Raw genomic sequence first — 230,686 nt, 5'->3', positions numbered from 1 at the left:
GGCAACCGATTTTAGACTTCGCCATTAACGAGTGGCCGGATTTGGGTATTTTCAAAAACCACCTTTTGGACCGCAGTACAGTTAAATTTATGGAGCGGTTTTACGGCCCCTATATCGGGGCGGATATCTCTGGCACCACAACTGACAGCCTGGCGGTTTTGGCGGCATTCAATATGAGCGTCCTAGGCTATAAAGACTTAAAGAATAATGCCGAGGCTGCTATTGCCGCGGGTGAAGAACTGGTGCCTATTTCAACGATGGTTTTGCAGTATCATCATAGCCTGATGGAAACTGGTCTGGCACTTTCTCTCAGCAGCGATGCGATGGATGATGCAAGCGCAATCAAGAATTACAACTTTTACAATTTCGTTGATTTGGGTGGTGTGCACCCCAATAAAACTATCAAGCCGGTGCTGGAGCACGGTAATTTAGTTTTGGAGCGTGATCTTGGGGGACGTGGATTGGTGGTCCTACGTGATCTTATTGATATCCAAGGAAACCCCTATGCGGATGTAGAAATCGGCTTGCTAATGGAAACCCCCCGATCAAGCGATATCTTCAATTTGAAAGAAAAATATGGTGTCTTTTATCATGAACGGAAAGACCAAGCGTTAGATAACTATCAGTTTAATCATGATAACCCCAGCCTTGCCGGTGTGGCCCATGACATGCCCGGCATGAATGTTGGTGATGATGTGACATTTAATGAACTGATTGCAATGAATAGTGTTGAACTTGGAGTTTTGGCTTCGGAGTCTAAGGCCTTCAATAGTTTGCTGGAAGCTATCAAAAGTGTGGGTGATGGTGCTGTAAGGCAAAGTCAGGTTGAACATAGCCAAGCTAATGCAAGTCAAGCTACTGCGGGAGCGAGCCAACAAAAAGTTGTTCAGGGTCAAGCGGCGACTGATGCGCAGGTTAAAGATAGCAAGCAGAACGATGCAAAGAAGAACGAAAGCGGTAAACCCAAGATTGATCTTGACAAGTTACAGGAGGCGTTGAGGTTGCTTTCGCAAGTGCAGCGTTAATTGTCAAAAAGTTGGGGCCTCTGCTTTGAGAGGCCCTAACACATCGGCTATTTCACCGTCAGTTGATCTAATAGGTAATCGCTTGACAAGAAACGATTACGATTCTCATCCAGTAAAGACCTATAGGCATCAAATGTGATTTTCGCGCCGCCAATGACGGTTATGTTGCGAATATCGTCTGTGGCCGCGCGGGCGTCAGCGAAGAATGTGACATTGCTGCCATTAAATTGTGAAGGGCGAAATTCTATACCAGCGGCGTAGAGGTTCTGCTCACGTACATAATGATATCCGCCGTATACGCGCAGATCAGGATTAAAATAATAGGATATGTCGGCTCCACCCATTATTGAGCCGCTACGTTCAATTATATTAAAGCCAATCTTACTATCAACTGTAACAGGGCCATAGTTGAGTTGGGCTTCTGCTCCAGCGTGGCCGATTGATCCATTCTCTCTGTTTATATATGAGGCTGAACCAAAAAAGCCGAAGTACCCAACACCTAACTTGCGAAAACCAACATGGGCAGTACCTTTTAGAAAGCCGTAGTTGTTTAAGCCGCCGCCTGAGATATCGTATTGGCTTATAAGCCCTTCGCCCACATCATAACGGAAATTCGCGCCACCCATTCCCATAACATAGCCGTCAACGCGGCCTAATCCTGCGGAAACACGTGTGACCGCTTGCTCTGCGCGGGCTGTGCAATTCAGCGCTACCACCAGTGATAGGGACAGCAGCCCAAGTGCTGTTTTCTTCTGCACTGACATAACTAGCGATTCTCCATGGTAATAATTAACCATATTTTGAATTGTAGTATTCAATAAATCAAATTCATTTATCGAGATATGAAACACTAATTAAGTATTTTGAATATATGCTTAATTTTTTATTAAAGATAAAATTTGTCGTAATTTATATAGTAAATGCCTATCGGTTGCATCGTATAATTATTATAAGTATGCAAAGTTTACGGCTTTTGTATTTTTCTGGTTTACCAGTAACTTGAAGATTGTTTGACAATACTAACTTTGAGTGAGCCTCTGTTGCTGTAATCATGGAGGTCAATCGATGAATTATTCAAAGTCACTTCTTCTTGCCAGCTTATTTGGTTTTTCAGTTATCAGCTCATCAAGTGTCCTTGGGCAAAGTAATTCTACGCTCACTCACGTGCACGGGGTTAGTTGGCAAGTTGCGGAAAACAAGGCTACGCCCAAAGCAGCGCCTAAATCTACATCTGAGCCCAAAAAAGGGGGTGAGAAGAAAGGTGGAGCAGGTGTTGAGGTTGGCCGCTTGGTTTGTGAAATTACGAAAGCCTCAACCTTTATTATTGGATCCAAGCATGAGCTTGGGTGTACTTTCAAGCAAGCAACAAGTGGCCGGAGTGAAAAGTATTTAGGAACAATCACCGGGTTTGGAATAGATATTGGTCCGGTTAAATCTGGTACAATTGTTTGGGGAGTTCTTGCCCCTTCTGTTAATATGAAGCCTGGTGCCTTGGAAGGTTCTTATGGAGGTGTTTCTGCTGGGTTTGCTTTAGGTGCCGGGGTTCAGTCCAACATTCTTATTGGCGGTTCACTTGATGCTTTCACCTTGCAACCGGTTAGTTTGCAAAGCCAGACGGGTGCGAATATCCGTGCTGGTATTACCGGATTAACATTAACGGCAACCAAGTAAGGTGCCAGCGGATTGAAAAATGGTGTGGGGTGGAGGAATACTTGCTTTACCCCGCTCGCTTGAATGAAAGTGCGTTTATACGTTGATGTACCTATATTTCATCTGTGATATTGCACAGTATGCGGCGGACTGTCACATTTTTCTCTCTCAAATATATTTGCTTGTTTTTTTACTTGCCAGAAAGGGCTTTCTCCTGCGACCATCAAATTCCGCTAAAGCGGAGAAAGGCGCGTCGTTCTTGAGCGCCTCCTGATAGGCGCCCGGACAACGTGTCGACTTCACACGAACGATACGGAGTGACGGTCATGGGAGAAAAAAAATCTGGAGCTGCCGGAGGCAGGGAACGCAGCCCTCGTTGTGTTGCCATTATGGGGCCTTTTGCAAGCGGCAAAACCAGCTTGCTGGAAGCACTTCTGGCACGAACGGGGGCCATTCCAAGACAGGGCCAAGTGGGAGCTGGCTCTACGTTGGGAGATAGCTCAGCAGAAGCACGAAATCATTCCATGAGTGTTGAGCTCAATATTGCTGATTGTGAATATAAGGGAGATCGTTACACTTTTATTGACTGTCCTGGCTCTATCGAATTTTTAACCGAAGGCGCAAACGTTCTTGATGGTGTTGATATGGCCATCGTGGTTGCCGAGCCGGATGAAAAGAAAATTCCATCTTTGCAAGTGATATTAAAGCAGCTGGAAGACAAGAATATCCCACGGGTTCTTTTCTTAAACAAAATTGACCGTGCCAATCACCGCGTTCGAGAAACGCTTGCTGCTTTGCAGCCCGCTTCAACCGTGCCGCTATTGCTTCGGCAAATTCCTATTTGGAAAGACGGAGTTGCAACCGGTTTTATTGACCTGGCACTGGAGCGTGCCTTTGTTTATCACGAAAATGGACCAAGCGAAGCCATTGCATTACCTGATGAGGAGCTGAACAGGGAGCTTGAAGCTCGTTACCAGATGCTTGAAACACTAGCGGATCACGACGATGCGTTAATGGAGCAGCTCTTGGAAGATGAAGCCCCTGACACACATCATGTTTTTGAAGATTTGGTGCTTGAGCTCCAGCGCGGTGAAGTTTGCCCTGTGTTTATCGGTTCAGCCGAGAATGGCAATGGTATTCGGCGCCTACTTAAAGCTTTACGACATGAAGCCCCTGGTGTGACACAGCTTTGTGAGCGACTTGGAGTTGAAGCTGAGGGTAATGGTTTATTGCAAGTCGTTAAGACCTTGCAAACGGCCCATGGCGGCAAGATGTCGGTAGCGCGATTGCTGCGCGGTAATTTGAAAGAGACTACAACGCTTTATGATGCAAAGGGCAACGAGGTCCGCGCTTCTTCTCTCTCCAAGGTTATGGGAGATAAAGTGAATAAGTGTACTCGTGCAGAAGCGGGTGAACTGGTGGCGCTTGGCAAGCTGGAAAGCGTGCAAACCGGAGATACGCTGGGCGTTGATGCTTGTGCTGAAGTGCAGCTTGGTGAGCAAGTTGTGGCTAAGCCTGTGCTTTCTGTGGCTATTAAGGTTGAAGAACGCAAAGACGAGGTGAAGCTGTCTGCTGCTCTGGGTAAATTATGTGAGGAAGACCCATCTCTCAAAATTAGTCATGTACAAGGGAGCGGCGAAACCTTGCTGGAAGGGCAGGGGGAAATGCACTTGCGGGTGGCCTTCGAGCGCTTGAAAAGCCGCTTTGGTTTGAACGCTATGCGGCGAACACCGACCATTGATTATCGAGAAACCATTCGTGGAACTATTGAGCTGCGCGGGCGGCATAAAAAACAAAGTGGCGGTCATGGCCAGTTTGGTGATGTGGTTCTTGAAATCAAACCCTTGAGCCGTGGTGAAGGGCATGCATTTAGCGACAGCATTACTGGTGGCGTGGTGCCAAAACAATATATTCCTTCCGTTGGCGAGGGAGTGAAAGAAGCCTTGCAGCAAGGACCACTTGGTTTTCCTGTGGTTGATGTGGCGGTGGAGTTGAAAGACGGCTCTTATCACAACGTGGATAGCTCAGATCAAGCCTTTAGAATGGCCGCTATTTTGGCCATGCGCGATGGTTTGAAGCAGTGTAAGCCAGTATTACTGGAACCCATAGCCAAAGTTGCCGTTCAGTGCCCTTCCGATACTACTGCGCGGATTAATGCGATTATTTCTGGTCGGCGTGGGCAAATCCTTGGCTTTGATGCGCGTGATGGCTGGGAAGGCTGGGATCAGGTCGAAGCTATGATGCCAGAGAGTGAATTGGACGACATGATCGTCGAATTGCGCTCGGCAACTGCCGGTGTCGCCGGTTTTCAAAAGCAGTTTGACCATTTAGCGGAGTTGACTGGCAAGGCTGCGGAAGATGTTGTTAGCAAGAAAGCTGCTGAAGCTGCCTAATAAGCATTGGTAGTGTGTCTATAAGGGGTGTCCCGGTATCGGGGCACCCTCTTTCATGGTTCTGTCGCAAACTTTTATTGGAGCCAATTCCTACGGTTTGGATGAGCCCAAACCGACGAACGCGCTCTAACTTTGAAAAGCGAAATTAGTCATGGATACATCGAAGAGTAATTACGAAATCGAGGCTGTGTCTGAGGAGGATGCAGCGGCTATCGCAAAAGTACATGTAAACTCTTGGCGCGAAACCTATGGCGGTCTTCTTCCGAATCCCATGCTTGATGCCTTGTCAGTCGCGGACCGTACAGCGCGGTGGCATGCCATGCTTAAAAAACCGCATGCCTATGACGACATTAAAGTTTACAAGGCCGTTGTTGACGGCAGGCTTGTCGGGTTTTGCGCCTGCAACAAACAGCGCGACGATGATCTCCAGAAAAACGGATACGACAGCGAAATTTCAGCAATCTATGTCCTGCAATCTTTTCAACGGGCCGGCATCGGCCTTGCGCTTGTCAAAGCCGCTGCGCAGCATCTAAAAAATGAGAGATATCGCGGTACGGCTCTTTGGGTGTTGGAAGGGAATTCGAACGCGGTGCTGTTTTACGATCACCTGAAAGGTGCCGTCGTCGCGACTAGAAAGGATGAACGCGCGGACGTTGTCTTGAATGAAATTGCCTATGGCTGGCGCAACTTGGAGAAATTGACATGAAAGATGGTTTCACTTTCGACGTTGTGAAAAGCAACCCTCTTTCATTTCTCATCACAACAGTTTTATTTGGGGGTGAGTGCCAATGGCGCTATCTTGGGTTTTAAGGAGAGACCCATGTATAAAAACAACACCCCAAACAATGCAGGAAAACCATGGCAGCTTTCGGAAGCACAGGTGACAGATGAAAAGCATTTTTTGAACCGCCGCCAGATTTTAAAATCCCTAGGATTTGCAGGAGCCATTGGTGTTACTGCAACTGGAGTTAACCCAGTATTGGCGCAAAAGCGTACAGAACAAAGTCAGTCACAAGTGGCCATAGGTGGACGACGGCTGACCCCATATGATGAAGCGGTCAACTACAATAATTATTTTGAGTTTGGTTCGCATAAATACATTGCCAAAGCGGCACAAGCATTGCCGCTTGACGCGTGGGTGATAACAATTGATGGCTTGGTGGAGACACCGAAAAAGTTTGCAATGGATGAATTGCTGGCAGCCGTGCCCGTTGAAGAGCGTATATACCGCCACCGCTGTGTTGAGGCTTGGTCCATGGTGGTACCTTGGCAAGGAATACCTTTAGCAGCGTTACTGGATAAGGCTGGACCATTAAGTACTGCAAAATATGTACGGTTTGAGAGCTTTTCGATGCCTGAAGTTGCTAGCGGACAACGGCAACCTTGGTACCCCTGGCCTTATGTGGAGGCCCTTAGCATTGCAGAGGCGCGAAACGAACTGGCGTTTTTGGCAACTGGATTTTATGGCAAGCCACTTGCCAAGCAATCTGGAGCTCCTTTGCGTTTGGTTGTGCCATGGAAATATGGTTTTAAGTCGATCAAGGGAATAACGCGCATTGAATTGGTTGAAGAACGTCCCATTAGTTTTTGGGAGCAAGTTGCTGCGGACGAATATGGCTTTTGGGCGAATGTGAACCCAGATGTGCCTCACCCCAGATGGTCGCAGGCAAGTGAACGCCCTCTAGGTTTGAGCAAGGAGGTACCAACGCTACTCTTTAACGGGTATGGAGAGCAGGTTGCCTACTTATATAAAGATTTACAGAATGAAACGCTTTATAGATAAGTCGTTATAAGGGCCACGAATTTGCCTCGCCTATTGCGATCAGAGCGAGGCATAGAATAAGTACGACCAAAGCTATCCATTTATTTGACATGCTGTGAACTCGAAGTGTGCCAGAGCACTGGTTTCAAAGAGAGCTTTTGTGAGCATAGGAGATAAGATATTAGCAATGCATTAATTAAAGGCGATCGCGTAAATGAGAGAGTAACGGTGTATATTGTTACAATCTATGGCAACTTTTAAGAAATGTCGTTTGTCAATAGCCTTTGGTAATATTTGTTTTTCAAGTTTTCATGATAGCTGTCCATGACCTACCGAATTGATGAAAGTTTCATCAATAGTGCTTAATCTATAAGCCTCACAAGTTATTGATGATTGGAGAAGCTGCCGTGCTTTTTTAAACTAATTGTATAAGCTGATATTGCTAAGATATTTTTATCTCTTACCCATTTAATTGTAATGGGATGTAAGAATAAGTAACATTATTACAATGATTTAGGCAAAAAAAAGCCGGGCCAAAGGCCCGGCAGTTAGTTTGATTTAACACCAAAGTTTTGGTGCAATCACCTTCCAGAGGGGAACAGCTAGCTGAAATTGAACGTCACAGGGAGGAGAGTTGTGATGAACATCAGCTAACAGCTGCTGCATATATGCAGTGCATTTATTGATCTTCAATGAACAATATTGCATTGCAGATATGCAATTACTGTATATCTTGGTGAGCTAGTTTTCGATAGGTCATGACGTCGCAGATAATTTGTAGTAACTGGCTGTAATTATTTATAAAAATATATTTTACGGTTAAGCTAAAAGTGCTGTAGCAGCCTTTTGAGGGGCTGTGTATAAAATTTAGGTTCCCTTTCTTTCCTCTGCAAAAGCAGTTCATGCCAATTTTAGTTTTTCCTATAGAACAAGGAAAAGCGAATCTCTCTCGATTTGGCAACTCCCGTTCCCAAAGGGTTGTAAGACGCAATTATCTACTTTTGTCTTGAGGTGTTTTATATTGGGAGGATGCGCGAATCGGTTTTACTTAAGAGCAATCTGGAGCGCAGAGTGCTCTTAAGTCTCCTCGTATAAAGTTTAGTGTGTCCAACGCTCAGCATACGAAACGAGGAAGTCTCTAAAAGCTGTCACCCTTGCGGTGTTTTTCAGCTCTGAGGGGTAAACATAATAAGTGTCATAGGAGGGAAGGTCTTCGCGCCGCGTACTCATGATTTTAACCATACCTGCATCGGCTTCGACCATGTAATCGGGCAGGATTGCCAACCCAATGCCCTTTTGGACAGCACGTTTAATACCCACAAGGTTGTTGACCTTTAATGTGATGTCTCGGGTTTCGCCCGGTGGTAGACCTGTGGTTTCCAGCCAGTTCATTCCGCGTAAATATGACGGTGTAACATCCCCCATGGTAACAATGCGATGGTTATCAAGATCCGCTGCCGAGTTTGGGGTGCCGAAGCGCTCCAAGTATGAGGGAACTGCATAAACATGAAAATGCACTGTGAATAGCTTACGCTGGATCAAGTCTGGTTGCGTTGGTTGACGTAGTCTGATGGCTACATCAGCCTGACGCATGCCTAAATCCAGCTCATTATCCATACAGATAATTTCAAGGCGCATGTCTGGGTATAAGTCGACGAATTCATTAACACGCGAGGTGAGCCACGTTGATCCCAATCCGACTGTGGTTGTTACACGTAGTAAGCCTGAAGGCTTTTCCTTACTATCTGTGAGCCGCGTTTGTACGGATTCCAACTTCATCAGGACTTCACGCGAAGTGCGATAAAGTAGTTCGCCCTGCTCTGTGGGGATCAAGCCACGGGCGTGACGGTGAAATAGGGAGACACCCAAGTCGGCCTCTAGGGCACTGACTTGGCGGCTTACAGCAGATTGGCTCATATTGAGTGCTTCACCTGCATGGGTGAAGCTTCCCGCTTGCGCCGCTGCATGAAAAATTCTCAGCTTATCCCAATCCATTTTGATTCCGCCGAATGGGCGGCTCCCTATCACAGTCTTGTGTTTATTGTGCAGCCTGTGGCGTGGCAGCTTCCTGCTCTGCCAAATGCCGCTCTGCTTCTAAAGCGGCCATGCAGCCCATTCCCGCCGCTGTTACCGCTTGACGATATTTGTCATCTGTTACATCGCCAGCCGCGTAAACTCCTGCTATGGAAGTTTGCGTGGAATCTGGCTTAGTCCAGATATAACCCGTTTCGGTCATTTCCAACTGGTCTTTGAATAAAGCAACAGCTGGAGAGTGACCAATGGCAACAAAGACACCGTCTGTCTCAAGTGTGGAGACGGCATTGGTTTGTGTGTCGCGTAATCTAACGCCTGTCACAAATGCCGGTTCTTCCGTACCAGTTATTTCCTCAATAGCTTGGTTCCAGAGGATCTCAACCTTTTCATTGTTGAAAAGGCGGTCTTGTAGGATCTTTTCCGCACGCAAACTGTCGCGGCGGTGAACGAGAGTTACTTTCTCAGCAATATTGGCTAGATACAGTGCTTCCTCGACTGCGGAATTGCCGCCTCCGACCACAACCACTTTCTTGCCGCGATAGAAAAATCCATCGCATGTGGCGCATGCTGAGACGCCGCCGGACTGGTATTTTTCTTCGGAGGGTAGACCAAGCCACTTTGCCTGGGCACCTGTCGCTATGACGAGCGTGTCGGCGGTATAGGTGGTGCCGCTGTCTCCGGTGAGTTTGATTGGCCTTGCGTTTAGATCAGCATTAACGATTGTATCGTATTCGATTTTGGTGCCAACATTTTCGGCCTGCTTGCGCATTTCTTCAACCAGCCAAGGTCCCTGTATGGGATCGGCAAAACCTGGGTAATTTTCAACCTCGGTGGTTATGGTCAATTGACCACCAGTTTGTATGCCTGTGACCAGTGTTGGTTCCAACATAGCTCGTGCGCCATATATGGCTGCTGTATAACCGGCTGGACCGGAACCAATGATGAGCATTTTGGAATGCTTGGTGCTCATGGATTGTACCTTTTTTGGAAGCTGCCCTTTAGAGTGGGTCTAGCCTTTATTGTTGCGTTGGTCTAGTTGCTTGCGAATCCAATTTGCAATAATTGGGGTTGCATTAATGGGTTCGTAGTTTGTAGCTGTCGTTTCATATGGAAAATCAGTTAGGGCTCCCAGCCGTTTGAGCTCGTTTGTTAATTGCTCGAATTTAGGGTGGCCGCCACTTGGTTGAAAACCATAGATTGGTTTTCCAGTTACGGCAGCTTCACCTAGCATATTTGCAGAATCGGTCGTGACGATTATGTTATCCGAGAGCGCCAAGAAGGGAAGCAAGGGATTATCGCCGCTGCCATCCCAAAGGTAATTGTTTTCTTTTTCTCCAAGAGTTGCGAGTATTTGGGCAAGTTTTGCAGGAGTTCGCCTTGAGGCAGTAATCATGAGGCTGTGTGTTTTATTGTGCTGTTTGAGGGCCTGAGCAAAGCTTTGAATGTCGCTTTCGGAAAAAAAGTGATGTCTAGAATTACCACCTACCAAAACTGCGGTTCTAGGTTGTTTCAGTGATCTTAAGTGGCTTGGTGCATTCTTAGCGGCCATCTCCAGTTTTCGTTCTGTAATTCTGTGGGGGCCGGTAGAGGTGACTAAAACATTTTTACCGCGCAGTTTGTCGTGCGAATTCACCCAAATAAGATCGGCAGCTTTGCAACCAACTCTTGGGTCTTTAAGGAAAACGGTTAGTGTTTTATTGTTAGATTTCTTTTTTAGGTATCGTAAATACGGCACGGCCCGCCTTCCCGAGGCAATGGCAATATCCGGAAAAGGCCCAAGGAAGAACTGGGAAGCGTTGTTGAGGGCCTTGTGGTCTACTGGTCCCCATGGGCTTAATAGCGAATAGAGCTTTCTAGGGGATACAATAAACTGGTGGATATGCCCGCCAAGTGCTTCTGCAATGCCAAGGCATTGGTTTACGTCCCCAATTTTCCCATCTGTTATTACCCACAGTTTTTGATTGGATTTTGCCATATATTTTCTAATCTGTCGGATCTGGTTGCATTTTTGGTATAGAATGTCGCATAACAGTAATAAAGCATAACATTCCAATTGGTTTTCTGCACTGTTTCGTTATTCGTGAGGCAGCAGTAGTCATGCTCATTGGCACTTATTGATCATAATGCAAAGGAGACGAGCTTGAAAGCGCGTCTGGACAGTATTGATTGGCAAATCCTGAAAGAATTGCAGGAGGATGGCCGTATAACTAATGTGGAGCTTGCACGACGGGTGGGTATTTCTGCTCCGCCATGCTTGCGACGTGTGCGTGCGCTGGAAGAGGCGGGGTTAATTCGCGGCTACCGGACTTTGCTTGATGAAAAGCAGCTGGGGCATGAAGTGACTGCTTTTGCCATGGTCGGTTTACATAATCAGACCGAAGCCGATTTGGTTGCTTTTGATGCCAAAATACAGTCTTGGGAAATTGTTCGTGAAAGCTATATGCTTTCAGGTGAGGTTGACTTTATTTTAAAATGCGTTGCCACTGACCTTGAAGCATTCCAGCGGTTTATTATTAGCGAACTGACATCTACTCCAAATGTAGATAATGTGCGGACTGCGCTTACAATTCGTAGGGTAAAAGACGAGCCAAGCGTGCCTATTGCTGCTATGGTTTAATGATTTTTTGGCACTGGATTTTGCTTAATTTACTCCAGTGCCAACATTCAATTTGAGCTAGAGGCTTTTCACAAGAGTTAGAAATTCCTGGATTTCTCTTGTAATTGCGCTGTTTGTCGACTGTAATTGTGCCGCAGATTTATTCGAGGCAGTAACAGCAACATTAGCGCTGAGTGCATGGTCTAGAATATCGCCAATTTCATTTTTTACGCTTGCAGCATTCTCCGAAGCACTTTGTATCGAGCGAGAAATTTCGTTGGTTGCAGCAGCTTGCTGCTCAACAGCACCGGCAATCGCTGTGGAGGTATGGCTGACTTCTTGAATCCTATGGGAGATATTCGTAATATCTGAAACACAGCGATGCGTTTCATTCTGAATTGCCTGGATTTTTTCTGCAATTTCCTCTGTTGCTTTACCGGTTTGTTCAGCCAGATTTTTAACTTCACTTGCGACAACCGCAAAGCCTCGGCCTGCTTCTCCAGCTCTTGCGGCTTCAATGGTAGCGTTAAGTGCTAGTAGGTTGGTTTGCTCGGCGATATCTCGGATTAGTTCGGTAACTTTACCAATTTCATCGGTTGCAGCTTGTAAACCCAGAACAGTTTGTGTGGTGTTTTCTGCATCATCGGATACCGATTTGGCTGCGCCGGCTGAACGGGTGATTTGCTCACCTATTTCGGAGACGCTAACAGACATTTGCTCAACGGATGCTGCACCACTTTGCACATCTAGTGCGGTATTGGATACAGATTGTGAAGCCGCATGAGCTGACGCCTGACTGGCCTGCGAAGTTTGTGCTAAAGATACTGCACATTCTTGCATGCTTGTTTCTGCATTTTGTGCGGTTTTGATATGATTATTAATAGCTTGATCAAATTCAATAATTGCACTGTCGATTTCTTTGGAGTGCTTTTGGATTTGTTCATCATATAGGTCGTGATATGTCTGTACAGCGCAGCTCATATCAAGCAAGAGCGCTTTTTGTACCAAGCTAAGCTGAGTTATGTAATTTGCCCGTGAAAACTTGTTGGCTTTTGAGAGAGCAGTTGTCAGTTCGCTAAGAAAGAATGTGTAACCGCCAATATACCAATCTGGTTCAAGGCCCACTTTCACATGCGCACGACCAATACTTTCAACACGTTCAAAGTATGTAGAGCTGAAGCCATCAGTAAATAAGCACTGCCAATGCTTCATTTGAGCTTCTTTGAGTTGCGGTACAACGCCTGCAACTTTAGAGGCCAAATTCGGCGTACTTTCGATTTTATTATAAAAGCGGTCTAAAATAGAAGGAAGCAACTCTTTTATTTTTTGCCATAGCTGTTGTAGTTGCTGAATTGCATTAGTGTCCAAGTCGAAAAATTGGACTTGCAATTTATACTCTGCTTTTAACTGGCCAGACATTAACTCGTAACCTACTGCGAATTATAATTATTTGAATTCTTAGCAGGGTTATATTTCACTTAGTCCTACTGTCAATTAGTTATTGCTGTAAAGCTAATATGTATAAAAGTTGAGTAAAATTACAATTAATACATTCGTTATTTTACTAATGATTACAGTCATTCGCAAAATATTATCGATTTTTATGGCGTCGAAAAAAAGTGTTATGCTGTTAATAAATTTACTAGGATTGAATAATTTTACTCATTAAAAAATAAAAAAGGGTCGATTTATATCGACCCTGATTCATTAATACGTACTTTTGTATATGTTAAATAAACTCGACTTTAAGAATTTCGAAAGCACGAGCGCCGCCAGGTGCCGCAACTTCAACACTATCGCCGACTTCTTTGCCAATCAAAGCGCGTGCAATGGGCGAAGAAATTGAGATACGGCCATTTTTTGCATCGGCCTCGACATCGCCAACGATCATGTACTTTTTCTCTTCATCTGTATCTTCGTCGACAAGAGAAACTGTTGCTCCGAACTTGACGGTGTCGCCACTCAGTTTTGTTAGGTCGATAACTTCCGCTCTACCTAATTTTTCTTCAAGTTCGTGAATCCGGCCTTCGTTGAGGCTCTGCTGTTCTTTTGCAGCATGATACTCGGCGTTCTCTGAGAGGTCGCCATGGGCACGGGCTTCAGAAATAGCGTCAATGATACGTGGCCGCTCAATTGAGGTGCGCTGCTTTAGCTCGTCGTTGAGCTGTGCGAACCCCTGAGCTGTCATTGGTATCTTTTCCATGACACGTTTACCTTTCTAAGGTTGACCGAGCACCCAAACCCGGTTCAACAAAAAGTGACCGGGCTGGGATGACTATTCCCTGCCCGGGCATTGACTAGTTTATGAGAAGTAGGACTGGAGAGACCTGACTTCAAGATTACCTGCTTTTGATGCCTCAACCCCTTTAGCGGCTGCAATCGCACCTGCAAGTGTGGTGTAGTAGGGTACTTTATGCATTAATGCAGCTTGACGCAACGACCGACTGTCTGACAAGGCTTGTGCGCCCTCTGTGGTGTTGAAGACAAGTGCAATCTCATCGTTCTTGATAGCATCAACGATATGCGGTCGCCCTTCAAGCACCTTATTGACCTTTGAACAAGGTATCCCTTGTTTTTCCAAGTATCTTTGGGTTCCGCTTGTTGCCAAAATGGTCATACCCAGATTGTGGAGCCTTTGAGCGGCTTCTACTATTTTCGGTTTATCGGCATCTTTTACAGCAATAAATACTGAGCCACTTGTGGGTAAAGTTACGCCAGCACCTAGTTGCGACTTAGCAAAAGCGACGGCGAAGTCTTTATCGAGGCCCATGACTTCACCAGTTGAGCGCATCTCCGGACCTAAAATAGTGTCGACACCCGGGAAGCGTGCAAACGGGAACACTGCTTCTTTAACTGCAATGTGCTCTAGTTCGGCAGCTTTGAGATCGAAATTGGCCAGTTTTTCTCCAGCCATGAGGCGAGAAGCAATCTTGGCAAGAGGCTCACCAATGGTCTTGGCCACAAATGGCACAGTACGCGATGCCCTAGGGTTCACTTCGAGAACATAAATTTCGTCGTCTTTAATCGCGTATTGTACGTTCATTAAGCCGCCGACATTTAGCTCAAGGGCCAAGCGTCTTGTTTGCTCTTCCAGTTGAGCAATTAATTTCGTGTCAAGCGAGTATGCAGGTAAAGAGCAAGCACTATCACCGGAGTGAATGCCTGCTTCTTCAATATGCTGCATGATACCACAAACGAAGACATCCTCTCCATCGCAAAGTGCATCAACATCTACTTCAATAGCGCCTTCCAGATAACGGTCGAACAACAGCGGATTGGTGCCCAGCAGAGTGTTGATCTGTCCGGTTTTATCGTTTGGATATTTGGCACGGATATCGTGTGGAACCAGCTCTGGCAGAGTGCCAAGCAGGTAATTATTCAGTGCTTCTTCGTCACGAATAATCTGCATGGCGCGGCCGCCCAGAACATAAGAAGGACGAACAACCAGAGGCAGACCCAGCTGACCGGCAATCAAGCGACCTTGCTCGACAGAATAGGCAATGCCGTTTTCCGGCTGCTTGAGACCGATTCTATGTAGCAGCTTCTGGAAGCGATCGCGGTCTTCTGCAAGGTCGATCATGTCTGGCGAGGTACCAAGGATCGGGATACCTGCTTCCACAAGAGACTGGGCAAGTTTGAGCGGTGTTTGGCCGCCAAACTGAACAATGACACCTTTCAAGTTGCCTTTGGATTGCTCGAGCTTGAGGATTTCCAAGGTATCCTCAGAGGTTAGTGGCTCGAAATAGAGGCGATCAGATGTGTCGTAGTCTGTCGAGACGGTCTCTGGGTTACAGTTGACCATGATAGCTTCGTAGCCTGCATCTTTCAGGGCGAAAGCTGCGTGACAGCAACAGTAGTCGAACTCGATACCTTGACCAATGCGGTTCGGACCACCACCCAGAATAACGACCTTCTCGCGCTCGCTCGGGTTTGCTTCACAAGCCAAAGAGCCAGCTAAAGGTGTTTCGTAGGTGGAGTACATGTAAGCGGTTGGTGAAGCAAACTCGGCAGCACAGGTATCAATGCGCTTAAAGGCTGGCTTTACAGCAAGCTTGTTTCGCATGTCTGCGACAGCTCGTTCCGTGGTGTTTGCCAGCTGAGCAATGCGCTGGTCGGAAAAGCCCATGGCTTTGATTTGGCGCAGGGCTGTTGCGTTTTCTGGCAGGCCAAGCTCGGAGATTTTCTGTTCCATAGCGATTACATCGGCAATCTGTTCCAAGAACCATAGGTCGATTTTACAGATTTGATGGATCTCTTCTGTCCCCATGCCATGGCGCATGGCTTGGGCAACGTTGAGCAAGCGTGTTGGGGTTGGGATTGCCAGCGCTTTACGGATCGCGTTTTCGTCGTCTCCTTGACCGAGGCCATCAATTTCAATCGGGTCGAGACCAGACAAACCTGTTTCCAAGCCGCGTAGGGCTTTTTGCATGCTCTCATTGAAAGTACGGCCGATGGCCATAACTTCACCTACCGACTTCATTGCTGTTGTCAGTGTGGGTTCGGAACCTGGGAACTTCTCGAAGGCAAAACGCGGAATTTTGGTGACGACATAGTCAATTGTCGGCTCGAAGGATGCTGGTGTTGCTCCGCCTGTGATGTCGTTTTCCAGCTCATCCAGTGTGTAACCAACGGCCAGCTTGGCTGCGATCTTGGCAATCGGGAAGCCTGTTGCTTTCGAAGCCAGTGCAGAAGAGCGGGACACGCGTGGGTTCATTTCGATAACCACCAAGCGGCCGTTATCAGGGTTAACTGCAAACTGAACGTTCGAACCGCCGGTTTCAACGCCGATTTCACGCAAAACAGCCAAAGAGGCGTCGCGCATGATTTGGTATTCTTTATCGGTCAATGTGAGGGCCGGAGCAACGGTAATGGAATCACCGGTGTGAACACCCATGGGATCGATGTTCTCGATGGAACAGATAATGATACAGTTGTCCGCAGTATCGCGAACGACTTCCATCTCGTACTCTTTCCAGCCGAGTAAGCTCTCGTCAATCAAGACCTGACCATTCGGGGAGGCATCGATACCTGAACGAACTATTTGCTCATACTCTTCGCGGTTATATGCAACGCCGCCGCCAGTGCCACCTAGTGTGAAGGCAGGGCGAATAATGGCTGGCAAGCCGATGGAATCGAGGTGCTTCATGGCTTCCGCCACACCGGCTGCGCGATCATAACCAACAATAGTGCCATTTTCGTTTTTAATGGCAGGGGAGGATGCAATTGCCGCCCTGGGGTTTTCCAGGCCAATTTTGTCCATGGCCGCGCGGAATTTTTCGCGGTCTTCTGCCTTATCGATAACATCGGCGCGTGCGCCAATCATTTCGACATTGTATTTTTGCAAAACGCCGCGTTGGTCCAGTTCAAGGGCACAGTTCAGGGCTGTTTGGCCACCCATCGTAGGAAGCAGTGCATCCGGCTTTTCCTTGGCAATGATTTTCTCGACGATATCGGGCGTGATTGGCTCGATGTATGTGGCATCGGCAAGATCTGGATCCGTCATAATAGTTGCCGGATTAGAGTTCACCAGAATAATTCGGTAGCCCTCATCTCGCAGCGCTTTACAAGCCTGAGTTCCCGAGTAGTCGAATTCGCAGGCTTGACCAATGACAATAGGTCCGGCCCCGATAATGAGAATAGACTGGATATCGTTGCGTTTAGGCATGATGGCTCACATGTGCTCGTGTTGACGGCCTTTGCCAGATGTATTTTTGGCAAAGCTGTTTGGGTCATCTAAAATTTTATGGCTGAGCGCGTGTTATAAGAATAAACGTCTTAGCTGGGAAGGGCTAAAATGATAATTATTGAGTCTCGCGATGGTTTTTTTCTACAATATTGTTGAGAATATCGGATTTGTTGTCTGATGAAGGCATGATGAGTGGTTCTATCTGCTCACCATTAAAATCCCCTATACCTTGCAAGAGGGCAAAGCAGGCTAAACGTACTGACTTGGGAATTTCTACAGGGCGGCCATCTCGGTCACCTTTTTCGTAGTATTGGATCATGCGTTTTTTAAGGCCCAAAACCTCGGCTGCGTCTTTTTGTTTTAGGCCTAGAGAGCGGCGCCAAGCTTTGAATTGATCTGGTTGCATTTAACTATCCTAGAGCCGTTATCACTCTGCCAATTGTGTAGGCAACTCCTTTAGTAATAACTGGATATATCATGCTTAGCGGTTCGATATAAAGAGGCTCCCCCTAAAAAAGCGCAATCAGTGCACTGCTGCCTTGAAAAGTGCACAATGTGCGCCTATATTTATTGTTGAGGCGGATTGGTCTCGAGGCGGTAATGTAGGAGGGAAAGATGCTGAACGAAATGATATTGTATCGGAGTGCTTTACACTTTGAAAAAGTAGATGTGCACCGATTCGCACAATTTCGCTTAGGAGTCGCAAAAATTTTCAAAAAAATAATAGCCTTAAACAGGTAATAACTACCCCCTCATAAGTATAGATATGAGGGGGTGTTAAACTAAAAGTGTATCTTAGTTGAAGTTTAAATATTATTAATTTAAATTAAAATTTTATTCAACGACTTATGCTGAACTAGATAATAGAAATGTTTTCAGTTTCTGAATTTATTTGAATGGTACCAATTACATTATTATGTATTATTTCAAGGATAATATTTGATCGACCAATAGGTCTATAAAAATGTAATTGGTTTCTGTGGAATTCTTTTCCTCACCCTTGGTTAATTGATCACTGCAAAATACCTCGGTTTAATAGTAGATTCATTCAAAATGTAATTTTACATTGATATATATAGCATGTGCGATAGGTTAGTTTTGAAAATGACAGGCTGCTTACTAGAGTAGATTTTTTTTGACGCAGCAACAATTGTGGCAATTTTTAAGCTGACGCAAAGAGAATATTGATTATTACATATAAATACATTCTTATTATGTGTAAAGGTAAATATTATATATATTATACTTTGTTTATTGTACGGCCATTAATGTATACGTTTGCTGCTATCGAGGGTTTTTTTTACGTTAGGCTATATTTTTGACGAATGGTTGTGTAATTTAGTGAATATCAACTCATGCAATGGTTGTGTGAGATGATAAATACAACCCATGTTTGTGCTGTGGGGCCTATATGCCTTTAATAAGGCATCCATATTAATATTTTTAATACTCAGCACGAGCATTTATCGAAGAAGTGCAAAAGAAAAGGGGATAGCTGAATTTCTTGGGTGGGAAGCCGATTTAGCTAACTTTTGTATGGATTCAAAAAATGAAACAGAGAACCACCGGGCAAATGGTAATGAATACAATTCCAAACAGTATAGAGCTAATTCCTGATATCGCTGGACCAATATCTGAAGGGGATGGTGAGAGCCAACTGCTGGCAATCTCCGAAATGTCAGAGCTTTTCAATGTTACATTGCGTACATTGCGCTTTTATGAAGAAAAAGGTCTTCTAAACCCTGTACGGCGTGGGGCCCGCCGCTTTTATCGTCCTAAAGACATTGGCCGCATGAAAGTAATTTTACAGGCGAAGAAGATTGGTCTGACACTTGCGGAAGTGCGGCGCATCATTAAGCTTGTGGAGAGCAATAGCCCGCGTAAAGATCAGCTGGTTGAGCTTCAAGAAATCTGCGTATCACAAGAAAAACTGCTCTCAGAGCAAGAGATTGCACTCAAAGAACAGATTGCGGAAGTCAACGGCGTCATGTCTGCTCTGGGTGTTATGATTGAGGCAGAGAGCTAATTTTATTTGCTTTTTGGTTAAAAACCCCGCGACTTTATCGTCGCGGGGTTTTTTTTTCATATTAATCTTGAAAATATATTGGCTGGTCGCCCTGAAGCAGTTTGCTGTTTCATAGAAGCACTTAAACTGCTTTAACCTATTCTATTGAAGCGTCTTCTTACGCGAAAACTGGTAGGCAATTTTCGGGAATACGCTCTAGTGATTGTCTATATGTTTGACAAAACGGTCAAACAAGTAGTGACTGTCTTGTGGTCCTGGGGAGGCCTCAGGATGGTATTGAACGGAGAAGACAGGTTTACCCTTTACAGCCAAGCCACAGTTTGTGCCATCAAACAATGAAACGTGTGTTTCTTCAACGTTTTCTGGCAATGTTGCAGCGTCAACAGCAAAGCCGTGGTTCATGGAAGTTATTTCCACTTTGCCTGTTGTGTGGTCATGAACCGGGTGGTTTGCCCCATGGTGACCTTGGTGCATTTTGAGTGTTTTCGCCCCAAGCGCTAACGCGAGCATTTGGTGCCCTAAACAGATACCGAAAATAGGTGTGTCTGTTTCAAGTAGTTTTTGGATGGTTGGTACTGCATAAACACCGGTGGCTGCCGGATCGCCTGGGCCGTTTGACAGGAATATACCATCGGGTTTGAGTGCCAAAACCTCTTCAGGAGAAGTGGTTGCAGGGACAACAGTCACTTTACAGCCGGCATTTACCAATAGGCGCAGTATGTTACGCTTGACACCAAAGTCGAGCGCGACAACATGACGTTCACCGCTTTGAGATTCGCTGTAACCTTCGTCCCACTGCCAAACGGTTTCTTTCCACTCATAGGTCTTGTCGGTGGTGACTTCTTTTGCAAGGTCCATACCTTCAAGGCCAGCCCAAGCTTTTGCTTCAGCTTTGAGAGCGTCAAGATCGAATTCGGCGGATTCATTGTGTGCGATGACGGCATTTGGCATGCCTTTTTCACGTATTAATGCCGTGAGTGCACGGGTATCAATACCACATAGCCCGATAATGCCGCGCTGCTTGAGCCATTCATCTAGGTGACGTGTGGCGCGATAGTTTGACGGATTTGTTATATCTGCACGAATGATAACGCCGCGGGCTGCTTTGATCGCATCCATATTTACGGTTTCAACATCGTCCTCGTTGGTACCTGTGTTACCAATGTGTGGGAATGTGAATGTTATTATTTGTCCAGCATAGGAAGGATCGGTGAGGATCTCCTCGTATCCTGTGATTGCTGTATTAAAGCAAACTTCGCCTGTTGCGGTGCCAACGGCACCAAGGCCATGCCCTTCAATGACAGTTCCATCTGAGAGCACCAGTCTTGCTGTTGCTGGCTTGGCTGTCCACCCATCTGCTGGTTTCATAACTTGCTTTCTTGATCCGGTTGATGACAACATGCGTTCACCCTTATCGGCGCCAGGGGTTGACAATGGCGCGTTTCGGCCGCATCAAGGCTGGCAACTTAGGAGAATGGTCCGACATGGTCAATATCAGGGTTTAAAATAGTCTGTTGAATTGATCACATCTATTAGGCTTGCGGCATTAAATTGTCAGTTTATAGTTCGGATTTGGATTGTTTTCAGTTTAGGGATCGTTGTTGATGCTTCGTGAAAAAATCAACTGTGCTTTAAAAAACGCGCAGGAAAATGGTCAAAAAAAGCGTGTCGCCACATTGAGGCTCATTAACGCTGCTATACATGATCGTGATGTTTCTGCGCGTGAGTTGGGACGCGATGGCCTGAGCGATGATGAGTTACAACAACTCTTATACACGATGTTGGCGCAGCGATTGAAGCAATCGGATGATTGTGCGGGCACGAACTTGCCTGAAGGCGAGCGTGAAGAAGTCGCGCTCATTAAAGAGCTTTTACCGCCACAATTGAGCGACTACGAGATGAAACTGGTATGTTCAACACTTGTAGATTCTATTGAAGCCAAGGGCTTACGTGATATGGGGCGTTGTATGAGCGAGTTGAAATCGCGTTACCCGGGGCAAATGGATTTTGCTCGTGCCAGCTGCCTTGTGAAAGAAATTCTGAGTGGCAATCCGCAGGCACACTAAGTTATTCACCTAGCTGGTATTAATTTGTTTGTACGTCAATGAATTACGTAGGTTGACCACACTCCTTAAAGGGTGGTTTTGCGGGTTTTTCGTTGTTTGTTGATTACACTTGCCGGTACGGGTGGCAAATGATTATGCTGGCTTGTGTATTTGTTGTACCTTCGTGCGAAATCTGAAAGCTATTCATGCGTTTTACTCCGCAATTCCTTGAGGAAATCAAAAATCGTTTGCCGCTTTCACAAGTGGTGGCGCGGCGGGTTACGTGGGATCAGCGAAAGTCGCAACCAGGTAAGGGTGATTATTGGGCATGTTGCCCTTTCCACTCTGAAAAAACACCTAGTTTTCATGTGGATGACCGTCGTAATCGCTACAAATGTTTCGGTTGTGGCGAATCAGGCGACCATTTTAAGTTTGTTTGCGATACGGAAGGTTTGAATTTCCCTGAAGCCGTTGAGCAGCTCGCAGGGGAAGCAGGAATTGCTATACCAGCACCTGACCCGCAAGCGGCGAAGCGTCAAGCTCAACGAACCAGCCTTTCGGATGTTTGCGGGTTGGCAAGCGAGTTTTTTAGAAAGCAATTTTGGGGGCCAAACGGGGACAGTGCTGTGCGCTATGCGCGCCAGCGGGGACTTAGCGACGCCACATTGCGCGAGTTTCAATTCGGTTTTGCGCCTGCCGGTCGAGACACCTTAAAACGGGCTCTGATGGAGCTAGGTGTTGAAGAACGCTTGTTGATTGAAGCTGGTTTGGTGATACAGCCCGATGATGGTCGGCCCAGTTATGACCGGTTTCGTAACCGGATGATGATTCCCATTCATGATGAGCGTGGCCGTCCTGTTGCTTTTGGTGGACGGACCTTGGACCCGAAAGGGCAACCGAAATACCTCAATTCCCCGGAAACGCCGATTTTTCATAAGGGAACGATGCTGTTTAATGCCCATCGTGCACGCCAGCCAGCTTATGAAAGCGGTCAGGCGTTGGTGGTGGAAGGCTATATGGATGCGGTAGCCCTTTGGCAAGCAGGGTTTAGAGGCGTTGTTGCCAGTTTGGGAACAGCGTTTACAGAAGACCAGATTATGCGCTTGTGGCGCTTTGCCGATGAGCCCATAGTATGTTTTGATGGGGATACGGCGGGAACACAAGCAGCACAACGGGCGGTCGACCGGATTTTGCCGGTTTTGACTGCTGGCAAGTCGTTCCAGTTTGTGTTTTTGCCTGAAGGAAAAGATCCGGACGATTTATTGCAGGCAGGCGGTGCGCCGGCTTTACAGGCAGAGCTGGATAAAGCCATGCCACTTTCGCAAGTGGTATGGGAGCGTGAGAGTGGCTCTGCCCGACTGGATACACCCGAGCGCCGCGCCGCTCTAGAAAAAGCAATTGATGATCTGGTTGAAACCATACGTGATGAACGGATCAAAAAGCGTTATCGTATGGATTTACGGTTGCGCCTATCCAACTTATTTTGGGAAAGTAGCCGGCAACAACGGGGCAGCGGTAGCGGTTCACGTCGAGGCTCTCAAGAATCGTCAGGACGTTTTAGCAAGGAACGCGGCGGTGGATTGGCGGCGCGTGTTGAAGCTCCCAAAACAAGTAACTTTGGGGTAGAGCGTACGCTTTGTGCAATGTCGCTCAAGTACCCAGAGTTATTTGAGCGATACTTTGAGCGTTTAATCGCATTGAAATTCTCTGATAAATTACATGCCGATTTTATTCACTCGCTTTGTCAACTTGCCGATGCTGATGCAGGGGAAAGCATTGCCGATAGCTTTCAGGAACTGGGCGATAGGTTTTTCCTGATTTTGCAAGAAGTACAAGAGAGCACAGCGGTAGAAGGTACTCACAGGGTAGCCAAAGGCGTGCGGCATTGGAGTGCGCTGCAAGACCGTGTGCCGATTTTGCAGGTGGAACCACCTGAAGATTTTATCGAACAGATGTTTGTATTGAATATGGACCTTATTGAGCTTACAGGCCTAGAGGCTGAAATGGCCCGTGAGCTGGAGCGTGTTGAAAATGATTTGGATGAAAACAGTTGGCTGAGACTGCAAGCATTGACACAGGATTTATCGCGACGCCGCGAAGAGTGTAGCCGACAGGAGCAGGAACTTGCCGAGCGCGCAGTGAAAATTCGCAGTAATACGAAATTCCAATAGGGTTATAAGCACTTCATTCCATTATTGGTAGGCATAATGAGTCTTAGCCTTCGAATCAGTTGCAATTGCAATTTATTAATTGGCTTTTGCTAGTGTTATCTTGGGAATTGGAGGCAGCTGGCACGATATTGACGGATAATTAGCGTGAAACACCCCTGTTTTTGCACGAAAACAACAGATCTTGACAGAATCACCCTTGCGAATCGTGTGAAGCAGGCTAAATAAGCATTATTAGACAGCAACTGTCAGCGCTTCATGTGGCTTTATACCACGTTAACGAAGCGAAGTAATCTTAAAAGACGTTGATGCTGTCGTCATCCAGTTCGGCCGGTTTCCGGTGTAGTGGGCACACGTGGGTACCTCGTGGGCCCTATTATATGTTGTGGGTATTGTTATCCACTTTACATATGTCGAGCATCAGGAATGAGGCATGGGGTTCAGTCTGGCTTAACAATGAGCCGACGAATTCCTTATTCAGAGTGAGTGCTTTTGGCTCTCCTGGCAGTATTCCAGGAGGCTGTGAGTTCTTTAAGTGCGGATTTGCGCTGACTTTTTTGTCAGCGGCTTTGGAGCAAAATATGGCGACGAAGGCGACACAAGCTGAACAAACACAGGAACCGGCATCAGGGGAAGGTCAAGACGGACCTTTGCTCGACCTGTCGGTCGCCGCCGTCAAGAAGATGATTAAGGCCGCAAAGAAGCGCGGTTACATCACTTATGACGAACTGAATAAAGTGATGCCACCAGATCAGGTAAGTTCGGAGCAAATTGAAGACACCATGTCATTGCTTTCCGAAATGGGCATCAATGTGGTTGAAGAAGAGGAAGTTGAGGAAGCAGCTGAAGAGCAAGTAGAGGGTGGCGATCTGGTTGTCGCATCTTCCACGGCTGTTACCAAAACGACGACGACGAAAGAGCCTTCTGATCGGACGGACGATCCGGTTCGTATGTATCTGCGCGAGATGGGTTCTGTTGAGCTGTTGTCGCGCGAGGGCGAAATCGCTATTGCCAAGCGCATCGAGGCAGGCCGCGAGGCCATGATCTCCGGTCTTTGCGAAAGCCCTTTAACCTTCCAGGCGATTATCATCTGGGGTGAAGAGCTGGCGGAAGGTACTGTTCTTTTACGCGATATTATTGATCTTGACGCTACCTATGCCGGTCCTGACGGGCGCGGCGGTCCTTCTGATGAAGAGATTGCCGAGCAGGAAGAAGCGGGTGAGGGGCAAGTGCCCGATGCTGTACGCGAAAAAGAGCGCAAGGCAGCAGCCGAGCGCAAGGCAAAAGAAAAACAGCAAGCCAATGGCGAAGCCGCACCTAGCGAAGGTGAGGGCGAAGGTGGTGAAGCAAGCGGTGATGATGACGATGAATTTGAAGCCAACGTTTCACTTTCTGTCATGGAAGCCGAGCTGAAGCCGAAAGTTGTTGAAATTTTCGACCGCATTGCCGAAGACTACAAAAAGCTGCGTAAGTTGCAGGACCAGTTGGTCGAAAACAAGCTGGCCAACAAAAGCTTGTCTCCTTCGCAAGAGCGCCGTTACAAGAAGCTGAAAGACGATATTGTTCTTGAAGTTGAAAGCTTGTCCTTGAACTCGAACCGTATTGAAGCGCTTGTGGGTCAGCTTTATGACATCAACAAGAAGCTGATGGGTTATGAGGGTCGATTGCTGCGCCTTGCAGATAGCAATGGTGTGAACCGCGCCGACTTTATTAAGCAATACCAAGGCAGCGAGCTGGACCCGAACTGGATTCGCAAAATCGCGAACCTTTCCGGGCGTGGCTGGAAGAAATTTGTCGCCAATGAAGGCGATATGATCCGCGAAATTCGTATGGCGATTCAGAACCTTGCCACAGAAACCGGTTTGGAAATCACCGAGTTCCGTAAAATCGTTTCTATGGTGCAAAAGGGTGAGCGCGAAGCGCGTATTGCGAAAAAGGAAATGGTGGAAGCCAACTTGCGTTTGGTTATCTCCATTGCCAAGAAATACACTAACCGTGGTTTGCAGTTCCTCGATTTGATTCAGGAAGGTAACATCGGTCTGATGAAGGCGGTTGATAAATTTGAATATCGCCGTGGTTATAAGTTCTCCACCTATGCTACATGGTGGATTCGTCAGGCGATTACCCGTTCGATTGCTGATCAGGCGCGCACAATCCGTATTCCTGTGCACATGATCGAGACGATCAACAAGATCGTGCGGACTTCGCGCCAGATGTTGCATGAGATTGGCCGTGAACCAACGCCGGAAGAGCTCTCCGAAAAGCTGCAGATGCCGCTTGAGAAGGTTCGTAAGGTGCTGAAAATCGCCAAGGAGCCAATTTCCCTCGAAACGCCGATTGGTGATGAGGAAGACAGCCACTTGGGTGACTTCATCGAGGATAAGAATGCTGTTCTACCAATCGATGCGGCCATTCAGGCGAACCTGCGCGAAACCACAACCCGCGTGTTGGCTTCCTTGACACCGCGTGAAGAGCGCGTTTTGCGGATGCGTTTTGGTATTGGCATGAACACTGACCACACTTTGGAAGAGGTAGGCCAGCAGTTCTCGGTGACACGTGAGCGTATTCGTCAGATCGAGGCGAAAGCATTGCGTAAGCTGAAACATCCAAGCCGTTCGCGCAAACTGCGTTCGTTCCTGGATAGCTAATAGACTGTTACAACTCAGTTGTGTGAGAGGGCCGCCCATTGGGTGGCCCTTTTGCTGTTTGGTGCCTTACTTGCTTTCTAGTTCAGGCGAGATAGGCGAGAAGCGTTCATTGCTGCCAGCAAGGCAAAGCTCGCCATTATCGTAAATACTAGCGGGGCGTGTTCAATAGCGGTTTGTTTGGTTAGCAAAGTGCCGCTACCGTGTTCGGTTAGTCCTGTGAGACGGGCTAGCAGAGAGCTGATTGCTGCGCCAATGGCAATACCGGCGGAGGCAAGGGCGGGTAGAAAGCCGGTCGCGCGGTCTCGGTCTTGCTCATCAGCGGAAAAGATCACCACTTGATTGAGGAACTGGTTGGAAAAACCATAGCCCGCACCGGAAATCGCAAGACCAAGGGCAAATAGCGGCATGCTGGCAGTATTCAGTGCGCCAGCCATGGTGAGCAGACCAAGGGCAATGAGGCGTGTTCCAAATGTGATGCGCTTGAACTGGTTTTCACGGGCGGTATTGCCAGATACATACCAAGCGCTTATGGACCATGCAAAGGCAAGGATTGTGAGCAGGTAAGCGGATTGGCTGATGTTGAGCCCCCACAATTCGCGACCCAGTGCGTTACCGTAGACCATACGTACTGCACTTGCACAAGAATCCAGCAGCAGCACCCACATAATCGCGCCAATCAAGCGCTTGTTGTTAAACGCCGTGCGCGGAATAAGCGGGTTTTCGCTCCTAGTGTCCCATTGGCGGGTAAGGGCGAGCAAAGCAAGACCTGAAATGAAAATGACAGTTGCCAGTGTTACGGATTGGGTTTGCGCAACATAACTTAGCAACAATATGGCGAAGCCCAGTAAACTCAGACGCGCCAGCTTATTCAGGGCTTGAGAGAGATCGGTTTTCAGGTTGTCGCTTTGGTGTTTTGGCATAACGAAAAGTGCCAGTGTAAGCAGAATAAGTGTGAGTGGTAGGTTTACAAGATAAGCGGCACGCCAACTCCAGATTTGAGTTAAGTAGCCTGCTGTAACTGGTCCAACCGCTGCTGCTATGGCCCAGACAGTGGCCAACATGGCGAAAACACTTGCTACTAGTTTTTCTGGAAATAGCTCATAGATTACGGCATAGGAGAGGGCGATAATTATGCCTTCACCAAAACCCTGTAGTGCGCGACCTAAAAGTAGTGCGTTCAGGTTGGAGGCATAGCCCGCTACGAGTGAACCCATAGCCAAGATAAATGTAGCCAATATATAAAGTTGCTTGGCTCCAAAGCGCTGCTTGAGTGAGCCGGTTAATGTGCCGCCTAAGATAGAAGCCACTTGAAACAGGCTGAAGACCCAATATGCCCGTGTTTCACCACCTAGTTGGCTAATTATGTCAGGCAGAACTGCCGAAGATACAAAGCCGTTAATAGCATGGGAACCGACGCCAAGAGCAAGTGTGAGGGCAGCTAAAATGTATTGCCTGTGAAATAGTTTTGGCTGGGTTTGCCTCAGTTTATGCGCTTCAAATGCCGATTTTGTTGGTTGGGTTTCCATGTGCGCCTCTAATAAACTAAGATATATCTTAGTTTATTAATGAGTACTATTTAGAAAGTAAATGCTTATTTTATTAATTAGGCCAGAAAAAGCCCGGCTTGTACCGGGCTTTGCCAAGGGGTAATTGGGATTAGGCTTTTGATGTCATCATACGCCGCATAAGACCGTCCTTGAGCCCATACTGGTGCCAGAGAGCCGCAACCACATGAAGCAGGATTGTGAAAATAAAGACGGGTTTTAGTAAATGGTGCGGACCTGCAAGTTCGCCTAAACCACCATAAACAACGAGTGCGCCTGAAACTGGGGCTGCAATGAGTAGTAGGTAAAACAGCGCATGAAGTGCTTTAGCTACCAAAGCAGCTATGGGTTTTGTTCCAGCTGGTGCTTCTGGTGCGCCATGTGTAAAGCGAAGTACGAGACGGATTATAATGAGGGCTAGTACGGTAAAGCCCGCATATATATGGGCGTCCGCCATGAATGCGGTTGTTGCATCAGGTTGCTGTCTATTTCGAAGCATATGCCCCATTTTTCCCATGGCATCTCCAAATGCAAGTTGAAAGAAAACTAGAGCGGCTACGAGCCAATGCAACCAAATTTGAAGAGAACTGTATGTTTGTGGTGAAGTTTTAGACATTTGAAGACTCACTTAGAACGTTTTGGCGAAATTTATTTATTCAATACATCAGTGAAGTTGCATATGTTTGTCAGAGTTGTCACAAATTGTAACAGGAATATAATTCAACAACTTTATAAATGAGAATTGTGTGCCTGCTTTACTTTTTTATGTGGCAGGCACACTGTTTTAATTGTGAGCTTTCAAACAATGGTTTTTGAGCTATTGTTATTGTGTCAGCAGCTCAAATTTAATGGTGACTGATGTGGTCAGCTGTTCTTCTCCCGCAGCGATTGGCGGCGCAGAATTCATCGCCGCTTTTAGCATGACCATTTCGCCGCGCGGTTGGCGTGGAGCTGAATAGCCGCCTTCAGTAATAGTTATAGCGTTCCCAAGCTTCATATTGAGTGCATTGGCGTAGAGTTGGGCTTTTTTCTTTGCGTCCAAGGCTGCGGCACCGCGGGCTTTGTTAAGTAAAGCGTCTTGGTTAGAAACAAGAAAGCGAATATTAGAAATACGGTTTGAGCCACTTTTGACCAGCTTGTCTAGCAAGGGCCCCAGTGCCTCTACCTTATTCAAGGTAATTTCCAATCCATTTTGTACATTATATCCTACAATACGAGGTGGTTGGTTATTATCGCTATTGCGGTTGTTATAGTCACGCTCTTGATAAACGGGATAAATGCGAAAGCTGGAAGTTTGCACGTTTTTCGGCTCAATGCCTTGCTGTTTTAAAAGCTCCATTATCTTTTGCATCTTAGCAGAGTTTTGTTGCAAGGCTTGCTGGGCGTCTTCGGCCTCTGTGACAACTTCTGAAGTAATTTGAGCGCTATCTGGCGTGGCCATCACTGTACTGTTGCCCGTAATAGTGATTGTGGAGCGTTCTAATGATTTGGCAAAGGCTGTTGTTGTCGCTAACGGAGCCGTAATGATTGCAGCTATTAGCAAGGCGGTCCATTGCTTGGTTATTGAGCGCATGAAGAGTTCCTCTGTTAAGTGCGAAAACGAATAAAAGTTTGTTTATTGAGAATAAAAAACTAGAGCGATTTTCGGGCAAAATGGCGGCTATTGCGGGTTATTTTCTTTATCCACGGACAAAGTTAGTGGCTCCCCTACATTTCCGTTGGCGGAGAGGAGGATGGCAAAAGGGCGTGAGGCAGGGAACTGCGCGCAGATAATCATGATAAGCACGACAAGCGGCACACAAAGAACCATGCCTATAATTCCCCAGATAGAGCCCCAAAGGCTAAGGGAAATCATGATAATCAGCGGCGAAATATTGAGGGAGCTGCCCATTAATTTTGGTTCTATCAAATTTCCTATGCAAAACTGAATAGATCCTAGGCCAATGGAAATGATGAGAAAGTTGGTAAAAGTATCGTAGTAAACAAGCGAGAGAATTGCCGGGAACAATACAGCAGTGAGCGAGCCAACTGTCGGGATGTAATTTAACAGGAAGGCGATAAAACCGAAAAGGGGTGCGTAGGGAAGGCCCACAAGCTCAAGCAATAAGTAAGTTAAAAATCCGGTCGCCAAGCTTACAGCGGTTTTGATACCTAGATAGTGACGCATTCTTTGGGCAACTTCATCACGAATAGCGAGGGCAAGCTGTTGCTTTTGTTGTGTTTCAAAGAGGGCCATAAGTTTGATGTCAAAAGTTGCTGCTTCGAGAATTAAAAACAAGACATAAATAAACACCAATGAGCCAGAACCAGCCAGACTGGTCAACACGCTGGCACCGGTTGATATGGCTTGAGAAAGCGAAAAATTCGGTATGAGGTCAGAAATTGTTATGGGTTCTTTGAGTTTCAGTTTTTGTGATATGAGCTGAAAGACTTCATCAAGCCGCGCTTGATATGTGGGGGCATCTTGCGCCAGTAGTTGTAGGTTACTGGTCACCATATCGAATACAAAGCTGGCTATATAAAAAATCAGAAATAGTGCAAATATTATAGTCACTGGCCTTGGCAGGGTTTTGCCAATATACGGTATGTCGTGAAAGGCATTGGCGAGTGAGTTGATGATGTACCAGACGATGAACGCAATAATAAAGGGTATGAGCAGCGAGCGGCCGATAACCAATAAATAACCAAATAAGCACAGTAGGATTAGAGCTGCTGAAGTTTGGACTAAAGTGTTGCGCATGAGATTTTTCCAAAATGTGCAATGGCGGGATGCATAATTGCGCTCGTATTTTCATATTAAAGCAGTACGTGAATGTCTGTTAACAGCTCATGATTAAAACAGGGTAGTTTGTATTTAGGGTTACACAAAGCATTTTTTTATAAATCCCGGAGCCTTTTATGGAATTGGGTGTTTATAGTTGAAACAAAACTATTTACTCAGGCTAAAAGGTTGGTATAGGAGAGGGATATCGGGCCTGTAGCTCAACTGGTTAGAGCCATCCGCTCATAACGGATTGGTTGGGGGTTCAAGTCCCTCCGGGCCCACCACTTCCTTCACAAAAAATTTCATCTCAAAATGTTGCAATTAATTGTGCCCAACGAATAACTTTATATACTCTTTATGAAACCGATTTTTAAATATTTAAAAAATCAAATGATCGTGTACTTTTTGCTTGATATGTATAGGTAATAGCATGCGATAACCACGCTACCACTTTGAGAATAACTGATAACTTGAAGCAGAAAACGAACTTGATCGCTGTAAATGTAAGCTATTTTGTTAGTTGATAAATTATAATATGCACTATTGGTCATGCTTGTATTTTAGGCAAAGATAGCAACGGTCTCTCAACCCCGATATGGGGTTGAGAGACTTGTATTGATTGAGACTTCTACCTTCAATTACTACCCCATTCGCTGGGATCATAGAAGCAGTAATAATTAAACGGTTGGAGAGTTACCGCTTAGCTCAAGCTACTTGGCACTTCAACCCCGGCCAGTAGCTGAGATCTCACATAGCTTTGCGATGCCTTGGTAAACATTTCATCCCAATTAGAAAAGCCCGTATGCGTTTCGATAATCTCGTTCCAGAGCTCATCAGGAATAAGTTCTACAGTTTGTTCGTTGATTTCCTCTGCGCCAGCTAGGGCGAATAGCTCCTGAGCAGTTGAAAGATTGGTATTTGACTGCATGAAGTCGTCCGTTAGCAAGATGTCGATTGAAACAACCTCTCGAGCGCGCAATTTTTGGGCATTGGCCATAATTGCATCAATATTCCCGTAGATTAAATCTCTTGCTGCTGATCCACTATTCATTTTCTTCCCTCCCACATTTTAAAAGGGGCAGGCAAACAACTTGTATTCACCTGCCCGTAGAGTTAGCGCATCAGCAGACCACCGTTGACATCAATGCTTTCACCATTAATGAAATCATTTTCAATCAAGAACTTAATAGCTGTTGCGATGTTATTAGGGGTTCCGTTGCGCTTTAATGGGTTACCTTCCGCCCAAGCCACCATTTGCTCTGGAGTGGAGACTTTGTCATGGAACGGCGTTACAATAACACCTGGAGAGACGGAGTTAATGCGAATTTCTGGTGCTAATTCCTTGCAAAGGCCGCGCGTGAATGTATCTACAGAGCCTTTGGCTGCGCCATAAATGGTTGCCCCTGGTGCGCCATGGCGTGATGCTATTGACGTTATATTTACGATCGAAGGCTTCTCGCCTTTACGCAAGAAAGGCAGTGCAAGAGATGTAATCTTGAATAAAGAGAAGACGTTAAGATTGAAGATTTCTTGCATAAGCTGCCAGTCTAATGCATCTGCCGCCTGACGCCGGACAAGACCACCTGCATTGTTTACAAGTACATCAAGGCTATCGGTGAGTTCGCCAATTTGGCGAAACAACTCAATGCAAGCAATTTCACTGGTGATATCAGCTTGTAGCAGGTGTACTTTTGCACCTAAATCACCGAGTTCGGCCTCCAGTTGTTTCGCTTTTTCTTCAGAGCGATTGTATACCAAAAATAGCTCATTATTTTCGGCTAAAAGGCGTGAGGTCTCAGCACCAATACCAGTGCTTGCGCCAGTGATAAGAATTTTTGCCATTTTTTTATTCCTTTTGTTCGTTCGTTTATACTTGTGACGTCGCTTGCTCTGATTTTGAAGCCGGAGAGCTGACGAGTTTCCTCAAATAACCCAGAAGGAAGAAAACAGAAACTACGGTCATATACGCCCCGGCCGCAGGCATAGAGACATAGAAGATCTTTCTAGGGATCTGGAAGATCGGCGAAGAGGCCATGGCGCGCTCTACCAAAGAGTAGCTAAAGTACGTAAATGCTGAGAGGAAGAAAATGTTGACCACTTCTATAAGTGCTAGCAGAAAATACTGTAAGCGCTTGCCATCAAACATGTAAACTACCAAATCAATTTGCGGATGCTCTTTTGAGCGCCACAAAACTGCCGCAGTGGTAAATACAAGCCAAGCGAAGGATAGTTCGACGATCTCGTCAAACCAGCCAATTGAGAATACCGGGAAGAACCGCAGTATTACATTTAATGCCATAAGTATAAACAGAATACTTAACAAGCATATTGCGGTGTATCGGAAGATATTGCAGATAACTCTGTCTATTTTTAGAATGAAGTCTAACATGCCCCTACCCTATTAGTTGTGTCATAGTTATTGATAGAGCAGGAATGAATGCGACCAGGAACAGCACCGCAAGTATTCCGAGGATGTATGGAATAACCTCTTTACTTAATACTGTTACACTCACTTGACTGATAGAAGCCACAGCAAACAGGCACATACCTACTGGAGGACTTAAGAGCCCAATCATTGAGGCAAGTATCATAATTACGCCAAACTGAATTGGGTCCATACCCATGATTTGGACAAGAGGCATGAAAATTGGTACGCAAATCAGGATGACTGCAACACCTTCAAGGAACATGCCAAGTATGAGCAAAACACCAATGATAAGCAAAAGCATGAGTGTTGGAGAATCTGTCATACCCGTTACTGCGGTCACAAGAGTTTGCGGAACAGCATTCATTGTCAGCACCCAAGCAAAGAAGCCCGCAGTAGCCATAATGAACATGACCCGCACAGTATGGAGCAGTGTATCTTCCAAAATGTGCAACAGCTTAGCCCACGAGAGCTCTTTGTAAACTAAACCGCTCAGGAACAATGCATAAAGGCAGGCAATGATTGCAGCTTCGGTTGGTGTGAACCAGCCACCTAGAATGCCACCTACAATGATGACCGGGGTTAACAAAGCCAGGAATGCTTCTTTAAAGCTTACCCAACGCTCTTTTATTGATGATTTTTCTCGGCGAGGGTAATTGCGCTTTTTAGAGATAAGATTAACCGCAACAGCCATGGCAATAGCCATCATCAGTCCTGGAACCATACCTGCTAAAAAGAGTTTCCCGACAGAAACACCTGTCATTGATCCGTAAATCACAAAAGGAATACTGGGGGGAATAACCGGACCAATTGTTGAAGATGCTGCGGTAATTGCACCGGCAAAGGGGCGGTCGTAGCCATCATCAACCATGGCTTTCACTTCAATTTTGCCCAAGCCGGCAGCGTCAGCAACTGCAGCCCCGGACATTCCAGAGAAGATTATTGAGGAGAAAATATTAACCTGGCCCAAGCCACCCCAATAATGGCCAACGGATGCTTTCGCAAATCGGAAAATTCTATCTGTAATACCACCAGTATTCATAAGGTTACCAGCAAGTATAAAGAAAGGAATTGCCAGCAATGTAAAGCCAGTTGTGGATGAATACATGCGCTGTGCCATTAAACCTAACGCTGCCACGTTATCGGACATGGCGTAAAGCGAAATCGCACCAAGGGAAATTGCGATGGGGACGCCCATCATAATTAAAAAAATGAGGCCGGTAAAAATAGCTGCGGGTGTCATTCAACCCTCCTTCAAAAGCAAACGCCTGTCCACTAGAAAGCGAACAGGCGCAAGGTTGGATTAGAGCATATCGAGGAACGTTTTCATGTTTTCCTCGCCCGCATATTTAGCGATTGCTTCGTAAGCAGGGCCCATTTGGGCTTTAAACAGCTCACGGTCAGGATAAGTAACTTTCATGCCTTTTTCTTCTAGTTTTGCAATTAGTTCGGCATCTTCCTTTTCCATCATGGAGCGCATCATATTACCAGCAGCAATGCTTTCTTCTTCGAGTATTTTTTGTTGCTCTGGAGTTAGTTTATCAAAACTACGTTTTGAAATGACGCTTACCATAGAACCATAAACATGCTGAGTTATGGCGAGGTTATCTTGAACTTCGTAAAGTTTGTTGTGATAGATTACAGAAAGAGGGTTCTCTTCTCCATCAACAACACCTTGACGCAGTGCCATATATAGCTCGTTAAATGCAAGCTGAGTAACGTTGGCACCTAAAGCGGACATAGCAGATTGTAGCTGCACTTCAGGTGGCGTTCTCAACTTCAGCCCTTTAACATCTTCAGGTGTGTTAATTGGGCGTATTCCATTTGTAATATTGCGGAAACCATAGTCCCAATTCGCTAGGTAAACCAACCCCTTATCTAAAAGATCCGGCGCAGCCCATTTCTTGAAAGGTCCATCAAGAACCTTGTAGACATGCTGACGATCTTTAAAAGCAAAAGGCGTCATTACTGTTGCGAATTTTTTTGAGTACTTATCTAAATGCCCTTGAGTAGGCAGCGACATGTCAACCGCCCCAAGAACATTTTGCTCTAGCACTTCGTTTGGCGACCCAAGCTGGTTTGCAGGAAAGATCACGATGTTCACTTCACCATGTGTACGTTCTTTGACACGCTCTGCCATGTGCATTGCTGCAATATGGCCAGGGTGGTCTGTTTCTACATAGTGACCCAGCTTTAAGGTTATTGCATTGGCACTTCCCATTGCCAATACACCCATTGCCACGCTAGAAGCTGCTATTTTTAGATATTTAAACAAGTTGCCCATGGTTTCCTCCCGTTGCAAGCTTGACCGGTCAACACAACCGGTTTTCAAAACTCTTATTCTTCGATGTTGTTTTTCAAAGGATATGTCCCATCAGGATTTGGCATAGTTCCGTATTGGCGCATTTTTTCTAAATGGGAATCTCTGTATGGCGCAAAGATATCGATTGCTTTCATACCGGTTGTTGTTTTGCCACCATGAGGCACATTGCCCGGATGAACAGCCACATCACCTGCCTTCATCATGATTTTTTGGTCGCCAACAATATGCTCTTCAGAACCTTCGGTCATAATCATGATCTGTTCGCATTCATGAGTATGAATTGGGAAAGTCGCTCCAGGTGGGTTTTCGATAAAGCTAACCATCAAATTATCACCGAGAAGAAAGCGGGTGCTAATGCCTTGGTCTTCGACGATTGGTGTCAGTGGCAAATCTTTAATTGTGTAGACATATTGCTTACGTTCTACGCTCATTTTGTTCTCCCCTTTGAGAAATTTTCGTATTCGCGATACATATAAAATTCATAAATAAATGTATTTCGTCAAGTATGAATATTGAATATTTTTTATCACGGCTTCTTCATAGGTGAGTCGATAAAATAAAAACGGCTAGAAACCGCAATTTCTAGCCGCCCCAAGGAACAACAATACATGTAATGCACATGTGGATATATTACTGATCTTACTATACGTTAGGTTATCACCATACTTAAATATTTTTGATATTTTCTAGTATAAAAAATATATAAATCGTTCAAATAGAGCAAGAGAACCGAATTCATATAATAGATGAAGCATGTATATGTAAGTATTATTCGATAATACTCTGAAAGTACTGGTTATATAAATATGTATTTTATATTATCGAATATAATAGCCCTTAATCAATTTCATTTTCAGGAGCTCGACCACCAATTGCTTTGGTGAGGTTATCCGCCGCTACAGCAACGGCTTTTCTTGAATCTTCAAAGTTGACCACTTGGTGATGTAAACTATCTGAATTCATTGTAAGAAATGGCATGGTTAGAGCAGCTTCTACCTGCTTTTTAGGGTTAAAAACTGGATAGGATATATTGGTGATACCGCTGATTTGCGGACTTGCCCCAACGAAATACCCTTGGCCTTTAACCTTGTTAAGTTGACTTAGCACATTTTCGATCTCTATTGGCGATGTATGCCCTTGTTCTAATAGCTTGCGACGTTGCTCATGTGTTTTATAGGCGAGCACAACAAAACCGGAACCCGAACCATGAATATCAATACGTGCAGATAGCCTAATAGAAAAACCCATTTTATAAGGACTATCTTGCTTTGCCACAACCAGCATGGCCCCATCAAACAATATGCATAAATGGCAAGATTGCTGAGTTTTTTCAGAGAGAAATTGCATTTCGTCGTTAGCAGAATACAACAAGCGTTCGATCGGTGGGTGCTGATTGGAGAGTTCGAAGGTCTTTAAGGTAAGTGCATATTTTCCTGATTCCTCAGAGGTTTGAACATAGCCGCGCGCTTCCAAAATATTCAGCATGCGGAAAAGCTCATTCACAGATCGACCAAGTGATTCTGCAATTTCTTTTTTCGACATTGGTTCTGATTGGCGACTTAAAAGCTCAATAATATCAAGGCCGCGCTCAAGTGCAGGCGCTCTATATTTTGTTATTGTCTCACTCATTCTTTTAATCCGCACTCGGTTTCCATCAATATCGACTGATATTTTCAATCGACTACTAAAAACTAACAAGCCTCGTCAATGGGTTTCAAGCCACCTAAACACTTATATACCAATTTTGTGGGTTTAATATTCATATAGAAATACTATTGACTATATATAAATATTTTGCCATGTTTAAACCGGAGGATTGGAGATAAGGCAGCAAAGCCTTACCTCAATATAACCTAGATAACCTAAGGATAAAAAATGTTCAGTTTGGATGGCAAGGTTGCTGTAGTAACAGGTTGCAACACGGGTTTGGGGCAAGGCATGGCGTTGGCGCTTGCCGAATCTGGTGCAAATATTGTGGGTGTTGGCCATATTGATGCTGTTGAGACAAGAGAAAAGGTCGAAGCACTGGGCCGGAAATTTTGTTTTATCGAGGCCAATCTATTATCTATTGAGCCTGTTCAGCACATCGTAGATACAGCCGTTGCCGAGATGGGGCGTGTCGATATTCTCGTCAATAACGCCGGTATTATTCGTCGCCAAGATTCCATCGAGTTCTCGGAGGAAAACTGGGATGATGTGATGAATATCAATATCAAAGTTCCAATGTTCCTCTCGCAGGCAGTTGCAAAACAGATGATCGCCCAAGGCGAGGGTGGCAAAATAATCAATGTAGCATCCATGCTTTCTTTCCAAGGCGGCATACGTGTACCTTCTTATACTTCAAGTAAGTCTGGCATTATGGGTTTAACGCGCCTGTTGGCTTGCGAATGGGCGCAGCACGGCATTAATGTCAATGCGATTGCACCGGGTTATATGGCTACGGACAATACCCAGCAATTGCGTGAAGATGCTGTTCGCTCCGCTGAAATCCTCGGGCGTATTCCGGCAGCACGATGGGGCACACCACAAGACCTTGCAGGGCCTGCTGTTTTCCTAGCCTCAAAGGCAAGTGATTACGTAAATGGCTACACCATTGCTGTTGATGGCGGCTGGCTCGCGCGCTAACAACGGTTTGTAGGTAATTCAGTTACTAACACGAAAGTGAATAGTATTATTCACTTAAATTTAAATTGACCCAATAGAAAAACGGAAAATGTGGAGATTCAATCCCCACATGAATAATAATAGGGGGAAATATTATGGATGTGCGTCAAAGTATACATAGTGAACACGTAAAACATCTTGATACTGATGAATTAAGAGATGAGTTTTTAGTTAAAGATATTTTCGTCGAAGATAAATTGACGATGACATATAGTCATATAGACCGTATTATATTTGGCGGTGTGGTTCCTGTGTCAACCACATTGGAGTTTGCCGAGGAATATGGCCAGAAAATTGGTACCAGCTATTTTCTTGAACGCCGGGAAATCGGCTTCATCAACTTGGGGGGCGCTGGCATCATCCAGGTTGATAACGCAGAATATGAGATTGGCAACGAAGAAGCCCTTTATGTAAGTAAAGGAACCCGCCGCCTTACTCTTGCTTCCAAGGATAAAAATAATCCAGCAAAGTTCTACTATAATAGTGCTCCTGCACATGCTGCATTACCAACCAAAAAAATCACCAAAGAAGAAGCTGAGAAAGTTTCACTAGGCTCAAAAGAAACATGTAATGAGCGCACGATCTGCAAGTTTATCGTTCCTGATGTTGTTGAAACCTGCCAGTTAACCATGGGTATGACCAGGCTCGCACCTGGTAGCGTGTGGAATACCATGCCTTCTCACACACATGATCGGCGTATGGAAGTGTATATGTACTTCGATATTGAAGGTGACAATGCCGTATTCCATATGATGGGGGAACCAACCCAAACGAGGCACATACTCATCGGTAACGAGCAAGCTGTCATTTCTCCAAGTTGGTCAATTCACTCAGGAGTTGGCACCAAAGCCTATACATTCATTTGGGGCATGGTTGGCGAAAATCAGGTCTTTACTGATATGGACCACTTAAAAATAAGTGATCTGCGCTAATCAGAACACGAAGAGTTTGGAGAGCATCACACCCACATCCTAGTATATTCACTCCCTAGAATGTGGGTTGAAGCCAGATATCTGTGGCGGGTTACCATTGAAAACCTTACATGAAATGACTTTGTGACATTACTTCCTCCTGTAAAGTTTAATCACCCGCCGCATTGCTTAGTAAGCTGCTTCTAAATGCTCTCCATTTTTCATGGTGTTTTTAAAGGACTTAGAAAAATTCTGAGATTTTTGTCCAAACTTCAAATATGTTTGTGGTGCAATTTTGATAAATGATAATTTAGTGACAAGTACCTACGAATGGACGCTTAATAGCCTTCGATGTAAAGGCGAAGAGCCTTTCTACTTCCCTAATAAATCAATAGAAAGTGCGTCAAAAATCTTAGTCTTGATGGTTAATTGCCCTTTTATCATGGCATTATCAAAGTAGTTTTCTATTTTTATTGATTGGGGATAGCCTGCTTTTAATAGGCGTCGATTAGCATTGAGCCATCCCAGAACGACCCTACCTTTCGAAGTATACGGTGTAATAGCTTATAACGGCCCCGAAGAACGAGTTACTTGAGGAACTCAGCTTAGGAGTCTCACAATCAGCCTTCAATGCCAACTGAGGTGACATCTACTAATCTTCACCATGGCAAAGGAATAGGGCGTTTCCAGTGTTGCAATATTTAACATTCGTATTAATGCGAATGGTTCTCATGTGCATTTGCATGCATTAATACCTTCAGAAATAACTCAGGTATTAATGAAAATAAATATCACGCAATGGTTGAATTTATAGGCCTATGAAAATAATAAAAAACAAAAGCTTACAAGCATTGGTCTTGCCTTTTCTGCTTATTGCCTTGTGGGAGTTTCTTGCACAAAATAATCTGGTTAATACTTATTTGCTGCCAGCACCCTCGACAATTATTGCAAGTGCTCAAGAATTGATTGCAGATGGTGTTTTATCTCACCACCTATTGGTTTCATTGAAGCGGGTGCTTCTTGGCTTTTGTATCTCGACCATCTCTGCTTTCTTACTGTCCGCTCTTCACTATAAGTTTCCTGGCCTTCAACAGTTTATGGCGCTGATTACTGAGACAGTTCGCGTTATTCCACCGTTGGCACTGGTGCCTGCTCTGATCCTCTGGTTTGGTATTGGTGAAACAGCCAAGCTTGCCGTTATTGTCTTGGCCAGTTTCTTTCCAATTTACTTAAACTGTTTAACCGCATTACGTTCTGTCGAACCAAGGCTGATTGAAATGGGCGTTACCATTCGCCTTACAGCCTTTGAGCGCACGCGTTTTATAATCATACCCGCAGCAACGCCGGGCATTTTAACAGGTCTTCGCCTTGGTTTTGGTTACTCTTGGCGTGCATTGGTCGGGGCTGAGTTAATTGCAGCATCTGCAGGGCTAGGTTATCTAATAATAGATAGCGAGGAGCTTGCCCGAACAGACCGGGTTTTTGTCGGTATCGCTACCATAGCCATTACAGGTGTGCTGCTGGATATGCTGTTAAAACGGCTTCTTTCATATCGCACGCAACCTAAATCCTCTGGCAGCGTATAATGCATATAAAACCACCAGCCAATTCGTATAGTCAACCTTTCATGCAAGGCAAGAGGGCGGCAAACCATGCAAATGGCTCTATCAAGCTGCAGGGCTTAGTTAAATGCTATCACACAACTGGGCAACAAGGCTCTAGTTCGCAGTGTGTACTGGATCATATCAATCTCGATATCGAACAGGGCAAAACTACCGTTATACTCGGCCGTTCCGGCTGCGGAAAAACCACACTCCTACATTGTATGGCTGGCCTAATAGCCCCGGATTCCGGGTTTATTAACCCTGCTTCACTCAGTGAGCAAACTGGCGTTGTTTTTCAAGACCATCGATTGCTGCCTTGGCTCAGCCTAGAGGATAACCTGCTGTTGGCACTACGGAGCAAGCGTAATCTTGATAGGGCACAAAAGCGTGTTCGCCTTAATGAGATGCTCGTGAATCTTGGCTTAGAAGATGCCCGCCATAAGTTGAGTGCTCAACTATCCGGGGGGATGGCGCAAAGGGTTGCCCTGGGCCGCGCCCTGTTATTGCAGCCGCGCGTTTTGCTCATGGATGAACCTTTTGCAGCTCTAGACGCAATGACACGTTTTGAAATGCATCAGTTGCTGGCCAAGTTACAGCAAAAACATCGTTTCACTACTGTATTTGTTACCCATGACTTACGTGAAGCCACACAAATCGCGGACCAAATCGTTGTTATGGACCAAGGAAAAATACTCCATCAAATCTCGCTTCCTCAAACGAGGCCGCGCGAAGAAGACGCAAAAGACCTCAAAGCAGTCCGTCAAACTATTTCAAGTGCACTCGGGTTGCAGTAATACCAACAAAAGGACATGAAATGAAAAAACTATTTAAAGCAATCGGAGCTGCACTAGTTGTAGCCACAATAGCAACACCAGCTACTTCTCAGCCACTCAAACAAATTAATGTCTCCTATGTGACATCACCTTTTAACCTACAGGTTATTGTCACAAAAAAGCATAATTTACTTGAAAAAGAATTCGAAAAAGATGGTATTACCGTCAAATGGCATGGGATCACTTCTGGTGCAAAACAGGCACAAGCCATGGCGGCCGGCTCGCTAGATGTTGGCATGGTCATGAATTCCACATCTGTTTTAATGGCCAATGCTGCTGGTAATCCGATTAAAATTATTGCTGGTGTTTCACGTCCATCCGAGACATTTGCCCTTGTTTCCAATAACCCTGCGGTTACGAGTTTTGCCGATCTCAAGGGGAAAAAAGTAGCAGGCCCCAAAGGTACTGTGCTGCATCAATTCCTTGGTGCAGGTCTTGAAAAAGCTGGCCTGAGTTTCAATGATGTTGACTTTATCTCCATGGGGTTACCAAAAGCGAGATCCGCCATGTTGTCGGGTAATGTAGATGGTGCTCTGTTGGCGGCAAGTTTGGTGATTAAATCGCAAGAACAAGGTGCCCATGTGGTTTCTACTGCAACTGGTTTGGTTACACCGAAACTTGTTGTCGCAGCTGCTGCACCATTTGTGGAAGCAAACCCGCAGGTTGTTGCCCGTGTGGTGAAGGTACATCAGCAAGCGCAAAAATGGATTGATGAAAACTATGAGGCTGCCATTGAACTTGGCGCAAAAGAGAAAAACATTTCTGTTGCCGATGCCAAAAAACTGGCTGCTTGGGCAGGTTTCACAACCAAACTGAATGCCGATGATATTGCGAGTATGAACGATGATAAAGCGTTTTTACTGCGTAACGACTTGATTAAGCAAGATATTGATGTTGCTCCGCTCTTTGCGTCAACTGTTCTAGAAGAAACCAAGTAATAGGCCAAACCATGCAATATTACGACGATAGAAACATCAAGTTGCGTGAGGCCGATCTACCGCTCACATTCAGTCGCAATGATCTGATTTCTTATGCGGGGCCGGACCAGATAATAGCTACGGCACTCATGCTGAATATGTTTCGTTTTGCCCTGTCAAAACTTACGGATGGCAACGAGCTCGCTGAGCGCAATAAAATCAAGGTGCAAGTAGGTTTCCCTGGACCTGGCATCAAAGATTGCATTGAGCTGGTGCTGCGTGGCTTTACCCGCAATGCTGACAATGTCACCATCAAAACTGAAGGTTTACCAGAGGAAGCGCCATTAGCGCTGGTTGGGCGTTTCTACTTTGAATTTGAGTATAATGGTAGACGCATTGGCCTATGGCCGCAGAATGAGATTTTTAACGATGAATTCCGCACCATGGTTAGTACCTTCCAGCCACGTAAGGGCACTGCGGAAGAACAACAAGCATTCCAGAAATTTAAGCAGGATTTCATTGCGAAAGTAATGAATGCTGGTGAAGAAAATCTGTTCCACTGGAAGCAACTTTCTTAGGGCAAACTTCCAAATCATGCCGTATTATCTGGTGGTCTAAGTCATACCACACATGAGTGTAGCGTTTTATTCTGCTACACTCATGTGTGGAATCTTGGGCTTTTGTTCGTATTAAAACACGAGTAACGTAGCTATACGACTACACCCTCCGCTTATTAAATACGCAATGTGTGGTTTTCTTTCATCTATTCGTGTGTGCACGAATTGTAATTGCAGATCCCATAGGTAATCATAGGCTGCCTTACAGTTACAACTCATCGAAGTACTTGTAGGATTCATGTGATACCAAGGGTAGAAAATGTCTAAAAAGAATAGGGATCTACATTATTGGCTTTATCTTTATCACTTAACAAACAAGAGAAAAACTGCTGACTACGATCCTCATCGCAATATGCTTCATAGACTGTCAATTTGGCTGGCAAGTTTTATTGCACGCATGCCTATAATAGTATTTCCTTTGTGCGGAGTTGTTACTGCATTATATTACAATTTTATTGGAATTTCCCCTCATGTTAGATCTGTGGAGGGTACCGTAATTTGCTTTGTTTTAGGGACACTAGTATTGCCGCTCCTAAGACTATTCATGCCACTGTTTGTTTACTTAGTTGTTATTTCCCTTTTTATATTGGTCGTGATGCTTGTTTCATATACCTAGCCGAAATGGGTATAAACCACGATAAATGAACCACTTTCTCATTCAGGAAGGCAATTCATAAACTGATTTAAGTTTCTTTACTTAGATGGAATTACAAAAAAAACGATTGCGCAAACGTTTGCGCGGTGGTTTACTTTTAGGAAATTACGATTCTCTTGCTAATTGGGAGCAGCAAATGAGAAAATGTGTGCTGCAAAATTCTGCCATTGCCGAAGTGGTTTCTCGTATGGGCCACGGCGATAGTTTGTGCGTGGGCGATGCTGGTCTACCTATTCCCCAAAATGTAAAGCGAATTGACCTTGCGGTTCGTGCCGGTTTGCCTGCTATGCTTGATGTTGCCGAGAGCGTCGCCAGTGAATTACAAATCGAGCGGGTGATTTTGGCCGAAGAGCTGAAAAACCAGCAGGGTGTTTACCACCAAGAAGTTTTGTCTCTCATTGATGAAATAGCAGCAGCGCAGTCTAGTGATATCGCCATAGACTATGTAAACCATGGGGAATTTAAAGCGAAGAGTGCTGAATGCCGCGCTGTGGTAAGAACTGGCGAGTTTACACCCTATGCGAACATTATTTTCATAGCAGGAACAACCTTTTAACAAACGCAACCGCGCTAAGTAAGCTTACCTAGTACAAGCTGAAAGCTAGCATTATTAATGGTGAACCTTAATGGTTGATGAGAGGAGGCCAAGTGCCAGCTCTACTGCAACTTAAAAATATCGAAAAATCATTCGGTACTGTTCATGTTTTAAAGTCGGTGAATTTGGAGATCCATCGCGGTCGAGCCGTTGGCCTTGCCGGTGAAAATGGCGCAGGCAAGTCTACCCTCATGAAAATACTTGCCGGTATCTATAGCCGTGATGCTGGCCAAATGATCTACAACGGTGAAACGGTGAAATTTACCAACGCCCGCCAAGCCATTGACGCGGGCATTGCTGTCATTCACCAAGAATTGAACTTGTTGCCCGAGTTAAGCGTGGCCGAGAATATGTTCTTGGGCCGCGAGCCAACAAAGCTTGGTAAAATACAATGGCAGGAAATCTACAGTAAAACACAGTTCTGGCTGGACAAACTCAAACAGAAAATTGACCCGACAACACGTTTGGGCACGCTTTCTATCGCCCAGCAGCAAATGGTAGAGATTGCCCGTGCGCTATCGCTCAATGCGCAAGTTATTGTCATGGATGAGCCAACAGATGCTCTGACTGATATAGAAGCGCAAATTCTCTTTGATGTGATGAAAGATCTCAAAGCGGAGGGTAAGGGCATTGTTTTTATCTCCCACCGGTTAGCAGAAATCTTCACCTCTTGCGAAGATATTGCCATTTTACGCGATGGGCATATGGTGCATCAGGGACATACTGAGGACTTAACCGAGCACGAGTTGATCCACCATATGGTTGGTCGTGAGCTCACGGACCAGTACCCCTATACAGCTGCCCAAACTGGACCCGTTCGCCTTGCTGTGAAAGAGCTGAGCGCAAAGGGCTGCCAAGAAATATCGTTTACAGCTTACTCAGGTGAAGTACTCGGGTTTTCCGGCTTGGTTGGCGCAGGCCGCACCGAGCTTGCGAAAACCATTTTTGGCGCGAATGCGTTGCAGTCCGGCTCCATTGAGATTGACGGGAAGCCGGTTCAAATCAGCTCTCCACGCCAAGGTATTGCCAATGGCATTGGCTATGTGACAGAAGATCGCAAATCCGAAGGGCTGATACAAATTCACTCTGTTGGGACAAATATGACGCTTGCCGGGCTTGCTAGGTTTACGAGCGCCTTGGGTATGGTCAACCGTCAGTCAGAGGAGGTCACGATCAATGAATTTATCAAGGCATTCTCGATTAAGACCCAGGGCGGCGAAAGCTTGGTTCAGAACCTGTCGGGCGGCAACCAGCAAAAGGTATCTATTGCTAAATCAGTGCTGGTTGAGCCAAGGATTTTGATTTTAGACGAGCCAACCCGCGGGGTTGATGTGGGGGCAAAGCGTGAGATCTATACACTCATTAATAAATTGAAGGCCGAGGGGATGTGCATTCTCTTAGTCTCTTCGGACATGCCAGAGTTACTGGGTATTTCCGATCGGATTATGGTGCTTGCCAATGGCAAACTGACTGGCGAGTTCTCCCGCGATGAAGCAACGCAAGAAAAGATTATGCACTGCGCTGTGGCAGGCCAATAACAGGTGTAATGATGAATATCAAACAAGCTGCAATTGACAACAAATCGTTGATTGGATTGATTATTCTTATGGCCGTTGTCTCGGTAATCAATGCCAATTTTCTTGGGGTTGATAACCTGCTGAATATTTTGCGGCAAACCTCGATAAACGCTGTGATTGCCATGGGCATGACCTTTGTTATTATCACATCAGGTATCGATCTATCTGTCGGTTCAATCCTTGCTTTTGCCGGTGCTATTTGTGCAAGCCTTATCGGGCTTGATACACCGCTAACCCTTGCTGTTATTGCAACGCTCCTGGTGGGTGCAGCTCTAGGGGCAACAAGTGGTGTCGTTATCGCCTATGCTGGTGTGCAGCCATTTATCGCCACGCTTGTTGCCATGACTATGATTAGGGGTGCTACGCTGGTGTATACCGGTGGCCGTCCTATTTCTACCGGTATGCACGAGGTGGCAGACCGTTTTTATGATTTTGGCGCAGGCTATACTTTGGGCCTGCCCAATCCTGTTGTGGTTGCAATTCTGGTGTTGCTGATTTGCTGGTTTGTACTCACTCACACCAAATTGGGGCGCTATGTCTATGCCATTGGCGGGAATGAAAATGTTGCTCGCCTGACCGGCGTGAATGTTCGCGCGGTAAAAATAACCGTTTATGCCATTAGCGGTACTCTGGCCGCTTTGGCAGGTATTATCCTGACCGCCCGGTTAGGATCAGCCCAGCCTACCGCAGGTACGGGCTATGAATTGGATGCCATTGCTGCTGTCGTTCTTGGAGGAACCAGCCTTATGGGCGGACGAGGGCGGATTTTTGGCACCATAATAGGCGCACTGATTATCGGTGTGCTGAACAATGCCCTGAATATCATGGATGTTTCCTCATATTACCAAATGATAGCCAAGGGCGCTGTCATCTTGCTTGCCGTGGTTGTCGATAGTCGTGGCAAGTCAAACGAATAGCTTCAATAGACGAGTTAATGGGAGTGAAAAATGAAAAGAATTCTAGGCTTTGCACTTGGAACAGCAATGCTGCTGGGTACGACGGCCCATTCAATGGCTGCTGATTCAATGGCCCTTGTGGTTTCGACACTGAACAACCCGTTTTTCGTGAGCTTGAAAGATGGTGCCGAGGCTAAGGCCAAAGAAATGGGCTATGAGCTGCTGGTACTGGATAGCCAAAATGACCCGGCAAAAGAACTGGCAAATGTGGAAGATGTCCTGAACAAGGATATCAAGGTTCTACTGATAAACCCGACAGATTCTGACGCAGTTTACAGCTCTATTCGCGCAGCAAATAGCAAGAATGTACCTGTTGTGACACTGGACCGTGGTGCAAGCCGCGGTAAAGTAGCCTCTCACGTGGCATCTGATAATGTGCTGGGTGGTGAAATGGCCGGTAAGCTGATTATTGAGAAGCTTGGTGGCAAGGGTAAAATTGTTGAACTGGAAGGCGTTCCTGGAACATCTGCTGCTCGTGACCGCGGCGAGGGTTTCCGTAAAGCTGTACATGGCCATGCAGGCATTGAAGTGGTTGCCAGCCAACCAGCGGACTTTGATCGCACCAAAGGCCTGAACGTGATGGAAAACATCTTGCAGGCTCAGCCGGAAATTGATGCTGTATTTGCGCATAACGATGAAATGGCCTTGGGGGCTATCAAGGCTATTCAGGCGACCAACCGTAAAATCCTGGTTGTTGGTTTTGACGGCACAAACGATGGTGTCGTCGCAGTTGAAAACGGTTCAATGTTGGCAACTGTTGCCCAGCAAGCTGGTAAGATTGGTAGTATTGGCGTAGAAATTGCCGATAAAGTTGCTAAAGGTGAAGCTGTTGATAGTTACACACCTGTGCCATTGAAGCTTGTCGTAAAATAAAAGCATATGTTTTAAAGCAAAGAGCTCCGGCGGCAGTTGCCGGAGCTCAAGAACGGACGAGGACTGATGGTTAGTATTAAAGATGTGGCAAGGCGTGCAGGTGTTTCTCCTTCAACAGTCTCACATGTTATTAATAGAACCCGCTATGTTCGTCCCGAAACAAAGCAAAAAGTACGCGAGGCTATCGATCACCTCGGCTTTCAGCCAAGTACTTTAGCGCGCGCTCTGAAGATGAACCGCAGCAATAATATTGGCATGCTGGTTTCTTCCAGTACCAACCCTTTTTTTGCCGAGGTCGTGCGCGGTGTGGAAGAAGGTTGTTATCAGCATAACTACAGTTTGATCCTGTGTAATTCCGGTAACGAGATCGAGAGGCAACTCTCCTACCTCAACACATTGGTACGTAAGCGCATTGATGCATTGGTTGTGATGACAAATCGCAGTGAGCCACGTTTTAACGAAGCCTTACAACAACTAAAAAATTTGCCCAAGGTGGTTTTGGATTCCGCTCCTCAAACAAATGCTTGTACTTTGCAAGATGATTCTGAGCTTGGCGCGAAACTCGCTGTTGATTTTTTACTTCAACAAGACTTACAAAGAATTGCTTGCCTAACAGGGCCAGAAGGGCACCCTCGATCTAACGAGCGATATCGTGGTTACCGTGAAGCCATGACTACGGCCGGACAAGAAATTGATCCTAACCTATACGCAAGCGAGACACTCAGTGTTGCTGGTGGCTATCGTGCTATGCAAGCCATACTATTGCGCTTCGCACCTCCACATCATCCGCAAGCCGTTTTTGCTTTTAACGATCTTATGGCAATTGGTGCATACCGTGCCATTAACGAAGCAGGGCTCGAGATACCCAAAGACATTTCTGTTATCGGTTATGATGATATTGAATATGCCAGCTATATGAGCCCGCTGCTCACGACTATTCGCCAGCCCAGCTTTGATTTAGGCATGAGCGCTGCACAAACCCTGATAAATCAACTAGATAATAAACAAGAAATGCCTCCAATCATCAAGCTGGTTCCCGAGCTTGTTATTCGTCAATCTGTCAAACTCTAGGAAGACCCCATGACCATTGCAGTAGTTGGCTCGATAAATTTAGATATTGTCACGCGTTCGCCGCGCTTGCCCAAAGCGGGCGAAACCCTGCATGGTAGCAGTTATGCGACATTCCTTGGAGGCAAAGGTTGTAATCAGGCCGTTGCAGCTTCTCGCTTAGGCAGCACAACACATTTTATTGGGCGTGTCGGGCAAGATGGCTTTGGCCAGGAAGCCTTAACACAGCTGGCCTCGTTTGGTGTTTCACGGCAATATGTGCAGATTGATGAAAAAACAGCTACCGGGATCGCGGTGATTGGCGTTGATGCCAATGCAGAAAACGCCATTACTGTGATAGGTGGTGCCAACATGGCACTTGACGAAAGTGACATCCAGCGGGCTTTAGAGCCACTGCAAGCTGCGGATATATTGCTATTGCAATTGGAAATCCCAATGGCTGTTTGTGAAGGGGCGGCAAGACTTGCGCATAACAACGGCGCAACCGTAATATTTGACCCGGCCCCCGCCCCAAAAGAGGGACTACCAGATAGCCTGTTGGGCATGATTGATATCATCACCCCGAATGAGAGTGAAACCTACAGCCTTACTGGTATCTTGCCCACCAATGCTTTGGAAGCCGAAAAGGCAGCCAATGCTCTGCATGATAAAGGCGTAAAAGCTGCCATCATTAAACTGGGGGCTCATGGCGTTTTTTATAGTGGTTATGGCACGCAAGGTTTTGTCAAACCGTTTAAGGTGGAGGCAATTGATAGTGTTGCGGCAGGGGACTGCTTTAACGCTGGCCTTGCCCATTCTCTGGATTGCGCGAAAGCTATTAATAGCGAGAGTTTTGCCGAGGCGGTGCGTTATGCTGCCGCTTGTGGTGCTTTGGCCACAACCAAACACGGCGCGGCCCCTGCTGCACCGTACGCTGAAGAGGTGCATAAGTTACTTGGATGATGTATGAATGCTTAATAAAAGGTTATCTCGGAGGTTTACATCCGAGATAGATATTTCATTGATACTTACGCAAATACGTTTGGCGACTTGATAGCCGCTCCTTCTCACAGAAAGAAAGCAGCTTACGGCGAAACGACTATAAATTGATCATAGAACTTTGTAATGAAATGATGCGACCTTGGTTCTACTTTATCTCATAGTCAGTTTTGTGATTGTACCTTCCAAGGTGGGAGCTGGAGTTAATCAATTGATTTGTAATAGAGGGTAGGGCATCAATTGGCTTAAGCATTACTACTTTTGGTTTAATTAATTTAATTTTATAGGGAGATTATTCTTATTGTTCGCTCATGAGACATGCCGTTTTCAAGTGATGATAGTACAGTTCCCAGTTTGATTCTGAAGCATTGAACATTTGTTAGATCAAATGATCATGGTTGAAATTCATATGTCATGACATATGAGTAAAAGCAATTTTGTCGCACTTTCCTTTATATTATTGAATTTACTACAGAAATATCACCATCCCTTACGGAATCACCTGACAAAGTTCCTGACATATGTCAGATATATGTTGACCGATGTTTTGACGATTGTTATATATGAGTCGTGAACAAGATAACTCGCAAAATTCAAGACTGGGAGAGATTAGCTGGCTTACCAGTTAATTATACTAAGCAATACTACTTTTAATTGTGGTCTTGGAAGGAGGAATTATGGAAAGAAAGTTTCATCACATTGGGATTCCGACCGACTTGGTCCGTGCTGAAGAAAATTACATGGCGGATATTAAGACGTTCGTGAGTGACCCTAGTGCATGTGGGGCAAATATTGAGTGGCTACGTTTTGAAGCTGATAGCCCAATGCCAGAGTTGCTAAAAAAAGAAGCGCATATTGCTTACGTAGTTGCTGATGTGGAAGCAGCTATGGAAGGAAAAGAGTGCCTAATGGAGCCTTTTGATGGTGGGCCAGGGGTTCGTGTTGGATTCATTATTGAAGACGGACAACCTGTCGAACTTATGTCTATTTCCGCGTAAACCCAAGACTAAATAGAAAAATCGGGAGATTACATTTATCTCCCAAGGTATAAGATCATGGCTATGAAGAAATTTATCAATAATCCTGAAACATTAACTACTGAAATGCTTGAGGGTATGGTTGCTGCGTATCCTGATAAAGTTAAGCTTGTTTCAGAAAAATTGCTGTGCCGCGTAGAAGAAAAAAGCGCCGATAAAGTTGCTGTTTTAACTTTGGGTGGTTCTGGTCATGAGCCTGCTCTCCAAGGTTGGGTTGGCAAAGGAATGCTTGATACTTCGGTCGTTGGTGATGTTTTTGCTGCACCTGGTCCCCCCACTGTTGTGGAAGCGATGCGCCTTTTAAAGCGTGATGCAGGTATTTTGTTGGTTACACTTAACCACGCTGGCGATGTAATGAGTGCTGAAATGGCGAAACAAATCGCTAGCGCTGAAGGTATCGTTGTTAAAGAAGTGCTGACCAATGAAGAAATTCGCCCTACTGATGAAGAGGAAGGGCGCGGCCTAGGTGGTTGTTTTGTCGTTTACAAAATGGCTGGTGCGGCAGCTGAGCAAGGTAAAAATCTTGATGAAGTTCACCGCATAGCTGAAAAAACAAACGAGAATACGGCTGCTATTGCAGTGCTCTCTGAAATTGCAACTCATCCGACAACTGGCGGTGACTGTGGTGAGATTGGTGCAGATGAAATGGAAATTTGCGCTGGTCAGCATGGCGAAGGTGGCGGCGTTCGTATGCCAATGAGTTCAGCAAAGGAAACTGCTGAAATTCTGGCGAAGCGCGTTGTTGAAAAATTGCAGCTTAAGTCTGGTGATGAAGTTGTATTGCTTATCAATGGTTCCGGTAAAACGACTATAATGGAGCTTTTGATTACCTTTAAAGACGCTAAGAACTACTTTGAGCAAGCTGGTATTAAAGTAATTCAAGGTGAAGCTGGAGAATTCTTAACTGTTCAAGAAGCAGGTGGTTATCAAATGATCGTTTGTAAGCTGGACGAGGAATTGAAACAGCTATGGGGTGAGCCTTGTGACACACCTTACTATCGCGTTCGATAGTAAAAAATAAATGGTCGGTCGGGTGATTTCAAAGTAGCCTGATCGGCCCCCCCCCGAAAAAATATAGCAACTTGACATTCGCAACGATGTGATCGGAGCGCAATGACGACGTGCGCTTTAAGTTCAATGTGCTAAGGAAGAAAGCAGTCATGTCCGGGAATTATACTAAATCCCAATTTATTGAAATGATTAAAGCTGCAGAAGCGGTAATCGAAGAACAGCACCCATTTCTTTCTAAGTTGGATGAAGCAACTGGTGATGGTGACCATGGTGTTACTATTCATAGAACAATGAAAGCTGCGAAAGAAGCTGTAGAAGAAAATTCCAGTAAGCCATTTGCAGAGCTACTTACTAATACAGCCATGAAAATCATGATGTGTGATGGTGGTTCAACAAGCCCATTACTTGGTTCTTATTTCACTGGTCTTTCAACAGCTGCAAAAAGTGATGAGCTAAGTGCAGAAGAGACAGCTGCTTTATTTGAAGCTGGTTTGAACGGCTTTAAGAAGACAAGTAAAGCGGATCTTGGAAATAAGACAATGATGGATGCCATGCATCCTGCAACTGAAGCACTTGCAGCTGAACTACGCAAATCAGGTGATTTTCCTGCTGCATTCAAACTTGCTGCGGAAGAGGCGGCTAAAGGTGCGGAGAAAACCAAGGACTATGTAGCTAAGTTTGGTCGTGCCAGACTGATGGGTGAACGGGCTATCGGCCATTACGACCCAGGCGCGAAAAGCATTAGCTTTATTTTCCAAGGCTTTGCAAGCGTTATGTAATTTTAGTTGGTCAGTTCCCTTTACTTCGCTGATCTCACTTTCAAACAATCCCAATGTTTTAAGATAAGGATACCTGCAATGGCAGATCTTGACGATATTCGTGATGGCAAGGACTTCGGTCTTGGGCAAGCAGCAGAAAATGACGGCTTTTACCTAAAAGGTAGTAATAATCTCGATTGGGGTATGAAAGACCGCTTGAGCCGCATTTTTAGACCTGAAACAGGTCGTACAGTTATGCTTGCTTTCGATCATGGCTTTATTATGGGGCCAACATCAGGTCTAGAGCGTATTGATTTGAACATTGTGCCTATTGCACAGTATGCAGACTGCCTCATGGGTGCGCGCGGCGTCATTCGCTCATCTATTCCACCAACACTCAAAAAACCAGTTTGTTTGCGTGCAGATGCGGGCTCTTCAATTTTAACTGAACTCAATCATAATGTGATCATTGATATTGAAGATGCTGTACGCATTAATGCTTCTGCTGTTGCAGTTATGGTGGGAATTGGTGACGAAGCAACAGAGGCAAAAACAGTTGCTAACCTTTACCGAGCTGCAGATACTGGCAATAAATACGGTGTGCCTGTGATGGGTGTAACTGCTGTTGGTAAGCAGATGGCTCGTGACTCAAAGTACTTTGGTCTTGCTTCAAGAATTTGTGCAGAGAATGGCGCACATATTGTTAAGACATACTTCTGTGATGGCTTTGAGAAGGTGACTGCATCTTGTCCTGTGCCGATTGTTATTGCTGGTGGTAAAAAACTACCAGAGATGGAAGCGCTTGAGCTTTGCTATAAAGCAATTGACCAAGGCGCTGCCGGTGTCGATATGGGCCGTAACGTGTTCCAATCTGATGCGCCTGCCGCGATGATCCAGGCCGTATCTGGTGTTGTTCACGATGGCCTGAAGCCAGAACAAGCTTTCGAGCTTTATAACACATTAAAATCGCAAAAATAGTCGATTTTAATAGGAGTTACTGTCAGTTTTCCCGTTGTTGCTGACAGTAACACCAAAATGTATTGCCACTAAGTAGAGTAATTTTAGTTTCTAAATATAATGTAATTTAGAAATATTTAATCGAACATTGCTTGTGTCAAAGTTAAGTACTTCAGTAATACTGTGGTGCTTGGTAGTTTAGCTGGCGATAAATTGTTATTGCGAGCTCATTTGCAAAATATATTGCCTGGGAGGCGTATGTGGAGGAAAGAACTATGAAGAAAACACTATTAGCTATGGCTGCTGCTGTAACACTTTCAACAGCACCAGTAAGTGCTGCAGATGGTGAAATTGTTTTGGGCAAGGTCCCATTCACACTTGAGCATGCTTATCATCAGTCTGTAGTGCGTTACTTTGAAGGTTACGCAAAGAAAGAATATGGTGCCAAGACAATTGTTGTCGATGGTCAATCCAGTAGTGAATCTGCTTTAAGTGCTGTTGAGAATTTGATTGCTCAAAAGGTTGACGGCATTGCTTTGCACTCACCTGATATTGCGATGAGTGAAACAGCCGTTACTATGGCTAAAAAAGCCGGCATTCCTATTGTAACGACTTTGATGTTTCCAATGTCTAAGTCGACTCCACACGTGCAACCACGTGAAGACATTTCCTCATTCCGAATGGGGGAAGTGGCCGCGACACAATGGCTGAAAGCACATCCAGATAAAAAACCGCGTGTTGCAATTTTGAATTTTGGCGGCTTTGAGCAAATTGCTTCTCTTCGTACCGATCCATTCTTCAGAGGTGTGCAGTCAGTTTCTGCGGATGCCGAATTGGTTACCGTTCAAAATGGTGGTGGCTCAACCATTACTTCTATGGATGTAACGCTTGATATTTTGCAGGCTAATCCAGATGTAAACATCATTTTTGGTGCAAACGACGATATGGCTCTTGGTGCGCTGGCGGCAACTGAGCAACTGGGTCGTGGTCGCATGGATAATGGTGTGCCATTGACAGAAATCATTGCCGGTGTTGATGCCGGTGAAAACGCAATGGTCAAAATCTTTAATCCGAACTGCTCATTTAAATTGAGCCACGGTCAAGTTCGCGACAATGGTATTGCCGAGGTTGATACTCTGATGGGTATGATCAAAGGCGATATTCCAACGGATGAGTGGTTCCAGGTTGATACTGAAAGCCCAACTTTCGATTACTGGAATAACTCAATTCGTGAAGCTCAAGCCTTCCTTGAAGTCAACTTTAACTTCGATAAAGACTTGAAAGCTATGGTTGCTAAGCAACGCTAAACAATATGGGTGCCGTAGTATAAACGGCACCCAGTAAACTCATAATACTTCACTATAACTAATGGCATAGCGCAAAATAATTAGAAATGTGCCATTATTACATTGCATTTACTTTCTCCTATGCAGCTTAATAATAATAACAGCTCGTATGAAATGAAATGCTTGGAGGTTAAACGTGGATAGGATCCAGCACTTACTGCGGACGGAAACCCAAAAGCTTGTTCTATTAGGTACGCTTTTAATGATCATTGTTGGGTTGTCCTTCGCTTCTTCAACTTTCCTGACCGTGACAAATTTTACCAATGTATTCCTTAAGGTTGCGGTAATCGTCATCATCGCCTCCGCTGCAAATATGCTTATGATTACTGGTCATTTTGACATGTCAGTTGGTAGTGTATTGGCGCTCTCAGGAATTCTTCATGCTTACATGTGCAAACACGGTGTCCCTATTGAGCTATCGATTTTAATTACTTGTGTTGTTGCTATGTGCTGGGGTGCAGTGAATGCACTTACGGTGGCGGTATTAGGAATTAACCCTGTTATTGCTACTGTTGGCGTTCTCTTTATTGCTCGTGGTTTCGCTTTCTTGATTGCACGCTGGGACGGCGGAGCGAACATTATGACCGGCTTGCCAATGGAGTTTGTCGATTTCGGTCGTGAACTTGTTTTTGGAATTTTCCCGCTGGCAATTGTTCTGATGGTGCTCTCTCTGTTGGTCTTTATTTTTGTCGAGAAGAAGACAGCTCTGGGCCGCTTGAGCTACGCAGTTGGTACCAACATCAAGGCTGCAAAATTATCCGGCATCAACACAGTTGGTATCATCGGCTTCCTATATATGATGGTTGCTTTGTTCGCTGGTTTGAGTGGTGTGCTGCAAACATCACGTGTTGGTCTGGCATCACCAAGTGTTGGTAACGGTTTGGAGTTTGACGTTATTGTTGCGATCATCTTGGGCGGTACCAGCATGATGGGTGGCGTAGGCTCTACTGTCGGTATGCTGCTTGGGGCCCTTGTTGTTGGCTTTTCAAGTAACGGTCTGAACCTCCTGGGTATCCCATTCTATTATCAAAGCATTGCTTATGGTGTCATTCTCATTGGTTCACTCATGCTCAATCATCGTTTCACCAATATGGGTCGGGGGTAGTCATGGATCAGAGCAATATTATTGAAATTCGAGATGTTGGTAAAACTTTCCCTGGAGTGACTGCACTTAAGTCGGTTAGTTTTGATATTAAACGCAACTCAGTACACTGTATTGTCGGTGAAAACGGCGCTGGTAAGTCCACATTCATTAAAATCCTTACCGGGGTGATTAAGAGAAGTTCTGGTGAAATCACTCTTAACGGCAAACCTTTCGCTCCAACGCGGGTTAAGGAGGCGATGGCCGACGGCATTTCAGTTCTTTACCAAGAATTGAACGTTGTGGATGAGCTTACTATTGCCGAAAATATTACGCTTGGCCAAGAAGAGCATAAATACGGCTTCCCTCAAAAGAGTGAGATGCTTAAGAGAGCCAAAGAAATACTCGCAACGTTCGATGAGAGTATTTCGCTGGACGATGCTGTGGGCAGCTTAGGGGTTGCACAAAAGCAGCTTGTAGAAATTACCAAGGCGTTGTGTTCGGACTGTTCTGTGCTTGTTATGGATGAGCCGACAGCTGCTCTCAGCCTTGGTGAGACTCGAAAGCTGTTTCAAACCGTGGCAAGGCTTAAGGCAAGCGGTGTCACCATGATCTTCATTTCTCACAAACTAAGTGAGATTTTTGAAATTGGTGATTACGTAAGTGTCTTTAGGGACGGGGAAATGGTGGGCACACGTTCGCTTGAGGGCATGGACCGCGCCGACCTTGTTCGCATGATGCTTGGCAAGATCGTTGTTAACGAATACGTGCCAAGTAAGAAGCGAAGTGATGAAAAACTGCTTGAAGTTAAAAATGTATCAACTCGTAAACTCAAGAATGTAAGCTTTGATCTTCATAAGGGTGAAATTCTTGGTTTTTACGGCTTGGTTGGTGCAGGTAAAACCGAAGTATCTGAAATTCTTTACGGGCATGACAGTGAAGGCGAGATTCGGGTTAAAGGCAAGCGAGTCTGGCTCAATAGTGTACGCCGTGCACTTAAAGCCAGCATTGCCTTGGTGCCAGAAGAGCGTCGGCAAGAGGGTATCTTTGGCTTACTAGGCATTCGTCAGAACGTTCCTTTGATGCGAATGGGTACTGTCTTGAAAGGCGGTTTGATCAGCCGGGCGGCAGAAAACAAACTTGCGGACCATTATCGCGATGCCATGTCAATTGCTTCAAGTAACCGCGAGCACAAAGTGGGCTTGCTAAGCGGTGGTAACCAGCAAAAAGTGGTTATTGGTAAATGCTTGAACCGCGACAGCGACATCATCCTCATGGATGAGCCTAGCCGTGGTGTTGATATTGGCGGCAAGCAAGAAATACACGAAATTGTTCGCGATCTTGCTAACGATGGCAAGAGCATAATCGTCTTCTCCTCTGAGTTACAAGAAGTACTGCAGCTGTGCGACCGTATTGTGCTCATGTATGACGGCGAAGCACGCTGTATTATCCAAAATGGTGATGATGTCGATACAGACTTCATTATGGATGTTGTTGCAGGAAAGGATTTAGGGCAATGACTCTTAGCGAAAAATTCAAATCTATTGCTGGAACACAAACATTCATCCTATTTCTTGTGCTAATCGCGTTGAATGCATACTTTGCATTTTCTTCCGAGCACTTCTTTGAGGTAGGTAACTACTTTAATATGCTTAAGCAATCATCATCATTATTAATTGCTGCTAGTGCAGCAACCATATTGATGATGACTGGTAACTTCGATCTGTCTGCCGGTTCCAATCTGGCATTCAGCGGTGTGCTCTACACCATGCTGGCACTTTCAGGTGTGCCCCTGACTATTGCGTTTGTTTTGACGCTAGCGGCTGGTGCATGCTTTGGTATCCTGAACAGCATACTGGTTACCAAATGGGATATTTCGCCATTCATTGCGACACTTGGCATGATGTTCATGGGTAAAGGTTTCGCGCTGGTAATATGTAATGGTCAGTCCGTGCGTGGTGATTTGCCTGAGGCATTTGGAACACTCATGAACGGTGTTGTATTGGGCATTCCTCTTCCCATCATTCTTGCTGTTATTGGTTGTGTATTCTTCTGGATCGTTGCGAATAAAACGATACTTGGTAAGTATGCAATGTCTATCGGCAGTAATGAAAATGCAGCTTTACTTTCTGGTATCAATGTAAACAAGATTGTGACTGTACTATTTGTTGTTGTTGCTCTTATGGCTTCTTTTGCAGGTATTATGACAGCTTCACGCCTTGGTGCAGGTGACCCACGTGTCTACGAAATGTTCTATATGGATGTTATCGTTTCTATTATGTTGGGTGGTACTGCCTTGACCGGTGGTCGTGGGACAATCGTCGGTACGCTTGTTGCTGCAATGATTATTACTGTGATCGGTAATGGTTTGAGCATGATGAATGTTTTGATCTTTTGGCAAACAATCATCAAAGGCTTAATCCTTGTGGTTGCCATGGCTATCAATGAGCGAGAAAAGATCAAAAGCTACATTACACGCACCTTGAAGCCTTACGCTGCCTCAAGCCGCTAAGTAAGTTCTCTACTAAAATTCAAAGAATAATGAACACCTCTCTATAGACTTAGGAGAATAAAATGACTGCAGAACTTAAGGTTTATCCAAACGAGCACTTCTATGATGCTGATGGCACATTTAAAATGGATGTAGCGCGTGAAGCCTACCTTGAAATGATGCGCTTCTATAACTATCCCATTCCACCACGTTTCGACACCGATGATTTTTGGGTGAAGGATTTCAATATTGGTAACTTTGCCGAGTCAGGCATGGCCGGTATTTTCTGGATTACTGATGCAAAATACAACATTAGTGGTCATGAAATCTTCTTGCTTCCTAACCAAGCAATACCAGAGCATTGGCATGTTGCAACCGATGCAACGAACGAAAAATGCGAAGCTTGGCACGTGCGTCACGGTAGTATATACACCTATGCAGAAGGTCAGCCAACAGAGGGCGTTGCACAGGATATTCCTAGCTCGCATACTGAATGTACGACCGCTTTTAAACGTGAAGAAGTTTTGCCGGGCAATGTAGCAATGCTCTCTGCTCCTGGTGAACGCCATTGGATGCGGGCAGGGCCGCAAGGTGCAATTGTGACCGAGTATGCTACCCATCATGATCATGAAGGCTTGTGCTTCAGCCATCCGAATGGCAAGTTCTTCCTTGATTGATTTAATCGTGCTCACTTCAGGCCTGTTTTTTACAGGCCTGATTGGCATATCATTGTGAATAGCAAAAGTATGGAATCTAGAAGCGATTACTTTGATAAATATGAACTTTGTAAATGTCTAACCTAATTGATTGCAAGGTTTATTCAGATCACTGAGAGTCGTGTTGATAAAGAATATCAGGATTTAATATTTTACGCAGATGTGCGAAGAGTTAGTTTTGTCTATTGGACCAAAACAATAAGTCCATGTGATAAGCCCCGCAAAAGGCCCCAAATTTCTTACAGGTACAGCTCCAATGAAAGTGAACCAAGATACATTAAGAATGGTAGAAATCTGCCGTATGTATTACGAGAAGGAGTTGACGCAGGCAGATATTGCCAAGATGGTCGGAATTTCACGACCGGCTGTGAGCAAAATTCTCGCTGACGCCAAGAAGCAAGGTATTGTGCGAATTGAGGTCGTTTCCCCTATCGGCAGTAATGACGATTTAATGGCTGAAATTTCTGACAAGTTTGGTGTCAGTACCGGTTTAATCGTGCCAACAAACGCTAAGGAAGCTAACTTAACGCATCACCTTCTCATATCTCAGGCGGCTAGCTACATTGATAGCCTTAGCAATCAAATGCAAAACATAGGGTTGGGATGGGGCGAAACTATTGGTGAGCTAATAGAAAAGCTGAGCGATTCTGATAGGGACATTTCGCTTGAACACAAAGTCTGCCCAATTATTGGTAGTGCGCCATTCCCAATTAAGTCTATGCAGGCGAATGAATTAACGCGACTATTTTCTGAAAAAATTGCTTTTACACCGCAGTATTTACATGCGCCGGCTTTTCCAAACTCACAGAGTGATAAGGAGCTTTTTGAAGATACTCACGACTTTAAGAGTATTTTTAATTTGTGGTCGCAGCTCGATACCATTGTTTTGGGTATTAACACCTACCCTGTCATACCAGATCAGGCGACTGCAGCTCGATTTGGAAATAAGCTTCGAACAGGAAAAGCTGTAGGTGTGTTTGCCTCCTACTTTTTTGATATATCTGGACGGATTATTGAAAGTGAAACAGATATTGTTGTTCGAATTCCACTGGAGTTGATTGCCAAGACGAAGCGGGTCATCGTTATTGTTGACGGCGTTGATAAAGCGCAGGCTTTACGAGGCTTGCTGCTCACAGGATACATAACTGATTTAATCGTGGATGAGGCAACTGCCCGTGCCACGTTAAAGCTGCATAGGGAGAGCAGCTAATGTTTGGGCTTTAGATTTATGGTAGATTGCGCGTCATTTGCATAATGATTTAACAGGATGCATAAGTCTTGTTTTTGCGAAAGAGGCTTGCTCATTGCGAAGCAAGCCTCTTTGCTCAGTAGAATTATTGGCTAGCCGTGTTCAGATTGAGCCATAAACTGCCTGACTCTCTCGCCTTCAGGAGCAGTAGCAAGCTCTTGGGATTTTATATTAGCAACCATATTGCCATCTTCCATCATGATGATACGATCGCTTATGCGTGTTGCAAAACGCATTTCGTGGGTCACAATAATCATTGTCATCCCTTCTGAAGCGAGCATTTCAATTACTCGAAGAACTTCTGCTACAAGTTCAGGATCAAGTGCTGATGTCGGCTCGTCAAACAAAATGGCCCGTGGTTCCATTGCTAGTGCGCGGGATATAGCGACACGCTGCTTTTGTCCCCCAGAAAGCTGGTGCGGATACTTATCTGCGTGAGCGGCCATACCTACCTTATGAAGATAGCCTTCTGCTTTTTCTTTCAGTTCTGCATTACTTCCCATTTTATGATAGCGAGGTGCCATCATAATGTTCTCCAGAACTGTTTTATGGGGGAATAGGTTGAATGATTGGAACACCATTCCTAAGTGCACCACATCGTCATGAAAAGTTTTTGCTAACTGGTAGCGCCCATTTCCATCAATCCAATCCTCACCATGGAAGCGTATAGTGCCTGCATCTATATCTTGTAGTGCATTGATTGTACGGATTAGTGTCGTTTTACCTGAACCAGATGGGCCAATAACGCTTACCACTTCACCAGATCGAACTTCAAGTGAGATGTCGTTGAGTACAACTTTTTTACCGAAAGCCTTTCGTACCTTTTTCATATCAACGACAATTTCTTCACCGATTTTTCGAGCTGATCTTACAATCTCTTTTTTCTCAGTGGAAACTGGTACTTCACGTTCAGATGTCTTTCTACGTGTCACATCCATACGACGTTCTAGCCAACTAGCTGCCCATGTAAATACTGTTACTATCATTACATAGTACAAAGATACGGCTACTAAAGTTTCTATGACTAGAAAGTTTCTAGTATAAAGGCGTTGACCAACCAATAGTATTTCAGAGAGTGAAATAACGGAAACCAATGAAGTCAACTTTACAATGGTTATGAATTGGTTGCCCAAGGTTGGCAAAGCCACACGAAATGCTTGTGGTACAATAATCTGCCTGTATTTCCCAAAGGAGCGAATTCCTAGAGCATGGGCTGCTTCATGTTGACCATTATCAATTGATAAAAGTCCACCGCGATGGATTTCCGCAATGTATGCTGTTTCGCTAATGACCAATGCAATCAAACCAGCCCAAAAAGGGTTAGATAGAATTGGGCGCAAGCCAGGCATCAATTGTGGCAAATTGTACACAAAAATTAGTAGAACAAGAAGCGGCAAGCTTCTGAAAAACCAAATGTAGGTGCCAGCCAACTGGCGTAGCCAGAATGGCCCGTTAGTACGAGCTAACGCAACGAAAAAAACCCGTAACTACGCCAATTGTCCATGTCAGGATGCTAAGCCAAGCTACCAACAGACTTGCTGTCCAAAAGTCTTTGAAACTGGCTAGACTGAACAGATAGTTCCAGTCGAATTGCATCGTGTTCTCCTCCGAAAGAAAAAGCGACACACCAATATAGTGCGTCGCCTAAATATGTAGTTATGGGTACAAACTACTGACCTACTGCTTTGAGGAACTCTTCCTCACTTGGCTTCGCCAGATTGTATTTTTTGAGAAGATCAGTGTATGTTCCATCCTCCTCTAGGCCCTTCAGTGCAACGCGTAAGTCGTTTACCAAGGCCTCATTATTCTTTTTAACACCCAAGCCTACGATTACTGGATAGAATTGCTCTTTGGATGAGATTACCAAACGTCCATTCAGTTTATCGACTGCAGCGCCGAGTACAGCCGAGTCTTCTACTTGTGCATCAACTCCGCCCGATAGTAGTGCTTGGGTGGCTTCAGGGGAGGTTGGAAACTCGCGGCTGTCTATTGGGTTTTTGGCGCAAATACCAGTATTCATTTCCTCAAATGCTTCTAACCAAGCTGCACCTTTAATGGAGCCTACCACTTGGCCACATAGATCATTTAATGTAGCAAATGATTTACCGCTACTAGAAGCTACTGCTATTGAAACGCCAGTCTTCATATATGGAACGTAATCAATTTTCTTGGCACGCTCAGGTTTAACATAGAGAGTGGAAGCAATCACATCAAATTGTTGACCATTGACACCCAAAATGAGGTTCTCAAATTTTGTATCAAGGAAAGTTATATTTAATTCTGTTCTCTTAGCTAATGCGGTCATCAGCTCAACATCGAAACCAGCTGGAGCGCCATTCTCATCAATATAGTTGTATGGTGGGTAACTTAAATCGGTACCAACTAAAATTGAACCGTCAGTGATTGTGCTACCTGCTAAAGCACTGGCTGAGATTGTAGTTGATAGTAAAACAGAAGTAGTTATAGACTTTATATTTAGCATATTGCTTCCCCTCATTTTTAACATTGGAAAACTATTTCTGACCTTTAGTAATGGTAAGAATGTTGATGCCATTAAAGTATCTATACTTATTTTTAAGTGAAAATACTTGAGTTGCATTAATAATAGAAGATGTAACCAATCTCTCCTTTGAGTTACAAAATCAGTATTTATGCAATTAACATCAATAGTCTTCTTTTTGCCGTAATATATATGCGTAGCGCATACTTATCCTCTACTGTTTCTTCAAAACAGTAGAACTAGTAGCTTCGAGTGACAAAATTAGTAGGCTGATCCATCGGGATTGTTGAGGTTGTGACGTTCTTTGCCTGTTAACGGTGGATTGAACACACTTACCAAGATTAAATCCTCGTTTTTACCACCACGAAGAAAGTGCCGATCATGCTTATCAAGTACATAAATATCACCTTTTTTGATCGGATAGATTTTACCTTCCATGTCTTCGACTTCACCTTCACCATCAATGCAGTAGCATGCTTCCAGGTGATTTCGGTAATGCAACTCTGAAACGGTATTGGCTCGCACTACAGTATGACAGACAGTAAAACCCATTTGGTCTTGTTCTGTTAGCAAACGATGGCTGGTCCCATTTCCCCATTCGACAAAGAAATCAGTCTTTTCAACATCAGCTAATGAGCGTACGAACATTTAGATCTCCACAGTTTACAAACTTAATCAAACCACTCTATCGCTACAGTGGAAGGAACTTTTCTAGGCAGCAGTTCCTATTGTCTTGTTGTGCTTTTAGTTTATGTGTGGAGAGTGAATGCAATTTAGCTAAATGACAAATGATCCTTTTTTATCAGGTGTGAGAAATACTTACATAAAACTACCTAAATTAACCGCAATTAGGGTCTTTGAGGCTGCCGCAAGAAATCTATCTTTCTCCAAGGCTGGGGATGAACTTTGTGTTACTTATGCTGCTGTAAGTCATCAAATTAAGAATTTGGAGACTTGGTTTGGTACCGACCTATTTAAACGCAAGGTAAGAGGCGTTGAGCTAACACATGCAGGTGAAACCTTATATCGGAAATTGGCACCTGCTTTAGCTGAAATAGATGAAGCATGCAGAGAAGTAAGAGCTTTGGATGGTAAAGAGGTACTTACAGTAGGTTGTATTCCGTCCATTGCGAGCAGGTTACTCGTTCCTAATTTGAACGACTTTACCACTACTCACCCTGAACTAGATGTTAGAGTAGTTTATGCGACAGCAAATCAGAAATTGTTGAGTGGTGGTATCGATGTTTTGGTTACGCTAGGAACAGAGGACAGCAGTCATGTTCGCTCAAATTGGTTAATCTCACGGGCAACCAAACCCGTTTGTAGTCCTTCATTTCTCAATAAATACAGTAACCTTACTTTTCCAGGAGATATCTCAATAGTTCCATTACTGCATGATGAAAACAGGGATGGTTGGCGTAACTGGTTTCAAGCTGCTGGTATTAAATGGGTTGGAGGGGATAACTGGCCAGTTTATCAAGATTTTAATCTTCTTGTTACCGCAGCAATTGCTGGGCACGGTATCGCACTTTGCCCTGTCGAAACATTTAAGGCGGAAATAGAAAGGGGAGATCTGGTCGTTCTTTCGGATACAGCAATTAATGAAGATGCGGCTTATTATGCACGACACCGTGAACAGGCGAGGCCAGCAGTTTCCCAGTTTGTTGACTGGTGCACGAGTATTATTGGAATGGGGGCTAAATAGGGGTGCGTGTAATGATATAGCTAAAAGTATTAGAAATCATCATCGATGACATCCAACTTGGAACAATTAACGTCAAGCATCTACGGATTTTAGTGACTTAATCGTAACAATCCCTAATTACTCTTTATCATAATCCAATTAGTAGGTTGTAACTATTTATCTGCAACCTATCCTAAGAGAACATCGATATTTACTCGAAAAACGGAATAACAATGGATAGTATTCTTGTTCTCAATGCGGGCTCGTCATCAATAAAATTTCAACTATTTCAGCATGAAACTGCTGTACTAACTGGTTTGGTTGATGGCATCGGGTCGCCGCGTGCACATTTAAAATCAAAAACGGATAGGGGCGATGTAATTTGCGATAGTCCTTTGAGTGCGGAAGGTAAGTGTGACCATGATACTGCACTTGACGGTATTCTTGACCTGTTAGACGCGCATTCGCCAACGCGTGCAGTTGATGCAATTGGTCACCGTGTTGCGCATGGCTATGATTTGTTTAGCAAACCGGTACTTGTTTGCGAGAATATCGAAGCGCAGTTAGAAACTCTTAACTGGATTGCTCCTTTACATAACCCGCATAATCTTGCTGGTATCCGCGGCGCTAAGCGAGCGTTTGGAGACAAGCCAAATGTCGCCTGCTTTGATACAGCTTTTCATAGATCACAAAAATTTGTCAACGAAGCTTTTGCGTTACCACTCGAATACTATGAGGGTGGTGTACGCCGCTTTGGTTTTCATGGACAGTCGTATCATTATATTGCTGAGGAACTGAAACAGGTATCACCTGATTTAGCTGAGGGTAGAGTTGTTATTGCTCACCTTGGCAATGGTGCCTCTTTATGTGCGCTAAAAGATGGTAAATCAGTTGCAACAACTATGGGCTTTTCACCGCTTGATGGGTTGGTAATGGGCACTCGGTGTGGTTTGCTTGATCCTGGTGTTGTGCTTTATTTGATTGAGAAAAAGGGTATGACACCCAAACAGGTCTCTGATTTGCTCACGAAAGAATCTGGCTTGAAAGGTCTTTCCGGTATCTCGCAGGATATGCGTGATCTAGAGGCTTCAAAGGAACAATCAGCTTTACAGGCTCTTGAGTATTACGATAACCGTATTCGCCGCGAGCTTGCCTCACTCACCGCTACAATTGGCGGGTTGGATGCTTTGGTGTTTACAGGTGGTGTCGGTGAGAATTCGGCAAGAACGCGCGAAAGCGTTTGTTCTGGGCTCGAGTATCTCGGGCTGGAAATTGATCGCGAGGCTAATAGTGGTTGTAATTCTACTTTCGCATGCCTTTCAAAGCCGTCCGCAAAGGCCACGATTTTTGCTATCGCAACAAATGAGGAAAAAATGATAGCGCGCCAAACCAGAGAATTATGCTTAATGCAATAAGAACTAAAATATATGTTTAGTGTAACTGGTTTAATTAAAGTTCTTATAGGATATAGTATGATGCTTGTATAATGGGGCGCATGAGCCATTTATACACTTATTCAATAGCAATGATTCCAGTGCGCATCTTGTAAGTGGTAGCGATATTTTGCGCAGACATAATTGTGTGAACTGGTACAAACAATGGACCGTGCGCACTGCGCATTAATTAACTCAGTAACTAGGCCGTGTTACCTGTTATAAAACTGAAGTCTTTGTGGGCCATTGTCGCAATGGCCCATTTGTTGGAAATGCTGGTCTTGCTATTGAGCTATTAGCTCCTTTACGTCAATATTCTCTGGTTTTGCGCCGCTGTTATAGCGATTTATGACTTCTTCGAAGGCTCTTTCTAAATGGCGGGTAAAGCCCTCACTGTCATATAGCGGTGCCGTGTGTCGGTTTTGTTGGAGTTTTTGCTTGATCGCGCGTAATTCTTCCGGATGGGTTGCCAGGTGGAGGGCTAGGGCGGCATATTCTTCTTGCGAATGTGTAATCAGCTCGGGCAATCCAATCGCCGTTAGCAAACTTGCTGCCACGCGTGCTGCAAAGCTTTCACCTGCTTTGGTAATTACAGGAAGGCCGCCCCATAGGGCATCCGAGGCAGTTGTGTGGGCGTTTACGTTGAAAGTGTCGAGGAATAAATCGGCATGTTTTTGTCTTTCGAGATGCTCGCTTTGGGGCATTTTCGGTGCAAAGATCAATCGATCGGTGCTGACCCCGTGTTTTTGTGCCTCTTTTTGCAGGTTTTTCTCGGCAGCCTCATTTGCTTGATAGAGCCAGAGCACACTGCCTTCGACCTGTTTGACGAGCTGCATCCATATCGTAAATTCGTGCGGTGAAATTTTGTAGGAGTTGTTAAAGCAGCAAAATACAAAGGTATCTTCAGGCAAATTATGCTGTGCGCGGCTTGTGGGGTTGTCTGCTATGCTTCTTTGGTTATCGTTTACCTGATAACTGTTTGGCATATAGATGATTTTTTCTGAGTAAAATTGATCATAGCCACTAGGAATTGTCACAGGGTCGGCGATCATGTAATCCATGAACGGTGCACCTGTTGTGCCTGGGTAGCCAAGATAACTGATTTGAATTGGTGCAACACGATGGGCAAAGATTTCAAATCGACTGTTATGTGTATAGCCTTTTAAATCGATGGCAATATTGATACCCAGTTTATCCGATAGGGCAGCAATATCTACATTATTCATTCGGCTAATATCGTGATAGTGCTGTGTATTTTGTTTCAGTTTACGACTGACATGATCATCGACTTGCTTCCCATAGGAGAAAATGTGTATTTCGAAGTGTTGTTTGTCGTGCAGCTCAAACAGCTGTGCTATTAAGTGCATGGTTGCGTGGTCGTAGAAATCGCAGGAGTAGTATCCAACTTTGATTTTACCATTTACTGGAGTAGTGAGCTCATTTGCTTCTCTGCTGTTATCTAAATAGTTGAATTGATAGTATTTTTTTGAAATCAACAGTTGTTTATCGGCTTTGTCTGTAAATCTCAGCGTTGAAAAAGGGTTTATTGATGATTTACTGTTCCCTTGATCTTTGGAACTACTATCTACGAGTTTATCTAGCTGATTTTCGAGAGACCAATCACAGGTATGTGTTAAGCTACTAATTAATAAGGAATTAGCATTTAGATCGTTCGGCTGAATATTGAGTGATCGGGCTGCCAGCTGAGCGCTTTTCTCAAACTCTCCTAAATCAAATAGGAACTCTGAAGCGGTTTTTAATGTAAACAGGTCTTGTGATCCGAGTTGAATGGCTTTTTCAAAGTATGTGCCAGCCTGTTGCAGGTCATCTATCGAATTATAATGCTCTGCAATTTTACTATAAACTGTTGCGTTCTCCGGTTGCAATTTTTGGGCTTTTTCCAATATTGCTAGAGCCCTTTGTTTATCTCCAAATTTATTATAGAAATTATTTATTTGTAAATACTGTTCGAATTGATAATCTCTATCTTTTTCGTATTCTTCAATTACCTTTTGAATATTATTGACAAGTTCGGTTTCTGAGATTTCTTCAAAATCTAAGCGTGTAAAATCTGCATCTCTTATAATTTGTGCTGCTGCTTGCAAAGTAGTTATTGCAGCTGAGCGCTCACCTAAAGATAATTGCTTTATTGCTAGGTCTAATAGGTTTTGCAGGTTTTGAGGCTCAATCGCGACTAATTTTTGCATCAGCTGCAGCGCTTTACGATATTTACCATTGTAATGCGCTGTTTGTGCATAGTGTTTTAAAATGCGTGCATTGGTGGGGCTGTATCTATACGCTGTCTCTAAGTAATCTTCGGCTTCTTCCCATTGTTGTAATAGAGATTTGGTTGCTGCGAACAAGTAGTTGAGCTCCCATGATTTATTATGCGTATCATAATGGCTAGCAGCAGCTGTAATTACTTCATTAAATTGATTAGCCTTATAAAGGCTATACAAGCTATCCATAACATCTTCCGTGGGAGCTTGCTTTTCAATTTCTAAAAGCCCAGTCAGTGCGCGTTGATTGTTGGGAAACTTGTTCAAAATTTCACGGTAGTGCCCAGCAGCTATGTCGTATTGTTGTTTCTTAATGGCAGACTTAGCTTTACGTAGATTTTGATCAACAGACATTTATGATAGGACCCTAGTTGATAGATGTTAACTAATCACTTTTTAGTTGTATTTTGCATACTGATAGGGTCGGTTGCTGAACCGAGGCTGGATTATTCATAGGTCCTGAACTGAGAATCTTGCTAATATATTGTATTTATTGATGTAATGTGGATCCCCAATAGGTAAAAAAATAATAAAATATGAAGATGATAATGTATGTTGTAGGTTTCGTGTTTTTAGCTGGGCTTCAGTAATGTACGGAATAATTTATCTAGGTGTGCTGAGGCGTCAACAAACCAGTGTTGTTTGTTTTGTGCCAGCACCGCTTCAACCTGTATAGAAAAGTCTGCATAATGCTGGGTTGTTGCCCATATGGAGAACAGTAAGTGATAGGGGTCAACTGGGTTAATGTAGCCAGCTTTTGCCCAATGTTCTATAAGCATTGCCTTTTCGTCGACCAGTGTTTTCAACGGGCCGGTGAGCTCACTCATTATGTTGGGAGCTCCTTGTAAAACCTCAGAGCAAAACAGTCGGCTTTGTAATGGAAAGTCGCGTGCCATTTCTAACTTACGTTGCACATAGGCGCATATTTCTTCCACTGGTTCTCCCGTTGCTGAAAACTGACGCAATGGATCAAGCCAGATAACAAGTATACGCTCGATAAGCTGGTGGTGCATGTCCTCTTTATTTTTGAAATAATAGAGCAAATTTGGCTTTGATAGCCCAGCCTCATCGGCAATCTGATCAATTGTCGCGCCACGAAAACCGTAGTTTGCAAATACTTTTAATGCAGCGGCGAGGATGGCCTCTGATTTTTCTTTTTGTATTCGTGTTTGACCGCGCGAATTCGATGCATGCGCCATGGTTTATTGCTACCAGATAGAATATAAGTGTGCTCTTGAAGGTGTAACTAACGAGTAAACACTCGAAAGTCCATTGAAATAAAGAATTTCAATTTTTCTATTATTGTTCTTTATAGTTTATATTAGTAGTAATAATTATTTTCGTTTTAACTTGAGTAATATATTGCATAATAAATTATTTCTACACTATCAAAGTAGTTTATTGTTTCTGATTCCCTTTGGGTAATAAATTTGACTTTGTAGTAAAAATATAGACGAATTTGTGGATATATATACCTGATGATGACTGGTTATATAAATATATTTCCTGTTTTTTGTGTAAACTAGCAAAAAGTGATGACATAGACCCTCTATATGATAAAAGCCCGTCAATTTGCTTGGGTTTAGCGAATTTCCTTGAAAAGTAGCTTGAATAAATTGAGGCGCGAATGACGAATACAGGAAAAATGACTGATAATAACGCAGTGCCTGATGAGTTCGGTGTGATGCATAGTCAATTAAACGGGATTGATGAAGCACTCTATAACGAAGATCAGCTACCTGTGAGTGCTTCGGCCCGTACATGGAACTGGATTTCAATTGCGGCACTTTGGGTTGGAATGGTTGTTAGTATTCCAGCATATATGTTGGCATCCTTTTTGATTAGTGATGGCATGAGTTGGGATCAAGCTGTTATCGTGATTTTGCTCGCCAATGTCATTGTCTTGGTGCCCATGGTTTTGGTGGGGCATGCGGGTACTAAATACGGGATTCCTTTTCCTGTATTGCTACGCTCTTCCTTTGGTCCTGCCGGGGCAAAATTACCAGCGGTCGCCCGGGGTATTGTGGCCTGTGGTTGGTTTGGTATTCAAACATGGGTCGGTGGCTCTGCAATTTACGTGATACTTAATAGGCTAACTGGCGATGCTTTAATTGGAGACCCATTGCCAATACTTGGTATCAATGGCGGTGAATTCATCAGCTTCCTGGCTTTTTGGGGATTGCATTTATACTTCATTCGCAATGGAACCGAGTCCATTCGCTGGCTAGAAATTTACGCTGCACCGTTTCTTCTAGTTATGGGCATCGCATTGCTGGTTTGGGCCTATGTGCAAGCCGGGGGATTTGGGCAAATGCTATCGACGCCCTCTCTGTTTGATGCCGGGCAGCCTAAAGAAGGGCAATTCTGGTCTGCCTTTTGGCCGGGTTTAACGGGTATGATTGGCTATTGGGCAACATTGGCGCTGAATATTCCAGATTTTACACGTTATGCTAGCTCGCAAAAAGACCAGTTGGTTGGGCAAGCTTTGGGGCTGCCGATACCTATGGCATTATTTGCTTTTATTGCGGCTGCTGTGACATCTGCCACTGTTGTGATTTATGGGGAAGCTATTTGGGACCCTGTGCAACTGGCAGAGCGTATGGGGGGAATGGGCATTATACTGGCACTCGTTGTCCTTATTGTTGCAACATTAACGACAAACCTGGCTGCGAACGTGGTTGCTCCTGCGCACGGTTTTTCCAATTTAGCACCTAGATCGATAAATCTTCGCCGTGGTGGCTATATTACTGCAGGCATTGGTTTGGTCATGTTCCCCTGGGTGCTTGTGAACCACATTATCGGTTGGCTGGTTGCCTATTCGGCACTTTTAGGGCCAATTGCTGGAATTATGTTGGCAGATTACTATCTCCTTCGCCAGACGAAACTCAATGTGGAAGATTTGTTCCGCATGGAAGGTTGTTATACTGGTTGTAAGGGCTGGAATCTTGCTGGTTTGGGGGCATTGATAATTGGTATTTTGCCCAACCTTCCAGGCTTTATGGTTGCTGTAGGACTAAGTGAAACAGCACCACAGTTCTTTTTGGACCTTTATACTTATGCTTGGTTTGTGGGGCTTTTTGTTGCTGGCCTTGCGTATTTAGTATTGGCTCAATTCAACAAGCGTTAAATCCTAGCTCGCGTACACAAGCAGGCATTCTTTTGGTCTAGTGTTTATAGATCTTGCTTGTGTGCGCGCCTAGATGATTTCATTGGGTTAATTTGGCATCTAATTAATTTGCAACTTATTTTTGCATTCCCACGAAGCGTTATTTTATATGATAATTGTGTATACACTTTTTGGTTGTAATAAGTTGTATCTGTAATAAAACTACTAATATTCAAATTTTACAAGCTTCGGACAAGGCAAAGGCTTCATGTTTTAAGGTAAATTATACTTTGGAGATTCTTCGCAATGTTGGATACAGCACTTCGATACAGACTGGTTACTCGCGATATGGCGAAAACATTGGAGACGACCTCCAAAGATCCGCAGGTAAAGCGAGAAAGTGCTCACTTTCTTGAGCGTATGAAGAATATTACCTCTGTAGACGAATTTGTTAATGACTTTCAAGTTTTTAACTATGCCATGCGAGCGATGGGCCTGAATGATATGGCCTATGCCAAGGGGTTTATGAAAAAGGCCCTTAATGAGGGTGTTGATGACCCTAAGTCATTTGCGAATAAGCTAACTGATAAACGCTTTAAGCACTTTGTTGAAGAGTTTAGTTATTTACGGACCGGTGGTATTAAAGGGCAAACATCTCTCGTTACAGAGGCGACGCACACTCAAGAGCAAGTGACTGCGCAAAAGAACAAAGATAACTATTTTGTTTCTGTGTTGAAAATGTTTATTCCGAATAATTATAGCATCGGTTCTACAGAGTTTGATTATGCTAAGAAAACGAAAATCTGGAGCAACATCCTAGGTGATCCGGTTTTAAAGCAGAATATACAAGATATTGCGCGCATGCCTGCAGAAATGCGGAGGCAGAGCCTCGATAAGCAAATTGACTTTTTGGATAAGAAACTCAACCTCAATGACCTTACAAAATCATTTAAGGTTGAAGATATGCTTCAGTCGATGCGAGCTGAAAAAACCAAAGCGATACAAGATAAGCTGATTGCCGGTCAGCAAAAAGTCGTCGATAAGTACCTGAAGCAAACTTTAGAGCTTAACGAGGGTGCCGAGAACGAAGGTGTGCGGTTGGCGCTGTACTTCAAACGTAAGATCCCCGAGTTACTTCCTTCGCAAAAAACTCTTGATGATCCCAAGATATCACAAAAGGTTAAGGATAACTGGGCCTATGAAATACTAGCGGATCCTGCACTCTATAAGTTCGTTCGTACTACCATTAATATGCCAGATAAAATGGTTGGCGGTAACGTTGACAAGCAAGCGGCGCATATTTTGAAAAAGTTAAAGGTAGAGGACTTAATTACGCCTAAGGCTCTGGAAAAAACAATTACCAGATTTACCAGTATGTTTGACATCAATAATAATATTGGTGTTGCACCTACAGTTTCCTTGTTCTCGAATCCGGGCTTTGGCATTAATCCGAGTACTTTGGCTCAGTTCAATAGCCTAAAGCTTGGTGGTTAATCCTGAAGTGAAAACGGTGATCAGAGTAGGCTATTTAAGCATATTGCATTTGTGCTCGTGCCTTAGCCGCTCATTTTAACGGTTTCATCTAGTTAGCTTGAGCTCTATCAAGCAGAACACGCCTAAAAGTGAATTATTTAAACGGCCTTGCTGTCTTTGTTGGCGCAGGGCCGTTTTGTATTTGCTGGTAATAATATACCGCACTTGCTATGGGCATTTGCGTGTATATGCGTTTTCATCACCTCTTTTATTCGCTTGCTATTTGCACGAGTCCTCAAAGGATTAAAGCACTTATCAGGTATAAGGGGCGTCACTGCCCAACTAAGAGATATGTATTGCTAAATTTATTTAGTAAAAAGTTGTGTTGTAGTTTTATTGCAATTAATATGAGAAATACTCAATCTTAGTAGGCTAAATGGCTATTTAATCTGCATAAATACAAATAATGTGCAGTTAACTGATTAAATATTTAGTTTATTTTGGTTGTGATTGGTAGCATATAAAGTGTTTTTAAAATTACTTTATTGACAAAATAGCGATAATTTTTCATCGTTAGGGAGAGGCAATAAGAAATACTTCGAGAGGTTTGGGCTTGATTAATACTATAGGAGAAGTCGCTACTGATGCTCACCGGGGGCCAGTACTGCGCGTTCAAGATCTTTCAATTGAATTTGGTGATCCACGGGCGCCATTTTGCGCAGTCCAAAAGCTATCCTATAGCCTTGATCAAGGGAAAACACTTGCCATAGTTGGGGAATCTGGATCTGGTAAATCGGTTTCCTCGCTCGCTCTTCTTGGTTTAATACCGCATGTGGGGGGGCGTATAAGCCAGGGAACTGTGCTGTTTGACAGCCCGCATTACGGGCATGAGGTTAATATCAACGACTTGCCAGAGAAGGCGCTTCGTATTTTGCGTGGTAATGAAATTGCCATGATTTTCCAAGAGCCGATGACCTCGCTCAACCCCGTTTATACCGTTGGATCGCAGATCATTGAAGCGATCAAACTTCATAGTCAGAAGACTACAATTGAAGCAAGGCGTGAAGCGCTGGAATGGCTTGAGAGAGTTCGCTTGCCTCATGCCAAGCGTATAATCGATTCCTATCCGCATCAGCTTTCCGGTGGTATGCGTCAACGTGCGATGATAGCCATGGCGCTTTCGTGCCGTCCTAAAATACTGATTGCTGATGAGCCAACAACCGCTCTTGATGTAACTATTCAAGCGCAAATCTTGCACATTATCCGCGAGCTGCAGAGCGAGCTTGATATGGCTGTTGTTTTCATAAGCCATGATATGGGCGTTGTTTCGGAAATGGCCGATGATGTTCTGGTAATGCGCCAAGGACTCAAGGTTGAATATGGCGATGTAAAAGATGTTCTGGTCAAGCCGCAACACCCATATACCAAAAGCTTGTTGGCTGCTGTGCCCCGTATCGGTTCTATGGAGAATAAAACACTTCCCGAGCGCTTTGATATTGTCGAAGATAAACAACAGCGCACAGATGGGCCTATTTACACGGCTGTAGCGCCAAAATACGAGAATGCCCCTTTGCTAGAAGTTGCGGGGCTTACAACTCGTTTTAATATTCGTTCCGGGCTGTTGAATAAAGTCACGCATCATGTGCATGCGGCGGAGAGTGTTGGTTTCCAGCTGTTTAAAGGCGAGACGCTCGGGCTGGTGGGCGAATCAGGCTCTGGGAAATCAACAGTTGGAAAAACCATTCAGCAGCTTATCGACCCTGTTGGTGGTACAGTCCGGTTTCGCGGGCAGGATGTTTTTCAACTCCCAAAAGCACAACGGAAAAAGTTTCGCCAAGAGATTCAATACATATTCCAAGATCCTTATGGATCGCTCAACCCGCGAAAAAAGATTGGCGAGAGTATTGCCGAGCCTATCCGTACCCATGGCCTTTTGGAAAGTAAGAGTGCGATTGAAAAACGGGTAAAGGAATTACTCGAGCGGGTTGGTTTGCAATCCATGCATTATGATCGCTACCCCCATGAATTTTCGGGGGGGCAGCGGCAGCGCATTTGTATTGCACGTGCTTTGGCTTGTGAGCCAAGCTTGATTATTGCAGATGAAGCCGTTTCAGCCTTGGATGTATCCGTTCAGGCACAGGTATTGAACTTGATGATGGATCTTCAAGCAGAAAAAGGGTTGTCCTATTTGTTTATTTCCCACGATATGGCGGTGATTGAGCGGGTATGTCACCGCGTTGCCGTTATGTATCTTGGGCAATTGGTAGAGCTGGGGCCTCGAGAGCAAATATTTAAAAATCCTCAGCATCCTTATACGCGCAGGCTTTTGTCTGCGGTTCCGGAGCTTAATCCTTCAAAAAAACGTGAAAGTGTACCGTTAGAAGGGGAAATACCCAGTGCGGTGCGGGCCGTAGGAGACGCGCCTTTTGTTCATGGTTTTGACGAAGTAAGCCCCGGACATTTCCTTGCACAAAATGCAGGGAACTTTCGCTGGGTTTAACCAGCTTGTTGCACGGTTGTGCAACGTTACCAGAGAGGAACATCAATGACTTTTAATGGTAAATGCAATTTTGGCAAGAACTACAACTCAAGGTCGCGGAAAGCAAATTTAAAACGTGGCGTTGGGGTGGTGACAGCACTTTCCCTCATGGCATTAAGCTCTGTTGCACAGGCGGGCGGCAAGCTGACAGTGGCACAAGTACGTGACCCTGGTAGCTGGGACCCGATTGACACCTTTACACTGGCGTGGGGCTCTGTTGCCTCGAATTTGTTTGATGGCTTGGTGTATCGTGGACCAGACCTTAAACTGGTGCCTGGGCTGGCCACATCCTGGGAGTTTTTGGATAACGAAAGCCGTATCCGCTTTAAGCTGCGTGAAGGTGTGCAATTTCATAACGGTGAGCCATTTAACGCTGAAGCGGTGAAGTTTACCTTTGAACGTTTGTTGGGCGATGAAGGGGCCAAGGGACCGCAACGCTCCAATTATACTTCTATCGAGCAGATTAAAATCGTTGATGATTATACTGTCGATTTTATTATGAAGCGGCCTGACCCGGTTTTGATTACAAAATTGGCGGGCTATGGTGCGATGATCGTACCGCCAAAATATACTGCGAAAATGGGTGAGGAGTTTAACTTAAAGCCGGTTGGTACCGGGCCTTTCAAGTTTACATCCTACACACCGTCCGTAAAGATCACGTTTGAAAAATTTGAGGATCACTGGCGCGGTGCGCCGAAGCTGGACGAGCTTGTCTACCGCTTTATTCCTGAAGCTTCTACGCGTATGGCCGAGCTACAATCTGGTGGTGTGGATGTGATTTACAAAGTGCCGTTAGGCTCTTTGTCTGTGTTTGATACACACGATAACATCGAGCTTGCACCAGTTGCCAGCCCAACCATTGATTCTTTGCGTCTTAAAACGACAGAAGGGGCACTCACCAGCGATATTCGGGTGCGTAAAGCACTCAATATGGCGATTGATCGTAATGCGATTATTGAATCATTACTGGGCGGGCAGGGCAAACCGATTTCCTCACTTCAAGGGGCTGGCTCTTTTGGTTATGACGCTTCGCTTGAGACTTACGAATATGACCCCAAGAAGGCGAAAGCCTTGCTTGCTGAAGCCGGTGTCAAGCCTGGTACAAAGATGACCATTGACTACCGTTCGGCGGATTCAGATTTTCGTGAAGTTGCACTGGCCATTACATCCTATCTTCGTATGGTGGGACTGGAGGTTAAAATCAATCCGGTTGAAAACAGTGTGATGAGTAAGGATGTTATTCCAAACGGGAAGACCCACGAAATGTACCAGTTCGGTTGGGGTGGTTGGACGTTTGATTTTGATAACACCGCCTATCTGTTGTATCACAGTGGAGAGCGCTATAATCCATACATCAAAAGCGCGAAAATGGATGCACTCCTTGAAAAGCAACGGTTAACTTATGACCGCGAATTGCGTGAAGAGGCATTGCAGGAAGTTGCGCGTATGGCGCATGAGCAAGCGCTGGATATTCCACTTTACAATCTGAATACGGTTTACGGGATCAGCAGCCGGGTGAAAAACTTTGAACCGGCACCAGATGATCGCTTGTTCTTCCTCAATACCTCCGTTGAATAACAAGTCCTGACGGTGGAACCGGAATACCGGTTCCACTGCTTCTTCCAGAAAGTTTTCTTGTCATGCCCATTGCCAAGTTTGCCATTCAACGTCTGTTACAGGCGGTGTTTGTTGTTTTTGTTGTCACGATCTTTGTGGCTTTTGCTATTCGTCTTACAGGTGATCCTGCAATTATGCTGGTGCAAGAATCCAGCAATGTTACGGAAGCCGACTTGGAGCGCATACGCGCTGCTATGGGTTTGAACAAACCTTTCCTCGTCCAATATAAGGACTTTATTTTGGGCTTCTTCAATGGGGATATGGGGACGAGCTTTTTTAGGGGGCCGGTATCTAATTTAGTTGCGGTTGCCTTGCCCGCCACGTTGGCTCTGGCTGTGGCATCCATGGTTGTGTCGATGCTGATTTCCATTCCGCTGGGTATTCGTGCCGCATTGCACAAGGGAGGGCTGTCAGACCAGATCATTCGCATTGGCTCTTTGGTTGGGCTCTCATTTCCCAACTTCTGGTTGGGTTTGATGTTGATGATGGTTTTTTCCATCAAGATACCGATCTTTAATAGTAGCGGTTATGAGGGGCCAGCTTCCATTGTTCTGCCCGCTGTGACGATTGGCATTATTTTAACCGCAACCAATGTGCGTTTGGTGCGTACTGCGATGCTGGAAACTTTGGGTGCTCAATATATCATGGTGGCCCGGAGTAAGGGGCTACGCGAACGCATTGTTGTTTATAAGCACGCTCTGCGGAATTCGGCGATCACAATCGTTACGTATATGGGCCTGCAATTCGGTAATCTCGTTGGCGGTCTTGTGGTGGTTGAAATGGTTTTCAATTGGCCGGGTATGGGCTCGCTCGCACTTGATGCGATTTATCAACGTGACTATCCGGTTTTACAAGCAAGTATTACCCTCTTGGCCCTCATGATTGTTGCGGTCAATTTTACAGTCGATTTGGTCTACGGCCTGTTAGACCCTAGAATACGGGTGGAATAACCATGTCACTTTCCGAAGAAAATATTATTCTGCCTGAAGCGGCTAAAAAGAAACGTTCTCTAGCAAAATACTGGAGCTTTGAGCTTTTATTTGGCGCATTTTTGACTTGCAGCCTTGGTGTCCTCGTCCTTTGCTCCGGTTTATTGTTTCCCGATGGCGGTGAGGCGATCGACTTGCGGGCACGGCTCATGGAACCTTTTGTTTCGTGGCAGCATATTCTCGGTACCGATTCTCTGGGTCGGGATATTTTGGCCCGTGTTATTACTGGGGGAAAAATCTCATATCTCGTGGGTGTCGCCTCCACACTTGGCGCTTTAGTTCTTGGTACGCTCGTTGGCTTGGTGGCAGGGTATTATCGCGGGTTCTGGGATGTTTTGTTAATGCGCTTTGCCGATATTCAGTTGGCACTACCGTTTATTCTGCTGGCGATAACGGTTATGGCAATTGCAGGTCCGGGGCTTGACCGGGTCATTGGTCTTATGATTATTTCGCAATGGGTTCAATATGCAAGACTCGTGCGTAGTGGGGTTTTATCTTTACGCGAACGGGAGTTTGTGCAAGCGGCGCGCTCCTACGGGTTGCCGGATGCTAAAATTATATTCGGGCATATTCTACCCAATACGCTGGGTCCGATCATCATTTTGATGACTTTGAATGTTGCCAACAATATTCTGCTGGAAAGCAGTTTGACCTTTCTTGGTTTGGGAGTAGATCCGCAAATTCCAAGTTGGGGCGGGATGTTGGCCGATGGACGTAACTATGTACAGGTTGCCTGGTGGATTATGGTCTTCCCAGGGCTAGCGATTATGTTGACGGTGCTTGGTCTCAATCTGATGGGTGATTGGCTTCGTGATCATCTTGATCCTTTAGGGCAAACTGCGAAATGACAATTTTATTTGAAAAAAGCTTTACACCGGTGTTGGAACAATTGCGCCAACGATTGCCTAGTATTTTACGTGCCGGGCAAGCGTGCCGTCTGTGGAGTTTTGACAGTTTCGAGCGGCGACAAGAGTTTACCAAAGAAATGCAGGGGCTGGGTTACTCAGTCTCTGCTCTTTCAGCTTATAAGCCGCTGGTTGCCGCTTTTGTTGAAAACATTGCGCTTGAGAATATGCGTGCGGTAATCGTTCGCTATCCTGTGATTGAAGGCCAGCATGTGGCGCGTTTTCGCCTTGAGGCTTACCCGCTTAAGGAGCTTTTGGCACCTGTTCGTTTGGCGTTCGAACCCATGGAAGCTACGAGTGCCGAGCAAATGCCGGTGTATGAGGTGGAAATCGAACGTCATGGCGGTACTTTCGAACATCACTCCATTGTTGCGCCGAATTTGCTGAAAAAGGATGTCTGTGGGGACGAAGTATTTGGTGCCAGCGGATATCTGGAGGTTCTGGACGAAGCGAGCCTTGAGGTCTGCCACAGCGAAGTACTGGAGAGCGATCAAGAGCGTGCTTATTGGGCTTTGATGGATGCTTTAAAGGCGCAGCAATGGCCTGAGCAAGAGCCTTACTTTCCACGCTTGGAGATGGAAGTTCAGGCGCCTTTCTATGATTTTGATTTGCTGATTGGCAATGAATGCATCAGCACCAGTGAGGCAATGCATGAAGAGCTGTATTTTTCTGCTCTTGAATATTTCCAGAAACTGGGTGCTCACGGTGCGGGGAGCCGTCGTCTGCAGCCGGGTCAACTTGTACCTGTGGTGAAGCACAATACGGCGCAGGTTGTAGCACGGCTTAGATTACGTGACGCGGCCGACGTTGAAGCGCTGGTGGCTCAAGACAAAGGTGCTGGTGACGTTGCGGAAAAGAGTGATCTGGCTGATGCACAAAACTGGCTGGCGCCTGCAAGTATTGCGCAAGCGTTAAATAAGCTGGGGGGCGAGGCTTTTTCCTGGCACTCGCAGCAAGGGCGAGATATTGAAGCCCGCTACTTTGAAGGGGGGCAGCCTGGGGTTATCATCTCTGCCGGTCAACATGCTAACGAAAGTACCGGTCCTATCGGGGCACTTCGGGCTGCTGCGGCATTAAAAGGCAAAACCAAACTTGGCTTTACTGTTTCGCCTATGGAAAACCCTGATGGTTATGCCTTGTTCCGAGCCTATTGCGCTGAAAATCCCAAGCATATGCACCATGCTGCACGTTACACGGCGGGTGGCAATGATTTGGAATATGGCAGTGACCAACAGGAGCGCAATATTCGAGTGCAGGCGCAAACTTTGACACAAGCACTTTTGCATGTGAATTTGCATGGCTACCCTTCGCACGAGTGGACACGCCCCTTTACCGGTTATTTGCCGAAGGGGTTTGAGGGCTGGAGCCTGCCCAAAGGCTTTATGCTGATTTTGCGTTATAAGCCAGGTTATGCCGATTTGGCGCATCATGTTTTAGAGCAGGTTCTTCAAGAGCTAAGTAAGGATGACGCGTTGATGACCCTTAACGGGGAGCAGTTGGCGCGTTATGTGAACTATGCCGGTGATCCGAGTTTTGAATTTCGCCGTGGTATTCCTATTTTCATCAGTGAGCACGAAGGCGGTGTTTGCCCTGTTACGCTGGTGAGTGAAGCGCCGGATGAAACTGTGAGCGGGGAAGAGTTTCGGCTTTTACAACAAGCGCAATGCAATACGACAATAGCTGCTGTCGAGGCCTTGGAAGATTGGCTGAAGCTCAATGGCGATAGGAATGCTTAAAACTACGGCTTGAAGTTTCATGTTGTCTTGAAACTTGAGTATTGTTGTCATAATAAAATCGAGCTGTTTCGAAGACATTTAGGCAATAAGATGCTGGTAAGCTGAGAGTGGAAGTGTTTGGTAAGGGCAGGAGATATCATGTCTTGGCGTATCGTTTCTTCATTACAAATGTTGGTTCAGCGTTTTCTGTTTTGGTGCGTTGTTATTGCTGTGGTTCATTTATATGTGCCATTTAGTCGTTCTGCAGCTGCGCAAGAGGTTGCAAAAGAAAACCTTTTGCTGAAAAATCACCCGCTGGTTGAAACGATCTGGGATGTAAAATCCGGCAAGCAGATTACGCAATCGCAACTTTGGCAAGCGCTTGCAAAAGGGCATTATGTCCTTTTGGGTGAAAAGCACGATAATCCACGTCATCATGAAATTCAGGCGCAGGCTGTTGGAGCGCTGGTTGGCGCTGGCAAAAGGCCGGCACTGGTCTTTGAAATGCTTGATGAAACTGCTTCGCCTATCTTGGCTATTGCGAGAGAGAATGAGCTAGCTCAGTTAGGCAAAGAGTTGAAATGGGAAGCGCGTGGTTGGCCTGCCTTTTCCATGTATGCACCAATATTCAAGCAGGGGCTTGCAGCGGGTCTGCCACTTATTGCTGGCGGGCCAAGTCGTGAAAAACTCAAGCGGGTGGCAAGTGGTGCACTGCCTTTTGAGGCGGATAAGCTATTGTGGGATAAGGCGTTAACAACGCCCTTGCAGCAAAGTCTTGTTGATGAGCTGGTTTCCTCCCATTGTCATTTAATGAAAGCTGAACAAATGGCACCGATGGTGGCTATGCAGCGGCTGAAAGATGCGAGTATGGCGCGGGCCATGCGCGAAACTACGCCTCGACAAGGGGCAATTTTAATTGCTGGCAATGGGCATATCCGTGTGGATCGCGGCGTACCCTATTATCTTACTGGCGGGGGGCAATTCTTGACTTTAGCGCCTGTCGAAGTGCAGCGCGGTGCTTTTAAAGCGCAAGACTATAAGATGTTCGATGCAAAGCTCTATGATTATATCTGGTTTACAGCGCGTGTTGACGAGGTGGATCCCTGCGAAAAATATAAGGGCTCATTACAACGGCTAAAATCCAAAGGAGATTTGAAAACTTTGAATAAAGCGGCAGAGAAGTGATGGTGAGCAAAAAAGCTTGGAGTGGCGCGATAAACAAAGGGTAGGGCTGATGTGCCAGTCCTACCCTTGTTGCGCTTTTTATTATCGGGCCGGGGAGGTCGGTGGTCCGTTTTTTTGCGCTAGTATTGTTGTTTACCGTCAATCCATACGGCGTTCACATCCAGATCACGGCTCAAAAGCACCATATTGGCTTGTGTTCCTGGTGTGAACTGGCCCATTTTGTCGGCAACGCCGGCGGCTTGTGCCGGGTACAGAGCTGCCATGCGTAGAGCTTCTTCCTTATCAACGCCCAACATTGTTATGGCGTTACGCACGGCGCTGATGAAGTCGAGATCAGCCCCGGCCAGAGTGCCGTCCGGGGTGGTCAGGCGGCCGCCAGAGCGGGTGATGGTCTCGCCATTGAGTACAAAGCTTTGCAGTTCTGTACCCATGGGGGCCATGGCATCGGTGACGAGGAAAATCTTGCCCGGTCCCTGTTTGGCGCGTAGGGCGATTTTCATCATTTCCGGGTGGGCATGATAGCCATCACAAATCAGACCGGCCCATGCCTCTTTTGAGCTAAGGGCTGCGCCAACCACACCGGGTTCGCGGTGCGACATGGGGCTCATGGCATTGAACAGGTGGGTGAAGCCAGTGGCTCCAGCGGCTAATGCCGCTTGGGCACGTTCGAATTTTGCATTTGTGTGGCCAAGGCAAACGAAAACACCGGCATCACGCAGGGCGGTAATGTTGGCATCTGGCTCGTTTTCCGGTGCCAGCGTTACCAACAGCACTGGCAGGTCTTTTTTAAGGGCGACCAGAGCTTCAAGGTCTTCTGTATCCATGGGGCGGACCAGATCGGCTGAGTGACAGCCGCGCTTTTCAACCGATAGGTGTGGTCCTTCCAGATGCAGCCCCAGAAAACCGGGGGTTTTCGCGGCAATGGCGGCGCGAGCGGCATCGCGCAATTGGGCGTTGACCTGCTTGTTATCGGTGATCAGTGTTGGCAGTATTGCAGTGGTACCAAACGGGATCAGCGATTTACAGATGGTTTGCAGCCCTTCAAGGGTTGGTTGGTCGTTGAGTTGAACGCCGCCGCCGCCGTTTACTTGCAGATCGATAAAGCCGGGGGCCAGCAGATCACCATCCAGCTGGACCTTTTCATAGTCCTCGGGAACTTCGCCTGCAGGTACTGTGGCAATGATTTTATCGTCCTGCACCAAGAGGGCATGATCTTTAAGTGTTTGTGAGCCGGTGAAAATGTCGGCTCCGGTATAAGCGCGATTGTGGGTCATTAGCGTGTCACCGTAACTTTTTTAAGGTGTTTTGGTGTATCGGGATTAAAGCCGCTGTGGCGGGCAAAGCCCTCGATAAAGCTGTAGAAGGATACAATCAGGCTGAGCGGGTCGGTGAGCGGGTGTCCGGTAGCAACAAATGGCAGTTTGATGCCTGCGACTTCAATATCTGATGTGGCAAATACGCTTGCCTGCTGGCTCGCAATGCGCCCCATCGTTTCCATAAGGGAGGCCTCAGCTGCATCGCGTGCAGCGAGCGCAAGCACCGGGAAGCTGGCATCAGCGATAGAAACAGGCCCGTGGAGCACTTCGGCTGAAGAATAGGCTTCAGCGTGTTTGGACGATGTTTCTTTAAACTTCAAAGCGGCTTCGTGCGCAATGGCAAAACCGGGTCCTCGACCGATGATAAATAGGGATGGTGCCTTGCTGACAGGGGCAATAAGCGGGCTCCAGTCGCAGTTAATCGCTTTTTCCAGTTGCTCTGGCAGTGCCTTCAGCGCTTGTTGCAGTTTTACGTCATCTGTGTAGGCGGCGAGCATGCCCAAGCCGGCAATAATGGAGTTAACAAAGGTTTTCGTGGCAGCAACGGAGATTTCGGGACCGGCAAGAATGTCCAGTGTGGCGCTGCATGTGTTGGCCAAATCGGACTTGGCATTGTTGGTGATGGCAATTGCAGGGGCACCGCTGTCACGGGCGGCCTTGGCAAGCGCTACGATGTCGGTGCTGGCACCGGATTGTGAAATGGCAATACAGCCGGCATCTTTTAGTTTTAAAGGTGCCTCGTAGATGGATGCAACCGAGGGACCGATAGAGGCGACGGGCAGGCCGGCCATCAGTTCAAACGCATATTTTAGGTAGAGCGCGGCATGGTCGGAAGAGCCCCTTGCAATGGAGACAAGGAACTTGGGATCGGCTCGTTTGAAGTTTTCAGCGGCAATGTTTATGGCGTCACTGCCCTTGTCTAACAGTTCCGCAACCTTTGCTGGAATTTGCTCAACTTCTAGTCTCATATGTGTTTTATCGGTCATGGTCGGTTCTTTCCTTTCCAGCGAGGGGCTAATTGAGGATATCTTGATGGTCGAGTTCTAGCTCGGCGATAAAATCGTAGGCTCCGGCTCGGTAAATTGTTTTTGTGGCTTCCAGTATGCGCCCGTCGGGTAGGTATGAGAGACGGTCGATCTGCAAGGCTGCTTTTCCGGTTGCGACCTCCAAAAGGTGTGCCATCTCGGGATCAACATTAATTGCTGTTATTTTTTGTACAGCGCGTTCGGGCGGATAGCCCAGTTTATGCAGGGTTTGGTAAAGCGAATGTGTCACTCGTTCAGGATCTGGCAGAAAGCGATTGCTAATTGTTGCGTGCTCATAGGCAAGCGGCACATTATCTGCCAAACGCAAGCGTGAAAGTCTGGCAACACGATCTGTTGAGCTCAGGCCAAGGCGCATGGTTTCATCTGGTGAAGGCAGGCTTATGGTTCTATCGAGCCATTGGCTGCTAACCTGTTTTCCCCGGCTGGACATTTCTTGCGTGAAGGAGGTGAGCGTGCGAAGTGTTTGTTCCATACGCTCGATTTTCGGGGCGATGTAGGTGCCAGAGCCTTGACGCTGAATGAGTATACCTTGTGTTACCAGCTCACCTATAGCGCGGCGCACAGTAACGCGCGAAACGTTTGTTAGCTCAGCTAGCTCGCGCTCGGTTGGCAGTGCGCTTGCGGGGCTTAGCCGGCCGCTTTCAATACCTTCAATAATAACTTGTTGGAGTTGGCGGTAAAGCGGCCCCTTATGCTGCTGCATTTGCGAGAGTTGTATTAGCTCGTTAAACTCTTGGTCAATCATGGGTGCACTGCTCTTTATTACCGCTTGTTTTGGCTTATTGGTTACGTGTTTTGGTTGTGTACATTGCTTGTTGTTGTCGTTTGTACATTACCAATTAAATACCAATAGGCAAGTGGTATATGCAATGGTAGTATGAATTTAAAAGGCTAATATAGTTAATTTATTGATATTATTTATGTTATATGTTTGTAGTCATTTGTTGGTAACTTATTGGTCTTGTATAGGTGTTGTTATTCATGGGGTAGGTAGCAATTATTCCGCTGAAGGTAATACCTGATATACCCTAGTGCTACTCCAAAAGGATGGTACTAGACAGATTTTGCGTATGTTTGGATTTGAAAAAGGTAAAAGAATAGCAAGCCAAAGTAGTTCGTGACGACTATGCTTTGGTTTGTATCAATGAAAAAAATCAAGCAGAACCATTGTAAGGGCAATGGTGAATACACAAAGCCCTGCCAGACGGGTCATTATTTTACCATGCCTATGATTTATAAGTAGTTGGCGACCTTTATTGGCGGCCAATGCCCCAACTGATGAATAAATGAGGAAACACAGAAGACTGGTAAGACTGCCATATATGAGGGCATAGATCCAAAAGGGCATGGTATCTATAATATAAAACTGAGGGAGCAGGGCGAAGTAAAATACCAACCCCTTGGGGTTAAGTAGGCTGGTTAAAAAGCCGTATTTGAGTTCGTTTGGCTGTTTTTGTTCCTGCTTTGAAGTCTTTGAAAAACTAGTGATATCTGAAATAAATAATTGGTAGGCGAGGAACATGAGATAAATCGCCCCCAGTATCTTCATAATTAGAAAAATATTGGGATTTGCAAGAAATAGCGCCCCTAGCCCCATGGCAACCAAAAGCGTGAAGACAAGATAGCCGGTTGAGATACCGATTGCTGCCTTAATACCGGACTCCTTGCCGCTGGCGAGAGCCCTGCTGGTGACATAAAGCATATCGGGGCCAGGAACGATAATAAGGCTAATAACAGTTGCGAGAAACAAAATGGTGTTGGTGAACATGATAGCGGCACCTCAAGCTAGGCGTAACTATAAATACCATTCATCATTGAATGGTGAGCAGCAGGATCAATTTTCATTATGGTTTCAATTCGATTTATGAATAACTCTTCGGCTGTTAAATGAGTACCGTTGTATATTGGAAAATGGAAATTCCACCCTTCTGGAAAGTCATCTACGCTACGCAATGTTTTCATAGACCGATGTAATGCTATCGGTATTAAATGAAAAATTGAAAATCTGCTTTTAGTGTACTTATTTTCGTTAAGTATTTTCTTTATTTCTTTGTAGCCGTTATGAATTGCATCAAATGTGCTTTGCTTTGCGTTAGGTGGTAGAACAACGCCAAAATTAATTTCTGGTATATTGTGTGTTATAATTTCTTTAATTACTGCGTTTTGTTCATTAACTGGTTTCAGTTTCTTGTAATTTGCTCTTTTCTCGAAGGTTTCGACTGGTATAAAAGCTCTATATGCACCAATATGTTGACCAGTTAGGTGGTCTTTATAATTAGAGAATAATAGAGAAATCAGCTCCCTATCAACTTCTCCATTACGTATAAAACGACCGACTTCTAAACCATTAGGAAATTCCCAGGCAAACTTCAGTCTCCGCATATGGGTTAATAAGGTTTCAATGTATGGACGTTTTAATAGTAAAAAATTGTCATCTGAAAAATTAATAGTTTTTATGCCATGATTCGAATAATGAGTTAGCATTTCTAATGCGTGGTCGATGGGTAGTGCTTCAAATTTTGTACGTCTGCTTTCGCAAAAATCGCATTCTCGTGGGCAGCCTCTTGTGAAGTAGGTAAACCCTACAGGAGTTGTAACACCTTGAGGTACTGGACCATCGTGGCTATCAGTATAGATTTTTAAATCCGATAGCTTGTTAAAATCTGGTTTATTAAGTTTTTCAATGGGGTATCTATAGGACTGTATAATTTTTGGTTTGGACCAATCAGCTTCTAAAATAGCATTTGGATTAATGTCCCCAAGAAAGGCAAGGTCGGCACCGCACTCTAAATAGTAATTAGGCCGAGCTTTAACATCAGCGCCACCAACTAACACTTTTATTTTAGGATTGTGCTTACGGCAAAAATGGATAATTTCTTTTACTATGCCACTTTCAAAAGTAAAATGATTAGATAAACCAACCGCATCATATTTTGTTATGTGATCTAACAGTATGTCCATATCTAATCCAACTCGATGTAAAGTTGCCGTCATTTGATTAAATTTGACTTTTCGATAGTTAACTTCCTTTGCAAAATAAGAGGCTTTCATATCGAGTATTTCTGTTTTAACTCCTAAGTCATTTTCTAATATAGTGGCAACTCTTACAAGACTTATAGGCATTGTGTATCTATAGGTATTACCCAGTTGTATATCATCTCTCTTTGCGATATGACGTATGGAAAATTTAACTGTTGGATGGTTGATCAATAGTATGGATTTCAAATTATCCTCAATCGATTAAATAATACTAGATAAAGTTGTATAGTTTATTGTTGTTGGTATTTTATATTGTAATTGAGATGAGTTATCGGGATTGTTTACTGAATATGTCAGAAAATATGGTTCTTGACCGTAAAGATTACTTAATAATGCAGTTTTTGCAGGAAAATGGCTGGTTGCAAACGAAAGAGCTTTCGGCGCGTATTGGTCTGTCTAATTCGGCAACGGCACAACGCGTTAAGCTTTTGAAAGAAGCAGGTTATATAGAATCAGCGCATGCGGTGGTTCAGCGCGATATCATGGGCGCGCATTTGGAGGCTTTGTTTTTGATGGAGCTGGATAAGCACGACGAAGAGATTGTCGAGGAGTTTATGCGCGAAATTGTCCAGTTACCCGAGGTTCTATCAGCTTTTTTGGTAACTGGACGTCATGATGTGGTGGTGAATGTGGTGGCGCAAGATATGTTGCATCTGAAAAAACTGGCATTCGAGCAATTCACAAACCGGCCTTTTATCACCCGCATCGAAACCTCTATGGTGTATGCCTCGCGCCACTCTCGGGTTTTACAACCATTGATGTAGATGAGCGAGGCATTCAAATAGCATTAACTTCTTAACGGCGTTGACTGCTAATAGGACCGCATTTCACCGCGGGCAGGATTGCGCTGCGCCCTTAATGCAGTTTTGCAGAAGGTGTGGCTATACCTCCTATATAGAGCGTTGGTTAACGCGTTTGGAAAGCTCTTCTGCCGTTTCCTTGCGCTCGGAGTAGCGGTCTACCAAGTACGGGGCGCGGTCACGGGTTAGCAGCGTGAACTTCACCAGCTCTTCCATGACATCTACCATGCGGTCGTAGAGCGAAGAGGGCTTCATGCGGCCGTCTTCCTCAAACTCCAAAAATGCTTTGGGCACTGATGACTGGTTGGGAATGGTGATCATGCGCATCCAGCGGCCTAGTACCCGCATTTGGTTGAGGGCATTAAAGCTTTGCGAGCCGCCGGAAACCTGCATCAAAGCCAGTGTTTTGCCTTGCGAGGGGCGTACGGCACCGGCTGAAAGCGGTATCCAGTCTACCATTGTTTTCATAATACCGGTCATGGCACCGTGACGCTCGGGCGAGCACCACACCTGCCCTTCAGACCACATCACCAACTCACGCAGCTCTTTCACCTTGGGGTGGTCGGCGTCGGCATCATCCGGCAATGGCAGGCCGGAAGGGTTGAAGGTTTTGGTTTCCGCGCCCAGTGCCGTCAGCACACGGGCCGCCTCTTCGGTTAACAGGCGGCTGTAGGAGCGCTCACGCAAGGAGCCATAGAGCAGCAGAATCTTTGGTTTATGGCTGCTGATTTGCGGGTGGAGCAGGGCGTTGCTGTCGATATGATGAAAGCACGGCGCTGCAATATTTGGCATGTCATCGGCATTGGCCAGTTTGTCATGCTGCATCTGGTCACTTTGCTTTTTGGGGGTATCTGTCATCTTTACGCTCTAATCACTCGTGCCTGCTGCCAAGGAACTTCGTAGGCGAAGGCATATTTGCTGAAAACGGCAGAATTGTTATTGTTCTTGGGTTTCTGCCGCTTTGTTCCTACGCTTTATTTAAGGTGTGGTGGATTGCGTTAGGCTTTGGGGGCGATTATTTCGCCATCTTCCTTGGTGAAGCTGGTAACGCTGCCTTGCGGGATGATTTCAAACACCACTTCCGAAGGGCGGCACTGGCGGGTGCCCAGCTCGGTTACCACTACCGGGCGGTTCATGAGAACGGGGTTGTCCAGCATGGCATCAATCAGCTGGTCGTCGCTCCATTTGTCTTCTTCAAGCCCCAGTTCTTTAAAGCGGGCTTCCTTGGCACGCATGAACTGGCGCGGGCTCAGGCCACTTTCATTTACCAAGGTTGTTAGGGTGGCGCGGTCCGGCATGTTTTGCAGGTATTCAATCACCGTTACCTCATAGCCAGCCTTGGTTAATATGGCGAGGGTATTGCGTGAGGTGCCGCATTTGGGATTGTGGTAAATCGTTGCTTTCATAGACTTTTCTATCCTTCCATGTTCGTGGGTGGCAGGTGGTGTACAGCCTTCATCAAGCTGGCATTTGCTTTCGGGTTGGTTTTGCGTTTGCGATGGGCAAAGGGAAAGCGCGGAGAGCATGGGGCCGCAAAGGGCGGTATCACCGCCGCAGCAGTCTTGCGTTAAAAATAGCAGCAGGTTCTGCATGGTTTGCGGCGCAAGCGCATAGTATACTTGGCGGCCATGGCGTTTGGTGGCGAGCAGCTCGGCCTGATGCAAGGCGGCAAGGTGGAACGACATGCGGGTGGGGGCAATATTCAGCTGTTGCGCTATAGCGCCAGAGGGCAAACCGGTGGGGCTGTGTTTGAGAACCAGCTTGAACGCGGCCAGGCGGTCTTTATGGGCAAGGGCGCTTAGGGCCTTTATGGCTTCGGTATCTTGCATAAAAGCAATACTACAAATTTTCTTGTAGTATTGCAATGTGGAGCCATTCTAAACTTTATGGCAATCTATTTGGCCATGTGTTTGGAGCACGTGGCTTATGGGGTGTTAAGGCCGTTTTGGGCGCTGCGGGTTGGCAGGCATGATAAACACCAGCAATTCACTGTTTTCCTGTGCGCTGAACTCTAACAAGCCGGGGGCAAGCACCTCTAAGGCATCACCGGATTTTAGCTGCTGGTTGTTGATGTTGATGTTGCCTTGCACCACATGCACATAGGCCACCTTATCTTCCGGCAGTTCCAATTGTTGGCGCATGCCTTTATCGAACAAGGCTGCGTAAACATCACTGTCGCTATGAATAGCAATGGAGCCATCGCGGCCATCGGGAGAGAGGAAAAGGTGAAACGCTCCCTTTTGCTGTTGCAGCGGCAAGCGGCGGTTTTCATAGCGCGGTGTGGTGTTTAGCGAATTGGGCATGAGCCAGATTTGTAGCAGGTGGGTTTGCTCGGTGGTGGAGGGGTTGAATTCGCTGTGTTCTACGCCGCTGCCCGCGCTCATATATTGGATTTCACCCGCGCCAACCTCGCTGCTGTTACCCATGGAGTCCTTATGGGCGATGCGGCCAGAAATCGGATAGGTAAAAATCTCGAAATTCTCGTGGGGGTGGGTTGGGAAGCCCATGTTTGGTGCGATATGGTCTTCGTTAATCACGCGCAGTAACGCAAAATGCATGTTGTTGCGGTTGTAATAACTACCAAAACTGAATGAGTGGGCGGCTTTGAGCCAGCCGTGGTCAACATGGCCGCGCTGGTTTGCCGGGCGAAGGGTTAAGGCCAAGTCGTTAACCTTTGTCGCTTGTGGCTGTGGGGGAATCTTGCTTGTCTGACACATGTTCGCTTCCTGTTATTCGGCCCTATTGATGCAGCTTATGTTGCTTTTTGCTCTGGTGTGGGCGGGTGTTTGTGTTTACCTAAGACTAGCGGTAGCGATGGTGTTGAACAATATCGTTTTCGGTGAATGCATTGTCAGTTTTTGGTGAACAATAAATGGGCTTTCCCGCTTCATACAGGCTCATCAACACACCATCCACACCCGGGGTGGGGATAACAAAAAAGCTGTGTGGCAACTGTGTGTAAACCACTGAATCTGTTGGAAACATTGGTTTTGGTAAGACTCTTTAATCGGGTTGGCGACTAAGCTAGCGGTTTCGGATTGTGGTTTCCCTAGGGTCTTTGGCGAGTCGGCACCTTAATGGCATTCAAAATTCTGCATACGGCGGATTGGCATATTGGCCAAACCCTTAACGGCTGGACACGCAGCTTTGAGCATCGGCAGTTTTTTGCCGAGCTGAAAGAGCTGGTGTGCGCACATAATGTGGATGCCGTTATCGTGGCGGGCGATGTTTTTGATAATCAAAATCCATCGGCACAGGCCAGCCGGATGCTTTATGAGGCCTTGGCGGACTTGCACCATGTCAGGCCGCATTTGCAAGTGGTGCTGGTGGCGGGCAATCACGACCCCGCTGGACGGCTGGAAGCGCCGGGCGTGTTGTTCGAACGAATTGGTGTGCATGTGTGCGGTGGTATTCGCCGCGATGAAACCGGTGTTGATTTATCGCGTCATCTGGTGAGCTTGAAAGATAAAAATGGTGTGGCACGCGCCTGTGTGCTGGCGCTGCCTTTCCCGCGGGCCGCCGATTTGCCGGGGCTGCATTTGGCGCATGAGGGGGAGGAGGGTTCTCCCGTTGTGGCGGCCGTTCGCACTCTTTACGATGACGCCACCCAAAGAGCTTTGCTTGCGGCGAATGGTTTGCCGCTCATTGCTACCGGTCATTTACACGTTGGGGGAGCAGAAGAATCGGAAGGGGCGGAGCGGCGCATTCTGATTGGCGGTGAACATGCCGTGCCGCATAGTATATTTACTGAGGAGCTTGCTTATGTGGCGCTGGGCCATTTGCATAAGCCGCAAAAGGTCGGACGCGAGAACATTCGCTATTCCGGCTCGCCTTTCCCGCTTTCGGTTGCCGAGCAGCATTATAAGCACGGGCTTGATTTAATCTGCTTTGAGGATGGGGCCAGCACGCCCACCCTTGAGCGCTTGCCGCTAAGCCGCTCGGTGCCGTTTTACCGTTTGGGCGGCAGCGAGGGGGCACGGCTTGAGGATGTGCCCAAATTGCTTGAAGAACTGCCGTTGGACGCGGAATTGCCGGTAGAGCAGCGCCCGTTTGTGCATGTGGATTTGTGCCCGCAGGTTTCCAGTCATGGTTTGAAAGCGCAAGTGGAGCAAATGCTGGAAGGCTTTGCCGTACGCGGTGCGGGGGTGGCAATCAAGCGCAAGGTGCGGGCGCGGGCAGCGCAGGCCGATGTGAGCGAGGCGGATAGCATGGCGGCACTTGCGCAAATGAACCCGCGTGATTTGTTTTTACAAGTATTTGAAGAAGTGCATGGCGAAGCCGCCTCAAGCGTGCATCAAGAGCTGTTTACGAAGGCCGTAGCGGAGAACGAACAATGAGAATCTTAGCGGTGCGTGGTCAAAATCTGGCGAGCCTTGCTGCGGCATTTGAAGTGAACCTAGAAGCTGAACCCTTAAAAAGTGCAGGGCTGTTTGCCATTGTTGGTGAAACCGGCGCGGGGAAATCTACCTTGTTGGATGCGTTGTGCTTGGCGCTTTATGGCCGCTGTCCGCGTTTAACGGCAGAAGGTTCGGACGAAAAAGTACCCGATGTGGCCAGCGAAGTGTTTAACGAAAAAGACGCCCGCTCTGTGCTCACCCGTGGGGCTAGCGACGGTTTTGCGCAGGTGGACTTTATCGGTGTTGATGGCAAGTCCTATCGCGCCCATTGGGCGGCGCGGCGGGCACGGGGCAAGGCGGAGGGGCGCTTGCAGCCGGTGGAGCGCTTTATCGAGCGGCTGGAAGACCATGTGGTGCTGGCGAATAAACTGCGTGATGTTGATAGCGCGGTCGAGACGCAGCTTGGCCTTTCCTACGACCAGTTCCGGCGTACCGTACTCTTGGCACAGGGGGATTTCGACGCCTTCTTGCGGGCCAATGATAATGCGCGGGCTGAGCTGCTGGAGAAAATCACCGGCACCGAGGTTTATAGCGAAATATCGCAGCGGGTGCATTTGATGCATCAAAGCGCACAAAGCGATGTGGCGGCTTTACAAGCACAGTGCGATGCGGTGGGGGTGCTGGATGAGACCGCACGTGGCGAGTTAATCGCCACGCAAAGCAGCTTGCAAACCCAAAGCCAGCAGGGGGAAGAGGCTTTGGCGAAGCTGGGTAAGGCGCTTTCCCACCTTGAACAGGTTGAAAAAGCGCGAACGCAGTTACAACAAGCGCAAGATGCTTATGTGCAGCTGCAACAACAAGAAACGCAGAGTGCGCAAAAGCAGCAATTGCGGGCGCAATTGCAACGGTTGAAAGCAGTACAGCCGGTGCATACGCGGCAAGAACAACTAAAGGCGCAGCAGGAAAAAAACAGCGCTGAGCTGGCGCAATTGGCTACACAAATGCAACAGGCGCTGCAAGAGTGTGCAGCAGGGACCGCGCAGCTAAATGACGGGCAAAAGGCATTCGAGACGCAAGAACAGCGTTTGCCCAAAGCACAACAAGATTGGGAAAAAGCCGGCCAGCTGGATGAAGCCTTACGCCAGTGCGACACGCAGCTTAAATCATTGCAGTTGCAGCATGAGCGCAGCTTGAATGAGACCCAAAAAAGTGAAGCGGCATTAGCGCAAAACACCGAGCAACAAAGCGAGCGGGCAGCATTAAAAGAAAAGCTCAAGGGGCAAATGGCCCGCCTTGGGAACAAGCAAGAGCTGATTGAACGGGCGAGCGAGTTCCAAGGGGATATGGACGAGCTGGCGGGTTTGGATGCGCAAAGAGCTAAGGCGGAGCAAGAGGCGAAAGCGCGAGAGCTGCAACAAAGCGAGCTGGAACAAATTTCTGCCAAGCTACGCGCAAAACTGGTTATCATGGCGCAAGACATGGCTGGGCAAGAACAAAACCTTGCGCAATTACGCCAGCAATCGGCACAGCTGAACGGGGTGGAGATCGAGCGTCAGCGTACCCCGCTTATCCAGCTGGGGCAGCAAGTGGCGCAATTACAGCGTGAGCGGGTGCGCAGTGCGCAGGTTGGCGAGGAACTCGCCAAGAACAAGCAGCAGCAACAGCAGTTGAACGCTGAGCTCACACAGCTGTCAGTCATCCGGCAGGCGGCAGAAGTGCGCGAGGCGGCCTTACGGGCGCAAAACCGGCAATCTGCATCTTTAGTGGCACTGGCCGATAAGGCCAAGAGTGAACAGGTGGGCTTGTTGCGCTCAGAGCTGGAAGCGGAAACGCCCTGTCCGGTTTGTGGTAGTGAAAGCCATCCGTTTGCCGAGGATAAAGGCGAATTGGCCGCGCTGTTTGCCGGTGTTGAAGCACAAAAACAACAAATTGCTAGCGAGTATGACAAGGCGCGACAGGAGCTTGACGAAGCGCGCGACGGGGCAACACGGACGCAGCAGCACATAAGCACGTTGGCGCAAGGGCAACAAAAAGCCGAGCAGGAGCAGGCCAGCCTCTATAAGCAGGTGCAAGAGAGTATTCCGCGCGTGCAGCAATTAAGTATAGCTGGTGGCCTACAAGGCCCTAAGGATGCGGCAATGGTTTTTGAGCATCCGGCTTTTCTGGAAAAGTTGGCGGAGGATACCGACGTCCGCCTGGGGGAGCTTAACAGCAAAGCGCAGCAATTGGAGGCATTGCGTGGACAAACCGATGATTTAGAGGGTCAGCTGGCTCGTCTACGGGCTTCACAGCAAGAGACAAAATCCAATCTGGAGGTGCAGCAGGGCAAACAAGCTGCACTACGCGAGCAGGCGAGTGCCGCTATGGCCCGCATGGCAGCCAATGAAAGCCGCCAACAGGCTTTACTGGGTAAGCTTATGCCAGCGTTTTCGCCTTACTTAAACGATCTTGCTGCCGCTTTGACAGGAGAGAGCGCTGTTGCCGGTGACATGGTGCGTAACGGGGATAGCGCATTATCTGAAAGCGTACCCCCCGCTTTACTAATGGATAACATTGCCCGCTTGAAAGAACAGCTTCAGCGTGATTGTCAGTCATACATGGCGGCCGAACAAGGGTTGGTTGCGCTTGAAACTGAGGTGGCCGCGCTTGTGCAAGCGGCGGCAGCCTTCAAGGCGCAGCTTGAGGCAAGCCAAGGGCAGTTGGAACAACTGGTGCGGCAGCTGGAAGAGTGTGAACGGCAAAAGGGCGATTTAACGAACAAGCGTCGTCAGTTGCTTGATGGGCAAAGTACACAGGCCCATCGCGAAGCCTTTATGCAGCAATTAGCGCAGTTGCGCGCGCAGCTGACACAGATGCAGAGCAAGGTAGAGGCACAACGTAATAGTGCTACCAGCTTGCAAGCGCGTCATGCTGAGGGGGGCAAGCAACTGCAAGTGCTGAACGAGCAAGTGCAAGCGGCGCAGCAGGCTTTCGAGGCTGCATTACAAGAGCAAGGGCTTGATTTGGCGCTGTTCACACAGTTACAGGGCGAGGGCATGGAGCACTTGGCAGCGCTTGAGGCCGAACTGGATGCCTTGGCGCAGCAGTTGCAACAGGGGCGGCAATTGGTTACCACCCGCGAACAGGACTTGGCTGGGCTGTTAGCTTTACCACAGCCCGAGGAAAACTATGAGCAACTCCAGCAATTGATCGCTACGCAAAAGCAGGCGCATAGCGAGCTGGCGCAACAACTTGGCAGCGTTGGAGAAAAACTACGCCAGGACGATGTTGCACGGGCACAGGCGGCCGCGCTTGTGAGCCAGATCGAGGCCTTACAGCAGATTGCCAAAGATTGGGGTGCGGTCAATATGGCTGTGGGTTCGGCCAATGGCAGCAAGTTTCAACGGGCGGCGCAGCGGGTGACGTTGCAATTGCTGGTGCAGCTGGCCAACAAGCAGCTACGGGCGCTCAAGCCACGTTATTGTTTGCAAGCGGCGCAAAATGGCCTCGGGATTTTTGTCGAGGATAACGAGCTGGGCGGTGCGCCGCGCTCGACCCGCTCGCTCAGTGGTGGTGAGCGGTTCTTGGTGTCACTCTCTTTGGCGCTGGCGCTTTCGGGTATGGAGGGACGGCAATCGTTTGTCGATACCCTGTTTATTGACGAGGGTTTTGGCACGCTGGATGGCGAAACGCTGGATATGGCTATTGATGCGCTTGAGATGTTGCAGGGCCAAGGGCGCAAGGTGGGGGTGATTAGCCATGTGGCTGCCATGCGCGACCGGATACCGGTGCAGGTGCAAGTGATCCGCCAAGGGGGGGGGCGCTCGCAGGTGGTGGTCGCAACTAATAGTGATTGGCAATAAATAGTCGATAACTACTTGGTTGATATTTCCAGTGAGCTATATTAATAAATAATATTTTCTTTTATACATCATTTATTGTTGTAGTTATGATTGTCCTTTCCAGTTTATTTCAATATTTGCTAGGCTTTTGATGTTTAGTATTTTGAAATCCGGGAATGTTGCTAATGTATAGAATATTTCTTTTAGTTTTTTTGTTGTTGTGGAGTATTACAGTATCAAATGGGTATGCCGAGGAAACCAAAGATATAGCCAGGCTTAAAGCAAAGGCTAATGCAGGTGAGCTCGCAGCCATGTCGAGGCTTGGTAATAACTATCTACATGGCGATGGTGTGCCGGTTAATTATAAAAAGGCTCTTTATTGGTATGAAAAAGCCGCAGAGGAGGGTTTTTTAGAAGCACAGTTTAACCTTGCTACAATGTATTACAACGGAGATGGGGTTGGGCAAGATTATGACAAAGCACTTTTGTGGTATTTAAAGTCGGCAGAGCGCGATTTTGGAAGCTCACAGGCTCGGTTGTGCAGCATGTATCGCAAAGGGGAAGGTGTTAAAAAAAACTACGATGAAGCGTTGAGTTGGTGCAATAAAGCGGTCAAACACAATGTATATGAAGCTCTATTTAATCTGGCTCTTATGAATTTATACGGTCAAGGTGTTGAGGCTGACCCCGCAAAATTTAATTACTGGATTGATCGAATTGAAGCAAAGGACGATAGCTTTGAGTTGGGCGCTTTAGGGTGGAGTTATTACAGCGGTTATGATGTTGATAAGGATTATTCAAAAGCCTTTTATTATTTTAAAAAAGCTGCCGAACTCAAATGCCCGCAAGCACAATATAATTTAGCTGGTATGTACTCTTTGGGCCAAGGGGTGGACAAGAACCATCACTCGGCACTTTTGTGGTATTTAAGAGCTGCCGAGCAGGATTATGTTGAAGCCCAGTTCAACCTTGGAGAAATCTATCTCAAGGGCATGGGCGTCCAGACCAGTGAAAAAACAGCCAAGGAGTGGTTCGGCGAAGCCTGTGACAATGGTTTGCAAAAAGGCTGCGCGCAATACCGGGCTTTAAACGAGGCTGGCTATTAGCTTGTTCCGCTTATTCTGGATAAGCGATGTTGCTGGCATGCGGGGCCAGTCGAAAGCAGTTCTTTCAATGTGAGAAAATATAGCGCTCTTCTTTAGCGGAGGCCATGACTTTATCGTGTCGTTTCTTGTTGGCTGCTTATTGATCGTTTTGAGAGCAAGCTCACTACTTTCTAATAGTATTTGCATCAGTTTTGCATCACATACCGACACAGGCGTGAACAGCGATTTGATTTATTGGAAAAATCCGATTCAGAAGACCATTTTTCTTAGTGAGGCAATCTGTCATAAGTAGTTTGGTTTATATCTCAGGTCTATTGTAGTAGTTTGTAGAATAAATTTTTGGACATAGGATTTTTTCTTTAACTTTAGGTTGTAAATAATTAATTTTTGTTTTGCTGTGGTAATTAATTATTTAAGTATACTGATTGTGAAATAAATAACTGGTATATTTCAAGTTGTAAAATTGAGATAGGTCAATGAGAAAACGGTCAGAAGATTTTAAAAGATTATCAGCTTCGGCTGGCACTCAGATGGGGGAGTGTCAACTTTATTCGGGTGCGTTCAGCTATTGTTCGCACCCTTTTTTTATGGTCGCTTAGGGCGTAAAGCCGCTGTGCATTTGATTCTTGCTTGGCGGTTTAATGGTATTGGGAAACGATAGCTGGCCTCCCTTATATACAGTGTTGGTTGCATTTGTTTTGCCGGTTATGTTGCATAAACAAGGCAAGAAACAGAAGTTTCTAAGTGCTTTGGTGTTAATAGGCGTTGCCGTTACCGCCGCCATCCATTAGAAGTCTGTCCAGAGAACAATTCAATCACGTAATACTAGGAGATGTAGGCACCTCATGGCGCGCCAGTTCATCTATCATATGCACGGGGTTTCAAAGTCTTACGGTAGTAAGAAAATCCTCGATAATATCCACCTGTCTTTCTACCCGGATGCGAAAATCGGTATTCTCGGGCCCAACGGTGCTGGTAAATCTACCCTGCTGAAAATTATGGCAGGTCTTGATAAGGAATATTCCGGCGAGGCTTGGGCCGCAGATGGCGCGAAAATTGGCTACTTGCCACAGGAGCCGCATCTGGATCCTGAGAAGACTGTGATGGAAAACGTCATGGAAGGCGTTGCCCACAAGCAGGCCATCGTTGACCGTTACAACGAGTTGATGATGAACTACTCGGACGAGACCGCCGATGAGGGCGCTCAGCTACAGGACGTCATCGACCAGCAAGATCTTTGGAATCTGGAAAGCCAGGTTGAAATGGCAATGGAAGCGCTGCGCTGTCCACCGTCTGATGCTGATGTTACCAACCTTTCCGGTGGTGAGCGTCGTCGTGTGGCATTGTGTAAGCTGTTGCTTTCAGAGCCGGATTTGCTACTGCTTGACGAACCGACCAACCACTTGGACGCTGAAACAGTTCACTGGCTCGAGCGCCATCTGCGCGAGTTCAAGGGTTCTGTGTTGATCATTACCCACGACCGTTACTTCCTTGATAACGTTACCGGCTGGATTCTCGAGCTGGACCGTGGCCAAGGTATTCCATACGAAGGCAACTACTCCGTTTATCTGGAGAAGAAAGAAAAACGTATGGAGCAGGAGGGGCGTGAAAATATGGCCCGCTCCCGCGCTATCAAGCGCGAAAAAGAGTGGATGGGTATGTCGCCGAAAGGGCGTCAGACCAAGTCTAAGGCGCGTATTCGGGCCTATGATGATCTGCTCGCTGCGCAAGAAGAGCGTATGCCAAGCATTGAGCAGATCATGATTCCGGTTGGCGAGCGTCTTGGTAACAACGTTATTGATGTTGAAGGCGTTTCCAAAGGATTTGGAGATCGTCTGCTTATTGAGGACCTCAGCTTCAAGCTGCCACGCGGTGGTATTGTTGGTGTTATCGGGCCAAATGGTGCTGGTAAATCAACACTGTTCAAGCTGTTGACCGGTAAGGAAACTCCGGATTCCGGTCAGGTTACACTGGGTGAGCGCGTTCACCTTGGCTATGTTGACCAGTCCCGCGATAAGCTCGACCCCAACAAAACCGTTTGGGAAGAAATTTCGGATGGTAACGAGATCATTTACCTTGATGGTAAAGAGATCAATTCTCGCGCCTACTGCTCTTCTTTCAACTTTAAAGGCCCAAGCCAGCAGGCGAAAGTCGGCGATCTTTCCGGTGGTCAGCGTAACCGCGTGCACTTGGCTAAGGTTTTGAAGCAAGGGGCTAACGTACTTCTGCTCGATGAGCCGACCAACGATCTGGACACCGAAACACTAGCAGCGCTTGAAGATGCTTTGGAAAGCTATGCCGGTTGTGCCGTAGTCATTTCGCACGATCGTATGTTCCTTGACCGCCTCGCTACACACATGCTGGCGTTTGAAGGCGACAGCCATGTGGAGTGGTTTGAAGGTAACTTTGAGGACTACGAAAAAGACAAAGTGCGCCGTCTTGGTGCCCATGCTGCTGATCCTAGCCGGATCAAGTATAAGCCACTTACTCGATAATAATCGATAATTATCTTCTTGAAAGGCCCTGCAATTGCGGGGCCTTTTTTGTGTCCTTTGTGTATTGTTGGTTCTAGGTGAAGTAAGGTTCTTATAGAATTAGATCAAGTCATCTGTTGTTGTTTATCTATGAAGAATGTTCGTTAATAATAATATTTTTTTATGTTAAATTGAAGTAGTAATTAATGCTTGAGGTGTGATAATTATTATGATTAGGCTATTTGTTGTTGTTTTCTTATTGTTGGTGCAATCTGTATCCGCGGAAGAGGTCGAGAGAGAAGTTAAGAGAAATCAAGTCGGCTGGCTTGATAGTTTTGTCTACTACTACAAGAGTAGTTGTTCTGTTTCAGCATTTCCTGTTCCAAAAATTAAAGCCGAGCCTGAAAATGGAGAGATCATTTTTCAAAAGCGTCCGATGGAGCTGACTGATAAAGCCGGGCGCTGTAAAGGTAAAAAGGTTAAGGGAATGGTTGTGTTTTATAAGCCGAATAAGGGGTTTAAAGGGCAGGATGTTGTACGTGTTAGCTATCGTATCGTTCATGATGGCGGTGTGACCTATGACTATCGCAAGTATGTAATTGATGTGAAGTAGGCTTAGGCCAATGAAAGAGATTTGTATTTGGGCTGATTTGTTCTTCAAGCTCTCCAACAGGAGAGTTTGATGTCAGATTACCTTTTGTGTCTTCGCAAGAACAGTTTGATCAGATAAAGCCCTATCTTTCTTCCAATACACGAGGCAAGCAATTACATTATCATGGCTACGCCCGTTTCAAAGGTTTGAAAGTAGTTAGTGGCAATCAAAAATAAAACCTTATCGCAAAGATGATTAGGTTTATCAGTAGCTTATTGGGCCCGCAATGTGCGGGCCTTTTTTTGTTCGCCTATTTAGGTGTGGTGCGGCCTTATTCCGCTGCGCCTTTCATGGACTAGCTTGTAAGTTGCAGACTTTGGCCAACCTGCTGCACCCAGTTGAGGACAAGAGCATCAGAAGATGGGCTTTCAGCCAGCTGCCACCCCATGGCACCCCCCATCATCGGGAATTGTTGGCGCAAAGGGGCGATAACTTGCGAGCAAAGCTGACTTGTCTCTAGAAAGCCTGAACCGGCATTTTGAATTGTGGTTGGTTTGCCAAGGATTAGTTTTTGCAAGGGAAGTTGCTGCAGCTGGCTAAGGCCAACTATGCTGGTGGGGTAGGGGCTCTCAGGGCCAACTCCGGCGCACTTGTGCGCTTGTTCGGTGCCTGTGTCTCCTACATCACCCGGGTTGTTATAGTACTGGATGTTTAGGTAATCGATGGCATCTCCTGCAGATTTGAGGATGTCTGAGTAAGGGGCCGGCTTTGTTTTTGAGGTGCTTTGATCTGGCCAATTTGGGGATAGGTAAGGGGGCTGCGGGGCATGGGTGATGAGGTACTGGCCTGCCGGAAGGAGTTTGCGCTGTGCTTTTGAAAGCTCCACCAAAAACGTTGCAGCATCATATTTGGGGTTGCTGCTGGTAAAGGCACTTGAATCTTCCCAATCGATGTCAATGCCGTCAAAGTTGTTTTGTTTGACGAAGTCGGCAAGGCACTGCGCGACTGCTTCAACATTCTGGGCGCAATTCGCCCATGTATCCGAGGCAAGGGTTGCGCCGCCTAAGGCCACCAAGACCTTGCGCTTGCCACCTTCTTTTGCATTACTGATGATTTGCTTGTTGTTGATTGCTTGTTGCAAAGGATAATCGGCAAGCGGAACCACTTCCATGCCACTTGCGGTTGGTGTGAAAGTGAGACCGCAGATAAAGCTTTGAATGGCAATGCTGCATGGGGTGCCAATCAGCTTATCGAGGGATGCGTGCGCGTTGTCGGTGTAGATGACCAATTGAGGAGTATGCATAGCGTTTCCTTTCGCTGGTGCTTGCGGCAGCGCGGTGGGGCGTTGCCTGCATCAGGAATGACGCGCCTGTCTGGCCATAGTGATTTTTAAACAGTGCTGTTGCCTAGGGTGAGCTTAATGGCGAACTGCAATTTTTAGCCTTGTTTATTTTGCTAGTGCTATCGCAGCAAAGGATTGTGCGCAATTTACCATTGGCAATGATGCATGTTTGATGTATATCAACTTTGATTTGAATCAAAGAAAGTAGCAGTCATGAGTGACCTAACCCTTACACCTGATAGCCTTGAGCATTCTGGAATAGCTGACACAAAACCAACCGGCTCTTTGCTTGCGCGGGTGTTGTTTGCCGTACCTGTGTTGGGCTGGTTCCTTAAAGACGCTGCCAAGGGCGGTGATAGCGCCAAGTACTTCTTTATTTTCAATGCGCTTGTATTATGGATTGGTGCTATTGCTATCTTTGGTTATCCAGCTTTCATAATAATTGAGCTGTTTATGGTATTTCTTGCTTTTTGTTGGGTAATTGCAGTTTGCCGTTAGCCCTGGTTTCACTTTTGTGTGGCCGGGTTAATACATCCATTGTGATGTACATGCCCCATTCTGCAAGTTTTTCCTTTATATCCTGTGCTACGAGAAAACGGGCTGTGTCTTTATCCAGTCCGTTTGTAAGATGTTGTTCGTAATTGGTGTAATTGTGGCGAATGTAGCTAACGGCTGCCAGCCAACCGGCGTCATTTGCTCTTAGTTTTCTTAGGTTTGGTGAGTTTGCCAAAGTCTTTATTATATTCAGATCATATAAAGATATGCGCGGAAATTGAGAGCTAAGATAGTGCTTGAGATCTTTTTGTCGCTGGGTTTTTGACATTCGGCCTAGCTCCATTTCATATTTTAGGGCTTATGTTAATTGCCGCAATTATCAATTTTGGGGCAGATTTAATAATACCGATAAAACAAGTGGTTTCTTTGCAATTTGGTATCTACGTGTTAAACCTATTTCATGAGCGATACTACCAAAACTAAAATCCTATTTGAGCTAAAAACAGCAGGTCAGCAGACGGCAAGTGAACTGGCCAAGAAAATGAAGGTAACAACAGTTGCAATTCGCCAGCATCTGGACAGCCTGTTAAGTCATGAGTTGGTTCAATATGAAGATGTGCGTGGCAGTGTTGGCAGACCACGTCGTCTCTGGTTTGTCTCCGAAAAAGGAAATCGCTCTTTTCCAAATAGTCATGGGCGCTTAGCTGTTGATATACTGCAAGGGATACTCGGGGAATGCGGAGAGAGCACCTTGCGAACTATTATTGATAGGCGTGAGGAAAAAGCGATATCACACTATGACAGCTTGTGCTGTGGTATTGACGGCCTAGAGCAGCGTTTAGAGTTACTAAAAAAACAACGCTGTGCCGAGGGATATATGGCGGAATGGCGCGCTGAAGGAGATGGGGGATATCTCTTTATAGAAAATCATTGCTCTATTTGTGATGCGGCTCAGATTTGTAATAGCCTATGCCAATCAGAGTTACGGTTATTTCAACATATTGTAGGCAATACTTATGATGTGTGTCGAGTAGAGCATATAATTGCTGGTGATCGTCGTTGCAGTTATAAAATATCCCCTCGATAGTTGAGTATCTAGGATATTCTTGTGATTAACATCGCAAGTTCTACACGTGTTTTTACTTGAAGTTTGGCGTAGATATTTTTTCGGTGTGTTCGTAGTGTGTTTTTAGAAATCTCTAATTTCTCAGCGATTTGAGGTTCGGTACTTGAGCCTGCCAAGTGCTCTAAAACTGCTCCTTCTCTATCTGTTAAAGAGAAAAGGCGTGCAGCTTTTTTTATGCGATGAGAAATACGAAAATCAAGTTCTGTAAAGTAAATAATAAAGTATTTGCTTTCTTGCGCAATGTAATTAATTTCAAAAAGTATTGGCCGCTCTCTCTGGTTCTGTGATTGTATAGTTAAAGTTGTTGATGCGGAAATAGAAGGTGTTCGTCTTACATTTTGCATAAAGGCAGAAACTTTATCTGTCTCAGTGTTTCCTGTAAATTTAATTATTGAACTTTCAATAGTAATTGAACTAATGCTTGCAAGAATTCGCTCTGCTGTGGGGTTTGTATATAGGATTTGATTGCTGCTATCTACAATTAGAAGACCTTGGTCAAGCAGGTCAGCTGCAGAACGAAGGTGTTGCTTTTCAATTTTTACCAGTAGGGGGGATGTAACGGGCATTGGGGTGTGCCTTATAAATTCACTTGTCCAAAGTGGCTTGCCGATAACTTTTAACGAGTGATCACAAATCAATATAATAAATTTCGTTCTTTATACATAATTATGTATTCATTATTTCAATAATAAAAATCAAATACAAAATTGTAAATAGTCTCAGTAAATTAATTAATAGTTATGTGCATATTTATAAGTAATAGTATCTCATTTTTATGAGATTTAAGTAGGGAGTTATGAAAATAATTATTTATATAGTTAGGGTTAATAAATATATTTAGTCATGATGCAAAATTTTGTTTAAACTAATGTCCTTAAGGCGTAAAGCGCTTTGATATTTATCTTTGTGTATTGATGAGTAGATAATCCAGCTTTGATCTGATTTGTAAAAGAGATGAAACTCTATTGGACATGACAGGTATTAGGGGCTGTATCCAGTACTTACATGCTGAATACGTTACGTTATTTTTCTTTTATGCTGCCGTTTATAATTGAATGAATAACGAAAGAATACCGTGAAGATCAAGCGTCAAGGGGAAGCCATCAATCAAAAGCCAATTTAAATTTGAATGCCTAAGATTTTATCTATATAAACCACTCAAGAAACTAGAGTGAAAATTATTTATCGATTCGAGGTTAAGCCAAGTTTTTGTTTGGTTTTGCATGGACGATTTCTCACGATTTTGCAGACATGTTTCTGCCATATTTCGCAGTCTTTTTAAGGCTTGGGAGGCAATTATTCCTCTGGTTATCTCGTGTAAACGGTTGCTGAAATGGTGTTAATTGATGGCTTCCTCTGTATCTTCTGAGATGATTGATTTTCAATCACTTGCTCTGGATGGGGACAATGAGCGTAGAGGTGAGCTTGCCAAGCAAGTGGCGCTTTTGTTTTCTAAAACTTGGGAGCGCTGTTCAGACGAACAGATTGAAATTTACGATAGCGTAATGATACGTCTATCGGAAATGGTTGAGCTTCAGGCACGGGTCTACATGGCTGAGTGCCTTTGTGAGCTGGAGTGTGCACCAAGAGGCACACTACGAAGGCTTGCCGGTGATACAATTGAAGTTGCCGAACCAATCCTAGAAAAATCAAAAGTACTGCATGAGCAAGACCTTATAGAGCTTGCAGATAATTTGGGTGATTTACACCGTCTTGCAATCGCGAAAAGAGATAGTTTGTCGGAGGCGATTACCCAAGTTTTAATTGATAGGGGTAATAAGCATGTCCGGTATCAAGTCGCTTCCAACGGGGGGGCTCTTATCAATCGGCAAAGCCTAGATATTCTCATGCATGATGCGCAATCGGATGAGATAATGCAAACTTATCTTGGGTCACGGGAAGATTTGGCCGATGAGCAAATAGAAGAACTTATTGGTTTTGCTAGTGAAAAAGTCCGTCTTAAACTAATCGAAGAAGGGTGTGTCGATGAGGTTTCGCGGCTTTCGCAGGCAGCGCGTATTGCTGCGCAAAAATTATCCCATGATTATTGGTTGTCCCGCTATGACTTCGAAGGGGCAGCGGACAAAGTGCTATCAATTGCTAGAGAAGGCAAGTTAGATGCATTCGTTATGAGGCAATTTGCGGAAGAGGAGTGTTTTCCTGAAGCCGTTGCTGGTTTTGCATTACTTGCTGAGGTTAGCTACGAGAATGCCAAGCGTTGGATGGTGCAAAATGATACAAAGCAATTTGTGACTGTTTGCCGTGCGCTTGGATTCAATTTGATGACACTTCAGGCTTTGCTTAAAATTGGTCCTTGGCGCTATAAACTCACTCCTCAAGAGCGGCAAAGCGCGATTACTGAATTCCAGCGGCTCGATCTACTACAAGCGCGAGAAGCGCTTAGTAAATGGAAAGATAGCTGAAGATTTGAGGCTTTTTCATAGGATACATAATAGGCGCGGATAGCGCCTTTTTTGCGTCCAAAAGCTTTACGGATAGAAGCTGCCGTTTTTTGAGTTTCTTCCTTGATATGACGAGTTTTGTTCAATGTTGGGATTTATGAAAGGGCTTGCAAAAAATTTGAGAGTTGTCAAAATGGCATATAACGTATAAAGATATCTTTATATGGAATATGGAGTTGGTTTTGATAAAAGGTCTTACACAAATTGAGCTTGCGACAATGCCCCTAGAAGCCGTGGTTGGGGTGTTGCGCGGATGTGGGGAGGCAACGCGCTTACGTTTGCTTGCTCTGCTTATCGCTGGAGAGCTCACAGTTAAAGACCTAACCGGTATACTTGGTCAAAGCCAGCCACGGATTTCCCGACACTTAAAACTACTATGTGATGCTGGTATTGTTGAACGATATCCTGAAGGCGCTTGGGTTTATTATCGGCTTGGCGAAGGACCTGAGGCCTGCATTGCCAAATATGCCATAGAGCACCTATCTAAGCATGATCCGGTCATTTCTGGTGATCTAGAGCGGTTGGAAACCTTGCGACGCACTAAAGCGCAGGAAGCAGCCGAATTCTTTGCCGAACGTGCAAAAACGTGGGATTTGGAACGGAATTTACATGTTCCGGAAGCTGATGTGGAAGCCGCTATGCGTGTGCTTGTAGGACAGCAGAGAATTGGTAATTTCTTAGATTTAGGTACCGGAACAGGGCGGCTTCTCGAGGTTTTTGCCGATCAATATGAACGTGGTGTGGGCCTTGACGCAAGTGGCGACATGCTTTCTGTTGCGCGGGCAAACTTGGAAAATGCCGGTATTTCCCATGCTCAGGTGCGGCAGGGTGATATCTATGCACTGCCGGTGGAACCGAATATGTCTGAATTGACTGTGGTTCATCAGGTCTTGCATTTTCTAGAAGAGCCTGGAAGGGCCATCAGCGAGGCGGCAAGAACTTTGAAGCCGGGTGGCCGTTTGCTTATTGTTGATTTTGCCAGCCACGAACTGGAATTTTTACGTGAAAAATTCGCCCATCGTCGACTTGGGTTTTCCCAGGAGCAAATGCGCCGCTGGTTGGAAGATGCTGGGGTTGAATTACTTGAATATCAGCAGTTAAGCCCAAAGGCTGCTGAAACCAACAAGCTAACAGTGGGACTATGGCTTGCAAAAGACCCGCGCATCGTTAGCGATCTACCCCATGCTAGCTTGAATAAGGAACTTGTTTGATATGTCTAACTCCCCTCATGACCGTCGTTTTCGCTTGAACAGTGCGAGCGATATTGCTGTTTCCTTTGAATTTTTCCCGCCCAAAAATGAACGTATGGAAGAGCAACTGTGGTCATCTATCAAACGGCTGGAACCATTGTCTCCTTCATTTGTGTCTGTGACTTATGGTGCTGGAGGGTCAACACGTGAACGTACGCATGCAACGGTTTCGCGCATTGTGAAAGAAACAAGCCTGAAGCCAGCTGCCCACTTAACCTGTGTTGATGCCAGTAAAGAAGAAGTGGACGAGGTTATTCGTGCTTATTGGGACGCTGGTGTGCGCCATATTGTGGCATTGCGCGGTGACCCTGCAGCCGGTGTCGGTTCGCAATATAGCCCTCATGAGAATGGTTATCAATCAACCGCCGATTTGGTGGCCAGCATTAAGCGCATTGGGGATTTTGAAGTATCAGTTTCTGCCTATCCCGAGCGGCACCCAGAAAGCCGGAGCTGGGATGTGGAAATCGATGTCTTGAAAGCAAAAGTGGATGCTGGTGCCACACGGGCAATTACACAGTTCTTTTTTGATAATTCGGACTACTTTCGGTATGTGGAGCGGGTTCAAGCCGCTGGTATCAACATTCCAATCATACCTGGCATCGTACCTGTTCATTCATTTAAGGGAATTGCCGGTTTTGCACGCAGGACCGGCGCATCGGTTCCCAGCTGGCTTGCCCGCCGTTTTGAAGGGCTGGATGACGACTTGCGTACCCGTGAACTGGTGGCTGCGGCTGTCGCGGCCGAGCAGGTTTTGGACTTGTTCGACCAAGGGGTTGATGCTTTCCACTTTTATACCATGAACAAGGCTGATCTGGTTTATGCCATTTGCCATATGTTGGGGTTACGCCACCAAGAACAACCGGTGAAAAGCACTGTTGCTGCATAATTACAGCCATAATGAACTAAAGATAAAAGAGTACGAGTTTCCATGACAAACGAACAGACCAACAAAGGCCAAGAGGTTTTATCGGCCCTTACAAAAGCTGCCAAAAAGCGCATTCTCGTTCTTGACGGTGCCATGGGAACCATGATCCAGCAGTTGGGGCTGGATGAAGACGGTTATCGTGGTGAACGTTTTAAAAACTGGAATCAGGATGTGAAGGGCAATAACGATTTGCTGATCCTGACCCAACCGGACGCCATTCGCGATATTCATTTGCAGTACTTGCAAGCTGGTGCTGATATTATTGAAACCAACACATTTTCTTCGACCTCCATTGCACAAGCTGATTATGCGATGGAGAGCATTTGCTATGAGCTGAACAAGGAAGGGGCGCGCCTTTGCCGTGAGGCGGTTGAACAAATGCTGGCGCAAGACCCGAGCCGCCCGCGTTTCGTCGCTGGTGGTTTGGGGCCAACCAACCGGACAGCCTCCATTTCTCCAGATGTAAACAATCCGGGATTTCGGGCGGTAACATTTGATCAGCTGAAAGATTCTTATGCAGAGGCCGTGCGTGGGTTGATTGATGGCGGTGTTGACCTCATCTTGGTTGAAACCATTTTTGATACTTTGAATGCGAAGGCTGCACTGTTCGCCTGTGAGGAAGTTTTTGAAGAAAAAGGCATCCAGCTGCCTGTCATGGTTTCCGGTACGATTACCGATTTGTCTGGCCGTATGCTCTCGGGGCAGACACCGGAGGCGTTTTGGAACTCTGTACGCCATACCTCACCATTTTCTATCGGGCTCAACTGTGCGCTTGGTGCGAAAGAAATGCGGGCCCATGTGGACGAGCTGAACCGCGTGGCTGACACGCTGGTTTGTGCCTATCCTAACGCGGGCTTACCGAATGAATTTGGTGAATATGACGAAAGCCCCGAGCAGATGTCGGCTTTGGTTGGCGAGTTTGCGCGTAGTGGTCTTGTCAATATTGTTGGTGGTTGCTGTGGTACTACACCCGCACACATTAAGGCAATTAGTGATGTGGTGACGGGTGTTGCGCCACGCCAGATTCCTGAAGTACCACGTTTGATGCGTTTATCCGGCTTAGAGCCATTTACGCTAACGCCGGAAGTGAATTTCGTTAATGTGGGTGAGCGTACCAATGTTACCGGCTCGGCGCGGTTCCGTAAGCTTATCAAAAATGATGATTATAACAGTGCGTTGGATGTGGCCCGCTCACAGGTGGAGAACGGCGCGCAGATTATTGATATTAACATGGATGAAGGGCTTCTGGATAGTGAAGAAGCCATGGTCACATTTTTGAATCTGATTGCAGCAGAGCCGGATATTGCCCGTGTTCCTGTGATGATCGATAGCTCGAAGTGGTCGGTTATTGAAGCTGGCTTGAAGTGCGTTCAAGGCAAGGCAATTGTGAATTCCATATCTATGAAAGAGGGAATTGAGCCGTTTATTGCGCAAGCCAAGCTTATTCGTCGTTATGGTGCCGCTGTTGTTGTGATGGCATTTGACGATGTGGGGCAGGCGGATAGCTTTGAACGCAAAGTTGAAATCTGTAAGCGTTCCTATGACATTTTGGTCAATCAGGTTGGTTTCCCGCCAGAAGATATCATCTTTGACCCGAACGTTTTTGCGGTAGCGACCGGTATTGAGGAACATGATAATTATGGCGTTGATTTTATCAATGCCACAAAATGGATTGCCGAGAACCTGCCGCATTCGCATATTTCTGGTGGTGTTTCAAACCTGTCGTTTTCCTTCCGCGGGAATGAGCCTGTGCGTGAGGCCATGCACTCTGTATTCTTATACCACGCCATTAAAGTGGGTATGGATATGGGCATTGTGAATGCAGGCCAGTTGGCAGTTTATGATAATTTGCCAGAGGAACTGCGTGACCTTTGTGAGGATGTTGTATTAAATCGGCGCCCGGATTCAACCGACCGGCTGCTTGATGCGGCCGAAAAATACAGAGGTAGCGGCGGTAAAAAACGCGAAGTTGATTTGAAGTGGCGAGAAGGGCCTGTTGCCAAGCGCTTGGAGCATGCGCTCGTTCATGGAATTACTGACTTTATTGAGGCGGACACCGAGGAAGCACGATTACAAGCCAAACGGCCACTACACGTGATTGAAGGTCCGTTGATGGATGGCATGAATGTGGTTGGCGATCTGTTTGGCGAAGGTAAGATGTTCTTGCCGCAGGTTGTGAAATCTGCTCGGGTGATGAAAGCAGCTGTTGCATATTTGATGCCCTTTTTGGAGGCCGAAAAAGCCGAGCTGGGGCTTGAAGAGAGCTCTTCTAACGGTAAAATTCTGATGGCTACCGTTAAAGGTGATGTGCACGATATTGGTAAGAATATTGTTGGTGTTGTTTTGCAATGTAACAACTTTGAGGTCATCGACCTTGGGGTGATGGTGCCGGCAACTGAAATTTTGAAGCAGGCGAGAGAGCATAACGTTGATATCATAGGCCTTTCAGGCCTTATTACGCCATCGTTGGATGAAATGTGCCATATAGCTGCCGAGATGGAACGTGAAAAGATGGATATTCCTCTGCTCATTGGCGGGGCAACGACATCTCGTGTTCATACGGCTGTGAAAATCCATCCGAATTACGATCAAGGTCAAGCTATTTATGTAACCGATGCTGGCCGTGCTGTTGGTGTTGCTTCTAAATTGATGTCAGAAGAGCAGCGGGTTGTGTATTTGGATGAAGTACGAGCGGAATATAAGGATATCGCCGAGAAACATGCACGCGGCCGCGCTAAAAAAAGCCGTGCGAGCCTAGAGCAGGCTCAGGCCAACGGGTATAAGGCAGATTTTACAAAACATCGGCCAATAAAGCCCAGTTTTCTAGGCACCAAGGCATTTACAGATTTCCCATTGGCTGAGTTGGTTCCCTATATTGACTGGACACCTTTCTTTGCCACTTGGGAGATTAAGGGTACTTATCCTGCGGTTTTAACCGATGCCCGCTATGGTGCGGCTGCACAGGCGCTTTTTGATGATGCGCAAGCGATGTTGAAAGAGATTGTTGAAGGTAAATTGCTGACAGCTAATGCAGTGGTTGGCTTTTGGCCGTGCCAACGGGATGGTGACGACTTGGTGTTATATACAAACGAAAGTCGTCAGAGCGAATTGAAGCGATTGCATACATTGCGCCAGCAAATGGATCGTTCAAAATCGGATCGGGGTAATATGGCCTTAGCTGACTTTATTGCACCGATTGATAGCGGCGTTGATGACTATATTGGCGGTTTTGCCGTGACAACTGGTCATGGTGAAGACCTTTTGGCAGCTAAATATGCGGCGCTGGGGGATGACTACAACAAAATTCTCAGTCAGGCGTTAGCTGATCGCCTTGCCGAAGCTTTCGCTGAAAAGATGCATGAAGTGGTGCGCAAAGAGCTTTGGGGCTATGCACCGGATGAGGCTTGTAGCAACGAAGAGCTTATTGCTGAAGGCTATGATGGAATTCGTCCGGCCCCTGGATATCCGGCACAGCCGGACCATACTGAAAAAGGTAGTTTGTTTGAGCTTTTAGACGCGGAAAACCAAGCAGGGATCAAGCTGACAGAAAGTTACGCCATGTGGCCGGGCTCTGCTGTATCCGGTTTATATTTTAGCCATCCTGAGGCCGCGTACTTTGGCATTGGCAAGATCGAGGAAGATCAGGTTGCCGATTATGCCAAGCGAAAAGGTTGGAGTTTGGAGACTGCCGAGCGTTGGCTGGCACCAATTTTGAACTATCAACCAGAACGCCGTGTGACAGCTGCAGAGTAATAGCTGATACATATTCACTATAATGGCGTGAAGAGATCCTTCACGCCATTTTGGGTTGTTTGAAAAACGGAAACGAATTGTTCAAAATTATTGGTCTTATAAAATAAATGCTCAGGAATTACCTTGCTTCCAAGAAACAAACTACGGAGCAATTCCAATGAGAATTTTAAGTGTGCAATCCTCCGCAAAAGGTGCAGATTCCCTCACGCGTTCATTGAGTGAAAAATTAATCAAGCAATTTCAATCTACTGGTAAAGCCAGTTCTGTGATTGAGCGCGACTTAGCTCAAGGCGCCCAACATATTGATGGGGCTTGGGTCGGTGCAGCGTATACACCGGATGAGCATCGTACAGATGAGCAAAAACAGCTACTGGCTACATCCGATACCCTGATTAATGAGCTGAAAGATGCTGATTTAATTGTAATCGGTTCACCTATTTACAACTTTGGGGTTCCTGCCTCGTTGAAAGCTTGGGTCGATCTAGTGGCACGTGTGGGCGTGACTTTCCAATATACCGAGCAAGGGCCGCAAGGCCTTTTAAGCGGTAAGAAAGCAGTGATTGTGACATCTAGTGGCGGTGTTCCTGTTGGTTCGCCAGTTGACTTTAATGTTCCGTTCTTAAAGCAGGTTCTCGGCTTTATTGGTATTACAGATGTTGAAGTTGTTGCGGCTGAGGGTGTTGCAATGGATGCAGAAGGTGCACAGCGAAAGGCTGAAGAACAAATTGCCGCATTAGCTGCTTGAGGTGTGGCTTCCCTGGCAATGTAAGGGCTTTAATCGCCGAAATAGGTTGTTTGTTGTTTGCGAGCTTGGTTCGCTTTATTCCATTAACGCTGACAACACAATTTAGGTGGTGCCCTGATATGAATTAACGGCGTCTCTTTGAACGGTTATGCCGCAAAGAGACGCAAATTTTTAGCTTTAAAAGCAACCCGCATTTTGCTTGCCAGTTTATTTTGTTTTACGAGTTTGGTGCGTCTGTTCCCTTCTAGACCAACCATACATTATCAAGCCATTTATGGTGACTTTACTTACACAATTCCAAGTACTATGGCGCCGATAAAGACGAAGGCACTCATTACAGCAATAACGTTCAGGCTTCGCGTGACAGTCATTATTGTCCCCCTTAACTCATAAACTTTGGAAAGCTTATGTGACAATTAATAAAAAGGGAAGTCATTATTTTTCACAGATAGCTTTAGTTATAGAAAAAAATTGAAAAAAGAATCATATTATTAGTTGGTTTAAAAAAATACTGAACCGTTGTTGAGAAATAATAAATTACAATAAAATACTTTGAAATGAATAGACTAGATATACTTTGCCGACTAAAATTGGCTGTGGTATATCATGCGTCAGAATGTCGCTTGTTGCTGCTATTATTTAATATATTAGTTTTTTACCTTTTGGCGAGTTTGGCATCAGCCTTATGCGCGTATACTTGCCCGGTGTTTAATAGGGTTTGTTTTTTATGAAAAGTCTTGCCAACTTGTTCTCTTTAGCCAGTCTTACGTTGTTTACTTTAGTTGTATATTCTGCATCTTTTAGTGGTTCGCATGCTCAAAACGTCAATACACAAAAAATGACCCAATTCTCTGGGGTGTCGCAAATTGAGACGAGTTTGCGTTTACCTGTGCCTCTTCAAAAGCCTTCCTCTTCTCTGGATCATAATCGGAAAAAGACAGAGAGAAAGCCACAAAATATTATTAGCTATGCTCCCAGCGTTTCTGATAGTGAAACGATGAAAAAAGCACCATTTAAAAAGCTGCTCGAACCTGTTGATGGGATTAAAGAAAGCCTTAACCGGATTTGTGAATTGCCCGATAATTCTGTGTCAATTGGGGAACCTATTGTTGGAGAAGGCGGGTGCGGTATTGAGGATCCTGTAAGCCTAGAACAACTCGATATTGCTGGAGAGAAAATCGGTTTTTCTAGAGTACTCATGATCTCGTGTCAGGCTGCGCAACAGCTTGTTCCGTGGGTCGTGAAGGCCAACAGTGCTGTAAAGGAAAATTTCGAAAATGAGCAGTTGGAAAGCCTACAAATTGCAGCGGGTTACGCTTGCCGAAGGCGAAACAATCTTAAGAGTGGAAAGCTATCAGAGCATGCGAAAGGTAATGCGATTGATGTGGTTGGCTTTAAGCTGAAAAGCGGGCGCATCATAACTGTGCTTAAAGGATGGGAAGATTCGAGTGAGCATGCCTTTTTAAAAACGCTTCATGGCGAGGCTTGCAAACAATTTACAACCGTTTTAGGGCCGATGGCTAATAAGTACCATAAAGACCATTTTCATTTTGATATTGGTTGTCATGGTAAAGATTGTAAATATTTGATTTGTGAGTGAGATTGCATAGAAAAAGAGGGCACCCTAGGATGCCCTCCTTAAGCAGCGGTGTTGTGGGGTGCTGCTTAAACCAGAGTTGCCGGGCATGACAGTTTCTGGTGTTGCTCAGAACTATTAGCGACACAACTTGCGTACACCTGAATAGCTCATAAATGTTCCTGTTTGCGGGTTAAAGCTACGGTATTTTTGTGTGCAATACCGATACCATTGTTGGGTCCAAGGGGCTGGGGCCGATGGGTAAGTATTTATTTGTACATTAACTTGGTGTGGTTGTGGCTGTGGTTGTGGATATGCTGGCACCGCTTGTACGGCAGGGACAGGATAAGCATAAACCGGCTGTGCATACGGATTGACACTCGGTGCGTAAGGGTTGAACGCAGGTGCTGTATAATTATCCTCTTCTACAGCGCTGGCAATTATCAAACCGGCTGCTAAACCTAACACTCCGATCGCTATTGCTTCACCGCTATCTATATCGTCGTGATGACGGTTATCATCGTAGTGGTGATAATGGTGATGCTGATGGTGGTGCTTGTGGTGTTTGCCTTTAGCGTAAGAAATGGAAGGCATCTGAGTAACCATGATTGCGGCAATGACTAGGATAAATGCTTTTTTATGGGCAAACATTTGATAACTCCAATAGTGAACTCGCTGTTGACCCCGTTATTTCATATTGAGAGTGAACTGGTATTGAGAGCGCTATTCATCCTGTATTCAGGTTTATGCCTGAAAAAATTTGTGCATTATGCAATTTTTGATTGAGGCAACTAGGTGTTTCCCTTAGTCAGCGTTGTAGTTCTTTTGCGTGTGGCAGAAGATAATTATATTGATTTTAGGAGACTTTGGCATCAATGAACCAGGAGCAATTGGATAGAGAGGCTGGAGCTGCGGTTTATACCCCTAGGACCCTTGGGATTTACGACTTGGTTGTACACGGGTTTTCCAATCGTTTCCTATGGAAAGTACCCACCACTAGACTGGTAGAATTCTATAATGGCTTGATAAGTGCCAACCATCTAGATGTAGGGGTCGGTAGCGGCTATTTTCTTGAAAAATGCCGGTTTCCGATGCAGCCACGCCTTGCATTAATGGATTTGAACAGGACCTGTCTGCAGTATGCAGCGCAACGGGTTGCTAAGTATCGTCCCAATACTCATCAGGTAGATGTGTTTGAGCCAATTGATTGGGAAGAAAAGGGCTTTAACAGTATTTGCCTTGGTTACTTATTGCATTGCCTGCCAGGTGCAATGAAAGACAAAGCTGTTGTATTTGATAACCTCAAGCCTTTGCTGTTAGCTAACGGTGTTTTGTTCGGAGCCACGATCTTGGGTGAAGACCAGTCACCTAACTGGGGTGCACGGCGATTGATGAAAATTTATAATAAAAAAGGCGTTTTCTCCAATATGGCGGATAACGAAGCTGATCTGCGGGAAATTCTAGCAACGCGTTTTGAAACATACTCAGTGGAAGTTGTTGGTCATGTGGCGCTGTTCTGGGCGCAAGGCAACAAATAAACAAAATGCGCAGTCGTGTGCTGCGCACTGACTTATTTTCTCCTATGGGAATAGGAGAGGGACATCCCCAGGCTGCCACTGGGTCCATTTTGTGGCAAAAGCCGTGGTAAATAGCTCTGTTTCAATCAGGCGGTTCAGCCAAGCACGCACGCGTTCAGGGGCGGACTGTTGAAAGCGTTCTTTATTGGCATTGCAAAACTGGCGTACGAATGGGAACAGCATTTGGTCGGCTAGTGCCGGGCGAGAGCCAAAGAGATAAGGACTATTTTGCAGGCGCTTTTCTAGCCCCTCCAGTTCCTGAATTGCGCTGTTGTAGTGAACTTCAGGGTCGGCGTCTTCATAGCGGCTGGCGTATTTGTAATGATCCAGATGATACTTAAATGCACCATCCAAATGCGCTATTAAATCCAGCATTTGTAGTTTTGTGCCGGTTTCTGGTTCTAGCCAGTTTTGTGGGTCGTTTCGCGAAAGCGCCCACAGTGCGATATCAAGCGATTCATCTATAACTGTTGCATCGGGCAAAATCATAACCGGAACGGTGCCTTTGGGTGAAATCTCCAACATGTGCGCAGGTTTATTGCGCAGGACAATTTCGCGTAGTTCGACTTGAGTATTGCTGCTAATCAGGGCGAGGCGGGCGCGCATGGCATAGGGGCAACGGCGAAAAGAGTAGAGTATGGGCTGCTTTGACATTCTTTAAGCTTCTGGTTTGCGGTCAAAGCGTTTTAGCTGCTCTTCAGCCTCGAGAAAAGCTTTTACATGGGGCTCTAATGGAGGCACTGCACTGGTTAAATTGGCTTGTTCCATCCAGTCATTAATGGCGACAAATTCGCGGGCTTTTTTATTGTACATACCCACACGAACCAGTGAGGTGGCGGCAATGACACCTTTATGTTTTCCTTTGAGCAGGCGAAAGCGTTGCTCCATGACGCCTGTTCCTTCTTCCCAGTAAACAATGCGTGTTTCTAAAAGGAAGGGCTGAAACAGGCCGATTTCGCGGCGAAAACGAATGGAAGCGGACGAGACAACAGGCATCCATTTGTTCTTAAGAACAGGACGCCAAAGACCTGTACGTAGTAGAACATCCATCCGGCCAAGGTCCATCAACGTGAGATACTGACCATTGTTCAAGTGAATGTTTGTGTCAATATCGGTGAGATGGACACGAAAGCGCATGATTGATTTATCAAGCGGTGAGGCAATTTTGCTGCGAAATGGGCTGGTGATAAAGAACCAGAGCAAGCGGAACCAAAGTCTCATTTAAAATCCTAGGCACTAATGCAGTTTACGTAATCGTAATGCATTAGCGCTTGGACATTTGTTTGTAAACCTGTGAAGGTTGCAAAAGTTTGTGACCGTATCAAATGCAGCTTATTGTTGAGTGCATCGATACGGCCACTTTCTTTAGGACTTTAAGGCTTTAGGGCTGACCCCAGCCTCCGCTGGTGGGGGTGTTAACAGTAACTGCTTCGCCAGCTTTGAGCGTGGTTTGATCGCAGGTGCTTAGTTCTTCACTGTTACCATTCAAACGGCGCACGCGTGTCTTACCAACTTGCCCGTTAGCGCCACCTGCCATACCCTTAGGGGCAATGGTACGGTGCGAAGCCAAAATGGCGCATTCCATTTCCTCTAAAAAGCGAATGGTACGAACGGTGCCATCACCGCCATGCCATTTCCCTGTACCGCCCGAGCCTTTGTTGATGTGGAAGTCTTCCAAGACCACAGGATAGCGGAATTCGAGGATTTCCGGATCAGTCAGGCGTGAGTTGGTCATATGAACGTGAACGGCATCACAGCCGTGAAAACCCGGTCCTGCAGGTGCGCCGGAACAAAGCGTCTCATAATATTGGTGGGTTTTGTTGCCAAAGGTCAGGTTGTTCATAGTGCCCTGCGAGTTCGCCATAGCACCAAGGGCTGCAAACAAGGCGTTGGTGACATGTTGCGATGTTTCCACGTTACCGGCCACAACAGCGGCGGGGTAAACAGGTGACAACATGGAGCCCTTGGGAACAATGATATTGAGCGGGCGTAGGCAGCCAGCGTTCATAGGTATGGCAGTGGGTACCATCACCCGGAAGCAATACAAGACGGCGGCGCGGGTAACCGGCTCTGGTGCGTTGAAGTTGTTGTCCAGCATAGGGCTGGTACCGGTGAAATCTATGGTCGCACTGCGTGAGTTTCTATCAACCTTGATGGCAACACGAATAACACCGCCGTGATCGACAGGGTATTCAAAGCTGCTGTCTTTGAGTGCTTCGATAACACGGCGGACGCTTTCTTCGGCGTTGTCTTGTACATGGCGCATGTATGCGATGACGGTATCCAAGCCGAAATGGACAGTCATTTTGCGCAGCTCTTGTATGCCCTTTTCATTGGCGGCTATTTGCGCTTTCAAATCCGCAATATTTTGATTGATATTGCGAACAGGATACGGGTGATTTTCTAAAAGATCGCGAAGGGCCTGCTCCTGGAAGACGCCGCCGTCAACCAATTTAAAATTATCGATAAGAACGCCTTCTTCATCGACGCGGGTGGCTTTGGGCGACATGGAGCCGGGGGCGGTTCCGCCGATATCGGCGTGGTGTCCCCGTGATGCGGCCCAGAACAGAATGCTTTCGTTCTTATCATCGAAAACAGGTGATACAACGGTGATGTCGGGTAGGTGCGTGCCACCGTTATATGGTGCATTCAGTGCAAATACATCGCCGGGTTTGATGGCACTCTTATTATTGGCGATGACGGCTTCCACCGAACGATCCATTGATCCCAGATGCACGGGCATGTGCGGGGCGTTGGCAACCAATGCGCCATTATGGTCGAAGACAGCGCAAGAAAAGTCCAAGCGCTCTTTAATATTGACCGAGTAAGCAGTGTTTTGCAGTGTGACGCCCATTTGCTCGGCAATGGACATAAAGAGGTTATTGAAGACCTCAAGCATTACAGGATCAGCTTTAGTGCCAATAGCCAGTTGGCGCTCAAGCGGAATGATGCGTTTTATAATAAAGTGGTCTTTGCTGTTTAATGTGGCCTGCCAACCTGGCTCCACTACAATTGTGGCGTGGGGCTCAATGATGAGGCAGGGCCCATTTGCACGCATTCCCGGTTTGAAAGTGTCGCGGTGGTAAGTGGCGGCCTGTTGCCATGCGCCGCTGGTAAAAAAACGGGTTTGCTTGGTTGGCTCAGGGTGTGCCGCTGTCAGCACGTGTTCTTGTTCATCGAGTTGGGCACCGCCGCCAATGGCCTCTACTTCCATTGCCTCTATGGTGATGGGTTTATCTTCGTAGGTGAAGCCGTATTGTTTGTTATGGGCTGTTTGAAATTCGTGCCGCATTGCCTCTAGGTTTGAAGCAATGAAACTCACCGGCAAAGACGTATCTGTACCTGCATAGCGCAAATGAGCGCGGATAATGAGTGTCGCATCGCTCGGGGTAACGCCTTGTTGGGTAATTTCCTCAAGGGTTTGATTGGCAAGCTGATCGCCCATTTCTTTGGCTGCTTGCATGCCTTTTGTATCAAGTGGCTGCTCCAGGGCGTGTTGGCGGGTGGCACGAATATCAGCAAGGCCCATGCCATAGGCCGATAGAATGCCTGAGAGCGGATGGGCAATAACGGTGGTCATGCCAAGGGCGTCGGCGACCATACAAGCACTTTGCCCGCCAGCACCGCCAAAGCAGGTGAGGGCGTATTCGGTGACATCGTAGCCCCGTTCAACGGAAATCTTTTTGATTGCGCTTGCCATATTTTCAACGGCAATTTTCTGGAAACCCTCTGCGACTTCTTCCGGACTAAGGGCTGGGTCGACCTCATGCGCTAATTGCTCAAATGCTTTTTCTACAGCGGCGCTGTCCAGCGGTTCATTCTGCCCTGGGCCAAAGATATGCGGGAAATCATCGGGGTTTAGCTTTCCAGTCATAATGTTGGCATCGGTTACGGTGAGCGGGCCGCCGCGACGATATCCTTTTGGCCCAGGGTTTGCTCCTGCTGAGTCCGGTCCAACCTGAAAACGACCATCCTTGAATTGCAACAACGAGCCACCACCGGCTGCAACAGTATGAATGCGCATCATTGGCGCACGCATGCGTACGCCTGCGACCTCGGTTTCAAAAGCACGTTCATAGTTACCGTCAAAGTGGGAAACATCGGTGGAGGTGCCACCCATATCAAAACCAATGATCTTGTCATATCCAGCCATTTTCGAGGTTTCGACTGCTCCAACAACACCACCTGCCGGTCCCGAAAGAATAGCGTCTTTTCCTTGGAAAAGGCTGGCATCTGTTAACCCGCCGGATGATTGCATAAACATCAAACGACAATCAGTATTTTTGATATCTAACTCGCTGGCTACCTGATCAACATAGCGACGCAGGATAGGTGAGAGGTAGGCATCAACTACCGTGGTATCGCCGCGCCCAACCAGCTTCATAAGCGGAGATACTTCGTGGGAAACGGAGATTTGAGTAAAACCAATTTCTTGGGCAAGATCTTTGAGGGCTAACTCATGTTCGGGATAGGCGTAGGCATGCATGAGGACAATAGCAACCGAGCGGATACCATTGTTGTAGGCGTTTTGTAGCGCTTCTTTGGCCTGCTCGTGGCCCAGCTGAATTTCAACATGGCCGTTTGCGAGCACTCTTTCACTTACTTCACAAACGGTTTCGTATAATAACTCTGGTTTTATAATCTCTTTGGCGAAAATATCGGGCCTAGCTTGATAGCCGATTTCAAGTGCATCGCGAAAACCCTTGGTGATGAGAAGAAGGGTGCGATCTCCCTTGCGTTCTAGCAAGGCGTTGGTGGCAACCGTTGTGCCCATTTTAACAGTGGCAATATTTTCAGCGGGAATAGGTTTGCCAGTAGGTATTTCCATGAGGTCGCGAATACCTTGCAGTGCTGCATCGCGGTAAGCCTCTGGATTTTCGGAGAGAACTTTGTGGGCTTTCAGTGTGCCTTGAGGGGTACGGGCTACTAAATCTGTAAAAGTGCCACCACGATCAATCCAAAAGTCCCATTTACCTATTGTCATTCGTATTCCAAATTCTGTTAAAGTGTTTAGCCCGATCTCCAAAAATAAAGACACTTAGTACATGCGCGCTTTTTGGAGAAAATACCATAATGACATTCATTATGATTTAACATTTACAATTTGTCTATATTCTACCAGTAAATTATTATTGTTTGATGTGTGCGGTGGCGGCCCTATTGGTGTGCTCGCGTGGAGAACATCCCATTGAAACCCCTATTACATCCTAGTGGTTGCTGCCTTTCATTGTAAACTGTAGGTTCTTGTAGACATAATTTTTATAAAATAATGGCAAAATGAATATTTGAACTTAAAAGTTATTCTTAGATGAATTAGAATGTGGTTTTGCAGATCTCGGTAAACCGGTGGTCATAATGTTTCCAGATCTTTTGAAGGTTATTTGATAACTAACAAACGGGGTGCTGAGTGTGTCAGAAAAAGAATTATTGAAAGACAGCGGGAGGATTCCTCACACAAGCGGGGCTAGTTTGGAAGTTGGACCAGTTGTTTCGGCAGCTCATCTCGCAGCGGGTGAATTGCCCGCGCTTTCAGAAATCGAATTTGCTGTAACAATGATGGTGAATGCCTATCAACGTTGGATGGTGCGTTGTATGGCCGCCAGTGGCGGCGAGGGACTGTCAGCACTTGAGACGCAAGTTTTGCATTCAGTTAATCACCGTGGACGTGAAAAGAGCTTGGCCGATCTATGTCTTGTTCTTAATATTGAAGATACACATACTGTTTCTTATGCTTTGAAAAAGCTAGAAAAGGCGCAACTTATCATCTCTGGCAAGCGTGGCAAGGAAAAGACAGTTTCGATTACCGAAGAAGGCATTAAAATATGTGACCAGTACCGGTGCCTGCGCGAAGCTCTTTTGGTACGGCCTATTAAAGAACTTGGCCTTGATGAGGTGGAGTTATCACGTTTAGCTTCTGTTTTGCGCAGTGTTTCAGGGCACTATGATCAGGCTGCTAGAGCTGCAGCGGCTATGTAATTACTAGCTTGAAGATTTTTAGTGTTAGGGGAGGCACTCGGCCTCCCTTTTTATTGTAGACCAAATAAACCTCCCCTTTTGGTGGAGGCAATGACTTTATCTAAAATGTTTTGGCAATAGACAGTTTGAAGGTGCGGCCGCGACCATCACGTTGGCTTAATGCACTGCGATACTTGGTGTTGAATATGTTTTCTACACTTGCACGCACTTCTGCATTTTCTAAGAAGCCTTGTGTTGGAGTCCACTCCAGAGAAATGTCATGTAAGTTATAGGCTTTTGCCTTGTTTTTAGGATCGCTGACTTTTGTGAGGGCACCGTAAAAGTCGCTGCGCCATTTGACTTGTAAATCAGCTTCGGGAACCTTGAAACCTAAAGCAATGAAACCGTTCAAAGGCTCAACGCTGTCAATATAGTTATTGGTGTCCAAATTATAGGCTCGGGTGTAGGTAAGCCCTGCATCTGCAAAAATGCTTTGGCTATCGTATGAGGCCTCAAGTTCTAAGCCGCTATATTGCGCTTGATTCACCAGAACCACTTCGGCACGGCCTGTCGTGTGATTATATTGGCGGCTGTAGTGGTTTCTAATTTTATTATAGTAGGTTGTTGCTTTTAGCCGTAGCCCGTCTTCTTCTTGTAAAACACTGTCAAATGAAAGGGCAATACCGCCCTCAATGTTATTGGAAAGCTCTTTTTTGAGCTGTTTCACATGTGGATTGGTGTAGTTATCGCCGCTAAATGCCTCATCAATTGAGGGCAGGCGTTCGGTATGGGCGAGTGAAGCAAATAAGCCAACGTTACTGGTTAGATCATAATACACTGCCAACTTGGGTGAGTATGCTGTATCTGAGGGGCCTTGTGTTGCCTTAACACCTGTGCCTGGCTGCAAGCGGTCGTGATCGATACGAACGCCTGGTGTCAGTACCAGACCTGGCAATAGTTCTGCTTCGGCTTGCGCATATACGCCAAAAGAGGTTTTTGTACCCTCTGGGTGAGAACTGGAGCCGTGGGTTGTGCCGGTTTTTTTGTAGCGGGTGTTTTTACGTTCTTGCCAACTGCCTTCGGCTCCATAGGTGATAAATAGCGGTAGGCCGAGAACTGATTCCAGCTCGCTTTCGTTTTCCAGCTTGTACTGGATTGTGTTGTACGTGAAGTCTGTTTTGTCGCCGTATGGTTTAAAACAAAAACGTGGTCCGTAGCATATGTTTTGCAGCTTATCTTGACTAGTTTCCTCGTTGGAATAGGATAATTGGGCCGTTAGGTTGAGAAAATCGTTACCTAGAAAAGCGTTTTCATAGCGCAAAATGCCCGTTTGATTGTAACCGGTACGATCGGTAAAACCAAAATCTTTACTATGTGATATTTGGTCGAAATACTGGTTTTTGCCAGTGAATTGATAGCGCTCGTAACTTAAAGCAAGTGACTGGTCCTTATCGCTGCCAAAGTTGTATTTCAGCTTTGCAATACCTGAATACATATTGGTGTTGCCTTCAGCATCTTTCACGCCATCACCATTTGTGTAAGGACGTATCTGGCCGAAATTGCCAGCAGCAAACAGTTCCAGATTGTCTGTTAATTTAGCTGCTGTGACCAATGAGCTTGTGAAGTCGTTCGCATTTGATGACCAGGTGCCTTTTAGCCGTACGGCCAGTTTATCGTCACCCTTCAAATAGTCACTTGCGTCTTTTGTTTGCACCGAAATAACACCAGCCATGGCGCCAGAGCCATAAAGAGTGGAACCGGCTGGGCCACGTTGAATGGTGACTGATTTATAGAATTCGGGATCCGAAAAGAAAGAGCCCATACGATACTGCTCGAAGTATTTTTTGACACCGTCAACTTGAAGTATCATACGGTTTTCATCGGAAGAAAGCCCTGTGCCAATACCGCGGATGTTAAAGGATTGGCCAAAAGGCGCTTGTGCATTGCTCACTGACACACCTGGTGTTCGCTCTAACAACTCGCCGAGTGAGTTTGCTTGGGAAGCTTCGATTTGCTGCGGGGCAATAACTGTAACCGCCTGTGGTGTGTCGATGGCGACTTTGGCTTTGCCTGCCGTTGTGACAATCTTATCAAGAGTGATTGAGCTTTGTTGCTCGGCACTGTGTGAAGCGGCACCTAACAACAAAAGTGTTGATGTGCTAACGCCCAATAATAAAAGAGAGTGTGTTTTCATGTTGCCTAAGCCTTGTCAATTGGCTGGCTTGGCAAACAGGCTGGCTAGCTAAGTGTTGTATATTACTAGGCACTTTTTCCAAAGTTGAATTTATTTGTCAAGAATTAGTATCGTAAAACTACTAGTTTCTTTTTAGGATTGGATTACGCGCTTAGAATCCATTCAGGCAGCGTATATTCTCACTGGGGTGTTTGGGGTTCACCGGTTGTGGCTTGCCGTAGTAAAACCCTTGAACGAGATCACAGCCTCCCGCTTTAAGCAGGCGCGCTTGTGTTTCGTTTTCAACCCCTTCTGCGGTGATGAGTAAGTTTAATGATCTTCCTAACCCTATTATGGCGGCAATGACCGCATCGGTATGGGTGTCTTGTCCCAACCGTTGTATGAAGCTGCGGTCAATTTTAATTTTGTTAAACGGGAACTTGGAGAGGTAGCTTAGGCTTGAATAACCGGTGCCAAAATCATCCATGGCAATCGAAACGCCCATTTTGTGTAGGGACTTCAGTGTTTGTATGACTGCTTTTGTATCGGATATGAGGAGGCTTTCCGTTATCTCGATTTCCAGTCGCTCCGGCTTAAGGTTTGCCTCTTTTAATGCATTGCGGACTTTGTTTTCGATGTGACCGCTTTTAAACTGGGCAGGGGATATATTTACTGCCACTCTGAGGTTTTCATCTTCCCAATTTGCAGCGTCTTTACAGGCTTTTTTGAGTACATACTCACCTATTGCTTCGATTTGCCCGCTCTCTTCGGCGATGGGAATGAAAATGTGCGGGCTTATTTGACCATGCACAGGATGCTTCCAGCGTAATAATGCTTCAAAGCCTTTCAGGCGATTATCTTGCAGCCCGACTTGCGCTTGATATTCAACCTGAAACCCTTCGTTTTTAAGAGCGCGATACATTTCGTGCTCTAACGCGCGGCGCTGCTGGAGCTCGTCATCCATACTGGGGTGGTACCAAGTATATGTGGAACGTCCGGTTTGTTTGGCACGGTATAAAGCCAAATCGGCGCAATGGAGAAGCTTGGAAGCACGCCATAAGGAATCGCGTGCGCCTGCTAAGCCAATTGAAAGCGACATCTCCAGTTCTATTCCATCGAGAATACACGGGGCTTTAACAGCGGAGAGAAGGCGCTGCGCGTAACTCGTGGCTTCGCGGTGGCTCATGTCGTTTTCCAGCAGGACAGCGAATTCATCGCCGGACAACCTGGCAACGAGCTGGTTTTCAAATACCAGCCGTAGCCGATCTGCAATCGCTTGGAGGAAAAGATCGCCGATGGCATGACCATGCGTATCATTAATGTTTTTGAACTTATCTACGTCAACTACCATGACGTAGTTATTCCTTAATGAACGGCTGGCTTTCTTAAGGGATTTTGTGAGGGTTTCTGAAAAAACAGCACGGTTGGGCAGGTGCGTGAGGGGATCGTTCTGGGCTAAGAATTCAATGGTGGAGCGTGTTTTCCAGCGCTCACGCATGAAGCGCCAGATGAAATATATGCTCATCGTGTAGATTAATAGTATGACTAGAAAGCCCAAAACCGAGGCTGTTGAGAGGGCCTCTATGAAATACTCATGGGAAACCGCTGTTATGGAGGTGATAACTACAATCAGATCTGGTGTACCATTTAAGGAGAGCAGGTTAACAGTGGTGAAACAAGGGATATCCCAGCTGGTATAAGAAAAATTCGAGCTTACTTGTTGTTGCTGGGTGCTGACTGCTTTTAATAATTGGCGGTAATCTACTTTTGTACCTACAATGCTATTATTGTGATTGTCTGCAATTGCATCGGATTTTACTTCTACGAGCCTGAAACCGGTTAATGTGTAGATACTAATCGCTGTATTTTGTACCCCTTGCAGCGAGCGAACGATTATATTCCTATAATCTGTTGAGGGCAGGTAACTTATGGACTTTGAGGTGTGTTCGTGGCCGTTGTCCAGATTTGTGGCTAGACCGGATTTAAACTTTTCAAGCGCGGTTGAATGCTGTGCGATACTCTCAGAGCGCATCGTTGTGTAAAGCGTATATTTTTCAATGGTATAATAACACAGAGCCAAAACGAATAATGTGAATAGGCTTAGTGCTAGAAATACTATTTTTTTAATAGGTGCTGTTTTATACAAAATGAAATACCTGCAGCCTCGGCTGATTATGAGACAGTGGTTTAATCGATAATTATCTGAGGGTATAATAAATTTAATGCAATTACTAATAAAATTTTATTAATTATTTTTTAGTGTATTTACTAGGAAATGCATGTCAGCGAGAAGGTGTTTATACCTACCATTTTGAGGGCTGCCAGTCATTTGTAGGCAATAAACTGTTTCATTCGTGTTTATTAATCGAAGAGTTTCACGCTCTAAATGCGGAAGCTGGGGAGATCCTGGCAAAAACGTTTGGCAAATACGTTCTTGGGTCGAAAGGTTTGTCTACATCATATAGTCTTGGACTATGAATTTCTGGAGCAAAATATCTACTTTTATCGGCAGTATACAAACTGGGAGCGTTCACCTCATTGATCGTTTGCAAAGTTTTGTGCAAGCGGCAGGTGAGATGCGGCGCTCCGTTGCCTTTACTGTTGCAATGATTGCTTTGTCTGCAAAAATGGCAAAGGCGGATGGCGTGGTAACGCATGATGAAGTGCTCGCATTCCGAGAGTTGTTTGATATTCCGCCGCATGAAGAAGCCAATGTTGCCCGTTTGTTTAATTTGGCCCAACAAGACGTTGCAGGTTACGAAGCCTATGCAAAGAAGTTGGCGGTTTTATTTTTGGACGAAGCTGAAAACAAAATCGATGTGTTGGATGGCTTATTCCATATTGCGAAAGCAGACGGAATTGTTCATAGCGCAGAGCTTGCTTATCTAGAGCGTGTTGCTGAAATATTTAAGGTTGATCCTAACGAGTATAGCCGTTTAAAAGCACGTCATGTGCGTGGTGGTGGCGATCCCTACGAAATTCTTGGCGTTAGCCGGGATTTACCGTTTTCCGAAATTCGGCGGAACTATCTTAACCAAGTTAAGGAAACACACCCCGATCGCCTTGTTGCGCGTGGGGTGCCAGAAGAATTTGTTCGACTTGCCAGTGACCGATTGTCGGCGATTAATGTGGCTTTTGAAAAAATAAGTGCAGAGCATAACCTATGAGTATACGGGCTGAGTGTCTTGTTCCGGCGCGTTTGCGTCCTTCCCCCAATCATAATGAGCGGCAACGAGATATCGATATGTTGCTCTTACACTATACTGCGATGGATAGCGCAGAAAGTGCTGTCAGCTGGTTATGCGATGCAAGGTCGGAAGTCTCGGCTCATTATCTGGTTGACGAGACAGGCGATATTACACAAATGGTGCCTGAAAGTCGCCGTGCCTGGCATGCTGGGCAAGCATTCTGGAAGGGAGAGCGCGATATTAATTCGTGTTCAATTGGAATTGAACTTGCCAATTGCGGAGTACAAGATGGTGCTGTGAGTACCTACCCTGAAGTACAGATAAATGCTGTTATTGCGCTTTGTCAGGATGTGATTAAGCGCCACCAAATTCCGGCGGAGCGGGTTTTGGGCCATTCGGATGTTGCTCCTTCACGTAAGCAGGACCCTGGGAGACATTTTCCTTGGGCTCTTATGCACCAGCATGGTGTGGGGCATTATGTGCCACCAATTGAGATTGAGGGGGCCGGGTATTTTCAAAAGGGAGATCAAGGGCAGCCAATTGAGGCGATACAATCGCTTCTGGCTATTTACGGCTATGAGGTTAACGTAAACGGGGTCTTTGATATTGCAACGGAGAATGCCGTAATGGCATTTCAGCGTCACTACCGGCCCGAACGTGTGGACGGTATTGCTGACCCGCAGAGCGTTGCGACTTTGCACCATCTTTTGAAAGCCTTGCCGCAACTTGCTTGAGATAATTAATTTAAAATGCTGGTGAGTTGTTAATAGTTATGGTGACGCTGCCTTATTTATGACATCTGACGGTTGGTAGGGTGCCACCCTATTGCCATATTATGCTGTAAATGACTAATATACTACATAGATTCTGTAAGATTTCGTGAAGTTATAATTCAAATTTTCGTCTAATAGTGACTTCATACCTTCTGGCCATCGAAACAAAGTGCCTGGAAGGTATACATGAAGTCTATCATAACTAACGATATTAAAGTTGTTGGAGTGATGTTTATTGCAATGCTATTTGGTTATTTTGTTTTAAATGCCACTGAAGCGTTCGCTAAGACCGGTAAATCGTCATATATCCAAATGATTGAGAAAAAGGCCAAGAAACACGGTGTACCTACCGACTTGGCGAAAGCAGTTGTTGAAGTGGAGAGCAACTTTAATGCCAAAGCACGAGGGCGTGCCGGTGAAGTTGGCTTGATGCAGATTAAACCTGCCACTGCGCGTGGTGTCGGTTTTAGAGGGTCAGTTAAAAAACTGTTCCACCCAGAGACCAACATTGAATATGGCATGCGGTACTTGGCGGGTGCACATAAAAAAGCACGCGGTGATGTCTGTGGTACAATTTTGCGATACAACGCGGGTCATGCGGCAAGACGCATGAACAAGACAAGTGCACGTTATTGTAAAAAAGTGAAAACTATCCTCGCACGCAACTAGTATTGATTGTGATCCCTGTTATGCAGGGTGTCTGCAAGGACGAGAGACGGCCGGAGTTATCGTAACTCCGGCCGTTTTTCTATGCGAATTTCTTCTGCGCAGCCCTAATTGATGCCGGCAGTTCTATCGTCTCATCGTGTTTGGCGCTTTGCGCAGGACCTAATGCCGTTGTTATCGGTATGACGCCGGACCACTTTTGCAAGTGCTCATCTTCGGGGTCGTCAACTGGTGGGCCTGATCTGACTTTGGCGGCTGCACTGTCAATTGTTATTGCAAGTACTCCAGTGGCGTTGAGTTCTTTTGCTGTGTCTGGCCGCACTTCAGCATAGCGTCCTGGTAACAGATGCTCTGTAATGGCAATGAGGGCTTGTTGATGTTCTTGTTGGTCTGTGACTTTTTCAGCAGTGCCATGGATAACCACCGAGCGGTAATTGACAGAATGATGCATGGCAGACTTTGCTGCTACGATACCGTCAATATGGGTAAAAGCCATGGAGATTTGAGCGCTTTGTGCGTTTTCCTTAATAATTCGGGCAGCTTTGGCGCCGTGTATATACAGAGTATCCTCTTGTCTGGCGAAGGCCATAGGAATAACCATAGGGCGATCTTCGTGAATAAAGCTGACGTGAGCGACAAGGCTTTGATCAATAATTGCGTAGACTTTACCTGTGTCATACTGGGCGCGTTTGGTGGTTCGGACCCGCGCATATTTGGGTAACTGTTTGGTATCAATTGAAACTGTCATAACTTGCTCTTTTGCTGTGTTGGGATAGCAATAAGGGGAAATCTGGTCTACCTATAGGTCCAGATTGAAAACTAATATTGATCCAGATTGAGATAGCGGTATGGAGCCCAACATTTTCGTTGATCTAATTGAATTGCGTAAAACGAGCGGTGAGGGGCTGGCAAAGCAAATATATCGGCAAATTCGAAGAGCAATTTTAGAAGGGATTTTACCTGCTTCAAGTTTTCTACCCTCAACCCGTCAGCTAGCAATTCAGCTTAAGGTTTCGCGCAGTTCCATCAATGAAGCCTTTGAGCTGCTTGCTGCTGAGGGTCTGATTGAGCTGCGTTTCAAGGCTCGGGCGAAGGTGAATAGTATTGATGTTGCGCCTGTCGGTCGTGTTGGTTTGCATAATGACCTTGCGTTAAAAAATGGCGTGTCTGCGGGTGCCGGTTATGTCTCCAAACGTGGTGAGCAATTGGGTCGCTCTTACCGGTTTGAGCCGCGGGGGATGCGCAGTTCACGAATGGTACCGGGTATGCCATCGGTTAAACTTTTTCCAAAACAGGAATGGGCACGTGCCCTGCGCCAAGCAGGAAACGAGTTATCCCTTCATGATAGCGGATACCTGACATCTAGTGGGCTTGCTTATCTTAAAGAAGTCCTGAGTGGCTATCTCAGCGAGTATCGTGGTGTAAATGCTGATGCGGAACAAATCATCATAGTACCGGGTACTCAAGCAGCACTAACATTAGCTGCCTATTTATACGCGGATTTAGGGGATACAGCCCTTATCGAGGACCCAGGTTATTTAGGGGCAAGGGCAGCTTTCCTGAATAGTGGCCTTTTGTTAAAGGCCAGCAGAGCGAACGATTTAGCTCACAATATACGCCAACTCGCCCAGCAGGAGTGTGCAGCACGGCTGGTTTATGTCACGCCGTCACACCAGTTCCCTCAAGGGGGGGTGCTTGCTCTTAAAGATCGTCTTGCCTTGCTGGAAGCGGCAAGGGCGAGCGGTGCTATGATAATTGAGGATGACTATGATAGTGAGTTTTTGCATTATGGTCGGCCGATCGTTGCCTTGCAAGGGCTCTCTAAAAATGGGGAGGTTACTTATATTGGTACAACTGCAAAAAGCCTAATACCGGCGCTGCGTCTTGCCTATATGGTGGTGCGGCGTGAAGATGTTTGCCGGGTTGCGCATGCACAACGAAACCTTGGTTTGCTTGCTAATGCGCATAGCCAACTTGCATTGGCACACTTTATTGAAGATGGCGCTTTTCGGCGGCATTTGCGGCGCATCACACGCCATTATTCAGCAACTGCAGAAATTTTATGGAAGATGCTGATTGCAAGGTTTCCGGATAAGCTCATCGTTGAAAAGCCAAGTGCGGGTGTCCAAATGTGCCTCTTGTTCACGGGGGAGTGGGCTGTTGTTAACGATAAAGCAATTGCCAATAAACTAAATGATGTTGGCTTTGGAGTGAATCCACTCTCGATTTATTGCTATGAAATAGAACAGTCTGGTTTAATCGTCGGGACTGCGGACACCACTTTATTAGAGTGTGAGCAGTTTTGCGATGCTTTGGCACGTGCTTGCGTGGCTAATTAATGCCTTTGTGAATTCTAAGCTTGACGTTTTGGGTGCAAGCGCATACCTGAGTGCTACCAGTCGGCCGGACGATCGCTGCTGCAAGAGCTGAAAGGCCGCAGGGGAGGAAAGTCCGGGCTCCATGAAGACACGGTGCCGGATAACGTCCGGCGAGGGCGACCTTAGGGAAAGTGCCACAGAGAGCAAACCGCCTGCACATGTGCGGGTAAGGGTGAAAGGGTGAGGTAAGAGCTCACCGCGCGCTTGGCAACAAGGGCGGCAGGGTAAACCCCACCGGGAGCAAAACCGAATAGGGGTGGCGCGGAAGTTACTTCCAGCTTGTCTTCAGGCCAGACCACCCGGGTTGGTTGCTTGAGGCGCTCAGCAATGGGCGTCCCAGATGAATGATCGTCACGTCGTTTGCCTTCGGGCTGCGGCCATACAGAACCCGGCTTACAGGCCGACTGGTGTTTTTTCTATTTTCTTTTGTACGGCTAATCGCCTTTGTTTCAGGCTTTTGATGAAAGCATCATTGTGTGAAGGCGGCTTCGTCCACACGTGTTGCTGCATATGTCAAGCAGCTGACATGAGCGCTCTCTAATAACGCAACTGAGACACTATTTGTTGTATATTGGAGAATAATTATGGTGGGTAAGCCGGTATTAGGTGCTGCTCTAGATGTGAAGCACCTCTCGATACACCGTGATTGGCTGTTTGAGCGTGAGCGCCCTATTGAAATTAGCGATTTTTGTAGTCCCAACACGATCAACGGTGATTGGCAGGGCCTTGCGGATGAATGTCGGCGGATTCTTGAGGGGTTTCAGGGGCCTGTTGGTTTGCACGGACCATTTTATGGAATTGATTTGGCAGCGGTTGAAGCTGATAGCCAGCAACTGACGCGGAAAAAGCTACAGATAGCGCTGGATGCGTGTGCGGCATTTGGTGCAACTCAGATGGTTTTACATAGTCCCTATAGTTATTGGTGCCATCAAAATCTTGATAGTTGGCCGGGCGCGCGGGATAGAATGACGGATGTTACCTGCGAAAATTTGCGGTTGGCTGTGGAGCGTGCCAGTTCAATGGGCGTTGAACTGGTTCTGGAAAATATTGAGGATATTGACCCGAGGTGGCGTGTCGATGTGGTGCAGCAGCTAAATAGTGCTGCTATTGGGGTATCGATCGATACCGGTCACGCACAGCTGGCGCATTCTTCTTATGGTTCGGTACCCGTTGATTACTTTGTGCAGCAAGCGGGGGGATATCTTCGTCATGTGCATTTGCAAGATATTGACGGTTACGCGGATAGGCATTGGCATGCCGGCGAGGGCATTGTGCCGTGGAAAGCCGTGTTTCGTGCAATTGAGTTGAGTGGTGCACAGCCGCGGTTACTGTTGGAAGTTACAGATATGGCGCATGTACAGTATGGAGCGGCATATTTGCAATCATTGGGAATTGCTGAGTAAATTCAAGAGGCGCTTTTGCGTTGCCAAGCCGTAAAAGCGCATATTTTTTGGATAATCACCCTGTGCGTTCATAACTTTCGAGTTTTGTAAATCACGGTAACCGTGCATTAACCATAGATAGTGATAAGTGTTGTAGATGCTAGAAAACCCTAGGGATTGTGCGTGGTTTAATGGTGAGGCCCCATAAAAGCCCATGTTTACCCATATATGCCCATAGTGTAGTCTCTAGATGACTTATAAACCATTTTGTTGAATTACGTGTGTTTGAGCATGGAAAAGCAATTGGTTTTCGCCTGCAACACGATGAGGAAAAGATGGCCGGGTTTGTCTCTCATTACACCAATAAGGTGGATGCCAAGGGGCGTGTTTCTATCCCTGCTGCTTTTCGAAGTGTACTCGCACAAGATGGTTTTGATGGTCTTTACTGTTTTCCATCGCCGTTTCAGCCTGCGATTGATGCGGGCGGGAATAAGCTGCTGGATGAGATAAGTAAGAGACTTGAAGGTTTTACACCGTTGACAGTAGAGCATGATGCTTTGTCTACGGCTTTTTTTGGTGCAAGCGAAACTTTTGGAATAGATCGAGATGGTCGCATTCAATTAAGTGAAACTCTACAAAATCATACAGGAATTGATCGTAGGGTTGTGTTTGTGGGGCAGGGCTTCAAGTTTCAAATCTGGGCTCCAGAAGCTTTTGCAAAACATCAAGATGAAGCCAAAAAGCGGGCTTTAGCTGTATTGCGTTGCCAGAATAATAATAGGGAAATGCCGGAGATGCACAATGGCAACTAATGATTTCAACAAGTCCACGCTTTGCGGTGATTTCGAGCGACACATTCCTGTTTTATTAGAACGGGTTCAGGCGGCTATGCAGGTGCAGCCCGGTGAAGTAATTATCGATGGTACTTTTGGTGCGGGCGGATATTCTGCTGCCTTTTTAGCGCAAGGGGCGCATGTGATTGGGGTCGATCGTGACCCGGATGCGATTCGTGATGGACAAAAGCTTGTTGCTCAGGCTCAAGGCAAGCTTGATTTGGTGCACGGGACATTTGAGGATTTAGAACAACATGCTGAAAACTGCGGGTTTGCGCAGGTTGATGGTGTGGTGTTTGATCTTGGTGTTTCTTCCATGCAGCTGGATCAAGCGGCGCGCGGGTTCTCATTTCGCTTTGATGGCCCGCTTGATATGCGGATGGGGCAAAGTGGCCCTAGTGCTGCCGACGTTGTAAACAAGATGGAGCGCAAGGACTTAACCCGTATTATCGGCCTGCTAGGGGAAGAAAAACGGGCGTCGAGCGTTTCGCATGCAATTTGTCAGGCACGTGAACTCAAGCCTTTTGAGACAACCTTAGAACTTGCGAAAGTTATTGAAAAAGTTGTACGCCGAAACCCGAAAAAGGCGAGCATACACCCTGCAACGCGGACGTTCCAAGCGCTACGGATTTACGTAAATAGTGAATTACATCAAGCAGCTAATGCCATGGCGGCGGCTGAGCGAGTTTTAAAACCCGGTGGCCGATTGGTTATTGTGACATTTCATAGCCTTGAGGACCGATTGGTTAAACGGTTCTTAGCTGACCGGTGTAAAACACGTGCGGGAGGTTCGCGTCATATGCCTGAACAAGCGGTTCCGCCAGCGACCTTTGAGTTTATTGTCAAAGGAAATCAGGATGCTAGCGAAGATGAGGTTGCACAAAATCCTCGTGCACGTTCGGCACGTTTGCGTGCGGGACGACGGCTGAGTTCACCGGCACGGGAGCTGGATATATTCGACTTGGGTGTGCCACATCTGGCGAGCTTCGAAGGGTTAGGGGGATAGGTATATGTTAAGGTATATCAATATGTTCCTGCTTGTTGTTGTCTTGAGTCTTGCTGCATATGTTTACAACATGAAGATGAATAACGAACACTTGGTGGAACGTATTGCGCTGTTACAGCAAGAAATTAAAAAAGAAAAAGAAGATATCCGCTTTTACAAAGCGCAATGGAGTGCTTTGAACCAGCCTTCGCGTTTGCAGGGTATTGTTGAGAGATATAATAGTTACCTGCAATTACAACCACTTACTGGTGACCAGATAACAACTTTGGACGCTCTGCCTGTGCGGCCCGTTATTATGGAGCCTGCTTCTGCACGGGCTATGGGTGGTTATGCTAGTCAATCAATGGCAATTCAATAGGGGGAAAAATGGCTTGGAATTTCTCCTTTTTTAAAAAAACAACAATTGGAAGCGGCCGGGTACGTGGGCCTGCAAAGTCGCGCATATATATATCTATGTTGTTGTTTTTACTGGCTTATGGTGCGATTGCAGGGCGTCTGGTCTGGTTGGGTTGGCAAAGTGAGCCTGACGAGGTGACTTATGTGGCCGAGACGAGGAATAATCGGGCTGCAAGACCGGATATCATTGATCGCAATGGGGAAATTCTGGCGACAGATGTGAAGAGTGCTTCACTTTATGCGGAGCCTAGAAAAATTCCGGATGCGGATGAAGTATTTGAAGGCTTAATTAGTGTATTTCCCGAGTTAAATACGCCTAAAATTGAACGGCGATTAAAAAGTAATGCCGGGTTTATATGGCTTAAACGCGAAATAAGTGTTGCCGAGCGTAATGCCGTGCATAGTTTAGGACTGCCCGGCGTTGGTTTTGTGGGCGAGAGTAAGCGCTTTTACCCTGGAGGCCATACAGCGAGCCATATTGTTGGTACCGTGAATATTGATAATCAGGGTATTTCAGGTATGGAGCGCTATATTGATACTGCTTTTTTAAGTGGTTTGCGCGAAACGGGTTTTACCAATCAGGATGTTTTGAAGCCTTTACAGCTTTCAATTGATTTGCGGGTACAACATGCAATTCGAGACGAGTTGGTGCATGCGCAAAAGCGATATAATGCCAAGGCGGCTGTTGGGATACTAACCAAGGTCGATACGGGTGAAGTGATTGCCATGAGCTCGCTGCCTGATTTTGATCCAAACGATAGAAGCCAAGCTCTTGAACCGAACAGGATGAACCGTGCCACAGCCGGTGTTTATGAAATGGGTTCTGTTTTCAAGGGATTAACGATGGCGATGGCACTTAATAGTGGCAAAGTGCATATGGAAGACAAATTTGATGCCAGTCAGCCAATTCGTGTTTCCGGTAGAACAATTAATGACTTTCATGGGCGCAGGCGCGCTTTAACTGTTCCAGAAATTTTCATCTTTTCGTCAAATATTGGAACGGCGAAAGCGATGCTTGCAACCGGTATTGCCGAGCAAAAGCATTTCCTTGGCGAACTGGGTTTGACAAAGCGTTTAAAAACAGAACTCCCCGAGGAAGCACGGCCCTTATTACCGCCCAAGTGGAACGAGCTTGCAGCTATGACTATTTCATTTGGTCATGGCCTATCGGTTAGTCCGTTACAAATGGTTATTGCCGGGGCTACACTGGTGAATGGCGGCTATTATATTCCACCTACATTTTTACCAAGAACTCCCATTGAAGCGCGGGCCGAGGCGCGGCGCGTGATTTCTAGCAAGACAAGTGATGAGCTTAGATATCTTAATCGTCTCAATGTTTTAAAGGGTTCTGGCCGTAACGCGGCAGTGGCTGGTTATGATGTTGGCGGTAAAACAGGTACGGCACAAAAAGTGGTTGACGGGAAGTATGTAGAAGGATTGTATCGAACCTCTTTCCTTTCAGCTTTCCCCATGTCCAACCCGCAATACGAGTTGCTGGTCATGTTTGACGAACCACACCCAGCGGAAGGACAGCGCAGCGCGGTTGCCGGATATAATGCAACACCAACGAGCGGTGCTATTATCCGGCGTATTGCGCCAATGCTGGGGGTTGTGCCCGATTATAACGAGGGTGCGGAAACCATACCAGTTTCGTATCAATAACGGTTCAAAATCGGTGCAATTGTGTTGCTATGTGCTCATAGCGCATGCGGATTGCTTGATCGGTGTCGCTGCTTTCAGGTAAAGCTGGGAAATGTGATAAATTTTACTGGAAAGCTCGACTTGAATCCACTTTTTACAAGCGGCTGCCATATTCAGGACTCATAGGCCGGAAATATCAATAATATGCTACTTGAAGACCTAATTATACCAGAGACCCTCGAAGGCGAGGGTACTGGCGTTGAGATAACCGGGATCACAGCTGACAGCCGTCAAGTGGAACCGGGTTTTGCATTTATCGCCCTTAAGGGGGAGAAAGTTGATGGTGCCCAATTTATTGGGCAGGCCGTTGCCAACCAAGCTGCCGCGATCATTATTGATGAAAATAATTTAAATGAAGAAGCTATCGAAGCCGCTGGCGATTGCCCTTTAATTGATGTGCGCGATGCACGGGCTTTGTTGCCGTTGATGGCTGCGAAATTACACAGTGGGCAACCCGAGACTATGGTTGCGGTGACGGGTACGTCGGGCAAAACCTCGGTTGCGGTTTTTGTGCGCGAAATATTCGAGTTTGCCGGACAACGAGCGGCCAGCCTTGGCACCATTGGCACTGTTACCAGTGATGGGCAAAGCTATGGCGGTTTGACAACGCCCGATCCGGTTTCGTTGCATAAAGACTTAAGTGCTCTTGCAGGAGACGGCATTACCCATGCGGCGATGGAGGCATCCAGCCATGGGCTAGACCAGCACCGGCTTGACGGTGTTGTGCTTAAAGCGGCTGCCTTTACCAACCTTGGCCGTGACCACATGGATTACCATAGTTCGGTTGAGGACTATTTAGCGGCAAAGTTGCGATTGTTTGGCGAAGTTTTGCCTGCAGACGGCGTTGTTGTGGTGGACCCGAGTGAACCCTACGCCGAGCGGATTGTTGAAATTGCCAAGGCGCGCGGACAGGAAATTTTTAGCGTTGGCCGCGAAGGCAATGGTATCAAGCTTATTAGCAGTGTTAGCGAAGGCTTTGTGCAGCTATTAGAGCTTGAAGTTGCTGGCGAGATGTATTTTGTGCAATTGCCGCTTGCCGGAGCGTTTCAGGTGAGCAACGCATTGCTGGCGGCTGGGCTGGCTATGGCTGTTGGTATTGCGCCTAAAACCGTGCTTGCTGCCCTTGAAGAGTTAAAGGGGGCTTCGGGCCGTTTGGAGCTTGTTGGCAAAAGCAATGGCGGGCTGATTTATATCGATTATGCGCACAAGCCGGATGCGCTTGAAAATGTACTTAAGGCGCTGCGCCCCTATGCCAGTGGCCGCCTCATTTGTGTGATGGGCTGCGGGGGCGACCGTGATACCGGCAAGCGGGCATTAATGGGCGAGATATCCTCGCGCCTTGCCGATGTGACAATTGTTACAGATGATAATCCGCGTAGTGAAGACCCTGCTGCTATTCGCCTGGAAATAATGGCTGCTGCTGTTGGTGCTATCGAAATTGGTGATCGTAGTGATGCGATTGTTAGCGCCGTTGATATGCTTGGGAAAGGTGATGTGCTGGTGGTGGCTGGTAAAGGCCACGAAACCGGGCAGATTGTAAATGGTGAGGTTTTACCGTTCTCTGACCATGAAGCTGTACAGTTTGCCATTGATTTGCAGCAACTGGATGCGCAAGAGAGTGCGGCTGAAATGGCACAAGCAGAGCATGAAAGCGCTGCGGTTGAAGCTGTTGCAGATGATAGCCCTACACAAGAGGCTGAGGACGCCGCTTTACAAAGTCCGCATGGTGATGTGGCGCATGAGGAAAAGCCTAGAGACGCCTTACCGAAAGAGAGTAGGGCTGAAAACGCAGATGCAGGCGATCGTGCAAGCGAGAGCGCTCAAGGTGATGTTGGTGAAGGTGCAAAAGCGGATGTTGTTGGGGGGCAAGCAAGCGGGGATGTGCCCGGCTTGGTGATACCAATGATTGATGTTGCGGATATACCTGTGCTGCCAGCGGGGATGCCGGTGGAAGATGCGCCCTTGTGGACTTTGGAAGAATTTGTTTTCGGGGTTGATGGGCGGATCGCGGGTACACCGGCGGCTGCGATCACCGGCATTTCGATTGATAGCCGTGATATCAAGCAGGGTGAAGCCTATTTTGCCATTTTGGGTGATGTGCATGATGGCCATGCGTTTGCAGGGGCGGCGTTGGAAAATGGCGCTGCATTGGCGGTAGTTGCCGAAGAAAAACTGCCCGAATTGCCCGAAAATGGTGCTTATATCGTTGTTGAGGATGTGTTGGCGTCGCTGCGCCGTCTTGGTGTTTGTGCGCGTGCACGCTCGAAAGCGCGCATTGTTGCTGTTACCGGATCGGTGGGTAAAACCAGTTCCAAAGAAGCGCTGCGTTTGGCGTTAGCTGCGAGCGGTAAGACCCATGCCTCGGTTAAGTCCTTTAATAACCATTGGGGGGTGCCGCTGAGCCTGGCGCGTTTGCCGCGTGATGCAGACTTTGGCGTGTTTGAAATTGGTATGAACCATAGTGGTGAAATTACTCCACTGGTGCAGTTGGTGAGGCCGCATTGTGCGTTGATTACCGGTGTTGAGCCGGTACATATGGCACACTTTGAAAGCATTGAAGATGTGGCACGCGCCAAGGCCGAGATTTTTTGCGGGCTGGAGCCGGGAGGTACGGCAGTACTTAACCGTGATAACAAACAGTATGACTTGCTCCGGTTCCTTGCCGTGGTTGCCAGTGTGCCCAATATTGTCAGCTATGGTTTAAAGCCGGGCGCGGATGTGTGGGCGGATAAGCTGGCACTTTTGCCAGATTGTAGTTGTTTGACTGCAAATTACCACGGGCAAGAGCTTACGTACAAAGTGGGTGCACCGGGCGAACACCACGTGATTAACTCGCTTGGCGTTTTAAGTGTTGCGGGCATACTTGGCGCAGACCTTGCGCTGGCGGCAATGGCCTTGAGTGAGCTTAAAGCACCGCGCGGGCGCGGGGCGCAGGTTGAGCTTAACCTGCCCAATGGCAAGGCTTTGCTTTTGGATGAAAGCTATAATGCCAATCCGGCAAGTATGAAGGCAGCTTTAGAGCTACAGGCAACCCTTGCACGCGAGCGCGGCGGGCGTAGCGTTGCGGTGCTGGGTGATATGCTGGAGTTGGGGCATAACAGCGAGCGTTACCACCGCGGTTTGTCGCGGGTTATTGCGCAATGTGGCACTAGCCAAGTTTACTGTGTTGGCCCTATGATGAAAGCACTTTATGAGCAATTACCCGAACATGTGCGCGGCGGGTATGCCCCTAGCGCTAAAGAAATGAAAGATCAGCTGCTTAGTGCATTGCAAAGCGATGATACACTCATGATTAAAGGGTCTTTGGGCTCTAAAATGGGTGTGCTTGTTAAAGCAATTGGAAAGCGTTTTACGTCATAACTAACCTTAGCGGTTTAAAGGACCTTTGAATGTTGTATTACCTTGGCGAGTTCGCCAACCATTTTTCTGCCCTTAACGTTTTCCGGTATATTACGTTTCGCACTGGCGGCGCGATTATGACCGCGCTGTTGTTTGTGTTTCTTTTTGGCCCCAAAATTATTGCAGCCTTACGACTGCGGCAAGGACATGGCCAGCCAATTCGGGAAGATGGCCCTGCCAGCCATTTGCTGACCAAAAAGGGCACGCCAACCATGGGGGGACTTATGATCCTCTCCGGTATGTTGATGGCGACGCTATTGTGGGCGGATTTGTCGAACCCCTATACCTGGATCGTGGTGCTGGTGACGCTGGGTTTCGGCTTGATTGGTTTTTATGACGATTATTTAAAGGTTTCAAAATCCTCGCACAAAGGGTTTGGCGGCAAGGCCCGGCTGGGGCTGGAATTTGCCATTGCCGGTGGTGCCGCTTATGCGGTGACGCTGCTGGATGGTGCGCCATTTTCGACCTCTATCGGTTTTCCTTTCTTTAAAGAGCTGACCATTAATCTGGGACTGTTTTTCGTGCCCTTTGCCGCCTTTGTTATTGTGGGAGCCGGCAATGCGGTGAACCTGACCGACGGGCTGGATGGTTTGGCCATTGTGCCGGTAATGATTGCCGCCGCTTCGTTTGCCTTGATTGCCTATTTGACCGGTAATGCGGTGTTTGCCGAATACTTGCAAATTCACTATGTGCCGGGCACTGGTGAGCTGGCTGTTATTTGCGGCGCTGTGATTGGGGCAGGGCTTGGCTTTTTGTGGTTTAATGCGCCCCCCGCCGCGATCTTTATGGGGGATACCGGCTCGCTTGCCATGGGCGGTATGCTGGGCTCGATTGCGGTTGCCACCAAGCATGAAATTGTGCTGGCGATTGTGGGCGGTTTGTTTGTGCTGGAAGCGGTTTCTGTGATTGTTCAGGTGGCTTCGTTTAAAATGACCGGCAAGCGGGTGTTTAAAATGGCACCTATTCACCATCATTTCGAGCATTTGGGATGGACCGAGTCACAAGTTGTTATTCGGTTCTGGATTATTGCTGTGGTGTTGGCGCTGGTCGGATTGGCGACATTGAAATTACGCTAAAGCGTTTGAAGTGCAGTAGGAGTTGTGTTGAGATGATCCCGGTGACGACCATGAGCGGCAAAGATGTCGCTGTTTTCGGGCTTGGGGGGTCTGGCTTGGTGACAGCCAAAGCCCTTGTGGCTGGCGGAGCACGGGTGGATGTTTGGGATGATAACCCCGAGCGAACACTGGCCGCCGAAGAAGCCGGGCTGGATGTGATTGATTTGCAAGATGCCGACTTTGGCCGCTACGAAGCGCTTGTATTGGCTCCCGGAGTGCCGCTTACCCACCCCGAACCGCACTGGAGTGTGAAAAAGGCACAGGAAAACGGTGTTGAAGTTATCGGTGATGTGGAGTTGTTTCAACGCGAGCGCGAGGCCAAATGCCCTGATGCCGCTTTTGTTGCCATTACCGGCACCAACGGGAAATCTACCAGTACGGCACTGATTTCGCATTTGTTACGCCATGCGGGGTTTGATGTGCAGATGGGCGGAAATATTGGCCGCCCTGTGCTTGATCTTGATCCTTTGAGCGAAGAGCGGGTTTATGTGGTGGAATGTTCTTCCTACCAGATTGATCTGGCACCATCACTCGCACCGGACATTGGTGTGTTGCTGAACCTCTCGCCCGATCATTTGGATCGCCACGGGGATATGGCACATTATGGCGATGTGAAGTCGCGATTGGTGCGGGCAAGCCGTTTGGCCATTGTGGGGGTGGATGATGATTACTGTGCCACCCTTTATGATCGATTGTTGGAAAATGGTGAACAGAGCGTGGATGCGATATCCTCTCGTGAACCAGTGCAAAACGGCGTTTACTACACACAGGGTACGGTGGTGGAAGCGTGCGATGGCGACGAGATTGTTATGGCCGATCTGGAGGGATGCCGCTCGTTACGCGGGGCGCATAACGGGCAAAACGCTGCGGCTGCGGTGGCTGTAACTTCGGCGCTTGGCTTGTCGCGCGGGGAAATAGCCGAAGGGCTGGAGAGTTTCCCGGGCCTTGAGCACCGTGCGCAAGTGGTGGCGCAAGCTGGACATGTGTTGTTTGTCAATGACAGCAAGGCGACCAATGCGGAAGCGAGCGCGCATGCTCTGGCCAGTTATGACCATATCTTCTGGATTGCCGGGGGGCGGCCCAAAGCGGGCGGGATAAGCTCGCTCAAGCAATATTACCCCAATATGGCAAAAGCCTATTTGATTGGCGAGGCTGCCGAGGAATTTGCGCAAAGCCTGGAAGGGCATGTGGAGACACAGATATTTGCCAGCCTTGAAAGCGCGGTGAGGGCAGCGGCGGATGATGCGCGTGCTTCCAAGCATAACGAAGCGGTGGTGCTGCTTTCGCCCGCGTGTGCCTCGTTCGATATGTTTTCCTCTTTTGAAGAGCGTGGACATGCTTTTTGCGAAGCAGCGCAAGAGGCGGCGGAAGCTATGAACATTAAAGGGGAGAAGTGATGGTATCACGCACCGATCGCAGTGCTTTTTCCGAGTGGTTGTGGACAATAGACCGGTTTATGCTAATGGGTATCTTGTTGCTCATGGGGGCTGGTATTGTGCTTTCATTGGCCGCAAGCCCTCCGGTAGCCGAACGTATTGGTGTGGAGCCATTTCACTTTGTGAAGCGACAAGCCTTTTTTCTTATTCCCAGTATTGCGCTTTTGCTCGGGGTTTCGGCCATGTCGCCACGTATGGTGCGGCGGGTGGCGCTGCTCGGGTTTATTACCGGTATAGCCCTTATGGTGGCGACGCTGTTCGGCGGCTACGAAATTAAAGGGGCGCGGCGCTGGATCAGTATGTTTGGCTATTCGTTGCAGCCTTCGGAATTTGTCAAGCCAACGCTGATAGTGCTGGTGGCATTTTTGCTGGCGGAAGCGCGTAAACGCCACGATGTGCCCGGACGGGTGATTTCTATCCTGTTATACCTCCTGGTTGTCGGGTTGTTGCTGGCTCAGCCCGACTTTGGACAAACGATGTTGATTACCTTTGTGGTGGCGGCGTTGTTCTTCTTAAACGGTTTGTCGTGGTTAGCCATTGTACCACTATCGGTATTGGGCTTGGGCGGTGTGAGTGCGGCGTTTGTGTATTTGCCGCATGTACGCTCGCGCATTATGCGGTTTTTAGACCCGTCTTCCGGTGATACCTATCAAATCGATAAGGCGATTGACAGTTTCATATCTGGTGGCTGGTTTGGCCGCGGGGTTGGCGAGGGAATTGTCAAACGGATATTGCCCGATAGTCACACAGATTTTATTTTTGCTGTTGCCGCTGAGGAATACGGGATTATTGTCAGCTTATTTATTGTTGCTGCTTTCACCTTTGTGGTAATGCGCGGGCTATATATGGCGGGCCGCGAGCAAGATACTTTCAGCAGGCTAGCTGTGAGCGGACTTGTGTGTTTGTTCGGGTTGCAAAGCTGCATTAATTTAGCGGTGAATTTGAACCTTATTCCGCCAAAGGGGATGACGCTTCCATTTATTTCTTATGGGGGGTCATCGTTGTTGGCGGGCGCTTTGATGATGGGGTTTGTGTTGGCGCTGACACGCCGTCGGCCGCAACCGCGAAAAACACCAGGGGTGAGCGTGAGCCGGGTACGGCCTGCGTCCTCTGTTTCCTGAAGATTCTGCTGGAGCGTAGATGAAAACGAAAATAATGCTGTGTGCCGGGGGCACCGGAGGGCACCTTTTTCCTGCCGAAGCACTGGCAGATGAATTGACAAAGCGCGGTTATGCCATTGAGCTGATGAGCGATGAACGAGCTGATAAATATGGCAGTGCTTTTCCGGCGGATCAGATTCATATAATCAAGAGCGATACCTTGCGTGGTCGCAACCCACTAAAGCTGCTGAAAACCGCGGTGAAGCTGGGGCTTGGAACCTTGCAGGCGTGGAAAATCATGCGCACCAAAAAGCCAAAGGTACTGGTGGGATTTGGCGGATACCCAACATTTCCGCCGATGTTTGCAGCGCGGCTTGCTGGTGTGCCGACAATTTTACACGAAGCCAATGCGGTGATGGGGCGGGCCAACAAAATGTTGGCGCAAAATGTGAAAGTAATTGCCAGTAATTTTGAGCTGAAGCAGCTGGATGGTAAGTTGCGCGACAAGATGGTTGTTTGTGGCAATCCGTTACGCACCAAAGTTCTGGCCCAGTGCGGGCAAGCTTATCGTGCGCCTGGCAAAAGTGAACCGCTGCGTTTGTTGGTGTTTGGTGGCAGCCAAGGGGCGCGGGTTTTCTCGAAGCTTTTGCCGCAAGCGTTGACGCTATTGAGTGCCGAAGAGCGCCGGAATATCAAACTGGTGCAACAGTGCCGCCCTGAAGACATTGAGGCTGTGCAAGCGTGCTACGCTGAATTGGGCATTGAGGCAGAGCTGGCGAGCTTTTTTCAAGATTTACCTGCAAAGATGGCAGGAGCGCATTTGGTGGTTTCGCGCTCGGGAGCCATGACGGTGAGCGAATTGGCAGCGCTTGGCCGTCCTGCCATGCTGGTACCGCTGCCGGGGGCACTGGATAATGACCAGAAGCTGAACGCACAGGCTTTAGCGGATGCAGGCGGGGCGCTGATGGTGGAACAAAAGAACCTTGACGGGGCACAATTGGCCACACATTTGCGCCGGTTTATGCAAAGCCCAGCCGAGCTGGAGAGAATGGCCGCTGCCGCCCTTGAACAAGGGCATTTGGATGCGGTGGACCAGCTTGCCAATATTGTTGAAGATGTTGCCGGTTTACGCCGGCCTAAAAATTAAGAGGGCAAACCCTATGAAAATGCCGGTGGAACTGGGGCCAGTACATTTTGTTGGAATTGGCGGGATTGGTATGAGCGGCATTGCCGAGGTGCTGCATAATCTGGGCTACACGGTACAAGGCTCTGATATTGCCGATAATGCGAATGTGCAGCGTTTACGCGCCAAAGGCATTAAGGTGATGGTTGGCCAGCGGGCAGAGAACCTCAAAGATGCTGAAGTCTGCGTGATTTCATCGGCGATTAAAGGGGATAACCCAGAGCTTAAAGCAGCGCGTGAAGCGAAACTACCGGTGGTACGGCGCGCGGAAATGTTGGCAGAGCTAATGCGCTTCAAGCAGGCGGTGGCTATTGGGGGCACCCATGGCAAGACCACCACGACCTCTATGGTGGCGGCACTGTTGGAAGCGGGGGAGATGGACCCGACAGTCATTAACGGCGGAATTATTAATGCCTATGGCACCAATGCGCGTATGGGCGGTGGTGAGTGGATGGTGGTTGAGGCGGACGAGTCTGACGGGACTTTTGTCAAACTGCCCGCTGACATTGCCGTGGTGACCAATATTGACCCTGAGCACCTTGACCATTACGGCGATTTTGATGGCGTACGGCGAGCGTTTGCGCAGTTTGTTGAAAATGTACCGTTCTACGGTTTTGCCGTGATGTGTCTTGACCACGCTGAAGTGCAATCGTTGGTGGGGCAAATTGAAGACCGGCGCATTGTCACCTATGGGCAGAACCCACAATCGGACGTGCGGTTTTTTGATGTGCAGATGGGTAACGGCAAATCGGTGTTCTCGGTGAAAATCCGTGACCGACGTTCCGGTGATGAAGTGTTGATGGAAGATTTGATCTTGCCGATGCCGGGCTTGCACAACGTTTCCAATGCAACAGCAGCCATTGCTCTTGCGCATCAACTGGGTATCAGTGCGCAAGATATTCGCCGTGGCCTTGCGGAATTTGGCGGGGTCAAGCGGCGCTTTACCTATACAGGCCAAGGGGCGGGCATTGATGTTTATGATGATTACGCGCACCATCCGGTAGAGATTAAGGCGGTACTGCATGCGGCGCGTGAGGCGACCAATGGCAAGGTGGTGGCGGTGATGCAGCCACACAGATACTCGCGTTTGCAGTCGTTGTTTGATGATTTTTGTGCCTGTTTTAACGACGCGGACGTTGTGTTGGTATCGCCCGTTTATGCGGCGGGTGAGCAACCTATTCAAGGGGCATTGCAAGAAGACCTTGTTTCCGGCCTGAAGGCTGGCGGCCACCGCAATGCCTATGCTTTTGAAGCGCCCGAAGTTTTGGCGCAGGCTGTACTTGAGCATGCAGACGCTGGTGATACGGTTATTTGCCTTGGTGCGGGTACCGTTACACATTGGGCACAAAAGCTACCTGATGAATTGGCAGCTGTGAAGGGGAATGCATAATGAGCGTTTCTCCTGTTGAGCAGTGGCTTGGCGCACGGGCTGGCGAAATTCGAGGGCGGTTAATTCCTGGTCAACTGCTTGCGTCGGTGACTTGGTTTCGTGTTGGCGGGCCTGCGGAACTTATGTTCCAGCCGCAAGATGCCGATGATTTGGCTTTGTTCTTCCAGCTATTGCCCGCTGAGGTGCCGGTTACTGTAGTCGGGCTTGGCTCGAACCTTTTGGTGCGCGATGGCGGTATTGACGGTGTTGTTATTCGCTTGCCCATGAAGGGATTTGGGCAAGTGAGCCACCTTGGTGGAACGCGTTTATTGGCTGGAGCCAGCGTGCCTGACAAGAAGCTGGCGGAGTTTGCCGCAAAACACGCGATAGCCGGTTTCAGCTTTTTAACCGGCATACCCGGTGCGCTGGGCGGTGCGTTGCGCATGAACGCCGGGGCGCATGGCGGCGAGTTGAAGGACCTGGTGCGCAAGGTGTTTGCTGTGAACCGGCAGGGGGTGCAACTTGAGCTCTCGCTTGAGGATATGGGCTATGCCTACAGGCACAGTTCTGCCGGTGCTGATTTGATTTTTACTGGTGCCGAACTTGAGGGCACGGCGGGCGATGAGGACGACATTCGCGCGCAAATGGCCGAGGTGGTGGCACACCGCGAAAAAGCTCAGCCGATACGCGAAAAAACCGGTGGTTCGACCTTTAAAAACCCTGAAGGCACGAGTGCCTGGAAAGTGGTGGATGCGGCCGGTTGTCGTGGTTTTTGCGTGGGCGGCGCAAAAATGTCGGATTTGCACTGCAACTTTATGTTGAACACGGGCGATGCCAGTGCACATGACCTTGAAACCCTTGGGGAAAGTGTGCGTGCTAAAGCGCTGGCTGCAACCGGTATTAAGCTTGAATGGGAAATCAAACGGCTTGGCAAGTTTGTTGACGCACCGATTGAGCCATTTTTAGGAAAAGAAAGTTAGTATTCGATGGAAAAGCATGTTGCCGTACTCATGGGGGGATGGGCCAACGAGCGCCCGGTGTCTTTAAGCTCTGGTGAAGCGTGTGCAACGGCTTTGGAGGCGGCGGGCTACCGCGTGAGCCGCGTTGATGTGGGACGTGATTTGGTTGCTGTGTTGCAAGAGCTGCAGCCGGACGTGGCTTTCAACGCGTTGCATGGCCCATTTGGTGAAGATGGCTGCGTGCAGGGGGTGCTGGAGCTTTTACAAATTCCCTACACCCACTCGGGGGTGAGTGCCTCTGCCCTTGCTATGAATAAGGTAAAAGCCAAGGCGGTAATGAAAGCGGCCGGTGTACCGGTTGCCGAACATAAGGTTGTGCGGCGTGAAGAGGCGGCAACAGCCCACGTGATGACGCCGCCCTATGTGGTGAAACCGATTTGCGAAGGCTCTAGTTTCGGGGTGCTGATAGTGGGGGAAGAGCATGCCCACCCACCGCAAGAACTGACCCGAAGTGACTGGGGGTTTGCCGAAGAGTTAATGGTGGAGCGCTACATCCCAGGGCGTGAATTGACATGTGCAGTGATGGGAAACATGGCGCTGGGAGTTATTGACATTATTCCACAGGGGCAAAAATTCTATGATTTTGATAGTAAATATGCACCTGGCGGTTCACAACACGTACTTCCTGCAAAAATTTTACCCTCTGTTTACCAAGAAATACAAAAACTAAGCTTACAGGCACATCAAGCGCTCGGGTGTCGAGGAATTTCAAGAGCCGATTTCAGGTTCTTTGAAAAAGAAAACGGACTGGGTGAATTGATTTGTCTTGAGGTGAATACACAACCAGGCATGACGCCAACTTCGTTGCTGCCAGAAATTGCCGCCCATGCCGGGCACGATTTCACTAAGCTGGTAAGTTGGATCGTGGAGGACGCAAGTTGCGGAAGATAAAGGCAAAATTTAAAACGTGGCTGTTGCGCCGACGTGATTGGGGACGGCTTATCCTCCCTCGCGGCGTGTCACGTTTGCACCAGCGCCCCACTTGGGGGGTGACGGGTGTTTTTGCCTATGTACCGCGCTGGGCGGGCTCTGTGGGGGCGGTGAGCTTCCTTGGAGCTGCTGCTATTTATGGCATCGTTTTGGGTGGTCATGGGCGGATTGTTGCCGAATCACTTACCACCGCACTGGGATTTTCGATTAATTCCATCGAAATTGACGGATTAAAGCAAGTTGCCGAATTTCAGGTTCTTGAAACTTTGGAAATGGGCGAAAAACCCTCTTTGGTCATGTTTGATGCCGAAGCTGCACGCGCGCGTATTCAAAAACTCAACTGGGTGCGGGATGCCAGTATTCAAAAGCTTTATCCCGGTACGCTGAAAATCGATATCGCCGAGCAAAAGCCCTATGCCTTGTGGCAGCGGGGCGATATTGTTTCGGTTATCAATCGCGATGGCGCGGTTATCACCGATCAGGTGGATGGGCGATATGCCAATTTGTTGCGGGTGGTGAACCACGGGGCGCAGTTCCGAGCTAGCGAGATTATGCAGGCACTTGCCGATTACCCCGAGTTACGCGGGCGGGTGCGGGCGGCGAACCTGCGCTCTGAACGGCGCTGGGATTTGAATTTGGAAAACGGAATTGTGGTGCGTTTGCCTGAAAACGGGCTGGCGCACGCGCTTTCTGAGCTGGTGAAGATGGACCGGCAAAGCGGCTTGCTAAACCGGGACATTGTTGCGGTGGATTTGCGGCTTAAGGACCGTGTTGTTGTGCGCCTTTCGAAAGAAGCCGCCATACGGCGGCGGGCGGCCCTTGAAAAAAGAAGAAAAAATGGACATCAGGGGGCAGAGACATGAGTGAACCGCGCAACGTTATCTTTTTACCGCGGCGGATGCGACCGCTGCATGCGCGGCGCTCTAGCGTGGTTTCTGTGCTCGATGTGGGCTCGACCAAAGTTTGTTGTATGATTGCCAAGCTTATACCGCAAGAGGACGGCGAGTTGATGCCCGGGCGTAGCCATGCCATTCAGATTATGGGCTATGGCTATCAGGTTTCGCGCGGGATCAAGTCTGGCGTTGTAGTGGATATGGACCTGGCCGAGCAGGCGATCCGACGGGCGGTGGACAAGGCCGAGCGCATGGCCGGGGTGATGGTTGAATCGCTTTTGGTGAATGTGAGCTGCGGGCGGTTGAACAGCGAAATTCTCTCTGCCAAGGTGAATGTTAATGGCGAGAGTGTTAGCGAGGCCGATATTCAGCGGGTTTTGGCGGCTGGTTCTGCCCATAATGCCCAAGACGGGCGGGCTGTGTTGCACGCGCTGCCGATTTCTTATGGCCTTGATGGCAGCCCGGGTATTCGCGATCCGCGCGGGATGATGGGGCGACAACTGAGCGTGGATATGCAGGTGGTGGGTGCAGAAGTGCCTCCGGTGCGTAATCTGGAGCTTTGTATCGAGCGCGGCCATTTGCAGGTGGAAGCTATGGTGGCAACGCCTTATGCTGCTGGATTATCAACCCTTGTGGGCGATGAAACCGAGCTGGGGGTTGCGTGTATCGATTTTGGCGGGGGGACAACGACCCTTTCGATCTTTTTCGGTGGCCATATGGTGCATCTGGATGCTGTGGCTGTGGGCGGAAACCACGTAACAATGGACATTGCGCGCGGACTTTCCACAAGAATGCACGAGGCAGAGCGGATTAAAACGCTGCATGGTTCGGCTTTGCCTAGCGCGGCAGATGAACAGGAAATTATGAGCGTACCGCCGGTAGATGCCGAAGGGGATTTGCCGCATCAGGTTTCTAAAGCGGATTTAACACGGGTTATCCGGCCACGTGTTGAAGAGATTTTGGAGTTGGTACGCGACCGGCTGGTGGCCTCGGGTTTTGCCGGTCGGGTTGGAAAACGTGTTGTTTTAACAGGCGGTGGCAGTCAGCTTACCGGGCTGAGTGAAACGGCAAGGCGGATTTTGGGGCGCAATGTGCGTCTTGGGCGGCCGCTTGGTATTTCGGGTTTACCATCGCAAGCCAAGGGGCCAGCCTTTTCGACGGCGGCGGGCTTGTTGATTTACCCGCAAGTTGCGCAGATTGAGCAATTTGAACCACAAGTCCACAGAACACCCTGGGGTGGTACGGGCAATTATCTTGCACGTGTTGGGCAGTGGCTTAGAGAGAGTTTCTGACTCATTAGTCAGAGTAAAGTTTCGCTGGCAACAGCGAAGGCATGAGAGGAAGAATGACATGCCCGGTTCGGGCATGTAGGTCGCGAGGACACTATGACAATTAACCTGCAGATGCCTGATATTCAGGAATTGAAGCCACGGATTACCGTTTTCGGTGTTGGTGGTGCTGGCGGGAACGCAGTCAATAACATGATTACCTGTGGTTTGCAGGGTTGTGACTTTGTTGTTGCCAATACAGATGCACAAGCGTTGGCCCTTAACCAGGCCGAGCGCGTGATACAAATGGGTGTTGCTGTTACCGAAGGTTTGGGTGCGGGATCGCAGCCGGAAGTGGGTAACGCTGCTGCCGAAGAGGTCATTGACGAGATCAACGACCATCTTTCCGGCGCTCATATGGTATTTATTACCGGCGGTATGGGCGGGGGTACCGGTACGGGTGCTGCACCTGTGATTGCCCGCGCGGCGCGTGAACAAGGTATTTTGACCGTTGGTGTGGTGACCAAGCCATTCCAATTTGAAGGTTCGCGGCGCATGCGGGTTGCTGAAGCCGGTATAGAGGAATTGCAGCGTAACGTAGATACGTTGATTGTTATTCCAAACCAGAACCTTTTCCGTGTTGCCAATGCGCAGACCACGTTTGCCGATGCGTTTGCCATGGCTGACCAGGTTTTATACTCCGGTGTGGCCTGTATTACGGACTTGATGGTCAAGGAAGGTTTGATCAACCTCGACTTTGCGGATGTGCGCTCGATTATGCGCGGCATGGGTAAAGCGATGATGGGGACGGGTGAAGCCTCTGGCGATAACCGCGCCATGCAGGCGGCGGAAGCTGCCATTGCCAATCCACTGCTCGATGAAACCTCAATGAAAGGTGCGCAAGGGCTGCTGATTTCTATCACCGGTGGTAATGATCTGACCTTATTTGAAGTTGATGAAGCGGCCACGCGTATTCGTGAGGAAGTGGACCCTGACGCCAACATTATTTTGGGTGCAACCTTCGATGAGTCGCTCGACGGTGTTATTCGTGTTTCTGTGGTGGCAACTGGCATTGATAAAGCATTGCGTGAGGATGTCAGTCCTGCGGAAGTGCGTATGGCCGAGCTGACACAGCGGCTGCAAAGTGCAAGCGCAGCGCCAAAAGCTGATACGACCAGCATGATTGCACAGCCAGCGCCGCAAATTGAGCGGGTGCTGCAGCCTGTTGTTTCCAGTGCTGATCCTGAAGTTGAAATTGCGCCCTATCAAATGAGCGAGTTTGACCATGGCGGGATGATTGACGAGCTTGAGCCACAAGCACATGCTCCAGAAGCCGCGCCAATTCCAGAACCATTTATTCCGCCCGTTGCTGAAGAAGTGAACGTAAATACACGGATGCCGCGGGTTGAAGATTTTCCTGAAGTTGCCCAAAAGGAAATGCGTGCCGCCAGCCCGCAAACATCACCGCGGATGGCCCAGCCAGCTCTGCAGCAGGCGCAACCAATGCAACACATTGAAGAGCCGATGATGCCTGCACCTGTGATGCCAGCGCCAGCACAGCCCGAGGTGGAAGCTTTTGAAACTGCACCAGCAGGCCGTTATGACGAGCACCATGGGCATGAAGAAGAGCATAAACCTATGGGGTTGCTTCGCCGTTTGGCCGGCGGGCTTGGCCGACGTGAGGAAGAGCACTTTGAAGATAGCTTTGAGGTAGAACCTGCCCAAGCTATACCGCAAGCCGCGCCACAGGTTGCCCAGCAACCAGCAGCGCCGCAAAGCCGGCGTGCACCGACTATGAACCCGGCACAAGCCGGTGGGTTAGATACAAATGCACGTGGTGGTCAGACACAGCAGCAAGTTGAGGATGATCAGTTAGAAATTCCTGCTTTCTTGCGTCGGCAAGCCACCTAGGTATTGTTGACTCGCGTTCCTCTTTGCAGCAGTTCAGTTACTGGACTGCTGCCATGCCTTGTTTTTGAGCTCAGGCTTGGCTTTTGAAGCTCGAGCATGGGAGCTGACAGAATTGCCTATTTATAATATTTTAGAGAAAATTATCTCGTAATTTAATCACGTTACAAAACGTAATAAAGCTTTATTTTTATTTTCGAACTCCAGCAGTTATTGTCCCTACAAAACAACAGGGTGGTTTGATTTGCACGTGCATTTCTGTGCTGTAACCACCATTTAGGCATCAAAATACAAGGCTGGATAATCATGACTATGCGTGTCGAAAAACAGACGACGCTCTTTGATAGTGTAACCCTTACAGGTATCGGGGTGCATTCCGGTGGACCAGCCTCCTTAACTTTACATCCAGCAGATGCGAATAGTGGCATTGTATTCCAACGTACCAATGGGGCTAAAGTTGTCGAGACCCGGGCTGACTGGCAATCGGTGAGCGCGACTTCGCTCTGTACTGTTCTGGGGGATCCAAAAGGTGCCGGTGTTTCTACCGTAGAGCATTTAATGGCAGCTCTGCGTGGTATGGGCGTTGATAATGTTACCGTAGAAATTGATGGTCCTGAAACACCTATAATGGATGGTTCTTCCATTGCGTTTGTTGAAGCAATTGACCGTGTTGGGCTTAAGGAATTGTCAGTTCAACGCCGGTTTATTAAAATCAAACGCAGTGTTCGGGTTGTACAAGGTGATCAGTGGTGTGAGTTGAACCCTTTTAATGGTCAACGGTTTAATATTACTATTGATTTTGCCAGTTCCTTGATCGGCCGTCAGGCGTTGGTATTTGATTTGAATGCTGAGACTTTCCGTCGAGAGCTGGCGCGAGCACGCACATTCGGTTCGGTTCAAGACGTTGAAAAACTTTGGAAAATGGGATTTGCAATGGGGTCTTCCCTTGAAAATTCTGTTGCCCTTGATGGTGACCGGGTTTTGAACCCTGAAGGAACGCGTTGGCCAGACGAGTTTGTGCGTCATAAAGCGCTGGATGCGGTGGGAGATCTTGCTTTGGCTGGGTTGCCTATTTGGGGTGAGTATCGCTCTTATAAAGGTGGGCATCGCATGAACCATGCAGTTCTTGTGGAGCTGTTCAAGACACCGGAAGCTTTTGAAATAATTGAAGCGCAAGGTGTGAAAGAGGTTGCCCGCAGCGAAAAAGGCCATGCCGATTTGATTGGTGGATGGCAAGCGGCAGCTTTTGCGCCTGAAGTCTCCTAGGTTTAAAGATTTCGCTTTTAGCTCAATAGGCCCCGCTGGGGCCTGTTTTGGTTTCGCACTTCTTTTTCAATTTCGTAATGGTGATCGCATTTGCGTGAAGACACCGAGGTGTTTTACTTCGAGTTTTCTTATAGTTTATGAAATGGCCAGACTGCTTGGGCTCGATTTTAAAAATGCAAATGAGCTGTAGATTGTAAGTATCTGCCTATTATAATCGTGTTTGCCTAGAATTTGACATAATGATTCAGCATTTGCAGTAAACAAGCGTGACCTACACGGTTTTATGCTTTAAAAGCATGATGTTTCATTGTGGGGGAACCCCGAATCCTGTTGGGGATTAAGGAGAGGAATTGGTGCTGGAGAATAAACCTATGCGCTTTACATTTAATACGTACTCATTTCGCCGGTTGGTTTCAGTAGCGCTAATTACAACTTCGGTGGGGCTTGCTGGTTGCGCATCTAACAAAAGCGAAGAAGAATTTGTTATGGACGATACACCGCCACAACAAATGTTTAACGAAGCTTTGGCGTTACGTGCTGCTGGTAAACTGAGCAAGTCCGAGAAAAAGTTCAGTGAGCTGGACCGCCTGTATCCTTACTCCGAGTTCGCGCGTAAGTCGCTAATAAATATTGCTTATTTGAATTTTACAATGGGTAAATACCCTGAAACCATTGCTGCTTCCAAGCGATTTGTTGCTTTGTATCCAGGGCATAAAGATACTGCTTATGCTTACTTTTTGATTGGGGAATCCTATTTCCGTGAAATACCGGATGTTGGACGTGACCAAAAGGCGACAGGCGAAGCGCTGGATGCGATGAAAGAGGTTGTCGAGCGTTTTCCTGATTCAGAATATGCAGAACAGGCGCGTAAGCGCATTCGGATGGCAGAGGACCAGCTTGCCGGTAAAGAAATGGAAGTTGGGCGTTACTATCTAACGAAACGCAATTATTTGGCAGCGATTAACCGCTTTAAGGTGGTTGTGAGCAACTACCAAACAACGCGCCATGTGGAAGAAGCTTTGTTCCGGTTAGTTGAGAGCTATTACGCGCTTGGTGTGTTGCCTGAGGCGCAAACTGCTGCTGCTGTTTTGGGGCATAACTTCCCGCAGAGTGATTGGTATAAAGAAGCCTACAGCCTTTTGAAAAAGGGTGGTTATTCGCCCGAAGAGAATAAGGGTAGCTGGATTTCCAGAAGCTTTATGGATTTGAAGCTGCTTTAGTCTGTAAAGCTATCGTTTAAGACTTAATAATTGCGAATTTGGACCTTGTTTGTTCTGGGTAAAGCGCTCCGCTAGTTGTGCGGGGCGCTTTTTCCAGTTAATGACAGATATTATCTGTTGGCTGCGCTTTGTTTAAAGCAATACACCGAGGTGCTACAGGGTATGTTATCCGCTTTATCTATTCGAGACATTGTTTTGATTGACAAGCTGGATTTGGCATTCAGCGATGGCATGACTGTTTTAACTGGTGAAACCGGCGCCGGTAAATCTATTTTGCTGGATTCATTGTCTTTGGCGCTTGGAGGGCGCGGTGACGCTTCGCTTGTGCGTCATGGAGAAGAGCGCGGTCAAGTGACAGCGGTTTTTGATGTACCTATGGACCATGCAGCACGTAAAGTTTTGCAAGACAATGAGCTGGAAGCTGATAGCGACATCATTTTGCGTCGGGTACAGGCGGAAGATGGCAGAACGCGTGCATATATTAATGATGCGCCGGTGAGTGCCAGTGTTTTACGCCAAGTTGGGAATTGTCTGGTGGAAGTGCACGGCCAGCACGCGGACAGGGCCTTGGTGGATGTGGAAAGCCACCGCCAGCTAATAGATAGCTTTGGCGGGCTGGAACACGATTTGTCTGAAGTCGGCTTTCATTACCGTCAATTTCATAAAGCTGAAAAAGAGTTGCGTGCCCACGAGAAGAGGTTGGAAGCGGCGCGACAAGAGGCGGATTACTTACGATCGAGTGTGGATGAGCTAACAGCGCTTGACCCGCAAGTCGATGAGGAGCAGGAGCTTGCCTTACGTCGTCAGGACATGATGCAGGTAGAAAAGATTGCCGGTGATTTGCGCGAGGCCTTTGACACTTTGGATGGTCATGCCTCGCCTATTCCAGAGCTTGCAAGCCTAATGCGCCGACTTGAGCGCAAGGTAGAGCAAGCACCCACGTTTTTAACCGGTGTTGTGGACCAGCTTGGCGGGGCTTTGGACCAGCTGGAAGAAGCACGCGGTGGTTTGGAGCTGGCGCTACGGGCGACAGAATTTGACCGTGGTGAGCTGGAGCAAGTGGAAGAGCGGTTGTTTGCGCTACGTGCAGCATCGCGCAAGTATTCACTCCCCGTGGATGAGCTGGCAGTGCTGCGTGACAATATGGCGGCAGATTTGGCAGATGTGGATGCCGGTGAAGACAAGTTGCAGGCTTTAGCCCAGAAGGTGGAAGAAGCGCGTGCTGCCTATGATGTGCGGGCGACGTCGCTCTCTTTAAAGCGTGGCAATGCAGCGCGGGCACTGGAGGAAGCAGTACAAAGCGAGTTGCCTGCTTTGAAGCTGGAGCGTGCGCGATTGATTATTGAGCAGGAAAGTGATTTGGAACAGCGCAGTGCTGACGGCATTGATAAAGTTGAATTCCATGCTCAAACCAACCCGGGCACACGGCCTGGGCCGCTTTTGAAAGTGGCATCGGGCGGTGAGCTTTCGCGGTTTTTGCTGGCTTTGAAGGTTTCTCTGGCAGATAAAGGTTCGGCACCAACGCTGGTCTTTGACGAGATTGATAGCGGTGTGGGCGGGGCTGTCGCTGAAGCAATTGGTATGCGTTTGGCTCGCCTTGCGCAACGCGTGCAAGTTTTAACTGTGACACATGCACCGCAAGTGGCAGCGCGGTCTGACGGGCATTTTCTTATTCAAAAGGCCGAGACAGATATGGGTACGGTGGCAACTGGGGTTCGCGAGATTTTAGAGGCGGACCGGCGCGAAGAAATCGCGCGGATGCTGGCGGGGGCTACAATAACAGAAGAAGCACGTGCTGCTGCTGACCGCTTGATGGAAGCGCCGTTAGTTTAGGTGAGCCGGAAACATTTTGCCATTTGCTAAATAGCCGCATTAAGCTTTGTAGGCTTGTGGCGTGATAGCCGATTAGTAAGGGCTATACAGTCGTAGTGGCAGAGTGCGCCGACAAAAATGACAAAACCCCTGCTTCTTGATTGTGCCTTTAGCAGGTTCAAGGGAAGCAAGGGCTTTTGAGTTGGAATAAGATATCGGGGAAAATAATCTTGTTTCCAAATATCGCTTTTTACAGCAATCTTGATATTTCTTAGGGCCGCAAATTATAGAATGCTGAGTTTGCTGCCTTGTGCTTGTAGTGTTTTGCGGTCGTAGCCAACAGCTTTCAGCTCTTCGTCAGACAGCTTCAAGAGGTAATGGTTAACCATGAGCTGTGTTTCTTTTTGACGGGCTTCTACGAGGCGATCAAACAAGCGAGCAAAAAAGCCTTTTTGTGCTGGTGCAAAGTCGAATTCGGTTGTCATTGCTGATAGGATCATTTTTCTAATTCCTTGTTTTACTTTATTCTTTTGTCGTTCCTAGCGGTTGTTGCTGCAGCGTTTCCGTTTCGACAAGGAGGTTATGCGCCCGTTTGCTGTGTTTAAAAAGAGCTAAGAAATCGTAGCTGCTATGCATTAAGTGCATGAGTTAGGGGGTAATTAAATTATATATTTAAAATCAATGGTATGTGTAGATTAAATGATTTTTTAAATCGATTTAAAATCACGTTCTGCTGTTTAAAACTAGGAAATAAGGTGAAAGTGACTCATATTTTTGCATGGCTATAAGGATATCTGGGCTTTTTGCTTACGCTGAAATGAGTAGCCACAGGCCAAGTGCAATAAAAATCAGAGCCGAGACGAACTGGATTCGGCCAATAATCTGTGGTGATTTGGTGAGGGTTGATTTGATTGAGCCGGCAATGAGGGCGTAGGTGCTATCGGTTGAAAAGCCAATGACGCAAAAAACGGCTGCAAGTAAAAATGACTGTGCTGTTGCTTGTTGGGTGCTGGTAATGAACTGAGGCAGGAAAGCTGCAAAGAAGATTGTTGTTTTGGGGTTGAGAAGTGCAACAATAAAGCCGTCACGAAAGATTTTGCCAAGAGATGACTGGTTTGGTGTTGGTAAATTGACTGTCGCGGACTTTGCCTTGCGCAGTGCTGTAAGGCCCAGATAGACCATATAGAGCGCACCCAAAAACTTTATGGTGGTAAAGGCTGGCGGATACAAGGCGAACAGGGCGGCAAGACCCAGTATTGCCAGAGCGGCATTGGCGATGTTGCCAATGGCAACGCCAAGGGCTGTCAGCATGCCGAATGTGCGGCCATGGGCGAGTGAGCCGCTGGAGATGTAAATGACAGCGGGACCGGGTGTGAGGCACAAGGTTAAAACGGCGGCCATAAAAGTGAGCATGGCTGTGGTGGGCGGCAATAAATCCAGCATTATTACTCTCAAGTTATTACTTTGAAGTATTGGATAGGGCTAAACGCAAGCAAAGCATAATGTAGATTGCGGCGAGAGAATGGTTGAGAATATTGTTTAGCTTTTGTTGTCCTTTGAGCTTTTTTGTCAGTTGATCGCCCATAAATATGAGAGGTGGTTCGACAAAAGCGGCGGTAATGATGACCAAAAAGCCGTGTACTGCCATTTGCAGTGCATAGGGGCCTTGGGTGGGTTCGATAAATTGCGGTAGAAAGGCCAAAAAGAAAAGTGCCACTTTAGGGTTAAGAAGATTGACCAGAATGCCGTGTCTGTAAATGGTGGCTAGACTGTGTTTGGAAACTTGCAAATCTTGCTGTGGGTCCGCGCCAGCGCGTATGGCTTTGATGGCCAGCCAAAGTAGGTAGAAAACGCCCAGCCACTTAACTAGCTGGAATGCGGCGGCGGAAGCGGCCAGAATGGCGGATACGCCCAGTACTGCCAATAATACGTGGCAGAGCGCCCCGCTCCAGATTCCCAGCATGGCAATAATACCTGCGGTGCGCCCGCTTTTGAGCGTGTGACCCATGATAAAGGCCATATCAGGGCCGGGGGAGAGGTTAAGCAAAAAAGCGGCTGTTAAAAAAGCAAGCCAGTGGGCACTGTCGTAAATGAGCATTGTTTATCCGTTGGAGTTTAATTGAATTACTTGTTGCTTATGGTGTTGTTGTGCGCAGACTAAAACAGAAAGGGCGAAAACTGAAGGCGTGATGTACTTTCTGTTTCTATTGATTTTTGGGAAGGTTCGGGGCGGGATACTTGCTTTTCACAGGAGCAGCGATTAGGCCAAGGGCGAATGATATTTATAGAGCTTTGAACTCTGCCTTTAAAGGTGAATGATAGCGAGGGTGCCTGTGGTTGTTGATGGATCGAGCAAAGATGTTTTGGCGCTAACACAAGACGAAGCCGCACAAGAGCTGGCCATTTTGGCCGTAGAAATTGCCAAGCATGATGACGCATACCACGGCAAAGATGCACCTCTGATTTCTGATGGTGAATATGATGCGCTACGCCAGCGTAACCAAGCCATTGAGGCGCGGTTCCCTGCATTGGTGCGTGCTGACAGCCCCTCGAACCGCGTGGGGGCAGATGTTGCTGAAGGTTTTGGCAAGATTAGCCACGTGGTGCCAATGCTTTCGCTCGATAATGCGTTTAGCGATGGCGATGTACAGGATTTCCTTGGCAAAGTGCGGCGGTTTTTAAAGTATGATCCGCTGATGGGCGCTCTATGGGTGAGTGCGGAGCCGAAAATTGACGGGCTTTCGCTTTCGCTGCGCTATGAGCACGGGCGGCTGGTTTCGGCGGCGACACGCGGTGATGGCGCGGTGGGTGAGAATGTAACCGAGAATGCCCGCACCATTAGCGATATTCCACAGCAGTTGCCAGCGGGTGTGCCAGATGTGGTGGAGGTGCGCGGCGAGGTTTACATGAGTCATGCGGACTTTGAATCCCTGAATGCGCGTATGGTGGCTAATGGCGGCAAGGCCTTTGCCAACCCGCGCAATGCGGCGGCGGGCTCGCTACGGCAATTAAATGCCGAGATTACCAAGACACGTCCATTGAAATTCTTCGCTTATGCGTGGGGTGAGATGAGCGAAATGCCCGCCAGCACGCAAATGGAGATGGTGGCCTGCTTTGGCGCGTGGGGATTTAAGATCAACCCGTTGATGGCGCGTTTTGACAGCGCCGAGGGGTTGATTGCCATGTATCGGCGCATTGAGGAAGATCGCGCGGGGCTTGGCTATGATATTGATGGGGTGGTTTACAAGATTGACAGTCTTGAGCTGCAAAAGCGATTGGGCTTTGTTTCGCGCTCGCCGCGCTGGGCGATTGCACATAAGTTTGCCGCCGAGAAAGCCTTTACCACACTGAATGCCATTGAAATTCAAGTGGGGCGCACGGGCGCGTTAACGCCGGTGGCCAAGCTGGAGCCGATTACGGTGGGCGGTGTGGTGGTTTCTAACGCTACCTTGCACAACGAGGATTACATCAAGGGCATTGGGCAGGATGGTGAGCCGTTGCGCGGGGGCAAGGATATCCGCGTTGGTGATACGGTGATTGTGCAGCGGGCGGGGGATGTTATTCCGCAGATTGTTGATGTGGATCTGGAGCGTCGTCCGGCGGATGCGGTTGCCTTTGAGTTCCCGCAGTCTTGCCCGGCGTGCGGCTCGCATGCGGTGCGCGAAGAAAGCGGCGTGAAGGGCAAGGTGGATGCGGTGCGCCGTTGTACGGGCGGTTTGATTTGTCCGGCGCAGGCGGTGGAGAAGCTGAAGCACTTTGTTTCGCGTAATGCCTTTGACATTGAGGGGATGGGCGAGAAGCAGGTAAGCGCATTCTTCGAGCTGGGGCTTGACGAGGGCGGTATCCGCACACCGGCGGACATTTTCACATTGCGCGAGCGGGATAGTAAATCACTGGTGAAGCTGCGCAGCCGTGAAGGCTGGGGGGCGGTTTCGGCGCGCAATCTGTTTGATGCTATTGATACGCGGCGGGTGATTGATCTTAACCGGTTTATCTTCGCGCTGGGCATGCGCCATGTGGGCGAGGGTAACGCCAAGCTGCTGGCGCGGGCCTATGGCACGTGGGAAGCCTTTTATAGCGCCATGCGAGCGGCCAGTGATAGCCAAAGCGAGGCATGGCGCGAGCTCAAGGATATTGACGGCATTGGCGTGATCGTGGCGCAGGCCTTGGTGGAATTCTTTAGTGAAGCGCATAATATTGAGGCGCTGGAGGCCTTAACGGCGCAAGTGCGGCCAAAGGAAATGGTGGTGGCGGACGCCAGCGGTTCTCCGGTTGCTGGCAAGACGCTGGTATTTACCGGCTCGCTGGAGCGGATGAGCCGTGATGAGGCCAAGGCGCGAGCGGAAGAGTTGGGGGCGAAAGTTTCTGGCTCGGTTTCCAAGAAGACATCGCTGGTGATTGCAGGGCCGAAGGCGGGTTCCAAGCTGAAAAAGGCGAGTGAGCTGGGCATTGAGGTGATTTCCGAGGATGACTGGTTTGCGCTGGTGGAGGGGCATTAAGCGCTTTTCGCAGGCAGGCTGATGTTTTTTGGATGGGAGGGGGCGGAACTGCCCCCTTTTACAGGTTGGTTGAAATGAACTCCCCAAGGGACAACAGGGATAAATCTGTTGTTTTGCTATTCAGTACTTGCCTGCGTTGCTATATTGTTCTGCGAAACTTCAAGATTGGCGCAGGTTGAACTGACGCGCCTATGACAAGATGGCTGTGATTATGACGCAAGACACCGGAAGAAACTTGGGCGCAAACCTGCAAGGTATGCAGGAAGAAGAGGCGAGCCTTGCGGCCCCCCAGCCCAAGGCCGGTGGTATTGCGGCGCGGGCCATGGCAGGGCGTGCGCCAAACGCGCCCTATTTACACGGCCTCAACGGCGAGCAGCGCCAAGCGGTGGAAGCCCTGGACGGACCGGTGTTGGTGCTGGCGGGGGCGGGTACCGGTAAAACCCGCGTACTGACCACGCGCATTGCACATATTATTGCCAGCGGGCGGGCTACGCCCGGTCAGATTTTGGCGGTGACCTTTACCAATAAAGCAGCACGGGAGATGAAGGAGCGGGTTGGCTCTTTCCTTGGTGGCGGTGTGGAAGGCATGGCTTGGCTGGGCACGTTTCACGCGATTTGCGTGAAGATTTTACGCCGCCATGCTGAACTGGTCGGGCTGAAATCCTCGTTCTCGATTTTAGATACAGATGACCAGTTGCGGCTGATTAAGCAGATTATCAAGGCGGAAGGGCTGGATGAAAAACGCTGGACAGCACGGGCCTTCGCCGGTTTGATGGACAGCTGGAAAAACCGCGCCATTACGCCCGATAAAGTGCCAATGGGCGAGGCGCAGGGGTTTGCTAGTGGCCATTCCAAGCAGCTCTATAAAATCTATCAGGAGCGGTTGGCCATATTAAACGCCTGTGATTTTGGTGATTTGCTACTGCACTGTATTACCATTTTTAAGAATAACCCGGATGTTTTGAAGAGTTTCCAGCATCGGTTCCGCTATATGCTGGTGGACGAATATCAAGATACCAATGTAGCGCAATATTTGTGGCTGCGGTTGCTGGCACAGGGCAACAACAATGTGTGTTGTGTGGGAGATGATGACCAGTCGATTTATGGCTGGCGCGGGGCCGAAGTGGACAATATTTTGCGCTTTGAGCACGATTTTCCTGGGGCCTTGGTGATCCGCCTTGAACGCAATTACCGCTCTACCAGCCATATTCTCACCGCTGCCTCGCACCTGATTGCCCATAACCAGGGTCGGCTTGGTAAAACCCTGTTTACGGACCAGATGGACCCTGAGGCGGAGCTGGTTTCGGTTGCATCCTCATGGGATTCGCAGGAAGAGGCGCGATCTATTGGGGATGAAATCGAGGCGCTGCAAGCCAATGGCCACATGCTTAACGAGATGGCGATTTTGGTGCGTGCTTCCTACCAGATGCGCGAGTTTGAAGACCGGTTTATCACGTTGGGCCTGAATTACCGCGTTATTGGCGGACCACGCTTTTACGAGCGCATGGAAATTCGCGATGCGCTGGCTTATTTCCGCTGCATTGTTCAGCCCGCCGATGATTTGGCATTCGAGCGCATTGTGAATACGCCCAAGCGCGGGTTGGGTGAGGCCACGTTAAGGGTGGTGCATGAATATGCCCGTGCCCAGCAAATTCCTTTAATGGAAGCGGCGAGTATTTTAATTCAGACCGAAGAATTGCGCCCCAAGGCACGTAATACGTTGTTTTCGCTGTTACAGCAGTTTGATCGTTGGCGCGAACAGCTTGAGGTTTTAAGCCACACAGAATTGGCTGAAATGGTGCTGGATGAAAGCGGCTATACGGAGATGTGGCGCAAAGACCGCTCTGCCGAAGCGCCGGGGCGGCTTGATAACTTGAAAGAACTTATCCGCTCAATGGAAGAGTTCGAGAGCATGGCCGGTTTCTTGGAGCATATTTCGCTGGTCATGGACCGTGACGGCGGGGCGGGCGAGGATGCCGTTTCGATTATGACCTTGCACTCTGCCAAGGGTTTGGAATTTGACACTGTCTTTTTGCCGGGCTGGGAAGAAGGGGTTTTTCCCAACCAGCGGGCATTGGACGAGACCGGACTTTCGGGCCTTGAGGAGGAGCGGCGGCTGGCCTATGTGGGGGTGACCCGAGGGCGGTTGCGGGTGAAAATATGGTTTGCTTGTAACCGGCGTATTCATGGCTCATGGCAAAGCTCTATTCCTTCCCGCTTTTTAGAGGAACTGCCTAGCGAATGCGTAGAGGTTGTGGAGCAAAACTCTAATTACGGCGGCTATAACTCGGTTTCCGGCGGGGGATATGGTGCTTCGCGTTTTGACCAACGTGACCCTTTTCAAAATTCTTATGCAACACCGGGCTGGCAACGGGCACAACGTACACAGAATTCTGGCGCGGCATATGGGCGCAAACACGGCGGGACACAAAGCCGACGGGCACAGCGGGCAGGCCCGAAAACGATTGAGGGTGAGCTGGTTGCCAAGTCTGTTGGCGAGGTTGCTTCCAGTTTTACCGAGGGTGAGCGGGTCTTTCATAATAAGTTCGGTTATGGGCATATTGCCAGTATTGAAGGCAACAAGCTGACAGTGGACTTTGACAAGGCAGGCCGAAAGAAAGTGCTGGATAGTTTTGTCGAGAGGCCTTAGGGCTGTTGGCGGTTCGGATCACGCTGCTTTTTTACTGGTGGGCGGTGTGGGATCGCTGTATAGCTTGCGCAAGATAACAAAAACATGACGTATGCTGCACTCGGCGATACATCGTGATAAGCCTTTATGGGCAATGGAGAATTTTATGGCGACCATTCGGGTTCGTGTACCGGCACTTGAGGCCGAGGCGAAGGATGTATCTAACAAGCTTGAGTTTTTGTTTGAGCTGGAAGGATATCCGGTTGCTGTTTTTGAAGCATCGGAAGACGGTAAAATCTGGATTTCCGAGATTTTGGTGCTTGATAGTGATGTGGCCAGTGCGCGGGCGTTGGTGAATGAACGCGCGGGGCATTTGTTTGCTGATGGCGTGTTGCCCGAAGAAGCTGAGGTGGAAGAGCTGCCCGAGATTAACTGGGTGGCCAAATCGCTTGAGGGGCTGAAGCCAGTACGTGCCGGGCGGATTGTGGTGCATGGGGCGCATGACCGGGATGCGGTGCATAGCCATGAAATCGGTATCGAGATTGAAGCGGCGCAGGCATTCGGCACCGGCCACCATGGTACTACCGAGGGCTGTTTGCTGGAATTGGCGCGGCTGTTGAAACGCAATCGTTTCGAGCGTATTTTGGATTTAGGGACTGGCACGGGTGTGTTGGCGATTGCGCTGGCTAAAATGACCCGTCAGGAGATTTTGGCAACCGATATCGATCCAATTGCAACGGAAGCGGCGATTGATAACGCCAAGAAAAACGGTGTGGCTCCTTTGTTCAAGGCCTTTACAGCTGCTGGTGTGGATGATCGCCGTTTTGCTGCCTATGGCCCTTTTGATTTAGCGGTTGCCAATATTCTGGCCAAACCTTTGGAGCAGATGTCGGCAAAGTTTTGTGCGCAAATGGATGACCGCTCGGTACTGGTGCTTTCCGGCTTGCGGGTAGAGCATGGGCCACGGATTATTTCGGCCTATGCGCAGCACGGTTTCCGGCTTGTGCGTTCTAGCGAAATTGATGGCTGGTTGACCTTGACCCTAGTGCGCGGAGCCTGGCAGCCGTAAGGTGCGGTGCAAAAGTTAAAAAACAGCCTGCGTGAGGGAACTTACGTGGGCTTTTTTGTGCGCAAGAGGTTGATTGTGGCGAGAGTGGTTTTACGTGATCTGTCGGCTAAAGGGCTGAAAATAAGAAAGCCTCTGCTTAGGCTGCCATGGTGAAGTGGGAGGAATTCACCGGCGCCTATTGCAGAGGCTCTTATTGGTAAGACGTTTCCTGTGGGAGGGCAGGCTACGTCTTGGTGCCAGTTCCGTGGGAGGGCGGTTCTGGCTATTCAAAGGGCTCAACTAGGGAGGAAATTAGAGCCCTTATGAAACTGGATGCCTGCTCTTAACAGGCATGGCGCTGCTTTAACTTAGTAAGCAGCTGGTGCTGAACGGCGAGCTAAAAGCTCTTTGCGGTCGTAACCTGCAGCGTTCAGTTCTTCATCGGTCAAACGCAAAAGGTAGTGATTTACCTGACGCTGTACACTTTCTTGACGTGCGGCAATGATGCAATCAAATGCGCGGCGCAGGAAAGATGGTTTGCGGTCTTTGATCTGGCCGAAGTCTGTAACAGTAGCAGTCATAGTCATGACTTAACTCCTTGATATTAATGCTTCATTTCTGTTTTGTTTGTTTCGGCGCTTCGTTTGCGTCGTGTTGACAAGAAGGTATATGCGCCTGTTAACTTTAAAAAAAAAGAGGAAATCTCGCATGTCAGTTATGCGTTTTTTGCATAGTGTAAAATACTAGTAAAACATCAATAGTTACAATATGATAAATAATATATTATAGTTATTCTAAGTTATTTAAATCGTTTTAAATTTTGCACATAACGGTTTGAGAGTGGTTATCGTTGCATGGCTAAGCTTTTTTTCGGTACTTTTGATTCACATTAGGGGAGAATACGGACTGGACGAAATGATATTTTAATGCGTCCGGCAATATATAGCTGTTTTTGAATTGCTGTATGGCTCCTATTATTGTGCCTAGATTGATTAGCTTATTGCTTTGGGGGATGAGGCTTTGTAACCTCAAGAAATGTTTCAAAAATATGATGTGAGTAACACAAAGGCTCTTGGGCCATCGCGGGTGGCGATGTTACGAGAGGAACTGGGCCAGCGCGGTCTTGATGGTTTTCTTATTCCACGGGCTGATGCACATCAGGGCGAGTATGTGCCCCCTAATGATTGTCGTTTGGAGTGGATTACAGGCTTTAGTGGCTCGGCCGGTGCAGCTTGTGTGCTGCGTGATGAAGCTGCAATTTTCGTTGACGGGCGTTACACCATACAGGTTCGTGAGCAGGTGGATGGTGATTGCTTTGAATACCGCCATTTACATAATGAGCCAGTTACCGACTACATCTGCACCAAGCTAACGAAGGGTATGAAGCTCGGTTTTGATCCGATGTTGCATACAGTGCAGGAAGTGCGTGGATTGCAAGAGGCCTGCACTAAGGTTGGTGCGGAATTGGTTGGCGTTGAGACTAATCCGATTGATGCCGTTTGGGCGGACCGCCCTGCCGCGCCTTGTGGAGCCGTGCAATTGCATCCAATAGAATATGCCGGTGAGGCTGCTGCGGATAAAATAGCCCGTATGCAGGCGGCTATTGCAGATAAAGGGGCGGATACAGCGCTATTAACACAACCTGATTCAGTCGCTTGGTTGTTCAATATTCGCGGTAGCGATGTTTCGCACACACCTTTGCCATTGTCTTTTGCGCTATTGAACAGCACCGGCAAGCCGGATTTGTTTATTGATGGGCGTAAGCTGAGCGGTCCTGTTCGTGAAGCGCTAGCTGAGCTGGCAGAACTGCATGAAATGGAGGCGCTGGTTGCCTGCTTGCGCCAATGTGGCGCTACTCGCAAGACCGTGATGATTGATTGCGGACTCGCAGGACAAGCGCTGTATGACGCGGTTGCGTTAAACGGTGGCAGTGTGCTTGAAGGTGAAGAGCCGACACTGCTTCCCAAGGCGATTAAAAACCCTCGTGAGATTGCAGGTGCTAAAGCGGCGCATGTGCGCGACGGTGTGGCATTTGTGAAGTTTTTAAACTGGTTTGCCGGAAATGTGCCGCGAGGTGGGCACAGCGAAGTGAGTATTGCGCAAAAGCTTGAACAGTTTCGTGCGGAAACCGGTGTTTTGAAGGATATATCATTCGACAGTATTTCCGGCTTTGGTCCGCATGGTGCGATTTGCCATTATCGGGTTAGCCATGACAGTGATCTTGCTGTTGAAGCCGGTAATTTGTACCTGATTGATTCTGGTGCTCAATATGAAGATGGCACGACAGATATTACCCGTACACTTGCTGTGGGTGATGTGAGCGAAACGCACAAAAAGCACTTTACGCTGGTTCTTAAAGGTCACATTGCGCTGGCTTGTGCGCGTTTTCCTGTTGGCACCAATGGCGCACAGCTTGATACGCTGGCCCGCTATGCACTTTGGCAGGCAGGGTTGGACTTTGACCATGGTACCGGCCATGGTGTTGGTTCGTACTTGAGTGTGCATGAAGGGCCGCAGCGCATTGCGAAAAACAATAGCCGGGTGGCGCTCGAGCCGGGGATGATTCTTTCCAATGAACCGGGTTATTATCGGGCCGGTGAATATGGTATCCGCATTGAAAATCTGGAGCTTGTCACCGAACCGCGCGAAATAGCCGGTGGTGATCTGGCTATGCTCGGGTTTGAGCCGCTGACACTTGCGCCGATTGATTTGGCCTTGGTGGACGTGGCTATGTTGACCGAGGCAGAACGTGCTTGGCTTAATACCTACCATGGTAAAGTGGCCAAGGCTTTGGCTCCGTATTTAGAGGGTGTAGAGCTGGCGTTTTTGCAACATGCAACCCGCACTGTGTGAATAGAGTTATTCGGGTTTAGGGGGGCATCGAAATGGTGCCCCTTTTTTATACCATGAACAGCCTAAGAATAACGACAGAAATAACCCCAGTGGCAATTGCAGCTAATAGCGGTAGCCTTGTGGCGGCAAGAGCTGTAATCCCTGTTGCAAGGGTTTCGGCCGGTCCTGTGGCAATGGCAACTGGTGTTATAACTGCCATAAGGATTGCTGGAGGAACCGCTTGCAATGCTGCTTCCAAGCGACCTTCGATTTTTACAAAGCGCAATAGTAGCAGGCCGGTTATTCGCGCCAGATAAGTAACTCCTGCCATGGCAAGGATGCATAGAAGTGCAGTGCTATCAATTAAATGAAGAGTGTTCATGGTAATGGCTGCTTATCGTTTTTGGGTGGCTCTGGTTTATATTGGATTGCTGCAGAAATAATGCCAGCCAAAGCGCCAGCGATAATATACCATGCACCGGGTACCAGCTTGTAAACGGCAGCCGCGGTGAGTGCGGTTACCAATAATGTGATTCCGGTGGATTTACCTTTCCAAAAACCCATGATTAAGCAGGCGAACATCGCTGTGAAGGCAAAATCCAATCCCCATTTTTCCGGGGTTTCGATTAAAGCGCCGACAGATGCGCCCAAAGCAGAACTGAGTGTCCAGCTTGCGTAAAAGGGAAGGGCTAAACCTAACATGAAACTGTAGGTCAGCGGCTTTTGGGTTACACGTTGCTCGCTTAAGGCCCATGTTTCATCGGTTAAAAAGAAAAAGGTAAGATATTTACGCAGACCCTGCATTTTATGCGCTTTCGGGCCAAGTGAAAAGCTCATCAGAACAAGACGCAGATTGACCAAAAAGGTTGCAAAAGCAATGGTGAAGATCGGTAGGGGATAGTGCCACATATCGAGTGCAACAAATTGGCTGCCACCTGCAAATACAAGTGCGCTCGCTAAAGTAACCTCTAGTACCGACATGCCCTTTTGTGTGGCAACCGCGCCGTATAGAAGGCCTATGGGAATTGCTGCGAAAATTAAAGGAAAAATTGCCTTGATACCAGCGGTGGCTTCGGTTGCAATTCCCTCTACCCTTTTTGTTTTTTTGTTCGTTTTAGGAATCATTTTTTATCTCATAAATCAGATCAATTGGTCACATATACTAGGATGCGTTGGCTTTAAAGGCATAAATGACCGATATATCTGTATTTCTTGGTAGTAAGTGTTAAAGTGTGTATATTGAAAATACACCTTTGATATAGCTAAGTGCAGTTTAAAGTTATTTTTGCCGGACAAATGAGATGTTTTGCTAAACTGATGGGCTTCTTACTTATAGGGATGTTTTGAAGATTTCGTACACTTATAAGTGTATTTACCGTCCGTTTATGTATCTGCGACATTATAATAATAAAAATAGGCTTGATTTTTGAGCTCGCTAGGTTCAGGAGGGTGTCATTACCCTATATCAGGTTCAAATTACTCAAGGTTTGTAAAACATTACTGCCTTGGCTCATCCTGCATATTCTTACCTCATCTCATAGGACCAAGCGGGCATAGGCTTATCATGTCTCAAGAAAATTCAAATATAAACGGTATCAATACCGAGACAGCGCAAACAGCTGAATCTCGCCTAGTTTCGCTCCCTGTACTGTGTTTGTTTGCAATGGCTATTGGTGTTGTTGCTGCCGCTGGTGCGGTTGTTTTTCGCTACCTAATTGCATTTATACATAACCTCTTCTTTTACGGGGTTTTTTCGCTCGAGTATGATGCCAATCAGTTTGGTGATCCGAGCCCTTTTGGCGCATTTATTATTCTAGCGCCCGTTATTGGCGGCCTCATTGTGGTTTATCTGGTGCGCACTTTTGCGCCAGAGGCGAAAGGCCACGGTGTGCCGGAAGTGATGTATGCCATCTACCACAAAAAAGGGAATGTTCGCGGCGTTGTTGCGCTGGTTAAGGCGCTTGCTTCGGCGATCTCTATTGGTAGCGGGGCCTCTGTGGGGCGGGAAGGTCCGATTATTCAAATCGGTGCATCTTTCGGCTCATCAATTGCACGCCAGTTTAATCTATGTCGCTGGCAAAAAATCACATTGCTATCAGCAGGTGCCGGTGCCGGTATTGCCGCCACTTTTAATACGCCTTTCGGCGGGGTGTTGTTTGCTGTCGAGATATTGTTGCCTGAAACCAGTTCGCGGACGTTTTTACCGGTGGTGGTTGCAACGGCAACGGCTACTTATGTGGGGCACTTGGTGCTTGGCCTTGACCCGGCATTTTTGATGCCTTTGGCAGAGGTTGCTCCGATTACAGCGATCGACCCTGTTCAATTGGCAGCTTATGGTGTGCTTGGTGTGCTTGCCGGTTTTGTGGGCTACTCTTTTATTAAAGTGCTCGCTGCTTGTGAGGACTTTTTTCCTTCACTACCGGTGAATGAATACCTTCAAAATGTCATTGGTATGCTGATTGTCGGCAGTATGAGCTATGCATTTTTTGTTACTACAGGGCATTATCACACGGCTGGCGTGGGCTACGGTGTCATTCAGGATATTTTGAATAACAACCCGCAAACATTTTTACTGCTCGGGTGCCTATTGGTTGCCAAAATTCTTGCAACTTCTATTAGCCTTGGCTCCGGCGCCTCGGGTGGTGTTTTCGCGCCATCATTATTCATGGGGGCATGTATTGGCGGTCTAGTGGGGCTTGCTGGTAGCTACCTATTCCCTGAAAACGGCTTTACAGTTGCCGAATTTGCACTTGTGGGCATGGGTGCTGTTGTGGGCGGTGCTACCGGTGCCTCGATGACGGCTATCATGATGATTTTTGAAATGACGCGTGATTACAATGTTATGGTTCCGCTGGTGCTGGCGGTTGCTATTGCTGTTGGTGTGCGCCGTGCGATTTGTGTGCCAAACATTTATACCGTCAAGTTGCGTTCTCGCGGTCGGCCAATACCTGTCAATCGCTTTACGAATATGTATTTGGTGCAACAAGCGCATGATATGATGTCTACAAACTACATAATCTTGCCAATGGAGACAGCGATAAATAGTGCCATAGAGAAAATGGTGGATTCGCAAGCTTCGTATATAATTGTCAGTAACGGACAAAACATATCGGGTTTTGTGTGCTTTGAGCCTGAGCTTTACAAGCTTGCAGCAGCGGGTGAAGTACGAACGCTTGGCGATATTATGAGTAAGGATTTTGTGATTTCTCCTGAGGCCGCACTGTTTAACTCGGTTATTTCGCGAATGAATCAACGGCAGCGTTATTACGGCATTGTTGTTTCTGAAGCACGGCGACAGCCAAAAGTCGAGGATGTGGTTGGCGTGATTGATAACCGTGAAATCGCACGGGCGGTGATATCAAATCACTATGCATAGGGTTGTATAATCTGAATGTGTTTAAAGGTGTCGGATGTATGAGCATTCGGCACCTTTTTGGTATTTGATAACTTGTTATATAAAGGGATTATAGTCGCCACTAAGTAATAATAGTGAGAATACGCATTTAGAAATTTGTCTGTAGGCGTGCTAAAGCTAAATTGATACTGGTTTGTGGGGATGCTTGGTATGTTAGTGCTTGGCGCTCCGGTTATGGTTGTTTATGACTTAATATCAATATCTTTGATTTTTTAAGGCTATTCCACCTTAGTTAAATTGAAAAGAGGAGTGGAGCTTTGAACTCGGTCTATATCACTATTGGCAGCGCTTTAATTCTGGCGCTGGTGACGGCTCTTGTTGGACCGATGTTTATTGACTGGTCTGCTTACCGGGCAACATTTGAAGAGTATGGTGAACGTATGCTTGGGCATGACGTTGCCGTATTGGGCAATGTCGAGGTTCGGTTGCTGCCTGCGCCTTCTGTTTCTTTTAGTGATATTCGTGTGGGTGATAACGAAGCACCCTTGTTAGTGATTGCCAAGTTTGAAAGCGACCTTGACTTACCCTCGCTGTTTCATGGCGAGTTGCGCGTTGTGAACATGAAACTGGAACGGCCGCAATTGCGCATGGGGCTGGATGAGCAAGGCAAGTTGGATATTTTGCGCCGTAGCCCGCGTGATGGTGCCTTAGCGCACATGAACCCAAGCCAGATACAGTTTGATCGTGTTGAAATTACCAATGGTTCTTTTCAGCTTACTGATGCGCGCAGCACTAAGGTTTACCATGGCGATAATGCCAATTTTCTTGTGAGTGCCCGTGGACTTAGCGGCCCCTATAAAGCTGAGGGCAGTTTGGATGTTGAGGGGGCCAAGTATGAGGTGCAACTGGCAACGGGTCGGGCCGAGGGGAAAAACGGTATTCGGGTCAAATCGAAAATACGCCCAGAGCAAGTACCTGTTGAAGTATCTTTAGACGGTTATTTAAAAAATCAAGCGCTGGCATTGTCATATGAAGGTGATGCTTCCTTTGAGCGTGTGGGAGAGCTTGTTGAAGGGCAAGTAGCTTATCATGGTCATGGTCAATTTACTGCTGATAGTGGCCGGGTGGAACTTTCGGCCTTTGATGTTGAGGTGGGAAGTGAGGCTCGCTCGGTTAAGCTTGATTTAAATGGTGTGATTACGCTCGCAGGCACACCGGCCTTTGAGCTTGGGGCCGATTTCAAACAAATTGATATGGACCGACTGCTTGGCGGCGGACCGCAAGAGCCGGTGAATATCAACCATGCGTTTGCCAGTATTATAAGCTACCTTAATAAAATGCCGTTGTTGAATTATCCCGGTTATGTGCGGTCGACAATGCCGAGTATTGTTGTGAATGGCGGCGTGATTGCTGATGTGCAACTGGCGGCCGGTGCGCAGGCGAATGGTTGGACAATTGACGAACTCAAAGCGGACCTGCCGGGGCGGGGGGCTTTTACTACTAACGGTTTTTTAGAGGTTTCCTCACCTTTAAATCAGGGGGCTGGTTATCGCGGTGAATTTAAACTGGTTTCAGGCGATAGCCGACATTTGGCACGCTGGATTTCTGGTCAGAGCGTTATTACGGAAAGCAGGCTGAAGCCTTTTGTGATGCAAGGGCGGCTACGGTCTATGCCGGGCGAAGTGAGCCTTACTGATTTACGACTTGATCTGGATGGCGGGCGAAGTGTTGGGACGCTTTCCTACAAGGACACGAAGGATGGTGTGCCACTGGTTGCTGTTGATATGGATAGTGACCGCATTGATGTGGATATGCTGCGAGGATTTGCTCAAGCATTTGCCGGGGAAGAGCTTACAGCCCTTAGCAATGCCGATTTAAACCTTCGCTTATACGCCGACGAGTTGCTTGCGGGCGGGGTCAGCGCCCGTTCGATGATTGTTCGTGCTGACTTAATGAATGATACGCTGGTTATTGATGAGCTGAGACTCAAGAATTTAGCTGGTGCTTCGGTGCGCGCTCACGGGACTATTCGGAATTTGCGGCAAGCCCCGACCGGAGAAATAGACGCAGACCTTGATGCTTCATCTCTCGTTGGATTGACGCAGTTGTTGCAAAAATATGCTCCTAAAAGTGGCTTTATCAAGCGGCTTGCACTGGCCGCTCCTGCGTTGGCTCCGGCCAAGTTGACGGGGAAACTTGAAGCAACAGGGGAGAGTAATAATACCTCGCTTAATATTGGTCTTAGCGGCAGCCTTGGCGTTAACGAATTTGACTTCAATACTTTGTTCGAGGGGCAGGTGCAGCGCCCTTATGACGGACGGTATATGAGTGAGGTCAGCCTTGGTGGCGGGGATGGCGTGGCTGTTCTACAGCAGTTGGGGTTTGCCGTAGTGCCATTGGCTGAGAATAGCCCAGGTGATGTTCGTTTAAGTTTGGAAGGTGTGCCCTCTGCAGGTATTGACTACACTTTGATGGCTCAATTGGGCGGAGCTGATTTGGTTGTTGAAGGCCAGTCCCGCATGAAAGCAAAAGGTGCTGCGCAATGGACTGCAATGGCTTCTTTACGTGCGGATGATTTAATCCCGCTCGCTATGACATTTGGCCATGTTATGCCAATTGTGGAGGGGGCGCTCTCCACGAACCTTGAAGCATCTCTTAATGGTGTTGGGCGAAAATACACGCTTAGTGAATTACGTGGGCAAATCGATTCTGTTTCTATTGAGGGTGATCTTAAGGGGCAGCTTACGAAAGCCGGTGTTGTGCGCGGCACGGGACACTTGCGAACAAGTGAACTGGATTTGCGATTGCCGATTAATTTATTACTTGGTGTTGATCCATGGGGACTTGCAGAAACCGATAGCTCTGTATGGTCCATTCAAACGCTTGGCGGTTCATCGTTGGCGGGTGTTAATCTGGATGTTGATGTGACCAGTGATAAGCTGTTTCTTGCCAATGCGCTGGAGCTGGATGGCGCTAAAGGTAAATTGAAAGTGCGAGAAAATCAGCTGGCGATGAGTGCCGTTTCTGGCGTTTATGCTGATGGTGCTTTGGAAGGTGCGTTTGACTTAACACGTAATGGCCAAAGTATGTCACTTACAGGCCGGTTACGGGTGGATGATGCTGATGCGTCAAAGCTAATGTGGCGTAAGGCCGGAGAACCGGTTGCAAGTGGCCGCTTGCAGGCGATTGGCGAGTTTGAAGGCATGGGACGCTCCGCCGCTGGATTGATTGCCGGATTGACCGGTGGAGGAACCTTCAGTATCAGCGATGGAGAAATGGCCTTTATGAGTGCCAATGCCTTTGATGAAACCATCAAGGCAGTTGATGAAGGGTTGCCTTTAGAAAAGAGCGCTTTACACGATGTGTTTGTTGAGGCGTTAAATGCAGGCTCTATGCCTTTTGAACAGATCGAGGGTAATATTGGCCTTGATAATGGGCGGTTGCGGTTAAGAAGCGTTCGCGTGCAAAGTGATGGCCTTACTATCTTTGGTGGCGGTGCTTTTGATCTGGAGAACTGGCGGTTAAGCGGCGATGTCGCTATGAAACGTACTGAAGAAGATGACGGGGTGAGTGGCTCTGACCCACAGGCCTCGTTCATGTTCAGTGGTTCGTTGTTTGATCCAGTTCGTGATGTGGATGTAGCCCCTTTTCTTTCCTACCTGAATTTGCGCAGTATTGAGCACAATGTGAAGCGTATAGAAGAAGAGCAAAAACGAATTGCTCTTCAGGAAAAGAAATTACTTGAGTTGAAGCGCAAGCAAGCTGAAGAAGAGCGGTTGCGGCGAGAAGAGCAGGCACGGCATGAAGCGGAGCAGCTTAGACTCGAAAAGTTAGAGCGCGAACGAGCAGCGCAAGAAAAGGCAAAGAAGCTAGAACAGCCGTCTTTAGCTCCTGAAATCAAAGTTGTGCCACTTGATCCGCTTGAACTTGACCCTTCAGTCGGAAATACCGGAGCTCAAGTACCCGCTACACCTTTAAGGCTACCCAGTAATGAAAGCAGGTCGCAAGGGGTTTCGCAAAGCTTTTTAGATAAGGTAAATTCGGCTTTAAAAGGTGATCATACGCCAACCGAGAAAGCTGGGCAGCTCAGCGATGCTCCTCCCCCTTTAGCAGTGCAGCCCCCTCTTGCCAAACCCAGCATTGGCTTGCCTGCTTTAGATGCACCGCAAGTAATTGGTGGCCGGCACGAAGCGCTTGTACCTGGTGATGCGGTAAAGCGGCTAGGCGCGCCTAAAACGTCTGGTGAGCCTAAGATTTTAGTTGCGCCAGGTGACAGTTTGCCTGATGAAGATGCGATCCTCGTTGATCCTTCGTTATTGCCGGGGAGTGGAGAGCAGGGGTATGTGGAGCAAGTGCCTCAAAAGCGGCCAGACAAGCCTTTGCAGCGGCGTATACCCAAATACAGAGAGTTACCCGGTGAGCGGATAATGCCGATTAACTGAGGTCCTGTCGATTATCGTGATAGAACTTTAAAACTGTGACACGTATACAGCTTGAAAGCGAGGCGAGGGGATCGCGGTTATCATCAATCGTTTTTATGAGGGCTGCTAAGCTGAGTCGACGGAGGTTTGCAAGTTCTTCAAGGCCTTGCCAAAACTCTGCTTCTAACGCCACGCTTGTTTTGTGGCCATGCAGGCTGATGGAACGCTTTACCAAACTACCCATTGGGCTTTGTCCTTGGTTTTACAGGGGAAACGGGATCCCCAATAGCGCTTGGCTCGCGCTTATGTGCCAAGTGAGTTTGCTGTTGCCTCTTGTTTTCCTGCTGTAATGCTTTTCTTTGCTGCTTTGTCAGGCCAAAGTAAACACGGTTTTCTTCGGCCTTTTTTTGCGCGAGCTGTTTGTTTTTTTGCTTTCGCACCTGATTAAGATTGACAAGTTTTGTTGTCATGCTTGCCACTTTTGATCCAAAGTAGATACTATCAGACAGATGTGTAGCTTAGGTCTTCTTACGAAAAGCATCAAGTGACACAACTTGCGCTGAAGAGATTTCACTCGTTTCTTCAGTTTCTGTGTTGTGCTCGCTATCATCGCTCTGCTCTGAGGAAGTTATTGTTTCTTCGTCGCTTTGCGATGGTGAAACTTGTGCTGTTTCTGGCTCAGGCGCGGATGCTGGTTCAATGGTTTGGACAGCAGCCAGTTGACTCGTTTGTGGCTTTTCCTCTTTTTCCTCTGTCGAAGGGGCGTGAGAAAAAGCAGCTTCCAAGCCATCAATATGGCTTTGGATGTTTTCGACGGCTTTTGCCTTGGCATCATGGGAGCGGAATTCCTCAGGAATATCTTCCGCTGTTTTGCCCGGCTCAAATTCAAGCGCGAATTGAACGGAGGGATCAAAGAAGCCTTTAATGGCTGCAAATGGCACAAATAAGCGCTCTGGAACGCCGCCAAATGATAGGCCAACCTCGAAAGAATGCTCATTTACCTGCAAATCCCAGAATTGGTGTTGCAAGACAATAGTCATTTCCTGCGGGTAACGCTCTTTCAGCCGATTGGAGATTTTAACACCGGGTGCTGTAGTTTCGAAAGCGATGTAAAAATGATGCTCACCAGGTAAGCCGGTGCGGAGAACTTCGTTCAAGATTTTACGAACTGCGCCACGCAGGGCATCTTGAATGATTATATCGTAACGCATCTCATCTTCTGCCATGCTTGGCACCACGTTCCTAGTGTTTGCAAGTTAGCGCACAGCGCTTTGCATGGGCTGTTTACGCTAGCTATTAAATAAATGTTATTTCCCAGTTCTGTTGGCTGGATATGGTCCGCCAACATTTTTCAAGTGAAGGCTTCTGTTGCCAGGTGCCTTCGAACCCCGCCCAAAGAGCTAAACCTCTGGGACTTGGCGGACTACCGGTACTGCATTACGCAGCAACAGCGTTGTCCATAGCATAGTTGTCGTTTGCAACTATAAAAATAGCCCGATAACGGTGGTACAATGCCGAGCAAAAGCACAACCTTTACGCCCTCGTCGATCCTATTTCGCCCCCGCCGAAACACAGCCGATACTTCTGTGCTTTGGTGGAGGCGCCGGGTACCGCCCCCGGGTCCGATAGGTTTATTGCGTTGACAGTTTATTGCTATAGCCAGACGAGCTGGCAGGGGGAATATATGTCGGAGTGCGCATAAATGGAAGGGCTGTTGTTAGCCACCTGATTGAAACTGTTGACAATCAAAATATGGATTCCTTGTTTTCGGGCTTTAAACGCCGTTTTCCCAAAGGTTCTTGATGTACTCAAGGCGATAACGGAGCTTGAGAGATGTTTTGGATTTTTCTTTTGTCGGGAGTTTGCTATTGAGGGCCCAAGAGAAATAAGGTGCAGGAGGCAGGGGTGCGGCAATATCTAGAGCTGATGCAGCATATCATTGATCATGGTGTTGATCGTGATGACAGAACTGGTACTGGAACACGGTCCGTTTTCGGCTATCAAATGCGTTTTGATTTGAATGATGGCTTTCCTATGGTGACAACGAAGAAGTTGCACTTACGCTCGATTATTCACGAGCTGTTGTGGTTTCTTTCCGGCTCCACCAATATTGCTTATCTAAAAGATAATGGGGTGCGGATTTGGGACGAATGGGCCGATGAAAACGGCGATTTAGGCCCTGTTTATGGCTATCAGTGGCGCTCATGGCCCGCGCCTGACGGGCGTTCGATTGACCAAATAAGCCAAGTCATTGAGCAGATTAAGCGCAATCCAGAGGGGCGACGGCATATTGTTTCTGCCTGGAATCCTGCTTTGGTGGATGAAATGGCTTTGCCGCCGTGCCATGCCATGTTCCAGTTTTATGTGGCCAATGGGCGACTTTCCTGCCAGCTTTACCAGCGTTCGGCTGATGTGTTTTTAGGTGTTCCGTTCAATATCGCCTCCTATGCACTACTGACCATGATGGTGGCACAGGTTTGTGATTTAAAACCGGGTGAGTTTATTCATAGTTTTGGTGATGCGCACTTGTACTCCAACCACTTTGAGCAAGCACGTGAGCAGTTGTCTCGCAGCCCGAAAGCCTTGCCGCAGATGCGTATCAATCCTGAAATGAAAGATATCTTCGGCTTTAGCTTTGATGATTTCAAACTAGAAAATTACGAGGCGCACCCGCATATTAAAGCTGCTGTCGCTGTTTAATTTGTTGTTGTGGCCATTACGATTGGAAGATCGGTGAATATGAAAACACTTATTGTTGTTCCCGCACGGCTTGGTTCGACCCGGTTTCCTGGCAAGCCACTGCATCTTATTGCTGGTAAAACTTTGCTGGCGCGTGTGGCGCAAATTGCAAAAGTTGCTGCGAAACGTACGGGGGCCGATTATGTGGTCGCTGTGGATAGCGAAGAGGTCAGCAACCACTGCCGCGAGCTTGACTTGCCATATGTAATGACAGCACCTGAGTTGCCATCGGGTACCGACCGGGCTTTGGCTGCAGCTCTGGCCATGGGACAGGCGTATGATTTTGTCTTGAACTTGCAAGGAGATGCACCGTTTACGCCAGTTGCGCATGTGGAGCGCCTTATTGTAGCGGCGCAAAGCGGCATTGCGGCCGATGTTTTCACACCGGTTATTCAGCTGGACTGGGAAGCGCTTGATGTATTGCGGGCGCATAAACAAGAACAGCCATTTTCCGGCACAACTTGTGTGCGAGATGCGGCGGGTAGGGCGTTTTGGTTTTCCAAGAATATTCTGCCGGCCATAAGAAAAGAGGAAGTACTGCGCGAAAAATCGTTACTCTCGCCTGTCTTCCGACATATTGGGCTTTATGGCTACACAATGGCTGCCTTAAAGAACTTTACATCCTCTGGCGTGGGGCATTACGAGACGCTTGAAGGTCTTGAACAGCTTCGTTTTTTAGAGAACGGTTTTGCTATTCACGCGGAGCTGGTAGATGCGCCGAAGCTTTCCATGTCTGGGGTTGATACTCCGGCGGATGCTGTAATGGCGGAAAAGCTCATTGGCGAACTTGGTGACCCCTATGAAGAGCTGGAGGCGCTGCTATGAGGCAGGTGTTTATTGCAAGACATGGCAATACCTTTGATAAAGGGGATGTGGTGACCCGGGTGGGCGGGCGCACCGATTTACCGCTTTCTAATTCCGGGCAGGAGCAGGCACAGGCACTTGCAGCGCATTTTGCGCAGCAAGGCGTGGCGTTTACACGGGCTTATTGCTCGCCGTTACAACGTACACGGCAAACCGCTTTGGCTGTGCTTGATGCGCAAGGTGGGGAAATAGAGCTTAGCGCTCTGCCGTTCTTGACCGAAGTTGATTATGGTCCCGACGAAAATCGCCCTGAAGAGGATGTGGTGGCGCGTATCGGCGCGGCTGCATTGAAAGCATGGGAAGAAGAGGCTATTCCCCCACAGGGGTGGTTGATTGATCCGCCGGCTGTCGTGGCCCGTTGGCAAGAGTTTTTTAGCAAGGTTGCAAAAGGACCTGAAGACCAGTGCATTCTTCTGGTGACCAGTAACGGTATTGCACGTTTTGCATTGCAGGCACTTTCTCATGTGCCAAAGGATGTGAACATCAAACTCAAAACCTGTGCCTATGGTTTGGTTGAGATAACTGATGCTGAAAAGATAGAATTGCAGTGTTGGAACCAACGCGCTTAATGCAGCTGGCTAATTCATAGAAGCATTCAAACTGCTTAAATCAATTATATTGATGCGTATTCCCGAAAACCGGCTTCCACTTTTCGGGAACACGCTCTCGTAACTTCAAAAGAAAATAGACAGATGAGGATGGTATGGCGCTGATATCGCTGATTGCTGCGGTGGCTGAAAATGGCGTTATTGGCGCTGCGAATAAAATGCCCTGGTCGATTTCGACGGATTTGAAGTTTTTTCGCTCTATAACCATGGGTAAGGCCATCATAATGGGGCGTAAAACATTTCTTTCGATTGGCAAAGCTTTGCCTGGACGGCGCAATATCATCATTAGCAGGGATACCAGTTTTCAAGCGAATTGCACCGAAGTGGTTGCCAGTGTTGAAGCGGCGCTCGCGCTGTGCCAGTCGGCTTCTCCTGATGGGCATGAATATGCCCGGGATGAAGTCATGGTTATTGGCGGGGGGCAGATTTATCAGTATGCCATGCCGCTTGCCGAGAAACTGTATATCACCCGTGTGCTGGCAACGCCTGAAGGGGATACATATTTTCCTGAAATTTCCTTAGAGAATTGGGATTTAGAAGAAACACGATGCTTTGAGCGTGGGGCAAAAGATAGTGCGGATACGCGCCTTGAAATCTATCGGCGTAAGAATGGGAGCTGATTATGAGTGGCGTGTTTACTTGGCATGCGTTTGATCGTCTGACTGTTCAGCAGTTATATGCGGTTTTGAAATTGCGACAGGATGTTTTTATTGTTGAGCAAGCTTGTCCTTACCCGGATACTGACGGGGAAGATGGTAAGGCTTGGCATTTACTATATACACAAGGTGAGGACGGTGTAGAACTGGCGGGATACCTAAGGGTTTTCCTTGGTGATGCAGCAAAGGGCAAGGCGAGCAAAATTGGCCGCGTGGTGGTTGATAAAGCGGCCCGAGGGCAAGGGGTTGCCCAGAAAATGCTCTCGCTTGCTGTGGAATATTGCCAAAATAAAGCACCGCGATGCCCAATTGAGCTGGAAGCACAAGTTTATGCGCAAGCGCTTTATAAGGCGGCAGGCTTTGAGGCCGTGGGAGAGGTTTTCCTTGAGGATGGCATTGAGCACATATTGATGCGCCGAAGTTTTGCGTGAAGAAAACACGGGATTACAGCTTAATAATCCAGATAGTACGGGCCAATTAGTGCTTTTGTGGTAAAACTGACACTAATTTGCAGTTGTGCAACTTGTTTTATCAAGCATTAGACCCACCTTTCTAGGAAAGCCAATTATGCGGGCAGTTATGGCGGGGTTTTGCGTGTAAACAGCAGGAATACCGTAATTGCAATAATTGGTAAGCAACGGCTAACCTAGAGACAATATCTTGGTGTGAGTCGTATGGTTTTGTCAGGACGCTGGCAGTGTAATTAAGAGGAACTATATATGCCTTGGAGCAATCAGAGTGGCGGGGGCGGAAATGGCGGCCCTTGGGGCAACCCTGGCGGCGGCAATGGTGGCGGTGGCCCATGGGGCGGCGGACCACAGCGCAGCGGTGGAAACAACAATACGCCCCCTGACTTTGACGAGATCTTGAGAAAAGGTCAGGACCACTTGAAAACAATGATCCCAGGTGGTGGCGGTTTTGGCGTCATGGGCGTTATTATTGCTGTACTTGTGGGGCTTTTCTTGTGGGGGCTTACAGGTATTTACCGAGTTGAACCTAGTGAGGTTGGCGTTGAGCTTGTATTCGGTAAGGTTACGGGCCAAACCGGACCGGGTTTGAATTACAACTGGCCATACCCGATTGGCTCCGTTGAAACGCCGGAAGTTTTGCGCGTGCGCGAGATTACCGTTGGCCTGCAAGAAAGCATTAGCCGGAGCCGCGTTTCTACCCGTGATGTGCCTGAAGAAAGCCTAATGCTTACCGGCGATGAAAATATCGTTGATGTGGACTTTAAAGTTCAGTGGCGCATACAAGGCAGCCCAACTGGTGTGAGCGAATTCCTGTTCAATGTGCAGGATCCGACACGCACTGTGAAGGCCGTTGCCGAAAGTGCGATGCGTGAAGTGGTTGGTAATTCCAAAATCGATAGTGTTTTGACCGAAAACAGAGCGCCAATCCAGCAAGCTGTTATGGATTTGATGCAAAAGACATTGGATGATTATCAAGCCGGTGTTCAAATCATTAACGTACAAATGCAAAAGGTTGACCCTCCTGCACAGGTGATTGAAGCATTCCGTGATGTGCAAGCTGCACGGGCCGACCAAGAGCGTATTCAGAACGAAGCGCAAAAATACGCCAATAAAATTGTTCCGGAAGCACGCGGTAACGCGGCGCGGGTAATGGAAGCGGCAAGCGCCTATAAAGACAAGGTTGTGGCTGATGCAACGGGTCAAGCAGCACGCTTTACCAGCGTTCGCGAGCAGTATGAAAAAGCGCCTGATGTAACACGCCAGCGTATTTACCTTGAAACCATGGAAGATGTTTTGGCGAAGAATAAAAAGATCATCATTGATGGTTCTGGCGAGAGCAACGGGGTTGTGCCTTACTTGCCACTTGACCAGCTGAATAAACGCAGCAACGGGAGCAATTAATTATGAAATCTAGTATTTTTGCTGTTGTTCTTGCTGGTGTTGCTGTGGTGCTTTACTGGTGTGTGTTTACTTTAACACCAGCACAGCAGGCGTTGGTGTTGCAATTTGGTGAAGTACGCGGTCAGCACACCAAACCAGGCTTGCAGTTCAAAATGCCTTGGCAATCGGTTGTATATATCGATAAGCGTATTTTGAATCTTGATATGCCGACGCAAGAGGTCATTGCCTCGGATAAAAAACGTCTGGTGGTTGATGCGTTTGCGCGTTATCGTATTGAAGACCCTATCAAGTTTTTCCAGACAGTTAACAATGTGCGCGAAGGGGCTAGCCGTTTGGCCACATTCTTACAGTCCTCCCTACGCGATGAATTGGGTAAAGCGACGTTTACGCAAGTGGTGCGTGATGATCGTGCGGACTTGATGGAAAAAATTCGCCGCTCTGTTGAAATTCAGGCTGCGAATATTGGTATGAATGTGGTTGACGTGAAAATCCGTCGGGCAGATTTGCCTGAAGCCAACTCGCAGGCTGTTTTCCGCCGTATGCAGACTGAACGTCAACGTGAAGCTGAAGAAATCCGCGCTGAGGGTGAAGAGCAATCACGGCGTATTCGTTCCCGCGCTGATCGCGATGCAACTGTGTTGCTGGCGGAAGCACAGCGGGATGCGGAAATTCTACGCGGTGAGGGCGATGCCGAGGCCAACAGAATTTATGCGGAAGCCTATTCTGCCGATCCTGATTTCTTCGAGTTCTATCGCTCTATGCAAGCCTACGAGAAGTCTATGAAGGGCGGGGATACCTCTATGGTGTTGTCACCTGATTCCGACTTCTTCCGCTATTTCGGTAGCCAGAATGGCAAGTTGCCAACGCATTCTGGAGCTTCAGCCCAGTAATGAGTGAATGGATTGTGGCTGTGGGACTGGTGTTTGTTCTGGAAGGGCTGTTATATGCGCTCTTTCCAGAACAGCTTAAACGGTTTTTGTCACAGATACAGGAAATGCCAGCAAGCGCGATGCGGGTTGGCGGTACGGTTTTTTTAGCTATCGGCGTTGCCATTGTATGGCTCGTGCGAGGCTAGAGATACTCATAGAACTTTCAGGCGGGGCCATAGGCCCCGCTTTTTGTATATCGAGCCAATACTTTGCCATGATGTTTTTGGATTAATAACTGTGGGTTTTGTAAGCATTTTGTTTTTAATTCTCTAACTGGAACAGGTGCTTTCTTTAAGAGGCCCTGCGTTTTTCAGGGCAGAATGCCAAGAATAGACAATGCTAAAAACCTGGCGCAATTATTGGTGGCCAAGGCACTTTTCTTAACCAATAATACCCATAGTAGAGCGTAATTGTCATCTGAAGCGATTGCGCAAGTAACAGGAGCCGATTGATGCGTTTTATTCGTAAAGGGAGCAGTGCCCGAATGCATGCTCTAGCGAGTTTGTTGACGATATTAATGCTGTGCCTTGGTGGTTTTGCTCTAAGTGTTGATGCTCAAGCTCAAGGTCCGGTTTCAGTTGCAGATTTGGCCGATGAGTTGGCGGATACTGTTGTGAATATCTCGACGGCGCAAAAGGTAGTTTCGCGTAAAAGCCCTGGTTTGCCTGAAATACCCGAGGGCTCTCCCTTCCAAGAGTTTTTTGAAGATTATTACAATGACGATATTCCTGGCGAGGGACCACGCAAAGTGCAATCGCTTGGCTCGGGTTTTGTTATTGACGGCAAGCAAGGTATTATTGTTACCAATAACCACGTGATTGAAGGCTCTGATGCGATCACGGTGAACTTTAATGATGGCAGCAAACTACAAGCCAAAGTATTGGGTGTGGATGAGAAAACCGATCTTGCGGTTTTAAAGGTGGAGCCTAAGGCGCCGTTAAAAGAAGCAGGATTTGGTAATTCGCAAAAACTACGGGTTGGTGATTGGGTTATGGCCATTGGAAACCCGTTTGGTTTGGGGGGGACGGTCACTGTTGGAATTGTTTCGGCAAGAAACCGCAATATCAATGCGGGTCCCTATGACAACTTCATTCAAACGGATGCCTCGATAAACCGCGGAAACTCTGGTGGTCCATTGTTTAATATGGACGGCGAAGTCGTGGGCATCAACACTGCGATATTTTCGCCCTCCGGTGGGTCGATAGGTATCGGCTTTGCTATACCGGCTGATACGGCGACCAAGATTATCACGCAACTGCGTGAATATGGTGAAGCACGGCGTGGCTGGATTGGTGTGCGTATTCAAGAAGTTAGTGAGGAGATTGCAGAGAGCCTCGGATTGGATCGCGCTCGCGGGGCGTTGGTTGCTAATGTGAGTGCTGAAGGACCTGCCAAAGCCGCAGGCATTATGCCCGGTGATGTAATCCTACGATTTGATACTACCGAGATTAAGAGTATGCGTGACTTGCCACGGCGGGTCGCCGAGACGGCGATTGGTACTACTGTAAAGGTTTTGGTGTTTCGGCGCGGGAAAAAAGTAGAGCTTGAAACCAAAGTGGAGCGCCTGCAAGAAGCTGATGAAAAAAGCACGATAAAACAGGATGATGGTTTGGTGAGCGAGAACACGGACCATATTTTGGGTATGAAGCTTTTGGCGGTAGACAATGAGAGCCGCAAGCAATTTGGCGTTTCCAGTGAGGTTGAAGGGGTTATTGTGACTTCTGTCGTCTCTGGTAGTGTGGCGGATGATAAAGGTATTCGCCGCGGGGATGTGATTGTTGAAATTGCGCAGGAGCCTGTTTTTTCTTCTGAGGATGTGGTGCAAAGCATTCAGCAGCTCAAGAATAATGGCCGTCGCTCGGCATTGCTTCTGGTCTCTAGTGGTGCTGGTGATTTACGCTTTGTCGCACTACGTCTGGAGTAGTGATCATGCGTAGCCCTTGTTGTTTGAGGGCTACGCGATGATTCTGATGGCCGTGTTTCACGAGTTCTTCAAAGGCTGTTTTTACTGCGAAAACTCGCTGCTTGTATAGCCTTGAAGATAGAGCAATGCTGTGAGATCTGAATGGTTGATACAGGCATCTGCCTTGGCAGCAACAGCTGGCTTGGCGTGGAAAGCAACCCCAAGACCGGCTGCTTCGATCATGGCAAGATCGTTGGCACCATCACCCACAGCGAGAGTTTCTTCATCTGCGAGGTTTTGTTCCTGCATGATTTCGTTGAGGCGCTGCAGCTTAGCCTGTTTGCCAAGAATAGGCATGGCGACTTCGCCGCTCAACTGGCCGTCGGTTTCTAGCAGAATGTTGGCTTTATTTTCGTGAAAGCCCAAGATCGTGGCAATTACACTGGTGAAAGCGGTAAAGCCACCAGAAACAAGTGCTGTATAGGCTCCGTTTTGTTTCATGGTGTTGACCAGCGTTTTACCTCCAGGGGTAAGCGTAATGCGATTTTCGATGGTTTGGCCGATAATGTTTGTCGCTAAGCCCTTAAGCAGCGCGACACGCTCTTTCAGCGCCGGTTCAAATTCGATTTCACCGCGCATGGCGCTTTCGGTAATTGCGGCGATTTTTTCTTTTATGCCTAGTTCAGCGGCGAGCTCGTCAATACACTCTTGCTGGATCATGGTGGAATCCATATCGGCGATCAAAAGCTTTTTGCGACGGCCCTCACTTGGTTGCAAATGGCAATCGATTGGTGCATGAGAGAGCTGCTCGCGTATCTTATGCAGCAAGTTGCTATCTGGCATACTATCATGGCAGATTAGGTCTAGGGCAACGCCGGCATGTAGCGTTTTTGCTTGCGTGCTGGCAGGCATGAGCTGTTTAACTGCGGTTGTTATATCGCCGTTAATTGCTGGTGTGGCTGGATTGGAAATGAGCGTGACAACAAAAGGCATAAATGGCTCTCAGATGACTTTGGTAACAGAAGGGGAGAAACCCCCGTTTACGGTGTTGATAGCCGGACCAACGGCCAGCGGCAAGACAGCACTTTCATTAAAAATAGCCGAGGCGCTTGATGCAGTGGTGGTGAATGCTGATTCCATGCAGATTTACCGTGACCTTTCTATTTTGAGCGCACGGCCCAATGCTGATGAAATGGCACAGGCTAAACATGTTTTGTTTGGCCATGTGGGCTGTGATGAGCCTTATAATGTGATGCGATGGGTTGAGGAATTTTCAAGGGAATATGTGCTGGCACAAGAGCAACAGCGGCCGGTTGTTGTGGTCGGCGGCACCGGGCTCTACTTTAAAGCAGCCTGTGAAGGGTTCTCGCTAATGCCCGATATTGATAGTAGGATTCGCCAGTATTGGCGGGATTTCTCGCAGGATTGTACAGAGGGGGCTTTATATGAGGCGCTGCAACAGCGAGATGAAGTCATGGCTGCCAGATTACATGCAGGAGATACGCAAAGGTTGGTACGGGCGCTTGAGGTGATTGATAGTACCGGCCAATCGCTCAGTTATTGGCAACAAACCAAAAGCAAACCTATTTTAAATGTAGAAGAATGCCAACGAGTGATATTGGCTCCAGAACGGTCTGTGTTACATGAGCGTATTCACCAGCGTTTTGACAGTATGTTAGCGCTGGGGGCTGTTGATGAAGCGGTTGCTTTATGGTCACGGCCGATAGCGCGCCATCTACCTATCATGAAAGCTATTGGCGTGGCGCAGTTGGCACAAGCGCATGCTAGGGAGCTGTCGTTTGAGGAGGCAATCACCAAAGCTAAAACAGAAACGCGACGCTATGCCAAACGGCAAATGACCTTTTTTAAGGGGCAACTTTCTGGCTGGCCAATGCTTGATCCCTTAGATAAGGTTGCTGCTGACGGTTTTGTGAAACAAATTCTGGCGCTATACCAAGTGGGCAATCCTTCAGGTTCGCTTTGATAGATCAAGGGTTTGCTCGTTTGGGCAACTTTTGGCAACAATAAAATTGGTGACAAATGCCTTGAAAAGTATTATCACAAGATCTGCTGTTATTGGTTTGTGTAATCTATTGATTTTATTGATTTAAAGTTGCGGCGGAGCTGTTGCTCCTATTGGTTGGAGCCAGTGTGAGAGGTTTTTCTTCACTGGCTCCTACTAGTTTTAGGGCTTCTCGTGTTTGTTTTTCTTTAAAAAATGCGCATTTCCTAAGTGCTACTACAAGCGGTGTAGTCCTGCGACTTTTGGATAAGGTGCGTAATAATATCTCACATGAAATTTCAGGGTACATTCGTCTTGCCTAAAATTAGGAATAGGCTATCTGGGGGCAGTGGCCAACGCCTTGGGTACTCATAGATAAGAACAATGGGCAATAATAAGCGGCAAAGGTCACTAAATATATGATTGGTGAGATTAACCCTCTCTAGTCATTTGATGATGGTAGTTTTGGAGCTGCCCTAGAATATATGGAGTGTACCTTTGAATCGGGATCCAATTGTGCAGACAGAGCGCGTGCGCATTCAGCGCTTAGGCGAGAAAGATTTGCCATGGCTGTATGAGCTGCACGAGAATGCGAGTGTTAACCGCTTTCGCCAACCCGCCACTGTTCACCTTGATCATCAAGCTGTGCGCAAAAAGCTACAAATGAACCTACGTAACGAAGCTCGTCTCGGGTTTGGTATGTGGAAGATGGTTTTGCATAGCGGCGAAGCAATTGGCTGTGCAGGTTTTTCACTTTGTGAGGAAACAAGTGAAGTTGAGCTGGAATTTTATTTGGCAGAGCCTTACTGGGGGCAAAAGTATGCCAGTGAAGTGACCGAGGCTCTTGTAAACTGGTTCTTTGAAAACACCTATTTCACCCATTTAATTGCCAAAGTGCATCCGGACAATATTGGGGCAAGGGTTATTCTTAATCGGTTGGACTTTTACTTTCGCGAAAATCTATTACAGCAAGAACAGCGTTGTGATGTGATGCAGTTGTTAAGCCCCGTCTTCCAAAAAATGACAGCAAGGGCTTAAGCTCTTATGGTCTTCAAATACTAAAGCCCGGTTTTTGACCGGGCTTTAGTATTTTCTGGAAGGTGACACTGCTCATTTATCGGCAGTGCATTGCACCAAAGGGTGCCTTCGCGCAGGTACAATCCGCGCGAAGGCGAATGAACTCAATTAGTTCTTGGTTTTGTCAACCAGTTTGCCAGCGGAAATCCATGGCATCATTTCGCGCAGTTTCGCACCAACTTCTTCAATTGGGTGCTCGTCGTTCAGACGACGGGTTGCTTTGAACTTCGCGCCGCCAGCTTTGTATTCCTGGATCCACTCGGAGGTGAAGGTGCCGTTCTGGATTTCGTCCAGTACGCGCTTCATTTCCGCTTTGGTTTCGGAAGTTACGATGCGTGGGCCTGTCTGATACTCACCCCACTCAGCGGTGTTGGAGATGGAGTAGTTCATGTTGGCGATGCCACCTTCGTAGATCAGGTCAACGATCAGTTTCACTTCGTGCAGACACTCGAAGTAAGCCATTTCCGGTGCGTAACCAGCTTCTGTGAGGGTTTCGAAGCCAGCGCGGATCAGCTCAACCAGACCACCGCAGAGGACAGCTTGCTCACCGAACAGATCGGTTTCACACTCTTCGCGGAAGGAGGTTTCGATGATACCGGAGCGGCCGCCACCAACGCCGGATGCGTATGCAAGACCAAGGTCTTTTGCATTGCCGGTTGCGTCTTGGTGAACTGCGATCAAGCAAGGTACACCGCCGCCTTTCTGGTATTCGCCGCGCACGGTGTGGCCTGGGCCTTTTGGTGCAACCATCAGTACGTCGATAGATGCTTTTGGCTCGATCAGGCCGAAGTGAACGTTCAGACCGTGTGCAAATGCGATTGCAGCGCCGTCACGGATGTTTGCAGCGATTTCGTCTTTCCAGATGTCGGCTTGCAGCTCATCAGGCGTAGCCATCATCATCAGGTCGGCTTCTTTAGCAGCTTCGGCAACTGTTTTACAGATGAAGCCGTCTGCTTCTGCTTTCAGGCGGGTTGTAGAGCCTTCACGAAGAGCAATAACAATGCCTTCTACGCCGCTATCTTTGAGGTTCATTGCGTGGGCGCGGCCTTGAGAGCCGTAACCGATGATGGCAACTTTTTTGCCTTTAAGCAGGTTCAGATCGCAATCGCGGTCGTAGTAAACGCGCATTTTCTTAGGTCCCTTAATAGCGCAGCTTGCGGTGTGCAGGCTTTGCAAGTTAGTTAGTTTGATAGAGCTTTAAGAAGTGGTTTACAGCCACCTCTGCAAGCTGTTTCAGGTTTTGCTCTTCAGGGCGCAAGCTGTCACCAAGCAGCACGCGCAACTGAATGTCTTGCAGGACGAGGCCGTAGAGAACCTGATAGGCCGCTTCGGCGCTGTCAAACTTTAAAAATCCCGCGGCCTCTGCCTGTCGCAGCAAGACGGTGGTCTGCGCGCCAATATGACCGCGGCCACGGTTTAACAATGTTTTTCCCAGTGTGTAATCGCCTTTGCTGGCTTGTGATATGGCCAGCCGGTTGAGAGCAATAGAAACCTCGCTACAGATAACCTGCAGAAGATTATGGGCAAAATCGACCAGAGCTTCGTGTAGTGCCATTTCGGTGAACGAAAGCTTGGGCGCTTGCGGAATTCTGACCTTACTGGCTTGACGGGATATAATGGCAGCTAACAGCGCATCACGATCACCAAACCACTTGTATAAACTTTCTTTCGAGCAACCAGCCTCTTTGGCAATTGCTGCTGTTGTCAGGGCTTTTTCGCCGCCATCTACCAACAGGGACAGAGCAGCATCCAAAACGGCTGTTTGTCTTGTTGTAAACTGTTGTGCGGTGTCGTTCACGAAAAAATCCTTCAATAATCAGTACCGTACGGTACGGTTCCTGTATGGCAAATTTGAGCTTAGGCTGCAAGTGAAAAATACAATTATGTGACGAAATATTTTTGATTATTATAAAAAACAGGTTTTAAGAGCATCATAATTAGTAATTGATTGCTAAACCATTGCTTGAGATTGGATATGTTCTCTTTGTAGGATGGTTTTAGAATCAAGACTTGAGAGGCTAACATCTGGCTGGACTGGTATGTCGCCTGTGATTTGCAAGGCAAGGTAACGACTACAGCAAACGCGTAGGAATGAAGCAAAGTTGGTAAGGTCGTGCCCGGCCTCAAGCGATTCTTGATAGAGGCGGGCAAGTAGCTGGGGCAAAGTGAGATCGTCTCTTTGAGCGATTTCTTGCAGGTGAGACCAGAATGCATTTTCCAGACGTAAGCTGGTCACAACGCCATTGATGCGCAGGGAACGGGTGGTGTTTTGCCATAATTTGCTGTCTGCATTAATAAATAGCTCACACATCACTCGCTCCCCGTCGTTATATATCTGTTATATACGGAGAATCATGTATTTCAAAGTAGGGCGTTAAACTGTTGCAACCACTGCGGATGTGCAGGCCAAGCTGGAGCAGTGACTAGGTTACCGTCAGTTACTGCGCTATCGATAGCAATATCGGCGTACTCTGCCCCAGCGAGTTTTACCTCTGGGCTACAAGCGGGATAAGCCGAACACTTACGCCCACTGATAACATTGGCAGCAGCAAGTAACTGTGCGCCATGGCAGATTGCGGCTACAGGTTTGTTGGTGGCAAAGAAGTGTTGAACCATTTTCAAAACTTGTTCATTGAGGCGTAGGTATTCTGGCGCACGGCCTCCTGGAATTATGAGGGCGTCGTACTCCTCGGCGCTTACTTGGTCAAAGTTTGCATTGAGTGTGAAGTTATGACCGCGTTTTTCAGTATAAGTCTGATCACCTTCAAAGTCATGAATTGATGTGGCGACAGTGTCTCCGGCTTTCTTATCCGGGCAAACAGCATCCACGCTATGGCCCATGGCCTGTAGCGCCTGAAATGGGACCATTGTTTCATAGTCCTCGGTAAAGTCGCCGGTGATCATAAGGATTTTTGACATAGTGTGCTCCTCCCAAAGCAAAAGTGATGTTTGGGAGGTTAGCAAGCAATTCACACCTGAGGGTAATAACGTAATACTACTTATTCAACGATGCGAAAATTGACAGGTTTTACCTCCAGTATTGCATGCTATTTTCTCCATGTTAGTTACTCTGGGAGTTAAGTATGAAATTCGTGAGGGTTTCCAAACAAGATGGCACTTGGCAAGAATTTTCTCGTTGTTGGATTGTGCAAGCTGAAAAGAATAATATTAGTGAAGACGAAGTCTTTGATAACTTAAAAGTACTAGAAGATCTCCTTGAAGATGTTGACCGCAGTGGTACTTTCGTTACAAACGATGATCAGAATTCAATTGCCTGTTTCATCAATTTGGCAAAAATTCCTAATCATACGGGTACGGTCGCTAGAGTCCGCCACATGAAACTGTGTCCTAATATTGACTGTGCTGGCACATTTGATGACTTTGTTGAAGCATTAGTTGCGTTTATGGGTTCACTTATAAAATTTTGTAGAGAGATACCGGATTTGAATTGTGCTAAGGTTCATTTGCGAAGTCCTGCGGACTTAAAGTTTCTTAAAGAGTTTACCAAAGAGCTTGAAAGTAATTCTATATTAGAAAAGAGCTCTTATCATGGTTCTTGGATTGAGATGTATTTTGCAAAAGAGCTCGTTTGAAAGGTGGTCATTATGAAACTTGAAGAAGGCCTAAAGCAATCTGCTGCCGCTGTTTTAACTCGATTGGGCGTAGATGCTTTTAAAAAGACAAGCTGGTTTTGTTTAACCCAGAAGTCAAGCGCTAGCTCGTTAAAAAGAGCAGCTTAAAGCCCCGCATTGCGGGGCTCATAATGGTTAGCCTATTTCGCCCAGAGCTTTACGGTAGCGTTTTACGCTTTCGGCAAAACCAAAGATGAGTGCGTCTGCGGTGAAGCCATGGCCAATGGATACTTCACCGATATATGGGGCACGCTGAATTAGGGCAGGTAGGTTATCTACTGTGAGGTCGTGTCCTGCATTAACAGTTAAGTTACAATCTCTTGCAGCTTCAGCAGTTTTTACCAGTTTTTCCAACTCAAGTAAGGAAGCTGGTGAGGCGACAGGGCAAGCACCATATGGGCCGGTAAATATTTCTATTCGATCACTTCCTGCTTGGGCTGCCAGTTCTGGCTGACTTTCATCAGGGTTAATAAATAATGATGTCCTAACCCCCCAGCTTTTGGCGACCGAGATTACATCTTTTAACAAATCCATGTGAGTCGAAAAGTCCCAGCCATGATCTGAGGTTGTCTGGCTTGGGTCATCTGGAACAAAAAGAACTTGCGAGGGCTTAACCGTTTCGACAAGATCTAAGAAGTTGTTGTCTGGATAACCTTCCAGACACAGCTCTTTGCCTTGGAATTGATTGAAAATAACATTTGCAAGCTCATGAACATCAGTTCTTCTTATATGCCGTTCATCGGGCCTTGGGTGTACGGTAATCCCCTTTGCACCTGCATTTAAAGCAATAGAAGCCAAATTGGTGACGCTTGGCCATGGCAAATCGCGGCGGTTGCGCAGCATAGCGACGGCATTCACGTTAACTGAGAGACGGCTTGTCGATGTCATTGGTTTTCCATAATCACGAATATTATTGCCCCAAAGCTCCTGAACTCCCTGATATCAAGAGCAGATAGTGAAATAACTACCACCTTCATATTTGGAAGAACAATCCCCTAGCTGCTAGTTAAATAGAATATTACCCATTCTATTATAGGGATTATATTTAAAGTATCTCAAGTATAGGTGGAAAGAGGGGTTTGGCCAGTTTGTCACTGGTATGTGAGATAGAATAGGCAAATGCGGGCACGAATTACATGCCCGCATTGTTCGCTGTATTAGTCGCGCATGGCGCTTGGGCCTCGACCTAACGCAGCAACACCGGTTCTGGATGCTTCTACAAGACCGAGAGGCTTGAGAATTTCGATGAACTGGTCAATTTTGCGGGTACGGCCGGTGAGCTCGAAAACAAAGTGCTCTGTGGTGGCATCTATGACTACCGCACGAAATGCCTCACTTAAGCGCAATGCCTCCAAGCGTTTTTCACCTATGCCGCGCACTTTAATAAGGGCCAATTCCCGCTCGAGCGGTTTTTCGTGGCCTTTTCGATGCGCCTCTACGCTGAGATCACGCACTCGGTGTACTGGTACGATGCGGTCTAGCTGATGGCGAATTTGCTCAATGATTTGCGGTGTACCGGTCGTTACGATGGTGATACGCGATAGGTGCTTTTCGTGCTCGGTTTCGGCCACAGATAGCGAATCGATATTGTAACCACGGCCAGAGAAAAGACCGATGACACGGGCCAACACACCCGGTTCGTTATCCACGATGATGGAAAGGGTATGTGTTTCCTTGACGTCGCTGACTTCTGCTAGGAAATAGGCCGATAGGGCATCAACATTTTGTGCATTCATAATTAAACTCCTCCCATCCTAAACCAGAAACTTGCCATCTTCATCGATGGCATTGGCAACGGCTTCATCGGTGGCTTCATCCGGCAGCAGCATATCATTGTGAGCTTTGCCCGATGGGATCATTGGGAAACAGTTTGCCAGTTGGGCGACACAGCAGTCAAACAATACCGGACCCGGTGTTGTTATCATCTGTTCAATTGCATCATCCAGTTCGTCCGGTTTGGTTACTCTAATACCTGTGCCGCCATAGGCTTCGGCCAGCTTTACAAAATCAGGCTGACTGTCGGTGTAGGAGTGGGACATGCGGTTGCCATGGAGCAATTGTTGCCATTGGCGCACCATGCCCATGTAACTATTGTTCAAAATAAAGGTTTTGGGAGAGAGCCCATGCTGAACGGCTGTCGACATTTCCTGAATGTTCATCAGGATTGAAGCGTCACCCGCAACGTTGACACATATCGCGTCGGGGTGTGCTACTTGCGCACCAATTGCAGCTGGCAAGCCATAGCCCATGGTACCAAAGCCACCAGAGGTTAACCAGCGATTTGGTTCTTCAAAATGCAAGAATTGAGCAGCCCACATTTGGTGCTGACCCACTTCTGTAGAGATGAAGTAGTCTTTACCTTTCAAAGCGGCGCCTAGACGTTGCAGGGCGAACTGAGGCATGATGACATCGGAACTGTTGGTGTAAGCCAAGCAATTGCGAGCACGCCATTTACTAATTTGCTGCTGCCATTCGCTATTTGCAGGCAGGGCCTGGTAGTTCGAGGCGCGCCAGATGCGGACCATATCTTCCAGCACGTGGGCAACATCGCCAACGATAGGAATATCGACATGAACAATTTTGTTTATTGAAGACGGGTCAATATCGATATGGATTTTTTTGGAGTTAGGTGAAAAGGCATCAAGACGCCCGGTGATGCGATCATCAAAACGGGCACCGATACAGATCATCACGTCACATTCATGCATGGCCATATTGGCCTCATAGGTGCCGTGCATGCCTAACATGCCCAACCATTGCTTGCCAGAAGCTGGGTAAGCACCAAGCCCCATCAAAGTGGAAGTGATTGGGAAACCGGTAACCTCTACCAGTTCACGCAGTAACTGGCTGGCTTGCGGACCGGAGTTGATAACGCCACCACCTGTATAAAACACAGGGTTTTTAGCTTCAGCCATTAATTGCAAAGCAGCGCGAAGAGCATTCATATCGCCCTTAACTTGCGGGTGATAGCTTTTGTGTTGGCTGTGAACCGGTGTCGGTTCCTCATAAATTCCCGTGGCGAATTGGACATCTTTTGGAATATCGACAACGACAGGACCGGGGCGACCAGAGGACGCTACGTGGAACGCCTCGTGCATAATACGTGGCAAATCCTTAACGTCTTTCACCAGCCAGTTGTGCTTGGTGCAAGGGCGGGTGATGCCTACGGTATCGCATTCTTGGAAAGCATCCGTACCAATCAGGTTGGTTGGAACCTGTCCGGTAATACAAACGAGCGGGATTGAGTCCAGCATGGCATCTGTTAGCGCTGTCACCATGTTGGTGGCACCCGGTCCCGAAGTGACCAAAGCCACGCCTGTTTTGCCGGTTGCGCGGGCATAACCTTCTGCAGCATGTCCGGCACCTTGTTCATGACGCACGAGGATATGCTCAATGTCCTCTTGCTGACAGATGGCGTCATAGATAGGAAGCACTGCACCGCCTGGATAGCCAAAAACGTGCTTTGCTCCATTATCACGCAGTGCCTGGAGAACCATCTCCGCGCCTGTCATCTCCCTTGTCATTTTCTCGTCCTTGTTACCTTAGTACTCGTTGAGCATTTGAATGCAATTTGAAAACTAGCCAATAAAAAAGGAGCCATTTGGCTCCTGTGCGCGTCTACCTTATCCGGGTGGTTACTCCACCCAGGCGACGCGCATACCCACCACCACTAGAAGAATAGAAGTTAGCATTTTAATCTATGAGGCTGTTGCCCCATCTCCTTTGAACTATTGGTGGTGTTCACCTGAGAAATAATCAGATGAATCTATAGCGTCGTTGCCATAAGATAAAAATACCTAACCGCCATATGGCTGTCTGGTCAAGTGTTTTTTTAATTGTTGCGTGAAAAAGGCGTAACTTGAAAATTAATGATGCCGATAGCTTCATTCGCACACTAAAGTTGCGATTGATGGTAATTATGTTGCGCGCATTGTATGGATATGTGCTGATGCGTATAGGTGTTACGCTGATTTTCATGTATGGAGAGTTTTCCAACACGGTTAAAATGCTTAGGCTTTTTTCTTGAAGCGGAAATTGTTGAGGTCTATAAACACGCCACAACTTCTTGTTATGGGTGTATAGCTCAGTTGGTAGAGCAGCTGACTCTTAATCAGCCGGTCTAGGGTTCGAATCCCTATGCACCCACCAAACGAAAATTCTTTGTTTTTTGTATATTGTACTCCAGAATAGTCGTAATGGACTACTCTGGAGCGACGTCGTTTTTTAAATCAACTCATTCACTTAAGAGGCTAATTTACAACTTCTCTTTAAAGCGGCTGCTTTAACAGCGTCGTGCTGGCCTTTAAGCTGTGCAATTTGCTCTTTTTCATCATCTGTTACAGCCAATAGGAAGAGCGCGGGCCAGAATATAACAAGGCCTACTGTCAGCGAAACAGTGTCAAGTTTTCTCGCATCTTTCTGCTCTTTAGTAATTGCGAGAAGCTTACTATTTACTTGCGCAAACTCTTCTTTGATGGATGAGCAGCTCATTTTTGAATAGCTGTTAGAAGAGACGTGCGCCGCTGTGATGTTGTCTGGGTTGGTTGCGCAACCGGCAACTGAAATTGCCATGCTTAGTGCTGCAAATGTTGATATTAATTTTTTCATTTTTTGCCCTATCTAGTAAAACAAATGCAATTAATATGGTTGGATTTATTAAGTCAATATACATATATGAAAGTTGCATTTAAGGTTTCTTTATTAAGTAATATTTGCAAATAATATATAATTTATACGTGAGAAAAATTTCCATTTTGCAAAATTAATTACTAATAAATTGAGGTTTTCATTAGGTAAGCACTAAATATACAACAATAAATAGAATATGTTGTATTTCATACAACTAATAGTAGTTATTAGTGTCAATCTTTTGTGTATTGCGTTGGTTGTCGCTGAACTTTGTATGGGTTTTGCGCATGTATACAGCCAATTACAAGCATTTGGAGCGTGCAAAGCAGTGTAATTTGACACCTCTTTGGAGTTCGTGGGTTATGTGCCGCCCGTTACTACTCGGGCGCGCCATGCGGCTTACTGGGGGGGATATGGATGCTGCGCAGGACTTACTTTCTGCTACAATTCTAAAGGCAGCAAACCACTTTGAGGGAAAAGCTTTCTTTTTAAGAGAGCCGCGTGCTTTTTTCCTGTCAGCGCTGCGAAACGAGTTCATAAGCCAATATCGCCGCCGTCGAATTGAATTCAATTTGTTCGAGACCAACCTTGATGTTTACGAGGATCGATTGCCTTTCGCGTTTTGTTACAACGCCCCTCAGGAGCGGCATCTACTTGAACAAGAGGAAATTGGCGAGATTTGTCGGTTTTTATTGTCTATGCCACTGAATTATCAGCAAATTTTTAAACTTAAGTTTCTAGAGGAGCGCAGTTATTCCGATATTGCCTCGGCACTATCGATTTCGCAGGCGCTGGCCCGCAAAAGGGTTCAGTTTTTGCGAGATAAACTAAGATTATCCCTAGGAAGCCAAAGCAATTGGAGCGCAGAATAAAGCTGTTGCTTCACAACCAACTTTGTAATGCGTCTTGTAACCATTGGTTCGAGTGAAAGGTGAGGGTGAATAATGTCAGATGATACGGTGAATTCTCAAATTACTGATGCGGTCACGCAAACAAACGTCAAGGTTGTGGCGGAATCTCCTAGTCAGGCAATTGCCAGTTTGTATCAGGTCGTCAGTCACGCAACGGGGCTTGCGGTGCAAAACGCAACGCAAAACCAGCAGGCTATGAACCAGATTTCTACTGCTGTGGTCTCTAAAGGTGTGCAGCAGATTATGGATATCAAGGGGTAGTGATGTGGTTGACCGGAGGCGGCAATGGCAAGCCAAACAGGTGGGCAGGGTAAGTCTACAAGGCTGTACCAAGCGCTTGCCAAACGAAAAGCGGTTATTCTGGCGGCAGGACAAAAAGCGCAAGCTGTTCAAGGAGGCCGAAGTCGTTTTGATAGAAGAGACAAGTTGCCAAGTTCCCACAGTCGAAAAGCCGAACCAGCAACAGGTGCCGACCCAGTACAGCCTATGGGTAAAGGAGGGGGCGTGAGTGATACTTCAAGCTTGAATAGCCAGATTGTACAGGCGGTTCAGTTCACCAATTCAGAGACCATGTCGAATGAGAATTTGGCAGCCATGGTTAATGTGCCAGCTGATGTGATGGCGTCGCAAACTGCGGGGCATGCGAACCAAAATGCCGAGGTCTACATGAATGGGATTATGCAAATATCAATGGCAGCACAAGCGATGGTTGCCAAAAAGATAGCTGCAAACCCTGCGGAGGCTGCTGTTGATGCGCCAGCGTTATTGGCTTTGCAAGAGATGGTGACTGCAGCAATTGGCGCTTTTGGTACTGCCAGTGAAACTGGGGCGACATCAGCCCAGACGATTATCAGTGACGTTAAAATTTCCTAGTCTATGAGGAGAGTGGGTCATGCAAGGGGCAAATGAAGCGCGTGAAAAGCCGCTTAATAAAGAGCAGTTGCAGCAATGTATGCAAGCCTTAAGCGGGTTGTCGCTGGAAAGCCTTATTGGATTGCTCATGCTCAAGCTTTGGTTGGAGAGGAAGGGTGTGAAGGGTTTGGACTCCCAAAAACTGATAGGAGCCATGCAAACTCTTTCATCGATAACACCTCACGATCTACTGGCTCTACTAATCCTTAAGCGTCTTGGGAAGTGGGACAAGGATGAGAATTGATTATTAACACTTGCAGTAGGGGATTGGTATGGAACGAGATGCCAGTTTTATTTTGGAAGAAATCAATGCTGTTATGCTAGAGCAGCTAAACCATTGTGCCATGCTTATTAAGGACGAACAGGCTGGTACAGGCGATAAAGTGGAGAACAGCCAACAATTGTTTTCCTATTTAAATTGTCTTGATCAGGCACGACTTGCACTGGTGCGTGCAGAGAGTGTGACGATGAAGCGTGTTTCCAGCAATACGTATGTTTCAACCTCTGAAGCGGACTTTGAAACAAGTGAGGTTTCTGAAGAAGAGCTGAGTACTTCACAAATTGCGCAGGCGTTATCACGGCTGCGGGCTTCTGAGCCGCGTGGCCACCGCGCTGATAATTGTGACCGCTTGGGTGGTCGGCCACTTGGGCAACGCACCTCTCGAGATGATTACGAAGCTACTATCGAAGAGAGCCAGGAAAGCTCAGATTTTAATGCGCAATCTGAACAGGACATAGAATGTACAGAAGGGGATGCAGCCCGGCTTTGTGATTGTGAACAACGGGGGCAACGGGGTGAATATTGTAGCTGTGAAGTTCGTGGCCATTATGGGCAAAGTGAAGATGCTCTTGATTATACCGAAGAAGTTGATGTGGAGGTAGCTGCGAGCGAGACAGAATGGCAAGGCTTTGACCGTTGCGAGGAGGCGGAGGATGGCAGGAGCTAGGGGGACTGGTGCTCGTTCAGGCCGTGTCGTTGGCAACAAGAGGGGAGGCGCGCCGGAGGACAGTGCTTCTGTTCCAAACAACCAAGGGCAAGGCAGTCAATTGGCATCTACTGCAAATAGTGCAGCAGAAAAGCTGGAGGCATTGCGGGCTTCGTTACCAGCCTATGAGAAAGCACTTGCGGAGGTTGCAAGCCAAAAAGCGCAGGTTCAAAAAGACTCACAAAAAGTTAGAGATGAAGCCAAGCAGGTGATTTCCAATATCGAAGAAGTTGCACAAAAGGTATTGCAAAATGTGGAAGGGGAAGTCGCGACTTTACGCAATATGATGCAAAGCTCGGAGGCTTTGAATTCAGCGGATAGTAGTCCTCCCAAGGCGGCTGTTTCACCTGATTTGAATGCGCTGCCAGGGCTTTCCGAGCTGAATAAGACTGCTGATAGTGCAGTTGCGCAAGCTTTGGGCCAAGGGGGCCCTGCCACCCAAGTGGCCGTAGCTAAAATGCTTGCCGAGACCATTAGTAATATGATTAGGAATGAAGTTCAAAGTCATGTTAAAGATGTTCTAGATCAAGAAATTCACCCAGTTCTTGATAATATTAAGAAATTCTTAACAAGTAAAATGGGTGGTGTAGAATAAAAGTGATTTTTACATAGTAGTTAGTGAAAATATTCTTTCACAATCGTGTTTTTAGGGCGTCTCTTATTTGTACTTAAAGTAACACGAGCTTCTTGCAGGAGTTAAAACTATGGCGAATCCGACTATTGTAAGTCCTATGATTACTGATGCGGTTACTCAAGCGAATGTGAAAGTGGTGGCTGAGGCCCCCGCGATGGCAATGGGTACTCTGTATCAGAGTATGGCGCATTCTACCGGTATTCTTTTTGAGAATTATGTTTCAGCCTCTCAGCAGCAAAACACTCTTTCTCAAGCTGCTACGAACCAAGGTGTGATGCAAATCTATTCAATGGATACCATGAGTAGTGCATCTGCCACTGAAAAAGTTGGTCAGCTTGGCACTGCAGATCAAATGAGCACACTGCTGACTTTACTTCAATCTTTTAGTTAGGCTTTGCCCCCTCATTAAGTGGGCATTTCAATTTGTCAAAACATAAACAGGCGGGTTGGGTTCGTTTTTAGTGCAAGTATGGCTCGCGTTCCCGCCTTGGTTTTTATGTTTCGACAGTTCACATCAGCAACCTTGAGGAGAAGAAAATGGCTGATCCAACCACTGTAAGCCCCATGATCACAGACGCTGTGACACAGGCAAATGTTAAGGTTGTCGCTGAAGCACCAGCGATGGCAATGGGTTCTTTGTTCCAGTCCTTGGCCCATTCGACCGGCATCTTGTTTGAAAACTCTGTTTCTGCCGCACAACAGCAAAATACGCTGGCGCAAGCGGCCACAAACCAAGGTGTTATCCAGATTTACTCAATGGATACCATGGCAGGTGCTGCAGCTACCGAAAAAGTAGGGCAAGCAGGTACTCCAGATCAAATGGCAACACTGCTAACACTTATGCAAGCTTTTGGTACAGGGCGCTAAGCCTCTACTTGCTTGCTTTAGCTATGAGCCTCTCCTGTATCGCAGGAGGGGCTTATTTGTACCCCTCTTGCGAGCTGTTAAACGCAGGCCCTGCTTAGTGTTGGCTATGAATTGTGTCAGGAACCAAAGCGGTAGGTTGGCAGGCCTTTGGTTTGAGTCTGCATTGCAAACAGGCTCCCCGATTTTGGAAATTGCTCCAGCAATTCAGGCGCATTGGGCGGCCTTAGAGACGTGATTACCAAGGTTGTTAAGTCGGGTCCTGCAAAACAGGGCATGGTTGGGCGGGGAATTGGCAAAGGTATGGATTGCAACAGCTCACCTTCACTGGAAAAACAGTTCAAGTTTCCTGCGGATACACCCGCTGACCAGTAATTGCCCTTTGCATCAACTGTGCCGCCATCAGGACGTCCTACAGTGTTGTCTAATTGCAAGAAGCGGCGTTGGTTGCTGATTTGTCCTGTTTTTGCGTCGAAATCATAGGCGTCTACCCAACCGGGGCTGGTGTCTGAATGGTACATGACTTTGGCATCTGGCGACCAAGCAATGCCATTGGTGCAATGAAGGTCTGAAACTACTTTTGTAACAGTTCCATCTATTGTAACGCGGTATAGGCCCGATATGGGTTCTCGCGGTGAGCGGTCATCCATAGTGCCAACCCAAAAAGCCCCATCTGGTCCCACTTTCCCATCGTTCAGGCGTGTTCGATTGTCATCACCTTCAATGCTGGCGATTTGGTCGTAGAACTTGGTGGTCATGTCAAAAAGTATGATCTCATCTTGCATGGCCACGACAAGACGGCCATCTTTACAAAGACCAAAAGAACCGACTTTTTTGGGAAATGCGTAGGATTGTATGGCTTGGCTTTCCCAGTCCAAGGCGTAAATGTGTCGCCCTAAAATGTCGCAGAAATATAGGCTGGCGGTTTTATCATCCCACACGGCCCCCTCTGCCAATTCATAGCGCCCGTCGTGTAAGCAAGTTATTACCGGTGTCACCTTTTCTACTCCAATTCACTGCGCCAGATATGCTGGCAACCCACCACTTTAAATGTTCGCTGGTACGGCAATACTAAAATGGAATAATGAAAGTTATAGAACGGTGGTGCTGAAGGGTCGATAGGAAACCTTGTCGCGAGATGCCCTATGAACATTAATTGCTAAAAATTGCATTCTGATTATGCAATGGGCAATGCATGTTGATTTTTAATTGATCGAATAGCAAAGGAAGAGCGCATTTTGGCAACACCAGGTAGCCTTGTGAGGTGATCACGGTGAATACGCTCAAAGTCTTCTGGGTTGGCGGCAGCGATACGAAGCAAATAATCGGCATCACCACCCATCAAATGGCACTCAATGATTTCGCTAGAATTTGCCACGGCTTTTTCGAATTTGGCGAGAGCTTCTTCTGATTGAGAGCTCAACGATATTTCTACGAAGACACTCATATTTCGGCCAATTTTTTGAGGGCTTAAAATGGCCGCGTAACGTTCAATAACACCATTATCCTCTAAATTCCGAAGGCGTCGCAGGCATGCGGATGGCGAGAGGCCAACGCAGTTTGCCAGCTCAGCATTTGGCATACGCCCATCTTGTTGTAGTTGTTTTAGAATCTTTTTGTCGATGCGGTCGAGTTTCATTTTGCTTTAGGTGTCGGTGAGTGAAAGTTTGAATAATCAGCGAAATTATAGGAAAATTGTCGCATATTGTTTCATATATTGATGATAGTTGATTGATTATGCAACCACATCGCGTGTTATTTTTTTTAAGATTGGTGCAAATATTTCACGCGATAGGAGGGAATAATGCGTATTGGTGTTCCAAAAGAAATAAAAAACCATGAATACCGCGTTGGGTTGACACCTGATAGCGTGCACGAAGTGGTTGCCCATGGGCATGAGGTGCTCGTTGAAAGCAGCGCTGGGCATGGTATTGGTGTTCTGGATGCCGATTATGTTGCAGCAGGAGCACGTATTGTTGAAAGTGCCGCCCAAGTGTTTGAGCAAGCGGAGATGATTGTTAAGGTTAAAGAGCCACAGGCTGTTGAGCGCAAAATGCTTCGGCCTGACCATTTGCTCTTTACGTATCTGCATTTAGCTCCAGACCCCGAACAAACTAAGGATTTGGTGGAATCGGGCGCTGTTTGTATCGCCTATGAAACAGTACGTGATGGTAACAACCGCTTGCCGTTGCTTGCACCCATGTCGCAAGTGGCGGGGCGTTTGTCTATTCAAGCGGGTGCTAGCGCACTACAAAAAGCCAATGGTGGCAAAGGCGTTCTTTTGGGTGGTGTGCCTGGTGTTCAACCTGCGAAAGTTGTTGTCATTGGTGGCGGTGTTGTGGGTGCACACGCAATTGAAATGGCGTTGGGCCTTGGTGCTGATGTGACTGTGCTGGACCGTAATGTTGATGTGTTGTCACGCTTGTCCGAGCAGTTTGGCTCGCGTTTGAAAACCGTCTTTTCCAGTCGCGCTGCGCTGAGTGAGCAGGTTTGCTCGGCCGACCTTGTCGTTGGTGCTGTGTTGGTGGCCGGCGCCGAAGCTCCCAAACTGGTGAGCTGCGAGCATATTTCCCAAATGCAAGCAGGTAGTGTGGTTGTTGATGTTGCTATCGACCAAGGGGGGTGCTTTGCCACTTCGAAAGCGACAACGCATACAGATCCGACTTACGAAGTAGATGGTGTGGTTCACTACTGTGTGGCCAATATGCCGGGCGCTGTGCCCCGCACTTCAACTTATGCATTGAATAATGTGACATTGCCTTATGTGCTGGCCCTTGCCGATAATGGCTACAAAGCTGCATTACAGGCTGATCATGGGTTTATGCAGGGGCTGAATGTTTACAAAGGGCAGGTAACGGTTGCTGAAGTAGCTGAGACGTTGGGCTATGATTTTGTTGCGCCCGAGGTTGCTCTAAAGGCCTAAGTCTAGTGAATGGATAAACTGTATGGCAGCACGATTTTGATTATATATCGTGCTGCTTGTATCGCTCCCTTATGGGCAAGCAACCTTGTAGGTACGGCCATGCTGGTCTTTCGCGGTACAGTTTTTTGGGGTTGTTTCTCGGCCAACAACACCGCCTGCCAAACCACCTATGGCGGCACCAGCTAATGCGCTGCCCGCGTCGCCTCCAGCAGCTGCGCCAATTGCTGCGCCGGTAGCAGCGCCCAATCCAGCGCCAACTAGTGTGCGATCTTGCTTACTCGTTGCACTACATGCGGCCATAGCGGTTGCAAAGAGCGCAACAATTATGATTTTCTGAATAGGCATAATAGTTCCTTTGATCGTGGTGGAACTATCATAATGCATTGAGGGATTAAAGTTAGGTAAGCCGTGGGAAGTTGGGGGTGGCGTCTGCGTACATAGTTGTTTTTAAGATAAACAAGTTATGTCGTAGAAATGCAAAAAGCCCAGGAATATGTCCAGTGCGAATGAAGCACTCAAAAAAATCCCCCCTGCTTTACGCAGAGGGGTACTGGTGGCTCTTACTTCGTTTAGGTTTAGACTACCGCTGGAATTGATGAATTGAATTCCTATAGCCTGTCGTTCCTAGCTTTTTCTTGCTTTGTGAACATAGCCCAAGAGACCTGCGGTTGAGCTGTCTTTACCTGCACTATCCTTGCTGCCTTCGACCATTGGCAATAGTTGAGTGGCCAGTTCTTTACCCAGCTCAACACCCCATTGGTCATAGGAGTTGATGTTCCAGATTACGCCTTCAACAAATACGCGGTGTTCGTAAAGAGCGATCAAGCGGCCTAGTGTAAATGGGTCGAGTTTTTTGTAAATGATTGTGGTGGAAGGTCGGTTGCCTGGGAAGACCTTTTGAGGTCCGAGCTTGGCAATGTCTTCCTCTGATTTACCCTGGGCCTTGAGAGTAGCCTCTACTTCTTCCAAAGAGCGGCCAGTTAGAAGGGCTTCACTTTGCGCCAAACAGTTGGCAAGCAGCAAGTTGTGATGGTTTTGTAGCTCTGGCTCGTGGCTTTCTACGGCGACGAGGAACTCACAGGGGATAATGCTGGTGCCTTGGTGGATCAGCTGATAAAAAGCGTGCTGGCCGTTGGTGCCGGGCTCACCCCAAACAATTGGGCCTGTATCACGACTGACGGCTTCACCTTGTTTGGTGACACGCTTGCCGTTTGATTCCATATCCAACTGCTGCAAGTAAGCTGCAAAACGGGATAGGCGTTGATCGTAAGGGAGAATGGCACGGGTATCGTAGCCAAGAATATTGCGGTGCCAAACGCCAACCAAACCCATCAATACTGGAAGGTTATCTTGCAGCGGGGTATTTTTAAAGTGCTCGTCCATGGCATAAGCACCGGAGAGGAAGTCGCCATATGCATCTGGACCAATGGCCAACATGAGCGGTAACCCGATGGCAGACCAAATGGAATAACGGCCGCCGACCCAATCCCAGAAACCAAAGACCCGCTGGCTGTCGATGCCAAATGCTGCCACTTTATCAAGAGCTGTGGATACTGCTGCAAAATGAGCGCTAACGGCTTTTTCGCCGCAGTTGTCAGCAATCCACTTACGGGCGGTTGCCGCGTTGGTCATTGTTTCTATGGTCGTGAATGTTTTACTCGCCACAATGACTAGTGTTGTATGCGGGTCTAACTTTTTGAGAGTGTCATTGATGTGAGCACCGTCCACGTTGGAAACAAAATGTAGATTTGGGCCATCATGATAAGGGGCGAGTGCTAGTGTGGCCATCGCCGGGCCTAAGTCCGAGCCACCAATGCCAATATTGATGATATCTGTAAACGGTTTGCCAGTTGCACCTGTTAAATCGCCTGAACGGATTTGTTCCGCGAAATCACCCATGCGCACTAGTACGTCACGCACGTCTGGCATGACGTCCTGGCCGTCAACAATAACAGGATTTTCCGACTGGTTACGCAATGCTGTGTGTAATACTGCGCGATCTTCGGTGGTGTTGATTTTCTCGCCAGAGAACATGGCAGCCCGTTTGGCTTCCAGCCCCTGTTCTTTGGCTAAATCCAACAGCATGGAAACAGTTTCTTCGGTGATCAGATTTTTCGAAAAATCAATCAGCAAGTCATCTTGGTTGCGGGAGAAATGTTCAAAGCGATTTGCGTTATCTGCAAAAAGGCTTTTCAAAGGTTTATCGGCTAAAGAATTGGCATGGTTTGCCAGAGCTTGCCAAGTAGAATCATTATTCGACATGAATTTAGTCCCACAATTGCAAATAGTGATTTGCTGTTAAAATTTGCGCATTGGCGGGGGCCAATGCGCGGTTTGTAAGAGCGGCCTATTCAATGCACTCGGGCCGGTCTGTTCAGTTGGGAGATCGTTGATTTCCCAAAATCTGGTTGTGCTAAAGCGCTGCGGCGTCTTTGGCGCGGGCTTCAATTCCTGCCCAGTCTTCTGCTTCAATCGCTGCTGCGTCAGCAATCCAAGAACCGCCGACACAAAGTACATTCGGTAGTTTCAAGAATTCTTGTGCGTTAGACAGGCTCACGCCACCGGTTGGGCAGAACTTGACGGCCGCGAGTGGCGAGGCCAATCCCTTAAGGAATGGTGCGCCGCCTGCAGGAACAGCTGGGAAAAACTTTTGACGCTGGAAGCCGGCTTCCAATAGGCGCATTGTTTCTGAAGCACTGGATGAACCTGGCAGCAAAGGGACATGCTGGAAATCAGCAGCAGCATTGATGAGTGCATCAGTGGCACCAGGGGAGACTACAAAGGTAGAACCGGCATTTACAGCTGCTTCGTATTGTTTATGGTCTAGTACTGTACCGGCACCAACCATTGCGCCTTCAACCTCATCTGCAACTGCTTTGATGCACTCAAGGGCATTGTTCGTACGCAGTGTTATTTCGATTGCTGGGAGGCCACCTTTTACGAGAGCTTGTGCCATTGGAACGGCTTTTTTCGGATCATCTACGATCAATACCGGCACTACCGGTGCAGCAGTCATAACGGCTTCAATGCGCTCAATGTCTTGGGTCATTTTTTATCCATCTCCAGATCGCCAACTTAGTCAGTTTGCTTTAAGTTATTATTGGCAAAAATTATAGGTTTGTTGACTAACTAATTGTTTCATCTACGTCACTTAATTTTTGCAGGTCGCTTAACATCATATTCAATCTTATCGATCAAAGCATCGCTTATGACCTTGAGTGAACAACAAGTTCTTAAACCTGTTTGATGTTCATTCATACATTCGTATGAAAACACATTTGTGTCGGTATAGTGGTTAGCACAAAACGTCTTGGAAGGTTGAAGCGTTTAACGGTAGCTGCGTCTATCAGTCTCAACTTTACTCCGCATGGTAAACAAAGATGGAGCTAAAACGAATTATCCGATTTCCTGATGTTTCAGTGAGAGCACGTCACAGAGAAGGTATGATGGACCTATTTGCGGCAATGTTATTTCCTGTCTACGTCAAGCATGACTAATCGTTTATTTAATCAAGATAACTAAGGGGCATTGGCAATTGGTTCAAGGCTTTTAATGACGCATAAGACCTTAAATTGTTTCAGTTTGTTAAGGCTCACCCTTAAAGAGGCATAAAGGTGTTAACTGCTTTAGTTATGAAAAAATAGTAATCACTGACTGCTGAAGTATACATGAACAACGCCTAATCAGGATAGTTTATGGGAGTACTTTTGAAGCAAGCTGTTTAAGTGATTTAAGGCTGGATATTTATTCACCCAGCCTTATCTTGTTTTAGCAACACTCGTTTTCATCATCATGCCAAGTGCGGCCATCACGCTCGATCAAGGCAATGGAAGAGGAAGGCCCCCATGTTCCCGCTGTATAGCCTCTTGGAGGACGTGGGTCGCTGGCCCATTGCTCTAGGATCGGATCCACCCAATTCCAAGCGGCTTCAACTTCATCACGGCGCATGAACAGTGTCTGATTGCCGCGAATGATATCGCCCAGTAATCGCTCATAGGCATCTGGATTGCGTACTTGAAATGCCTCGGCAAAGGACATGTCGAGCGGTACTTCTTTTAAACGCATGTTGCCAGGACCTGGCGCTTTAATCATCACTTGCATTTTTACGCCCTCATCAGGCTGCAAACGGATTACCAGTTTGTTAGAGGCCAGTTGTCCGGCCGTTGCCGGGAAAATAGAATGGGGCAATTGCCTGAACTGAATGACGATTTCAGAAACACGCTTTGCCAAACGCTTACCGGTTCGCATGTAAAAAGGTACACCGGCCCAACGCCAATTGGCAATTTCAAGTTTTGCAGCAACAAATGTCTCGGTCTGAGAACTTTTTGCTCCCAAGTCATCCAGATAACTTTTGACGGCTCCCCCTTCAGAGGAGGCACCGGAGCGGTATTGACCGCGAACGGTATTTGTTTCCACGCTGGCCGGGTCTAGAGGCTTTAGCGCTTTTAGTACTTTTAGTTTTTCATCGCGTACGCTATCGGCTGCCATGGATTCTGGAGGTTCCATGGCGACGAGGCAAAGAAGTTGCAGCAAATGGTTTTGAACCATATCGCGCATGGCACCAGCTGTATCGTAGTAGCCGCCTCGCCCTTCTACGCCTAGTGTTTCGGCCACAGAAATTTGAATATGGTCGATATGCGCGGCGTTCCATAAAGGTTCAAACAGTACATTGGCAAAGCGTAGGGCCATTAAATTCTGGACAGTTTCTTTACCCAGATAATGGTCAATGCGAAAGATTTGATCTTCTTTGAAAACTGCACCAATAGTTTCGTTAAGCAGGCGGGCAGTTGTGCCGGATTTGCCAATTGGTTTTTCAATGGTTACACGGCAATTTTCTGTGACCAGATTATGCTCGCCAAGAGCTGCACAAATTGGGCCAAAAAAATCGGGGGAAACGGATAGATAAAAAGCGCGTGTACGATTTTCGAAACCCGCAAGTTTTGCGCTTAGGTCCTGCCAGCCGAGGTTTTCTCGTACATTGACGGAAACATAACAGATTCGGTTAAGAAAACGCTCCAGAATGTGGTCGCAAGGTTCGCTCAGGTGCTCTTTTAGGTTTTCTCTGGCCCAGTCGCGGTATTGTTCGTCACTAAAGGGGCGTCGAGAAACAGCGATAATGCGCGCCCCCTCGGGTATCAAGTTATCTTGTTCACGGTGATATAAAGCGGGCAAGAGTTTACGATGTGCCAGATCACCAGTACCCCCGAAGACAACGAGGTCGAATGGTGCGATATCTTCCAGTTTATCTGGCATTACAGTTCCTTGTCTGTGCTTTTATGTCATAATTTTTATCGTGTTCCTACGAGCATGTTGGCTTGTAGTTAACACCCGGCTGAGCCGAAGAATCCTAGGTGAAGATCTGCGGCATATAGACCTTTAGTTTATGCAGTCTTATTGCTTCTAGATGGAAAGAAATGCAAGTGGAAACCAACATTGAAATGGGAATATTCAAGGATGCATTGGGGTTATTCGTGTGATTTAATTGATTGTATTCACAATTATTAGAAATTTTATCGTTTTCTCAGTGTTTGAGACTTTACGCCTAGTATGTAGCTAACTTGAGCGCTCTACAGAGTACCGTAAAACATAAAGAATATGCGAATATTATTTCTTTATGTGAAAAAGTATCCAGATGCATGATTGTAACCCTTTAAACTATTGAGTGTGGGTTGTTATGTATAATTATTACAACTATAATTATCCTAGGGTAAAGGTCACTCATGCTGAAATTAGCTAAAACGCGGATGCAATAGCAAAGATAGATCCAAAGGTGATGTTGACGTAAAGGTTAACCTTGTGCACGCTCAGCACTAGAAATGACAGTAATAAATATGTAAAAACACTTATACTAAACTTACTTTATGAAGAACTGATAGGTGCTGGTGGGAGGCGTGGTTTCGGTTCTTAGCTCGGGGGAAATGCCATATGCAAGCAGAAGAATGGGTTCAGAAATTTAGTCCGCGTCCCTTATGTTCATACCTGGATGATACAATTTCACGGTTTGCTGATAAGCCTGCAACAGACTTTATGGGCAAAAAGCTTACTTATGGAGAGATCGGCGAGTTGGTGGAGCGTACTGCCCATGGGTTATACGCACAAGGGGTGCGTAAAGGTGATTGTGTCGGGCTTTGCTTACCCAATACGCCCTATTATCCGATCTTCTATTTCGCAATACTACGTCTTGGTGCCATTGTGGTTAATTTCAACCCACTTTATGTGGAGCGGGAAATCGCTTTTCAAGCGCGCGATGCTGGCATCAAACTGATGATCACGATGGACCTGAAAGTCATTTATGATGTGGTCGAAGCTGTGCGGCAAGATAAAGCATTAGAGAAGATTATTGTTTGCCGGTTAGCAGATATTCTACCTCAGCCCAAGAAACTTTTGTTCACGCTACTTAAAGGTAAAGACCGGGCAAAAATCATCTATGATGATAAGCATATTTCGTTTGCCCAGATTACATCGAAAACAGGGACCTACGAGAAAGCACCTATCGACCCACAAAATGATATTGCCGTTTTGCAATATACAGGAGGCACCACAGGTGTTCCCAAAGGGGCGATGCTCACACATGCCAATATTTCTGCCAATATGGAGCAAATGCGTGAGCTTTATTTCGATACCACGCTTGGTGAAGAGAAAACCCTTTGTGTGTTGCCTTTCTTTCATGTTTTTGCCATGACAGTATTGCAGAATCTATCTGTACTGATGGCCGCAGAAATGGTATTGCTTCCCCGTTTTGATTTGAAAATGTTGCTTGATACGGCACAGCGAACGAAGCCGACATTATTTGCCGGTGTGCCGACGATTTACACGGCTATCAATAACTCACCACTTACGCCCCAATATGATCTTTCATCTATACGATATTGCATGTCCGGAGGAGCTCCGCTTCCTGTCGAGGTGAAGCAAGAGTTTGAACGTCTCACTGGCTGTGTATTGGTGGAAGGTTATGGATTAACCGAGACCTCACCTATTGCCTGTGCCAACCCGCTTGATGGTAGTGGCAAGGATGGTTCTATTGGGGTGCCTGTACCTGGAACTTATGTTGAATTTCGTGATCTCGAAGAACCTCGAAAAGTGGTTGAAGAAGGCGAAAAAGGCGAGCTTTGTATTAAGGCACCACAGGTTATGAAAGGTTATTGGCATCGTGCAGAAGAAACTGAGAAAACGCTAGAAGACGGTGTATTGCTTCATACTGGCGATGTGGGGTATCGCGATGAGGATGGCTTTATATACTTGGTAGACCGGATCAAGGATTTGATTTTATGCTCTGGCTATAATGTATACCCCAGAGTGATTGAAGAGGCGATGTATCAGCATCCTGCTGTCGCTGAAGTTATTGTGATTGCCATACCCGATGATTACAGAGGGCAAGCTCCCAAGGCTTTTGTTAAACTACGTGATGGTGAAAGTGTGAGCGAAGCCGATTTAAAGGAATTTTTGAAAGAACATATTTCGAAAATCGAAATGCCAAGATCTATCGAGTTTCGCGAGGAGCTACCCAAAACCCTTGTTGGCAAGCTTTCCAAAAAAGAGCTGGTTGAAGAAGAAGCCATGAAGCAGGCAGATGAAATCACCTAGGCATATCGGCAGCAACCTTGTTTCATGGGCTGTTGGGGTTGCTGCCGGATGATTTTGAAATTTGGTATTAGGGCGCATCCGTTTTGGTTTTGGTGCATGAGGCAACTTTTTTGCCCAAAATAGCCTCTCGGCGCATGGTGTATAGGGAAGCTGCAACGATAATGAAAGCGCCGACATACGTGTTCATTGTCGGCCAGACGCTAAATAGTAAAATGCTGATTATGGTCGCATAAATGAGGCGTGTGTAATCGAACGGGGCGATGGCTGTGGCTTCACCGTTTCGCATGGCCTGAATATTGCACATTTGCGCCATCCAGCTAAAACTACCTAATGCCAGAATTAATAGTGCGCTGTGCATGGTAAGTGGTTGCCAGTTGTAGATAGCAAACGGTGCCATGACCAAACCGACCGAAACGGCCTGAAAAGTCAGTATGGTGATTGGTAGGTCTACTTGGGAGACTTTGCGTAGGATGATGCCCACCATGGCCGCGAGCGCTGCACCGGTTAATGCCATGAGTGAGTAAATATTCAATCCTTCTTGGCCTGCACCTTCAACGATGATGAGTACGCCTATAAACCCTAGAATTGTCGCTGCCCAACGATGAATACCGACACGTTCCCCAAGAAACAGGATTGCAAAAATTGTTAGGAAAAAAGTGCGTGCAAAGCCAATGACGGTGCTATCTGCCAATGGTAAATGGATGATTGCCGTGAAGCCTAGCAGCATGGTGAGTGAGGCGAGCACTGTTCTTGAAAGATGAAGCAGAGGGGCTTTTGTGGTTAGTGATTGCGGGTAAGAGCGAATAATTACCGGCAGAGAAATTAAAAACATAAAGGCTTGGCGCAACATCAGTATTTGCGTTACGTGCATTCCATCGCCCAGTAGTTTGATTGTTGCACTAACGCATGCAAAAATAAAAGTTGCCAGTAAAGCCCACGCAATACCCTTGGAGTTGCCGGGCATTTGCTGCCAGTAGCCTATTAGTTTTTGGGGCAAATAAGTGGCAGTATTTGTCGATGTTTCAACGCCACATTTATCTTCGCTCATTAATTGATGCTTTCTAACCGTTTTTGTTCTTTTAAAGCATGTGTCTGGTTTGAAGGATTATTGCTTTAATGGTTCTGTGTGGTTTGAGGCAATATAGGGGCCGTCAACACTAGGGTCAATTATAATTCAAGAATAGCAATTACTAGTAAAGTGCATTTGTGAATATTGACTGTTTATTTTACTTGCAAATTTTATATTATAAATACTGTATATTTTTATGCATATAGAATGTATCGGGGTGGTGATGAAAAAGATTATCTATGGATTTTTATTAATATTTATTGCCCTGGGGGTTGCTTTTTTTGGGTTTGCTCCTGGCTTCGTTGAGTCAAAAATGAATAGAGTACGTGTGCATCAGCCGTACGTTGTGAGTAAAGCAAGCCAGCAGGTACACGATAAACTGATTGTAGGTGACTGGCATGCCGATACGCTACTTTGGAACCGGGACTTACGTGAGAGGGGCAGTTATGGCCATGTTGACTTGCCAAGATTGCGAGAGGGCAATGTTGCTTTTCAAGTATTCACAGTCGTGACGAAAAGTCCGGCTGGTCAGAATTATCGTGCGAACCCAAGTGATGCCCGCGATCGAATTACACCGTTACTGATCGCCCAGTTATGGCCCCCTAAAACTTGGGGGAGTCTGTTTGAAAGAGCATTGTTTCAAGCCCAAAAGCTTGAAGAAACTGCGCAAAAAGCTCCTGAAGAATTAATAATAGTAGAAACTCGTAAAGATCTGCGTGATGTTCTGGAAATGCGTAGGGAAGGGAAAGAGGTCATTGGCGGTCTTATTGGCCTTGAAGGTGCGCACGCGTTGCTGGCCAATATGGAAAATCTTGATGCTTTGTTTGAGGCAGGGTATCGGGTTATTGGTTTACAACATTTTTTTGATAATGCGCTGGGTGGCTCTTTACATGGTGTGAGTGGCAAGGGGCTGACGCCTTTTGGACGTGCTGTCGTGCAAGGGCTTATGGAGCGCGGGATGGTTATTGATTTGGCCCATTCGAGCCCGCAGGTAGCTAAAGATGTGTTGGCTATGGTGAATGTGCCTGTTGTAAACAGCCATACAGGTATTTACTCGCATTGTAATAGTGCTCGTAATATTTCTGACGAGTTGATGAAAGGAATTGCTCAAACCGGGGGTGTGATTGGTATTGGTTATTGGAAGACTGTTGTGTGCGATGATAGTCCGGCGGGAGTTGCGGCTACGATTAAGGCAGCGGTTGATCTGGTTGGCGTTGATCATGTATCGCTAGGCTCCGATTACGATGGCTCGGTGACGACAAGTTTTGATAGTAGTGAATTGGCGGTTTTGACACACGAGCTGCGTGTTTTGGGCTTTGACGGTGAAGCGCTTGAGAAAATTATGGGTGGGAATATGATTAGGGTGTTAAACCAAGTATTACCGGAGGAATGAAAGGCGATATTACTTTCAATAATTAAGTATTGGGTAGCTTTGCCATTATGGATCAATCGTTACATAATTTACCTCAACTGATACATTCCATTAGGTACCTTGACTTTTATCGAAGTATTTTGAATGAAGCTTTCTTTCTGTAATGCATGATTTTTTGGCGATTATAATAGGCCACCAGCTTTTACGTTATGAAGAATTATCATTTTAGAGATTAGGGTGTGTACTTGAGGGTGACACTGTTAATTGTAACTTAGAAGTAGTTTTATCTTACTTATCAAGGTTCAAGGTAGCTAGTATTATTCAAGAAGTCATTTAAATGGAATGTGTGAACCGAAAAGTTTTTTATGATAACTATAAAAATAAATGATACCTGCTTGTTGTGCCATCAATCTACTATTACTATTAGCATGCTGATCTTTTTTAAAAATTAATAATTACATATTATAATCAATAGGTTATGTATTTATTGATTTATGGGAAACACTATGTATATCATTGGCAAGTTTTGAAATCTGCTTTGGTATTTACAATTAACAATCTTTCAATACTTAGGCAAAAGTGCTTATAAGTGTTTCATTCGGACTTTGTATCTGAATTAAATTCTAAAACATTATATTTTTGCAGGGTTACAGTGTGAGTATAATAAATTTTCATAGGCTAGACATCTTTAAGGTCATATACGAAACAAAAAGTATTTCCGATGCATCGAAAATACTAAAATTAACACAACCAACTGTTTCTCGTCATCTTCGCTATTTTGAGGATACACTTAAGTTCAAACTGTTTACGACACAAAAGGGTAGACTACATCCCACGTGGGAAGCGCATCAACTCTATAGGGAGAGCAAAGTTGCATTTGATCAATTAGAAAGGGTCGAGCAACTTGTTGGGGAGCTCAAGTATGGGGGAAGTGATCCTCTCCGTGTCACATCAACTCCCTCCATTCTAACAAACCTGATTATACCTAGGGTTACCTCTGAGTTGAAAAAGCAATACCCTGACCAAGTTTTCGCTTTTGAACTTGGGTACAGTATGCAGCAATTATCTGCCGTTCGGGCTGGCTATGTCGATATTGGTTTTATCGCTGGACGGGCTGACCTAATGGATTTCAAAGTGGATCATCTAATTTCGGATAAGTTTGTTGCCGTAGTACCTAAAAATCATGATCTTGCAGCGGAGAAAGTGTTTCGGTTGGAGTTTCTTGAAGACTACGAGACGATCATGCCTCCTGAGGCTTTGCCTTTTGGTAGTTATTTTTTTGAAGAACTAAATCGCCGTGAGATAAAGCCAAAAGTAACAATAACGTGCCGTGGTGTTGATACAGCTATGAGGTTCGTTGAAGAGATGGAATGCTGTGCTATTGTAAATGCTGTTTCAGCAGCGCTATTGATAGGTGAACGGCAAAAAATAATGCCGCTGGAAGTTGACTTGACTTTTTCAGTGCAGGCCATACGCCCCTTGCAAGCAGCTCATCGTGAAGTGTCCGAGTCATTTATTGCTAGAGTGAAAAGCCAGCTCCAAGCGCTTGATTACGCCATGCCGTAGGTTTTTAGTGCTTATAACTACAAAGCTGCCAGTTAATACTTATCGTTTTGTGCTTACGTTGACATGTGGAAGGGGATTTTGAGATACCCTCCACAGCGTAATGGCGATCTTAGCGATAGGAAAAGAAACCTTCCATCACATAAAACTGGTACTGGTAAAGCCTTTTATTGTTCGTAAATTTTCTCGTTTAGGTTGTTGTTTTATTGTAATAATTTGCTTAGCTTTATCACTCTGTTACTTGCAAATATTTTACTTGTGGCGGATTATTCCTTTGTATTTAGACGTAGGGTGATTGGCATAGAAATCTAATTAAGTGGTACTAACTTCTTAAATCATTTGTCAGTTTTAAAATGTGTCGGCATATTGAAAAGAAGAGATTTTCTCGCTTACCCTAGACAACCTGAGCGCAGTTCTGCGTTTTTTGTGTCTTCCTCTCAACACATATACCAAGATATTGTATTGGTAGAAAAGTGCAGCTGGACCCATGCGTGCGCCACAACAATTAAAAAAACAAATGGAGCAGAGGGCGGATAAAACTGCGACAACTGCGAATAATCGTCAACAAAGCCAGAGCGTTGCTGCCAACCCTATCTTAGGTATTGGGTTTAAGCTCGCTTCAACACTACTGTTTTTTATCATGGCAAGTGCCGTCAAGTGGGCTTCGGAAACGGTACCGACAACACAAATTGTGTTCTCCCGCAATTTTTTCGCCATGATACCGATTTTAGCTGTGATGGCTTATGGTGGGAATATGCGTGAGCTTGCGTATACCAATAGAGTTGGCGGGCATATTATGCGTGCCATAATTGGTGTAACTGCCATGATTTGTGGCTTTACGGCCTATTCTTTCATGTCCCTGCCTGATGTAACCGCGATCGGTTTTTCTTCTCCTCTAATGGTTGTTGTGCTGGCCGCTCTCATACTTCATGAACAAGTTCGCATTTATCGCTGGAGCGCGGTTGGGGTGGGCTTTATCGGTGTTATGGTCATGCTCTCGCCGCACCTTGGACAAGGCGATGAAACTTCAATGATTGGACTTATAGCTGCTTTTGGATCAGCATTTTTTGGTGCTTGTGCTATGATTACGGTTCGTCAACTGTGTGTTAGCGAGCGGGCTTCAACTATCGTACTTTGGTTTACGGTATGTTCGGCCATCATTGGTCTTATGAGCTTTCCATTGGGATGGATTTTCCCGCAACTTGAATGGGTTATGCCAAATTTAACAGAGCTTTTGCTGTTGGTCACCATGGGAATTGCCGGTGGTATCGGGCAAATATTGCTGACACAAAGCTACCGTTATGCTGATGCCTCAACAATAGCGCCATTTGACTATGTGAATATGATTTGGGCGATTTTGTTCGGTTACATATTATTTGGCGACGAAGTCTCAATTGAGGTGCTTTTGGGAACGGCGATTGTTGTTGCCTCCGGGATTTTTGTGATCTATCGCGAAAAGAAGCGGGGATACAATCGCAATCGACAAGGGCGGGCTTCAACGCCTTCAAAGGCTTGATATGTAAGCGTTAGAAGCTGGCACACGTTCGGGCGCGTCAGCTTCTCGCTCTTGCATTAGATATTAAAATGCTTTGAAAGTGATAATTGTTTTGGTATCTTTTATGCCTTCGATATTATGAATATTCTCGGCAATAAAATGGCCAATATCCTGTTGGTTTTCTACGTAAACTTTCACCAGTAGATCGTAGTCGCCGGAGGTCGAGTAAACTTCCGAGGCAATTTCAGCTGCGGAAATCATGTCGGCAACTTTATAGGTTTTGCCCAGCTCACATTTAATCATTATAAAAAAAGGTGTCATTGCATTTCTTCCAAGCTTGCTTTTGCGTGTTGGCAGGCTTTTCTTGAAGATCAACCTGCGTTTGGATTGCATACAAAACTAAGTGTCTTGCTTTCAATACCTGAGTGTGACTTGCTTTCCACTATAACAGTAAAAAACTGCTTGAGACTCTCAAAATGTTTTGCTAGCAAAACAATACCAATGGGGGTGCTTAAAGCCTGAAGCTTTGAGCTGAGAGACAATATTGTCAACTCCTTGAACCTGATCCGGGTTATTCCGGCGGAGGGAATTGGCTTGCTAGATTTGCTTTACTTGCCTTATGATAAGGGCAATTGCGCAGTGCTTAGCTGTTCGCCGCAATACTTGGGGCGAGGCGCACTGTGAATAATATAATACCCACAATATTAGATAGCCATGCTGTAGCATGTGTTTTGCAAAATGTCCGGCAGCGCTCTGTTAAAGTGCACTGCCTTACCAACCCAGTCGCGCAGAATGTAACAGCCAATATTATCCTGGCTGCGGGTGGCACACCTTCAATGACAAGTGCAGCGAGAGAGATGAATGCATTTGTTGATAGTGTTGATGTTGTTGCCATGAATTTGGGGATGTGGGAAGAGCACAGGGAAGCGGCGATTAATGTTGCCAGTGCAAGGTGCGTTGAAACAGCAAAGCGCTGGATTTTGGACCCGGTTAAAGTGGAGCGTTCAGAACAACGGTGTGCTTATGCGGCCCGGCTCTTGGAGCAGGGTGCAAGCGTGCTTCGGTGTAATTTACCAGAGGCAATGGCGCTAAAACACTATTTGGGGCTGGATCGCTGGCAAGCACTCTTTTTGAGCGGTAAGTCTGTGCTTTGTATCACCGGTGCGCAAGATCGCATCTACTGTGGCGGTACTGTTTACACCATTGATAATGGAAGCCTGCTCATGGACCGCGTAACTGCTATGGGCTGCGCACTCTCCGGGTATATGGGCGTGTTTTTAGCCGCTGAAGAAAACCTGGCGCAAGCGGTTGTAGCTGCTGTTGGCTGCTATAATGTGGCTGGTGAGATAGCTGCAGAACAAGTAAATGGGCCGGGTAGCTTTAGCGGCGCATTTATAGATCAGCTATATAGCCTAACACTCGATGATGTTATGGCGCGATTAAAGGTCGCTAGCCATTCTCTTACTGATTTACCCTTACCTTAAGAAGAAGCAATCCGGTCCTAAGAATAACCAATGAGGGAAACGAGAATTACTATGATTGCAAATGCAGTTACAATTGCTGGCTCAGATTCCGGGGGCGGTGCTGGTATCCAAGCGGATTTAAAAGCGTTTTCGGCGCGCGGTGTATATGGTGCCAGTGTTATCAGTGCACTAACTGCACAAAACACAGTGGGTGTTCAGGGTATCTTTGATGTTTCCGCTGACTTTGTGGGGGCGCAAATCCAGTCGGTTTTTAGTGATCTAAAAATTGGCGCGGTGAAAATCGGCATGCTTTCGCAACCGCTAGTTATCGAGTGCGTTGCCGAGGCGCTACAACAGTATCAAAATGTCCCGGTTGTTCTTGACCCGGTGATGGTGGCGACGAGTGGCGACGTTTTGTTGCAAAGTAGTGCCGTAAATGCCTTGACTGATAAGCTGTTCCCACTTGCCGAGCTGATAACACCTAACTTGCATGAGGCTGCGCACCTCCTTGGCTGTGATGTTGCCGAGAGTAAAGAGGATATGGCCGAGCAAGGTGCACGATTGCTGGCACTTGGGTGTGAAAATGTCCTGATTAAGGGCGGGCATTTTTGTGGGGCAACTAGTGATGATCTATTGATTGGCGCTGTTGGAGAGCAGTGGTTATCCGGTCCACGCCACAAAACTGAGAATACGCACGGGACCGGTTGTACCCTGTCAGCGGCAATTGCGGCAGAACGGGCCAAAGGCAGCAACTTGGTTGAAGCTGTTTGTGTTGCGAAAGATTACGTCAATAACGCTATTTTCCATGCGGATCGGCTGCAAGTTGGGCGCGGGCATGGGCCTGTTCATCATTTTTTTGAGTTGTGGGCGCACAATAACCTTGGTTGATATGAAAGTTATCGAAATGAAAAAGATGTCCCGCCGTGAGGCGATGAAACAATTGGGTAGCAAAGTCGTCGCTAGCGCTGGCATTGCCGGTGGTGCCGGATTGTTGACTAACCAAGCTCACGCTGATGAAGCTGACGCCACAATCGAGTGGAAAATGGTGACATCATGGCCGAAGAATTTACCAGGTCCTGGCATGAGTGCACAGCGGATTTGTGATCGCATTAACACTATGAGCGGTGGGCGGATGCGTGTTCGATTGTACGCGGCCGGTGAACTGGTGCCAGCATTTGAAGTTTTTGATGCTGTTTCCAGCGGAACGGCCCAAATGGGTCATTCTGCTTCTTTGTATTGGCAGGGAAAAATGCCTGCTGCAGCGTTCTTTTGTACGGTGCCATTCGGGCTTACACCAAGTGAGCATGTTACATGGATTGAACAGGGTGGCGGGCAAGAGCTATGGAACAATTTATATGCGCCATTTGGCGTGTTGCCCTTAATGGCTGGAAACACCGGCCCAACAATGGCCGGCTGGTTTAAGGAAGAAATTCATAGCCCCACCGACATGAAGGGCTTGAAAATACGAGCTGTTGGCATTGGTGGGGAAGTTTTGCGGCATCTTGGTGCCAGTGCTGTTTCTATTTCCTCTAGTGAGTTGTTTACCGCTTTTCAGTCTGGTGTTGTTGATGCTGTCGAGTTTTTGGGGCCGTGGACAGATGGCGCGCTAGGGTTTCAAAAAATCGCCAAGAACTATTACGCTCCGGGGTTTAATAAGCCAAACGGTACGGGTGAAGCGCTTTTGAACAAAGTTGCGTTTGAAGGGCTGGACAAGGACCTACAGGAAATTGTGAAAACAGCATGCCGCATTGAGGCTGATATTGCGCTCGCAGAGGCAAATGCTGCCAACGCGTATGCCCTGAGTGAACTCATCAACCACGAAGGCGTTAAACTTAATGGGTTTTCGAATGAGTTGGAAACGGCTTTAAGGGTTGCTGCCGATGATGTAATGGCTGACTTTATTGCAAAAGATAATGGAGCAAAAGAAGTTTATCAAAGTTACAGCAAAGCGAAGTCCGACTATTCTGGCTGGAGCAAGTTATCTCTCGTGAGCTACCTTGGACTGCGTGATAAGGATTAATATATACTGATCTACAAGGTTTTACACACTTGTTTTGGTTATAATTTTACTAGCCCCTGTAATATTTGCAGGGGCTTTTTGCTTAATACTTTAAATAATAGTTGATATAAATATCATGTTTGGCGGCTTTGTTGAATAACCAATATATTTCAAGGGTTTGAATGATATATTTGTTGGTTACTATTGGTATTTAGCGGGTTTTGCTTTTTTGCTTGTGGCAAAACAGTTTGTGCTGCTAAGGGGGGATTACAGTGCATATGTCAACCAGTTTAAAAGCAAAATTGCTGCTTGTTTGTTCTCATGCAACCCTTGGTTTGTTACTTGTTTCCACCCATGCACATGGGGGTGCTTTTGCACTTCGCGAGCAGTCTGCATATTATCAAGGGCTATCATTTGCCGGTAATGCGACAGCCTCTGACAGCTTAAGTTCAATGTTTTGGAACCCGGCTACAATGGTTGAGCATAAAGGCATGAAGTCAGAGCTTGTAAACACTTTGATTAATGTAAATTCTGATGTGAATGTTAATAGTGCGCGATTGGATAGCCGCAATGCTCCTCTCAGTGCTATTCCCGGGGCCGCTAACGAGCAGCCGGGGGATGTTGGGATTCCGGGCTGGGTGGCCGCAAGCTATGGTACATACCAGTTTAATGATAGGATTAGCTTGGGGCTGGGGGTGAATGCGCCTTTCGGGCTCTCAACAAAGCCTAACATTAACTGGAGCGGGCAATCTTACAACCGCTCTTCCAAAGTCCTATCCGTAAATGTGAACCCTGCTGTGGCCTTCAAGTTAACAGATGAGTTGTCTTTAGGAGTTGGTTTACAACTGCAATATTTGCAGGTTCGCCTTAAGCAAGCGGGGGGCGTGTTTACTAATTCTATAAATGTTGAGCTGCGCGGTGAGGACCAAGATTTAGGTTGGGGTGGAACCTTAGGACTGTTGTATAAACCATTTGAAGGTACGCAAATTGGTTTGGGGTATCGCTCTCCGGTCGCACATGATCTGGATGGGTGGCTGTTACGCGGTGACTCAGCCACTTTTATCCATGCAGATTTGGTTCTTCCTGAAATGGTTAGCCTTTCTTTGCAACAGGAAATTAATAGTAAGGCACGGCTGTATGGCACTTTTGAGTGGACCAATTGGAGCCGGTTTAGCGCATTCAAGATCAATAATATCTCTGGTACGCAAATTTCGGCTCTGGAATTCTTTTATGATGATGGGTTTTATGCCGCAATTGGCGGGGAATATGACTTTAATGACCAGTGGACTGTTCGGGCAGGGGTTGCGCGTGAATGGTCGCCTATCAACTCTGGCAATCGTACAGCGCGTTTACCTGATTCCGATCGTACTTGGCTTAGTGGTGGTGTGAGCTACAACTTCAATGAGAAAATTGGCATTGACTTCGGTTATACGCATATCTTCCCCGACGAGAGTAATATTGTATTGGTTCCCGGTCACCATGATTATAACGGGGTATCCATACAAGGGGATGTGAACGCTTCGGTGGATATACTTTCCTTGGCTGCTAGATATACTTTTTGATAAAGGGAGCTTTTAAAAACAGCCCTAGTTGAAACGCTTCATTGGTGAATATTAATCATCAATATACGTAGCGTTTCAGGGTAAAGTTGCAGATGTAATGTGATGCATCAGTGTTTATCTAGCTATGTTTAATTCATATTAATTTATGGTGGTTTGTCTAAGAGTATTTATAGGCTTGGCTAAGATAAATTCCTTATGTGTCACATAAGCTTCTTGTGAATCATGTTTAAGCGCACCTGTATTTTTACTTGTGGAGGTGATGTGGTGAGTGAGCAACCTCAGAACCGGAAGTTTAAAAGCCTATTTTTGTCGGACATACACCTGGGAACACGGGGTTGTCAGGCTCATATACTTCTTGATTTTCTCAAGAATAATGATGCCGATACTATCTATCTTGTTGGTGACATTATTGATGGCTGGCGTTTGAAGCGCTCTTGGTATTGGCCGCAAGCACATAATGATGTTGTACAAAAGGTATTGCGAAAAGCGCGCAAGGGCTCGCGCGTTATATATGTTCCGGGCAATCACGATGAATTTTTACGCGGCTATTTAGGGCTCCAGCTGGGTGGCGTTGAAGTTGTGGACCAGATCATACATGAAGGGGCTAACGGCAAAAACTATCTTGTCATCCATGGCGATCAATTTGATGTGGTGGTGCGCCATGCCAAGTGGTTGGCCCTGCTTGGGGACTGGGCCTATGTCACTGCGCTTAACCTCAACACGGTTTTAAATTACTTCCGGCGTAAATTAGGGTTAACTTACTGGTCGCTTTCTGCATGGGCAAAAATGAAAGTGAAAAATGCAGTTAACTTCATTGGCAAGTTTGAAGAGACATTAGTGGGTGAGGCTCGACGGCAGAAAGTTGATGGTGTGATTTGCGGTCATATTCACCATGCTGCGAGCCACGAGCAATATGGCCTCCACTATTTAAATACCGGTGATTGGGTTGAAAGCTGCACAGCTGTTGCCGAAACTGTAGAGGGAAATTTCGAAGTTATCCATTGGCGGATTTCTGAGGAAGTTGAAACCGCTGAGCGTAAAACCGGTCAAGAAGTTGCTGCATGAGTTCCCTGTTAATAGTCACGGATGCATGGCGCCCGCAAATAAATGGTGTTGTGCGTTCTTTGGAAAAACTGGCGGAAGAGTTGAGTGCTCTTGGGGTTCGGGTTGAGTTTTTAACACCGCTTGAATTTAAAAATATCCCGATGCCTTCATATCCAGAAATACGATTAAGTGTTACTTGGCCAGCAGCAGTACGAAAACGCATTAGCTCGTTTAATTGTAGTCATTTGCATATTGCCACAGAGGGGCCGCTTGGCTTGATGGCGCAGCGGGTTGCGCGGCAAGAGGGGTTGGTTTTTACCACCAGCTATCACACACGTTTCCCAGAGTATTTGAACGCTCGTCTACCTATACCGCTTTCGCTTAGTTATGCGTGGTTACGGCGTTTCCATAATTCGGGTTCTGGCTGCATGGTTGCCACGCAGTCACTCGAAAATGAACTAGCGCAACGCGGTTTTAAGCGGATGATGCGCTGGTCTCGTGGTGTCGATCATGATCGCTTTCGGCCTGATCACGAAAGCGTTTTTAATGGGGGCGTTGAGGGGCCTATTTTTCTCAATGTGGGCCGGGTGGCTATAGAGAAAAATATTGAGGCTTTTTTACAGCTGGATTTACCAGGAACCAAAGTGGTTGTTGGTGATGGGCCGCAATTGGAGTTGCTGAAGCAGAAATATCCCGATGTTCTGTTTACAGGGGCGAAACAGGGTGATGAGCTGGCGCAGTATTATGCGAGCGCGGACGTTTTCGTGTTTCCAAGTCTAACGGATACATTTGGTAATGTGTTACTTGAGGCCATTTCGAGTGGTACTCCGGTCGCCGCGTATCCGGTCATGGGTCCTATTGATGTTATTGGTAATAGCGGTGCCGGTGTATTGGATGATGATTTGCAAAAGGCGGCTCTGGCAGCGCTCGAAATTGATCGTGCCCATTGTAGACAAGTTGCCTTAAAGTATAGTTGGCGCGCGTGCGCTGAGCAGTTTTATCGCAACGCTCTTTCAGCGCAAAAATATGCCGCACAGCTTAAAGAAATGCAGAGATTGGAACACTCTTGAGTGTTCCGCCTCTATTCTCCCAAGCAATGTGCATTTTGCGGCTTTGTAAAGTTGAAGCTAGGAAAATAGCTCCAAGCGCTCACCGGTTGAAAGCGCTTCCAGGGGGTCTTCATTACCTGTGTTTTTGCTAATTGGCTTTCGAATGCGGCGACTGTTGCCATTTACTTGAGAAGATGGGGCTGTGAGCGCAGTGCTTTCAAGCAGGTTATCCGCTGCCTTTATAGGCGTTGGGCTATTATCTTCTGATGTGTTTTGGGTTGCGTCTTTAGTGGTTATTGGCAGAGCGAGCGTGGGCTGTTCCGGCTTTGCCGTGCTGTTACTTTCCAGTAGCTCTGTTACTTCCTCGAATTGAGCTTCTTGTATTGGCGGCTCTTCGGTTTCAATAGTTACCGCCTCGACTTTAATTTCATTGTCGCCGTTTGTATCCATATCAAGCACCATGTCCCATATATCGACCTCTTGTGCCGGCGCTGGAGATGGAGTTTCGATGGTTTGTTTTGGTGGTTGTGGGGTGGTGGCAGCAAGTTCACTTGGGCTGATGATGATATCATCTTCAATGGTGAAGCTGTCCATATCTGTGCTTTCAAAGAGAGCATCAATGGCATCTTGTGCAACACCTTTACCTTCAAGTTGCGGGCCGTTCAGGAGGTGGGCGTCGGGTCGTGTGTCTTCAAATGCACTTGGCTCTTCAATCTCGTCCTCTTCTTTGCTTTTAGGTACGGTAATACCAAATTCGGAGAGATCAACAGCCCAGATACCAATCATCTTATTGATACGCTCTTCCAGATAGTAAAGCGCATTTACAACCTTTTGTATCCGCTGTCCGGTAAGGTCCTGAAAGGAGCAAGCCATCAAAATGTCTGTGGCCTTGTTGTCGATGGTCTCGCACAGATCAGGGTCTGCGTTGGTGTCGCGTAGTGTCCAAATGCTCTCCTGAATAATCTCGGAGGCTTCCAAAATGGTTTGCGTTGCGGTTTCTGTGGAAGAGACAATGGCATCGAGTTCATTAGAGGCGGTTGTAAAGGTGGCTGTCTCGCCGCTTTTTGTCTTTACTTTGGCAATTTCTGCTTTTGTTCGCTCAATCGCCTCGTGCATCTCGTAGATGTATAAGCGGAACGAATCGAGCTCGGAAGGCAGTTCTTTATCTTTTAAAGTGGCCTCAAGGCGGCCCAAGGCCTCGAGTAGCGCCTTGGTGTCTTTCGTCTGAGACTTTTTGACATAGTCGCGTAAAAAGCGTTGGCCGCGTTCTGTTTCTAAAATGGCCGATTGAATTGTTTCATATTCAGCGTCATCCAACTCATATTTTCTAAGGTTTTCAGCCATTATCGACGCCTCATTCTAATTGCCACATTAAATTATATATATGCGACTTGCATTAGACTAAAATATTCCCCGTAAATAAAGCTCCTGGGGGCTGAAAACAGCCGTAGGGGCAAATAACAGGGGAAAACAACAGCTCTTGCAATCACAACCATTTCATATACAGATTACTCAAATAAAACTAGAAGTGTTCCTAGTCAATTCTAACAGTGTTGGAAAACGGTAAATTTTCCCGAAACACGTGTAACCTCAATAAATTTTTAAGTTTGGCTTCTGTCACAACCTGTGATCGAGGTAATCAGACTTTTACCCTAATATGAATGTGACACGCTATGTCGATTGCTCAAGGCCCAGCGGGCACCTTTTATCTTACGGCAGGTATCAGCTTGCTGTTTGCCAGTTTTGGTTTTGTACTTGGGTTGTTTATTCCTTACTTCCCTGTTTACCTAGAGGATCTTATGTATTCTCCGGTACAAATAGCGTTTATTGTTTCATTGCCCAACTTGCTCAAGGTGGTCTCAACGCCTGTTCTAACAATGCTGTCTGATCGGGGGGGACGCCGACGGTTCTCTATTGCACTTTATGCATTGTTTTGCCTGCTTGCGTATGTCTTGCTGGCATATATAACCGGGTATTACCTCGTTGTTCTTGTTGTGGCAGTCATCTCAATTTTTATGGCTCCGATTACGCCGTTAAGTGATGCCTATGCCTTTGAGGCGGTCAATAATCGAGGTCTGGATTATGGCCGAATGCGTTCGGTCGGTTCATTGGCCTTTATTGTGGCGAATATGTTTGGTGGTTGGTATATTGGCTTTTTACCAGCACGCCATTTGTTGTTCTTTATTGCACTTGCTTTTGTTGTGGTTATTGTTTCGGCATTAAGCTTGCCTAGTATGCCCTCGGAAACACGTGGGGAAGCGAAGGCAAACGAGCGTTCCACCTCTAACGAATTGCGGCAAAAGCAACTTCATATGGTTTTGCTTGGTGCCGGTTTGGCCTTAGGAAGCATGGGAGCTCTGTTCAGTTTTGGTAGCCTTTTTTGGCTTGCCAATGGTTTGAGAGACACCGATGTCGGGCTCCTTTGGTCTGTGGGTGTTATTGCTGAAATAACAGTGTTTTTGCTTGGTGGTCGTTTGGTTAAACGTTTTGGCATTATGCCAATTTTATTTATTGGTGTTAGTGGTGCTATTGTGCGCTGGGTATTGTTTCCGTATGCCAATGACTTTCTTAGTGCATTTGCCGTTCAGCTGCTACACGGTTTGAACTTCGGTATGGTTTACTTAGCGCTTATGACCTATCAGTCACGCGTTGTATCCGCTGCACGCCTTGGTACGGCCCAAGGTTTTTTCCAAACCTATACCGGTTTATTTACCGGACTTACCGGCATTGCTAGTGGCTGGCTTTATGAAATCGAACCTGCCTATGCGTTTTTTGCTATGTCGGTTGTTGCAACGGTTGGCTTGCTGGTCATTTTATTGGCGCGCGTGGATCAAACTAAGCTTGAGGTGCGGCTTCGTTCATCATGAGCGAAGCTTTGGTATGGGTGGCGATTTACGCGCTTAAAGTTAAGCGTGGGCATAGTTGGTTCTTCTTACTGCTCATGCTTAGCGATAAATCATGCCGCCCATAATTTGCCGGTCCCTTAGCTCAGCCCCATAATGATGTGGGGGCGGGATATAGCAGGGAGCCTTTGTAAACGAGGGCGGGCTTGCGATCCTCCTTCAACAACAATGGCCCATCCAGATCGACGAAATCACTTTGTTGGGCGATGAGAATTGCTGGAGCCATGGCTAATGATGTCCCGAGCATGCAGCCGGTCATAATTTTGAAATTTAGCTTTCGGGCCTTTTGCGCTAGTGCGAGTGCTTCGGTTAAGCCACCGGTTTTATCCAGCTTAATATTTACTGCGGTATAGCGGTCTTGCAACGCTTCCAGATCATTGGCGGTATGCAAGCTTTCATCCGCACAGATAAGTATTGAGGTCTTGATGGTTGCGAGTGCTGCATCGTTGCCGGCAGGTAACGGCTGTTCAATCAAGCTCACGCCAAATTGCTCGCAGATTGCAATGTTTTCTTCTAATGTTTGTGGTGTCCATGCTTCGTTGGCATCAATAATCAGTTTGCTGTGCGGTGCAGCTTTTCGAACCGCTTGTAGGCGTTCTTTGTCACCAGTGCCTGCGAGCTTTACTTTCAGCAGAGGCCTACTACTGGCCTGTTGTGCGTCCTGTGCCATTTTCTCAGGGGTGCCAACGGAGATTGTAAAGGCTGTTTCAACCGGTGTCGGTGCGGGGAGAGAAAGCAATTGGTGGACCGGTTTGCTATTTGTTTTTGCAGCCAAATCCCAAAGGGCGCAATCAATTGCATTTCGTGCGGCACCTGCGGGCATGGCATCTAACAGTTCAAGAGGCGTTATCCCTGCCTCGATGATCTGTTGATGCTGTTTGATTAAATCTATGGTGCTTTCAAAGCTCTCATCGTATCTTGAATAGGGTATGCATTCGCCTTGTGCGTAAATGCTTGTTGTAGTGCTGGTTTGCTTTTCGAGCTGTACTCTTACCGTTTGTGCATGCGTTTTTGTGCCGCGCGATATGGTAAAGCTGCCGTTAATGGCAAAATCCTCTGCAAATACACTTAGTTTTACGGTCATGGTCAATTGATCTCAGCTGGACGTTTTCATCTTATTTATGGTTAAGTTTCCTGTTCTGTCTATGTAATTCAATTGTTTTTGTGTCGTTTGGCATCGTAAAATACTTATATGGGCACTAATCGTGATCCTTAACACAGGCAAACTACTAGCTTTTGCTAGGTTTGCTTTGCGCTGGTAGGTTGTGTCTTGTATATGTTTGCTAGTCGTGATGAGTAAGGGAGCAGATTCGGAAATATGGGGCGCAATGTTATAGACAATGAAGCATCGCTTATGTTTCTGATCGATGGTCAAACGGGCTATTTGAAAGCCAAAGGTGCTTGGATTGTTTCGCATATCGCTGCTCTTGAAAGCGAGCTTGCAATACAGCTTGCGCAGCGGCCACATGGCGAAATCCAAGTCGATTTTTCACAGATACAACGGTTGGATACTTCTGGAGCCTGGTTGCTATTGCGCACGCGTGCCGAGTTGGAGGCACAAGGGCATAAGGTGCGATTTTTGCAGGTAAAGGACACATTCCAGGTTCTTCTTGATGAGGTGGGGCGTCACCATCCCGAGTTGTTCAAACGACGCGAGGCCAAATCGGTTTGGCTGCGTACTCTTGAATCGACAGGTGAAGTGACGCTGGAAGTTATTGAAGACATTAAGGACCTTACAGGCACTCTGGGCTCTATTGCGCTGAATACAGCAGCAGTTATTGCACAACCAAGGCGGCTTCGCCCTATATCGATTGCGGTACAATTTCAAAAAACGTGCATGGGCGCTGTGCCCATTGTGATGTTGATGAGCTTGCTTATTGGCGGGATTATTGCCCAACAAGGTGGATTTTATCTGCGGCAATTCGGAGCAGATATGTTTGTTGTCAACCTCTCCGGGGTTCTGGTGCTGCGCGAAATTGGCGTTATCCTCACGGCGATTATGGTGGCAGGGCGTTCAGGGTCTGCTTTTACGGCCGAACTTGGCTCGATGAAAATGCGTGAAGAAGTGGATGCCCTCAATGTCATTGGCTTGCGTATTACAGAAGTTCTGGTGATGCCGCGCATTGTGGCTTTAATGTTGGCTATGCCGCTTCTTGTATTTTTATCGGATATTGCGGCGCTGGTTGGTGCGGGATTTGTCTGCTGGGCTTACTTGGATATTTTGCCCAATGCCTACTTCTCGCAGTTGCAGGCTGCGGTGACGGTTGAGACCTTGTTTATTGGTATTATTAAAGCGCCGTTTATGGCGCTTATCATTGGCCTGGTTGCTTGTGTTGAGGGAATGAAAGTGGAGGGCTCCGCTGAATCCCTTGGTTCCAAAACCACGTCATCTGTCGTAAAATCCATTTTTATGGTTATCTTTGTTGATGGTGTGTTTGCCATGTTTTTTGCAGCAATAGGGCTTTAATGGATGATTGCGCATGTAAGCAAAGACAATAAGCCTATGGACTGCATTCTTGATCAAAGCGGCCGCGAAGTGATTTTAAGGGCCGATAAGATCAGTGTCTCTTTTAGCGGCTTTTCGGTTTTACAACACCTGAGCCTTGATTTGTATCGCGGTGAAATTTTGGGGTTTGTTGGCGGTTCCGGTATGGGCAAATCAGTGTTGATGCGCACGATATTAGGGCTTAATCGTAAGCAATCCGGTGCAATTACTGTTTTCGGTCGGCAATTGGAGAAAATCAGCGAGCGGGAACGTAAATACGTTGAACGCCGTTGGGGTGTATTGTTTCAACAAGGCGCGCTCTTTTCCTCGCTCACAGTACGGCAAAACATTCAAGTTCCCATGCGCGAGTATCTCAAGCTACCGCAAAAGCTCATGGATGAGCTCGCGGTTTTAAAAGTCGAGATGGTTGGGTTGCCGCGGGAAGCTGCGGATAAGTATCCGTCGGAGCTTTCTGGCGGTATGATTAAACGGGCAGCTCTTGCCCGCTCGTTAGCACTGGATCCTGAATTGGTGTTTTTGGATGAGCCCACCTCGGGGCTAGACCCGATTGGCGCAGCCGAATTTGACGATTTGATTGCCAAGCTAAGGGAAACACTGGGATTAACGGTTTATATGGTTACGCACGATCTGGATAGTTTGCACAGTATTTGCGATCGTATTGCGGTTCTTGGTGATCGTAGAGTTTTAGTTGACGGTACTCTTGAGGATATGATGGCATTCGACCACCCTTGGGTACAAAATTATTTTTGTGGGGCACGCGCCCTGAAAAGGGTGTGAGGATAGCATATGGAAACCCGGGCCAATACATTGGTTATAGGCAGTTTTGTTCTTGCCGTTATTGCATCAATGTTTATCTTCACTTTTTGGCTTATGAGCTCAAGTGAAGGCACGGAAAAGCGTGATATCAAAGTGGTTTTCCCCGGTGCTGTTACCGGCTTACCCAAGGGGGGGAGTGTCTTATTTAACGGCATCAAAATTGGCGATGTTACCAATTTAACTTTTGACCCGACAAACCCCAAGCTGGTGATTGCAACCGTGCGGGTTGATGTGAGCACACCGCTGCGTAAGGATAGCGTGGCCACTTTGGGCTTTACCGGGCTTACTGGTGTTGCCTATGTGGACTTAACCGGTGGCTCGCAACTTGCTGAGCCTTTGTTTGATGCTGAAGACGACGAAGTTCCAGTTATTTATGCGCAGCGTTCCCAGTTTGAAGACCTTTTGCAAGGGGCCAAGGATATTTTGCGCAAGGCAGACCAAACTTTGGGCAATATTGATGTTTTGGTTGCAGATAGTAAACCCGACATTAAGCGCGGTATACAAAACTTTGCCAAGTTTAGTGATGCATTGGCGGCCAACTCGGATGGTGTGAGAAGCTTCATGGGCAATATTTCCGATACATCCAAGGCGATAACCGATCTCTCAGGTCGTATTGGTAATCTGGTGGACCGTGGTGAGGTCCTGCTTGCCAATGTTCCACCCGATAAGCTGGGTAAAATTGTCGAGAATACAGAAACGCTTACAGCAGATTTGGCAAAATCTGGAACAGGTATTAACGAGGCGGTTACAGATATCAAAAAGGCAACAAAGCAGTTTGACCGGTTTGGTGAAGGGCTCAACAAGAGCTTAAGTGGTGTGGACCAGATTCTTACAGCCGTGAAGCCTGAGCAGGTTCAAGATGTGATGGCAGGTGCTGCTAGCCTTGGCAAGCTTATGAAATCGCGTGAGCGTGAGATGGATGAAATTGTTGTCTCCAGCCGTGATATCACACGTGATGCTGCCGCGGTTACAGCCGAAGTTGCTGGCGAAAAGGGGCGGTTTAAAAACATCTTGAAAAATACAGATGAAGCTGTTGTTAACGTGCGTGATGCTGCAACGAATATTAGCGGTATTAGCCAAGCAGTGGACCAAAACAAACTCTCAAATATTATAGGCGATATTGAGCAGGTTACGGCCTCTCTTGCTGGTAAGAGTGGCAAGGTTGAACAGGCGCTGGATGACTTTGCCAGTGCAGCGCAATCGGTTGATACACTTGCAAGCGGTGTTGCTGAGCGCAAGGGAGATATCGATCAAGTCATAACGGATGCAAAGCATGTTAGTGGCAACCTGAGTAAAGCCTCTGACAAGCTGGACGGTCTGATGACGAGTGTTGATGGCATGGTAAACTCGGAAGGGGGCCAAGGGCTGATTGGCGAGGCTACAAAGGCTTTTGAGGCTATTCGCAAGGTTGCGGAAAAGCTTGATGAAAGCATTGGACCTATAACGACGAATTTACGCCGGTTTAGCGCCAAGGGGCCGAGTGAGTTTTCTGCAGCGATGCAACAGCTCAGTCGAACGCTTAAAGAGATCGAACGTGCAGCTGCCAATTTTGACAGGAATCCAAACCGGGTGATTTTTGGCGGCGAAGACACACCGGTTTTTAACGGTCCAAAACGACGGTGAAACTCTTTGATTTTTACCGTAAGATCTCCTAGAGCTATAAGAGTTAATGAAAATTTATTGAAAGGTTGCCTGTTGTGTCAGGGATAGCCAGTTTTAAAAACTATGTTTCGGGTGTGCTGCTTTTAGGTTTGGCGGCATGTGCTGCTAGCGGGCCT

The 230,686-nt window shown here is 47.1% G+C and carries 195 protein-coding genes, 2 tRNA genes, 2 other RNA genes and 1 riboswitch (2 of these 200 only partly in view); of the genes, 127 read left to right on the top strand and 72 right to left on the bottom strand.

What is annotated here, in order from left to right; genetic code table 11:
• Positions 1-1,025, top strand: the 3' portion of a protein-coding gene (locus AYK67_RS10900; RefSeq protein ID WP_068086233.1) for a hypothetical protein. The gene continues 415 nt to the left of window position 1, outside the view; 1,025 of the gene's 1,440 nt are visible here — the last part of the coding sequence; its start codon lies beyond the left edge, outside the window; it ends in the stop codon at positions 1,023-1,025.
• 47 nt (positions 1,026-1,072) lie between these two features.
• Here AYK67_RS10900 and AYK67_RS10895 read toward each other — a convergent pair whose 3' ends face one another.
• Complete coding sequence (locus AYK67_RS10895) at positions 1,073-1,789, bottom strand: hypothetical protein (protein WP_068086230.1); 717 nt, start codon at positions 1,787-1,789, stop codon at positions 1,073-1,075.
• Between the two features lie 301 nt (positions 1,790-2,090).
• On the opposite strand from AYK67_RS10895, the gene AYK67_RS10890 reads away from it, so the two are divergent.
• From AYK67_RS10890 to msrP, 4 genes are all read left to right on the top strand, one after another.
• Positions 2,091-2,696, top strand: a complete 606-nt coding sequence (locus tag AYK67_RS10890; protein WP_068086227.1) for a DUF992 domain-containing protein — start codon at positions 2,091-2,093, stop codon at positions 2,694-2,696.
• A gap of 305 nt (positions 2,697-3,001) precedes the next feature.
• Positions 3,002-5,068: an elongation factor G gene (locus AYK67_RS10885; RefSeq protein ID WP_068086224.1), complete on the top strand. Its 2,067-nt coding sequence runs from the start codon at positions 3,002-3,004 to the stop codon at positions 5,066-5,068.
• A 151-nt stretch (positions 5,069-5,219) separates the two neighbouring features.
• Positions 5,220-5,774, top strand: coding sequence for a GNAT family N-acetyltransferase (locus AYK67_RS10880; protein WP_068086221.1), 555 nt, complete (start codon positions 5,220-5,222; stop codon positions 5,772-5,774).
• Positions 5,775-5,888: 114 nt separating this feature from the next.
• Positions 5,889-6,851, top strand: a complete 963-nt coding sequence (gene msrP, locus AYK67_RS10875; protein WP_068086218.1) for a protein-methionine-sulfoxide reductase catalytic subunit MsrP — start codon at positions 5,889-5,891, stop codon at positions 6,849-6,851.
• A 1,077-nt stretch (positions 6,852-7,928) separates the two neighbouring features.
• Here the strand turns inward: msrP and AYK67_RS10870 are convergent.
• The 3 genes from AYK67_RS10870 to AYK67_RS10860 are packed head-to-tail and all read right to left on the bottom strand — an operon-like array spanning position 7,929 to position 10,839.
• Complete coding sequence (locus tag AYK67_RS10870; protein WP_068086215.1) at positions 7,929-8,825, bottom strand: LysR family transcriptional regulator; 897 nt, start codon at positions 8,823-8,825, stop codon at positions 7,929-7,931.
• Between the two features lie 43 nt (positions 8,826-8,868).
• On the bottom strand, positions 8,869-9,834 hold the full coding sequence (gene trxB / locus AYK67_RS10865) for a thioredoxin-disulfide reductase (protein WP_068086212.1): 966 nt from the start codon (positions 9,832-9,834) through the stop codon (positions 8,869-8,871).
• Between the two features lie 39 nt (positions 9,835-9,873).
• Positions 9,874-10,839, bottom strand: coding sequence for a mitochondrial fission ELM1 family protein (locus AYK67_RS10860; protein ID WP_068086209.1), 966 nt, complete (start codon positions 10,837-10,839; stop codon positions 9,874-9,876).
• Positions 10,840-11,004: 165 nt separating this feature from the next.
• Between AYK67_RS10860 and AYK67_RS10855 the strand changes: the two genes are divergently transcribed.
• Positions 11,005-11,481, top strand: a complete 477-nt coding sequence (locus AYK67_RS10855; RefSeq protein ID WP_068086206.1) for an Lrp/AsnC family transcriptional regulator — start codon at positions 11,005-11,007, stop codon at positions 11,479-11,481.
• Positions 11,482-11,538: 57 nt separating this feature from the next.
• On the opposite strand, the gene AYK67_RS10850 is transcribed toward AYK67_RS10855, so the two are convergent.
• From AYK67_RS10850 to AYK67_RS10835, 4 genes are all read right to left on the bottom strand, one after another.
• Positions 11,539-12,879 carry a globin-coupled sensor protein gene (locus AYK67_RS10850; RefSeq protein ID WP_068086203.1) on the bottom strand — a complete coding sequence of 447 codons (1,341 nt, stop codon included), beginning with the start codon at positions 12,877-12,879 and terminating at the stop codon, positions 11,539-11,541.
• A gap of 310 nt (positions 12,880-13,189) precedes the next feature.
• The gene (gene greA, locus AYK67_RS10845) at positions 13,190-13,663 is read right to left on the bottom strand and encodes a transcription elongation factor GreA (RefSeq protein WP_068086200.1); all 474 of its coding nucleotides are present in this window, start codon (positions 13,661-13,663) and stop codon (positions 13,190-13,192) included.
• A gap of 99 nt (positions 13,664-13,762) precedes the next feature.
• Complete coding sequence (gene carB, locus AYK67_RS10840; protein WP_068086198.1) at positions 13,763-17,125, bottom strand: carbamoyl-phosphate synthase large subunit; 3,363 nt, start codon at positions 17,123-17,125, stop codon at positions 13,763-13,765.
• Between the two features lie 136 nt (positions 17,126-17,261).
• Entirely contained in the window at positions 17,262-17,552 is a 291-nt protein-coding gene (locus AYK67_RS10835; protein ID WP_068086196.1) for a helix-turn-helix domain-containing protein, read from the bottom strand.
• Positions 17,553-18,695: 1,143 nt separating this feature from the next.
• On the opposite strand from AYK67_RS10835, the gene AYK67_RS10830 reads away from it, so the two are divergent.
• The gene (locus AYK67_RS10830) at positions 18,696-19,172 is read left to right on the top strand and encodes a MerR family transcriptional regulator (protein WP_208976270.1); all 477 of its coding nucleotides are present in this window, start codon (positions 18,696-18,698) and stop codon (positions 19,170-19,172) included.
• A gap of 195 nt (positions 19,173-19,367) precedes the next feature.
• Here the strand turns inward: AYK67_RS10830 and carA are convergent, their stop codons facing one another.
• On the bottom strand, positions 19,368-20,540 hold the full coding sequence (carA, locus tag AYK67_RS10825) for a glutamine-hydrolyzing carbamoyl-phosphate synthase small subunit (protein WP_068086195.1): 1,173 nt from the start codon (positions 20,538-20,540) through the stop codon (positions 19,368-19,370).
• A gap of 236 nt (positions 20,541-20,776) precedes the next feature.
• On the opposite strand from carA, the gene AYK67_RS10820 reads away from it, so the two are divergent.
• The 3 genes from AYK67_RS10820 to rpoD all read left to right on the top strand — a co-directional run bounded on the left by AYK67_RS10820 (position 20,777) and on the right by rpoD (position 26,033).
• A complete protein-coding gene (locus AYK67_RS10820) occupies positions 20,777-21,238 on the top strand; it encodes a GatB/YqeY domain-containing protein (protein ID WP_068086192.1) in 462 nt (153 codons plus the stop codon).
• A 185-nt stretch (positions 21,239-21,423) separates the two neighbouring features.
• A complete protein-coding gene (gene dnaG, locus AYK67_RS10815) occupies positions 21,424-23,388 on the top strand; it encodes a DNA primase (protein WP_068086188.1) in 1,965 nt (654 codons plus the stop codon).
• A gap of 578 nt (positions 23,389-23,966) precedes the next feature.
• On the top strand, positions 23,967-26,033 hold the full coding sequence (gene rpoD, locus AYK67_RS10810) for an RNA polymerase sigma factor RpoD (RefSeq protein WP_068086510.1): 2,067 nt from the start codon (positions 23,967-23,969) through the stop codon (positions 26,031-26,033).
• 77 nt (positions 26,034-26,110) lie between these two features.
• On the opposite strand, the gene AYK67_RS10805 is transcribed toward rpoD, so the two are convergent.
• The 4 genes from AYK67_RS10805 to AYK67_RS10790 form a co-directional block, all read right to left on the bottom strand.
• Positions 26,111-27,559, bottom strand: a complete 1,449-nt coding sequence (locus AYK67_RS10805; RefSeq protein ID WP_068086182.1) for an MFS transporter — start codon at positions 27,557-27,559, stop codon at positions 26,111-26,113.
• Positions 27,560-27,689: 130 nt separating this feature from the next.
• Positions 27,690-28,193, bottom strand: coding sequence for a cytochrome b (locus AYK67_RS10800; protein WP_068086180.1), 504 nt, complete (start codon positions 28,191-28,193; stop codon positions 27,690-27,692).
• 207 nt (positions 28,194-28,400) lie between these two features.
• Positions 28,401-29,150, bottom strand: coding sequence for an SIMPL domain-containing protein (locus tag AYK67_RS10795; protein ID WP_068086178.1), 750 nt, complete (start codon positions 29,148-29,150; stop codon positions 28,401-28,403).
• An 87-nt stretch (positions 29,151-29,237) separates the two neighbouring features.
• On the bottom strand, positions 29,238-30,317 hold the full coding sequence (locus AYK67_RS10790; RefSeq protein ID WP_068086176.1) for an AI-2E family transporter: 1,080 nt from the start codon (positions 30,315-30,317) through the stop codon (positions 29,238-29,240).
• A 231-nt stretch (positions 30,318-30,548) separates the two neighbouring features.
• Between AYK67_RS10790 and AYK67_RS10785 the strand changes: the two genes are divergently transcribed.
• A tRNA-Ile gene (locus tag AYK67_RS10785) sits at positions 30,549-30,625 on the top strand.
• 416 nt (positions 30,626-31,041) lie between these two features.
• On the opposite strand, the gene AYK67_RS10780 is transcribed toward AYK67_RS10785, so the two are convergent.
• The 7 genes from AYK67_RS10780 to AYK67_RS10750 form a co-directional block, all read right to left on the bottom strand.
• The gene (locus tag AYK67_RS10780; protein ID WP_068086173.1) at positions 31,042-31,392 is read right to left on the bottom strand and encodes a hypothetical protein; all 351 of its coding nucleotides are present in this window, start codon (positions 31,390-31,392) and stop codon (positions 31,042-31,044) included.
• Between the two features lie 62 nt (positions 31,393-31,454).
• A complete protein-coding gene (locus AYK67_RS10775) occupies positions 31,455-32,183 on the bottom strand; it encodes an SDR family NAD(P)-dependent oxidoreductase (protein WP_068086170.1) in 729 nt (242 codons plus the stop codon).
• 25 nt (positions 32,184-32,208) lie between these two features.
• Positions 32,209-32,730 (bottom strand): TRAP transporter small permease, encoded by a 522-nt coding sequence (locus AYK67_RS10770; protein ID WP_068086167.1) that lies wholly within the window; start codon positions 32,728-32,730, stop codon positions 32,209-32,211.
• 4 nt (positions 32,731-32,734) lie between these two features.
• Positions 32,735-34,009 carry a TRAP transporter large permease gene (locus AYK67_RS10765; RefSeq protein WP_068086164.1) on the bottom strand — a complete coding sequence of 425 codons (1,275 nt, stop codon included), beginning with the start codon at positions 34,007-34,009 and terminating at the stop codon, positions 32,735-32,737.
• Positions 34,010-34,069: 60 nt separating this feature from the next.
• On the bottom strand, positions 34,070-35,050 hold the full coding sequence (locus tag AYK67_RS10760) for a TRAP transporter substrate-binding protein (protein ID WP_082735757.1): 981 nt from the start codon (positions 35,048-35,050) through the stop codon (positions 34,070-34,072).
• 53 nt (positions 35,051-35,103) lie between these two features.
• Entirely contained in the window at positions 35,104-35,520 is a 417-nt protein-coding gene (locus AYK67_RS10755; RefSeq protein ID WP_068086162.1) for a cupin domain-containing protein, read from the bottom strand.
• A gap of 406 nt (positions 35,521-35,926) precedes the next feature.
• A complete protein-coding gene (locus AYK67_RS10750; RefSeq protein WP_068086160.1) occupies positions 35,927-36,718 on the bottom strand; it encodes an IclR family transcriptional regulator in 792 nt (263 codons plus the stop codon).
• Between the two features lie 246 nt (positions 36,719-36,964).
• Here AYK67_RS10750 and kduD point away from each other — a divergent pair, with 246 nt between their 5' ends.
• From kduD to AYK67_RS10640, 22 genes are all read left to right on the top strand, one after another.
• Entirely contained in the window at positions 36,965-37,714 is a 750-nt protein-coding gene (gene kduD / locus AYK67_RS10745) for a 2-dehydro-3-deoxy-D-gluconate 5-dehydrogenase KduD (protein WP_068086158.1), read from the top strand.
• 134 nt (positions 37,715-37,848) lie between these two features.
• Positions 37,849-38,685: a 5-dehydro-4-deoxy-D-glucuronate isomerase gene (gene kduI, locus AYK67_RS10740; protein ID WP_068086155.1), complete on the top strand. Its 837-nt coding sequence runs from the start codon at positions 37,849-37,851 to the stop codon at positions 38,683-38,685.
• 797 nt (positions 38,686-39,482) lie between these two features.
• Entirely contained in the window at positions 39,483-40,250 is a 768-nt protein-coding gene (locus AYK67_RS10735) for an ABC transporter permease (protein ID WP_068086153.1), read from the top strand.
• Positions 40,250-41,062 carry an ABC transporter ATP-binding protein gene (locus AYK67_RS10730; protein ID WP_068086151.1) on the top strand — a complete coding sequence of 271 codons (813 nt, stop codon included), beginning with the start codon at positions 40,250-40,252 and terminating at the stop codon, positions 41,060-41,062. Before AYK67_RS10735 ends, AYK67_RS10730 begins: the two co-directional genes overlap by 1 nt.
• Before the next feature lie 20 nt (positions 41,063-41,082).
• Complete coding sequence (locus AYK67_RS10725) at positions 41,083-42,039, top strand: ABC transporter substrate-binding protein (RefSeq protein ID WP_068086148.1); 957 nt, start codon at positions 41,083-41,085, stop codon at positions 42,037-42,039.
• An 11-nt stretch (positions 42,040-42,050) separates the two neighbouring features.
• Positions 42,051-42,596: a hypothetical protein gene (locus AYK67_RS10720; RefSeq protein WP_068086144.1), complete on the top strand. Its 546-nt coding sequence runs from the start codon at positions 42,051-42,053 to the stop codon at positions 42,594-42,596.
• Between the two features lie 830 nt (positions 42,597-43,426).
• Positions 43,427-43,846: a D-ribose pyranase gene (rbsD, locus tag AYK67_RS10715; RefSeq protein ID WP_068086504.1), complete on the top strand. Its 420-nt coding sequence runs from the start codon at positions 43,427-43,429 to the stop codon at positions 43,844-43,846.
• A 92-nt stretch (positions 43,847-43,938) separates the two neighbouring features.
• Positions 43,939-45,423, top strand: a complete 1,485-nt coding sequence (locus AYK67_RS10710; protein ID WP_156453119.1) for a sugar ABC transporter ATP-binding protein — start codon at positions 43,939-43,941, stop codon at positions 45,421-45,423.
• A gap of 11 nt (positions 45,424-45,434) precedes the next feature.
• Positions 45,435-46,379: a ribose ABC transporter permease gene (gene rbsC, locus AYK67_RS10705; RefSeq protein WP_068086501.1), complete on the top strand. Its 945-nt coding sequence runs from the start codon at positions 45,435-45,437 to the stop codon at positions 46,377-46,379.
• Positions 46,380-46,409: 30 nt separating this feature from the next.
• Positions 46,410-47,291, top strand: coding sequence for a ribose ABC transporter substrate-binding protein RbsB (gene rbsB / locus AYK67_RS10700; protein ID WP_068086138.1), 882 nt, complete (start codon positions 46,410-46,412; stop codon positions 47,289-47,291).
• Between the two features lie 66 nt (positions 47,292-47,357).
• Entirely contained in the window at positions 47,358-48,362 is a 1,005-nt protein-coding gene (locus AYK67_RS10695) for a LacI family DNA-binding transcriptional regulator (protein WP_068086135.1), read from the top strand.
• Between the two features lie 9 nt (positions 48,363-48,371).
• Positions 48,372-49,301, top strand: a complete 930-nt coding sequence (rbsK, locus tag AYK67_RS10690; RefSeq protein WP_068086132.1) for a ribokinase — start codon at positions 48,372-48,374, stop codon at positions 49,299-49,301.
• A 713-nt stretch (positions 49,302-50,014) separates the two neighbouring features.
• Positions 50,015-50,335 (top strand): VOC family protein, encoded by a 321-nt coding sequence (locus AYK67_RS10685; RefSeq protein WP_068086129.1) that lies wholly within the window; start codon positions 50,015-50,017, stop codon positions 50,333-50,335.
• Between the two features lie 57 nt (positions 50,336-50,392).
• On the top strand, positions 50,393-51,385 hold the full coding sequence (locus tag AYK67_RS10680) for a dihydroxyacetone kinase subunit DhaK (RefSeq protein WP_206597529.1): 993 nt from the start codon (positions 50,393-50,395) through the stop codon (positions 51,383-51,385).
• A gap of 149 nt (positions 51,386-51,534) precedes the next feature.
• Entirely contained in the window at positions 51,535-52,164 is a 630-nt protein-coding gene (dhaL, locus tag AYK67_RS10675; protein WP_068086127.1) for a dihydroxyacetone kinase subunit DhaL, read from the top strand.
• Positions 52,165-52,242: 78 nt separating this feature from the next.
• Positions 52,243-53,121 carry a 3-hydroxy-5-phosphonooxypentane-2,4-dione thiolase gene (lsrF, locus tag AYK67_RS10670; protein ID WP_068086125.1) on the top strand — a complete coding sequence of 293 codons (879 nt, stop codon included), beginning with the start codon at positions 52,243-52,245 and terminating at the stop codon, positions 53,119-53,121.
• 254 nt (positions 53,122-53,375) lie between these two features.
• Positions 53,376-54,407, top strand: a complete 1,032-nt coding sequence (locus AYK67_RS10665; RefSeq protein WP_068086123.1) for a sugar ABC transporter substrate-binding protein — start codon at positions 53,376-53,378, stop codon at positions 54,405-54,407.
• A 175-nt stretch (positions 54,408-54,582) separates the two neighbouring features.
• Entirely contained in the window at positions 54,583-55,551 is a 969-nt protein-coding gene (locus AYK67_RS10660) for an ABC transporter permease (protein WP_068086118.1), read from the top strand.
• Positions 55,552-55,553: 2 nt separating this feature from the next.
• Positions 55,554-57,047, top strand: a complete 1,494-nt coding sequence (locus AYK67_RS10655) for a sugar ABC transporter ATP-binding protein (protein WP_068086117.1) — start codon at positions 55,554-55,556, stop codon at positions 57,045-57,047.
• Positions 57,044-58,039, top strand: coding sequence for an ABC transporter permease (locus tag AYK67_RS10650; RefSeq protein WP_068086112.1), 996 nt, complete (start codon positions 57,044-57,046; stop codon positions 58,037-58,039). The genes AYK67_RS10655 and AYK67_RS10650 overlap by 4 nt, the downstream gene beginning before the upstream one ends.
• 62 nt (positions 58,040-58,101) lie before the next feature.
• Entirely contained in the window at positions 58,102-58,695 is a 594-nt protein-coding gene (locus AYK67_RS10645) for a cupin domain-containing protein (RefSeq protein ID WP_068086110.1), read from the top strand.
• 295 nt (positions 58,696-58,990) lie between these two features.
• Entirely contained in the window at positions 58,991-59,944 is a 954-nt protein-coding gene (locus tag AYK67_RS10640) for a sugar-binding transcriptional regulator (protein ID WP_082735756.1), read from the top strand.
• 131 nt (positions 59,945-60,075) lie between these two features.
• Here the strand turns inward: AYK67_RS10640 and AYK67_RS10635 are convergent, their stop codons facing one another.
• The 3 genes from AYK67_RS10635 to AYK67_RS10625 all read right to left on the bottom strand — a co-directional run bounded on the left by AYK67_RS10635 (position 60,076) and on the right by AYK67_RS10625 (position 63,131).
• On the bottom strand, positions 60,076-61,413 hold the full coding sequence (locus tag AYK67_RS10635) for an amino acid ABC transporter permease/ATP-binding protein (protein ID WP_244266912.1): 1,338 nt from the start codon (positions 61,411-61,413) through the stop codon (positions 60,076-60,078).
• Positions 61,414-61,652: 239 nt separating this feature from the next.
• Complete coding sequence (locus AYK67_RS10630) at positions 61,653-62,537, bottom strand: ABC transporter substrate-binding protein (protein ID WP_206597528.1); 885 nt, start codon at positions 62,535-62,537, stop codon at positions 61,653-61,655.
• A 207-nt stretch (positions 62,538-62,744) separates the two neighbouring features.
• On the bottom strand, positions 62,745-63,131 hold the full coding sequence (locus AYK67_RS10625; RefSeq protein WP_068086105.1) for an ectoine synthase: 387 nt from the start codon (positions 63,129-63,131) through the stop codon (positions 62,745-62,747).
• A gap of 133 nt (positions 63,132-63,264) precedes the next feature.
• Here AYK67_RS10625 and AYK67_RS10620 point away from each other — a divergent pair, with 133 nt between their 5' ends.
• Together AYK67_RS10620 and AYK67_RS10615 are read left to right on the top strand one after the other, a co-directional pair.
• Positions 63,265-64,188: a LysR substrate-binding domain-containing protein gene (locus tag AYK67_RS10620; RefSeq protein ID WP_156453118.1), complete on the top strand. Its 924-nt coding sequence runs from the start codon at positions 63,265-63,267 to the stop codon at positions 64,186-64,188.
• Positions 64,189-64,400: 212 nt separating this feature from the next.
• Positions 64,401-65,582, top strand: coding sequence for an acetate/propionate family kinase (locus AYK67_RS10615; protein WP_208976268.1), 1,182 nt, complete (start codon positions 64,401-64,403; stop codon positions 65,580-65,582).
• Positions 65,583-65,884: 302 nt separating this feature from the next.
• Here the strand turns inward: AYK67_RS10615 and AYK67_RS10610 are convergent, their stop codons facing one another.
• Entirely contained in the window at positions 65,885-68,233 is a 2,349-nt protein-coding gene (locus AYK67_RS10610; RefSeq protein ID WP_068086100.1) for a tetratricopeptide repeat protein, read from the bottom strand.
• Between the two features lie 218 nt (positions 68,234-68,451).
• Complete coding sequence (locus AYK67_RS10605; protein ID WP_068086097.1) at positions 68,452-69,078, bottom strand: TetR family transcriptional regulator C-terminal domain-containing protein; 627 nt, start codon at positions 69,076-69,078, stop codon at positions 68,452-68,454.
• Between the two features lie 428 nt (positions 69,079-69,506).
• Here AYK67_RS10605 and AYK67_RS10600 point away from each other — a divergent pair, with 428 nt between their 5' ends.
• From AYK67_RS10600 to AYK67_RS10565, 8 genes are all read left to right on the top strand, one after another.
• Positions 69,507-71,006, top strand: a complete 1,500-nt coding sequence (locus AYK67_RS10600; RefSeq protein WP_068086095.1) for an NCS1 family nucleobase:cation symporter-1 — start codon at positions 69,507-69,509, stop codon at positions 71,004-71,006.
• 285 nt (positions 71,007-71,291) lie between these two features.
• Entirely contained in the window at positions 71,292-72,479 is a 1,188-nt protein-coding gene (locus AYK67_RS10595; RefSeq protein ID WP_068086093.1) for a DUF1217 domain-containing protein, read from the top strand.
• 592 nt (positions 72,480-73,071) lie between these two features.
• Positions 73,072-74,958, top strand: a complete 1,887-nt coding sequence (locus AYK67_RS10590) for an ABC transporter ATP-binding protein (RefSeq protein WP_244266911.1) — start codon at positions 73,072-73,074, stop codon at positions 74,956-74,958.
• A gap of 45 nt (positions 74,959-75,003) precedes the next feature.
• Complete coding sequence (locus tag AYK67_RS10585) at positions 75,004-76,575, top strand: ABC transporter substrate-binding protein (protein WP_082735755.1); 1,572 nt, start codon at positions 75,004-75,006, stop codon at positions 76,573-76,575.
• A gap of 68 nt (positions 76,576-76,643) precedes the next feature.
• The gene (locus AYK67_RS10580; protein WP_068086484.1) at positions 76,644-77,564 is read left to right on the top strand and encodes an ABC transporter permease; all 921 of its coding nucleotides are present in this window, start codon (positions 76,644-76,646) and stop codon (positions 77,562-77,564) included.
• A gap of 2 nt (positions 77,565-77,566) precedes the next feature.
• Positions 77,567-78,451 (top strand): ABC transporter permease, encoded by an 885-nt coding sequence (locus AYK67_RS10575; RefSeq protein ID WP_068086090.1) that lies wholly within the window; start codon positions 77,567-77,569, stop codon positions 78,449-78,451.
• Complete coding sequence (locus AYK67_RS10570; protein ID WP_068086087.1) at positions 78,448-80,244, top strand: M14 family metallopeptidase; 1,797 nt, start codon at positions 78,448-78,450, stop codon at positions 80,242-80,244. The genes AYK67_RS10575 and AYK67_RS10570 overlap by 4 nt, the downstream gene beginning before the upstream one ends.
• A gap of 138 nt (positions 80,245-80,382) precedes the next feature.
• The gene (locus tag AYK67_RS10565) at positions 80,383-81,408 is read left to right on the top strand and encodes a ChaN family lipoprotein (protein WP_068086081.1); all 1,026 of its coding nucleotides are present in this window, start codon (positions 80,383-80,385) and stop codon (positions 81,406-81,408) included.
• Positions 81,409-81,527: 119 nt separating this feature from the next.
• Here AYK67_RS10565 and nagA read toward each other — a convergent pair whose 3' ends face one another.
• From nagA to AYK67_RS10540, 5 genes are all read right to left on the bottom strand, one after another.
• A complete protein-coding gene (gene nagA / locus AYK67_RS10560; RefSeq protein ID WP_068086075.1) occupies positions 81,528-82,682 on the bottom strand; it encodes an N-acetylglucosamine-6-phosphate deacetylase in 1,155 nt (384 codons plus the stop codon).
• Positions 82,682-83,710: an SIS domain-containing protein gene (locus AYK67_RS10555; protein WP_068086072.1), complete on the bottom strand. Its 1,029-nt coding sequence runs from the start codon at positions 83,708-83,710 to the stop codon at positions 82,682-82,684. The genes nagA and AYK67_RS10555 overlap by 1 nt, the downstream gene beginning before the upstream one ends.
• A 28-nt stretch (positions 83,711-83,738) precedes the next feature.
• Positions 83,739-84,515, bottom strand: coding sequence for a GntR family transcriptional regulator (locus AYK67_RS10550; protein WP_208976267.1), 777 nt, complete (start codon positions 84,513-84,515; stop codon positions 83,739-83,741).
• A 396-nt stretch (positions 84,516-84,911) separates the two neighbouring features.
• The gene (locus AYK67_RS10545; protein ID WP_068086065.1) at positions 84,912-85,538 is read right to left on the bottom strand and encodes a LysE family translocator; all 627 of its coding nucleotides are present in this window, start codon (positions 85,536-85,538) and stop codon (positions 84,912-84,914) included.
• A 17-nt stretch (positions 85,539-85,555) separates the two neighbouring features.
• Positions 85,556-86,995 (bottom strand): radical SAM protein, encoded by a 1,440-nt coding sequence (locus AYK67_RS10540; RefSeq protein ID WP_068086062.1) that lies wholly within the window; start codon positions 86,993-86,995, stop codon positions 85,556-85,558.
• A 104-nt stretch (positions 86,996-87,099) separates the two neighbouring features.
• Here AYK67_RS10540 and AYK67_RS10535 point away from each other — a divergent pair, with 104 nt between their 5' ends.
• The gene (locus tag AYK67_RS10535; RefSeq protein WP_068086059.1) at positions 87,100-87,573 is read left to right on the top strand and encodes an Lrp/AsnC family transcriptional regulator; all 474 of its coding nucleotides are present in this window, start codon (positions 87,100-87,102) and stop codon (positions 87,571-87,573) included.
• Positions 87,574-87,699: 126 nt separating this feature from the next.
• Here the strand turns inward: AYK67_RS10535 and arsH are convergent, their stop codons facing one another.
• From arsH to AYK67_RS10520, 3 genes are all read right to left on the bottom strand, one after another.
• Complete coding sequence (gene arsH, locus AYK67_RS10530; protein WP_082735769.1) at positions 87,700-88,401, bottom strand: arsenical resistance protein ArsH; 702 nt, start codon at positions 88,399-88,401, stop codon at positions 87,700-87,702.
• Between the two features lie 206 nt (positions 88,402-88,607).
• Positions 88,608-89,438 (bottom strand): arsenate reductase (glutaredoxin), encoded by an 831-nt coding sequence (arsC, locus tag AYK67_RS17720; protein WP_082735753.1) that lies wholly within the window; start codon positions 89,436-89,438, stop codon positions 88,608-88,610.
• A 105-nt stretch (positions 89,439-89,543) separates the two neighbouring features.
• Positions 89,544-90,326 (bottom strand): pirin family protein, encoded by a 783-nt coding sequence (locus AYK67_RS10520; protein WP_068086055.1) that lies wholly within the window; start codon positions 90,324-90,326, stop codon positions 89,544-89,546.
• Positions 90,327-90,686: 360 nt separating this feature from the next.
• On the opposite strand from AYK67_RS10520, the gene AYK67_RS10510 reads away from it, so the two are divergent.
• The 5 genes from AYK67_RS10510 (at position 90,687) to AYK67_RS10490 (ending at position 99,960) form a co-directional block, all read left to right on the top strand.
• Entirely contained in the window at positions 90,687-91,946 is a 1,260-nt protein-coding gene (locus AYK67_RS10510; protein WP_068086046.1) for an exonuclease SbcCD subunit D, read from the top strand.
• The gene (locus AYK67_RS10505; protein WP_068086045.1) at positions 91,943-95,788 is read left to right on the top strand and encodes an AAA family ATPase; all 3,846 of its coding nucleotides are present in this window, start codon (positions 91,943-91,945) and stop codon (positions 95,786-95,788) included. Before AYK67_RS10510 ends, AYK67_RS10505 begins: the two co-directional genes overlap by 4 nt.
• 164 nt (positions 95,789-95,952) lie before the next feature.
• The gene (locus AYK67_RS10500) at positions 95,953-96,873 is read left to right on the top strand and encodes a tetratricopeptide repeat protein (protein ID WP_162265100.1); all 921 of its coding nucleotides are present in this window, start codon (positions 95,953-95,955) and stop codon (positions 96,871-96,873) included.
• An 845-nt stretch (positions 96,874-97,718) separates the two neighbouring features.
• On the top strand, positions 97,719-99,368 hold the full coding sequence (gene ettA / locus AYK67_RS10495) for an energy-dependent translational throttle protein EttA (RefSeq protein WP_068086040.1): 1,650 nt from the start codon (positions 97,719-97,721) through the stop codon (positions 99,366-99,368).
• Between the two features lie 208 nt (positions 99,369-99,576).
• Complete coding sequence (locus AYK67_RS10490) at positions 99,577-99,960, top strand: hypothetical protein (RefSeq protein WP_068086037.1); 384 nt, start codon at positions 99,577-99,579, stop codon at positions 99,958-99,960.
• 334 nt (positions 99,961-100,294) lie between these two features.
• Here the strand turns inward: AYK67_RS10490 and AYK67_RS10485 are convergent, their stop codons facing one another.
• Positions 100,295-101,242, bottom strand: coding sequence for a glycoside hydrolase family 18 protein (locus AYK67_RS10485; RefSeq protein ID WP_068086034.1), 948 nt, complete (start codon positions 101,240-101,242; stop codon positions 100,295-100,297).
• A gap of 252 nt (positions 101,243-101,494) precedes the next feature.
• Between AYK67_RS10485 and AYK67_RS10480 the strand changes: the two genes are divergently transcribed.
• Positions 101,495-101,779 carry a hypothetical protein gene (locus AYK67_RS10480; RefSeq protein ID WP_082735751.1) on the top strand — a complete coding sequence of 95 codons (285 nt, stop codon included), beginning with the start codon at positions 101,495-101,497 and terminating at the stop codon, positions 101,777-101,779.
• On the opposite strand, the gene AYK67_RS10475 is transcribed toward AYK67_RS10480, so the two are convergent.
• Positions 101,733-102,104, bottom strand: a complete 372-nt coding sequence (locus AYK67_RS10475) for a DUF2293 domain-containing protein (protein WP_068086031.1) — start codon at positions 102,102-102,104, stop codon at positions 101,733-101,735. The two genes, AYK67_RS10480 and AYK67_RS10475, sit on opposite strands and share 47 nt — an antisense overlap.
• A 132-nt stretch (positions 102,105-102,236) precedes the next feature.
• On the opposite strand from AYK67_RS10475, the gene AYK67_RS10470 reads away from it, so the two are divergent.
• Positions 102,237-102,863: a helix-turn-helix transcriptional regulator gene (locus tag AYK67_RS10470; protein ID WP_068086028.1), complete on the top strand. Its 627-nt coding sequence runs from the start codon at positions 102,237-102,239 to the stop codon at positions 102,861-102,863.
• Between the two features lie 8 nt (positions 102,864-102,871).
• On the opposite strand, the gene AYK67_RS10465 is transcribed toward AYK67_RS10470, so the two are convergent.
• A complete protein-coding gene (locus AYK67_RS10465; RefSeq protein ID WP_068086020.1) occupies positions 102,872-103,468 on the bottom strand; it encodes a helix-turn-helix transcriptional regulator in 597 nt (198 codons plus the stop codon).
• Positions 103,469-104,248: 780 nt separating this feature from the next.
• Here AYK67_RS10465 and AYK67_RS10460 point away from each other — a divergent pair.
• From AYK67_RS10460 to AYK67_RS10435, 6 genes are all read left to right on the top strand, one after another.
• Entirely contained in the window at positions 104,249-105,325 is a 1,077-nt protein-coding gene (locus tag AYK67_RS10460; RefSeq protein ID WP_068086018.1) for a DUF2336 domain-containing protein, read from the top strand.
• A gap of 257 nt (positions 105,326-105,582) precedes the next feature.
• The gene (locus AYK67_RS10455; RefSeq protein ID WP_068086470.1) at positions 105,583-106,575 is read left to right on the top strand and encodes an ArsR/SmtB family transcription factor; all 993 of its coding nucleotides are present in this window, start codon (positions 105,583-105,585) and stop codon (positions 106,573-106,575) included.
• Between the two features lies 1 nt (position 106,576).
• On the top strand, positions 106,577-107,500 hold the full coding sequence (gene metF, locus AYK67_RS10450) for a methylenetetrahydrofolate reductase [NAD(P)H] (RefSeq protein ID WP_068086016.1): 924 nt from the start codon (positions 106,577-106,579) through the stop codon (positions 107,498-107,500).
• A gap of 42 nt (positions 107,501-107,542) precedes the next feature.
• Positions 107,543-111,292 carry a methionine synthase gene (metH, locus tag AYK67_RS10445; protein WP_068086013.1) on the top strand — a complete coding sequence of 1,250 codons (3,750 nt, stop codon included), beginning with the start codon at positions 107,543-107,545 and terminating at the stop codon, positions 111,290-111,292.
• 157 nt (positions 111,293-111,449) lie between these two features.
• Positions 111,450-112,037, top strand: a complete 588-nt coding sequence (locus AYK67_RS10440) for an FMN-dependent NADH-azoreductase (protein ID WP_068086467.1) — start codon at positions 111,450-111,452, stop codon at positions 112,035-112,037.
• A gap of 727 nt (positions 112,038-112,764) precedes the next feature.
• On the top strand, positions 112,765-113,637 hold the full coding sequence (locus tag AYK67_RS10435; protein ID WP_068086010.1) for an extensin-like domain-containing protein: 873 nt from the start codon (positions 112,765-112,767) through the stop codon (positions 113,635-113,637).
• Positions 113,638-113,751: 114 nt separating this feature from the next.
• Here AYK67_RS10435 and AYK67_RS10430 read toward each other — a convergent pair whose 3' ends face one another.
• Positions 113,752-114,264, bottom strand: a complete 513-nt coding sequence (locus AYK67_RS10430; RefSeq protein ID WP_068086007.1) for a BA14K family protein — start codon at positions 114,262-114,264, stop codon at positions 113,752-113,754.
• A 224-nt stretch (positions 114,265-114,488) separates the two neighbouring features.
• Here AYK67_RS10430 and AYK67_RS10425 point away from each other — a divergent pair, with 224 nt between their 5' ends.
• The gene (locus AYK67_RS10425; protein ID WP_068086004.1) at positions 114,489-115,151 is read left to right on the top strand and encodes a methyltransferase; all 663 of its coding nucleotides are present in this window, start codon (positions 114,489-114,491) and stop codon (positions 115,149-115,151) included.
• A 42-nt stretch (positions 115,152-115,193) separates the two neighbouring features.
• Here AYK67_RS10425 and AYK67_RS10420 read toward each other — a convergent pair whose 3' ends face one another.
• The 3 genes from AYK67_RS10420 to AYK67_RS10410 all read right to left on the bottom strand — a co-directional run bounded on the left by AYK67_RS10420 (position 115,194) and on the right by AYK67_RS10410 (position 120,174).
• On the bottom strand, positions 115,194-115,844 hold the full coding sequence (locus AYK67_RS10420; protein WP_068086001.1) for a glutathione S-transferase: 651 nt from the start codon (positions 115,842-115,844) through the stop codon (positions 115,194-115,196).
• Positions 115,845-115,847: 3 nt separating this feature from the next.
• The gene (locus AYK67_RS10415; protein WP_068085997.1) at positions 115,848-116,411 is read right to left on the bottom strand and encodes an acyl-CoA thioesterase; all 564 of its coding nucleotides are present in this window, start codon (positions 116,409-116,411) and stop codon (positions 115,848-115,850) included.
• 160 nt (positions 116,412-116,571) lie between these two features.
• Positions 116,572-120,174: a hydantoinase B/oxoprolinase family protein gene (locus tag AYK67_RS10410; RefSeq protein WP_068085990.1), complete on the bottom strand. Its 3,603-nt coding sequence runs from the start codon at positions 120,172-120,174 to the stop codon at positions 116,572-116,574.
• A gap of 425 nt (positions 120,175-120,599) precedes the next feature.
• Between AYK67_RS10410 and AYK67_RS10405 the strand changes: the two genes are divergently transcribed.
• The gene (locus tag AYK67_RS10405) at positions 120,600-121,166 is read left to right on the top strand and encodes a winged helix DNA-binding protein (RefSeq protein ID WP_244266910.1); all 567 of its coding nucleotides are present in this window, start codon (positions 120,600-120,602) and stop codon (positions 121,164-121,166) included.
• A gap of 100 nt (positions 121,167-121,266) precedes the next feature.
• Here AYK67_RS10405 and AYK67_RS10400 read toward each other — a convergent pair whose 3' ends face one another.
• Positions 121,267-123,339, bottom strand: a complete 2,073-nt coding sequence (locus AYK67_RS10400) for a TonB-dependent receptor domain-containing protein (protein ID WP_068085987.1) — start codon at positions 123,337-123,339, stop codon at positions 121,267-121,269.
• A gap of 151 nt (positions 123,340-123,490) precedes the next feature.
• Positions 123,491-125,464 carry a putative bifunctional diguanylate cyclase/phosphodiesterase gene (locus AYK67_RS10395; RefSeq protein WP_208976266.1) on the bottom strand — a complete coding sequence of 658 codons (1,974 nt, stop codon included), beginning with the start codon at positions 125,462-125,464 and terminating at the stop codon, positions 123,491-123,493.
• 328 nt (positions 125,465-125,792) lie between these two features.
• On the opposite strand from AYK67_RS10395, the gene AYK67_RS10390 reads away from it, so the two are divergent.
• The 3 genes from AYK67_RS10390 to AYK67_RS10380 all read left to right on the top strand — a co-directional run bounded on the left by AYK67_RS10390 (position 125,793) and on the right by AYK67_RS10380 (position 127,948).
• Entirely contained in the window at positions 125,793-126,485 is a 693-nt protein-coding gene (locus AYK67_RS10390) for a J domain-containing protein (protein WP_068085981.1), read from the top strand.
• On the top strand, positions 126,482-127,240 hold the full coding sequence (locus AYK67_RS10385; RefSeq protein WP_068085978.1) for an N-acetylmuramoyl-L-alanine amidase: 759 nt from the start codon (positions 126,482-126,484) through the stop codon (positions 127,238-127,240). Before AYK67_RS10390 ends, AYK67_RS10385 begins: the two co-directional genes overlap by 4 nt.
• Before the next feature lie 279 nt (positions 127,241-127,519).
• A complete protein-coding gene (locus tag AYK67_RS10380) occupies positions 127,520-127,948 on the top strand; it encodes a lytic transglycosylase domain-containing protein (protein ID WP_420800600.1) in 429 nt (142 codons plus the stop codon).
• Positions 127,949-128,027: 79 nt separating this feature from the next.
• Here the strand turns inward: AYK67_RS10380 and AYK67_RS10375 are convergent, their stop codons facing one another.
• The gene (locus AYK67_RS10375; protein WP_068085972.1) at positions 128,028-128,693 is read right to left on the bottom strand and encodes a pyridoxamine 5'-phosphate oxidase family protein; all 666 of its coding nucleotides are present in this window, start codon (positions 128,691-128,693) and stop codon (positions 128,028-128,030) included.
• A gap of 100 nt (positions 128,694-128,793) precedes the next feature.
• Between AYK67_RS10375 and AYK67_RS10370 the strand changes: the two genes are divergently transcribed.
• The 21 genes from AYK67_RS10370 (at position 128,794) to recN (ending at position 155,580) form a co-directional block, all read left to right on the top strand.
• Positions 128,794-130,284 (top strand): aminotransferase-like domain-containing protein, encoded by a 1,491-nt coding sequence (locus tag AYK67_RS10370; RefSeq protein WP_068085969.1) that lies wholly within the window; start codon positions 128,794-128,796, stop codon positions 130,282-130,284.
• Between the two features lie 56 nt (positions 130,285-130,340).
• Positions 130,341-130,735, top strand: an RNA gene (gene rnpB / locus AYK67_RS10365) — RNase P RNA component class A.
• Positions 130,736-130,907: 172 nt separating this feature from the next.
• Positions 130,908-131,726: a sugar phosphate isomerase/epimerase family protein gene (locus tag AYK67_RS10360; protein WP_068085966.1), complete on the top strand. Its 819-nt coding sequence runs from the start codon at positions 130,908-130,910 to the stop codon at positions 131,724-131,726.
• Between the two features lie 314 nt (positions 131,727-132,040).
• Positions 132,041-132,517 carry a division/cell wall cluster transcriptional repressor MraZ gene (locus AYK67_RS10350; protein WP_068086461.1) on the top strand — a complete coding sequence of 159 codons (477 nt, stop codon included), beginning with the start codon at positions 132,041-132,043 and terminating at the stop codon, positions 132,515-132,517.
• Positions 132,507-133,544, top strand: a complete 1,038-nt coding sequence (rsmH, locus tag AYK67_RS10345) for a 16S rRNA (cytosine(1402)-N(4))-methyltransferase RsmH (protein ID WP_068085961.1) — start codon at positions 132,507-132,509, stop codon at positions 133,542-133,544. The genes AYK67_RS10350 and rsmH overlap by 11 nt, the downstream gene beginning before the upstream one ends.
• Before the next feature lie 22 nt (positions 133,545-133,566).
• The gene (gene ftsL / locus AYK67_RS10340; protein WP_208976265.1) at positions 133,567-133,902 is read left to right on the top strand and encodes a cell division protein FtsL; all 336 of its coding nucleotides are present in this window, start codon (positions 133,567-133,569) and stop codon (positions 133,900-133,902) included.
• 8 nt (positions 133,903-133,910) lie between these two features.
• Complete coding sequence (locus AYK67_RS10335) at positions 133,911-135,602, top strand: peptidoglycan D,D-transpeptidase FtsI family protein (RefSeq protein ID WP_068085955.1); 1,692 nt, start codon at positions 133,911-133,913, stop codon at positions 135,600-135,602.
• Between the two features lie 183 nt (positions 135,603-135,785).
• Positions 135,786-139,001 (top strand): UDP-N-acetylmuramoylalanyl-D-glutamyl-2,6-diaminopimelate--D-alanyl-D-alanine ligase, encoded by a 3,216-nt coding sequence (locus AYK67_RS10330; RefSeq protein ID WP_068085952.1) that lies wholly within the window; start codon positions 135,786-135,788, stop codon positions 138,999-139,001.
• Positions 139,002-139,030: 29 nt separating this feature from the next.
• Positions 139,031-140,116 (top strand): phospho-N-acetylmuramoyl-pentapeptide-transferase, encoded by a 1,086-nt coding sequence (gene mraY, locus AYK67_RS10325; protein ID WP_068085949.1) that lies wholly within the window; start codon positions 139,031-139,033, stop codon positions 140,114-140,116.
• A gap of 32 nt (positions 140,117-140,148) precedes the next feature.
• On the top strand, positions 140,149-141,552 hold the full coding sequence (gene murD / locus AYK67_RS10320) for a UDP-N-acetylmuramoyl-L-alanine--D-glutamate ligase (RefSeq protein ID WP_068085948.1): 1,404 nt from the start codon (positions 140,149-140,151) through the stop codon (positions 141,550-141,552).
• Positions 141,552-142,712 (top strand): FtsW/RodA/SpoVE family cell cycle protein, encoded by a 1,161-nt coding sequence (locus tag AYK67_RS10315; RefSeq protein ID WP_068085947.1) that lies wholly within the window; start codon positions 141,552-141,554, stop codon positions 142,710-142,712. The genes murD and AYK67_RS10315 overlap by 1 nt, the downstream gene beginning before the upstream one ends.
• A gap of 19 nt (positions 142,713-142,731) precedes the next feature.
• A complete protein-coding gene (gene murG / locus AYK67_RS10310; protein ID WP_068085946.1) occupies positions 142,732-143,838 on the top strand; it encodes an undecaprenyldiphospho-muramoylpentapeptide beta-N-acetylglucosaminyltransferase in 1,107 nt (368 codons plus the stop codon).
• 13 nt (positions 143,839-143,851) lie between these two features.
• On the top strand, positions 143,852-145,264 hold the full coding sequence (murC, locus tag AYK67_RS10305) for a UDP-N-acetylmuramate--L-alanine ligase (protein ID WP_068085945.1): 1,413 nt from the start codon (positions 143,852-143,854) through the stop codon (positions 145,262-145,264).
• Positions 145,264-146,223, top strand: a complete 960-nt coding sequence (gene murB, locus AYK67_RS10300) for a UDP-N-acetylmuramate dehydrogenase (RefSeq protein WP_068085943.1) — start codon at positions 145,264-145,266, stop codon at positions 146,221-146,223. Before murC ends, murB begins: the two co-directional genes overlap by 1 nt.
• Positions 146,224-146,229: 6 nt before the next feature.
• The gene (locus tag AYK67_RS10295) at positions 146,230-147,153 is read left to right on the top strand and encodes a D-alanine--D-alanine ligase (protein ID WP_068085941.1); all 924 of its coding nucleotides are present in this window, start codon (positions 146,230-146,232) and stop codon (positions 147,151-147,153) included.
• Positions 147,141-148,055, top strand: a complete 915-nt coding sequence (locus AYK67_RS10290) for a cell division protein FtsQ/DivIB (RefSeq protein WP_208976264.1) — start codon at positions 147,141-147,143, stop codon at positions 148,053-148,055. Before AYK67_RS10295 ends, AYK67_RS10290 begins: the two co-directional genes overlap by 13 nt.
• Positions 148,052-149,377, top strand: coding sequence for a cell division protein FtsA (gene ftsA / locus AYK67_RS10285; RefSeq protein WP_068085938.1), 1,326 nt, complete (start codon positions 148,052-148,054; stop codon positions 149,375-149,377). The genes AYK67_RS10290 and ftsA overlap by 4 nt, the downstream gene beginning before the upstream one ends.
• A gap of 93 nt (positions 149,378-149,470) precedes the next feature.
• Entirely contained in the window at positions 149,471-151,264 is a 1,794-nt protein-coding gene (ftsZ, locus tag AYK67_RS10280) for a cell division protein FtsZ (protein ID WP_068085935.1), read from the top strand.
• Positions 151,265-151,567: 303 nt separating this feature from the next.
• Entirely contained in the window at positions 151,568-152,527 is a 960-nt protein-coding gene (gene lpxC, locus AYK67_RS10275) for a UDP-3-O-acyl-N-acetylglucosamine deacetylase (RefSeq protein WP_082735749.1), read from the top strand.
• A gap of 371 nt (positions 152,528-152,898) precedes the next feature.
• Positions 152,899-153,747, top strand: coding sequence for an outer membrane protein assembly factor BamD (locus tag AYK67_RS10270; protein ID WP_068085929.1), 849 nt, complete (start codon positions 152,899-152,901; stop codon positions 153,745-153,747).
• A 162-nt stretch (positions 153,748-153,909) separates the two neighbouring features.
• Positions 153,910-155,580, top strand: coding sequence for a DNA repair protein RecN (gene recN / locus AYK67_RS10265; protein WP_068085927.1), 1,671 nt, complete (start codon positions 153,910-153,912; stop codon positions 155,578-155,580).
• Between the two features lie 263 nt (positions 155,581-155,843).
• Here the strand turns inward: recN and AYK67_RS10260 are convergent, their stop codons facing one another.
• The 3 genes from AYK67_RS10260 to AYK67_RS10250 all read right to left on the bottom strand — a co-directional run bounded on the left by AYK67_RS10260 (position 155,844) and on the right by AYK67_RS10250 (position 157,657).
• A complete protein-coding gene (locus AYK67_RS10260; protein ID WP_244266909.1) occupies positions 155,844-156,059 on the bottom strand; it encodes a hypothetical protein in 216 nt (71 codons plus the stop codon).
• Between the two features lie 307 nt (positions 156,060-156,366).
• Entirely contained in the window at positions 156,367-157,002 is a 636-nt protein-coding gene (locus AYK67_RS10255) for a LysE family translocator (protein ID WP_068085925.1), read from the bottom strand.
• A gap of 16 nt (positions 157,003-157,018) precedes the next feature.
• Entirely contained in the window at positions 157,019-157,657 is a 639-nt protein-coding gene (locus AYK67_RS10250; protein WP_068085922.1) for a LysE family translocator, read from the bottom strand.
• 235 nt (positions 157,658-157,892) lie between these two features.
• Between AYK67_RS10250 and ligA the strand changes: the two genes are divergently transcribed.
• From ligA to AYK67_RS10235, 3 genes are all read left to right on the top strand, one after another.
• Entirely contained in the window at positions 157,893-160,058 is a 2,166-nt protein-coding gene (gene ligA / locus AYK67_RS10245) for an NAD-dependent DNA ligase LigA (RefSeq protein ID WP_244266908.1), read from the top strand.
• Between the two features lie 256 nt (positions 160,059-160,314).
• Positions 160,315-162,708, top strand: a complete 2,394-nt coding sequence (locus tag AYK67_RS10240; protein ID WP_156453133.1) for an ATP-dependent helicase — start codon at positions 160,315-160,317, stop codon at positions 162,706-162,708.
• 145 nt (positions 162,709-162,853) lie between these two features.
• Positions 162,854-163,756 (top strand): 50S ribosomal protein L11 methyltransferase, encoded by a 903-nt coding sequence (locus AYK67_RS10235; RefSeq protein ID WP_068085918.1) that lies wholly within the window; start codon positions 162,854-162,856, stop codon positions 163,754-163,756.
• Positions 163,757-164,103: 347 nt separating this feature from the next.
• Here AYK67_RS10235 and AYK67_RS10230 read toward each other — a convergent pair whose 3' ends face one another.
• Positions 164,104-164,322: a hypothetical protein gene (locus AYK67_RS10230; protein ID WP_068085917.1), complete on the bottom strand. Its 219-nt coding sequence runs from the start codon at positions 164,320-164,322 to the stop codon at positions 164,104-164,106.
• A gap of 448 nt (positions 164,323-164,770) precedes the next feature.
• Between AYK67_RS10230 and AYK67_RS10225 the strand changes: the two genes are divergently transcribed.
• The gene (locus AYK67_RS10225) at positions 164,771-166,588 is read left to right on the top strand and encodes an aminopeptidase P family protein (RefSeq protein ID WP_068085914.1); all 1,818 of its coding nucleotides are present in this window, start codon (positions 164,771-164,773) and stop codon (positions 166,586-166,588) included.
• 46 nt (positions 166,589-166,634) lie between these two features.
• Here AYK67_RS10225 and AYK67_RS10220 read toward each other — a convergent pair whose 3' ends face one another.
• Positions 166,635-166,949: an AzlD family protein gene (locus AYK67_RS10220; protein ID WP_068085911.1), complete on the bottom strand. Its 315-nt coding sequence runs from the start codon at positions 166,947-166,949 to the stop codon at positions 166,635-166,637.
• Positions 166,946-167,692: an AzlC family ABC transporter permease gene (locus AYK67_RS10215; RefSeq protein WP_068085908.1), complete on the bottom strand. Its 747-nt coding sequence runs from the start codon at positions 167,690-167,692 to the stop codon at positions 166,946-166,948. Before AYK67_RS10215 ends, AYK67_RS10220 begins: the two co-directional genes overlap by 4 nt.
• Before the next feature lie 439 nt (positions 167,693-168,131).
• On the opposite strand from AYK67_RS10215, the gene AYK67_RS10210 reads away from it, so the two are divergent.
• Both AYK67_RS10210 and AYK67_RS10205 read left to right on the top strand, forming a co-directional pair.
• The gene (locus tag AYK67_RS10210; protein ID WP_068085905.1) at positions 168,132-169,943 is read left to right on the top strand and encodes a chloride channel protein; all 1,812 of its coding nucleotides are present in this window, start codon (positions 168,132-168,134) and stop codon (positions 169,941-169,943) included.
• 296 nt (positions 169,944-170,239) lie between these two features.
• Positions 170,240-174,364, top strand: coding sequence for an AsmA family protein (locus tag AYK67_RS10205; RefSeq protein WP_068085902.1), 4,125 nt, complete (start codon positions 170,240-170,242; stop codon positions 174,362-174,364).
• On the opposite strand, the gene AYK67_RS10200 is transcribed toward AYK67_RS10205, so the two are convergent.
• From AYK67_RS10200 to ssrA, 4 genes are all read right to left on the bottom strand, one after another.
• On the bottom strand, positions 174,357-174,587 hold the full coding sequence (locus AYK67_RS10200; RefSeq protein ID WP_068085900.1) for a ribbon-helix-helix domain-containing protein: 231 nt from the start codon (positions 174,585-174,587) through the stop codon (positions 174,357-174,359). The two genes, AYK67_RS10205 and AYK67_RS10200, sit on opposite strands and share 8 nt — an antisense overlap.
• Positions 174,580-174,813 carry a DUF4169 family protein gene (locus AYK67_RS10195; protein ID WP_068085898.1) on the bottom strand — a complete coding sequence of 78 codons (234 nt, stop codon included), beginning with the start codon at positions 174,811-174,813 and terminating at the stop codon, positions 174,580-174,582. Before AYK67_RS10195 ends, AYK67_RS10200 begins: the two co-directional genes overlap by 8 nt.
• Positions 174,814-174,861: 48 nt before the next feature.
• Complete coding sequence (locus AYK67_RS10190; protein WP_068085895.1) at positions 174,862-175,569, bottom strand: SspB family protein; 708 nt, start codon at positions 175,567-175,569, stop codon at positions 174,862-174,864.
• A 128-nt stretch (positions 175,570-175,697) separates the two neighbouring features.
• Positions 175,698-176,055: a transfer-messenger RNA gene (gene ssrA / locus AYK67_RS10185) on the bottom strand.
• A 193-nt stretch (positions 176,056-176,248) separates the two neighbouring features.
• Between ssrA and AYK67_RS10180 the strand changes: the two genes are divergently transcribed.
• The 9 genes from AYK67_RS10180 (at position 176,249) to AYK67_RS10140 (ending at position 183,934) form a co-directional block, all read left to right on the top strand.
• Positions 176,249-177,043: a thymidylate synthase gene (locus AYK67_RS10180; RefSeq protein ID WP_068086449.1), complete on the top strand. Its 795-nt coding sequence runs from the start codon at positions 176,249-176,251 to the stop codon at positions 177,041-177,043.
• Positions 177,044-177,082: 39 nt separating this feature from the next.
• Positions 177,083-177,907 carry a 3-deoxy-manno-octulosonate cytidylyltransferase gene (locus AYK67_RS10175; RefSeq protein WP_068085892.1) on the top strand — a complete coding sequence of 275 codons (825 nt, stop codon included), beginning with the start codon at positions 177,083-177,085 and terminating at the stop codon, positions 177,905-177,907.
• Complete coding sequence (locus AYK67_RS10170; RefSeq protein WP_068085890.1) at positions 177,904-178,515, top strand: histidine phosphatase family protein; 612 nt, start codon at positions 177,904-177,906, stop codon at positions 178,513-178,515. The genes AYK67_RS10175 and AYK67_RS10170 overlap by 4 nt, the downstream gene beginning before the upstream one ends.
• A 134-nt stretch (positions 178,516-178,649) precedes the next feature.
• The gene (locus AYK67_RS10165) at positions 178,650-179,174 is read left to right on the top strand and encodes a dihydrofolate reductase (RefSeq protein ID WP_068085887.1); all 525 of its coding nucleotides are present in this window, start codon (positions 178,650-178,652) and stop codon (positions 179,172-179,174) included.
• Positions 179,175-179,176: 2 nt separating this feature from the next.
• Positions 179,177-179,641 carry a GNAT family N-acetyltransferase gene (locus AYK67_RS10160; RefSeq protein WP_068085884.1) on the top strand — a complete coding sequence of 155 codons (465 nt, stop codon included), beginning with the start codon at positions 179,177-179,179 and terminating at the stop codon, positions 179,639-179,641.
• Positions 179,642-179,929: 288 nt separating this feature from the next.
• A complete protein-coding gene (gene hflK / locus AYK67_RS10155) occupies positions 179,930-181,081 on the top strand; it encodes an FtsH protease activity modulator HflK (RefSeq protein ID WP_068085881.1) in 1,152 nt (383 codons plus the stop codon).
• Positions 181,082-181,083: 2 nt separating this feature from the next.
• Entirely contained in the window at positions 181,084-181,971 is an 888-nt protein-coding gene (gene hflC, locus AYK67_RS10150; protein WP_068085878.1) for a protease modulator HflC, read from the top strand.
• On the top strand, positions 181,971-182,156 hold the full coding sequence (locus tag AYK67_RS10145) for a DUF2065 domain-containing protein (RefSeq protein WP_068085875.1): 186 nt from the start codon (positions 181,971-181,973) through the stop codon (positions 182,154-182,156). Before hflC ends, AYK67_RS10145 begins: the two co-directional genes overlap by 1 nt.
• Before the next feature lie 305 nt (positions 182,157-182,461).
• Positions 182,462-183,934, top strand: coding sequence for a Do family serine endopeptidase (locus tag AYK67_RS10140; RefSeq protein WP_068085870.1), 1,473 nt, complete (start codon positions 182,462-182,464; stop codon positions 183,932-183,934).
• 81 nt (positions 183,935-184,015) lie between these two features.
• Here the strand turns inward: AYK67_RS10140 and serB are convergent, their stop codons facing one another.
• Positions 184,016-184,906 (bottom strand): phosphoserine phosphatase SerB, encoded by an 891-nt coding sequence (gene serB / locus AYK67_RS10135; protein ID WP_068085867.1) that lies wholly within the window; start codon positions 184,904-184,906, stop codon positions 184,016-184,018.
• On the opposite strand from serB, the gene miaA reads away from it, so the two are divergent.
• Together miaA and AYK67_RS10125 are read left to right on the top strand one after the other, a co-directional pair.
• Complete coding sequence (gene miaA / locus AYK67_RS10130) at positions 184,884-185,897, top strand: tRNA (adenosine(37)-N6)-dimethylallyltransferase MiaA (protein ID WP_208976263.1); 1,014 nt, start codon at positions 184,884-184,886, stop codon at positions 185,895-185,897. The genes serB and miaA overlap by 23 nt on opposite strands.
• A 516-nt stretch (positions 185,898-186,413) precedes the next feature.
• A complete protein-coding gene (locus tag AYK67_RS10125) occupies positions 186,414-186,953 on the top strand; it encodes a GNAT family N-acetyltransferase (RefSeq protein ID WP_068085864.1) in 540 nt (179 codons plus the stop codon).
• A gap of 147 nt (positions 186,954-187,100) precedes the next feature.
• Here the strand turns inward: AYK67_RS10125 and ilvC are convergent, their stop codons facing one another.
• The 4 genes from ilvC to AYK67_RS10105 all read right to left on the bottom strand — a co-directional run bounded on the left by ilvC (position 187,101) and on the right by AYK67_RS10105 (position 189,911).
• Positions 187,101-188,120 (bottom strand): ketol-acid reductoisomerase, encoded by a 1,020-nt coding sequence (gene ilvC, locus AYK67_RS10120; RefSeq protein ID WP_068085862.1) that lies wholly within the window; start codon positions 188,118-188,120, stop codon positions 187,101-187,103.
• A gap of 49 nt (positions 188,121-188,169) precedes the next feature.
• Positions 188,170-188,790 carry a TetR/AcrR family transcriptional regulator gene (locus AYK67_RS10115; RefSeq protein ID WP_068085860.1) on the bottom strand — a complete coding sequence of 207 codons (621 nt, stop codon included), beginning with the start codon at positions 188,788-188,790 and terminating at the stop codon, positions 188,170-188,172.
• A gap of 153 nt (positions 188,791-188,943) precedes the next feature.
• The gene (locus tag AYK67_RS10110; protein WP_068085859.1) at positions 188,944-189,303 is read right to left on the bottom strand and encodes a ribbon-helix-helix domain-containing protein; all 360 of its coding nucleotides are present in this window, start codon (positions 189,301-189,303) and stop codon (positions 188,944-188,946) included.
• A gap of 50 nt (positions 189,304-189,353) precedes the next feature.
• Positions 189,354-189,911 (bottom strand): DJ-1/PfpI family protein, encoded by a 558-nt coding sequence (locus tag AYK67_RS10105; protein ID WP_068085858.1) that lies wholly within the window; start codon positions 189,909-189,911, stop codon positions 189,354-189,356.
• 164 nt (positions 189,912-190,075) lie between these two features.
• Here AYK67_RS10105 and AYK67_RS10100 point away from each other — a divergent pair, with 164 nt between their 5' ends.
• Positions 190,076-190,585 carry a hypothetical protein gene (locus AYK67_RS10100; RefSeq protein ID WP_068085857.1) on the top strand — a complete coding sequence of 170 codons (510 nt, stop codon included), beginning with the start codon at positions 190,076-190,078 and terminating at the stop codon, positions 190,583-190,585.
• Positions 190,586-190,597: 12 nt separating this feature from the next.
• Positions 190,598-190,732 (top strand): hypothetical protein, encoded by a 135-nt coding sequence (locus tag AYK67_RS17685; RefSeq protein WP_274533525.1) that lies wholly within the window; start codon positions 190,598-190,600, stop codon positions 190,730-190,732.
• A 27-nt stretch (positions 190,733-190,759) separates the two neighbouring features.
• Here the strand turns inward: AYK67_RS17685 and AYK67_RS10095 are convergent, their stop codons facing one another.
• The 3 genes from AYK67_RS10095 to AYK67_RS10085 all read right to left on the bottom strand — a co-directional run bounded on the left by AYK67_RS10095 (position 190,760) and on the right by AYK67_RS10085 (position 194,148).
• Positions 190,760-191,512 (bottom strand): pyridoxine 5'-phosphate synthase, encoded by a 753-nt coding sequence (locus AYK67_RS10095; RefSeq protein ID WP_068085855.1) that lies wholly within the window; start codon positions 191,510-191,512, stop codon positions 190,760-190,762.
• A gap of 269 nt (positions 191,513-191,781) precedes the next feature.
• A complete protein-coding gene (ilvN, locus tag AYK67_RS10090) occupies positions 191,782-192,360 on the bottom strand; it encodes an acetolactate synthase small subunit (protein WP_068085853.1) in 579 nt (192 codons plus the stop codon).
• A gap of 18 nt (positions 192,361-192,378) precedes the next feature.
• Positions 192,379-194,148, bottom strand: coding sequence for an acetolactate synthase 3 large subunit (locus tag AYK67_RS10085; protein WP_068085851.1), 1,770 nt, complete (start codon positions 194,146-194,148; stop codon positions 192,379-192,381).
• Between the two features lie 549 nt (positions 194,149-194,697).
• Between AYK67_RS10085 and AYK67_RS10075 the strand changes: the two genes are divergently transcribed.
• Positions 194,698-194,773, top strand: a tRNA-Lys gene (locus AYK67_RS10075).
• Positions 194,774-194,866: 93 nt separating this feature from the next.
• Here AYK67_RS10075 and AYK67_RS10070 read toward each other — a convergent pair.
• Positions 194,867-195,232 (bottom strand): hypothetical protein, encoded by a 366-nt coding sequence (locus AYK67_RS10070; RefSeq protein WP_068085843.1) that lies wholly within the window; start codon positions 195,230-195,232, stop codon positions 194,867-194,869.
• Between the two features lie 308 nt (positions 195,233-195,540).
• Here AYK67_RS10070 and AYK67_RS10065 point away from each other — a divergent pair, with 308 nt between their 5' ends.
• The 8 genes from AYK67_RS10065 to AYK67_RS10030 all read left to right on the top strand — a co-directional run bounded on the left by AYK67_RS10065 (position 195,541) and on the right by AYK67_RS10030 (position 199,563).
• On the top strand, positions 195,541-196,125 hold the full coding sequence (locus AYK67_RS10065; RefSeq protein WP_068085836.1) for an RNA polymerase sigma factor: 585 nt from the start codon (positions 195,541-195,543) through the stop codon (positions 196,123-196,125).
• Between the two features lie 72 nt (positions 196,126-196,197).
• Positions 196,198-196,425: a RebB family R body protein gene (locus AYK67_RS10060; protein WP_068085832.1), complete on the top strand. Its 228-nt coding sequence runs from the start codon at positions 196,198-196,200 to the stop codon at positions 196,423-196,425.
• Between the two features lie 24 nt (positions 196,426-196,449).
• The gene (locus AYK67_RS10055; protein WP_068085828.1) at positions 196,450-197,037 is read left to right on the top strand and encodes a hypothetical protein; all 588 of its coding nucleotides are present in this window, start codon (positions 196,450-196,452) and stop codon (positions 197,035-197,037) included.
• A gap of 19 nt (positions 197,038-197,056) precedes the next feature.
• The gene (locus tag AYK67_RS10050; protein ID WP_068085825.1) at positions 197,057-197,320 is read left to right on the top strand and encodes a hypothetical protein; all 264 of its coding nucleotides are present in this window, start codon (positions 197,057-197,059) and stop codon (positions 197,318-197,320) included.
• Positions 197,321-197,348: 28 nt separating this feature from the next.
• A complete protein-coding gene (locus AYK67_RS10045; RefSeq protein ID WP_068085821.1) occupies positions 197,349-198,023 on the top strand; it encodes a hypothetical protein in 675 nt (224 codons plus the stop codon).
• Entirely contained in the window at positions 198,010-198,657 is a 648-nt protein-coding gene (locus AYK67_RS10040; RefSeq protein ID WP_068085818.1) for a hypothetical protein, read from the top strand. The genes AYK67_RS10045 and AYK67_RS10040 overlap by 14 nt, the downstream gene beginning before the upstream one ends.
• 109 nt (positions 198,658-198,766) lie before the next feature.
• Positions 198,767-199,087, top strand: coding sequence for a RebB family R body protein (locus tag AYK67_RS10035; protein WP_068085813.1), 321 nt, complete (start codon positions 198,767-198,769; stop codon positions 199,085-199,087).
• Positions 199,088-199,233: 146 nt separating this feature from the next.
• Positions 199,234-199,563, top strand: a complete 330-nt coding sequence (locus tag AYK67_RS10030; RefSeq protein WP_068085811.1) for a RebB family R body protein — start codon at positions 199,234-199,236, stop codon at positions 199,561-199,563.
• Positions 199,564-199,679: 116 nt separating this feature from the next.
• Here AYK67_RS10030 and AYK67_RS10025 read toward each other — a convergent pair whose 3' ends face one another.
• Both AYK67_RS10025 and AYK67_RS10020 read right to left on the bottom strand, forming a co-directional pair.
• Complete coding sequence (locus AYK67_RS10025; protein WP_068085808.1) at positions 199,680-200,558, bottom strand: SMP-30/gluconolactonase/LRE family protein; 879 nt, start codon at positions 200,556-200,558, stop codon at positions 199,680-199,682.
• A 179-nt stretch (positions 200,559-200,737) separates the two neighbouring features.
• Positions 200,738-201,199: an Lrp/AsnC family transcriptional regulator gene (locus AYK67_RS10020; protein ID WP_068085805.1), complete on the bottom strand. Its 462-nt coding sequence runs from the start codon at positions 201,197-201,199 to the stop codon at positions 200,738-200,740.
• Positions 201,200-201,364: 165 nt separating this feature from the next.
• Between AYK67_RS10020 and ald the strand changes: the two genes are divergently transcribed.
• A complete protein-coding gene (gene ald, locus AYK67_RS10015; protein WP_068085802.1) occupies positions 201,365-202,483 on the top strand; it encodes an alanine dehydrogenase in 1,119 nt (372 codons plus the stop codon).
• 69 nt (positions 202,484-202,552) lie between these two features.
• On the opposite strand, the gene AYK67_RS10010 is transcribed toward ald, so the two are convergent.
• From AYK67_RS10010 to zwf, 4 genes are all read right to left on the bottom strand, one after another.
• Positions 202,553-202,822, bottom strand: a complete 270-nt coding sequence (locus AYK67_RS10010; RefSeq protein WP_068086448.1) for a glycine zipper domain-containing protein — start codon at positions 202,820-202,822, stop codon at positions 202,553-202,555.
• 285 nt (positions 202,823-203,107) lie between these two features.
• Positions 203,108-204,745 carry a glucose-6-phosphate isomerase gene (gene pgi / locus AYK67_RS10005; RefSeq protein ID WP_068085800.1) on the bottom strand — a complete coding sequence of 546 codons (1,638 nt, stop codon included), beginning with the start codon at positions 204,743-204,745 and terminating at the stop codon, positions 203,108-203,110.
• A 151-nt stretch (positions 204,746-204,896) separates the two neighbouring features.
• Complete coding sequence (eda, locus tag AYK67_RS10000; protein WP_068085797.1) at positions 204,897-205,532, bottom strand: bifunctional 4-hydroxy-2-oxoglutarate aldolase/2-dehydro-3-deoxy-phosphogluconate aldolase; 636 nt, start codon at positions 205,530-205,532, stop codon at positions 204,897-204,899.
• 719 nt (positions 205,533-206,251) lie between these two features.
• Positions 206,252-207,736, bottom strand: a complete 1,485-nt coding sequence (gene zwf, locus AYK67_RS09995) for a glucose-6-phosphate dehydrogenase (protein ID WP_068085794.1) — start codon at positions 207,734-207,736, stop codon at positions 206,252-206,254.
• A gap of 672 nt (positions 207,737-208,408) precedes the next feature.
• On the opposite strand from zwf, the gene AYK67_RS09990 reads away from it, so the two are divergent.
• Entirely contained in the window at positions 208,409-210,067 is a 1,659-nt protein-coding gene (locus AYK67_RS09990; RefSeq protein ID WP_068085791.1) for a long-chain-fatty-acid--CoA ligase, read from the top strand.
• Between the two features lie 67 nt (positions 210,068-210,134).
• Here the strand turns inward: AYK67_RS09990 and AYK67_RS09985 are convergent, their stop codons facing one another.
• Complete coding sequence (locus AYK67_RS09985) at positions 210,135-211,115, bottom strand: DMT family transporter (RefSeq protein WP_068085789.1); 981 nt, start codon at positions 211,113-211,115, stop codon at positions 210,135-210,137.
• 334 nt (positions 211,116-211,449) lie between these two features.
• Here AYK67_RS09985 and AYK67_RS09980 point away from each other — a divergent pair, with 334 nt between their 5' ends.
• The 3 genes from AYK67_RS09980 (at position 211,450) to AYK67_RS09970 (ending at position 215,587) form a co-directional block, all read left to right on the top strand.
• Positions 211,450-212,529: a dipeptidase gene (locus AYK67_RS09980; RefSeq protein ID WP_244266907.1), complete on the top strand. Its 1,080-nt coding sequence runs from the start codon at positions 211,450-211,452 to the stop codon at positions 212,527-212,529.
• A gap of 633 nt (positions 212,530-213,162) precedes the next feature.
• Complete coding sequence (locus tag AYK67_RS09975; RefSeq protein ID WP_068085783.1) at positions 213,163-214,074, top strand: LysR family transcriptional regulator; 912 nt, start codon at positions 213,163-213,165, stop codon at positions 214,072-214,074.
• 484 nt (positions 214,075-214,558) lie between these two features.
• Positions 214,559-215,587, top strand: a complete 1,029-nt coding sequence (locus AYK67_RS09970) for a DMT family transporter (RefSeq protein ID WP_208976261.1) — start codon at positions 214,559-214,561, stop codon at positions 215,585-215,587.
• Positions 215,588-215,650: 63 nt separating this feature from the next.
• On the opposite strand, the gene AYK67_RS09965 is transcribed toward AYK67_RS09970, so the two are convergent.
• Complete coding sequence (locus tag AYK67_RS09965) at positions 215,651-215,887, bottom strand: Lrp/AsnC ligand binding domain-containing protein (protein ID WP_068086445.1); 237 nt, start codon at positions 215,885-215,887, stop codon at positions 215,651-215,653.
• Between the two features lie 172 nt (positions 215,888-216,059).
• Positions 216,060-216,171, top strand: a riboswitch (TPP riboswitch).
• 75 nt (positions 216,172-216,246) lie between these two features.
• Here AYK67_RS09965 and AYK67_RS09960 point away from each other — a divergent pair.
• From AYK67_RS09960 to AYK67_RS09935, 6 genes are all read left to right on the top strand, one after another.
• A complete protein-coding gene (locus AYK67_RS09960) occupies positions 216,247-217,050 on the top strand; it encodes a hydroxyethylthiazole kinase (RefSeq protein ID WP_068085781.1) in 804 nt (267 codons plus the stop codon).
• Positions 217,051-217,101: 51 nt separating this feature from the next.
• Positions 217,102-217,917 carry a bifunctional hydroxymethylpyrimidine kinase/phosphomethylpyrimidine kinase gene (gene thiD / locus AYK67_RS09955; RefSeq protein WP_068085779.1) on the top strand — a complete coding sequence of 272 codons (816 nt, stop codon included), beginning with the start codon at positions 217,102-217,104 and terminating at the stop codon, positions 217,915-217,917.
• Complete coding sequence (locus tag AYK67_RS09950; RefSeq protein ID WP_208976260.1) at positions 217,865-219,049, top strand: TRAP transporter substrate-binding protein; 1,185 nt, start codon at positions 217,865-217,867, stop codon at positions 219,047-219,049. Before thiD ends, AYK67_RS09950 begins: the two co-directional genes overlap by 53 nt.
• Positions 219,050-219,306: 257 nt before the next feature.
• Entirely contained in the window at positions 219,307-220,590 is a 1,284-nt protein-coding gene (locus AYK67_RS09945) for an OmpP1/FadL family transporter (RefSeq protein WP_068085776.1), read from the top strand.
• Positions 220,591-220,854: 264 nt separating this feature from the next.
• Positions 220,855-221,655, top strand: a complete 801-nt coding sequence (locus AYK67_RS09940; protein ID WP_068085773.1) for a UDP-2,3-diacylglucosamine diphosphatase — start codon at positions 220,855-220,857, stop codon at positions 221,653-221,655.
• The gene (locus AYK67_RS09935; protein WP_068085769.1) at positions 221,652-222,704 is read left to right on the top strand and encodes a glycosyltransferase family 4 protein; all 1,053 of its coding nucleotides are present in this window, start codon (positions 221,652-221,654) and stop codon (positions 222,702-222,704) included. Before AYK67_RS09940 ends, AYK67_RS09935 begins: the two co-directional genes overlap by 4 nt.
• Positions 222,705-222,761: 57 nt before the next feature.
• On the opposite strand, the gene AYK67_RS09930 is transcribed toward AYK67_RS09935, so the two are convergent.
• Complete coding sequence (locus AYK67_RS09930) at positions 222,762-224,027, bottom strand: protein phosphatase CheZ (protein ID WP_068085766.1); 1,266 nt, start codon at positions 224,025-224,027, stop codon at positions 222,762-222,764.
• A gap of 329 nt (positions 224,028-224,356) precedes the next feature.
• On the opposite strand from AYK67_RS09930, the gene AYK67_RS09925 reads away from it, so the two are divergent.
• Positions 224,357-225,550, top strand: a complete 1,194-nt coding sequence (locus AYK67_RS09925) for an MFS transporter (RefSeq protein WP_068085763.1) — start codon at positions 224,357-224,359, stop codon at positions 225,548-225,550.
• 121 nt (positions 225,551-225,671) lie between these two features.
• Here the strand turns inward: AYK67_RS09925 and dgcA are convergent, their stop codons facing one another.
• On the bottom strand, positions 225,672-226,670 hold the full coding sequence (gene dgcA, locus AYK67_RS09920) for an N-acetyl-D-Glu racemase DgcA (protein WP_068085761.1): 999 nt from the start codon (positions 226,668-226,670) through the stop codon (positions 225,672-225,674).
• 234 nt (positions 226,671-226,904) lie between these two features.
• Here dgcA and AYK67_RS09915 point away from each other — a divergent pair, with 234 nt between their 5' ends.
• The 4 genes from AYK67_RS09915 to AYK67_RS09900 form a co-directional block, all read left to right on the top strand.
• Positions 226,905-228,053: an ABC transporter permease gene (locus tag AYK67_RS09915; protein ID WP_082735743.1), complete on the top strand. Its 1,149-nt coding sequence runs from the start codon at positions 226,905-226,907 to the stop codon at positions 228,051-228,053.
• A 3-nt stretch (positions 228,054-228,056) separates the two neighbouring features.
• Positions 228,057-228,869: an ABC transporter ATP-binding protein gene (locus AYK67_RS09910; protein WP_068085759.1), complete on the top strand. Its 813-nt coding sequence runs from the start codon at positions 228,057-228,059 to the stop codon at positions 228,867-228,869.
• Between the two features lie 9 nt (positions 228,870-228,878).
• A complete protein-coding gene (locus AYK67_RS09905; RefSeq protein ID WP_068085758.1) occupies positions 228,879-230,531 on the top strand; it encodes an MlaD family protein in 1,653 nt (550 codons plus the stop codon).
• A 74-nt stretch (positions 230,532-230,605) separates the two neighbouring features.
• Positions 230,606-230,686: the 5' portion of an ABC-type transport auxiliary lipoprotein family protein gene (locus AYK67_RS09900; RefSeq protein WP_068085757.1), read on the top strand. 516 nt of this gene lie beyond the right edge of the window; only the first 81 of its 597 coding nucleotides appear in the window; its start codon is at positions 230,606-230,608; its stop codon lies beyond the right edge, outside the window.

Source organism: Polycladidibacter stylochi (assembly GCF_001562055.1).
Taxonomy (GTDB): domain Bacteria; phylum Pseudomonadota; class Alphaproteobacteria; order Rhizobiales; family Stappiaceae; genus Pseudovibrio; species Pseudovibrio stylochi.
Note: the sequence above shows the minus strand (reverse complement) of the source record. Positions and strands in the feature narration are given on the sequence as shown.

Coding starts and splice junctions, on each gene's coding strand:
- AYK67_RS10895 (WP_068086230.1), bottom strand. CDS start 1,789: ATGTCAGTGCAGAAGAAAACAGCACTTGGGCTGCTGTCCCTATCACTG.
- AYK67_RS10890 (WP_068086227.1), top strand. CDS start 2,091: ATGAATTATTCAAAGTCACTTCTTCTTGCCAGCTTATTTGGTTTTTCA.
- AYK67_RS10885 (WP_068086224.1), top strand. CDS start 3,002: ATGGGAGAAAAAAAATCTGGAGCTGCCGGAGGCAGGGAACGCAGCCCT.
- AYK67_RS10880 (WP_068086221.1), top strand. CDS start 5,220: ATGGATACATCGAAGAGTAATTACGAAATCGAGGCTGTGTCTGAGGAG.
- msrP (WP_068086218.1), top strand. CDS start 5,889: ATGTATAAAAACAACACCCCAAACAATGCAGGAAAACCATGGCAGCTT.
- AYK67_RS10870 (WP_068086215.1), bottom strand. CDS start 8,825: ATGGATTGGGATAAGCTGAGAATTTTTCATGCAGCGGCGCAAGCGGGA.
- trxB (WP_068086212.1), bottom strand. CDS start 9,834: ATGAGCACCAAGCATTCCAAAATGCTCATCATTGGTTCCGGTCCAGCC.
- AYK67_RS10860 (WP_068086209.1), bottom strand. CDS start 10,839: ATGGCAAAATCCAATCAAAAACTGTGGGTAATAACAGATGGGAAAATT.
- AYK67_RS10850 (WP_068086203.1), bottom strand. CDS start 12,879: ATGTCTGGCCAGTTAAAAGCAGAGTATAAATTGCAAGTCCAATTTTTC.
- greA (WP_068086200.1), bottom strand. CDS start 13,663: ATGGAAAAGATACCAATGACAGCTCAGGGGTTCGCACAGCTCAACGAC.
- carB (WP_068086198.1), bottom strand. CDS start 17,125: ATGCCTAAACGCAACGATATCCAGTCTATTCTCATTATCGGGGCCGGA.
- AYK67_RS10835 (WP_068086196.1), bottom strand. CDS start 17,552: ATGCAACCAGATCAATTCAAAGCTTGGCGCCGCTCTCTAGGCCTAAAA.
- AYK67_RS10830 (WP_208976270.1), top strand. CDS start 18,696: ATGAAACAGAGAACCACCGGGCAAATGGTAATGAATACAATTCCAAAC.
- carA (WP_068086195.1), bottom strand. CDS start 20,540: ATGAAACCAGCAGATGGGTGGACAGCCAAGCCAGCAACAGCAAGACTG.
- AYK67_RS10820 (WP_068086192.1), top strand. CDS start 20,777: ATGCTTCGTGAAAAAATCAACTGTGCTTTAAAAAACGCGCAGGAAAAT.
- dnaG (WP_068086188.1), top strand. CDS start 21,424: ATGCGTTTTACTCCGCAATTCCTTGAGGAAATCAAAAATCGTTTGCCG.
- rpoD (WP_068086510.1), top strand. CDS start 23,967: ATGGCGACGAAGGCGACACAAGCTGAACAAACACAGGAACCGGCATCA.
- AYK67_RS10805 (WP_068086182.1), bottom strand. CDS start 27,559: ATGGAAACCCAACCAACAAAATCGGCATTTGAAGCGCATAAACTGAGG.
- AYK67_RS10800 (WP_068086180.1), bottom strand. CDS start 28,193: ATGTCTAAAACTTCACCACAAACATACAGTTCTCTTCAAATTTGGTTG.
- AYK67_RS10795 (WP_068086178.1), bottom strand. CDS start 29,150: ATGCGCTCAATAACCAAGCAATGGACCGCCTTGCTAATAGCTGCAATC.
- AYK67_RS10790 (WP_068086176.1), bottom strand. CDS start 30,317: ATGCGCAACACTTTAGTCCAAACTTCAGCAGCTCTAATCCTACTGTGC.
- AYK67_RS10780 (WP_068086173.1), bottom strand. CDS start 31,392: ATGAATAGTGGATCAGCAGCAAGAGATTTAATCTACGGGAATATTGAT.
- AYK67_RS10775 (WP_068086170.1), bottom strand. CDS start 32,183: ATGGCAAAAATTCTTATCACTGGCGCAAGCACTGGTATTGGTGCTGAG.
- AYK67_RS10770 (WP_068086167.1), bottom strand. CDS start 32,730: ATGTTAGACTTCATTCTAAAAATAGACAGAGTTATCTGCAATATCTTC.
- AYK67_RS10765 (WP_068086164.1), bottom strand. CDS start 34,009: ATGACACCCGCAGCTATTTTTACCGGCCTCATTTTTTTAATTATGATG.
- AYK67_RS10760 (WP_082735757.1), bottom strand. CDS start 35,050: ATGGGCAACTTGTTTAAATATCTAAAAATAGCAGCTTCTAGCGTGGCA.
- AYK67_RS10755 (WP_068086162.1), bottom strand. CDS start 35,520: ATGAGCGTAGAACGTAAGCAATATGTCTACACAATTAAAGATTTGCCA.
- AYK67_RS10750 (WP_068086160.1), bottom strand. CDS start 36,718: ATGAGTGAGACAATAACAAAATATAGAGCGCCTGCACTTGAGCGCGGC.
- kduD (WP_068086158.1), top strand. CDS start 36,965: ATGTTCAGTTTGGATGGCAAGGTTGCTGTAGTAACAGGTTGCAACACG.
- kduI (WP_068086155.1), top strand. CDS start 37,849: ATGGATGTGCGTCAAAGTATACATAGTGAACACGTAAAACATCTTGAT.
- AYK67_RS10735 (WP_068086153.1), top strand. CDS start 39,483: ATGAAAATAATAAAAAACAAAAGCTTACAAGCATTGGTCTTGCCTTTT.
- AYK67_RS10730 (WP_068086151.1), top strand. CDS start 40,250: ATGCATATAAAACCACCAGCCAATTCGTATAGTCAACCTTTCATGCAA.
- AYK67_RS10725 (WP_068086148.1), top strand. CDS start 41,083: ATGAAAAAACTATTTAAAGCAATCGGAGCTGCACTAGTTGTAGCCACA.
- AYK67_RS10720 (WP_068086144.1), top strand. CDS start 42,051: ATGCAATATTACGACGATAGAAACATCAAGTTGCGTGAGGCCGATCTA.
- rbsD (WP_068086504.1), top strand. CDS start 43,427: ATGAGAAAATGTGTGCTGCAAAATTCTGCCATTGCCGAAGTGGTTTCT.
- rbsC (WP_068086501.1), top strand. CDS start 45,435: ATGAATATCAAACAAGCTGCAATTGACAACAAATCGTTGATTGGATTG.
- rbsB (WP_068086138.1), top strand. CDS start 46,410: ATGAAAAGAATTCTAGGCTTTGCACTTGGAACAGCAATGCTGCTGGGT.
- AYK67_RS10695 (WP_068086135.1), top strand. CDS start 47,358: ATGGTTAGTATTAAAGATGTGGCAAGGCGTGCAGGTGTTTCTCCTTCA.
- rbsK (WP_068086132.1), top strand. CDS start 48,372: ATGACCATTGCAGTAGTTGGCTCGATAAATTTAGATATTGTCACGCGT.
- AYK67_RS10685 (WP_068086129.1), top strand. CDS start 50,015: ATGGAAAGAAAGTTTCATCACATTGGGATTCCGACCGACTTGGTCCGT.
- AYK67_RS10680 (WP_206597529.1), top strand. CDS start 50,393: ATGGCTATGAAGAAATTTATCAATAATCCTGAAACATTAACTACTGAA.
- dhaL (WP_068086127.1), top strand. CDS start 51,535: ATGTCCGGGAATTATACTAAATCCCAATTTATTGAAATGATTAAAGCT.
- lsrF (WP_068086125.1), top strand. CDS start 52,243: ATGGCAGATCTTGACGATATTCGTGATGGCAAGGACTTCGGTCTTGGG.
- AYK67_RS10665 (WP_068086123.1), top strand. CDS start 53,376: ATGAAGAAAACACTATTAGCTATGGCTGCTGCTGTAACACTTTCAACA.
- AYK67_RS10655 (WP_068086117.1), top strand. CDS start 55,554: ATGGATCAGAGCAATATTATTGAAATTCGAGATGTTGGTAAAACTTTC.
- AYK67_RS10650 (WP_068086112.1), top strand. CDS start 57,044: ATGACTCTTAGCGAAAAATTCAAATCTATTGCTGGAACACAAACATTC.
- AYK67_RS10645 (WP_068086110.1), top strand. CDS start 58,102: ATGACTGCAGAACTTAAGGTTTATCCAAACGAGCACTTCTATGATGCT.
- AYK67_RS10640 (WP_082735756.1), top strand. CDS start 58,991: ATGAAAGTGAACCAAGATACATTAAGAATGGTAGAAATCTGCCGTATG.
- AYK67_RS10630 (WP_206597528.1), bottom strand. CDS start 62,537: ATGGCATCAACATTCTTACCATTACTAAAGGTCAGAAATAGTTTTCCA.
- AYK67_RS10625 (WP_068086105.1), bottom strand. CDS start 63,131: ATGTTCGTACGCTCATTAGCTGATGTTGAAAAGACTGATTTCTTTGTC.
- AYK67_RS10620 (WP_156453118.1), top strand. CDS start 63,265: ATGACAAATGATCCTTTTTTATCAGGTGTGAGAAATACTTACATAAAA.
- AYK67_RS10615 (WP_208976268.1), top strand. CDS start 64,401: ATGGATAGTATTCTTGTTCTCAATGCGGGCTCGTCATCAATAAAATTT.
- AYK67_RS10610 (WP_068086100.1), bottom strand. CDS start 68,233: ATGTCTGTTGATCAAAATCTACGTAAAGCTAAGTCTGCCATTAAGAAA.
- AYK67_RS10605 (WP_068086097.1), bottom strand. CDS start 69,078: ATGGCGCATGCATCGAATTCGCGCGGTCAAACACGAATACAAAAAGAA.
- AYK67_RS10600 (WP_068086095.1), top strand. CDS start 69,507: ATGACGAATACAGGAAAAATGACTGATAATAACGCAGTGCCTGATGAG.
- AYK67_RS10595 (WP_068086093.1), top strand. CDS start 71,292: ATGTTGGATACAGCACTTCGATACAGACTGGTTACTCGCGATATGGCG.
- AYK67_RS10585 (WP_082735755.1), top strand. CDS start 75,004: ATGACTTTTAATGGTAAATGCAATTTTGGCAAGAACTACAACTCAAGG.
- AYK67_RS10575 (WP_068086090.1), top strand. CDS start 77,567: ATGTCACTTTCCGAAGAAAATATTATTCTGCCTGAAGCGGCTAAAAAG.
- AYK67_RS10570 (WP_068086087.1), top strand. CDS start 78,448: ATGACAATTTTATTTGAAAAAAGCTTTACACCGGTGTTGGAACAATTG.
- AYK67_RS10565 (WP_068086081.1), top strand. CDS start 80,383: ATGTCTTGGCGTATCGTTTCTTCATTACAAATGTTGGTTCAGCGTTTT.
- nagA (WP_068086075.1), bottom strand. CDS start 82,682: ATGACCCACAATCGCGCTTATACCGGAGCCGACATTTTCACCGGCTCA.
- AYK67_RS10555 (WP_068086072.1), bottom strand. CDS start 83,710: ATGACCGATAAAACACATATGAGACTAGAAGTTGAGCAAATTCCAGCA.
- AYK67_RS10550 (WP_208976267.1), bottom strand. CDS start 84,515: ATGATTGACCAAGAGTTTAACGAGCTAATACAACTCTCGCAAATGCAG.
- AYK67_RS10545 (WP_068086065.1), bottom strand. CDS start 85,538: ATGTTCACCAACACCATTTTGTTTCTCGCAACTGTTATTAGCCTTATT.
- AYK67_RS10535 (WP_068086059.1), top strand. CDS start 87,100: ATGTCAGAAAATATGGTTCTTGACCGTAAAGATTACTTAATAATGCAG.
- arsH (WP_082735769.1), bottom strand. CDS start 88,401: ATGCCAAATATTGCAGCGCCGTGCTTTCATCATATCGACAGCAACGCC.
- arsC (WP_082735753.1), bottom strand. CDS start 89,438: ATGCAAGATACCGAAGCCATAAAGGCCCTAAGCGCCCTTGCCCATAAA.
- AYK67_RS10520 (WP_068086055.1), bottom strand. CDS start 90,326: ATGTGTCAGACAAGCAAGATTCCCCCACAGCCACAAGCGACAAAGGTT.
- AYK67_RS10510 (WP_068086046.1), top strand. CDS start 90,687: ATGGCATTCAAAATTCTGCATACGGCGGATTGGCATATTGGCCAAACC.
- AYK67_RS10505 (WP_068086045.1), top strand. CDS start 91,943: ATGAGAATCTTAGCGGTGCGTGGTCAAAATCTGGCGAGCCTTGCTGCG.
- AYK67_RS10500 (WP_162265100.1), top strand. CDS start 95,953: ATGTATAGAATATTTCTTTTAGTTTTTTTGTTGTTGTGGAGTATTACA.
- ettA (WP_068086040.1), top strand. CDS start 97,719: ATGGCGCGCCAGTTCATCTATCATATGCACGGGGTTTCAAAGTCTTAC.
- AYK67_RS10490 (WP_068086037.1), top strand. CDS start 99,577: ATGATTAGGCTATTTGTTGTTGTTTTCTTATTGTTGGTGCAATCTGTA.
- AYK67_RS10485 (WP_068086034.1), bottom strand. CDS start 101,242: ATGCATACTCCTCAATTGGTCATCTACACCGACAACGCGCACGCATCC.
- AYK67_RS10480 (WP_082735751.1), top strand. CDS start 101,495: ATGAGTGACCTAACCCTTACACCTGATAGCCTTGAGCATTCTGGAATA.
- AYK67_RS10475 (WP_068086031.1), bottom strand. CDS start 102,104: ATGTCAAAAACCCAGCGACAAAAAGATCTCAAGCACTATCTTAGCTCT.
- AYK67_RS10470 (WP_068086028.1), top strand. CDS start 102,237: ATGAGCGATACTACCAAAACTAAAATCCTATTTGAGCTAAAAACAGCA.
- AYK67_RS10465 (WP_068086020.1), bottom strand. CDS start 103,468: ATGCCCGTTACATCCCCCCTACTGGTAAAAATTGAAAAGCAACACCTT.
- AYK67_RS10460 (WP_068086018.1), top strand. CDS start 104,249: ATGGCTTCCTCTGTATCTTCTGAGATGATTGATTTTCAATCACTTGCT.
- AYK67_RS10455 (WP_068086470.1), top strand. CDS start 105,583: ATGCCCCTAGAAGCCGTGGTTGGGGTGTTGCGCGGATGTGGGGAGGCA.
- metF (WP_068086016.1), top strand. CDS start 106,577: ATGTCTAACTCCCCTCATGACCGTCGTTTTCGCTTGAACAGTGCGAGC.
- metH (WP_068086013.1), top strand. CDS start 107,543: ATGACAAACGAACAGACCAACAAAGGCCAAGAGGTTTTATCGGCCCTT.
- AYK67_RS10440 (WP_068086467.1), top strand. CDS start 111,450: ATGAGAATTTTAAGTGTGCAATCCTCCGCAAAAGGTGCAGATTCCCTC.
- AYK67_RS10435 (WP_068086010.1), top strand. CDS start 112,765: ATGAAAAGTCTTGCCAACTTGTTCTCTTTAGCCAGTCTTACGTTGTTT.
- AYK67_RS10430 (WP_068086007.1), bottom strand. CDS start 114,264: ATGTTTGCCCATAAAAAAGCATTTATCCTAGTCATTGCCGCAATCATG.
- AYK67_RS10425 (WP_068086004.1), top strand. CDS start 114,489: ATGAACCAGGAGCAATTGGATAGAGAGGCTGGAGCTGCGGTTTATACC.
- AYK67_RS10420 (WP_068086001.1), bottom strand. CDS start 115,844: ATGTCAAAGCAGCCCATACTCTACTCTTTTCGCCGTTGCCCCTATGCC.
- AYK67_RS10415 (WP_068085997.1), bottom strand. CDS start 116,411: ATGAGACTTTGGTTCCGCTTGCTCTGGTTCTTTATCACCAGCCCATTT.
- AYK67_RS10410 (WP_068085990.1), bottom strand. CDS start 120,174: ATGACAATAGGTAAATGGGACTTTTGGATTGATCGTGGTGGCACTTTT.
- AYK67_RS10400 (WP_068085987.1), bottom strand. CDS start 123,339: ATGAAAACACACTCTCTTTTATTATTGGGCGTTAGCACATCAACACTT.
- AYK67_RS10390 (WP_068085981.1), top strand. CDS start 125,793: ATGAATTTCTGGAGCAAAATATCTACTTTTATCGGCAGTATACAAACT.
- AYK67_RS10385 (WP_068085978.1), top strand. CDS start 126,482: ATGAGTATACGGGCTGAGTGTCTTGTTCCGGCGCGTTTGCGTCCTTCC.
- AYK67_RS10380 (WP_420800600.1), top strand. CDS start 127,520: ATGCTATTTGGTTATTTTGTTTTAAATGCCACTGAAGCGTTCGCTAAG.
- AYK67_RS10375 (WP_068085972.1), bottom strand. CDS start 128,693: ATGACAGTTTCAATTGATACCAAACAGTTACCCAAATATGCGCGGGTC.
- AYK67_RS10370 (WP_068085969.1), top strand. CDS start 128,794: ATGGAGCCCAACATTTTCGTTGATCTAATTGAATTGCGTAAAACGAGC.
- AYK67_RS10360 (WP_068085966.1), top strand. CDS start 130,908: ATGGTGGGTAAGCCGGTATTAGGTGCTGCTCTAGATGTGAAGCACCTC.
- AYK67_RS10350 (WP_068086461.1), top strand. CDS start 132,041: ATGGCCGGGTTTGTCTCTCATTACACCAATAAGGTGGATGCCAAGGGG.
- rsmH (WP_068085961.1), top strand. CDS start 132,507: ATGGCAACTAATGATTTCAACAAGTCCACGCTTTGCGGTGATTTCGAG.
- ftsL (WP_208976265.1), top strand. CDS start 133,567: ATGTTCCTGCTTGTTGTTGTCTTGAGTCTTGCTGCATATGTTTACAAC.
- AYK67_RS10335 (WP_068085955.1), top strand. CDS start 133,911: ATGGCTTGGAATTTCTCCTTTTTTAAAAAAACAACAATTGGAAGCGGC.
- AYK67_RS10330 (WP_068085952.1), top strand. CDS start 135,786: ATGCTACTTGAAGACCTAATTATACCAGAGACCCTCGAAGGCGAGGGT.
- mraY (WP_068085949.1), top strand. CDS start 139,031: ATGTTGTATTACCTTGGCGAGTTCGCCAACCATTTTTCTGCCCTTAAC.
- murD (WP_068085948.1), top strand. CDS start 140,149: ATGATCCCGGTGACGACCATGAGCGGCAAAGATGTCGCTGTTTTCGGG.
- AYK67_RS10315 (WP_068085947.1), top strand. CDS start 141,552: ATGGTATCACGCACCGATCGCAGTGCTTTTTCCGAGTGGTTGTGGACA.
- murG (WP_068085946.1), top strand. CDS start 142,732: ATGAAAACGAAAATAATGCTGTGTGCCGGGGGCACCGGAGGGCACCTT.
- murC (WP_068085945.1), top strand. CDS start 143,852: ATGAAAATGCCGGTGGAACTGGGGCCAGTACATTTTGTTGGAATTGGC.
- murB (WP_068085943.1), top strand. CDS start 145,264: ATGAGCGTTTCTCCTGTTGAGCAGTGGCTTGGCGCACGGGCTGGCGAA.
- AYK67_RS10295 (WP_068085941.1), top strand. CDS start 146,230: ATGGAAAAGCATGTTGCCGTACTCATGGGGGGATGGGCCAACGAGCGC.
- ftsA (WP_068085938.1), top strand. CDS start 148,052: ATGAGTGAACCGCGCAACGTTATCTTTTTACCGCGGCGGATGCGACCG.
- ftsZ (WP_068085935.1), top strand. CDS start 149,471: ATGACAATTAACCTGCAGATGCCTGATATTCAGGAATTGAAGCCACGG.
- lpxC (WP_082735749.1), top strand. CDS start 151,568: ATGACTATGCGTGTCGAAAAACAGACGACGCTCTTTGATAGTGTAACC.
- AYK67_RS10270 (WP_068085929.1), top strand. CDS start 152,899: ATGCGCTTTACATTTAATACGTACTCATTTCGCCGGTTGGTTTCAGTA.
- recN (WP_068085927.1), top strand. CDS start 153,910: ATGTTATCCGCTTTATCTATTCGAGACATTGTTTTGATTGACAAGCTG.
- AYK67_RS10260 (WP_244266909.1), bottom strand. CDS start 156,059: ATGATCCTATCAGCAATGACAACCGAATTCGACTTTGCACCAGCACAA.
- AYK67_RS10255 (WP_068085925.1), bottom strand. CDS start 157,002: ATGCTGGATTTATTGCCGCCCACCACAGCCATGCTCACTTTTATGGCC.
- AYK67_RS10250 (WP_068085922.1), bottom strand. CDS start 157,657: ATGCTCATTTACGACAGTGCCCACTGGCTTGCTTTTTTAACAGCCGCT.
- AYK67_RS10240 (WP_156453133.1), top strand. CDS start 160,315: ATGCAGGAAGAAGAGGCGAGCCTTGCGGCCCCCCAGCCCAAGGCCGGT.
- AYK67_RS10235 (WP_068085918.1), top strand. CDS start 162,854: ATGGCGACCATTCGGGTTCGTGTACCGGCACTTGAGGCCGAGGCGAAG.
- AYK67_RS10230 (WP_068085917.1), bottom strand. CDS start 164,322: ATGACTATGACTGCTACTGTTACAGACTTCGGCCAGATCAAAGACCGC.
- AYK67_RS10225 (WP_068085914.1), top strand. CDS start 164,771: ATGTTTCAAAAATATGATGTGAGTAACACAAAGGCTCTTGGGCCATCG.
- AYK67_RS10220 (WP_068085911.1), bottom strand. CDS start 166,949: ATGAACACTCTTCATTTAATTGATAGCACTGCACTTCTATGCATCCTT.
- AYK67_RS10215 (WP_068085908.1), bottom strand. CDS start 167,692: ATGATTCCTAAAACGAACAAAAAAACAAAAAGGGTAGAGGGAATTGCA.
- AYK67_RS10210 (WP_068085905.1), top strand. CDS start 168,132: ATGTCTCAAGAAAATTCAAATATAAACGGTATCAATACCGAGACAGCG.
- AYK67_RS10200 (WP_068085900.1), bottom strand. CDS start 174,587: ATGGGTAGTTTGGTAAAGCGTTCCATCAGCCTGCATGGCCACAAAACA.
- AYK67_RS10195 (WP_068085898.1), bottom strand. CDS start 174,813: ATGACAACAAAACTTGTCAATCTTAATCAGGTGCGAAAGCAAAAAAAC.
- AYK67_RS10190 (WP_068085895.1), bottom strand. CDS start 175,569: ATGGCAGAAGATGAGATGCGTTACGATATAATCATTCAAGATGCCCTG.
- AYK67_RS10175 (WP_068085892.1), top strand. CDS start 177,083: ATGAAAACACTTATTGTTGTTCCCGCACGGCTTGGTTCGACCCGGTTT.
- AYK67_RS10170 (WP_068085890.1), top strand. CDS start 177,904: ATGAGGCAGGTGTTTATTGCAAGACATGGCAATACCTTTGATAAAGGG.
- AYK67_RS10165 (WP_068085887.1), top strand. CDS start 178,650: ATGGCGCTGATATCGCTGATTGCTGCGGTGGCTGAAAATGGCGTTATT.
- AYK67_RS10160 (WP_068085884.1), top strand. CDS start 179,177: ATGAGTGGCGTGTTTACTTGGCATGCGTTTGATCGTCTGACTGTTCAG.
- hflK (WP_068085881.1), top strand. CDS start 179,930: ATGCCTTGGAGCAATCAGAGTGGCGGGGGCGGAAATGGCGGCCCTTGG.
- hflC (WP_068085878.1), top strand. CDS start 181,084: ATGAAATCTAGTATTTTTGCTGTTGTTCTTGCTGGTGTTGCTGTGGTG.
- AYK67_RS10145 (WP_068085875.1), top strand. CDS start 181,971: ATGAGTGAATGGATTGTGGCTGTGGGACTGGTGTTTGTTCTGGAAGGG.
- AYK67_RS10140 (WP_068085870.1), top strand. CDS start 182,462: ATGCGTTTTATTCGTAAAGGGAGCAGTGCCCGAATGCATGCTCTAGCG.
- miaA (WP_208976263.1), top strand. CDS start 184,884: ATGAGCGTGACAACAAAAGGCATAAATGGCTCTCAGATGACTTTGGTA.
- serB (WP_068085867.1), bottom strand. CDS start 184,906: ATGCCTTTTGTTGTCACGCTCATTTCCAATCCAGCCACACCAGCAATT.
- ilvC (WP_068085862.1), bottom strand. CDS start 188,120: ATGCGCGTTTACTACGACCGCGATTGCGATCTGAACCTGCTTAAAGGC.
- AYK67_RS10110 (WP_068085859.1), bottom strand. CDS start 189,303: ATGTGTGAGCTATTTATTAATGCAGACAGCAAATTATGGCAAAACACC.
- AYK67_RS10105 (WP_068085858.1), bottom strand. CDS start 189,911: ATGTCAAAAATCCTTATGATCACCGGCGACTTTACCGAGGACTATGAA.
- AYK67_RS10100 (WP_068085857.1), top strand. CDS start 190,076: ATGAAATTCGTGAGGGTTTCCAAACAAGATGGCACTTGGCAAGAATTT.
- AYK67_RS17685 (WP_274533525.1), top strand. CDS start 190,598: ATGAAACTTGAAGAAGGCCTAAAGCAATCTGCTGCCGCTGTTTTAACT.
- AYK67_RS10095 (WP_068085855.1), bottom strand. CDS start 191,512: ATGACATCGACAAGCCGTCTCTCAGTTAACGTGAATGCCGTCGCTATG.
- ilvN (WP_068085853.1), bottom strand. CDS start 192,360: ATGAATGCACAAAATGTTGATGCCCTATCGGCCTATTTCCTAGCAGAA.
- AYK67_RS10085 (WP_068085851.1), bottom strand. CDS start 194,148: ATGACAAGGGAGATGACAGGCGCGGAGATGGTTCTCCAGGCACTGCGT.
- AYK67_RS10070 (WP_068085843.1), bottom strand. CDS start 195,232: ATGAAAAAATTAATATCAACATTTGCAGCACTAAGCATGGCAATTTCA.
- AYK67_RS10065 (WP_068085836.1), top strand. CDS start 195,541: ATGTATACAGCCAATTACAAGCATTTGGAGCGTGCAAAGCAGTGTAAT.
- AYK67_RS10060 (WP_068085832.1), top strand. CDS start 196,198: ATGTCAGATGATACGGTGAATTCTCAAATTACTGATGCGGTCACGCAA.
- AYK67_RS10055 (WP_068085828.1), top strand. CDS start 196,450: ATGGCAAGCCAAACAGGTGGGCAGGGTAAGTCTACAAGGCTGTACCAA.
- AYK67_RS10050 (WP_068085825.1), top strand. CDS start 197,057: ATGCAAGGGGCAAATGAAGCGCGTGAAAAGCCGCTTAATAAAGAGCAG.
- AYK67_RS10045 (WP_068085821.1), top strand. CDS start 197,349: ATGGAACGAGATGCCAGTTTTATTTTGGAAGAAATCAATGCTGTTATG.
- AYK67_RS10040 (WP_068085818.1), top strand. CDS start 198,010: ATGGCAGGAGCTAGGGGGACTGGTGCTCGTTCAGGCCGTGTCGTTGGC.
- AYK67_RS10035 (WP_068085813.1), top strand. CDS start 198,767: ATGGCGAATCCGACTATTGTAAGTCCTATGATTACTGATGCGGTTACT.
- AYK67_RS10030 (WP_068085811.1), top strand. CDS start 199,234: ATGGCTGATCCAACCACTGTAAGCCCCATGATCACAGACGCTGTGACA.
- AYK67_RS10020 (WP_068085805.1), bottom strand. CDS start 201,199: ATGAAACTCGACCGCATCGACAAAAAGATTCTAAAACAACTACAACAA.
- ald (WP_068085802.1), top strand. CDS start 201,365: ATGCGTATTGGTGTTCCAAAAGAAATAAAAAACCATGAATACCGCGTT.
- pgi (WP_068085800.1), bottom strand. CDS start 204,745: ATGTCGAATAATGATTCTACTTGGCAAGCTCTGGCAAACCATGCCAAT.
- eda (WP_068085797.1), bottom strand. CDS start 205,532: ATGACCCAAGACATTGAGCGCATTGAAGCCGTTATGACTGCTGCACCG.
- zwf (WP_068085794.1), bottom strand. CDS start 207,736: ATGCCAGATAAACTGGAAGATATCGCACCATTCGACCTCGTTGTCTTC.
- AYK67_RS09990 (WP_068085791.1), top strand. CDS start 208,409: ATGCAAGCAGAAGAATGGGTTCAGAAATTTAGTCCGCGTCCCTTATGT.
- AYK67_RS09985 (WP_068085789.1), bottom strand. CDS start 211,115: ATGAGCGAAGATAAATGTGGCGTTGAAACATCGACAAATACTGCCACT.
- AYK67_RS09980 (WP_244266907.1), top strand. CDS start 211,450: ATGAATAGAGTACGTGTGCATCAGCCGTACGTTGTGAGTAAAGCAAGC.
- AYK67_RS09970 (WP_208976261.1), top strand. CDS start 214,559: ATGCGTGCGCCACAACAATTAAAAAAACAAATGGAGCAGAGGGCGGAT.
- AYK67_RS09965 (WP_068086445.1), bottom strand. CDS start 215,887: ATGACACCTTTTTTTATAATGATTAAATGTGAGCTGGGCAAAACCTAT.
- thiD (WP_068085779.1), top strand. CDS start 217,102: ATGATTGCAAATGCAGTTACAATTGCTGGCTCAGATTCCGGGGGCGGT.
- AYK67_RS09950 (WP_208976260.1), top strand. CDS start 217,865: ATGGGCCTGTTCATCATTTTTTTGAGTTGTGGGCGCACAATAACCTTG.
- AYK67_RS09945 (WP_068085776.1), top strand. CDS start 219,307: ATGTCAACCAGTTTAAAAGCAAAATTGCTGCTTGTTTGTTCTCATGCA.
- AYK67_RS09935 (WP_068085769.1), top strand. CDS start 221,652: ATGAGTTCCCTGTTAATAGTCACGGATGCATGGCGCCCGCAAATAAAT.
- AYK67_RS09930 (WP_068085766.1), bottom strand. CDS start 224,027: ATGGCTGAAAACCTTAGAAAATATGAGTTGGATGACGCTGAATATGAA.
- AYK67_RS09925 (WP_068085763.1), top strand. CDS start 224,357: ATGTCGATTGCTCAAGGCCCAGCGGGCACCTTTTATCTTACGGCAGGT.
- dgcA (WP_068085761.1), bottom strand. CDS start 226,670: ATGACCGTAAAACTAAGTGTATTTGCAGAGGATTTTGCCATTAACGGC.
- AYK67_RS09915 (WP_082735743.1), top strand. CDS start 226,905: ATGGGGCGCAATGTTATAGACAATGAAGCATCGCTTATGTTTCTGATC.
- AYK67_RS09910 (WP_068085759.1), top strand. CDS start 228,057: ATGATTGCGCATGTAAGCAAAGACAATAAGCCTATGGACTGCATTCTT.
- AYK67_RS09905 (WP_068085758.1), top strand. CDS start 228,879: ATGGAAACCCGGGCCAATACATTGGTTATAGGCAGTTTTGTTCTTGCC.